213 protein-coding genes and 10 pseudogenes (2 of these 223 running past the window's edge) are annotated in these 225939 nt (G+C 72.1%); 110 read left to right on the forward strand and 113 right to left on the reverse strand.

The window, feature by feature from the left end:
* From A6P39_RS45605 to A6P39_RS34310, 3 genes and pseudogenes are all read left to right on the forward strand, one after another.
* Window positions 1-513 (forward strand): annotated as a pseudogene (locus A6P39_RS45605) (SPFH domain-containing protein); its annotated part reaches 63 nt to the left of the window's first position; the annotation flags it as partial.
* A 78-nt stretch (window positions 514-591) separates the two neighbouring features.
* Window positions 592-1386, forward strand: a pseudogene (locus tag A6P39_RS45610) (serine/threonine-protein kinase); the annotation flags it as partial.
* A 152-nt stretch (window positions 1387-1538) separates the two neighbouring features.
* On the forward strand, window positions 1539-2174 hold the full coding sequence (locus A6P39_RS34310; protein WP_079133391.1) for a PadR family transcriptional regulator: 636 nt from the start codon (window positions 1539-1541) through the stop codon (window positions 2172-2174).
* Window positions 2175-2250: 76 nt separating this feature from the next.
* On the opposite strand, the gene A6P39_RS34315 is transcribed toward A6P39_RS34310, so the two are convergent.
* Window positions 2251-2679 carry a type II toxin-antitoxin system Rv0910 family toxin gene (locus A6P39_RS34315; protein WP_067045909.1) on the reverse strand — a complete coding sequence of 143 codons (429 nt, stop codon included), beginning with the start codon at window positions 2677-2679 and terminating at the stop codon, window positions 2251-2253.
* Window positions 2680-2986: 307 nt separating this feature from the next.
* Between A6P39_RS34315 and A6P39_RS34320 the strand changes: the two genes are divergently transcribed.
* The 3 genes from A6P39_RS34320 to A6P39_RS34330 all read left to right on the forward strand — a co-directional run bounded on the left by A6P39_RS34320 (window position 2987) and on the right by A6P39_RS34330 (window position 5902).
* Window positions 2987-3535 (forward strand): Clp protease N-terminal domain-containing protein, encoded by a 549-nt coding sequence (locus A6P39_RS34320; RefSeq protein ID WP_234378913.1) that lies wholly within the window; start codon window positions 2987-2989, stop codon window positions 3533-3535.
* A gap of 230 nt (window positions 3536-3765) precedes the next feature.
* The gene (locus A6P39_RS34325) at window positions 3766-4770 is read left to right on the forward strand and encodes an EamA family transporter (RefSeq protein WP_067045907.1); all 1005 of its coding nucleotides are present in this window, start codon (window positions 3766-3768) and stop codon (window positions 4768-4770) included.
* A 187-nt stretch (window positions 4771-4957) separates the two neighbouring features.
* A complete protein-coding gene (locus tag A6P39_RS34330) occupies window positions 4958-5902 on the forward strand; it encodes a DMT family transporter (protein ID WP_067045904.1) in 945 nt (314 codons plus the stop codon).
* A gap of 37 nt (window positions 5903-5939) precedes the next feature.
* Here A6P39_RS34330 and A6P39_RS34335 read toward each other — a convergent pair whose 3' ends face one another.
* Window positions 5940-6617 carry a pyridoxamine 5'-phosphate oxidase family protein gene (locus A6P39_RS34335; protein ID WP_067045902.1) on the reverse strand — a complete coding sequence of 226 codons (678 nt, stop codon included), beginning with the start codon at window positions 6615-6617 and terminating at the stop codon, window positions 5940-5942.
* Between the two features lie 119 nt (window positions 6618-6736).
* Here A6P39_RS34335 and A6P39_RS34340 point away from each other — a divergent pair, with 119 nt between their 5' ends.
* Window positions 6737-8068, forward strand: a complete 1332-nt coding sequence (locus tag A6P39_RS34340; protein ID WP_275883933.1) for an aminotransferase class I/II-fold pyridoxal phosphate-dependent enzyme — start codon at window positions 6737-6739, stop codon at window positions 8066-8068.
* A gap of 439 nt (window positions 8069-8507) precedes the next feature.
* Here A6P39_RS34340 and A6P39_RS34345 read toward each other — a convergent pair whose 3' ends face one another.
* On the reverse strand, window positions 8508-9452 hold the full coding sequence (locus A6P39_RS34345; RefSeq protein WP_199840868.1) for a DMT family transporter: 945 nt from the start codon (window positions 9450-9452) through the stop codon (window positions 8508-8510).
* A gap of 74 nt (window positions 9453-9526) precedes the next feature.
* Between A6P39_RS34345 and A6P39_RS34350 the strand changes: the two genes are divergently transcribed.
* On the forward strand, window positions 9527-10429 hold the full coding sequence (locus A6P39_RS34350) for a LysR family transcriptional regulator (RefSeq protein ID WP_067049370.1): 903 nt from the start codon (window positions 9527-9529) through the stop codon (window positions 10427-10429).
* 45 nt (window positions 10430-10474) lie between these two features.
* On the opposite strand, the gene A6P39_RS34355 is transcribed toward A6P39_RS34350, so the two are convergent.
* On the reverse strand, window positions 10475-10945 hold the full coding sequence (locus A6P39_RS34355; protein WP_067049373.1) for a pyridoxamine 5'-phosphate oxidase family protein: 471 nt from the start codon (window positions 10943-10945) through the stop codon (window positions 10475-10477).
* A gap of 84 nt (window positions 10946-11029) precedes the next feature.
* On the opposite strand from A6P39_RS34355, the gene A6P39_RS34360 reads away from it, so the two are divergent.
* Window positions 11030-11674 carry a cysteine hydrolase gene (locus A6P39_RS34360; protein ID WP_067049376.1) on the forward strand — a complete coding sequence of 215 codons (645 nt, stop codon included), beginning with the start codon at window positions 11030-11032 and terminating at the stop codon, window positions 11672-11674.
* 6 nt (window positions 11675-11680) lie between these two features.
* Here A6P39_RS34360 and A6P39_RS34365 read toward each other — a convergent pair whose 3' ends face one another.
* A complete protein-coding gene (locus A6P39_RS34365) occupies window positions 11681-12202 on the reverse strand; it encodes a Rieske (2Fe-2S) protein (protein WP_067049379.1) in 522 nt (173 codons plus the stop codon).
* Between the two features lie 194 nt (window positions 12203-12396).
* On the opposite strand from A6P39_RS34365, the gene A6P39_RS34370 reads away from it, so the two are divergent.
* From A6P39_RS34370 to A6P39_RS34400, 7 genes are all read left to right on the forward strand, one after another.
* A complete protein-coding gene (locus tag A6P39_RS34370) occupies window positions 12397-13173 on the forward strand; it encodes a HipA family kinase (protein ID WP_067049383.1) in 777 nt (258 codons plus the stop codon).
* Window positions 13170-13619 (forward strand): DUF3037 domain-containing protein, encoded by a 450-nt coding sequence (locus tag A6P39_RS34375; RefSeq protein ID WP_067049386.1) that lies wholly within the window; start codon window positions 13170-13172, stop codon window positions 13617-13619. Before A6P39_RS34370 ends, A6P39_RS34375 begins: the two co-directional genes overlap by 4 nt.
* A 147-nt stretch (window positions 13620-13766) precedes the next feature.
* Window positions 13767-14528 carry a 3-oxoacyl-ACP reductase FabG gene (fabG, locus tag A6P39_RS34380; RefSeq protein WP_067049389.1) on the forward strand — a complete coding sequence of 254 codons (762 nt, stop codon included), beginning with the start codon at window positions 13767-13769 and terminating at the stop codon, window positions 14526-14528.
* Between the two features lie 22 nt (window positions 14529-14550).
* Entirely contained in the window at window positions 14551-15312 is a 762-nt protein-coding gene (locus tag A6P39_RS34385) for an SDR family oxidoreductase (RefSeq protein WP_067049392.1), read from the forward strand.
* A gap of 187 nt (window positions 15313-15499) precedes the next feature.
* Window positions 15500-17077, forward strand: a complete 1578-nt coding sequence (locus tag A6P39_RS34390; protein ID WP_067049395.1) for an ABC transporter substrate-binding protein — start codon at window positions 15500-15502, stop codon at window positions 17075-17077.
* Between the two features lie 98 nt (window positions 17078-17175).
* Window positions 17176-17859, forward strand: a complete 684-nt coding sequence (locus tag A6P39_RS34395; RefSeq protein ID WP_067049399.1) for a uracil-DNA glycosylase — start codon at window positions 17176-17178, stop codon at window positions 17857-17859.
* A 103-nt stretch (window positions 17860-17962) separates the two neighbouring features.
* Window positions 17963-18427 (forward strand): tetratricopeptide repeat protein, encoded by a 465-nt coding sequence (locus tag A6P39_RS34400; protein WP_067049402.1) that lies wholly within the window; start codon window positions 17963-17965, stop codon window positions 18425-18427.
* 494 nt (window positions 18428-18921) lie between these two features.
* Here A6P39_RS34400 and A6P39_RS34405 read toward each other — a convergent pair whose 3' ends face one another.
* Together A6P39_RS34405 and A6P39_RS34410 are read right to left on the reverse strand one after the other, a co-directional pair.
* A complete protein-coding gene (locus A6P39_RS34405; RefSeq protein WP_067049406.1) occupies window positions 18922-19392 on the reverse strand; it encodes a hypothetical protein in 471 nt (156 codons plus the stop codon).
* Between the two features lie 115 nt (window positions 19393-19507).
* The gene (locus A6P39_RS34410; RefSeq protein ID WP_067049409.1) at window positions 19508-20020 is read right to left on the reverse strand and encodes a DinB family protein; all 513 of its coding nucleotides are present in this window, start codon (window positions 20018-20020) and stop codon (window positions 19508-19510) included.
* 113 nt (window positions 20021-20133) lie between these two features.
* Here A6P39_RS34410 and A6P39_RS34415 point away from each other — a divergent pair.
* A pseudogene (locus A6P39_RS34415) lies at window positions 20134-21045 on the forward strand (Gfo/Idh/MocA family protein).
* Here A6P39_RS34415 and lnt read toward each other — a convergent pair.
* Together lnt and A6P39_RS34425 are read right to left on the reverse strand one after the other, a co-directional pair.
* A complete protein-coding gene (gene lnt / locus A6P39_RS34420) occupies window positions 20981-22528 on the reverse strand; it encodes an apolipoprotein N-acyltransferase (RefSeq protein ID WP_067049412.1) in 1548 nt (515 codons plus the stop codon). The pseudogene A6P39_RS34415 and the gene lnt overlap by 65 nt on opposite strands.
* 83 nt (window positions 22529-22611) lie before the next feature.
* A complete protein-coding gene (locus A6P39_RS34425; RefSeq protein ID WP_067049418.1) occupies window positions 22612-23088 on the reverse strand; it encodes a nuclear transport factor 2 family protein in 477 nt (158 codons plus the stop codon).
* 92 nt (window positions 23089-23180) lie between these two features.
* Between A6P39_RS34425 and A6P39_RS34430 the strand changes: the two are divergent.
* The 3 genes and pseudogenes from A6P39_RS34430 to A6P39_RS34440 all read left to right on the forward strand — a co-directional run.
* A pseudogene (locus A6P39_RS34430) lies at window positions 23181-23366 on the forward strand (DUF4291 family protein); the annotation flags it as partial.
* Window positions 23367-23453: 87 nt separating this feature from the next.
* Complete coding sequence (locus A6P39_RS34435; protein ID WP_067049425.1) at window positions 23454-24086, forward strand: hypothetical protein; 633 nt, start codon at window positions 23454-23456, stop codon at window positions 24084-24086.
* Window positions 24087-24211: 125 nt separating this feature from the next.
* Window positions 24212-24577: a hypothetical protein gene (locus A6P39_RS34440; protein WP_079133534.1), complete on the forward strand. Its 366-nt coding sequence runs from the start codon at window positions 24212-24214 to the stop codon at window positions 24575-24577.
* 280 nt (window positions 24578-24857) lie between these two features.
* Here A6P39_RS34440 and A6P39_RS34445 read toward each other — a convergent pair whose 3' ends face one another.
* Window positions 24858-25220, reverse strand: coding sequence for a hypothetical protein (locus A6P39_RS34445; protein WP_199840869.1), 363 nt, complete (start codon window positions 25218-25220; stop codon window positions 24858-24860).
* A 356-nt stretch (window positions 25221-25576) separates the two neighbouring features.
* On the opposite strand from A6P39_RS34445, the gene A6P39_RS34450 reads away from it, so the two are divergent.
* From A6P39_RS34450 to A6P39_RS34460, 3 genes and pseudogenes are all read left to right on the forward strand, one after another.
* Window positions 25577-26074, forward strand: coding sequence for a hypothetical protein (locus A6P39_RS34450; RefSeq protein WP_159396109.1), 498 nt, complete (start codon window positions 25577-25579; stop codon window positions 26072-26074).
* 274 nt (window positions 26075-26348) lie between these two features.
* Entirely contained in the window at window positions 26349-27038 is a 690-nt protein-coding gene (locus A6P39_RS34455; protein ID WP_067049430.1) for an HAD family hydrolase, read from the forward strand.
* Window positions 27039-27266: 228 nt separating this feature from the next.
* Window positions 27267-27455: pseudogene (locus A6P39_RS34460) on the forward strand (DUF4291 family protein); the annotation flags it as partial.
* 23 nt (window positions 27456-27478) lie between these two features.
* Here the strand turns inward: A6P39_RS34460 and A6P39_RS34465 are convergent.
* Complete coding sequence (locus tag A6P39_RS34465) at window positions 27479-27658, reverse strand: hypothetical protein (protein ID WP_079133535.1); 180 nt, start codon at window positions 27656-27658, stop codon at window positions 27479-27481.
* Between the two features lie 105 nt (window positions 27659-27763).
* Window positions 27764-28243 (reverse strand): winged helix-turn-helix transcriptional regulator, encoded by a 480-nt coding sequence (locus A6P39_RS34470; RefSeq protein WP_067049437.1) that lies wholly within the window; start codon window positions 28241-28243, stop codon window positions 27764-27766.
* Between the two features lie 126 nt (window positions 28244-28369).
* On the opposite strand from A6P39_RS34470, the gene A6P39_RS34475 reads away from it, so the two are divergent.
* On the forward strand, window positions 28370-29539 hold the full coding sequence (locus A6P39_RS34475; RefSeq protein ID WP_067049440.1) for a thiolase family protein: 1170 nt from the start codon (window positions 28370-28372) through the stop codon (window positions 29537-29539).
* A 3-nt stretch (window positions 29540-29542) separates the two neighbouring features.
* Here A6P39_RS34475 and A6P39_RS34480 read toward each other — a convergent pair whose 3' ends face one another.
* Together A6P39_RS34480 and A6P39_RS34485 are read right to left on the reverse strand one after the other, a co-directional pair.
* Complete coding sequence (locus A6P39_RS34480; RefSeq protein ID WP_067049443.1) at window positions 29543-30316, reverse strand: TVP38/TMEM64 family protein; 774 nt, start codon at window positions 30314-30316, stop codon at window positions 29543-29545.
* Window positions 30317-30407: 91 nt separating this feature from the next.
* Window positions 30408-31559 (reverse strand): glutathione-independent formaldehyde dehydrogenase, encoded by a 1152-nt coding sequence (locus tag A6P39_RS34485; protein WP_067049445.1) that lies wholly within the window; start codon window positions 31557-31559, stop codon window positions 30408-30410.
* Window positions 31560-31825: 266 nt separating this feature from the next.
* On the opposite strand from A6P39_RS34485, the gene A6P39_RS34490 reads away from it, so the two are divergent.
* The 3 genes from A6P39_RS34490 (at window position 31826) to A6P39_RS34500 (ending at window position 34123) form a co-directional block, all read left to right on the forward strand.
* The gene (locus A6P39_RS34490) at window positions 31826-31951 is read left to right on the forward strand and encodes a hypothetical protein (protein ID WP_267893344.1); all 126 of its coding nucleotides are present in this window, start codon (window positions 31826-31828) and stop codon (window positions 31949-31951) included.
* Window positions 31952-32050: 99 nt separating this feature from the next.
* Window positions 32051-33256, forward strand: coding sequence for an elongation factor Tu (gene tuf / locus A6P39_RS34495; protein WP_067049447.1), 1206 nt, complete (start codon window positions 32051-32053; stop codon window positions 33254-33256).
* Window positions 33257-33277: 21 nt separating this feature from the next.
* A complete protein-coding gene (locus A6P39_RS34500) occupies window positions 33278-34123 on the forward strand; it encodes a spermidine synthase (protein ID WP_067049449.1) in 846 nt (281 codons plus the stop codon).
* Here A6P39_RS34500 and A6P39_RS34505 read toward each other — a convergent pair.
* Both A6P39_RS34505 and A6P39_RS34510 read right to left on the reverse strand, forming a co-directional pair.
* Window positions 34085-35380, reverse strand: coding sequence for an MFS transporter (locus A6P39_RS34505; RefSeq protein ID WP_067049451.1), 1296 nt, complete (start codon window positions 35378-35380; stop codon window positions 34085-34087). The two genes, A6P39_RS34500 and A6P39_RS34505, sit on opposite strands and share 39 nt — an antisense overlap.
* A 135-nt stretch (window positions 35381-35515) precedes the next feature.
* Entirely contained in the window at window positions 35516-36523 is a 1008-nt protein-coding gene (locus A6P39_RS34510) for a hypothetical protein (protein ID WP_067049454.1), read from the reverse strand.
* A gap of 127 nt (window positions 36524-36650) precedes the next feature.
* On the opposite strand from A6P39_RS34510, the gene A6P39_RS34515 reads away from it, so the two are divergent.
* Complete coding sequence (locus tag A6P39_RS34515) at window positions 36651-37109, forward strand: DUF4442 domain-containing protein (protein WP_234379009.1); 459 nt, start codon at window positions 36651-36653, stop codon at window positions 37107-37109.
* An 84-nt stretch (window positions 37110-37193) separates the two neighbouring features.
* Here the strand turns inward: A6P39_RS34515 and galU are convergent, their stop codons facing one another.
* Complete coding sequence (galU, locus tag A6P39_RS34520) at window positions 37194-38147, reverse strand: UTP--glucose-1-phosphate uridylyltransferase GalU (RefSeq protein WP_067049747.1); 954 nt, start codon at window positions 38145-38147, stop codon at window positions 37194-37196.
* Between the two features lie 319 nt (window positions 38148-38466).
* On the opposite strand from galU, the gene A6P39_RS34525 reads away from it, so the two are divergent.
* The 7 genes from A6P39_RS34525 to A6P39_RS34555 all read left to right on the forward strand — a co-directional run bounded on the left by A6P39_RS34525 (window position 38467) and on the right by A6P39_RS34555 (window position 55809).
* Window positions 38467-40410 (forward strand): hypothetical protein, encoded by a 1944-nt coding sequence (locus A6P39_RS34525; protein WP_067049460.1) that lies wholly within the window; start codon window positions 38467-38469, stop codon window positions 40408-40410.
* A 416-nt stretch (window positions 40411-40826) separates the two neighbouring features.
* Window positions 40827-47828 (forward strand): type I polyketide synthase, encoded by a 7002-nt coding sequence (locus A6P39_RS34530; RefSeq protein WP_079133529.1) that lies wholly within the window; start codon window positions 40827-40829, stop codon window positions 47826-47828.
* Between the two features lies 1 nt (window position 47829).
* Window positions 47830-52359: a type I polyketide synthase gene (locus A6P39_RS34535; protein ID WP_067049462.1), complete on the forward strand. Its 4530-nt coding sequence runs from the start codon at window positions 47830-47832 to the stop codon at window positions 52357-52359.
* 86 nt (window positions 52360-52445) lie between these two features.
* Window positions 52446-52700 carry an acyl carrier protein gene (locus A6P39_RS34540; RefSeq protein ID WP_234379012.1) on the forward strand — a complete coding sequence of 85 codons (255 nt, stop codon included), beginning with the start codon at window positions 52446-52448 and terminating at the stop codon, window positions 52698-52700.
* A 9-nt stretch (window positions 52701-52709) separates the two neighbouring features.
* Window positions 52710-53504 (forward strand): alpha/beta hydrolase, encoded by a 795-nt coding sequence (locus A6P39_RS34545; RefSeq protein ID WP_079133530.1) that lies wholly within the window; start codon window positions 52710-52712, stop codon window positions 53502-53504.
* Window positions 53501-54691: a glycosyltransferase gene (locus tag A6P39_RS34550; protein WP_067049472.1), complete on the forward strand. Its 1191-nt coding sequence runs from the start codon at window positions 53501-53503 to the stop codon at window positions 54689-54691. The genes A6P39_RS34545 and A6P39_RS34550 overlap by 4 nt, the downstream gene beginning before the upstream one ends.
* An 80-nt stretch (window positions 54692-54771) precedes the next feature.
* The gene (locus A6P39_RS34555) at window positions 54772-55809 is read left to right on the forward strand and encodes a class I SAM-dependent methyltransferase (protein ID WP_067049750.1); all 1038 of its coding nucleotides are present in this window, start codon (window positions 54772-54774) and stop codon (window positions 55807-55809) included.
* A gap of 38 nt (window positions 55810-55847) precedes the next feature.
* Here the strand turns inward: A6P39_RS34555 and A6P39_RS34560 are convergent, their stop codons facing one another.
* On the reverse strand, window positions 55848-56936 hold the full coding sequence (locus tag A6P39_RS34560) for a lysylphosphatidylglycerol synthase transmembrane domain-containing protein (protein WP_067049475.1): 1089 nt from the start codon (window positions 56934-56936) through the stop codon (window positions 55848-55850).
* Window positions 56937-57193: 257 nt separating this feature from the next.
* Here A6P39_RS34560 and A6P39_RS34565 point away from each other — a divergent pair, with 257 nt between their 5' ends.
* Window positions 57194-57841 carry a DedA family protein gene (locus tag A6P39_RS34565; RefSeq protein WP_067049477.1) on the forward strand — a complete coding sequence of 216 codons (648 nt, stop codon included), beginning with the start codon at window positions 57194-57196 and terminating at the stop codon, window positions 57839-57841.
* Window positions 57842-57859: 18 nt separating this feature from the next.
* On the opposite strand, the gene A6P39_RS34570 is transcribed toward A6P39_RS34565, so the two are convergent.
* The gene (locus A6P39_RS34570; RefSeq protein WP_067049479.1) at window positions 57860-58387 is read right to left on the reverse strand and encodes a gamma carbonic anhydrase family protein; all 528 of its coding nucleotides are present in this window, start codon (window positions 58385-58387) and stop codon (window positions 57860-57862) included.
* A gap of 108 nt (window positions 58388-58495) precedes the next feature.
* Here A6P39_RS34570 and A6P39_RS34575 point away from each other — a divergent pair, with 108 nt between their 5' ends.
* Window positions 58496-59260 carry an acyltransferase gene (locus A6P39_RS34575; protein ID WP_067049484.1) on the forward strand — a complete coding sequence of 255 codons (765 nt, stop codon included), beginning with the start codon at window positions 58496-58498 and terminating at the stop codon, window positions 59258-59260.
* A 1-nt stretch (window position 59261) separates the two neighbouring features.
* Here A6P39_RS34575 and A6P39_RS34580 read toward each other — a convergent pair whose 3' ends face one another.
* Window positions 59262-60119 (reverse strand): EamA family transporter, encoded by an 858-nt coding sequence (locus tag A6P39_RS34580; protein WP_067049487.1) that lies wholly within the window; start codon window positions 60117-60119, stop codon window positions 59262-59264.
* A gap of 153 nt (window positions 60120-60272) precedes the next feature.
* Here A6P39_RS34580 and A6P39_RS34585 point away from each other — a divergent pair, with 153 nt between their 5' ends.
* Both A6P39_RS34585 and A6P39_RS34590 read left to right on the forward strand, forming a co-directional pair.
* Window positions 60273-60845, forward strand: coding sequence for a helix-turn-helix domain-containing protein (locus A6P39_RS34585; protein WP_067049489.1), 573 nt, complete (start codon window positions 60273-60275; stop codon window positions 60843-60845).
* A 35-nt stretch (window positions 60846-60880) separates the two neighbouring features.
* On the forward strand, window positions 60881-61438 hold the full coding sequence (locus A6P39_RS34590; protein ID WP_067049491.1) for a YbaK/EbsC family protein: 558 nt from the start codon (window positions 60881-60883) through the stop codon (window positions 61436-61438).
* A 52-nt stretch (window positions 61439-61490) separates the two neighbouring features.
* Here the strand turns inward: A6P39_RS34590 and A6P39_RS34595 are convergent, their stop codons facing one another.
* Window positions 61491-62609, reverse strand: a complete 1119-nt coding sequence (locus A6P39_RS34595; protein ID WP_067049753.1) for a cation diffusion facilitator family transporter — start codon at window positions 62607-62609, stop codon at window positions 61491-61493.
* A gap of 60 nt (window positions 62610-62669) precedes the next feature.
* On the opposite strand from A6P39_RS34595, the gene A6P39_RS34600 reads away from it, so the two are divergent.
* Window positions 62670-63023, forward strand: a complete 354-nt coding sequence (locus tag A6P39_RS34600) for an ArsR/SmtB family transcription factor (RefSeq protein WP_275883934.1) — start codon at window positions 62670-62672, stop codon at window positions 63021-63023.
* On the opposite strand, the gene A6P39_RS34605 is transcribed toward A6P39_RS34600, so the two are convergent.
* The 3 genes from A6P39_RS34605 to A6P39_RS34615 form a co-directional block, all read right to left on the reverse strand.
* Window positions 63017-64288, reverse strand: coding sequence for a 4-hydroxybenzoate 3-monooxygenase (locus A6P39_RS34605; RefSeq protein WP_443053011.1), 1272 nt, complete (start codon window positions 64286-64288; stop codon window positions 63017-63019). The genes A6P39_RS34600 and A6P39_RS34605 overlap by 7 nt on opposite strands.
* A 73-nt stretch (window positions 64289-64361) precedes the next feature.
* Window positions 64362-66002 carry an APC family permease gene (locus A6P39_RS34610; RefSeq protein WP_067049500.1) on the reverse strand — a complete coding sequence of 547 codons (1641 nt, stop codon included), beginning with the start codon at window positions 66000-66002 and terminating at the stop codon, window positions 64362-64364.
* 215 nt (window positions 66003-66217) lie between these two features.
* The gene (locus tag A6P39_RS34615) at window positions 66218-66625 is read right to left on the reverse strand and encodes a CoA-binding protein (protein WP_067049756.1); all 408 of its coding nucleotides are present in this window, start codon (window positions 66623-66625) and stop codon (window positions 66218-66220) included.
* Window positions 66626-66775: 150 nt separating this feature from the next.
* On the opposite strand from A6P39_RS34615, the gene A6P39_RS34620 reads away from it, so the two are divergent.
* From A6P39_RS34620 to A6P39_RS34640, 5 genes are all read left to right on the forward strand, one after another.
* Window positions 66776-67537, forward strand: a complete 762-nt coding sequence (locus A6P39_RS34620; protein ID WP_067049759.1) for a hypothetical protein — start codon at window positions 66776-66778, stop codon at window positions 67535-67537.
* Window positions 67534-68079 (forward strand): SixA phosphatase family protein, encoded by a 546-nt coding sequence (locus A6P39_RS34625; RefSeq protein ID WP_067049503.1) that lies wholly within the window; start codon window positions 67534-67536, stop codon window positions 68077-68079. Before A6P39_RS34620 ends, A6P39_RS34625 begins: the two co-directional genes overlap by 4 nt.
* Window positions 68080-68147: 68 nt before the next feature.
* Window positions 68148-68774, forward strand: a complete 627-nt coding sequence (locus A6P39_RS34630) for a YigZ family protein (RefSeq protein WP_067049506.1) — start codon at window positions 68148-68150, stop codon at window positions 68772-68774.
* A 138-nt stretch (window positions 68775-68912) separates the two neighbouring features.
* The gene (locus A6P39_RS34635) at window positions 68913-70076 is read left to right on the forward strand and encodes an exonuclease SbcCD subunit D (RefSeq protein ID WP_067049509.1); all 1164 of its coding nucleotides are present in this window, start codon (window positions 68913-68915) and stop codon (window positions 70074-70076) included.
* A complete protein-coding gene (locus tag A6P39_RS34640; protein ID WP_067049512.1) occupies window positions 70073-73069 on the forward strand; it encodes an AAA family ATPase in 2997 nt (998 codons plus the stop codon). The genes A6P39_RS34635 and A6P39_RS34640 overlap by 4 nt, the downstream gene beginning before the upstream one ends.
* Before the next feature lie 5 nt (window positions 73070-73074).
* On the opposite strand, the gene A6P39_RS34645 is transcribed toward A6P39_RS34640, so the two are convergent.
* The gene (locus A6P39_RS34645) at window positions 73075-73521 is read right to left on the reverse strand and encodes an Lrp/AsnC family transcriptional regulator (RefSeq protein WP_067049516.1); all 447 of its coding nucleotides are present in this window, start codon (window positions 73519-73521) and stop codon (window positions 73075-73077) included.
* A gap of 94 nt (window positions 73522-73615) precedes the next feature.
* Between A6P39_RS34645 and A6P39_RS34650 the strand changes: the two genes are divergently transcribed.
* Together A6P39_RS34650 and A6P39_RS34655 are read left to right on the forward strand one after the other, a co-directional pair.
* Window positions 73616-74119, forward strand: coding sequence for a rhodanese-like domain-containing protein (locus tag A6P39_RS34650; RefSeq protein ID WP_067049519.1), 504 nt, complete (start codon window positions 73616-73618; stop codon window positions 74117-74119).
* 26 nt (window positions 74120-74145) lie between these two features.
* The gene (locus tag A6P39_RS34655; RefSeq protein ID WP_067049521.1) at window positions 74146-74661 is read left to right on the forward strand and encodes an immunity 21 family protein; all 516 of its coding nucleotides are present in this window, start codon (window positions 74146-74148) and stop codon (window positions 74659-74661) included.
* A 25-nt stretch (window positions 74662-74686) separates the two neighbouring features.
* On the opposite strand, the gene A6P39_RS34660 is transcribed toward A6P39_RS34655, so the two are convergent.
* From A6P39_RS34660 to A6P39_RS34685, 6 genes are all read right to left on the reverse strand, one after another.
* Complete coding sequence (locus A6P39_RS34660) at window positions 74687-75925, reverse strand: cytochrome P450 (RefSeq protein WP_067049524.1); 1239 nt, start codon at window positions 75923-75925, stop codon at window positions 74687-74689.
* A 34-nt stretch (window positions 75926-75959) separates the two neighbouring features.
* Entirely contained in the window at window positions 75960-77351 is a 1392-nt protein-coding gene (locus A6P39_RS34665) for an NAD(P)/FAD-dependent oxidoreductase (RefSeq protein WP_067049527.1), read from the reverse strand.
* Entirely contained in the window at window positions 77341-77589 is a 249-nt protein-coding gene (locus tag A6P39_RS34670; protein ID WP_067049530.1) for a ferredoxin, read from the reverse strand. The genes A6P39_RS34665 and A6P39_RS34670 overlap by 11 nt, the downstream gene beginning before the upstream one ends.
* A gap of 133 nt (window positions 77590-77722) precedes the next feature.
* The gene (locus A6P39_RS34675; RefSeq protein ID WP_067049762.1) at window positions 77723-78379 is read right to left on the reverse strand and encodes a hypothetical protein; all 657 of its coding nucleotides are present in this window, start codon (window positions 78377-78379) and stop codon (window positions 77723-77725) included.
* 192 nt (window positions 78380-78571) lie between these two features.
* Window positions 78572-80263 carry a DUF885 domain-containing protein gene (locus A6P39_RS34680; protein WP_067049534.1) on the reverse strand — a complete coding sequence of 564 codons (1692 nt, stop codon included), beginning with the start codon at window positions 80261-80263 and terminating at the stop codon, window positions 78572-78574.
* 53 nt (window positions 80264-80316) lie between these two features.
* Window positions 80317-80802 carry an Lrp/AsnC family transcriptional regulator gene (locus tag A6P39_RS34685; RefSeq protein WP_067049537.1) on the reverse strand — a complete coding sequence of 162 codons (486 nt, stop codon included), beginning with the start codon at window positions 80800-80802 and terminating at the stop codon, window positions 80317-80319.
* Window positions 80803-80861: 59 nt separating this feature from the next.
* Here A6P39_RS34685 and A6P39_RS34690 point away from each other — a divergent pair, with 59 nt between their 5' ends.
* Entirely contained in the window at window positions 80862-82067 is a 1206-nt protein-coding gene (locus tag A6P39_RS34690; protein WP_067049540.1) for a trans-sulfuration enzyme family protein, read from the forward strand.
* A 35-nt stretch (window positions 82068-82102) separates the two neighbouring features.
* Here A6P39_RS34690 and A6P39_RS34695 read toward each other — a convergent pair whose 3' ends face one another.
* The 4 genes from A6P39_RS34695 to A6P39_RS34710 all read right to left on the reverse strand — a co-directional run bounded on the left by A6P39_RS34695 (window position 82103) and on the right by A6P39_RS34710 (window position 87063).
* Window positions 82103-83533, reverse strand: a complete 1431-nt coding sequence (locus A6P39_RS34695) for a GNAT family N-acetyltransferase (protein ID WP_199840871.1) — start codon at window positions 83531-83533, stop codon at window positions 82103-82105.
* 209 nt (window positions 83534-83742) lie between these two features.
* Window positions 83743-85326, reverse strand: a complete 1584-nt coding sequence (locus tag A6P39_RS34700) for an alkaline phosphatase D family protein (RefSeq protein WP_067049547.1) — start codon at window positions 85324-85326, stop codon at window positions 83743-83745.
* Window positions 85327-85461: 135 nt separating this feature from the next.
* Entirely contained in the window at window positions 85462-86292 is an 831-nt protein-coding gene (locus A6P39_RS34705) for an alpha/beta fold hydrolase (protein ID WP_067049549.1), read from the reverse strand.
* Between the two features lie 117 nt (window positions 86293-86409).
* A complete protein-coding gene (locus tag A6P39_RS34710; RefSeq protein WP_067049552.1) occupies window positions 86410-87063 on the reverse strand; it encodes an NADPH-dependent F420 reductase in 654 nt (217 codons plus the stop codon).
* Window positions 87064-87188: 125 nt separating this feature from the next.
* Here A6P39_RS34710 and A6P39_RS34715 point away from each other — a divergent pair, with 125 nt between their 5' ends.
* Window positions 87189-88073 (forward strand): RNA polymerase sigma-70 factor, encoded by an 885-nt coding sequence (locus A6P39_RS34715; protein ID WP_067049555.1) that lies wholly within the window; start codon window positions 87189-87191, stop codon window positions 88071-88073.
* A gap of 190 nt (window positions 88074-88263) precedes the next feature.
* On the forward strand, window positions 88264-89025 hold the full coding sequence (locus A6P39_RS34720) for a GntR family transcriptional regulator (protein ID WP_067049558.1): 762 nt from the start codon (window positions 88264-88266) through the stop codon (window positions 89023-89025).
* 64 nt (window positions 89026-89089) lie between these two features.
* Here the strand turns inward: A6P39_RS34720 and A6P39_RS34725 are convergent, their stop codons facing one another.
* Complete coding sequence (locus A6P39_RS34725; protein ID WP_067049561.1) at window positions 89090-90247, reverse strand: ROK family transcriptional regulator; 1158 nt, start codon at window positions 90245-90247, stop codon at window positions 89090-89092.
* Window positions 90248-90413: 166 nt separating this feature from the next.
* On the opposite strand from A6P39_RS34725, the gene A6P39_RS34730 reads away from it, so the two are divergent.
* Window positions 90414-90857 (forward strand): hypothetical protein, encoded by a 444-nt coding sequence (locus tag A6P39_RS34730; RefSeq protein ID WP_067049564.1) that lies wholly within the window; start codon window positions 90414-90416, stop codon window positions 90855-90857.
* A gap of 4 nt (window positions 90858-90861) precedes the next feature.
* Here the strand turns inward: A6P39_RS34730 and mug are convergent, their stop codons facing one another.
* The 8 genes from mug to A6P39_RS34770 form a co-directional block, all read right to left on the reverse strand.
* Window positions 90862-91407 (reverse strand): G/U mismatch-specific DNA glycosylase, encoded by a 546-nt coding sequence (gene mug / locus A6P39_RS34735; RefSeq protein ID WP_079133531.1) that lies wholly within the window; start codon window positions 91405-91407, stop codon window positions 90862-90864.
* On the reverse strand, window positions 91404-92846 hold the full coding sequence (gene purB, locus A6P39_RS34740; RefSeq protein ID WP_067049567.1) for an adenylosuccinate lyase: 1443 nt from the start codon (window positions 92844-92846) through the stop codon (window positions 91404-91406). Before purB ends, mug begins: the two co-directional genes overlap by 4 nt.
* Window positions 92847-92986: 140 nt before the next feature.
* Window positions 92987-93775 (reverse strand): SGNH/GDSL hydrolase family protein, encoded by a 789-nt coding sequence (locus A6P39_RS34745; protein ID WP_067049570.1) that lies wholly within the window; start codon window positions 93773-93775, stop codon window positions 92987-92989.
* 62 nt (window positions 93776-93837) lie between these two features.
* The gene (locus A6P39_RS34750) at window positions 93838-94857 is read right to left on the reverse strand and encodes a hemolysin family protein (RefSeq protein ID WP_067049574.1); all 1020 of its coding nucleotides are present in this window, start codon (window positions 94855-94857) and stop codon (window positions 93838-93840) included.
* Window positions 94854-96197, reverse strand: a complete 1344-nt coding sequence (locus A6P39_RS34755) for a hemolysin family protein (protein WP_067049577.1) — start codon at window positions 96195-96197, stop codon at window positions 94854-94856. Before A6P39_RS34755 ends, A6P39_RS34750 begins: the two co-directional genes overlap by 4 nt.
* A gap of 153 nt (window positions 96198-96350) precedes the next feature.
* The gene (locus A6P39_RS34760) at window positions 96351-96785 is read right to left on the reverse strand and encodes a GNAT family N-acetyltransferase (protein ID WP_067049580.1); all 435 of its coding nucleotides are present in this window, start codon (window positions 96783-96785) and stop codon (window positions 96351-96353) included.
* 136 nt (window positions 96786-96921) lie between these two features.
* On the reverse strand, window positions 96922-99513 hold the full coding sequence (locus A6P39_RS34765; protein WP_067049583.1) for an ABC transporter permease: 2592 nt from the start codon (window positions 99511-99513) through the stop codon (window positions 96922-96924).
* A gap of 4 nt (window positions 99514-99517) precedes the next feature.
* Window positions 99518-100330, reverse strand: coding sequence for an ABC transporter ATP-binding protein (locus tag A6P39_RS34770; RefSeq protein ID WP_067049766.1), 813 nt, complete (start codon window positions 100328-100330; stop codon window positions 99518-99520).
* A 117-nt stretch (window positions 100331-100447) separates the two neighbouring features.
* Between A6P39_RS34770 and A6P39_RS34775 the strand changes: the two genes are divergently transcribed.
* Both A6P39_RS34775 and A6P39_RS34780 read left to right on the forward strand, forming a co-directional pair.
* On the forward strand, window positions 100448-100723 hold the full coding sequence (locus A6P39_RS34775) for a toxin-antitoxin system, antitoxin component (RefSeq protein ID WP_067049586.1): 276 nt from the start codon (window positions 100448-100450) through the stop codon (window positions 100721-100723).
* 4 nt (window positions 100724-100727) lie between these two features.
* Window positions 100728-101102, forward strand: a complete 375-nt coding sequence (locus A6P39_RS34780) for a fic family toxin-antitoxin system, toxin component (protein WP_067049589.1) — start codon at window positions 100728-100730, stop codon at window positions 101100-101102.
* A 44-nt stretch (window positions 101103-101146) separates the two neighbouring features.
* Here the strand turns inward: A6P39_RS34780 and A6P39_RS34785 are convergent, their stop codons facing one another.
* From A6P39_RS34785 to bioB, 4 genes are all read right to left on the reverse strand, one after another.
* Window positions 101147-101839: a class I SAM-dependent methyltransferase gene (locus A6P39_RS34785; protein WP_067049592.1), complete on the reverse strand. Its 693-nt coding sequence runs from the start codon at window positions 101837-101839 to the stop codon at window positions 101147-101149.
* Window positions 101840-102011: 172 nt separating this feature from the next.
* Window positions 102012-102728, reverse strand: coding sequence for a dethiobiotin synthase (bioD, locus tag A6P39_RS34790; protein WP_067049595.1), 717 nt, complete (start codon window positions 102726-102728; stop codon window positions 102012-102014).
* 1 nt (window position 102729) lies between these two features.
* Window positions 102730-104010, reverse strand: a complete 1281-nt coding sequence (locus A6P39_RS34795; RefSeq protein WP_067049597.1) for an adenosylmethionine--8-amino-7-oxononanoate transaminase — start codon at window positions 104008-104010, stop codon at window positions 102730-102732.
* The gene (gene bioB, locus A6P39_RS34800) at window positions 104003-105211 is read right to left on the reverse strand and encodes a biotin synthase BioB (RefSeq protein ID WP_067049600.1); all 1209 of its coding nucleotides are present in this window, start codon (window positions 105209-105211) and stop codon (window positions 104003-104005) included. The genes A6P39_RS34795 and bioB overlap by 8 nt, the downstream gene beginning before the upstream one ends.
* A 147-nt stretch (window positions 105212-105358) precedes the next feature.
* Between bioB and A6P39_RS34805 the strand changes: the two genes are divergently transcribed.
* Window positions 105359-106486: an 8-amino-7-oxononanoate synthase gene (locus tag A6P39_RS34805; RefSeq protein WP_067049603.1), complete on the forward strand. Its 1128-nt coding sequence runs from the start codon at window positions 105359-105361 to the stop codon at window positions 106484-106486.
* 80 nt (window positions 106487-106566) lie between these two features.
* Here A6P39_RS34805 and A6P39_RS34810 read toward each other — a convergent pair whose 3' ends face one another.
* Complete coding sequence (locus A6P39_RS34810; protein ID WP_067049606.1) at window positions 106567-106788, reverse strand: DUF397 domain-containing protein; 222 nt, start codon at window positions 106786-106788, stop codon at window positions 106567-106569.
* 15 nt (window positions 106789-106803) lie between these two features.
* The gene (locus A6P39_RS34815; RefSeq protein ID WP_067049609.1) at window positions 106804-107664 is read right to left on the reverse strand and encodes a helix-turn-helix domain-containing protein; all 861 of its coding nucleotides are present in this window, start codon (window positions 107662-107664) and stop codon (window positions 106804-106806) included.
* Window positions 107665-107875: 211 nt separating this feature from the next.
* On the opposite strand from A6P39_RS34815, the gene A6P39_RS34820 reads away from it, so the two are divergent.
* Complete coding sequence (locus A6P39_RS34820; protein WP_067049612.1) at window positions 107876-108304, forward strand: ATP-binding protein; 429 nt, start codon at window positions 107876-107878, stop codon at window positions 108302-108304.
* Here the strand turns inward: A6P39_RS34820 and A6P39_RS34825 are convergent.
* A complete protein-coding gene (locus tag A6P39_RS34825; RefSeq protein ID WP_067049614.1) occupies window positions 108301-109212 on the reverse strand; it encodes a LysR family transcriptional regulator in 912 nt (303 codons plus the stop codon). The two genes, A6P39_RS34820 and A6P39_RS34825, sit on opposite strands and share 4 nt — an antisense overlap.
* 83 nt (window positions 109213-109295) lie before the next feature.
* On the opposite strand from A6P39_RS34825, the gene A6P39_RS34830 reads away from it, so the two are divergent.
* Window positions 109296-109913 (forward strand): LysE family translocator, encoded by a 618-nt coding sequence (locus A6P39_RS34830; RefSeq protein ID WP_067049617.1) that lies wholly within the window; start codon window positions 109296-109298, stop codon window positions 109911-109913.
* A 7-nt stretch (window positions 109914-109920) separates the two neighbouring features.
* On the opposite strand, the gene A6P39_RS34835 is transcribed toward A6P39_RS34830, so the two are convergent.
* The 3 genes from A6P39_RS34835 to A6P39_RS34845 form a co-directional block, all read right to left on the reverse strand.
* Complete coding sequence (locus tag A6P39_RS34835; RefSeq protein WP_067049620.1) at window positions 109921-110394, reverse strand: C40 family peptidase; 474 nt, start codon at window positions 110392-110394, stop codon at window positions 109921-109923.
* Between the two features lie 580 nt (window positions 110395-110974).
* Window positions 110975-111280: a hypothetical protein gene (locus tag A6P39_RS34840; protein WP_067049623.1), complete on the reverse strand. Its 306-nt coding sequence runs from the start codon at window positions 111278-111280 to the stop codon at window positions 110975-110977.
* A gap of 7 nt (window positions 111281-111287) precedes the next feature.
* The gene (locus tag A6P39_RS34845) at window positions 111288-111923 is read right to left on the reverse strand and encodes an ATP-dependent Clp protease proteolytic subunit (RefSeq protein WP_067049769.1); all 636 of its coding nucleotides are present in this window, start codon (window positions 111921-111923) and stop codon (window positions 111288-111290) included.
* Window positions 111924-112010: 87 nt separating this feature from the next.
* On the opposite strand from A6P39_RS34845, the gene A6P39_RS34850 reads away from it, so the two are divergent.
* The 8 genes from A6P39_RS34850 to A6P39_RS34885 all read left to right on the forward strand — a co-directional run bounded on the left by A6P39_RS34850 (window position 112011) and on the right by A6P39_RS34885 (window position 118821).
* The gene (locus A6P39_RS34850) at window positions 112011-112292 is read left to right on the forward strand and encodes a type II toxin-antitoxin system Phd/YefM family antitoxin (protein WP_067049626.1); all 282 of its coding nucleotides are present in this window, start codon (window positions 112011-112013) and stop codon (window positions 112290-112292) included.
* Window positions 112293-112517: 225 nt separating this feature from the next.
* Entirely contained in the window at window positions 112518-112820 is a 303-nt protein-coding gene (locus tag A6P39_RS34855) for an urease subunit gamma (RefSeq protein WP_067049628.1), read from the forward strand.
* A gap of 10 nt (window positions 112821-112830) precedes the next feature.
* Window positions 112831-113142, forward strand: coding sequence for an urease subunit beta (locus tag A6P39_RS34860; RefSeq protein WP_067049631.1), 312 nt, complete (start codon window positions 112831-112833; stop codon window positions 113140-113142).
* Window positions 113135-114856 (forward strand): urease subunit alpha, encoded by a 1722-nt coding sequence (locus A6P39_RS34865; protein WP_067049634.1) that lies wholly within the window; start codon window positions 113135-113137, stop codon window positions 114854-114856. Before A6P39_RS34860 ends, A6P39_RS34865 begins: the two co-directional genes overlap by 8 nt.
* A complete protein-coding gene (locus tag A6P39_RS34870) occupies window positions 114856-115530 on the forward strand; it encodes an urease accessory protein UreF (protein ID WP_067049637.1) in 675 nt (224 codons plus the stop codon). The genes A6P39_RS34865 and A6P39_RS34870 overlap by 1 nt, the downstream gene beginning before the upstream one ends.
* 112 nt (window positions 115531-115642) lie before the next feature.
* Window positions 115643-116320, forward strand: a complete 678-nt coding sequence (gene ureG / locus A6P39_RS34875; protein ID WP_067049640.1) for an urease accessory protein UreG — start codon at window positions 115643-115645, stop codon at window positions 116318-116320.
* Complete coding sequence (locus tag A6P39_RS34880) at window positions 116308-117078, forward strand: urease accessory protein UreD (RefSeq protein WP_199840872.1); 771 nt, start codon at window positions 116308-116310, stop codon at window positions 117076-117078. Before ureG ends, A6P39_RS34880 begins: the two co-directional genes overlap by 13 nt.
* A gap of 174 nt (window positions 117079-117252) precedes the next feature.
* The gene (locus A6P39_RS34885) at window positions 117253-118821 is read left to right on the forward strand and encodes an alpha/beta hydrolase (protein WP_067049643.1); all 1569 of its coding nucleotides are present in this window, start codon (window positions 117253-117255) and stop codon (window positions 118819-118821) included.
* 50 nt (window positions 118822-118871) lie between these two features.
* Here the strand turns inward: A6P39_RS34885 and A6P39_RS34890 are convergent, their stop codons facing one another.
* Entirely contained in the window at window positions 118872-119894 is a 1023-nt protein-coding gene (locus A6P39_RS34890) for an NAD-dependent epimerase/dehydratase family protein (protein WP_234379011.1), read from the reverse strand.
* A 75-nt stretch (window positions 119895-119969) separates the two neighbouring features.
* Window positions 119970-120695, reverse strand: a complete 726-nt coding sequence (locus tag A6P39_RS34895; RefSeq protein WP_067049649.1) for a lysophospholipid acyltransferase family protein — start codon at window positions 120693-120695, stop codon at window positions 119970-119972.
* A gap of 204 nt (window positions 120696-120899) precedes the next feature.
* On the opposite strand from A6P39_RS34895, the gene A6P39_RS34900 reads away from it, so the two are divergent.
* The gene (locus A6P39_RS34900; protein ID WP_067049652.1) at window positions 120900-121298 is read left to right on the forward strand and encodes a DUF6153 family protein; all 399 of its coding nucleotides are present in this window, start codon (window positions 120900-120902) and stop codon (window positions 121296-121298) included.
* An 89-nt stretch (window positions 121299-121387) separates the two neighbouring features.
* Window positions 121388-122020 (forward strand): DUF305 domain-containing protein, encoded by a 633-nt coding sequence (locus A6P39_RS34905; RefSeq protein ID WP_067049655.1) that lies wholly within the window; start codon window positions 121388-121390, stop codon window positions 122018-122020.
* Window positions 122021-122082: 62 nt separating this feature from the next.
* Here the strand turns inward: A6P39_RS34905 and A6P39_RS34910 are convergent, their stop codons facing one another.
* The 10 genes from A6P39_RS34910 to A6P39_RS34955 all read right to left on the reverse strand — a co-directional run bounded on the left by A6P39_RS34910 (window position 122083) and on the right by A6P39_RS34955 (window position 133328).
* On the reverse strand, window positions 122083-123312 hold the full coding sequence (locus A6P39_RS34910) for a PP2C family protein-serine/threonine phosphatase (protein ID WP_067049658.1): 1230 nt from the start codon (window positions 123310-123312) through the stop codon (window positions 122083-122085).
* A gap of 115 nt (window positions 123313-123427) precedes the next feature.
* Entirely contained in the window at window positions 123428-125881 is a 2454-nt protein-coding gene (locus A6P39_RS34915; protein WP_067049661.1) for a SpoIIE family protein phosphatase, read from the reverse strand.
* 150 nt (window positions 125882-126031) lie between these two features.
* The gene (gene rocD, locus A6P39_RS34920; RefSeq protein ID WP_067049664.1) at window positions 126032-127264 is read right to left on the reverse strand and encodes an ornithine--oxo-acid transaminase; all 1233 of its coding nucleotides are present in this window, start codon (window positions 127262-127264) and stop codon (window positions 126032-126034) included.
* Entirely contained in the window at window positions 127264-128073 is an 810-nt protein-coding gene (gene ddaH / locus A6P39_RS34925) for a dimethylargininase (protein WP_067049669.1), read from the reverse strand. Before ddaH ends, rocD begins: the two co-directional genes overlap by 1 nt.
* 154 nt (window positions 128074-128227) lie before the next feature.
* Window positions 128228-128713 carry an Lrp/AsnC family transcriptional regulator gene (locus A6P39_RS34930; protein ID WP_067049672.1) on the reverse strand — a complete coding sequence of 162 codons (486 nt, stop codon included), beginning with the start codon at window positions 128711-128713 and terminating at the stop codon, window positions 128228-128230.
* 37 nt (window positions 128714-128750) lie between these two features.
* A complete protein-coding gene (locus A6P39_RS34935) occupies window positions 128751-128939 on the reverse strand; it encodes a hypothetical protein (RefSeq protein WP_067049677.1) in 189 nt (62 codons plus the stop codon).
* A 70-nt stretch (window positions 128940-129009) separates the two neighbouring features.
* Complete coding sequence (locus A6P39_RS34940; protein WP_067049680.1) at window positions 129010-129960, reverse strand: cytochrome c oxidase assembly protein; 951 nt, start codon at window positions 129958-129960, stop codon at window positions 129010-129012.
* Between the two features lie 102 nt (window positions 129961-130062).
* A complete protein-coding gene (locus A6P39_RS34945; protein ID WP_067049685.1) occupies window positions 130063-131088 on the reverse strand; it encodes a 6-phosphofructokinase in 1026 nt (341 codons plus the stop codon).
* Between the two features lie 251 nt (window positions 131089-131339).
* On the reverse strand, window positions 131340-132068 hold the full coding sequence (locus A6P39_RS34950) for a type 1 glutamine amidotransferase (protein WP_067049688.1): 729 nt from the start codon (window positions 132066-132068) through the stop codon (window positions 131340-131342).
* 21 nt (window positions 132069-132089) lie between these two features.
* Complete coding sequence (locus A6P39_RS34955; protein ID WP_067049691.1) at window positions 132090-133328, reverse strand: MurT ligase domain-containing protein; 1239 nt, start codon at window positions 133326-133328, stop codon at window positions 132090-132092.
* A gap of 150 nt (window positions 133329-133478) precedes the next feature.
* Here A6P39_RS34955 and def point away from each other — a divergent pair, with 150 nt between their 5' ends.
* The gene (gene def, locus A6P39_RS34960) at window positions 133479-134018 is read left to right on the forward strand and encodes a peptide deformylase (RefSeq protein WP_067049693.1); all 540 of its coding nucleotides are present in this window, start codon (window positions 133479-133481) and stop codon (window positions 134016-134018) included.
* A gap of 72 nt (window positions 134019-134090) precedes the next feature.
* On the opposite strand, the gene A6P39_RS34965 is transcribed toward def, so the two are convergent.
* Complete coding sequence (locus A6P39_RS34965) at window positions 134091-134735, reverse strand: TetR family transcriptional regulator (protein ID WP_067049696.1); 645 nt, start codon at window positions 134733-134735, stop codon at window positions 134091-134093.
* Between the two features lie 170 nt (window positions 134736-134905).
* Between A6P39_RS34965 and A6P39_RS34970 the strand changes: the two genes are divergently transcribed.
* Window positions 134906-136132, forward strand: a complete 1227-nt coding sequence (locus tag A6P39_RS34970; protein WP_067049699.1) for an acyl-CoA dehydrogenase family protein — start codon at window positions 134906-134908, stop codon at window positions 136130-136132.
* On the opposite strand, the gene A6P39_RS34975 is transcribed toward A6P39_RS34970, so the two are convergent.
* From A6P39_RS34975 to A6P39_RS34985, 3 genes are read right to left on the reverse strand one after another with little or no spacing between them, the layout of a single operon-like run.
* Complete coding sequence (locus A6P39_RS34975) at window positions 136129-136662, reverse strand: cupin domain-containing protein (RefSeq protein WP_067049701.1); 534 nt, start codon at window positions 136660-136662, stop codon at window positions 136129-136131. The genes A6P39_RS34970 and A6P39_RS34975 overlap by 4 nt on opposite strands.
* A 7-nt stretch (window positions 136663-136669) precedes the next feature.
* Complete coding sequence (locus tag A6P39_RS34980) at window positions 136670-137884, reverse strand: cytochrome P450 (RefSeq protein WP_067049704.1); 1215 nt, start codon at window positions 137882-137884, stop codon at window positions 136670-136672.
* A 7-nt stretch (window positions 137885-137891) separates the two neighbouring features.
* Window positions 137892-138956 carry a type III polyketide synthase gene (locus A6P39_RS34985; protein WP_067049707.1) on the reverse strand — a complete coding sequence of 355 codons (1065 nt, stop codon included), beginning with the start codon at window positions 138954-138956 and terminating at the stop codon, window positions 137892-137894.
* Window positions 138957-139397: 441 nt separating this feature from the next.
* Here A6P39_RS34985 and A6P39_RS45615 point away from each other — a divergent pair, with 441 nt between their 5' ends.
* Complete coding sequence (locus A6P39_RS45615) at window positions 139398-139790, forward strand: hypothetical protein (RefSeq protein WP_443053078.1); 393 nt, start codon at window positions 139398-139400, stop codon at window positions 139788-139790.
* A gap of 5 nt (window positions 139791-139795) precedes the next feature.
* On the opposite strand, the gene A6P39_RS34990 is transcribed toward A6P39_RS45615, so the two are convergent.
* From A6P39_RS34990 to A6P39_RS35010, 5 genes are all read right to left on the reverse strand, one after another.
* Entirely contained in the window at window positions 139796-140029 is a 234-nt protein-coding gene (locus A6P39_RS34990) for a DUF6213 family protein (RefSeq protein ID WP_079133532.1), read from the reverse strand.
* Window positions 140030-140054: 25 nt separating this feature from the next.
* Window positions 140055-141440 carry an NADP-dependent succinic semialdehyde dehydrogenase gene (locus tag A6P39_RS34995; RefSeq protein ID WP_067049713.1) on the reverse strand — a complete coding sequence of 462 codons (1386 nt, stop codon included), beginning with the start codon at window positions 141438-141440 and terminating at the stop codon, window positions 140055-140057.
* A 75-nt stretch (window positions 141441-141515) separates the two neighbouring features.
* A complete protein-coding gene (locus A6P39_RS35000; RefSeq protein WP_067049716.1) occupies window positions 141516-141989 on the reverse strand; it encodes an NUDIX domain-containing protein in 474 nt (157 codons plus the stop codon).
* On the reverse strand, window positions 141986-143533 hold the full coding sequence (locus tag A6P39_RS35005; protein WP_067049719.1) for an ATP-dependent DNA ligase: 1548 nt from the start codon (window positions 143531-143533) through the stop codon (window positions 141986-141988). Before A6P39_RS35005 ends, A6P39_RS35000 begins: the two co-directional genes overlap by 4 nt.
* A gap of 29 nt (window positions 143534-143562) precedes the next feature.
* Window positions 143563-144519, reverse strand: coding sequence for an NAD(P)/FAD-dependent oxidoreductase (locus tag A6P39_RS35010; RefSeq protein ID WP_067049722.1), 957 nt, complete (start codon window positions 144517-144519; stop codon window positions 143563-143565).
* A 65-nt stretch (window positions 144520-144584) separates the two neighbouring features.
* Between A6P39_RS35010 and A6P39_RS35015 the strand changes: the two genes are divergently transcribed.
* The 6 genes from A6P39_RS35015 (at window position 144585) to A6P39_RS35040 (ending at window position 149819) form a co-directional block, all read left to right on the forward strand.
* Window positions 144585-145157 (forward strand): helix-turn-helix domain-containing protein, encoded by a 573-nt coding sequence (locus A6P39_RS35015; RefSeq protein WP_067049775.1) that lies wholly within the window; start codon window positions 144585-144587, stop codon window positions 145155-145157.
* A gap of 125 nt (window positions 145158-145282) precedes the next feature.
* The gene (locus A6P39_RS35020) at window positions 145283-146248 is read left to right on the forward strand and encodes an NADPH:quinone oxidoreductase family protein (protein ID WP_067049725.1); all 966 of its coding nucleotides are present in this window, start codon (window positions 145283-145285) and stop codon (window positions 146246-146248) included.
* Complete coding sequence (locus A6P39_RS35025; RefSeq protein WP_067049728.1) at window positions 146245-147426, forward strand: acyl-CoA dehydrogenase family protein; 1182 nt, start codon at window positions 146245-146247, stop codon at window positions 147424-147426. The genes A6P39_RS35020 and A6P39_RS35025 overlap by 4 nt, the downstream gene beginning before the upstream one ends.
* A complete protein-coding gene (locus tag A6P39_RS35030; RefSeq protein ID WP_067049731.1) occupies window positions 147423-148496 on the forward strand; it encodes an acyl-CoA dehydrogenase family protein in 1074 nt (357 codons plus the stop codon). Before A6P39_RS35025 ends, A6P39_RS35030 begins: the two co-directional genes overlap by 4 nt.
* A gap of 161 nt (window positions 148497-148657) precedes the next feature.
* Window positions 148658-149521 carry a phosphatidylinositol-specific phospholipase C/glycerophosphodiester phosphodiesterase family protein gene (locus tag A6P39_RS35035; RefSeq protein ID WP_067049734.1) on the forward strand — a complete coding sequence of 288 codons (864 nt, stop codon included), beginning with the start codon at window positions 148658-148660 and terminating at the stop codon, window positions 149519-149521.
* A 103-nt stretch (window positions 149522-149624) separates the two neighbouring features.
* Complete coding sequence (locus A6P39_RS35040; protein ID WP_067049737.1) at window positions 149625-149819, forward strand: hypothetical protein; 195 nt, start codon at window positions 149625-149627, stop codon at window positions 149817-149819.
* 12 nt (window positions 149820-149831) lie between these two features.
* Here the strand turns inward: A6P39_RS35040 and A6P39_RS35045 are convergent, their stop codons facing one another.
* Together A6P39_RS35045 and A6P39_RS35050 are read right to left on the reverse strand one after the other, a co-directional pair.
* Window positions 149832-151070, reverse strand: a complete 1239-nt coding sequence (locus A6P39_RS35045; RefSeq protein ID WP_199840874.1) for a phosphodiester glycosidase family protein — start codon at window positions 151068-151070, stop codon at window positions 149832-149834.
* 95 nt (window positions 151071-151165) lie between these two features.
* Window positions 151166-151525, reverse strand: a complete 360-nt coding sequence (locus A6P39_RS35050) for a DUF779 domain-containing protein (RefSeq protein ID WP_067044718.1) — start codon at window positions 151523-151525, stop codon at window positions 151166-151168.
* A gap of 191 nt (window positions 151526-151716) precedes the next feature.
* Here A6P39_RS35050 and A6P39_RS35055 point away from each other — a divergent pair, with 191 nt between their 5' ends.
* Window positions 151717-152205, forward strand: a complete 489-nt coding sequence (locus A6P39_RS35055) for a hypothetical protein (RefSeq protein ID WP_067044715.1) — start codon at window positions 151717-151719, stop codon at window positions 152203-152205.
* A 78-nt stretch (window positions 152206-152283) separates the two neighbouring features.
* Here the strand turns inward: A6P39_RS35055 and A6P39_RS35060 are convergent, their stop codons facing one another.
* From A6P39_RS35060 to A6P39_RS35090, 7 genes are all read right to left on the reverse strand, one after another.
* Window positions 152284-152907 carry a DedA family protein gene (locus A6P39_RS35060; RefSeq protein ID WP_067044727.1) on the reverse strand — a complete coding sequence of 208 codons (624 nt, stop codon included), beginning with the start codon at window positions 152905-152907 and terminating at the stop codon, window positions 152284-152286.
* 149 nt (window positions 152908-153056) lie between these two features.
* Window positions 153057-153986 (reverse strand): hypothetical protein, encoded by a 930-nt coding sequence (locus tag A6P39_RS35065; protein ID WP_067044712.1) that lies wholly within the window; start codon window positions 153984-153986, stop codon window positions 153057-153059.
* Between the two features lie 94 nt (window positions 153987-154080).
* Entirely contained in the window at window positions 154081-154734 is a 654-nt protein-coding gene (locus A6P39_RS35070; protein WP_159396009.1) for a hypothetical protein, read from the reverse strand.
* Between the two features lie 104 nt (window positions 154735-154838).
* A complete protein-coding gene (locus tag A6P39_RS35075) occupies window positions 154839-156089 on the reverse strand; it encodes an MFS transporter (protein ID WP_067044707.1) in 1251 nt (416 codons plus the stop codon).
* Entirely contained in the window at window positions 156086-157216 is a 1131-nt protein-coding gene (locus A6P39_RS35080) for a PLP-dependent cysteine synthase family protein (protein WP_067044704.1), read from the reverse strand. The genes A6P39_RS35075 and A6P39_RS35080 overlap by 4 nt, the downstream gene beginning before the upstream one ends.
* A gap of 120 nt (window positions 157217-157336) precedes the next feature.
* A complete protein-coding gene (locus tag A6P39_RS35085; protein ID WP_067044701.1) occupies window positions 157337-157780 on the reverse strand; it encodes a hypothetical protein in 444 nt (147 codons plus the stop codon).
* 884 nt (window positions 157781-158664) lie between these two features.
* Entirely contained in the window at window positions 158665-159717 is a 1053-nt protein-coding gene (locus A6P39_RS35090; RefSeq protein WP_067044724.1) for a fatty acid desaturase family protein, read from the reverse strand.
* A 247-nt stretch (window positions 159718-159964) separates the two neighbouring features.
* Here A6P39_RS35090 and A6P39_RS35095 point away from each other — a divergent pair, with 247 nt between their 5' ends.
* The 4 genes from A6P39_RS35095 (at window position 159965) to A6P39_RS35110 (ending at window position 162975) form a co-directional block, all read left to right on the forward strand.
* On the forward strand, window positions 159965-160942 hold the full coding sequence (locus tag A6P39_RS35095) for a magnesium transporter CorA family protein (RefSeq protein WP_067044697.1): 978 nt from the start codon (window positions 159965-159967) through the stop codon (window positions 160940-160942).
* 190 nt (window positions 160943-161132) lie between these two features.
* Window positions 161133-161681 (forward strand): DUF5994 family protein, encoded by a 549-nt coding sequence (locus A6P39_RS35100; RefSeq protein WP_067044694.1) that lies wholly within the window; start codon window positions 161133-161135, stop codon window positions 161679-161681.
* Window positions 161682-161932: 251 nt separating this feature from the next.
* On the forward strand, window positions 161933-162205 hold the full coding sequence (locus A6P39_RS35105) for a hypothetical protein (protein WP_055495844.1): 273 nt from the start codon (window positions 161933-161935) through the stop codon (window positions 162203-162205).
* A gap of 284 nt (window positions 162206-162489) precedes the next feature.
* Window positions 162490-162975, forward strand: coding sequence for a DUF5994 family protein (locus A6P39_RS35110; protein WP_067044690.1), 486 nt, complete (start codon window positions 162490-162492; stop codon window positions 162973-162975).
* A gap of 39 nt (window positions 162976-163014) precedes the next feature.
* Here the strand turns inward: A6P39_RS35110 and A6P39_RS35115 are convergent, their stop codons facing one another.
* The 3 genes from A6P39_RS35115 to A6P39_RS35125 all read right to left on the reverse strand — a co-directional run bounded on the left by A6P39_RS35115 (window position 163015) and on the right by A6P39_RS35125 (window position 166082).
* Window positions 163015-164283 carry an ATP-binding protein gene (locus tag A6P39_RS35115; protein ID WP_067044688.1) on the reverse strand — a complete coding sequence of 423 codons (1269 nt, stop codon included), beginning with the start codon at window positions 164281-164283 and terminating at the stop codon, window positions 163015-163017.
* Between the two features lie 119 nt (window positions 164284-164402).
* On the reverse strand, window positions 164403-165266 hold the full coding sequence (locus A6P39_RS35120) for a slipin family protein (protein WP_067044684.1): 864 nt from the start codon (window positions 165264-165266) through the stop codon (window positions 164403-164405).
* Window positions 165267-165389: 123 nt separating this feature from the next.
* The gene (locus tag A6P39_RS35125) at window positions 165390-166082 is read right to left on the reverse strand and encodes a DUF5994 family protein (RefSeq protein ID WP_275883935.1); all 693 of its coding nucleotides are present in this window, start codon (window positions 166080-166082) and stop codon (window positions 165390-165392) included.
* A 335-nt stretch (window positions 166083-166417) separates the two neighbouring features.
* On the opposite strand from A6P39_RS35125, the gene A6P39_RS35130 reads away from it, so the two are divergent.
* Window positions 166418-167023 carry a DUF5994 family protein gene (locus A6P39_RS35130; protein ID WP_067052318.1) on the forward strand — a complete coding sequence of 202 codons (606 nt, stop codon included), beginning with the start codon at window positions 166418-166420 and terminating at the stop codon, window positions 167021-167023.
* Window positions 167024-167084: 61 nt separating this feature from the next.
* On the opposite strand, the gene A6P39_RS35135 is transcribed toward A6P39_RS35130, so the two are convergent.
* The 7 genes from A6P39_RS35135 to A6P39_RS35165 form a co-directional block, all read right to left on the reverse strand.
* A complete protein-coding gene (locus A6P39_RS35135; protein WP_067052316.1) occupies window positions 167085-168326 on the reverse strand; it encodes a PP2C family protein-serine/threonine phosphatase in 1242 nt (413 codons plus the stop codon).
* Between the two features lie 350 nt (window positions 168327-168676).
* Window positions 168677-168832 carry a DUF6131 family protein gene (locus A6P39_RS35140; protein WP_099054839.1) on the reverse strand — a complete coding sequence of 52 codons (156 nt, stop codon included), beginning with the start codon at window positions 168830-168832 and terminating at the stop codon, window positions 168677-168679.
* 85 nt (window positions 168833-168917) lie between these two features.
* On the reverse strand, window positions 168918-169526 hold the full coding sequence (locus A6P39_RS35145; protein WP_067052314.1) for a hypothetical protein: 609 nt from the start codon (window positions 169524-169526) through the stop codon (window positions 168918-168920).
* 28 nt (window positions 169527-169554) lie between these two features.
* Complete coding sequence (locus A6P39_RS35150; protein ID WP_234379130.1) at window positions 169555-170181, reverse strand: DUF6286 domain-containing protein; 627 nt, start codon at window positions 170179-170181, stop codon at window positions 169555-169557.
* 112 nt (window positions 170182-170293) lie between these two features.
* Window positions 170294-170701, reverse strand: coding sequence for an Asp23/Gls24 family envelope stress response protein (locus tag A6P39_RS35155; RefSeq protein WP_067052312.1), 408 nt, complete (start codon window positions 170699-170701; stop codon window positions 170294-170296).
* A complete protein-coding gene (locus A6P39_RS35160) occupies window positions 170698-170865 on the reverse strand; it encodes a hypothetical protein (protein WP_030645371.1) in 168 nt (55 codons plus the stop codon). The genes A6P39_RS35155 and A6P39_RS35160 overlap by 4 nt, the downstream gene beginning before the upstream one ends.
* Before the next feature lie 84 nt (window positions 170866-170949).
* Window positions 170950-171441 carry an Asp23/Gls24 family envelope stress response protein gene (locus tag A6P39_RS35165; RefSeq protein ID WP_067052324.1) on the reverse strand — a complete coding sequence of 164 codons (492 nt, stop codon included), beginning with the start codon at window positions 171439-171441 and terminating at the stop codon, window positions 170950-170952.
* A 153-nt stretch (window positions 171442-171594) separates the two neighbouring features.
* Here A6P39_RS35165 and A6P39_RS35170 point away from each other — a divergent pair, with 153 nt between their 5' ends.
* The 6 genes and pseudogenes from A6P39_RS35170 (at window position 171595) to A6P39_RS35195 (ending at window position 177268) form a co-directional block, all read left to right on the forward strand.
* A complete protein-coding gene (locus tag A6P39_RS35170) occupies window positions 171595-172170 on the forward strand; it encodes an RNA polymerase sigma factor (RefSeq protein ID WP_199840934.1) in 576 nt (191 codons plus the stop codon).
* Window positions 172161-172832: a hypothetical protein gene (locus A6P39_RS35175; protein WP_079133653.1), complete on the forward strand. Its 672-nt coding sequence runs from the start codon at window positions 172161-172163 to the stop codon at window positions 172830-172832. Before A6P39_RS35170 ends, A6P39_RS35175 begins: the two co-directional genes overlap by 10 nt.
* The gene (locus tag A6P39_RS35180) at window positions 172829-173197 is read left to right on the forward strand and encodes a hypothetical protein (protein WP_037629154.1); all 369 of its coding nucleotides are present in this window, start codon (window positions 172829-172831) and stop codon (window positions 173195-173197) included. Before A6P39_RS35175 ends, A6P39_RS35180 begins: the two co-directional genes overlap by 4 nt.
* Window positions 173198-173415: 218 nt before the next feature.
* A pseudogene (locus A6P39_RS35185) lies at window positions 173416-174319 on the forward strand (SDR family oxidoreductase); the annotation flags it as partial.
* Between the two features lie 270 nt (window positions 174320-174589).
* Complete coding sequence (locus A6P39_RS35190) at window positions 174590-175924, forward strand: PP2C family protein-serine/threonine phosphatase (RefSeq protein WP_079133657.1); 1335 nt, start codon at window positions 174590-174592, stop codon at window positions 175922-175924.
* Between the two features lie 108 nt (window positions 175925-176032).
* Window positions 176033-177268, forward strand: coding sequence for a PP2C family protein-serine/threonine phosphatase (locus tag A6P39_RS35195; protein WP_107304461.1), 1236 nt, complete (start codon window positions 176033-176035; stop codon window positions 177266-177268).
* A gap of 192 nt (window positions 177269-177460) precedes the next feature.
* Here A6P39_RS35195 and A6P39_RS35200 read toward each other — a convergent pair.
* Window positions 177461-177586: pseudogene (locus tag A6P39_RS35200) on the reverse strand (DUF6233 domain-containing protein); the annotation flags it as partial.
* A 508-nt stretch (window positions 177587-178094) separates the two neighbouring features.
* On the opposite strand from A6P39_RS35200, the gene A6P39_RS35205 reads away from it, so the two are divergent.
* The gene (locus tag A6P39_RS35205) at window positions 178095-179192 is read left to right on the forward strand and encodes an IS110 family transposase (RefSeq protein ID WP_067052305.1); all 1098 of its coding nucleotides are present in this window, start codon (window positions 178095-178097) and stop codon (window positions 179190-179192) included.
* Window positions 179193-179556: 364 nt separating this feature from the next.
* Window positions 179557-180387 carry a hypothetical protein gene (locus A6P39_RS35210; protein WP_234379128.1) on the forward strand — a complete coding sequence of 277 codons (831 nt, stop codon included), beginning with the start codon at window positions 179557-179559 and terminating at the stop codon, window positions 180385-180387.
* A 253-nt stretch (window positions 180388-180640) separates the two neighbouring features.
* On the opposite strand, the gene A6P39_RS35215 is transcribed toward A6P39_RS35210, so the two are convergent.
* Together A6P39_RS35215 and A6P39_RS35220 are read right to left on the reverse strand one after the other, a co-directional pair.
* Entirely contained in the window at window positions 180641-181399 is a 759-nt protein-coding gene (locus A6P39_RS35215; protein WP_067052303.1) for an SDR family oxidoreductase, read from the reverse strand.
* A gap of 126 nt (window positions 181400-181525) precedes the next feature.
* Window positions 181526-181687 (reverse strand): hypothetical protein, encoded by a 162-nt coding sequence (locus tag A6P39_RS35220; RefSeq protein ID WP_159396151.1) that lies wholly within the window; start codon window positions 181685-181687, stop codon window positions 181526-181528.
* A gap of 902 nt (window positions 181688-182589) precedes the next feature.
* Between A6P39_RS35220 and A6P39_RS35225 the strand changes: the two genes are divergently transcribed.
* From A6P39_RS35225 to A6P39_RS35250, 6 genes are all read left to right on the forward strand, one after another.
* Entirely contained in the window at window positions 182590-182724 is a 135-nt protein-coding gene (locus tag A6P39_RS35225; protein WP_267893365.1) for a hypothetical protein, read from the forward strand.
* A gap of 306 nt (window positions 182725-183030) precedes the next feature.
* A complete protein-coding gene (locus A6P39_RS35230; protein WP_067052299.1) occupies window positions 183031-183681 on the forward strand; it encodes a hypothetical protein in 651 nt (216 codons plus the stop codon).
* 179 nt (window positions 183682-183860) lie between these two features.
* A complete protein-coding gene (locus A6P39_RS35235; RefSeq protein ID WP_067052297.1) occupies window positions 183861-184475 on the forward strand; it encodes a sigma-70 family RNA polymerase sigma factor in 615 nt (204 codons plus the stop codon).
* Between the two features lie 193 nt (window positions 184476-184668).
* The gene (locus A6P39_RS35240) at window positions 184669-185748 is read left to right on the forward strand and encodes an ABC transporter substrate-binding protein (RefSeq protein WP_067052295.1); all 1080 of its coding nucleotides are present in this window, start codon (window positions 184669-184671) and stop codon (window positions 185746-185748) included.
* Window positions 185749-185750: 2 nt separating this feature from the next.
* Window positions 185751-186821, forward strand: coding sequence for a FecCD family ABC transporter permease (locus tag A6P39_RS35245; protein WP_067052293.1), 1071 nt, complete (start codon window positions 185751-185753; stop codon window positions 186819-186821).
* Entirely contained in the window at window positions 186818-187633 is an 816-nt protein-coding gene (locus tag A6P39_RS35250) for an ABC transporter ATP-binding protein (protein ID WP_067052291.1), read from the forward strand. The genes A6P39_RS35245 and A6P39_RS35250 overlap by 4 nt, the downstream gene beginning before the upstream one ends.
* Window positions 187634-187690: 57 nt before the next feature.
* On the opposite strand, the gene A6P39_RS35255 is transcribed toward A6P39_RS35250, so the two are convergent.
* Entirely contained in the window at window positions 187691-187906 is a 216-nt protein-coding gene (locus A6P39_RS35255; RefSeq protein ID WP_067052288.1) for a heavy-metal-associated domain-containing protein, read from the reverse strand.
* Window positions 187907-188196: 290 nt separating this feature from the next.
* Here A6P39_RS35255 and A6P39_RS35260 point away from each other — a divergent pair, with 290 nt between their 5' ends.
* The 4 genes from A6P39_RS35260 to A6P39_RS35275 all read left to right on the forward strand — a co-directional run bounded on the left by A6P39_RS35260 (window position 188197) and on the right by A6P39_RS35275 (window position 193811).
* Window positions 188197-189615 (forward strand): MFS transporter, encoded by a 1419-nt coding sequence (locus A6P39_RS35260; protein ID WP_067052286.1) that lies wholly within the window; start codon window positions 188197-188199, stop codon window positions 189613-189615.
* 16 nt (window positions 189616-189631) lie between these two features.
* Window positions 189632-191458, forward strand: a complete 1827-nt coding sequence (gene asnB / locus A6P39_RS35265; RefSeq protein WP_067052284.1) for an asparagine synthase (glutamine-hydrolyzing) — start codon at window positions 189632-189634, stop codon at window positions 191456-191458.
* Between the two features lie 11 nt (window positions 191459-191469).
* Window positions 191470-192732 (forward strand): cytochrome P450 family protein, encoded by a 1263-nt coding sequence (locus tag A6P39_RS35270; RefSeq protein WP_067052282.1) that lies wholly within the window; start codon window positions 191470-191472, stop codon window positions 192730-192732.
* Between the two features lie 140 nt (window positions 192733-192872).
* Window positions 192873-193811: an L-tyrosine/L-tryptophan isonitrile synthase family protein gene (locus tag A6P39_RS35275; RefSeq protein ID WP_067052280.1), complete on the forward strand. Its 939-nt coding sequence runs from the start codon at window positions 192873-192875 to the stop codon at window positions 193809-193811.
* Window positions 193812-193845: 34 nt separating this feature from the next.
* Here the strand turns inward: A6P39_RS35275 and A6P39_RS35280 are convergent.
* Window positions 193846-194783: pseudogene (locus A6P39_RS35280) on the reverse strand (HoxN/HupN/NixA family nickel/cobalt transporter); the annotation flags it as partial.
* 328 nt (window positions 194784-195111) lie between these two features.
* Window positions 195112-196251, reverse strand: coding sequence for a PucR family transcriptional regulator (locus A6P39_RS35285; RefSeq protein WP_067052278.1), 1140 nt, complete (start codon window positions 196249-196251; stop codon window positions 195112-195114).
* Window positions 196252-196338: 87 nt separating this feature from the next.
* On the opposite strand from A6P39_RS35285, the gene A6P39_RS35290 reads away from it, so the two are divergent.
* The 5 genes and pseudogenes from A6P39_RS35290 to A6P39_RS45620 all read left to right on the forward strand — a co-directional run.
* Complete coding sequence (locus A6P39_RS35290) at window positions 196339-197394, forward strand: ferredoxin reductase (RefSeq protein WP_067052276.1); 1056 nt, start codon at window positions 196339-196341, stop codon at window positions 197392-197394.
* A 7-nt stretch (window positions 197395-197401) separates the two neighbouring features.
* Window positions 197402-198520 (forward strand): fatty acid desaturase family protein, encoded by a 1119-nt coding sequence (locus A6P39_RS35295; RefSeq protein ID WP_067052274.1) that lies wholly within the window; start codon window positions 197402-197404, stop codon window positions 198518-198520.
* Window positions 198521-199268: 748 nt separating this feature from the next.
* A complete protein-coding gene (locus A6P39_RS35300) occupies window positions 199269-200684 on the forward strand; it encodes a DEAD/DEAH box helicase (protein ID WP_067052272.1) in 1416 nt (471 codons plus the stop codon).
* Between the two features lie 109 nt (window positions 200685-200793).
* Complete coding sequence (locus A6P39_RS35305; RefSeq protein ID WP_067052270.1) at window positions 200794-201036, forward strand: DUF5302 domain-containing protein; 243 nt, start codon at window positions 200794-200796, stop codon at window positions 201034-201036.
* A gap of 288 nt (window positions 201037-201324) precedes the next feature.
* Window positions 201325-201435, forward strand: a pseudogene (locus A6P39_RS45620) (maleylpyruvate isomerase N-terminal domain-containing protein); the annotation flags it as partial.
* Between the two features lie 362 nt (window positions 201436-201797).
* Here the strand turns inward: A6P39_RS45620 and A6P39_RS35310 are convergent.
* The 8 genes from A6P39_RS35310 to xylB form a co-directional block, all read right to left on the reverse strand.
* Entirely contained in the window at window positions 201798-203483 is a 1686-nt protein-coding gene (locus tag A6P39_RS35310; protein ID WP_067052444.1) for a ribonuclease J, read from the reverse strand.
* An 868-nt stretch (window positions 203484-204351) separates the two neighbouring features.
* Window positions 204352-205875, reverse strand: a complete 1524-nt coding sequence (gene adh, locus A6P39_RS35315) for an aldehyde dehydrogenase (protein ID WP_067052446.1) — start codon at window positions 205873-205875, stop codon at window positions 204352-204354.
* Window positions 205876-205932: 57 nt separating this feature from the next.
* Window positions 205933-207240 carry a GAF domain-containing protein gene (locus tag A6P39_RS35320; RefSeq protein ID WP_067052447.1) on the reverse strand — a complete coding sequence of 436 codons (1308 nt, stop codon included), beginning with the start codon at window positions 207238-207240 and terminating at the stop codon, window positions 205933-205935.
* 192 nt (window positions 207241-207432) lie between these two features.
* The gene (locus A6P39_RS35325; RefSeq protein WP_079133681.1) at window positions 207433-208077 is read right to left on the reverse strand and encodes a peptidoglycan recognition protein family protein; all 645 of its coding nucleotides are present in this window, start codon (window positions 208075-208077) and stop codon (window positions 207433-207435) included.
* A gap of 68 nt (window positions 208078-208145) precedes the next feature.
* Window positions 208146-209159 (reverse strand): acetamidase/formamidase family protein, encoded by a 1014-nt coding sequence (locus A6P39_RS35330; RefSeq protein ID WP_067052449.1) that lies wholly within the window; start codon window positions 209157-209159, stop codon window positions 208146-208148.
* 149 nt (window positions 209160-209308) lie between these two features.
* A complete protein-coding gene (locus tag A6P39_RS35335) occupies window positions 209309-210793 on the reverse strand; it encodes an APC family permease (RefSeq protein WP_067052451.1) in 1485 nt (494 codons plus the stop codon).
* Between the two features lie 237 nt (window positions 210794-211030).
* Window positions 211031-212239, reverse strand: coding sequence for an ROK family transcriptional regulator (locus A6P39_RS35340; protein ID WP_067052453.1), 1209 nt, complete (start codon window positions 212237-212239; stop codon window positions 211031-211033).
* A 34-nt stretch (window positions 212240-212273) separates the two neighbouring features.
* Window positions 212274-213728, reverse strand: a complete 1455-nt coding sequence (gene xylB / locus A6P39_RS35345; RefSeq protein WP_067052454.1) for a xylulokinase — start codon at window positions 213726-213728, stop codon at window positions 212274-212276.
* A 120-nt stretch (window positions 213729-213848) separates the two neighbouring features.
* On the opposite strand from xylB, the gene xylA reads away from it, so the two are divergent.
* Window positions 213849-215015 carry a xylose isomerase gene (xylA, locus tag A6P39_RS35350; protein ID WP_067052455.1) on the forward strand — a complete coding sequence of 389 codons (1167 nt, stop codon included), beginning with the start codon at window positions 213849-213851 and terminating at the stop codon, window positions 215013-215015.
* 187 nt (window positions 215016-215202) lie between these two features.
* On the opposite strand, the gene A6P39_RS35355 is transcribed toward xylA, so the two are convergent.
* Together A6P39_RS35355 and A6P39_RS35360 are read right to left on the reverse strand one after the other, a co-directional pair.
* Window positions 215203-216498, reverse strand: a complete 1296-nt coding sequence (locus A6P39_RS35355) for an SWF or SNF family helicase (protein WP_234379136.1) — start codon at window positions 216496-216498, stop codon at window positions 215203-215205.
* A pseudogene (locus A6P39_RS35360) lies at window positions 216383-218494 on the reverse strand (DEAD/DEAH box helicase); the annotation flags it as partial. The pseudogene A6P39_RS35360 and the gene A6P39_RS35355, both read right to left, overlap by 116 nt.
* A gap of 387 nt (window positions 218495-218881) precedes the next feature.
* Between A6P39_RS35360 and A6P39_RS35365 the strand changes: the two are divergent.
* Entirely contained in the window at window positions 218882-219064 is a 183-nt protein-coding gene (locus A6P39_RS35365) for a hypothetical protein (RefSeq protein WP_067052638.1), read from the forward strand.
* Between the two features lie 153 nt (window positions 219065-219217).
* On the opposite strand, the gene A6P39_RS35370 is transcribed toward A6P39_RS35365, so the two are convergent.
* The gene (locus tag A6P39_RS35370; protein WP_067052456.1) at window positions 219218-220087 is read right to left on the reverse strand and encodes a hypothetical protein; all 870 of its coding nucleotides are present in this window, start codon (window positions 220085-220087) and stop codon (window positions 219218-219220) included.
* Window positions 220088-220385: 298 nt separating this feature from the next.
* On the opposite strand from A6P39_RS35370, the gene A6P39_RS35375 reads away from it, so the two are divergent.
* A complete protein-coding gene (locus A6P39_RS35375; protein ID WP_067052457.1) occupies window positions 220386-221291 on the forward strand; it encodes an oxygenase MpaB family protein in 906 nt (301 codons plus the stop codon).
* Here A6P39_RS35375 and A6P39_RS35380 read toward each other — a convergent pair.
* The gene (locus tag A6P39_RS35380; RefSeq protein WP_067052640.1) at window positions 221268-221801 is read right to left on the reverse strand and encodes a PadR family transcriptional regulator; all 534 of its coding nucleotides are present in this window, start codon (window positions 221799-221801) and stop codon (window positions 221268-221270) included. The genes A6P39_RS35375 and A6P39_RS35380 overlap by 24 nt on opposite strands.
* A 111-nt stretch (window positions 221802-221912) precedes the next feature.
* Here A6P39_RS35380 and A6P39_RS35385 point away from each other — a divergent pair, with 111 nt between their 5' ends.
* Complete coding sequence (locus A6P39_RS35385) at window positions 221913-222668, forward strand: alpha/beta fold hydrolase (RefSeq protein ID WP_079133664.1); 756 nt, start codon at window positions 221913-221915, stop codon at window positions 222666-222668.
* Between the two features lie 57 nt (window positions 222669-222725).
* On the opposite strand, the gene A6P39_RS35390 is transcribed toward A6P39_RS35385, so the two are convergent.
* On the reverse strand, window positions 222726-223334 hold the full coding sequence (locus A6P39_RS35390; RefSeq protein WP_199840939.1) for a class I SAM-dependent methyltransferase: 609 nt from the start codon (window positions 223332-223334) through the stop codon (window positions 222726-222728).
* A gap of 141 nt (window positions 223335-223475) precedes the next feature.
* Between A6P39_RS35390 and A6P39_RS35395 the strand changes: the two genes are divergently transcribed.
* Entirely contained in the window at window positions 223476-224261 is a 786-nt protein-coding gene (locus A6P39_RS35395; RefSeq protein ID WP_067052458.1) for an MHYT domain-containing protein, read from the forward strand.
* Between the two features lie 32 nt (window positions 224262-224293).
* Window positions 224294-225939: the 5' portion of a sensor histidine kinase gene (locus A6P39_RS35400; RefSeq protein ID WP_199840945.1), read on the forward strand. 940 nt of this gene lie beyond the right edge of the window; 1646 of the gene's 2586 nt are visible here — the first part of the coding sequence; its start codon is at window positions 224294-224296; its stop codon lies off the right edge, out of view.

Raw genomic sequence — 225939 nt, forward strand, 5'->3', positions numbered from 1 at the left:
GCCGTCCACGTCATCCCGGAGGCCGGCGCCGCCGTCGTCGAGCGCTTCGGCCGCTACACACGGACGCTGAACCCGGGCCTGAACATCGTCGTCCCGTTCGTCGACACCATCCGCAACCGCATCGACCTGCGCGAACAGGTCGTGCCGTTCCCGCCCCAGCCGGTGATCACCCAGGACGGCGTGGTCGTCGACCTCGACACGGTCATCTACTACCAGGTGACGGACGCCCGCGCGGCCACCTACGAAGTCGCCAGCTACATCCAGGCGATCGAGCAGCTGACGGTCACCACGCTGCGCACCATCCTCAGTGGCCTGGACCTCGAGCGCGCCCTGTCCTCCCGCGAGGAGATCAACGCGGCCCTGCGCGGCGTCCTCGACGCGGCGACCGGCAAGTGGGGCATCCGCGTCAACCGCCTGGAACTCAAGAGGATGCAACCGTCCTCCTCCGCCCAGGACCCGCGGGCGCCGCGGCCACAGGCCCCTCGCGCCAGGCGCCATCAGGTCCTCGAGGCCGCACACGGGGACTTCCTGCCCGCGCACCGGCCGTTGCAGGAGGACGATCCGCGCCGTGTCGATCACTACCGGCTGACGGCCAGGCTGGGCCAGGGCGGGATGGGTACGGTCTATCTCGGGCACGCTCCGGACGGGCGCCTGGTCGCGGTCAAGGTCATCCAGCGCCAGCTGGCCGCCGATCCCTCGTTCCGTCAGCGTTTCGCCCGTGAGATCAGTGCCGCGCGCAAGGTCGGCGGCTCCCACACCGCGTCCGTGGTCGACGCCGATGCCCACGGTGACCCGCCCTGGCTGGTCACCGAGTACATTCCCGGCCCGTCGCTGCACGACGTCCTGAGCCGGTACGGGGCCCTGCCCGCCAAGACCGTCCAGGCGCTGGCCGTCGGCATCGCCGAAGCCCTCGAGGGCATTCATCGCTGCGGCATCGTCCACCGGGACCTCAAGCCCGGCAACATCGTCCTTTCCGACGCCGGGCCGCGGGTCATCGACTTCGGCATCGCCCGGGCCCTCGACGGCACCGTCCTCACCCGCACCGATCACGTCGTCGGCTCGCGGGGCTTCCTCGCCCCCGAGCTGCTCACCGGCGCGCCGGTCACCTTCGCCGCCGACCTCTACGCCTTCGGCATGGTGCTCTGCCACGCCGCCGGGGCCGTGCCCGCGGACGGCGAGTCCCTCGACTCCGCCCTCGGCCTGTTGCCGTCCCGCCTGTCCGGCATCGTCACCCGCTGCCTAGACCACCGTCCCGCGAGCCGCCCCACGCCCGCCGACGTCATCGAGCGGCTCGCCGACCGCCACGCGTCGGGCGAGGACTGGCTGCCGCCTCTGGTGCGCGCGCTGGTGGATCTGCACAACCGGCCCGCCGAACAGGCAGGTTGACCGGAAGCCGGGCCCGGCCCCGGCCCGCATCTCGCAACGCCCCCCTCACCGGAAGGGGATTGCCATGCGATCGGTTCCGATATATCGTTGAGCCATCGCGAATGATACGCGATGCGGACGTGACAGATCATCGATGGAATGGAGTGATCGCGATGCGCAGCCACGGATTCGAGCGTGGACATCGGCACGAGGGCCCCGGCCACCGGGGCATGGGCGGGTTCGACGGCCTCCGGGCCGCTTTCGGGCCCTTCGGTCCGGGTGGGCCGGGTGGGCCGGGATTCGGTCCCGGCGGGCCCGGTTTCGGACCCGGCCCCTGGGGACCCCGGGGGCGCGGCGGGCCGAGGGGGCGGGCACGGCGCGGTGACGTGCGGGCCTCGATCCTGGCCCTGCTCAAGGACCGGCCCATGCACGGCTACGAGATGATCCAGGAGATCGCCGAACGCAGCGGCGGCGCGTGGAAGCCCAGCCCCGGCTCGGTCTACCCCACGCTCCAGCTGCTGGAGGACGAGGGTCTGATCGCCAGTGAGAGCGAGGGCGGCAAGAAGCTGTTCGCGCTCACCGAGGACGGACGTACCGCCGCCGACGCGGGACCGGACGCCCCTTGGGAGGAGGCCTCGCGCGGAGTCGACTGGGAGGCTCTCGGTGAGATCCGCCAGGCCGGCTTCGGTCTGATGGAGGCCTTCAGCCAGGTCTGGAAGACCGGCAGCAAGGAGCAGCGCGAGAAGGCGCTGGCCGTCATCAACGACGCCCGCAAGAAGCTGTACCTGATCCTCGCCGACGAGCACTGACGAGGACCGGCGGCCTCCCCGCCGTGCGGAAGGCGCCCCGTGGACCGTCCGCGGGGCGCCTTCACGCGTCCGTCCCTCAGGTCACCAGCCCGGCCAGCTTGCGCAGCGACTCGCCCAGAGCGGCCGTCGCCGAGTCCTTGAGCTTGCCCGCCATGAGGGAGACGGCGGCACCCGTGAACTCGCCGTCGATGCGGACCGTCGTGGCGTCCCCCTCCGGGCTGAGGGTGTAGCGCGTGGCGACGTTCACCGCCATGGGCCCCTTGCCGCGAATGGCGAACACCCGGGCCGGCTCCAGCTCCTCGATGGTCCACTCGACCTCCGCCGGAAAGCCCATCAGCTTCATGTTCTCCTGGAAGGTCCCGCCCACCGCCAGGGTCTCCGGGCCGCCCTTCGGGAAGCTGGTGTGGGTCGCGTTCCACTCTCCGTACGCCGGCCAGTCGGTGAGTTTCGCCCAGACCTTCTCGGCCGGTGCCTGGATGCGTGCCTCGGCGCTGACTTCGGCCATGCGACCACCCCTTCATGTCGGGCTACGGTGTCGCGGAACGTAGCCGCAGGGGCCGCAATGTTCAATACTGATGAACTGTCAGGAATGGGTTCAGCCGGCCCGTCATATCGGGGCCGCGCCGAACAGGTGCCCCGCGTGGGGCCGAATCTCCTCCGCAAGGATGAGATTCCGATCGGCGATGTCCACTCTGTGTGGGACGCGAAGATGGTTCCGCTCGCGGATGACTCGGATCGTTGGGGCTGATGGGGTAGGGGTTGTGCAACCCCGTACTGCCCGCGGCACCTCCCATGGCGAGGCGGTTCCGCACATGGACGACGATGCCGCGCTCGGCGCCGAGCTGGCAGCGATGCTCGCCGGTGCCCGCCGCAGGGCCGTGCGGGACGGGGACCGCCAGATCGACACCGCCCATCTGCTGCACTCCCTCCTGGAGCACGACCCGCAGTGCCGGGCCGCCGTCGGCGGCCCGCAGCGGCTCGCCCGGCTCTTCGGCTATCTCGTGCAGCGCAGCATCGGCTACGGACTGCGCTGGCAGAGCAGCGTGGAGGACTCCGGCGCGATCGCCGTCGTACCCGCCCCGGCCGGCCCCGCGGTACGGGATGCCAGGGACGCCCCCGGCTGGTCGCCCGCCGCGGCCGCCGCCATGGCCGCGGCCCGTGAGCACGCCCGGCGGCGGGGCGGGTCCCGCGTCGCCGGCACCGATCTGCTCGCCGCGCTCACCGAGGATCCCGGCTCCCGGGCCGTGGAGGTCCTCGAGCGCGCCGGGATCCCCGCCCGCGACCTCAACACCCGCATCCTCGACGCCCGCCTCGAGACCGGCACCGAGGAGTACGCAGGGGACAGCGGCGCGAGCTGCTGACTCCCCGGCGCGCCCTGCCGCGGCAGCTGTCGCCCGGGTATTCCCTGCCCCGCCTACCTCTCTCGATGCCTGGCGCCCCGGGCGTGCCTGCCCCGGCGCCGAAGCCCCAGGTGTCTCCGCCCGGGCGGCCCACCTCCGGGCGTCGCTCGCGAGCGCCGCGGCGCCTCGCGCGTCCATCCGCTGAGACAGGTGTCAAAGGGCGTGACGCTCATGTCGTCGCCTGTCATCATGTGCCGGTGCATATGTCTGAGAGCAGTCAAGGCAGCCGCGGCAAGGGCGCCGGGCTCGGTCTCGCGCTCGCGTCGGCCCTCGCCTTCGGCGGGTCCGGAGTGGCCGCGAAACCGCTGATCGAGGCGGGACTCGCACCGCTGCACGTGGTGTGGCTGCGGGCGACCGGCGCCGCCCTGGTCATGCTGCCGCTCGCCGTACGGCACCGGTCCCTGCTGCGCCGCCGCCCGGCACTGCTCGCCGGGTTCGGGCTGCTCGGCGTCGCCGGTGTCCAGGCCTGCTACTTCGCCGCGCTCTCCCGCATCCCGGTGGGCGTGGCCCTGCTCATCGAGTACCTGGCCCCCGCGCTGGTGCTGGGCTGGGTGCGGTTCGTGCAGCGGCGGCCGGTCTCCCGTGCCGCCGCACTCGGCGTGGTCCTCGCGGCCGGCGGTCTCTCCTGTGTCGTGGAGGTCTGGTCGGGGCTGAGCTTCGACGCGCTCGGCCTGCTGCTCGCCCTGTGCGCCGCCTGCTGCCAGGTCGGCTACTTCGTCCTGGCCGACCAGGGCAGCGACGCGGGCGAGGAGGCGCCGGACCCGCTCGGCGTCATCGCGTACGGCCTGCTCGTCGGCTCCGCCGTCCTGACCGTGGTGGCCCGCCCCTGGAGCATGCGCTGGTCGGTGCTGGCCGGCTCCGCGCAGCTGAACGGCACCACCGTGCCCGCCGTCGCCCTGCTGGCCTGGATCGTGCTGATCGCCACGGTCGTCGCGTACGTCACCGGCGTGCTCTCGGTACGGCGGCTGTCGCCGCAGGTCGCCGGTGTCGTCGCCTGCCTGGAGGCGGTCATCGCGACCGTGCTGGCCTGGGTGCTGCTCGGCGAGCACCTCTCGGCGCCGCAGATCGCCGGCGGCGCGGTCGTCCTGGCCGGCGCGTTCATCGCCCAGTCCGCCACGCCCGTCAAGGGGTCCGCCGAGCCGGTCGCCTCGGGCGGCCCGGAACGGGAGTTGTCGACGCCCGGGGCATCCGCCTAAGGTGCTCGTCATGCCGTCCACGCTCGTTCTTCCGCCCCCGGCCGCCTGAGGCGGGCCTCCGGGACACCCGCCCGGCGCTGTTGCGCCGGGCCGGACGGTGCTGCCCGCAGATGAAGTCCGCGCGCCCCGCTCCCGCGGGTCGCTCTCGAACTTCCGCACCCATCGGTGCGTTTCTGCGGAGATTCTCTTGTCGAACGCTGTTTCCGGCCTGCCCGTGGGGCGTGGCCTGCTCTATCTGATCGTCACCGGTGCCACCTGGGGCACCGCGGGCGCCGCCGCCTCACTGGTCTACCGGACCAGCGACATGGGCGCCCTGAGCCTCTCCTTCTGGCGCTGCGCGCTGGGGCTCGTCCTGCTGCTGGCCGGCCGGGGGCTGCGCCCGCGCCCTCGCCCGGCCGTGACCGAACCGCTGCCGCGCAGGGCGGCCCGGGCCGTCGCCACCGGCCTCGGCCTCGCCGTGTTCCAGACCGCCTACTTCGCGGCCGTGGAGTCGACGGGGCTCGCCGTGGCCACGGTCGTCACCCTCGGCGCGGGCCCCGTGCTGATCGCGCTCGGCGCGCGGCTCCTGCTCGGGGAGCGGCTCGGCGCCGGCGGTGTCCTGTCGGTCGCCGGTGCGCTCGCCGGGCTGGCCGTGCTGACCCTCGGCGGCCCGGCCGCGACCGTCCGTCCGGCGGGCGTGCTGCTGGCGCTGCTGTCGGCCGCGGGTTACGGCGTCATGACCCTGCTGATCCGCTGGTGGGGGAGGGACGGCGGCGCCGACGCCTCCGACACCACCGTGTGGACCTTCGCGGTGACCAGCCTGTGCCTGCTGCCCTTCGCCCTGCACGAGGGGCTGCTCCCGCACACCGCCCACCCGGCCCGGCTGCTGTGGCTCCTGCTCTACACCGCCGCCGTGCCCACGGCTCTCGCATACGCCCTGTACTTCGCGGGGGCGGCCGTCGTGCGGTCGGCCACCGTCTCCGTGGTCATGCTGCTGGAGCCGGTGACCGCGGCCGTGCTCGCCGTGGTGCTGCTCGGCGAGCGGCTCACGGCGGCCACCGCGGCCGGCGCCCTGCTGATGCTCGCGGCGGTCGCGGGCCTGGCGGTGAGCGAGGCCCGCGCGGCCGGCGGCGAGGAGCCGGTCCCGGTGTGACCGCCCGGCCGGGGCGGTGCGGCGCCGGAACGACCTGCTACGTCGTGAGGTAGTCCGGCAGTTCGATGCCGGGGGCCAGGTCGGCGTTGCGGACCGGGGTGTCGTAGCCCTTGCGGAGCGGGACGACCCCGGCCCAGTGCGGCAGCGACAGGTCCTCGGGCTCGTCGTTCGCGCCGCCGGTGCGGATCTTGGCCGAGACCTCGTCCAGGTCCAGCCGGATCACCGCGGTGGCGGCCAGCTCCTTCTTGTTCGCGGGCCGGGAGTCGGCGGCGCGGCCCGGTACGACGTGGTTCACCAGCGCGTCGAGGGCCAGCCGCCGCTCCTCGGGGTCGGTGACCTCGTGCGCGACGCCGTGCACCACCACGGAGCGGTAGTTGATCGAGTGGTGGAAGGCGGAGCGGGCCAGCACCAGCCCGTCCACATGGGTGACGGTCAGGCACACCGGCAGCCCCGGGTCGGTCTCGCCGGTCATCCGCAGCGGACGGGAACCGGTGGAGCCGTGGACGTAGAGCCGCTCGCCGACCCGGCCGTACAGCGTCGGCAGCACCACCGGGGCGCCGTCCCTGACGAAGCCGAGGTGGCAGACGTACCCCTCGTCGAGTATCGCGTGCACCACCTCCTTGTCGTACGCCGCCCGGTTCGCGGAGCGCGTGGGCACGGTGCGGTCGGTCGGGGTGTAGGCGGCGGCCTGGGATTCCTCGGTCGTCCCCTGCATGACGGTTCCTCCTGGCGAGCAATGACGAGCAATGACGCGCGATGACGAGCGATGGCGGGCGCTGACGAACTTCGGCGAGCCGGTTCGCTCCGGTCTTGCACTAGTGCATAATGTCCTTTGTGCTAGGAGAGTATCCCATCAAAGGGCGTGGCGCAGCAGAGATCGCGGCCAGCGTCGAGCGGGCGGTCGGCGCCGGTGAGCTGCAGCCGGGTCAATCCCTGCCTCCCATGCGGGAGTTGGCGGTCCGGCTGGGGGTGAATCCCAATACGGTCGCGGCCGCCTACCGCACCCTGCGCGAGCGCGGGGTGATCGAGACGGCCGGCCGCCGGGGCAGCCGTGTCCGGTCCAAGCCGGCCACCACCGCGCGCGAGGAACTGGGCGTGGAGATCCCCGCGGGAGGCCGCGACCTGGCCACGGGCAACCCCGATCCGGCCCTGCTGCCCGCTCTCGCCCCGGCTCTCGCCGAGGCGGCCGAGGAGGGCGACCGGCGGCCCGTGCGCTACGGCGACGACCCCGTCGACGCGGATCTCCTCCGCATCGCCCGCGCCGACCTCGACGCCGACGGCGTCCCCGCGGGGCCGCTCGCCGTGACGTCCGGCTCCCTCGACGCCATCGAGCGCGTCCTCACCGCGCACCTCAGGCCGGGTGACGCCGTGGCCGTGGAGGACCCCGGCTGGGGCAGCGTCCTCGACCTGGTCCCCGCGCTGGGCCTGCGCACGCTCCCGGTCGGCGTGGACGACGACGGACCGCGCGCCGACGACCTGCGCCGCGCCCTGGAGTCCGGGGCCCGGGCCCTGATCGTCACCGACCGCGCCCAGAACCCGACCGGCGCCTCGGTGAGCGCGACACGCGCGCGTGCCCTGCGCACGGTCCTGCGTGACCACCCGGGAACCCTGCTGGTCGAGGACGACCACGGCCACGGCATCGTCGACCTGCCGTTGCATCCTCTGGCGGGCGACACCCACCACTGGGCCCTCGTCCGCTCCGTCTCCAAGGCCTACGGCCCCGACCTGCGCGTGGCCGTCCTCGCCGGCGACCCGGTCACCGTCGACCGGGTGCGCGGCCGGCAGAGCCTGGGACCGGGCTGGGTGAGCCTGCTGCTGCAGCGGGCCGTGGTCCGGCTGTGGCGGGAGGGCGCGGTGGACCGGGCGGCGGTGGCGCGGTCGTACGGGTCGCGCAGGGACGCGCTGCTCGAGGCCCTGGCGGACCGCGGGGTCGTCGGCCGTGGCCGCAGCGGCATGAACGTCTGGATCCCGGTCCCCGACGAGACGGCCGTGGTGGCCCGCCTCCTCCAGTCGGGCTGGGCGGTCGCGCCGGGCGCCCGCTTCCGCCTGAGCAGCCCCCCGGCCGTCCGCATCACGGTCTCACTGCTCACCGAACAGGACATCGACCCCCTGGCGGACGCGGTGGCGGCAGCGGTACGGCCGTCACCGGCCCGCGTCTACCGCTGACCGCACCGCGTCACCGGGCCCGGTCGAAGCCGGAGACGTGTCATGACGCCGGGACGCGAAGTGGCCGCGAACGCGGGGCCGTTGAACGGTGTGCCCTGAACCGGCGGAGCGCGGTGGGTGCCGGACTGGCCCTGGCCCTGGCCCTGCCCTTGGCCCTGGCCTTGCCCGGGGCAGCGATCCGCCGCCCGCTCACCAGCCCTCCGGGCAGCGGCAGTTCGCGGGCGTGCGACCGGCCGGGGCCCCGGCCGGCAGGGCGGTGACGGCCCCTGCCCGCGTGCCGGGTGCCGCAGGCCGCGCTCGAGGTGGCCGACGGGATCGCCGCCGTGGTGTCACGCGAGGGCCGGTCCGTCGTCGAACAGGCGCCGGACCGGGAGGCGTTCACGGGCTCCCGTGAGGGGGTCCAAGCCCGCAGGGAGCGCCGTCCAGGCCCCGCGACCCGCTACGCGCCCTTGCGCCGCACCTGGGTCAGCGCGGCCCCGGCCAGCACGATCACCGCTCCCACCGGTGTGTTCCAGTGCAGCGACTCCCCGAGGATCGCCACGCCGGCGGCGGTGGCGATGACCGGGATGAAGTAGGTGACCATCTGCGCGGTCGTCGGACCGACCTCCGCGACCAGCCCGTACTGGATCAGCACCGCCAGTCCGGTCCCCAGCGCCCCGAGCGCGGCGATCGCGAGCAGCGGCACCGGCGAGAGGTGTGTCGGGAACCCGGCGAACAGCGGTGTCACGACGGCGAGTTGGAGCGTCGCCAGCAGCAGCTGTGCCCCCGTCATCGACAGGTGGGAGTTGCCTGACCCGGCGAGCGTGCGGCGGACGTAGATCCAGCCCACCGCATAGCTCATCGACGCCAGCAGCGCCATCGTCGTGCCCGTGGCGTCCAGCCCATGGAAGCCCTGCCACGCGCCCAGCACGGTCAGCACCCCGAGGAAGCCCAGGCCGAGGCCGGCCACGCGGACCCGGCTCGGCCGGTCCTCGGACAGCGCGACCAGGGACAGGGCCATGCCCCACAGGGGAGAGGTGGCGTTGCAGATGCCGGCCAGTGTGGACGGGATCGTCAGCTCGGAGTAGGCGAAGAGCGAGAACGGCAGGGCGTTCAGGAAGAACGCGGCGACCGCCATGTGGCCCCACAGCCGGGCGCCGCGCGGCAGCCGCTCCCGCTTGACCGCCATCGCCGCCGCCAGTACCGCCGTACCGAACGCCAGGCGCCCGAGGGTGACCTGGAAGGGCGCGTACCCGTCGGTGCCCACCTTGATCAACAGGAAGCTGAAGCCCCAGATCAGCGACAGCGCGCCGAAGCGCAGCCGCCAGTCGAGGCGGGCCCGGGGCCGGGCGGGGGCGGCGGCGGGAGCGGGGGACTGGGTCCGGGATGTGGTGACCGTGCTCATGACGTCAACGATGCTGGAGACAATCTCGTAGCACAATCGAGATTTCTCACCCGGTACCTCTTAGAATCACTTACATGTTGAATCTGGAGCGCCTGCGCACCCTCGACGCCCTCGCCCGGCACGGCTCGGTCAGCGCCGCCGCGGACGCGCTGCACGTGACGACGTCCGCAGTCTCGCAGCAACTGGGCAAGCTCGAGCGGGAGATCGGCCAGCAGCTCCTCGCCAAGAACGGCCGGGGCGTGCGGCTGACGGACGCCGGCCGGCTGCTGTCGGAGCATGCCGCGCGGATCCTCTCCCAGGTGGAACTGGCTGAGTCCGATCTGGAGGCGCACCGCGGACAGGTCGTGGGCGAACTGCGGCTGGCCGCCTTCCCCACCGCGGCCCGCGGACTCTTCCCGGCCGCGCTCGGCGCGCTGCGCGGACAGCACCCGGGACTGCGCGTGCGCTCCAGCGAGCTGGAGCCGGAGCAGGGCATCGCCGGGATCGTCCGCGGCGACCTCGACCTCGCGGTGGTCCTGGACTGGTACAACAAGCCGATGCCGGTGCCCGAGGGCCTGGTCAAGGCACCCCTGCTGGACGACCCGGCCGATGTCGCCCTGCCCGTCGGGCACCGGCTGGCCGACCGGGACGAGGTGGACCTCGCCGAGTTCGCCGAGGACGAGTGGATCACCTGGGGCGAGGGTGAGTTCTGCCACGAGTGGCTCATGTTCACGCTGCGCTCCAAGGGCATCGAGCCGATCGTCGGCCACCGGGCCAGCGAGACCCACACCCAACTCGGCCTGGTCGCCTCCGGGCTGGGTGTCTGCATCGCGCCGCTGCTGGGCCGCCACCCGGTGCCCGAGGGCGTGGTGATGATCCCGCTCAGCCAGCGCGCCCGCCGTCACGTGTACGTCGTCTGGCGGGCAGACGCCGACCGCAGGCCCTCGATCCGCGCGGCGGTCGAGGCCCTGCGCACGGCGGCACGGTCGGTGGGCTGAGTGCGTGCCAGGCGTCGTGGGGCAGGCGGGAATTGACGACAGGGCCTACGCCCCGCCCAGTTTGCGGAAGTCCCAGGAGACGATCTTCTCCGGGGTCAGCCGGACCCAGGCGTGCCGGCCGTCGTGCGGCATCTCGTCCATGCCGAAGTTCTTCCGCGCGAACAGCGTCTCGGCCGTGTCGAGTTCGGCACACAGCTCGCCGGTGCGCGGCGCCTCGCCCACGAACTCCACCCGGCCGGACAGCTCGACCCCGCGCAACTGGTCGTACTCCTCGCCCGAGTCGATCACGACCGCCACCCGCGGATCGCGGCGCAGCTGCGTCCAGCGCCTGCTGCGCACCACCGAGTACAGCCACAGCGAGGTGCCGTCCCAGGCGAACCACAGCGCGCTGACGTGCGGCGTGCCGTCCGCCGAGACGGTCGCCACCCGGCAGGTGCGCTGCGCGGTCAAGAACGCGTCCAGCTCACCGGGCGTCATCATGATCTTCCGGCCCCGGCGCTGCTCGGTCACGGTCATGCGGCCCCCTCTTCTCCCACGCCGTGTCGGCGAACTATCGTGTCCCGGTGATCCTCTGACATCACGTCAGAAAAGGAAATGGGTATGCCGTCGCACGCACAGCTCCGTGAACTCCTCGACCCCTCGAGCACCGTCCTGCTCACCGTGGAGTGCCAGCAGGGGGTCGTCGGCCCGGACAGCGCGCTGCCCGAACTCGCCCGCGCGGCCCGTTCCTCCGGCGCCCTGCGCAATGTCGCCCGGCTGGTCGCCGCCGCGCACGGGAGCGGGGTCCAGGTGATCCACGCGATCGCCGAGCGCCGCCCGGACGGCCGGGGTGCGAGCCGCAACGCCCGCCTGTTCCGGGCCGCCGAACGGCTCCCGGTGCAGCAGCTGACCGGCAGCACCGCCGTCCGCGTCGCACCGCCGATCGAGGTCGCCGAGGAGGACCTCGTGGTACGGCGGCTGCACGGGCTGTCCCCGATCCACGGCACCGGCGTCGACGCCCTGCTGCGCAATCTCGGCTGCCGCACAGTGATCGTCACCGGGGTCTCCGCCAATGTGGCGATACCCAACGCGGTGTTCGACGCGGTCAACCTCGGCCACACCGCCGTCGTCCCGGCCGACGCCGTCGCGGGGGTGCCCGCCGACTACACCCCCGCGATGATCCGCCACACCCTCGCGCTGGTCGCCACGATCGTGACCACCGACGAGGTGCTCGGCTGCCTCGTGCGTCCGCGCGGACGCGGCTGAGGCGGCTCAGGCCAGCGTGATGTTCTCACCGGAGACGGTGATCTTCTCGGCGGCCAGCGGCTGCGTCGCGGGACCCTGCTTCACACTGCCGTCCGTGACGGAGAAGTGGCTGTTGTGACACGGGCAGACGATCACGCCGTTCGCCACGCTGCCCACCGCGCACCCCTGGTGGGTGCACTTGGCCGAGAACGCCTTGAACTGGCCGGCCGTCGGCTGCGTCACGACCACGCCGTGGTCCTTGAAGATCTTGCCGCCGCCCTCGGGGATGTCGGCGGTCTTGGCGAGTGCGGTACCGCCTCCGTTCTGCGACGCTCCGGTTCCGCTGGAGCCACCGGTCCCGGAGGTGCCCGTGGTGCCGGTCGAACCGGAGGAACCGGAGGCGCCGGAACCGGAGTTGGTCGTGTCGGACGAGTTGTTGTCGCCCGAACCGCAGGCGGTCAGCGCGGCGGCGAGACCCGCCGCTCCGGCCGCCGTCACGACGGTACGGCGGGCCGGTCCCGCTGCGGGCCGGTGCGATGCGCTGCTCATGTGGGCTTCCCTTCCGCGGAGCTTCTCGTGATCCGTCCAGGGGTACGGTGCTCGGGCACCACCCGTTCAGACGGGCACCCAGATCCTTGCGGCCGGGGCATGAGACGGCCGTAAGCCAGAGCTGTCGGGATCCTGTCGGAATCCTGTCGGCCCATCCCGCCGGGCCGCCGGGCGTACCCCAGTAACCTGGGGCGATGCTCAAGGAAGTCACCGCGACCCGCTACATCACGCCGCTGCGCGAGGGGGGCTCGCTGCCGGGGCTCGTCGAGGCCGACGACTTCGGGACCTACGTCATGAAGTTCACCGGCGCCGGACAGGGCCGCAAGACCCTGGTCGCCGAGGTGGTGTGCGGTGAACTCGCCCGGCGCCTCGGATTCCGGATGCCCCGGCTGGTGACCCTCCGCCTCGACCCGGTCCTCGGACTCGGCGAGCCCGAGCAGCAGGTGCAGGAGCTGCTCAGGTCCAGCGGCGGCACCAACCTCGGCATGGACTTCCTCTCCGGCGCGCTCGGCTACGATCCGCTCGCCTTCCCGGTGAGCCCCGAGGAGGCCGGCCGGATCGTCTGGTTCGACGCGCTGATCAACAACGTGGACCGCTCCTGGCGCAATCCCAACCTGCTGGTGCACCGCGGCTCGCTGTGGCTCATCGACCACGGCGCGACCATGATCTGGCACCACAACTGGCCCTCCGCAGAGGCCTCCGCGGCCCGCCCCTACGACGCCTGCGACCACGCCCTCGCCCGCTTCGCCCCGGACGTCGCCGCCGCCGCGGCCGAGCTGGCACCCCGCGTCACCGAGGACCTGCTGGCCGAGGTCACCGCCGAGATCCCCGACGCCTGGCTCGCCGACGAGCCGGGCTTCACCACCCCCGACGAGCTGCGGAGGGCCTACGCACGGCCGCTGCTCGCGCGGGCGGCCGTCATCGCCGAGCGCGTCACCGGCATCGGCTCCGGCTCGAAGGAGGGCAAGTGAGCGAGACCCACATCCACATGGCCGGCCATGTCACCGAGCGGCACATCACCCGGGCCGGCCAGGGCGGCGACCGGGACGTGTTCGAGTACGCGTTGCTGCGGGTCGTACCCCGCGTGGAGCGCGGCGAGTGCATCAACGCCGGGGTGCTCGTCTACAGCCGCGCCCGGGCCTACGTCGGCGCCCGCACCCATCTGGACGAGGCCCGGCTGCTCGCCCTCGACCCAGAGGCCGACGTGGCCGGGATCCGGGCCGCGCTCGACGCTGTCGAGCGCCACTGCGCGGGCGGCGAGCAGGCCGGGCAGGCGGCCCGGGACGACGCCGGGCGGCGCTTTCGCTGGCTCATCGCGCCCCGTTCCACCGTCGTCCAGCCCGGTCCCGTGCACACCGGCCTGACCACCGACCCGGCGGCCGAAGCGGAGCGCCTGCTGGACCTCCTGGTGAGGTAATGGATCACACGCACCCGGTGTGCCGTTGACACCGGGTGCCAGGGCTTCTAGCGTCACCTGTGCTGAAGGTACTAAGCGGTCGCTCACCGCATGAGGGGCTCTCTCACCGAGGGTCCCGCCAGGTTCTCTCAAGGGCGAGGAGAAGCAATGTCCACCACTGAACAGCGGGTCGCGGTAGTCACCGGGGCGGCGCGCGGCATCGGCGCGGCCACCGCCGTACGGCTGGCCGCCGAGGGCCGCGCGGTCGCCGTGATCGACCTCGACGAGGCCGCCTGCAAGGACACCGTCGAGAAGATCACCGCCGCGGGCGGCAAGGCGATCGCGGTCGGCGCGGACGTCTCCGACGAGGCGCAGGTCGAGGCGGCGGTCGCCCGGATCGTCGCGGAGCTGGGCGCGCCGACCATCCTGGTCAACAACGCGGGCGTGCTCCGGGACAACCTGCTGTTCAAGATGAGCGTCTCCGACTGGGACACGGTCTTGAACGTGCACCTGCGCGGCTCCTTCCTGATGACCAAGGCCGTCCAGAAGCACATGGTGGACGCGGGCTTCGGCCGCGTGGTCAACCTCTCCTCGTCCTCGGCGCTCGGCAACCGAGGCCAGGCCAACTACTCCGCCGCCAAGGCCGGTCTGCAGGGCTTCACCAAGACCCTCGCCATCGAGCTGGGCAAGTTCGGCATCACCGCCAACGCCGTCGCCCCCGGCTTCATCGCCACCGAGATGACCAAGGCCACCGCCGACCGCGTCGGCATGGGCTTCGAGGACTTCAAGAAGGCCGCCGCGGGCGCGATCCCGGTCCAGCGCGTCGGCGAGCCCGAGGACATCGCCAACGCCATCGCCTTCTTCACCGGTGAGGCGGCCGGCTTCGTCTCCGGCCAGGTGCTGTACGTCGCCGGCGGACCGCTCGACTAAGGAATCCTGGGGAAACACGGACATGACTGAACTCCCGGAGCTGTCCGGCAACGTCGCCCTCGTCACGGGCGCGAGCCGTGGCATCGGCTACGGCGTCGCCGAGGCACTGGTCGCCCGCGGCGACCGCGTGTGCATCACCGGCCGGAGCGAGGACGCCCTGAAGGAGGCCGTCGAGAAGCTCGGCGCCGAGCGCGTCATCGGCGTCGCCGGCAAGGCCCACGACCTCGACCACCAGACCGAGGCCGTCGAGCGCACCATGGAGGCCTTCGGCCGCCTCGACCACCTCGTCAACAACGCCGGCACCAACCCGGTCTTCGGCCCGATCGCGGACCTCGACCTGAACGTCGCCCGCAAGGTCTTCGAGACCAACGTGATCTCCGCGCTCGGCTTCGCCCAGAAGGCCTGGCACGCCTGGCAGAAGGACAACGGCGGCACGATCGTCAACATCGCCTCGGTCGCCGGCCTCGCGCCCTCGCCGTTCATCGGCGCCTACGGCGTCAGCAAGGCCGCGATGATCAACCTGACCCAGCAGCTCGCGCACGAGTTCGCGCCGAAGGTGCGGGTCAACGCCATCGCCCCGGCCGTGATCAAGACCAAGTTCGCGCAGGCCCTGTACGAGGGTCGCGAGGAGGAGGCGGCCGCCGCCTACCCGCTCGCACGGCTCGGCGTGCCCTCCGACATCGGCGGTGCCACGGACTTCCTCACCTCCGAGCGGTCCGCGTGGATCACCGGCCAGACGCTCGTCGTGGACGGCGGGATCTTCCTCAACGCCGGCGTGGGCTGAGCATCGTTCCGGGCGCCGATTTCCGGACACATCGGCGCCCGGAACGCCACAGGGACACCGCACAGCGAACTGACAACGTCGTCATCGCCTGAACGATCAAGAACCCTTGTTCCAGGGGTGGTTCAGAGGATCGAACGCTGCGGTATGGTCTGCCGACCCTTGGTACGGCGGATCGAGGAGCGTGCGCGTGTTCAACCGGAACCGATTCCTGCGGCCAGTCGCGGCGATCGCGTCCCTGTCCCTGATGGCCGGATGCGGCCTGCTGTCCGACGGCAGCAGCGGCGGCAAGCGGCCCATCGTCGTCGGGACCACCAGCGCGCCCAGCACCCTCGACCCGGCCGGCGCCTGGGACGGCTCCTGGGAGCTGTACCGGAACATCTACCAGACGCTCCTCGCCTACCCGAACGGCGCCACCACCCCGCAGCCCGACGCCGCCCAGAGCTGCTCCTTCACCGACTCCACCAGCCGCACCTTCCGCTGTGAACTGCGCGCGGGCCTGAAGTTCGGTGACGGCGACCCGCTGACCGCGAGCACCGTCAAGTACTCCATCGACCGCATCCGCACGATCGACGCCCCGGGCGGTCCCGCCGGACTGCTCGGCAGCCTGGACCGGGTGCAGGCGGTCGGCGACCGCGAGGTCGTCTTCCACCTCAACCAGCCCGACGCCACCTTCCCCTTCGTGCTCGCCACCCCGGCCATGTCGATCGTCGACCCGAACGACTACCCGGCGCGCTCCCTGCGCAAGGACGGCGAGGTCCACGGCTCCGGGCCGTACCGGCTCCAGTCCTACGAGGAGGGCAAGCAGGCCGTCCTCGTCGGCAACGGGAACTACCGCGGCTTCGCCCAGCGGCAGAACGACGCGGTGACCATCCGCTACTTCCAGGACTCGGCGGACATGGTCAAGGCGCTGCGCGCCAAGCAGATCGACGTCACCTACCGCGGCCTCGCCGCCGACGACATCCTCGCCCTCCAGCAGCACGGCGACAGCAACCTGCAACTGGTCGACGGCGCCGGCACCGACATCAGCTACCTGGTGTTCAACCCCAAGGACCCCTGGGCCAAGGAGCCCGCCGTACGCAAGGCCGTCGCCCAGATCGTCGACCGGGGCGCCATCGCGCACAAGGTCTACAAGGACACCGTCGACCCGCTGTACTCGATGGTCCCCAAGGGCCTGACCGGCCACACCACCGGCTTCTTCGACGACTTCGGCGACCCCAGCGTCCCCAAGGCCCGCAAGATCCTCTCCGACGCGGGCATCCACCAGCGCGTCCCGCTCACGCTCTGGTACACCACCGACCGCTACGGCTCCGAGACGGCCCAGATGTTCCAGGAGCTGAAGCGGCAGCTGGAGGCCTCCGGGCTGTTCAGCATCACGCTCGAGGGCCGCCCCTGGAAGACCTACGTGGTCGGCTACCAGAAGGGCGAGTACCCGGTGTTCGGCCGTGGCTGGTTCCCGGACTTCCCCGACGCGGACAACTTCATCGCCCCGTTCGTCGGCGACCACAACGCCCTCGGCACGCCCTACCCGTCCAAGGAGATCACCGGCCAGCTGCTGCCGCACTCGCGCGCCGAGAGCGACCGCGCCCGCACGGTCAAGGACATGGAGCAGGCCCAGCAGATCCTGGTGAACGACGCCCGGCTGATCCCGCTGTGGCAGGGCCGGCAGTTCGTCGCCGCCAGCGAGGACGTCTCCGGCGGCGAGCAGGCCCTGGACCCGTCGACGATCATGATGATGTGGATGCTGCACCGCAAGACCAGCTGGTGAACGCCGCTTCATGTGCCGGTTGTCAGTGGTCGCCTGTAGGTTCTGAAGCCTGGAAGTGACCGCACGCCGTAGCCGATCGACACTGTAAGGACGTTGACGTGACCGACACCGCCATGCTGCCCGAGTCCTGGCGCGGGATTCTGGGTGACGAGCTGCAGCAGCCCTACTTCAAGGAGCTGACCGAGTTCGTCGAGGAGGAGCGGGCGAAGGGTCCCGTCTATCCGCCGCGCGAGGAGGTCTTCGCCGCGCTGGACGCCACGCCGTACGACAAGGTAAAGGTCCTCATCCTGGGCCAGGACCCGTACCACGGCGAGGGCCAGGGCCACGGCCTGTGCTTCTCGGTCCGCCCGGGCGTGAAGACCCCGCCTTCGCTGCGGAACATCTACAAGGAGATGCAGGCGGAGCTGGGCCTGCCGATCCCGGACAACGGCTACCTGATGCCGTGGGCCGAGCAGGGCGTGCTGCTGCTCAACGCGGTCCTCACCGTCCGGTCCGGCGAGCCCAACTCGCACAAGGGCAAGGGCTGGGAGAAGTTCACGGACGCGGTCATCCGCGCGGTCAATGACCGGCCCGACCCGGCGGTGTTCGTCCTGTGGGGCAACTACGCCCAGAAGAAGCTGCCGCTGATCGACGAGACCCGGCACGTGGTGGTCAAGGGTGCGCACCCCTCGCCGCTGTCCGCGAAGAAGTTCTTCGGTTCCCGCCCGTTCACCCAGATCAACGAGGCGATCGCGGCCCAGGGCCACAAGGCCGTGGACTGGACGATCCCGAACCTGGGCTGACCGGCCGCGGCGGCCCCGTTTCGTACGGGGCCGCCTGACCGGGATTGCGGGTGCCGCCGGTTAGCGTCGGCAGTGGACAGTCGACCAGTACCCGGAGGACGCGGTGGCGGAGCGGCAGGAGCAGGCGGCACCGGATGACGTGCTGACGCGGATCGGGAAGGTCGTCATGCTGCACCACGGCGGCGACCGCGAGGAGGCCCGCAGCCGCTTCCTCGACCTGTGGGCGGAGATCGGCGAGGACGGCGACCCGGTCCACCGCTGCACGCTGGCCCACTATCTCGCCGACACCCAGGACGATCCGGGGGACGAACTCGCCTGGGACCTCAGGGCGTTGTCGGCTGCGGAGGAACTCGCCGACGGGCCGGGCGGTGCCCCCTCGGGGGTGCGCGGCTTCTTTCCGTCCCTGCATCTCAATCTGGCCGCCGATTACGTGAAGCTCGGCCGTGAGGAGGCCGCACGCAGTCATGTGCGGCGCGCGCGCCGGGCCGCGGGCGCCCTGTCCGACGACCCCTACGGCGATGGCGTGCGTGCCGCCATCAGGCGACTGGAATTGCGGCTCGGGGACTAGTGCCCCGACAGGCAACGTTCGCCCCGTCGCGACGCCCGGCACGCCCTCGCGCCGCACCGCCCGGAAGCCCAAGTACGTCCAGTACGAGGGCATCCGGCCGGCACACCGAGAGCACGCACCGGACGCCGCTCCTTGACGGGCAAACGTTGCCTGCCGGGGCACTAGGCAGTGGTCCTGCCCCGACCGGGCCGGGCGGCACAAGGGCCTGTCGGGGCCTCGGCCAGGTCCGCGGTGGTGCCCGCGGCGGCGTGCCGGGTACGCCGGGTGAACCCGGGGCCGGGGCGGACCAGCAGGACGCGGTGGCCGCCGCTGCCGGCGGGCCGCGTCGCTTCCGTGCCGCTGCCGAGCCGCCCGGGACGGCGGGACCGCGCCGAGGAAGGCGCCTCGGGGCCGGCCTCGCCCGCGGCCCGGGCCGAGCGGTGCCCTTCCGGGCCGGCGAGCAGGGGCCGAGCGCCGATGAATCCGCGGCTTCCCGACTTCGCCCGGCCAGGGCCTCAGCGGCTGTAGGTCTGTTCGCAGATCTCCGACTCCGGGCTGTCTCCCCGCCAGCCGCCGTACTTCCTGCCGAGGGCACAGATGTCCGGAGCCTGCGGGACCGGGTCCGACACGCCCGGGACGTCGGTGTGCGAGCGCCGGGGGTGGGGCTCGCTGCGGTGATGCGGACGAGCGGGCGCGGCAGCCCGCGGGCGGTTCGCGACCGGCGGGGCCCCGACCGGATGGTGTGAGGCGGACGGCGCCGGGTGCTCGGAATTCCGCGGCGGGCCGGCCATCTCCAGGGCCTGCTCGGCCGGCGCCTGGACCACCCGGGGTTCCGCGCTGCCGTCCGGGCGGGGGGCCGACGGCAGCGCGGAGGCCGTGTCCTGCGGCGGGGCGGGTACTGCCGGGCGCTGTACCGTCACACAGCCGGAGAGGGCCGAGACGGCCACGGTGACCAGGAGCGCTGCGGTGGTCGTCGTTCGATGCACCCGGGCAACTCTGCTGGGTCGGCGGCCCGGTTGGCACCAGGGAGCGGAGGTTGATGCCCCCGCACGGGTGATCTCGTTCCCCGTACGGAGGGCTCCGCGGGAGCGGGGGTGACGATCAGTCGCCGGCGGCACCGTCGATCCGCTCGCGGATCAGGTCCGCGTGGCCGTTGTGCCGGGCGTACTCCTCGATCATGTGGGTGTAGATCCAGCGCAGGTTGAACGGTGTGTCCGTGAACCTGCTCTTCCCCCGGGACAGATCGTCCAGTCCGAAGCCGGCCGCGTTCCGCCGCGCGATCTCTATCTCCGCCTGCCAGGTCGCGTACGCCTCCTGCCAGTTGTCGGCCTCGGTGACATGGAAATCACCGTCCTGGTCCTCCTCGGTGCAGTAGACCAGCCCGGGGTCGTCGCCCACCAGCACCTTGCGGAACCAGCCCCGCTCCACCTCCGCCATGTGCCGCACCAGCCCCATGAGGGACAGCTCGGAGGGCGGCACCGACGCGGTGCGCAGCTGCTCGTCGGTCAGGTCCTCGCACTTCCAGGCGAGTGTCCGGCGGTGGTAGTCCAGCCAGCCTTCCAGCATGGCGCGTTCACCGGCGGTCTGGGCGGGCTCTCGGCGTTCCGTTGTCATGCCCGTATCCTCACCCGGAACCGGCGTCGCCGGAAACCGGCCGGCACCGGCCCACCGGCGGCCCCCGTATGCTGCCGAGGAGGCACACACAGGCCAGCGACAGGGGAGCGTACGTGAAGGTCGGCTGCATCGGACTCGGGGACATCGCGCAGAAGGCATACCTGCCGGTGCTGGCCACGCAGCCGGGGATCGACCTCCACCTGCAGACCCGGACCCCCGCCACCCTCGAGCGCGTCGCGGACAGCCTGCATCTGCCTGCCGGGCGACGGCACACCACGCTCGACTCGCTGCTCGCCGCCGGTCTCGACGCGGCCTTCGTGCACGCGCCGACCGCCGTCCATCCCGAGATCGTCACCCGGCTGCTCCAGGCCGGCGTGCCGACGTACGTCGACAAGCCGCTCGCCTACGAACTCGCCGACTCCGAACGGCTGGTGGGCCTCGCCGAGGAGCGCGGGGTCTGCCTCTTCGTGGGCTTCAACCGGCGGTACGCCCCCGGGTACGCCCTGTGCCTGGACCATCCGCGCGAGCTGATCCTCATGCAGAAGAACCGGATCGGGCTGCCCGAGCAGCCGCGCACGATGATCCTGGACGACTTCATCCACGTCGTCGACACCCTGCGGTTCCTGGTGCCGGGCCCGGTCGACGACGTGACCGTGCGCGCCCGCACCGAGGGCGGCCTGCTGCACCATGTCGTGCTCCAGCTCGCCGGGGACGGCTTCACCGCGCTCGGTGTGATGAACCGGCTCAGCGGCTCCACCGAGGAGATCCTGGAGGTCTCCGGGCAGGACACCAAGCGCTAGGTGCTCAACCTCGCCGAGGTGATCGACCACAAGGGCCAGCCCACCGTGCGCCGGCGCGGCGACTGGGTGCCGGTGGCCCGCCAGCGCGGCATCGAGCAGGCGGTCCTCGCCTTCCTCGACGCCGTGCGGGCCGGAAAGGTGCTCAGCGCCCGGGACGCGCTCACGACCCATGAACTGTGCGAGCGGGTGGTCCGAGCGGTGCGGGACCGCTCCGGCGCAGCCTGAGCGTCCGCACCCCCTCGGTCCCGCACAGCACGGCCAGCACCAGCAGCGCGCCGTACACCGGCCAGTCGCCGTAGCGGACGTACGGCGTGATGCCGTGCGCGAGCGGTACGTCGTACACGCGGGCGGCGCTCGCGTCCGTGCCGAGCCAGGGCCCGAGCCGCTGCCCGCCCGGGCCGTACACGGCGGAGACGCCGGTGAGGGTGGCGTGCACCATCGGGCGGCCGGTCTCGGCGGCCCGCAGCGCGCCCAGCGAGGCGTGCTGCTGCGGCGCCCAGCTGTCCTGGAAGGTGGACGTGGCGGACTGGCCGAGGAGGACATCGGCGCCGCTCTCCGTCAGATGCCGGCTCATGTCCGGGAACGCCGTCTCGAAGCAGATCAGCGGGCCGATCCGCAGCCCGTGCCCGGCGTTCATCACGACCTGCTCGGTGCCGCGCCTGCGGTCCTCGCCGGCCGCCTTGCCGACCGAGGTGGCCCAGCCGAGGAGCGAGCGGGCCGGTATGTACTCGCCGAACGGCACGAGCCGCATCTTGTCGTACCGGTCGCCCGTCAGGCCGTCCGGGCCGATCAGCACGGAACTCTTGTAGATGCCGGGCCGGTCGGAGCGGCGGGCGTCCACATTGACCAGCACATCGGCGCCGACCGTCCGGGACAGCGCGGTGATCCGGCGGGCCAGGTCGGGCCGGTCGCCCAGGTCGAAACCGACGCTGGACTCGCCCCATACGACCAGGTCGACGTGCTGACCGGCGAGCTGCCGGGTCAGCTGCTCCTCGCGGTCGAACCGCTTCTCGCCGCCGTCCATGATCCCCGGCTGTACGACGGCTATCCGCACCCGCCCGTCCATTTCCGGGCGCGGTGCCCACGCCCACGCGGCCGAGGTCGCGGCGGCCGTGACGACCAGCGAGGCCACCGCCGGCACGCGCGACTCGCGCACCGACACCAGCACGGCCGCCGCCACGTTCACGGCCACGATCAGGAAGCTGAGCAGCCACACCCCGCCGACCGAGGCCAGCCGCAGCGCGGGGGAGACCTGCCACTGGCTGGCGCCCAGCATGCCCCACGGCCCGCCGAGGCCCTGCCAGGACCGCACCAGCTCCACCACCAGCCAGGCCGACGGCAGCACGAGCAGCGCGGCCGCACCCCGGCCCGGCGCGGGCCGCCCGCCGAGGAAACGGCGCACCAGCCAGCCCCAGGGCGCCCAGAGCGCGCCCAGCAGGGCGGCGATCAGGAAGATGAACACGTGCAGGCTCGGCAGCAGCCAGTGGTGCACGGCCACCAGGAAGCCGAAACCGCCGCTCCAGCCGTCGTACGCCGCCCGCCGTCCGGTCGGCGCCGAGCGGGCCAGCAGGATCCAGGGGACCAGAGCGACGTAGGCGAACCACCAGAGCGAGGGCGTCGGGAAAGCCAGCACCGGCAGGGCACCGGCGACGGCACACACGGCCGAGCGCCGCCAGGGGGAGGTGAGCCAGTGGTCGATCGTCCTCATGTGGACCCTCCCTACCCAGCACTTACGTCCAGTGTGCGCTTCGGGAGCGATCTAGGACAGGGCGCGTGGTTCCACGCGTGCGTTTAGGGAGTCGCAGCTCCCGTGGCCGCAAGGCTGCGCCATTTCTCCCGCACGATCACCTCGCGCAGCCGCCAGCCCTCCGTCGTCCGCAGCAGCGCGAAGTCGTAGCGGCCGCCGCAGACCAGGTCCGGTGCCGTGGGGGTGGTGTCGGTCGCGAAGCGCATCGGATTGAGGTAGTCGGCCTGCACCCGGGCGGTGTCTCCCGTGTCGTGGTCCAGGAGGCCGAAGCGGATCCGGCGGTTCACGATCAGGTGCTGGCGCATGGTGAACAGGGCCAGGTTCCCGGCGAGCCAGTCGGCGATCGCGACGGCGTCGCCCTCGATGCCGCCGGCCGAGCGGTAGTCGGCCCAGCCGTCCGCCGTGTACAGCCGTCGGTACGCCGTCCAGTCGCCGTCGTCCACCGCCACGGCGTACGCGGTGATCACCTCGTCGACGGCCAGTCGGTCGATCACGGTCGCCAGCTCCGCACGCTGCGTCATCGGCACAGTGTTGGGCATGACGGGTGAAGAGCCAAGGGGGTGTGCCGGGTTATTCGGTGGTGTTGACGCCGCGCACGGCCGAACCTGTTCCCATGAACGATCAGTCCGACGACGAATCCGTGGCGTCCGAGCCGAAGTTCCGCATCCGCGCCCGCCACACGGACTCCACGGTCACCGTCTACCAGGCCTACCGCCCGGAGATCGGCCGCCCGGCGGCCGCAGCCGGCCGCTTTCCGGCCACCTGGAAGCGGGACCGGATGACCTGGGTCATCAAGCCGCGTTCACAGACTCCAGGGACAGGTTGCTGCCCCCTGGTCTGCATCAACGCTGTTGGGTGAACCCGCCGAAGTCTGGATCATGGCCGCATGACGAAGTGGACGAAGAACGCACCTTCGGTCGAGCAGCCAGGTCCTGAGGCGGAGCTTTCCCCGTACCAGCAGGCGATGCGGCAAAGGCTCCTTGCGGCCCCGGTAGTGCCGGCGCCCGAGCCCTGGCAGCGCATCGCATACGCCCCGGTCGGCGGACTTCTCGGTATCGGCTTCGCCTCGCACCCTGGCACCGGCCAGGACTTGGTGATGGTCGTCTCGCACGACGGTCACGGTCTCTTCGACGCCGTCACGGGAGAGAAGATCGCGCGGGATCGTGACCCTGATCCCGAGGACGACAGCCGCGACGTGGATCCCGCTCTGTGGTGTCCTGGATTGGGACCGGTCGCCGGAAGCAGGGTGCGCATCGCCGGGCTTTTCGGAGGAGGACTGCACACCACGAGCGGAGACGGTTGGAAGCTGGAGGTCGTTGCTCCGTCCTGGCCGAACGAGCGTGTCTTGCTCTCCCGCGACGGCGGATTGCCGCACTCCGGTCCGTACGGGGAGCGCTGGTGGCACATCTTCCACTCCCACTACTCCGAGCTACGTGCCGCTGGCTTCTCGCCCTCCGGGCAGACCCTTGCCGTAGCGACGAGCAGCGATCTGTCTCTGTGGACACGCAGGACGGTCTGAACCCGGCCGAGCCCGACAAATGGATTATGAACGCGGCTTGACCTGGATCACCAAGGCGCGTTCACAGCCCCATCCGTGGTCGTAAGATCCTCCGCTGATGGTCGACACAGCTTGTGGGGGCGAACTTGGAGAGACCGGACGACCGCATCGCATCCGTTCTGCGCTTCGCTGCGGAACTCGTCGCCTGGGTGGCCAGTCCCTGGGCCTTGTCCAAGTACTCATGGCTGCTTGCCGTCTTGGCGGTGGTGGTACTGATCGGCCTCCCGACCGTCTTCTCCACTCCGGGAGACAAGGCGCAGGTGATCATCCCTGTTCCGGGTACGGTCACGATCCTGCTCGTGCTGCTTCAGCTCGCTGCTGCCGCGATCGCCGCATGGTTGGCGTGGCCCATCTATGCGGCAGTCCTCGTGTCTCTCCTCGTGGCCGCCACCCTCGTCACGGAACGTCAACGCTGGCAGTGGCTACTCTCCACGGACCGGCACACCGGCTGAGCTGGGAGAGGGCTGGCACCGGACGGCGTTCGCTCTCCGGGCAGGCCCGCTACTTCCCGGCCTCATCCTTCAGTGAAGTAGTTGTACGGCGCGACCGAGACTCCTTCGGAGACCGCGCGTTCGTCGTCCTCGCTGGCCCCCGGGTCGAGGTCGTGCGCCCACAACGAATGCATGGACCACACGGAGAAGCCGGCGTGGAAGTCGTGGCCGATGTCTGAGGGTGTGCTTGAGTGCCCCAGGGTGTGGAGGTCTGCGACGACATCATCCAGAAAGCGATGGGTCAGTTGACCCCGTCGTAGTGTGCTTCGGCATCGCCGCCTTCGCCGCTGTAGCCGATCTCCACGAGTTCGACCGTCTCGTTAGCCGTGTAGGTGATCACCAGTGTGGGTGAGGTGGTGCAGACGGCTCGCTGTCCGCCTGGGCCGTGATAAGGAGACCCGACGCGCTCCTCGACCTGGGAGCGTGGATCCCCGATCCTGACGAGGGCCACACCTTGTCCTGGAATGATCTCCACCTTGTCCTGGAATGATCTCCACGTTGACCATCCTGCCGGCCAGGACACCCACTCGGGAGTCTGCAGAGAAATCAGAGCGCTGCCGCTCCGTCCGGCAAAGGTCTGTGAGCACGGCTTGACCTGGGTCATCAAGCCGTGTCCACAGACTCCAGGGACATGTTGCGGTTGCACCGTGATGCCGGACCGCGCCAACGCCTCGAGAGGCTGCCTTCGTCATGGCGTTGCGCGCCGCGCGTATGGACCCCGGGGCTGCGCCCACTCCCGCAGCCGACATGACTGCAGATTGCCCCACGGATCAGACGCGGGTGCCCGCAAGCACGGCCGCCCCGGAGTGCTGTGTCAGCGAGGTGACCTGCGGGCCGGCGATGGGCCTACCGCCGTCGGGCCACATGCAGCAGCCGCGTCTGGAGGAGCCTGCCGGCCAGTGATAGGACTGGGGGACTTTGGTCGTAGAGCGATGGCTTGTTGATGCTGAGGAGGCGGGCATGTTCGATGAGGCCGGTGAGGACGGGCTTCTGCTCACCGCGATGATGCAACTCGGTGCGAAGGGCGGATCGATAGGAGCTGCCGCTGGAGGGGCCGCCACCGGAGTTCACGGATTGGGCAGAGCTGGGGCGCGGGGCGGTGCTCGTGGAGCCGCGCGAGGCTTCAAATGGACGAAGAAGGACGTCAGTACCACTGTTGTCGAGTTGTCCGGGGCAGTGATGGCAGTGTCTCAGCTGGTCCACAACACCCTGGCCGACGCGGGGAATCTGATAGGCGCTGAGGCCCGGGACGACGGGGGCATCGCCGTACGAGCGATGGTCGGCGTAGGGATGGGGGGCCTGAACCCCACGGTTGTGACGGCTGTTGTGGCCGCAGGTCCGGAAGGTGTCGCGGTGGTGGAACTCCGCGCCGCAGGTCGTGAAGGGCTCATCAAACGGCACCCTGCCGACAATGCTCTGGCGAAGATCACAAGTCACCTCAAAGCTGCCTCGCGGTAACGGCGGCCGCGCGGACCCAGCCCAGGAGGCGCCGCAACCTGTGCCCGGCACTCCACGCGGCGCAACGCATCCGGGCCGGCCCACCGCTGGTTGTCTGGCACTGTGAGCGTGGTGTTGACGGTGGTTTTGAAGCCTCGGTGGACCTCTGCCAGCGCGCCCCCGACAGGTGCGTGGAGGGTTGCCGACCCGGCTCGACTCAGGTCGCGGACCGCCCGGTGAATCTTGATCGTCTTGGGCTTGCGGCCGGTTCGTCGGCGCCGCCAGGATCGGCTGCATGATCAAGGGCGTGATGTTCGACTTCTCCGGGACCCTCTTCCGGATCGAATCGGCCGCGCAGTGGCTGCGCGCGGTGGCAACGAAGGCCGGTCTGGACGTGCCCGAGGGTGAACTCGACGCGTGCGTCAGCCGGCTGGAAGAGTTCGGGGCTCAGCCCGGAGGGGTTCCTCCGCGCACAGTGCCGCCCCATCTGGAGGCACTGTGGCGCGAGCGTGATCTGACCGCCGAACGACACCGGGCTGCCTTCACAGCCCTTGCCCGGGAAGCGAAGCTGCCTGCGGCTGACCTGGCCGAGGCCCTGTATGAACGTTCCCAAGTGTCCGGGGCATGGCTGCCTTATCCCGACACCGAGGAAACCCTCCGCGCCCTGCGCGGGCGAGGCATCCCGGTCGCTGTCGTCAGTAACATCGGCTGGGACATGCGCCGTGTCTTCCGCGACCACGGTGTCGATGACCTCGTGGACGCCTACTTCCTCTCCTTCGAGTGCGGGGTGAAGAAGCCCGATCCCCGGATCTTCCAGATGGCGTGCGACAAGCTCGGAGTGGCGCCCGGCGATGCACTGATGGTGGGAGACGAGCCTGTTGCGGACGTCGGCGCTGCCACGCTGGGGTGCCGGGTCCACCTAGTCGATCCCTCGCCCGTTGACCAGCGTCCCGGCGCGCTGGCCGAGGTGCTCCAGCTCCTCTGACGTGCCCGATCGGGGCGACTTTCGGCGCGATGTTGAGAGCCCGGTGACCGAACGCCGTGCAGTCCTCGGGCTCGATACCGCGCAAACGTACCCGCTTGCCAGTCCGGAACGAAGTCATCCCCTACCGAGCACGCCGCGAGATGCGATGCACAGTCCCTCCTGACCCGCGCCTGAACTGTGTCGTCATACCGGTGGAGCCAGATCAACTTGGTACGTCAGTGGGGCGGGCTCGGTCTCGCCGGGGATGCGGCGGCCCGGTACGCGGACGAGTGGATCGTGGGCATCGAGGACGTGACCCCGCTCGCCGCCGAGGTCCACGCTCTGGTGCGAGCGGGCGAACTGGAGCGAGCCGCCCGGCTGTTGCCGTCGGAGCGGCCGTACCCGGTGGCGGAGGAGACGCTCGCGCATCTGCTCGCCCAGCCGCCGGGACACGGCTCTCCTCAGGCCGCCTCGATGACCTCCCCGCGGATCGCCTCGGCCCACTCGACCACCAACAGCTCGTACTCTGCGCGCTCTTGGGACGACAGGATGCCGCCCGCGCGCAGCCAGAGTGCCCGGATCTGCTCGTTCAGCTCGGCGGCAGACCGCACGGAACCAGAGGTCGGGAATTCGGGGGACATGCGAACAGCCTAGGGGTAAGCACTGACAGTGCGCTACCGCCCGGCTACGCAGAACGTATGGGGTTGGTCACCGTGAACAGGGGCTGGGTGTACTTCCGGTGAGGGTCAGGCGGCCGTGGGGCCCTTGATCGTCCAGCCCGGGGCCTGGGGGTGTGCCGTCAGGTCCTCGTGGCGCACCTCGTCGCCGCAGGCCTGGCAGGTGACGAGCGGAACCAGTTCGTTCCCGCAGCGGTGCTCCACGACCATGGGCAGGCCGACGCCCTTGCGCAGATGGCGGTCGCCCCATTCCTTGAGGGTCATCAGGACCGGCTCCAGCTCCAGACCGGCCGGTGTGGCCCGGTACTCGAAGCGCTGCGGGCGCTCGCTGTAGACGCGCTTGGTGAGGATCCCGGCGTCCACGAGCCGGCGCAGCCGGGTGGCCAGGACGTCGCGCGGGGCGCCGATGTTGCGCACGAGCTGGTCGAAGCGGCCGTTGCCCAGGCAGACCTCCCGCAGGACGAGCAGGGAGTACTTCTCGCCGACCAGTGCGAGGGCGTCGGCGATCGAGCAGGGGCGCGGGTCTTGCGCGGACTTCCTTGCGGCCATGGTGGCCAGTCTAAAGGAGGGTTTGATTTTCCAATGCACGGCGTTATCGTGAGTTTGGATTTCCTACTCACTAGTAGCTGCCGTGGCCCCGCCGCGGACAGCCAGGCGGCCAAGGAGGCCCGCGCCATGCGCGACGCAGTGATCGTCGAAGCGGTACGCACCCCCATCGGCAAGGGCAAGCCGAACGGCTCCCTCGCCCACGTCCACCCCGTGCAGCTCCTCGCCCACACCCTGCGCACCCTGGTCGAACGCACCGGCCTCGACCCCGCGCTCATCGACGACGTCATCGGCGGCACCGTCGACCAGGTCGGCGAGCAGGCCATGAACACCACCCGGTACGCCGTCCTCGCGGCCGGGTTTCCCGAGTCGGTCCCGGCCACCACCGTGGACCGCCAGTGCGGCTCCTCCCAGCAGGCCGTGCACTTCGCCGCACAGGGCGTCATCTCCGGCGCCTACGACCTCGTGGTCGCCTGCGGGGTGGAGTCGATGAGCCGGGTGCCGATGTGGTCCAACGTGCCCGCGGGGAAGGACCCGTTCGGCCCGGGCGTCGCCGAGCGCTACCCGGAGGGACTGGTCCCGCAGGGCATCAGTGCCGAGCTGATCGCCGCCAAGTGGTCCCTCACGCGCGCGCGGATGGACGAGTTCGCGGTCTCCTCGCACCACAAGGCGGCCCGCGCGTGGGAGAACGGTCTCTTCGACGCCGAGACCGCCCCGCTGGACGGTGTCACCGGCGACGAGTGCGTACGCCCCGGCAGCACCCCCGAGATCCTCGCCGGCCTCAAGCCCGCCTACCACGACCCCGGCTTCGCCGAACGCTTCCCGCAGATCGAGTGGAACGTCACCGCCGGCAACGCGAGCCCGGTCAACGACGGCGCCTCCGCCGTGCTGATCACCTCCAGCGAGACCGCGGCCCGCCTTGGCCTGCGCCCCCTCGCGCGCCTGCACAGCTTCGCCGTCACCGGCTCCGACCCGCTGCTGATGCTCACCGGTGTCGTGCCGGCCACCGAGAAGGTGCTGCGCAGGGCGGGGCTGGGCATCGACGACATCGACCTCTTCGAGGTCAACGAGGCCTTCTCCAGCGTGGTGCTGGCCTGGCAGCAGGAGACCGGCGCCGACCTGGCCCGGGTCAATGTGCACGGCGGCGCGATCGCCCTCGGCCACCCGCTCGGCGCGAGCGGCACCCGGCTGACCACCACCCTGGTCCACGCGATGCGCAGTCGCGGCGCTCGCTTCGGCCTGCAGACCATGTGCGAGGCGGGCGGACTCGCCAACGCGATGATCCTGGAGGGGGTCTGACCCCTACCGGCCGCGCAGGTGGTGGCGTCCCCGCCAGGCCACCACCGTGCCTAGCAGCGCCGGTACGGCGATGCAGGCCATCGCGATCAGGAAGGCGGGGGACGTCGGCGCGGAGGCGCGGGCGCCGGCGACCGCGTAGGCGGCGGTGTTCGGGATCGACCCGACGGCCGTGGCCAGCAGAAACGGCCACCAGCCCATGCGGGAGACGGCCGCGCAGTAGTTGGCCGCCCAGAACGGCACCCCCGGGAACAGCCGTGCCGCCAGCATCGAGCGGAACCCGTGCCGGCTCAGCTGTCCGTCGGCCGCCTTCAGCCAGCGGCCGCGCAGCAGCGGGCGCAGCGCGTCCTGCCCGAGGGCCCGGCCCAGCCCGAAGGCCACGCCCGCCCCGAGTACCGTGCCCGCCAGCGCCGTGGCCAGCCCCAGCTGGGAGCCGAACAGCGCGCCGGCCGCCAGGTTGAGCAACGGCCGCGGCACGAACGCCACGGTGCACAGCCCGTACGCCGCGCCGAACACCACGGCCGCCGCGGCCCCGCCGAGCTGCGGCGGCCACCCGTGCGTCAGCAGCCGCTGCGGCTCGAAGACCAGGACCCCGGCCCCGGCGGCCGCCAGGAGGGCCAGCAGCAGCGACAGCCGGGCGTACGGGGACAGCACAGCGCGCCTGCAGCGCGCGGCGAACCCCGTGCGCCGCAACGGCGACACGGGTACGGCGAAGTCCGTGGCGGCGGCCCGGGGAGGGGCCGTGACGGTGCCCCCAGAGCGGGTGGTGGCATCGAGCATCCGGTGACATTAACCGAAGAGCGTGTGTGATCGCCGTCAGGGGGTGTCCGGGCAACGGGGTCCGGGCGCCTCGGTGCCCGGACCCGGGTTCTCACGCGGCCAGGGCGTGAGAGGGGTGGAGCACCACCTTGGTGTAGCCCTCGACGCGCTTGTCGAACTTCTCGTACGCCAAAGGCGCCTGGTCCAGCGGCAGTTCGTGGGAGACCACGAAGCTGGGCTTGGCTCGCCCGGCGATGATCAGGTCGCGCAGCTGGCGGTTGTACCGCTTGACGTTGCACTGGCCGGTGCCCATCTGCTGGCCCTTCTCGAACATCTTGCCGATGGAGACCAGCAGTTGGCCGTGCTTGGCGTGATCGTCGGGACCGCCCGGGTCGGACGGCACGTACAGACCCGGCACGCCGAGCATGCCGGTGGGCCGGACCGTCTCGACCAGCTCGTTGAGGACGATCGCGGGTTCCTCATGGCTGGCGTCGTGCGCCTGCGCCTGGTAGCCGACGGCGTCCACGCCCTTGTCGGTTCCTTCTCCGTTCGTCTGTTCCTTGATCTGTCCGGCCGGGTCACCCTTGGTGAAGTCGATGGGAATGGCGCCGATCTCCTCGGCCTTGGCGAGCCGTTCGGGCACCCGGTCCACCGAGAACACCTTCGAGGCACCGCGCAGCAGCGCAGAGTACGCGGCCATCAGCCCCACCGGCCCGGCACCGTAGACGGCCACGCTCTCGCCCGGGGACACCTGGGCGAGTTCGCACCCGTGGTAGCCGGTCGGGAAGATGTCGGCGAGCAGTACGAAGTCGGTCTCGAACTCCTCGCCCGCGGGCAGCTTCAGGCAGTTGAAGTCGGCGAACGGCACCCGCAGCAGCTCGGCCTGGCCGCCCTTGTAGGGACCCATCGCCACATAGCCGTAGGCCCCGCCGGCGAATCCGGGGTTGACCGTCAGGCAGAAGCCGGTCTTCCCGGCGAGACAGTTCTTGCAGAACCCGCAGGCGACGTTGAAGGGCATCACGACGCGGTCGCCCACGGACAGGGAGGTCACGCCGTCGCCGACCTCCTCGATGATGCCGAGGTTCTCGTGACCGAAGACGATGCCCGCCTCGGCCGCCGTGCGGCCCTCGTACATGTGCAGGTCCGAGCCGCATATGGCGGACGATGTGACCCGTACGAGCACATCGTTGGGGTGCTGGATCCGGGGATCCTGGACATCCTCCACCTTCACGCTGAAGGGCTCTTCGTAGACGACGGCTTTCATCTGTGTCACCTCCGCGTCGAACGCCGGACGCCGACGGCGAGGAGGGACCGCTGCCGGAGGGACGCACGCGAAGGCGCGGGCCCTCGGACCGCCGTGGCCCAGTGCGCCCGCTTCACCGCCGGTACCTCCAGGTAACGCCCGTACGAAACGGGGCGCAACCCCCGTACCGTTCGTCCCACGGCCGTCCCCGGCGCGCCCGCCGCAGGTGCCGCGCGGCGCCCTCGCCGGCACCGTGCCGCCCGCGGGAAAACCATTCGACGCCGGACATGCCGTCGGCGATGATCGTCGACATGTTCCGGTACGCCTTCCTCCTCGCAGCATCCGCCGTCGCGGATGCGCCGAAGGCTGCCGTCCCGCACATCGTGGCCGCTGTCGACGGCGCCCGAAGCTGACCCTCTCCGGAACGTCCGGCGGACCCCGCAGGGGGAGGGTCGGCCGGTCCCCGGGGTCCCGCATTTCTCCTTACGGCTGAGAGGCTTCGAGGTACAGCCATGTCCAAAACGGCCTACGTGCGCACCAAGCCGCACCTGAACATCGGCACCATGGGTCACGTCGACCACGGCAAGACCACCCTGACCGCCGCCATCACCAAGGTCCTCGCCGAGCGCGGCGACGGCAGCGGCGACGGCAGTGGCAGCACCACCCGGTACGTTCCGTTCGACCGCATCGACCGGGCCCCGGAGGAGGCCGCGCGCGGCATCACCATCAACATCGCGCACGTCGAGTACGAGACCGACACCCGGCACTACGCCCACGTGGACATGCCCGGCCACGCCGACTACATCAAGAACATGGTCACCGGTGCCGCGCAGCTCGACGGGGCGATCCTCGTCGTCTCCGCGCTCGACGGGATCATGCCGCAGACCGCCGAGCACGTGCTGCTCGCCCGGCAGGTGGGCGTCGACCACGTCGTCGTCGCGCTGAACAAGGCGGACGGCGCCGACGACGAGGAGCTGATCGACCTGGTCGAGCTGGAGGTGCGCGACCTGCTCACCGCCCAGGGCTACCCGGGAGACACCGTGCCGGTCGTACGGGTCTCCGGACTCAGGGCGCTGGAGGGCGACCCGCGCTGGACCGCGTCGATCGAGGCGCTGCTCGACGCGGTGGACACCTACGTGCCCATGCCCGAGCGCTATGTGGACGCGCCGTTCCTGCTCCCGGTGGAGAACGTGCTCACGATCACCGGCCGGGGCACGGTCGTCACGGGCGCGGTGGAACGGGGGACGCTGCGCGTGGGGGACCGGGTGTCCGTGCTCGGTGCCGGCGTCGAGACCGTCGTCACCGGTCTGGAGACCTTCGGCAAGCCGATGGCGGAGGCCCAGGCCGGGGACAACGTGGCGGTGCTGCTGCGGGGCGTGCCCCGGGACGCCGTCCGGCGCGGCCATGTCGTGGCGGCACCGGGGAGCGTGGTGCCGGCCCGGCGGTTCTCGGCGCGGGTGTATCTGCTGCCGGGGCGTGAGGGCGGCCGCAGGACGCCGGTCGCCAGCGGGTACCGGCCGCAGTTCTACATCCGTACGGCGGATGTCGTCGGGGACGTCGACCTCGGTACGGCGGGCGCGGCCCGGCCCGGCGAGACGGTGGAGATGACCGTCGAGCTGGGGCGGGAGGTTCCCCTGGAGCCCGGTCTCGGGTTCGCCGTCCGCGAGGGCGGCAGGACCGTCGGAGCGGGAACCGTGACCGCCGTCCACCATGCGTGAGTAACTGTCCACAATGGATGAGTGAACGAATCGATACCCGTGACCCGCACCACCGACCACGGCACCGCCAAGCTCATGCCCGATGTCGACCGGGCACGGGCCTGGCTGCTCACGGTCGACGGGGCGCCGCAGTCGTACGTCGACCTCGATGAACCGGAGCACCTGGAGTTCGAGTACGCACGGCGGCTCGGGTATGTGCTGGACGTCGTGGCCGAGGCCGGGCGGGCGCTGGACGCGGTGCACCTCGGCGGAGGGGCGCTGACGCTGCCGCGCTATGTGGCGGCCACCCGGCCCGGCTCACGGCAGGACGTCGTCGAGGCCGACGCGGGGCTGCTGGACCTGGTCGTCGAGCACCTGCCGCTGCCGGCGGGCTCGGGCATCGCACTGCACGCAGCCGATGCCCGGGCCTGGCTGGAGGCCGCTCCGGACGATCACGCCGATGTGCTGATCGCGGACGTCTTCGGCGGGTCCCGGGTGCCGGCGCATCTGACGACGCTCGCCTACGCCCGCGAGGCCGAGCGGGTGCTGCGGCCCGACGGCGTGTATCTCGCCAACCTCGCCGACCAGGCGCCGTTCACCTTCCTGCGCTCCCAACTGGCCACGTTCGCCGAGCTGTTCGCGCAGCTGGCGCTGATCGCCGAGCCGGGTGTGCTGCGCGGGCGCCGGTTCGGCAACGCGGTGCTCGTCGCCTCGCACCGGCCCCTGGACATCGCCGTCCTGGCCCGCCGTGCCGCCGCCGACGCCTTCCCGGCACGGGTCGAACACGGGGCAGCGGTACAGGAGTTCACCGGTGGCGCGCGGCCGGTCGGGGACGCGGACGCCGTGCCGTCACCCGAGCCCCCCGACGGGGCGTTCGGCATCGGCTGACGCGGGCCGGGAGCCGGCGACCGGCTGGGTGCGCCGGGTCAGGGAGCGCACGTCCGGCACCAGCAGCACCAGGGCGGTGACCAGGACGACCAGGGCGGCGCAGCCCCACAGCGCGGCCGTGCGGCCGAAGGCGGTCTCGGCCGGGCCCGCCAGCGCCGTGGCGAGGGGCAGCAGGGACACCGAGCCGAACCAGTCGTAGGCCGAGACCCGGGAGAGCTTGTCCTCGGGGATCTCCTGGTGCAGCGCGGTCATCCAGGAGACGCCGAACACCTCCACCGTCGTGCCGGCCGCGAACATCACCCCGTACAGGACGCCCGCCGGCACCGGCACGGCCAGCGCGGCCGAGGGCAGGGCCAGCGGGAAGACGCAGAGCGTGCCGGCCAGGAGCAGCCGGCGGGGCTTCCAGCGGGTCATCAGCAGGGCACCGGCCACCGTGCCCGCGCCGAACGACGCGAGCGCGAGGCCCCAGGGGCCGGCGCCGCCCAGGCTGTCGCGGGCGACGAGCGGGCCGTAGACCGAATCGGCCGCGCCCACCACCGCGTTGGCGATGGAGAACTGTACGACGATCCCCCACAGCCAGGGCCGGCCGATGAACTCCCGCCAGCCCTCGCGGAGATCGGCCAGCATGCCATCGCCCGGCGCGCGCGGCGGGATGTGGCCGACGTCGAGGAAGGAGCGCAGGGTGCCGGCGAGGGCGAAGGCCGCCGCGTCGATCGCGAGCACCCAGCCGGGGCCGACGACCGCGACCAGCGCGCCGCCGAGCGCGGCCCCGCCGAGGGCCGCTCCCTGCGTGGCCATGCGGAAGACCGCGAACGCCCGGCCCGCCTGCTCACCCTGGACGCAGGACATCAGCATGCCCTCCGCGGCCGGGCCGAAGAACGCCTGCCCGGTGCCGCCCAGCGCGGTGAGCAGCATCATCTGCCACAGCCGGGGCTCGCCGGCCAGCACGAGCGCGGCGAAGGCGCCCTGGGACAGGCAGTTGAGGGCGTTGGCGGCGACCATCACCCGGTGCCGGGGCAGCCGGTCCGCGAGGGCGCCTCCGATGAGCAGGAACACCACCAGCGGCAGGGTGCGCGCGGCGGCCACCAGGCCCACGTCCCCGCCGTCGCCGCCCGCGTCCAGCACCGCGAACGCGGCGGCGATGAGCGAGCCGTTCGCGCCGAGGCCGGTCACGACGGCGGCCGCGGTCAGCAGCGAGTAGTTGCGGCCCGCCCAGGCGGGTCCGCGGGGGCGGTCGGGGAGTGCGGCTTGCTTCACCGGGCGACTATGGCGTGCGGGTACCACGCTTGCAAACGATTTCCGGCGTCGCACGCCGAACCCTCAACTCGCCAAGCGGAGAGGGTACTTGGCGGGTCCGGCCCGCCACGCGGCGGGCCGGACCACCCGGCGGGTTCAGGAGTCGCCCGTGGGCGTTCCGTGCAGCCGGACCGTGCTCAGGACCTTCAGGACGGTCGCCTTGGGGATCTCGTCCTTCACGCCCGCGGCCCCGTAGAAGTCGAACGACACGTAGTCGTGTGCCGAGTTCTGGAAGCCGAAGGTGAGCGCCTTGCCGTCGGTGACACACTTGCCCTTCTTCGGCGTGTGGGTCGACCAGGCCCACGCGTAACTGCCCTGGACGCCCGACGTGGTCTTGAAGGGCGTGGCCTTCTTGTCCCAGGAGATGCTCTTCTTGTCGGGCTGGGTGTAGCCGCCGTAGACCCACCAGGCCGGCGTGTTGATGGCGATCTGGTCGGTGTTCTTGGCGCCGCTGGCGCCCTTGGCGCCCGTGACGCCCAGCGGGGTGTCCTCGGTGCGGCCGTCGTGGTCGTCGTCGGAGGTGCACCACGAGGACTTGTACTCGGCGAGGCCCGACATGGTGATGCCCTTGTCCGGCTCGCTCTTCGGGAAGTCGAAGCCGACCGCGACGCCCGGCGACTGCACCTCCCAGTCGGCCGGCACGTCGTAGGCGACGCCCCACTTGGCGTTCACCACGACCTTCCAGCCGGCGATGGTCGGCTTCTCGGTGTTGGTGCCGCGCGGATCGTCGGTCACCGACGGGGAGGGCGACGGCTGCGCCGACGGCGACTGGCTCTGCCCGCCGCCCTTGCCGGCCGTGTCGTCCTTGCCGCCGCCCTTGCCGAGGACCAGGTATCCGGTCACGCCGGCGGCGACCACGACGGCCGACGCCGCGATGATCGCGACGAGTTTCGTACGGCCGCCACCGCCCTGCGGAGGCGTGGGAACGGGCACGGTGGGCGGCTGCGACTGCCCCCACTGCGGCTGCTGGCCGTACTGGCCGCCCTGCGGATACTGCTGGTACCCGGGCTGCTGGTACGGATTCGGCTGCTGGTAACCCGGCTGCTGGTACGGGTTCTGCTGCGGGTTCGGCGCGCCCCCTGGCGGCTGCTGATCTGGCCACATGGCCAGTAACCCTAGTGCCGCCATGGACACGATCCGGTCACCGGCCCTCGTCAGGGTCGTAGCGAAGTGCGGCCGGGTGCGGATCCGAGCTGGCCAGTTTCTGCTACTCGTGAGTAACATGACGTCCATGAGCGCAGACCAGATGTCGATCGGCGAGATGCTCGCCGCCACCGTGCCCATGGCCCGGACGCTGAACCTGGAGTTCCTGGAGACGAGCCAGGACCGGGCCGTGGTGTCCCTGCCCGACCAGGGCGACTACCACAACCACGTGGGCGGGCCGCACGCCGGTGCGATGTTCACCCTCGGCGAGTCGGCCAGCGGAGCCATCGTGCTCGCCGCCTTCGCGGACCAGCTCTCGCGGGCGGTGCCGCTCGCGGTCCGTGCCGAGATCGCCTACAAGAAGCTGGCCATGGGTGCCGTCACCGCGACCGCGACCCTGGGCCGCCCGGCCGCCGAGGTCGTCGCCGAACTGGACGCGGGCCGGCGGCCCGAGTTCCCCGTGGCGATCGAGATCCGCCGCGCGGACGGCGCCGTCACCGGCGAGATGGCCGTCGTGTGGACCCTGCGCCCCAACGACCAGGGCTGACAGGGGATTACGGGCTCACGCGGGATCGCCCGGCATCGGCAGGAGGGGCCCGCACCGGGCCCCTCCTGCCGTGGGTGAGGTGCCTCAGGCGGCCGTGCACTCCTCTTCGCCGTCGCTCGCCCCGCCCGCCAGGCCGGCCACGAACTCCTTGAGCCAGCGGGAGAATTCGGGCCCCAGGTCCGGGCGGTCGCAGGCGAGACGGACCACCGTGCGCAGATAGTCGGCCTTGTCGCCGGTGTCGTAGCGCAGACCGTCGAAGACGACCCCGTGCACCGTGCCGCCCGCCGCGAGGTCCTGCAGGGCGTCGGTCAGCTGGATTTCGCCGCCGCGCCCCGGCGGTGTGTGCTCGAGCACGTCGAACACGGCCGGGTCCAGGACATAGCGGCCGATGACCGCGTACCGGCTCGGCGCGGCCCCGGGCGCCGGCTTCTCCACCAGTGCGGTCACCCGTACGACACCGTCCTCGCCCGTCGGCTCCACCGCCGCACAGCCGTAGAGGTGGATCTGCTCCGGGTCCACCTCCATCAGCGCGACGACACTGCCCTCGCGGCGCTCGCGGACCTCGAGCATGCGGCTCAGCAGGGTCTCGCGCGGATCGATCAGATCGTCGCCGAGCAGCACCGCGAAGGGCTGGTCGCCCACGTGGTGCCGGGCACACAGCACGGCGTGGCCGAGGCCGAGCGGGTCGCCCTGGCGGATGTGGTGGATGTCGGCGAGCCGCGCGGGATCGCGTACGGCGTCCAGGCGCATGGTGTCGCCCTTGGCGGCCAGCGCCTGTTCCAGCTCGAAGGCGCTGTCGAAGTGGTCCTCGATGGCCCGCTTGTGCCGGCCGGTGACCATCAGGATGTCGTCGAGCCCGGCGGCCGCGGCCTCCTCGACCACGTACTGGATGGCCGGCTTGTCGACGACCGGCAGCATCTCCTTCGGCGTGGCCTTGGTCGCGGGCAGGAACCGGGTGCCGAGTCCGGCGGCCGGTACGACGGCCTTGCGGACGGCGCGGGGTGAGCCGGGGGTCGCTGTGGAGTGGGGGGCGATCATGCGGCCCATGCTGGGGCACGTGGATGAGAGTGCGCCCGGAGAAACATGGGAACCGGCTGTGGACGCCTGAGAACCGGCCGCGGATGCGATACCGGCGGTAACTCCTATGCAATTCGCCGACTTTGAGGTCGAGTCATTCGAGCTTCTTGTTTCCTGTGAGGCGCGTGTGCGAAGGTGAACCTCCCCGCGGGAGGGCAAAGGCAGGCGTCGGACGCCGAGGCCGGCTCTAGAGGTGCGCACCGATCAGGCACTGTTTTCACTGCTTTCCGACAGAGCGGCATTTCGTATGCGGTTCTGCGGCTGGAAAGGAAATGGTTCCGTGCAGCCCCCTTACCCCCCACGCCCGCCGTACCCACCCCTGCCCGGTCCGGGCGGGGAGTCCGACCGTGATCTCGTCGCCCGGCTGACCGGCCCGGACGACGCCCGCCGGCACGCCGTCGCCCTGCTGCTCGCCCGGCACTGGCGCGCCGCCCGCGACTACGCCGTCGTCTGCCTGGCCTCCTTCGGACCGGCCGCCCCGCTCGTCGCCACCGCCGCCTTCCACGAGGTCCTCGGCCGCATGGCGGGCGGCGCGGTCGGCGGCGCGCTGCGCCCGCAGCTGCTGGTCGCCGTCCGTGACACCGTCCGCGCCTGGGCGGCGGACGACGGAACCTGCGCGAGCCTGCCGGAATTGCGCAAACCCACCGGAGGCCGCGGACTGCGCACCGCGAAGCCCGGAACGCCGGAAAGACGACAACTCGCCGAACGCGCATTCCGGGCCCTTCCCGGCGCCTCGCAATGCCTTCTGTGGCACACCGAGGTGGAAGCAGAGCCGATAAACATACCAGCCGGTCTGCTGGGGATCGGCCCGGCCGTTGCGACGGCCGCCCTGGACCAGGCGCGCGAGCAATTCCGCGCGGGTTGCGTACGCGCCCACCGTGAACTCGCGCCGACGAAGGAATGCCGCTTCTACAACCGGCTCCTCGACGTCCCCATGCGCCGTGGCGGAGCCCTGCTGCCTGATGTGCGGCAGCACCTGACGGCCTGTCCGTACTGCCGGGACGCGGCCGACACCATCGGGCGGTTCGAGGGCGGGCTGGACCTCATGCTGGCCGAGACCGTGCTCGGCTGGGGCGCCCGTCGCTATCTCGACTCGCGCCCAGGGCGCGGCCCCGCCGAGGACTGGCCGCCGGCACCGGACCCGGCGCGGACGGGGGCCGGCGGCCGGCACCGCACCGGGCCGGACGGCCGCCGCCGTACGGCCCTGCTGGTCGGCGTCGGGCTGGCCTCGCTCGCGCTGCTCGCCACCGTTCTCGTGGCCAGGAGCTGGTCCGATGACAACGGTGTCCCCGTACCCGGCGCCACGTGGGGCGCCCCGGCCGGCCGCACCACCCACACCACCCACCCGGGCCGCACCGGCGCGGGGCCCGGCACCGGGCCGTCGGCGGGCTCCGGCGGCCCGGATGGTCCGGTCGGTCCGGCCGGTCCGGCCGCCTCGGCCGCCTCGGTCGGCTCGGTGGGCTTGGGCGCCTCGGTCAGCTCGGTCGGCGAGCCCGTCGAGGTCGCCCGTGGGAGCCTGCGCGGCCTCGGCTCCGGGCGCTGCCTGGATGTACGCGAGGGGAGGGTGGAGGCGGGCGCCGGGATCGGGCTCGCGCCCTACGTCGTGCCGTCCGCCGGATGTGTCGTGCACGCCGGAGAGGTGGCCTACGACATCACCGTGCGCGGCGAGATCCTGCTCCGTCGGCACGCGGGCCCCGCGCTCGCTACCGGCGCCGGCCCGTCGGACACCGTCGTGGGGCCGGCACGACGGGACGGCTCGCCGGGACAGCTCTGGGTACTGGAGCCGGGTGCGGGCGGCCCGGGGCCGGCCGATGTGCCGCCGGGTGCGCCAGGAGGGCCGGACACGATGGGTGTGCCGGGCGCGTCCGACGAGGCCGGACCTCCGCGGTCGCCGGACGAGTTCGGCGGCGTGCGGCCCGGGCGGCCGGAGGGCGACGACGGCAGGGGTGGCACGGGAGGGCCGGCGGGGCCCGGGGTGCCCGGCATGCGAGGGCAGTTGGGGGAGCCCGGACAGTCGCAGCGGGCGGGACGCCCGGATCGGTCGGGGGACGGGGACGAGACCCGGATCGCCCAGGTCCGCGCCGGCCGTGACCAGGGCCGTACCGGGTCCGGATCCGCGTTTGCGGGTGGCGTGACGCACGCAGTGAGCGGCGTGTTCCCGCCGAACACCGGCGCGGCCGCCTCGGCTGCCTCGGCACCGGCGGTGGCGGCACTGCTCGGCTGACGCCCGTGGCGGTCCTGGAGCGGCCTTCTGGGCTGCTCCGGGCTGCCGGGGAGCTGGTTGACCGTGTTCGAGCCACGGGCAGGACGTCATGCGGAATTTACAGACTTCGCGTGGATGTCCCGGCGCGTTGCGTGCGGGTGAGTGCGCGGTGAAGCGGGCGGACGCTTTGCCGGGGTTGGGATGGTGTGGCGCGCGGGCCCGGGCGGTGCCGGGTCCGCGTCCGTGACGGAATTCGCCGCGTATCTGGGTCCTTGCGGGGAATTCGATCGCATGGCCGAATCGGCGTCACCGGCCATGAAAAGGGCGCGACGTTATTGACCCGTGAGTAACACCTCGCTAGGTTCCGGTGCCCTCGCACCAGAGAGTTCCGCCGCACACCCCCCACCGTGCAGTCTCGCCGATCGTGCCGGAGCATCATGACCTCCCCTGTGCGCGCCCACGACCTGATTCTGTGTCTCACCCCGTTCGGAGAGCCCGACGCCCGTCTCGCCGCTGCCGCCTGCGCCGCGGGCGGGCTCGGCATCCTCGACCTCGGCAGCGGCGACCGGCGCTCCCGGGAGGAGCTGTCCCGGCTCGGACGGGCCGCGCCGGGCCCCTTCGGGATACGGGTGACCGGACGCTGCGCCCTGAGCCCGGCCGACGTCGCAGGCGCCCCCGACACCGTGGTCCTCACCCCGGATGCGACCTGGAAGGTCACCAAACTCCCGCCCGAATACCGGGTGTTGATGGAGGTCACCGATCTCGGGCAGGCCCGGGCGGCCGTCCGCGCCGGTGCCCGGGGCCTGATCGCCCGGGGTGGGGAGAGCGGCGGCCGGGTCGGCGAGCTGAGCACCTTCGTATTGCTGCAACAGCTGCTGTCCGACGGGGAGTTGAGCGGGGTCCCGGTCTGGGCCTGCGGCGGCATCGGACCGCGTACGGGGGCGGCCGCCGTGGCCGGCGGGGCGGCCGGGGTCGTCCTCGACAGCCAACTCGGCCTGCTGCCCGAGTCGGGACTGCCCGAGTCGGTCCGTGCGGCACTGCGGTCCCTCGACGGCTCGGAGACCGTGGTGCTGGGCGGCCACCGGGTCCTGCGCCGCCGTGGCCCCGAGTCCCCCCAACCGCCCGCCGACGACCCCGGGACGGTCGCGTCCCTGCTCGGCGCGGGCACTCCGCACGCCCAACTGCTCCCCGTGGGCCAGGACGGCTTCCTCGCCGCCCGGTTCGCCGAACGGTGGGGGGATGTACGGGGGGTGGTACGGGAGATGTCGGCGGCGATCCAGTACGTCACACACACGGGCCCGATGACGACACCTGGGACGCCCGAACCCACTGCGGCGGCCGACGGCGGCGCGCGTACGGTCCCGGCGGTGTCCCGGGACGCGGCGGATGCCGGCCCGGCGGTGTCCCGGGATGTGGCGGATGCCGGTCCCGTGGTGGCCCGCGGAGCGGGCCGTCCCGGTCCGGCCGATGCCCTTCGGGCCGGGTCGGGCATGTGCCGGGTGCTCGGGACGCGGCTTCCGGTCGCTCAGGGGCCGATGACCCGGGTCAGTGACCAGGCCGGTTTCGCCGCCGCCGTCGCTGAGGGCGGGGCGCTGCCGTTCCTGGCGCTGGCACTGGCGGACGGTGAGCGGACGCGGGCGATGCTGACCGAGGCGCGGGGCGTGCTGGACGGGAGGCCCTGGGGCGTGGGCGTCCTCGGCTTCGCGCCGGAGGAGATCAGGAACGCCCAGCTCGACGCCGTACGGGAGCTGCGGCCCACGCATGCGGTCATCGCGGGCGGGCGGCCCGCCCAGGCCGAGACGCTGGAGCGGGCCGGTATCCGGACCTTTCTGCACGTGCCCTCGCCGGGGCTGCTGCGGCAGTTCCTCGAGGCGGGGGCGCGCAGGTTCGTGTTCGAGGGGTCCGAGTGCGGCGGGCATGTGGGGCCCCGGGCGTCCTTCCCGCTGTGGGAGGCTCAACTCGCTGTGATCGAGGACTACTTCGCGGCAGCCGGGGACGAGGCGATCCGGCAGCTGGAGGTCTTCTTCGCGGGCGGGATCCATGATGAGCGGTCGGCGGCGATGGTCGCCGCCCTGGCCGCGCAGCTCACCGCCCGGGGCGCCGCCGTAGGGCTCCTCATGGGCACCGCCTACCTGTTCACGACGGAGGCCGTCGCGCACGGTGCCATCCGGCCTCTCTTCCAGCGGCAGGTCCTCACCGCCACCGCGACCGCGCTGCTCGAGACCGCGCCCGGCCACGCGACCCGCTGTGTGCCGAGCCCGTTCACCGGCGACTACCGGGACCGGGAGGCGGCCCTGCGGGCGGGCGGGCTGACCGACCGCGAGGTCTGGGAAGGGCTGGAACGACTCAACGTCGGGCGACTGCGCATCGCCAGCAAGGGCGTCGAACGCGACGCCGACGGCGCGCTGGCGGCCGTAGGCGAGGAACGGCAGCTCACCGACGGGATGTTCATGGCGGGCCAGGTCGCGGTGCTGCGCGCCACGACCACCACCGTGGCGGACCTGCACCGCGCGGTGACCGACGGCGCCGCCGACTTCCTGACCCGCCGGGCCGCGCGCCCGGCCCCGCCGGCCACGGACGAACCGCCGGCTCCCGCACCGCTCGACATCGCGATCGTCGGCATGGCCTGCATGTTCCCCGAGGCCCCCGACCTCGCCGCCTTCTGGGCCAATGTCGTCACCGGGCGCGACGCCGTCACCGAGGTGCCGCCCGAGCGCTGGGACCCGGCCGTGCACCACAGCGCCGGCCGCACCGCGTCCAAGTGGGGCGGCTTCCTGCCCCGCATCCCCTTCGACCCGCTGCGCTACGGCATCCCGCCCGCCTCCCTCGGCAGCATCGAACCCGTCCAGCTGCTCTCCCTGGAGGCCGCCCGCCGGGCGCTGGAGGACGCCGGATACGGCGAGCGGGGGCGGGCGTTCGACCGCGCGCGGACCTCCGTCGTCTTCGGCGCCGAGGCGGGCAGCGACCTGTCCAACGCGGCCACCCTGCGCGCCGTTCTGCCCGCGTACTACGGCCGGGTCCCGGAGGGGATCGAGGAGCAGCTGCCCCGGCTGACCGAGGACTCCTTCCCCGGCATGCTGGCCAACGTCATCTCCGGCCGGATCGCCAACCGGCTGGACCTCGGCGGCGCCAATTTCACCGTCGACGCCGCCTGCGCGTCCTCGCTCGCCGCCCTCGACGTGGCCTGCAAGGAACTCGTCTCCGGCACCAGCGACCTGGTGCTGTGCGGCGGCGCCGACCTGCACAACGGCATCAACGACTACGTCCTGTTCTCCGCCGTCCACGCACTCTCCCCGACCGGCCGTTCCCGCGCCTTCGACTCCAGCGCCGACGGCATCGCCCTCGGCGAGGGCGTGGCCTGCCTGGTCCTCAAACGGCTCACGGACGCCGAACGCGACGGCGACCGGATCTACGGCGTGGTCAAGGGCCTCGGCTCCGCCAGCGACGGCCGCTCCCTCGGCCTGACCGCACCCCGCCCCGAGGGCCAGCGGGCCGCCCTGGAGCGGGCGTACCGCAACGCCGCGGTCTCACCGGCGGACGTCGGCCTCGTCGAGGCGCACGGCACCGGGACCGTTGTCGGCGACCGCACCGAACTCACCGTACTGAGCGAGGTGTTCACCGAGGCTGGTGCCAGCGCCGGCAGCTGCGCGCTCGGCTCGGTCAAGTCGCAGATCGGGCACACCAAATGCGCCGCCGGGCTTGCCGGTCTGATCAAGACCACTCTCGCCCTGTACACCGCCGTCACCCCGCCCACCCTGCACCTCGAGCGGCCCAACCCGGCCTGGACGCAGGGCGACAGCCCGTTCGCCTTCCACACCCGCGCCCGGCCCTGGACCGCGCCGGCCGCGCAGCGCTTCGCCGGAGTCAGCGCGTTCGGCTTCGGCGGCACCAACTTCCACGCGGTGCTGGCCGCGCACACCCGTGCCGTACCACCCGCGCAGTCCCTGGACGCCTGGCCGTGCGAGCTGCTGCTGTTCCGGGGCCGGGACACGGCCGCGGCCCACCGGACGGTGGCGGAGATCCTGCGGGCCGCCGAGGCCGACGGCCGCCCCTGGCGGCTGCGGGACCTCGCCCTCGCCGCCGCCCGCCGCGCCGACACCGCGCACGAACCGGTACGGGCCGCGGTCGTCGCCCGCGACATCGAGGAACTGACCGTACAGTTGCGGCGTATCCTCGCCGGGGACCACGATCCGGCCGCCGGGATCCATGGCGCGGACCCGGTGCCGGGCGAGACGGCGTTTCTCTTCCCCGGCCAGGGCAGCCAGCGCACCGGCATGCTCGCCGACCTCCTGGTCACCCTCCCCGAGCTGCGCCACTTCCTGCACCTCGGCCGCGCCCACGCCGAGGCCGTCCACCCGCCCGCCGCCTTCGACGACACCGCCCGCGAACGCCACCGGGCCGCCCTCACCGACACCCGGGCTGCACAACCCGCCCTCGGCATCGCGGGCCTCGCCGCCCACGCCTTCCTCACTTCCGCGGGCGTCCACCCCGACCAGGCCGCCGGCCACAGCTACGGCGAACTGGCCGCCCTCGCCGCGGCCGGCGCCCTCGACCCCGAGACACTGCTGGAGCTGAGCGGGGCACGGGCCGGGGCGATCCTGGCGGCGGCCGGCGACGACCCCGGCACCATGGCCGCCGTCGGCGCCCCCGCCGCGGCCGTCACCGACGTGCTGCGCACCGCCGAAGCGCCCGCGTCGGTCGTCGTCGCCAACCTCAACTCGCCCGAACAGACGGTGATTTCGGGTCCGACGGCGGATGTCGCGACGGCCGTGCGGCTGCTGCGCGCGGCCGGGCTCGGCGCGAAGCGCATCCCCGTGGCCTGCGCCTTCCACAGCCCGCTCGTGGCCGCGGCGGGCGAGCGGTTCGCCAAGATCCTCGCGGACAAGACCGTACGGGCGCCCGAGTTCCCCGTCTGGGCCAACCGCACCGCCGCGCCCTACCCCGCGGATCCGGACGCGGTGCGCGCCGAACTCGCCGCGCAGATCGGCGCGCCGGTCGACTTCGCCGCCCAGATCGAGGCCATGTACGAGGCGGGCGCGCGGCTCTTCGTCGAGGCGGGCCCCGGCACCGTCCTCACCCGGCTCGTGGGCCAGATCCTCGGCGACCGCCCGCACCGCACGGTGGCCTGCGAACCGGAGGCCGGCAGCGGTCTGCGCGGCTGGCTGGACGCGCTCGCCAGGCTCGCCGTCGCCGGACAGCCGGTGCGCACCGCCTGGCTGCTGCGGGGCCGCGACGCCGTCGACGCGCTGCGCGCCCCGGCACCCGAGCGGCCCGGCTGGACGGTCGACGGACACCTCGTCCGCACCGCCGACGGAGCACTCCTGCCCGGTGCCCTCGCACCGGCCCGACGAGTCGTGGAGACGACCGTGACCACCGACCAGCCCAGCGGCGCCCCCACCGACCGGGACGCGCTGATCTCCGAATTCCTGCGCACCAGCCGGGAGATGATCGCCGCCCAGCGCGATGTGCTGCTCACCTACTTCGGGGCGACACCGGGCGCCGCCCCCGCACCGGCGCCCGTACCGCCACCCGTATCACCAGCTGTGCAGCCCGCCGCCCGCGAACTCCCGCCACCGGAACCGCAGTTGCCGCTCCTCCCCGCTACCGGACCGGCGGACGACGTGGACCGCGTCGTCCTGGAGATCATCAGCGAACGCACCGGCTACCCCGTCGACATGATCGAGCCCGACCTCGATCTGGAGGCGGACCTGAGCATCGACTCCATCAAACGGGCCGAGATAGCGGGCGAACTCGCCAAGCGCCTGGGCATCGCGGCCGGCGCCGAGGTCCTGGCCGACGCCGAACTGGAGGAACTGGCCAAGGCGCGCACGGCGGCCGCGGTGACGCAGTGGCTGACGGCGCGGGCCGGGGCGGGCACCGGGGCCGGGGGAGGGGGCGAGCCGGCCGGGGAGCGGGCGCAGACCTCGTACCCCGGCGCGCGGACCCAGGAACCCGCCTCGGTCCAGGGGGTGCCTCCCCGGCGCTGTGAGCTGCGGCCCGTCCCCCTGCCGGAGCCCGGCCCGGCCGACGCCGGCCTGTCCGGCCGGCGCTTCGCCCTCCTCGGCGGCGAGGGCGTGGCGGCAGCGGTGGCGGCGCGGCTCACCGGACACGGCGCCGACGCCGTGCTCCTCGACCGGGGCCACCTCCTCACCGAGGCCGACGGCCCGGTCGACGCTGTGGTCTACCTGGGCGCGCTGCCCGGCCCCGGCCTCCCGGCGCTGCCGGACGCCTTCCCGGTGCTCCGGGCGGCGCTGGCCTGCGGCCCGCGCGCGCTGCTCGCCGTGCGGGCCGCCGAGCGGGCGCCGGCGCTGCGGGCGGCCGGCCTGGACGGCCTGCTGCGCACCGTCGGCCGCGAGTACCCCGGCCTCCTCGCCCGGATCGTCGCCGTGCCGGACACCGCCCCGGCGGCCGTGGCCGAGGCCGTGCTCGCCGAGCTGTGCGCCCCGCAACCGGCGGCGCCCGTCGTCCTGCGCACGGCGGCCGGCACCCGCCAGGGTCTCGAGCTGGTGCCCGTGCCCCTCGGCCCGCTCGGCACCACCGGCGCCGGACCCGCCGCCGACGGCGCCGCCGAAGCCGCCGCGCTCGGCCTCGACCGGGACTCCGTCGTGCTGCTGGCCGGCGGCGCCCGGGGCATCACCGCGCGGTTCGCGGCCACCCTGGCCCGCGCCTGCCGGTGCCGCCTCGAACTGCTCGGCCGCACCGCCGCGCCCACCGCCCCCGAGGACCCGCGCACCGCCGCCGCCCGCACCCCCGCCGAGCTGCGGGCGGCGCTGGCCGCCGGGCCCGACGCGCCGACGCCCGCCGAGATCAACCGGGCCGCCGAACTGACCCTCGCCCAGCGGGAGATCACCACCACGCTCGCCGAACTCGGCGCGCTCGGCAGCGAGGCCCGCTACCGCGCGGTCGACTTCCGCGAGCGCGACGCCGTCCTGCAGGCGGTCAAGGAGATCCACGCCGAACACGGCAGGCTCGACGGCGTCGTCTTCGCCGCCGGCGTCATCGAGGACCGGCTGATCGCCGACAAGACCCCCGAGTCCTTCCAGCGGGTCTACGGCACGAAGACGGCCGGGGCGGCCGCGCTGTTCGCCGCCCTGGACGACCTGCCCGCCGCACCCGCGTTCACCGTGCTGTTCGGCAGCATCGCCGCCGTCCTCGGCAACCGCGGCCAGGCCGACTACGCCGCGGCCAACGACGCCCTGGAGGCCCTCGGCGCCGACTGGGCCGCCCGCACCGGACACCGCGCGCTGACCGTGCACTGGGGACCATGGGCGCCGTCCGGGACGCACACCGGCATGGTCGGCGAGGAACTCGGCCGCGAGTACGCCCGGCGCGGGGTCGGGCTGATCGATCCGGACGAAGGCACCGCGGCCCTGCTGCGCGAACTCGCCTGGGGCGACCCGGCGGCCCGCGCCGTGGTCCACACCGCGTCGGGCTGGTGAGATGACGCAGCCTCAGACACCCGTCGCCATCGTCGGGATGGCGGTGCTGCTGCCGGGCGCGCCGGGCCTGGACGCGTACTGGCGCAATCTGCGCGACGGCGTCGACGCGATCCGGGACGTCCCGGCCGGCCGCTGGGACGCCGGCTACTACCGGCCGGGCTCGGCCGACGGGCCCGCCGTCGCCGACCAGGTGTACTGCCGGCGCGGCGGATTCGTGGACGGCCTCGCCGAGGTGGAGGTCACCCGCTACGGCATCATGCCCGCCTCGGTGCCCGGCACCGAGCCCGACCAGCTGATCGCCCTCGACGTGGCCGCCGCCGCGCTCGCCGACGCGGGCGGCCCGGAACGGCTGCCCGAACGGAACCGGATCGGCGTGGCGCTGGGCCGTGGCGGCTACCTCACGCCCGGACTGGTCCGGCTCGACCAGCGGGTCCGGACGGCCCGGCAGCTGGTGCGCACCCTCGGCGAGTTGCTGCCCGGCCTCGACTCCGGCCAACTCGACCGGATCCACGCCGCGTTCACTGAACGGCTCGGCCCGGACAGCCCGGAGTCCGCGATCGGGCTCGTCCCCAACCTCGCCGCGTCCCGCATCGCCAACCGGCTCGACCTGCGCGGCCCCGCCTACACGGTGGACGCGGCCTGCGCCTCCTCCCTGGTCGCCGTGGACCAGGCGGTCACCGAACTCGCCACCGGGCGCTGCGACATGATGCTGGCGGGGGGAGTGCACCACTGCCACGACATCACCCTCTGGAGCGTCTTCTCCCAGCTGCGCGCCCTGTCCCCGACCGAGCGCATCCGCCCCTTCCACCGCGACGCGGACGGCATCCTCATCGGCGAGGGCACCGGCGTCGTCGTACTGAAACGGCTCGCGGACGCCGAGCGGGCCGGCGACCGTGTGTACGCCGTGATCCGGGGCACGGGCGTGGCCAGCGACGGCCGTACGGCGGGCCTCGTCAACCCCGACCCCGGCGGACAGGCCCGCGCCGTACGGCAGGCCTGGCAGGCCGCCGGGCTCGACCCCGCCGCCCCGGACGCCATCGGCCTGCTGGAGGCGCACGGCACCGCCACACCCGCCGGCGACACAGCCGAACTCGCCACCCTGGCCGAGGTGTTCGGGCCCGCGCGGGGCGCCGGCGCACGCCCGGTCCTCGGGTCGGTGAAGTCGATGATCGGCCACACCATGCCGGCCGCCGGAGTCGCGGGCCTGGTCAAGGCCGCCCTCGCGCTCCACCACCGCACCCTGCTGCCCACCCTCCACTGCGAGGACCCCCACCCCGCGCTCGCCGCCACCCGCTTCCGCCCCCTGGACCGGGCCCGGCCCTGGGAGAGCGAGGCCCGGCAGGTGGTCCGCCGGGCCGCCGTGAACGCCTTCGGCTTCGGCGGGATCAACGCCCATGTGGTGCTGGAGGAGGCGCCCGGCGGCCGTACCGCTTCGCGAGCGCACCGCGTCCCCGCCCCCGCGGCCCAGGTCGCCGAGCCCGAGCCGGTCCTGCTCCTCGCCGCACACAGCCCGGCGGGCCTCGCCGGCCTCCTCGACGCCGACGACCCGGCCGTACTCGCCGCCGGACTCGACCCCGCCCGGCCGCACCCCGGCGCCGGCCCCGTCCGGCTCGGCGTCGTCGCGCCGACCGCCAAACGGCTCGCCCTGGCCCGCCGCGCGGTCGCCAAGGGGCGCGCCTGGCAGGGGCGCGGCGACGTATGGTTCCGGCCGGGCCCGCTGCTCGGCCGCGCCGGCGGCAGGCTGGCGTTCGTCTTCCCCGGCCTGGAGGGCGAGTTCGCGCCCCGCACCGACGACATCGCCGCCCACTTCGGCCTGCCCCCGCTGCCTGGCACGGACGTCCGGGTCGACGACGTCGCCCGGCACGGCTTCGGCGTCGTCGGCGTGGGCCGCCTGCTGGACCAGGCGCTGCGCCGGATGGGCGTCGTGCCGGACGCGGTCGCCGGGCACAGCGTGGGCGAGTGGACGGCCATGGCGGCGGCCGGACTCTACTCGGCGGCCCAAGTGGACGCGTTCATGGCCGGGTTCGACCCGGACACGGTCACCGTCCCCGGCCTCGCCTTCGCCGCCCTCGGTACCTCGGCCGAGCACGTGCGCACCACGCTCGCCGAGCAGTGGCCGGACTCCGGGATCGTGCTCTCCCACGACAACGCGCCCCGCCAGTCCATGGTCTGCGGACCCGGCGCGGCCGTCGAGGCGTTCGTGCGGTCCCTGCGCGCCCACGGCGTGATCTGCCAGGTGCTGCCCTTCCGCTCCGGCTTCCACACCCCGATGCTCGAGCCGTACCTCGCCCCCATCCAGGAGGCCGCCGACCGCTTCCGGCTCCATCCGCCGACCGTGCCTGTGTGGTCGGGGACGACCGCGGCGCCCTTCCCGGCGGCCGAGGCGGAGGTGCGCGAGCTGTTCGTACGGCACCTGCTGGAACCCGTCCGCTTCCGCGAGCTGACCGAAGCGCTGTACGCCGCCGGGCACCGCGTCTTCGTCCAGACCGGTCCCGGCCGGCTCACCTCCCTGATCGACGACACCCTCGGCGACCGCGACCACCTGTCGGTCGCCGCCAACGCCGCGCAGCACGGCGGCATGGCCCAACTCCGGCGGGTGGCAACGGCATTGTGGACGGCGGGAGCATCCGTGGCGCCGGCGCTCCAGCCCCGCGCCACGGCGGCCCAGGCCGGCCGCCGGCCCGTCCGCCTCGACCTCTCCGGCGCCCTCGTCTCGCTGGACGGGCCGGAACTCGACACCCTGCGCGCACACCTGCGCCCCGCTGCCCGGCCGGCTTCCGCCCGGTTCGGCGACCTGGACGCCCTCACCCCGCGCATCCCGGCCGCCGCCGAACTGACCGCGCTGCTGCGGGACACCGCGGACACGGCGGCCGAGCTGATCACCGCGAGCCGTCGCCGTACCCCGGCCGCTGCCGTGCCCACCCTCGCCATTCCCGCCGCGGCCGCCACCACCGTCCACGTCTCACCGCGCACCATGCCCCACCTCCTGGACCACTGCTTCTTCCCGCAGCGGCCCGACTGGCCGGATGTGGAAGACCGGTGGCCCGTGGTGCCCGCCACCACCCTCGTGCGGCACATGATGGACGCGGCCGAGGCCGCCGCACCCGGTCTGCGGGCGGTCGCCGTGCACGGGGCCCGCTTCGACCGCTGGCTCACCGCCACACCCCCCGTCGACGTACAGGTCACCGTCACCCCGGACCCGGGCCGCCCGGACCGCGTCACCGTGGCCTTCGGCCCCACGGCCCGCGCCGTCGTCGAACTCGCCCCGCACCACCCGGCACCGCCCCGGCCCGGTCCCCTCCCGGGTGCCCCGGAACGCCGCCCTGAGCACACGGCCGCCCAGCTCTACCGGGATCGCTGGATGTTCCACGGCCCCGGCTTCCAGGGCCTCACCGACCTCACCGCGATCGGCGAGCGGCACATCCGCGGAGTGATCACCACACCCGCCGCTCCCGGCGCCCTGCTCGACAACGTGGGCCAGCTCCTCGGCTACTGGATCATGGCTACCCGCACCGAGCGGACCGTCGTCTTCCCGGTACAGATACGGCAGTTGACGTTCCACGGCCCGCACCCGGCTCCCGGCACCCAGGTCGGCTGCCTGCTGCGGATCACCTCCCTCACGGACACCGTCCTGGAAGCGGACGCCGAGCTGACGGCCGGCGGCCGGGTGTGGGCCCGGATCACCGGCTGGCAGGACCGCCGCTTCGACAACGACCCCACGACCCGGCCCGTCGAGCGCTTCCCCGAGCGCCACACCCTGTCCACGGGCCGGCCGGGCGGCTGGGTGCTGGTGCACGAACGCTGGCCGGACCTCGCCTCCCGCGAGCTGATCATGCGCAACTCGCTGGGCGGTGCCGAGCGCGCCGCGTACGCCGACCGCCCGCCGCGCGGCCGCCGGCAGTGGCTGCTCGGCCGGATCGCGGCCAAGGACGCCGTACGGCAGTGGCTCTGGCAGCAGGGCGAGGGCCCCGTCTTCCCGGCCGAACTCCGGTTGCTGAACGACGAGTTGGGCCGCCCGTACGTCACCGGGACGCACGGGCGCACGCTGCCCCCGCTGGATGTCTCGCTCGCCCACCGGGCCGAGGCGGGGGTGGCGATCGTACGGCCGCACACCCCGCAGCCCGGCCCCGGCATCGACATCGAAGAGGTCACCGAGCGCGACCCGGCGACCCTCGCCACCGCGCTCGGCCCGGCCGAACTGCGGCTGCTGCACCGCCTGTCGGCGAACGGCCCCGACCCGCAGGCGCTGTGGTTCACCCGCTTCTGGGCCGCCAAGGAAGCGGTGGCCAAGGCCGAGGGCGTCGGATTCGACGGCCGGCCACGGGACTTCACCGTCCTGGAGGCCGACCGGGACGGCAGCCGCCTGCTGGTCTCCGGCCGCCTGGAGCGCGCCTACACCGTGCACTGCGCGCCGGCCGGCAATCCCCCCGCTCTGCCCGAGCGGTCCTACGTGGTGGCCTGGGCGACCGGACCCGGCACCGACGACGACGCACCACCCGACGACGATGCAGCCGAGGAGTGCCCCCGATGAACCCCACCCAGCCGGCTCCGACGGATCCCGCTCAGCCGGCCCCGGCGCAGCCCTCCGCCGACACCGTGCTCGCCGATGTCACCGGCATGCTGCGCACGGTGCTCGCCGAGTACGGCGACGACGACGTGGTGATCGGCATGTCCACCACCTTCAACCGTGACCTGGAGCTGGAGAGCATCGACCTCGTCACCCTGGCCGGCCTGCTCGAGGAGCGGTACGGGCAGCGGGTCAACCTCGCCGAGTTCCTGGCCGGCATGGAGTTCGACGAGATCATCGAGCTGACCGTGGGCCGGCTGGTGGAGTACGTGGTGTGGCGTCTGAAGACCACGCAGGCGGGCTGAGCCGTGGCGATGGTCGACGCCGGCGGGATCCGGCTGCACGTCCAGCGCACGGGGCCCACCGAGGGCCGCGTGCCCCGTGCCACGGTCGTCCTGGTGCACGGCCTGCTCACCGACAGCCTGGCCAGTTACTACTTCACCGTCGCCCCCGCCTTCGCCGCGGCCGGCCTCGACGTGGTCATGTACGACCTGCGCGGACACGGCCGCAGCGGGCGGCCGCCGCAGGGCTACACCCTCGACCACAACATCGACGACCTGGAGGCCCTCCTCGGCCGGCTGGACATCGCCGGCCCCGTCCACCTCGTCGGCAACTCCTACGGCGGCACCATCGCCTTCGGCTATGCGGCCCGGCACCCGCAGCGCACGCTCAGCCTGACGCTGATCGAGTCCGAGCCCGCGACCCCGGCCTGGGCGGCGAAACTCGGCCGCATCCTCGACCGGGTCGTCAGCGAACTCGCCCACAACGAGCCCGACGCCCTCGCCTGGATCACCGCGAACCGGGGCCACAACACCGCACGCCTGGCCAAGGGCGCCGCCCGCCTCGCCCGCGAGACCACCCTCGGCCGGGACATCCCCGCGAGCCGGGTGCTCACCGAGAGCGAGATCAGGGCCGTACGCTGCCCGGTTCTCGGGGTGTACGGCGGCGAGTCGGACCTCGCCGGCCTGGTGCCGCTGAAGCGGGCGCTGCTGACGGACTTCCGGGCGGTCGTGCTGCCCGGGCACGAGCACTCGGTGCTGGTCGAGGCGCCCGCGACCGTCGGGCGGCACATCCTGGACCTGATCCACGCGGGGGCGGGGGTCCGGTGAGCGCCTTCCTCTTCGTCGTACCGCCGCTGACCGGGCACATCAACCCGGCCGTCGGCGTGGCCGCCCGGCTGGCCGCGCACGGACACCGGGTCGCCTGGGCGTGCGCCGACCCGGCGCTGGTCGGCCGGCTCGCGGGCCCGGACGCCGAGGTGCACGGGTGCGCGGGCCCGGTGCCCGGCGCCGGGGGCGCCGTGCGACCGCCGGACCTGCGGGGCGCGGAGGCACTGAAGTTCCTGTGGGAGTGGTACCTGCTGCCGCTCGCCGACGCCATGGCCCCGGGAGTGCGGGCAGCGGCCGAGACGTTCCGCCCGGACGTCGTCGTGGCCGACCAGCAGGCCTTCGCCGGCGCCCTGGTGGCCGAGCGCCTCGGGCTGCCGTGGGCCACCTCCGCCACCACCTCGGCGGAGTTCGCCGGCGCCTACGACGGCCTGCCGAAGATCGCCGAGTGGCTGCGGCGGAGCCTGGCCGCACTGCGGGCCCGCATCGGCGTTCCGTCCCACAGCGCCGACCCGCGCTTCTCGCCGCACCTGTTGCTGATCTTCAGCACTCCCGAACTCATCGGCCCCCAGGCGCCGTTGGCACCCCACATCCACTACGTCGGACCCTCGCTCGCCGGGCGTCCGGCCGGCCCCGGCTTCCCCTGGGAGCGGCTCGACCAGAGCCGGGCGAAGGTCCTGGTGACCCTCGGCACCGCGAACGCCGACACGGGCGTCCGGTTCCTCGCCGAGTGCCTCACCGCGCTGCGCGACCGCGCCGACCGGGTGCAAGGGGTGATCGCCGACCCGGCCGGGGTCCTCCCGGTGCCGCCCGGTGACAAGGACGTCCTGGTCCTCGCGCAGGTGCCCCAACTCCCGCTGCTGGAACGGATGGACGCCGTCGTCTGCCACGCGGGACACAACACCGTGTGCGAGGCCCTGTGGCACGGTGTCCCGCTCGTCGTCGCGCCCATCCGCGACGACCAGCCCGTGGTGGCCGGACAGGTCGTGGACGCCGGCGCGGGCGTCCGGGTCCGCTTCGGCCGGGTCCGCGCGGCCCAGCTGGGCGCGGCCCTCGACACCGTCCTCACCGAACGCGCCCACCGGGCCGCCGCCGCCCGGATCCGCACCGCGTTCCGCGCGGCGGGCGGCACCCGGGCCGCGGCGGCCCACCTCGAGAACCTCGCAGACTCAGCAGCGGAGAGCCGATGACCGACCACGACGGCAAGAGCGGTACGAGTGACGGGAGCGGTACGGGCGGCAAGCGGGACCCGAGCGGCAAGACGGCGCGCATCGCCGCCCTGCGCCCCGCCTACCAGAGGGACCTGGCCGCAGGCACCGACCGCCTCTTCGTTCCCCGCCGCACCGACTGCCCCTGGTGCGGTTCGGAGCGTCTCGGCACCCGCCTGCGCACCACCGACCTGCTCCAGCACAAGCCCGGCCGCTTCACCCTCGACCGCTGCGCCGACTGCGGCCACACCTTCCAGAACCCCCAACTGACGGAGGAGGGGCTGGAGTTCTACTACCGCGACTTCTACGACGGCCTCGGCGAGCAGCGCATGAGCGGCACGTTCGGCGGCCGGAGCGCCATGTACCGGGGCCGGGCCGAGGCGATGCTGGCGCACGACCGCGCCCCGAAGACCTGGCTGGACGTCGGCACCGGCCACGGGCACTTCTGCGCCACCGCCCGCACCGTCCTGCCCGGCACCTCCTTCGACGGGCTCGACTTCACCGACGGCGTCGAACTCGCCGCCCGCGAGGGCCGGGTGGACACCGCCTACCGTGGCGCCTTCCCCGACCTCGCGCCCGGACTCGCCGCCCGCTACGACGTGGTGAGCATGTTCCACTACCTGGAGCACAGCACCGACCCCGACCGCGAACTGCGCGCCGCCCACGAGGCCGTACGCCCCGGCGGCCACCTCCTCATCGAGGTGCCGGACCCGCACAGCCGCTACGCCCGGCTGCTCGGCCGCTGGTGGCTGCCCTGGCTCCAGCCGCAGCACCTGCACTTCATGCCCGCCGCCAACCTCCGCGGGCGGCTGACCGAACTGGGCTTCACGGTGGTTGCGGAGCAGCACGCCGAGCCGCACGACCCGGTCGATCTGCTGGCCGCCGTCTGGCTGGCCCTCGACCACACCGCCCCGCGCGAAGACGCACCCTGGCTGCCCGAACCGCCCGGCGGCCTGCGCCGCGCCGCCCGCACCACGCTCCTGCTCGCCGGCGTGCCCGCACTGATCACGGCGACGCTCCTGGACCGGTTCGCGATCCGCCCCCTGGCCCACCGCCTGGGGCTGTCCAACGCCTACCGTCTGGTGGCCCGCCGCGACTGACCACGGCGCAGACCGGCACGGACGCCGCCGGGAAGGGCTCAGAGCACCTTCGCGCGGATCAGCGCCGACAGCACCAGTGCGCCGGGCAGCAGCGGCACCCAGTCGGTCAGCACCCGGTAGCCGATGACCGCCGCGGTGGCGACCGCGGGCTCGGCGCCGAAGGTGATCAGCGTCCACACCAGCGCCGCGTCGACCGCGAGCCCGCCCGGCGCCGGTACCGCCCCCACGGCCGTGCCCGCCGCGAGGTACGCGAGCGCCACCTGCTCCCACGGCAGCCCCAGCCCGAGCGAGGCACCGACACAGCCGAAGGTGGCCGACTGCATCAGCGGCATCGCGACCGCCCCGCCCCACAGCGCGGCCACCCGGCAGGGCCGCGTGTGCACCTCCCGCGCATCGGCGAGGGCGCAGCGCAGCAGCCCGGTCACCGGACGCCGCAACGGCCGTATGACCGTCAGCAGCACTCCCGTCACGGCCACGGCACCGCCCGCGACGGCGGCCACCGGCACCAGCAGCCGCCCGTCCGGGACCAGCGCGCCCAGCCGCCGCCAGGCCGGCGACGCGGCCAGGAACACGATCAGCACCACCGTCTTGGCCGACGACTTCGCCAGTGAGTACAGCCCGACCGACGCGGTCGCCCGGTCCAGCGCCACCCCGCGCGCCCGCAGGAAGCGCACGGTGACGGCATGGGCGCCGAGCCCGCCGGGGAGCACGTGGTTCGCGGCACCGGCGGCGAACTGTGAGGCCAGCAGGGGTCCCGCCGGCAACCGGTCCGGCAGCGCGCCCTGCCGGACGCAGGAGGCCGCCACCCAGTTCAGGCAGGTGAAACCGCCGCCGGCCAGCAGCCACCAGGGATCGGCCGCGACGAGCCGCCGTACCCCCTCGTACACCAAGGGCCGGTTGGTCACCGCCCAGCCGCCGGCGAACAGCAGCGGAGCAAGGCACAGAGCCAGCCGTACGGGCCGGCCCGGCATGCCCGACAGGAAGGACACCGGACGGCGCGGAGCCGCTCCCGGTGGCCTTCCCCGGGCGGGCGAGGAGGCCGGGGACAGGGAGAGCGGGGAGAGCGGGGAGAGCGAGGTCGGGGGGAGTGAGGACGGGGAGAGCGAGGACGGGGACGGTGTGGACACGGGGACGTCGTCCTTCCGCGGCGGGCCCCGCGGCGGGGACCTGGGGGAGGCGGCCGAAGCCGCGGGGATCCTTCCCTTCCCGCATGACACCGGGGTGTCCGAAAACCCAAGGACCGAGGGCCAGACGGTGCCACCGGGGAACCGGCGGGAGGTGCGTGCTTAGCCGCCGTTCACCGCTGACCAGGTAGCCTTCCCTTGGGGCGCCCTTTGCATGCGGCGCCCGGCAGGCGAGGACAGCGACAGGGGAGGAACCCGCGGTGCACGTCCAGGAATGGCTCGACTCGGTGCCCGCGGCCGCCGTCTATGCCGTGGTGGCCCTGGTGATCGGTGTGGAGAGCCTGGGCATTCCGCTTCCGGGTGAGATCGTCCTGGTCTCGGCGGCGCTGATGTCCTCCCAGCACTCGGGCATCAATCCGGTCGTCCTCGGCGCGTGCGCGACGGCCGGTGCCGTGCTCGGCGACTCCATCGGCTACGCGATCGGCCGCAAGGGCGGCCGCCCGCTGCTGGCCTGGCTGGGCAAGAAGTTCCCGAAACACTTCAGCGGCGGCCATGTGGCCACCGCCGAGCGGTCGTTCGAGAAGTGGGGCATGTGGGCCGTCTTCGTCGGCCGTTTCATCGCCCTCCTGCGCATCTTCGCCGGCCCCCTCGCCGGCGTCCTGCAGATGCCGTACTGGAAGTTCCTGATCGCCAACGTCCTCGGCGGCATCTGCTGGGCGGGCGGCACGACGGCGGTCATCTACTACGTCGGCGTGGTCGCCGAGGGCTGGCTGAAGAAGTTCTCCTACGTGGGCCTCGCGGCAGCGGTCCTGGTCGCGCTGGCCTCCATGCTCCTCGTCAGGCGCAAGGCGAAGAAGGCCCAGCTGCAGCACGAGCCGGAAGCGGAACCGGTCGGCGCCGGGGAGTGAGCCGGCCCGCGAACGCGCCTACTGATGCACATCCTTGTGCGCCTTGGCCAGCTCCGCGTACATCGTGCCGTTGAGGGTGACCCCCTGCCGCTCTTCCTCGGAGAGGGGCCGCTTGACCCTCGCCGGCACACCAGCCACAAGTGACCCGGGCGGCACGACCATCCCCTGCGGCACCAAGGCCTGCGCGGCAACGAGCGATCCCGCCCCGATCACCACACCGTTCAGCACGGTCGCCCCCATCCCGATGAGGCAGTCGTCCTCCACGGTCGCCCCGTGCACCACCGCGTTGTGCCCGATGGAAACCCGCTCACCCACGCTGACGGGAAACCCGGGATCGGCGTGCAGCGTCACGTTGTCCTGCACATTCGCGCTCGCCCCCACGGTGATTCTCTCGACGTCACCGCGCACGACCGCCCCGTACCAGACACTGGCCCCGGCATGCAGCGTGACGTCCCCGATCACGGACGCCGTAGGCGCCACGAACGCCTCGGGATCGACCTGGGGCTCCTTGCCGCCGATGCCCACGATCAGCGCCTGCTGCGTCATCACCGTTCTCCTCACGTCGTCGTACCGGGCACCGTACGGCACGGGCTGGGGCAAAGATCACAGCAGGCGGCCCTCTCGTCGAAAGCGCCCGCTTAGTAACGTAACCCCGTGCCCCAGCGGAAGAACACGTTCTCATTTCGGCGACGCCGCGCAACGCAACGTGTCGTCCACAAGGCCTGGGCCTGGATCCAGCGCGCGGGCTCCGTCACGGCCGAGCACCCGGCAGGGTTCCGGTTCGGCTCGATCGGCGAAGTCACCCGCCTGGCCTTCCCGCTCGGCACCGTCTTCGGCGAGCCCTGGATCCACCTCGGCTCCCACTGCATCATCGCCGAGCAGGTCACGCTGACCGCCGGTCTGATGCCGGACCTGGACCTCGGCCCGGACCCGATCCTGCGCATCGGTGACGGAGTGGTCCTCGGCCGGGGCAGCCATGTCATCGCGGACACGACGGTCACCATCGGCCGCGACTGCTACTTCGGGCCGTACGTCTACGTCACCTCCACCAACCACTCCTACGACGACCCGCACGAGCCCATCGGCAGGCAGTGGCCGCGGATGGAGCCGGTGGAGATCGGCCCGGGCTGCTGGATAGGCACCGGTGCGGTGATCCTGCCGGGCGCGCGGATCGGCCGGAACGTGGTCGTCGCGGCCGGTGCCGTGGTGCGCGGCACGGTGCCCGACCACGCCGTGGTCGCCGGGGCGCCGGCCCGGGTCGTACGGCGCTGGACGCCGGACGAGGGCTGGCAGCCCCCGCTCAGGACCCCGGCGCCGGTACCGATCCCGGACGGCATGACGCCGGGGCAGCTCGCGGCGCTGGCGGACCTCGACGAGGACGACCTGGCCCGGCTCGCGGAACTCGAGACCGAGGCCTGACTCAGCCGGTCGCGAGCAGCAGCGTGCCGAGCAGGGCCAGGCCCGCGCCGGCGGCCTGGACCGCGCGCAGCCGCTCGCTGAGGAAGCCGCGCGCGGCCAGCGCCGTCACCACCGGGTAGAGGGAGGCGAGGACGGCCGCCACGGTGACCGGGCCGTGCTGGGCGGCGACCGCGTAGGTGCCGTTGGCGGCCACGTCGGCGAGCCCGACGAAGGCCAGCGCGGGCAGCGAGGCCCAGCGGAAGCCGCCGTACGGCACGGCGTCCGCGCCGCGCCGTACGGAGACGGCGAGCGCGGCAGCGCCGACCGCGACACTGGCCAGCCGCTGCACGAACAGGGCGAGGAAGAGGCCGGTGACATTGGTCGACGCCTCCGTGATCAGGGCGAAGACGGTGCCGAAGCCGAGCGCCGCGATGAGCGTGAGCAGGATCGTCCGCCGCTGCACGGGCGCGCCGCGCAGCTGGGGCCCGCCGGCGAGGACGACGCCGGTGACGGCGACCGCGATGCCGGCGACCTGGAGCGGTCGCGGGCGCTCGCCGAGGACCAGGCCCACGCCGACCGGGACGGCCACGCTGAGCGTGGCGAGCGGCGAGACGACGCCCATCGGTCCGAGCGCCAGGGCCTTGTAGAAGGAGAGCAGGGCGACGGGGCCCGCCAGCCCGGCGGCGAACGCGAACCACAGCCGGGGCCCGGCCTCGCTCCAGCCGCCCGTCGCGACGACGATCGCGCCCAGCACGGCCGCCGCGACGGCCTGCGAAGCCACCACGACCGTCAGTGCGGGGCTGCGCCGGGTCAGCAGCCCGCCGCCGAAGTCGGCCAGTCCCCACAGCAGGCTGGTGGTGAGGGCGAAGAATGCTGTCACGGCCGACCTCGCAGTACAGTTCGGTGAACGCTAGGGTGCACCTCACCGTAGTTCAGCCAATTGAACTCTGTCATCCAATAAATTGAACATCCTTGAACCTCGTGACCTCGCGAACCCCGCGAACTCGCTCCCGCCTCTCCCGATGGACGTGATGTGTCGGACCTCGACCTGCTGACCCAGTCCCTGGCGCGCAACGTCAAGCGCTGGCGCACCGAGCGCGGCTTCACCCTGGACGCGCTCGCCGCCCGCGCGGGAGTCAGCCGTGGCATGCTCATCCAGATCGAACAGGCCCGGACCAACCCCAGCATCGGCACCGTCGTCAAGATCGGTGACGCACTCGGCATCAGCGTCACCACCCTGCTCGACTACGAGCAGGGGCCCAAGGTCCGTATCGTCGCCCCCGAGCAGGCGGTACGGCTGTGGCACACCGAAGCCGGCAGCTACAACCGCCTGCTGGCGGGCACCGAGGCCCCCGGTCCGGTCGAGATGTGGGACTGGCGGCTGATGCCCGGTGAGTCCAGCCCCTCCGAGCCCCACCCGGTGGGGACGGTGGAACTCGTCCACGTCACCGCCGGCGACCTGACCCTCACCGTCGACGGCGTGGCCCACCTGGTGCCGACCGGGGCGAGCGCCACGTTCGAGGCCAGTACCGAGCACACCTACAGCAACGAGGGCGACGTCCCGATGGAGATGGTCATGGCCGTCTCGGTGCCTCCCGTGCGCTGAACCCCCGCCGGGGCGCGGGCTGTTAGCGTGCGGCCATGCGCGCACCCATCGGAGACTTCGAGACCGCCACCCCCGTCCCGGACTGCCTGGACGAGCTGACCGCGCCCGTCGCCGACGCCGTACGCACCTGGCGGGGGGCGGTCCCCGCCGACCGCGTCCTCTACGTCGACACCGACCCGCGCTGGGCCGACACCGCCGTCTTCGTGGAGCACTACGGGCGCGACCTGCTGGAGCAGTCGGCCAACTGCGTGGTGGTCGCGGGCAAGCGGGGCGGCGAGACCACCCTCGCCGCATGCCTGGTGCTGTCCACCACGCGGGTCGACGTCAACGGCGTCGTGCGCCGTCATCTCGGCGCCCGCAAGGCCTCGTTCGCCTCGATGGAGACGGCGACCGGCGAGACCGGCATGGAGTACGGCGGCATCACCCCGCTCGGCCTGCCCGCCGGCTGGCCCGTGCTGGTGGACGCGGCCGTCGCCGACCTGCCCTACGTCCTCGTCGGCAGCGGACGCCGGCGCGGCAAGCTGCTGGTCCCCGGCAAGGCCCTTGCCGGCCTGCCCGGCGCCGTGGTGCTGGAGGGCCTGGGCGCCGCCTGAGACCGGGCTGCCGGAGCCGGAAGATCCGGAGCTGGGCCGCCGGCGTCCGGGGTCAGGCCGTCAGGTGGTGGGCCAGCGCCAGATGGGGGTCGCTCTCGCCCGGTGCCGGTGCCGGGTCGGCGTGCACCAGGGCGGCCGTCAGCCTCGGTACGGCGTGCAGCAGCGCGTGTTCGGCCTCGACGGCGATCGCGTGCGCCTGCCGCACCGTCGCCTCGCCGTCCACCACCACCGCGAGTTCGGCCCGCAACCGGTGCCCGATCCAGCGCAGTCGCAGCTCACCCACCGCGCGCACGCCCGGCACCGCCGCCACCGCCCGCTCGGCCCGGTCCACCAGCGCCGGGTCGACGGCGTCGAGGACCCGCCTGAACACCTCGCGCGCCGCGTCCCGCAGCACCAGCACGATCGCGGCCGTGATCGCCAGCCCCACGACCGGATCGGCCGTCCGCAGGCCCAGCGCGGAGCCGCCGGCACCCACCAGCACGGCCAGCGAGGTGAATCCGTCGGTGCGGGCGTGCAGGCCGTCGGCGACGAGCGCGGCCGAACCGATCTCCCGGCCCACCCGGATCCGGTACCGGGCCACCCATTCGTTGCCGGCGAAACCGACCAGCGCCGCCACCGCGACGGCGGGGAGGTGGGTGACCGGGCGCGGATCGAGCAGCCGGCCGACGGCCGCCCACGCGGCGAAGGCCGCCGAGGCCGCGATGGTCAGCACGATCACCAGTCCCGCCAGGTCCTCGGCCCGGCCGTATCCGTAGGTGAACCGGCGGGTCGCCGCCCGCCGCCCCAGCACGAAGGCGATGCCGAGGGGGACGGCGGTCAGGGCGTCGGCGCCGTTGTGCACGGCGTCGCCGAGCAGCGCCACCGACCCGGAGACGGCCACCACGGCCGCCTGCGTCAGCGCCGTCACCCCGAGCACGGCCAGCGACACCCACAGCGCCCGCATCCCGCGGGCCGAGGCCTCGAGGGCGGAGTCCAGCTTGTCGGCGGTCTCGTGGGAGTGCGGGGTGAGCACGTGCGCGAGGCGGTGCCGGAGGGCGGCGGCGCGGCTGCGGGGGTGGTGGTGCTCGTGGGCATGCCCGTGCCCGTGTGCGTGCCCGTGGTCACGCCCGTGCCCGTGCCCGTCCGCGTGGTCGTGGCTGTGCCCGTGCTGATGCGGACGCCGGTCGCTCACGTCGGTCCCCTTCCGGTGTGCGGAGTGGACGCGGGACGCCCACGGGACCATTATGTGCGTATGAGCGCACGCATGCACCTATCACCTGCGCACCATGCGCATCCGCGCAGCCCGGGCGAGGAGCAGTTCACGCTCGCCGCCGAGCTGCTGTCCCTGCTCGGCGACCGCACGCGCCTCGCCCTGCTGCACGCGCTGACGGCGCAGGAGGCGGACGTCACCACGCTCACCGAGGCGTGCGGCGCCGCCCGCCCGGCCGTCAGCCAGCACCTGGCCCGGCTGCGGCTCGCGGGTCTGGTGAAGACCCGCAAGGAGGGCCGCCGGGTGGTCTACTCGCTCGCGCACGGGCACCTGCGCCGACTGGTGGACGAGGCGCTCAAGACCGCCGACCACCACCTCGCCGAGCGGGGTCAGTAGGACGAGGCCGTGCCCAGGTACTGCTCGGCGAAGGCCGCCGCGGCGACGGGCGAGGAGAACAGCCGGCGCAGCCGGGCCAGCGTGGTGCCGGCGCGGAACGGATCGCCCGACGCGAGACCGTGGTAGATGTCCGACAGCCACTGCGAGAACTCCTGGTAGTCCCACACCCGGCGCAGACTCGCGGCCGAGTAGCCGGCCAGGCCGCTTCTCTCGCCCCGGGTGACACATGCGGCGAGCGCGTCGCCGAGCAGGAAGGCATCGTGCAGGGCGAGGTTCATGCCCTTCGCGGCGATCGGCGCGACCAGGTGACCGGCGTCGCCGGCCAGGAACAACCGCCCGTGGGCGAGGGGTTCGACGACGTAGTGGTGCATGTCCAGCACCCGCTTCTCGATCAGCCGGCCCTCGGTGAGCGGCGGTGCCCCGGCCGCGCCGAGCCGCTCTCGCAGCTCGGTCCAGACCCGCTCGTGCGGCCAGTTCTCCGGGTCGTCGCCCGGCGGGCACTGGAGGTAGAACCGGGTCACCTCGGGGCTGCGGGGCATCTGCCCGGCGAAGCCGCGCGGATGGACACCGAACAGGACGCAGTCGGTCGACGGCGGGACCTCGGCGAGCAGCGCCAGCCAGCCGATTCCGTCGTCCTGCCGGGCTGTTCGCCGGTGCTGTTCGGGTATCGCGTCCCGCGTCACCCCGCGCGCCCCGTCGCAGCCCGCGATGAAGTCGCAGCGCAGCAGCCGCCGTTCCCCCGTGTCCGGGCAGCGGTACGACACCGAGGGCCGGTCCGTGTCCAGGCCGTGCAGCATGACGTCGCGCACGCCGAAGCGGATGTCGCCGCCGCGTACGTCGGCGTACTCCCGCACCAGGTCCGTCACCAGCAACGGCTGGGGATACACATAATGGTGACGGCCCGTCAGCTCAGCGTAGGGGAAGCGGTAGCGCTCGCCCGCGAAGCGGAACTCGCAGGCGCTGTGCGGCTCGGCCCGTTCCGGGAGCCGTCCGGCCAGGCCGCGGCGGGCGAGTTCGCGCACCGCCCATTCCTCGATGACGCCGGCCCGGGCCCGCGTCTCGATGAACTGTCTGCTCTCGGTCTCCAGCACGACGCAGTCGACCGAGGCGGCCCGCAGGATGTTGCCGACGGCGAGTCCGGCGGGACCGGCGCCCACGACGACGACCGTACGGCGTTCGTCCGTACGGCGTTCGTCCGTACGGGCTTCTCCGGACGCGGAGTTGGAGTGGGGAGAAGGGGAGGGGGAGGGGGAGGGGGAGATCACCCCCGCATTATGACGGTGTCCCGTCAGCCGGGATGCGGCTGACGGGACACCGGGGACAGCAGGGGGAGCGGGGTCAGTGCGCGGGCGCGTCCGTGACCACGACCTCGTCGATGCTGCGCTCGATCGCCTCGGGCTGCGAGGCGGTCGCCTTGGCCCAGTAGTAGATGACGAGCGAGAACACCGCGACGACCAGGATGTCCCACCACAGCGGCAGGTCCCCGTTACCGCCGAAGGTGCTCAGGTAGGAGATCACGCCGATGCCCACGAGGTAGGGCGGCAGCCACTGGGCGGCCTTGAAGTCCAGCCGGGGAGCGTCGGGCAGGCCCTTGCGGATCGCGTAGCCGGCGTACGAGCCGAGCAGCACGTAGCCGATCAGGATCGCGCAGCCCAGGCGCCACAGGGTGTCCCAGCCGGACCAGAAGATGATCAGGTTGGCGACCACGAACGACAGCGGCGAGATGAAGTTGCCGAAGGGCAGCTTGTACGGACGCTCGTGGTTCGGCAGCCGGTCCTTGAAGACGCCGTAGGCCAGCGGGGCACCCGCGTACATCAGCACGCTCGCCGAGGTGATGAAGCCGACCAGCGTCTGCCAGCTCGGGAACGGCGCGAAGCAGATCACACCGGTCACGAACGACATCGCCAGGCCGAACCACGGCACACCGCGCGAGTCGGTCTTGGCGAAGAGCTTCGGCGCGTAGCCGTTCTTGGCCAGGCCGTAGGAGATACGGGAGGTGGCGGTGGTGTAGATCAGGCCGGTGCCGCCGGGGGAGATGATCGCGTCGGCGTACAGGACCCAGGCCAGCCAGCCCAGGCCGACCAGCGAGGCGAGACCCGCCCAGGGGCCGCTGATGCCGGCGTAGGCCAGGTTCGCCCAGCCCTTCGCGAAGGAGGCGTGCGGCAGGGCGGCGATGAACACGACCTGGAGCAGGACGTAGATCGTGGCACCGATCGCGACGGAACCGAGGGTCGCGCGCGGCAGGTCACGCTTCGGGTTGCGGCTCTCGCCGGCCAGCTGGATCGCCTGCTCGAAGCCGAGCAGCGCGAAGATGATGCCGCTGGAGCTGATCGCGGTCAGGACGCCCTTGGCACCGAACGGCGCGAAGCCCTCGGAGGTGAAGTTGCCCGGGTGGAAGTTGCCGATGGCGATGATGAAGATCGCGGCGAGCGGGACGGCGATCTTCCACCAGGTGGCCGCGCTGTTGGTGTGCGCCAGGACACGGACGCCCAGGAAGTTCACCGCGACGAACACCGCCATGAGGAGGACGGCGACGGCGATGCCGCTGGTCGTGAGCGTGCCGTTGGCGTTCTGCAGGCCGTCGGCGAAGTGCCAGTGCTTGGCGTAGCCGATCATGGCCTCGACCTCGATCGGGGCCACCGTCGCGGCCTGCAGCCAGGAGAACCAGCCGAAGGACATACCGGCCAGGCCGCCGAAGGCGTAGTGCGGGTAGCGAGCGGTGCCGCCCGCGACCGGGAACATGCCGCCGAGTTCGGCGTGCACGAGGGCGAGCAGCACGATGGCCACCGCGCCGATCACCCACGAGATGATCGCCGCGGGGCCCGCCGCCACGACCGCCTTCTCGGCACCGAAGAGCCAGCCGGACCCGATGATGGAGCCGACGGAGGCCCACATCAGGCCGATGAGCCCGACGTCTCGGCGCAGACCACCACCGGTGTCGCTTGTGGCTACCGGTGCAGCCTGGTCGACATTCGCCATGTCAAGTGGCCTCTCAGATCGTAAACGCAGGTTTAACGGGGAAGGAGGCCACAGGCTAGGGACGCTTTCGCGGCGAGCAAAAGACTGTTAACCAAATTTTGACCCGGGATCTTAGGTGTCTTGAGCCCACCCTCGGTGACAGCCTTGGCACAGCTCAGATGCCTAGTGCGAATGTCAATATTCATCGCCGCATTGTGAGAAGAAGGAAAGATTCGCTATCGCAGAAGGGGAATTTCGATCGCCGGGCACCTGTCCATCACCATGTCCAGGCCCGCCGCCCGGGTCCGCTCGAACGCGGCCTCGTCCACGACCCCCAGCTGGAACCACACCGCCCGCGCGCCCTTCGCCACGGCCTCGTCGGCCACCGGGCCGGCCAGGTCGCTGTTCACGAAGACGTCGACCACGTCCACGTCGAAGGGGATCTCCGCGAGGGAGGCGTAGCCCTTCTCGCCGTGCACCGTCTCCGCCTTCGGGTGCACGGGCACGATCCGCTTGCCGAACCGCTGCAGCGTCCGCGCCACTCCGAAGGCGGCCCGGCTCCGGTTCGTGGACAGGCCGACCACGGCCCAGGTGTCGCCCAGCTCGGTCAGGATCCTGCGGATCGTCGCTTCGTCGCCGTACAGGGCCGCCATGGCCGCCTCCTCGTGTTGCGGGAACCGTTCGCCGGAGCAACAGCCCGCGCCGGTTCCGGATTCCCGCCCCGCAGGCGCCGCCATGTCCGGAATCGGCGCAAGATGCCTGCGTACGGCCGTCCACCCGCCTACGCTCGCCCCGTGCTGCACATCCGCGACGCCCGAACCGGTGAGTCCGTCCCCGCCGCCCCCGCCCTCCGCGGTCTGACCCGCATCGAGACCGCTGCCTCCGGCCTCGATCCGACGGCCCTGCGGGTCCTTCTCACCGCCGACCTCCTCGTCCGCGCCCTGGAACTGGGCGGCACCCCGGTCTGGGCGACCCTCACCGCACCCCGGCAGCACGCCGCCGAACTCCGCTCGACCGCCACGGCCCTGGCCATCCGCCCCTTCGAGGACGGCCACGACCTGTCCGCGGGCCTGGGCGAGGCCCAGGCGATCCATGTGACGACGGCCCCGCCGGACACCTTCGGGGAAGGGCCGGTGGTGCGGGTGGCACCGGTGCGGTGGGAGGCGGAGCCCGCCCCGGAACACGCCCCCCACCCCGCGCTGCCCCTCCTCCTCGCCGACCCCGAGGCCTTCCGGCTCGCCCTGCTCTCCGTGCCCCGGAGCGAAACCGCCCGGCTGGACCCCGGCGCGCTGGGCGAGGCGGCCGGGCGGCTCGCGCGGTGGCGGCGGGCCGTGGCCGGGTGGGCACGGCAGCCGTCGCGGCCGGTGCCCGACGCGGTGCGGGCGCGGCTGCGCTCGGCGTGGGAGGACGACCTCGACCTGCCCGGTGTCCTGCGGGTGCTGCGGGACGTGGCGAGTGCTCCCGACCTGGCCGACGGCGCCCGCTTCGAGACGTACGCCTACGCCGACCGCCTGCTGGCCCTCGACCTCGCCCGTGGCCTCGGGAGCCTCGCGTGAGTGCGCGGGCGGGTGCGGCGGGCCCGCTGCGCCGGCTGGTGCTGCTGCGGCACGCCAAGTCCGCCTGGCCCGAGGGCGTCGAGGACCACCGCAGGCCGCTCGCGGCGCGCGGCCTGCGGGACGCCCCGGCCGCCGGGCGCACCCTCGCCGAGGCCGACTGCCTGCCCGACCTCGCCCTGTGTTCCACGGCCGTACGCGCCCGCCGCACCTGGGAGCTGGCCTCCGCCGAGTGGGGCACCCCACCGCCCGTGCGCTACGACCAGCGGCTGTACGCGGCAGGTGTGGCGGACTTGCTGGAGGTGGTCCGCGAGGTGCCGTCCGAGGTGGAGACCCTGCTGCTGGTCGGGCACAACCCCGGGCTGGAGGAACTCGTCCTCGAGCTGGCCGGGGACGGCCTCGACGACACGCTTGAGCGGGTGCGGACCAAGTTCCCGACAGCCGCGATCGCCGTCCTCACCTGGCACGGCACCGGCTGGTCCGCGCTCGTCCCCGGAGCGGCCCTGCTCACGTGGGTGACCGTGCCGCGCGGGAGCAAGGAGTAACGAGGGCGGGAAGCGGGCCGCCGCACGCGCGCGTGGGTGCGCTCCCGGTCACCGCATAGGCTGACGGGATGCAGGACGAGTACCGCACAGTCGCTCGCGCGGGCGTGCACGAGACCGAGATCAACCGCTCCCGCTTCCTGTGCGCCCTCGCCCCGGCCGCCACCGAGCAGGAGGCACAGGACTTCATCGCCGCCGTCCGCAAGGAGCACGCCGACGCCACGCACAACTGCTGGGCCTACGTCATCGGAGCCGACGCCTCGGTGCAGAAGGCCAGCGACGACGGCGAACCGGGCGGCACCGCCGGCGTCCCCATGCTCCAGATGCTCCTGCGCCGTGAGATGCGCTACGTCGTCGCGGTCGTCACCCGCTACTACGGCGGCGTCAAGCTCGGCGCCGGCGGACTCATCCGCGCCTACGGTGGTGCCGTCGGCGAGGCCCTCGACACGCTCGGCACACTCACCCGGCGCCGCTTCCGGCTGGCCACCGTGACCGTCGACCACCAGCGCGCGGGCAAGGTCCAGAACGACCTGCGCGCCACCGGCCGCGAGGTCCGGGACGTGCGCTACGGCGAGGCCGTCACCATGGAGATCGGCCTGCCGGACGCCGACGTGGACGCCTTCCGCGCCTGGCTGGCGGATGTGACGGCGGGCACGGCGGAGTTCGAGCTGGGCGGGGAGGCGTACGGCGACGCGTGAGTCAGGACAGATCCGGACAATCACGCCAACCCTGCCGCCACGGCCGCTGCGTTCGCCGGCACGGGAGGAGAGGTGCGAAGCGACGAAGGCGGGAGTAACCGCCCGTGATGTCCGACCCGGCCGTTAATCTCGGGGATCATGAGACTTCTGCACACGTCCGACTGGCATCTCGGCCGGGCCTTCCACCGGGTGAACATGCTCGGGGCCCAGGCCGAGTTCATCGGTCACCTCGTCACCACCGTGCGTGAGCACGCCGTGGACGCGGTGGTCGTGTCCGGTGACGTGTACGACCGCGCGGTGCCCCCGCTCGCCGCGGTCGAGCTGTTCGACGACGCGCTGCACCGCCTCGCCGGCCTCGGCGTGCCCACGGTGATGATCTCCGGCAACCACGACTCGGCCCGCCGCCTCGGCGTCGGCGCCGGACTCATCGAGCGCGCGGGCATCCATCTGCGCACCGATCCGGCCGCCGCCGGCACCCCGGTCGTGCTGGCCGACGCCCACGGCGATGTCGCCTTCTACGGTCTGCCGTATCTCGAACCGGCATTGGTGAAGGACGAGTTCGCGGTGGACAAGGCCGCGCACGAGGCCGTGCTCGGCGCCGCCATGGACCGCGTCCGCGCCGACCTCGCCACGCGCGCGGACGGCACCCGCTCCGTCGTCCTCGCCCACGCCTTCGTCACCGGCGGCGAGCCCAGCGACAGCGAGCGCGACATCACGGTCGGCGGCGTGGCCGCCGTACCGGCGGGCGTCTTCGACGGCGTCGACTATGCGGCCCTCGGCCATCTGCACGGCTGCCAGACCCTCACCGAGCGCGTGCGCTACTCCGGCTCCCCGCTCGCCTACTCCTTCTCCGAGGCCGGCCACCGCAAGAGCATGTGGCTGATCGACCTCGGCGCCGACGGCTCCGTCACCGCCGAGCGCCTCGACTGCCCGGTGCCGCGCCCCCTGGCCCGCATCAGGGGCACCCTGGACGACCTCCTCGCCGACCCGGCGCTGGCCCGCCACGAGGACGCCTGGGTCGAGGCCACGCTCACCGACCCGGCCCGCCCGGCCGACCCCATGGCCCGCCTCACCGAGCGCTTCCCGCACACCCTCAGCCTCGTCTTCGCCCCCGAGCGCGCCCCGGACGACGCCGGGGTGTCGTACGCCCGGCGCCTCGCGGGCCGCAGTGACCAGCAGGTCGCCCAGGACTTCGTCGCCCATGTGCGCGGCGCCGGGCCGGACGATGGGGAGCTGGACGTGCTGCGCGAGGCGTTCGACGAGGTGCGCGCCGACGACGCCGTACGGGAGGTGGCCCGGTGAGGCTGCACCGGCTCGACATCACGGCCTTCGGGCCCTTCGGCGGCTCCCAGAGCGTCGACTTCGACGCCCTGTCCGCCGCCGGGCTCTTCCTGCTGCACGGCCCCACGGGCGCGGGCAAGACCTCCGTCCTGGACGCCGTCTGCTACGCCCTGTACGGCGCCGTGCCCGGCGCCCGGCAGAGCGGAAGCGGCCAGGGCATGAACCTGCGCAGCGACCACGCCGAGCCCGGCTCGCGCGCCGAGGTCCGCCTGGACCTCACCGTCGCGGGGCGCCGCCTGGAGGTCACCCGGCAGCCGGCCTGGGAGCGGCGCAAGCTGCGCGGCACGGGCACGACGGTCGACAAGGCCCAGAGCTGGCTGCGCGAGTACGACAGCATCACCGGCACCTGGAAGGACCTCAGCCGCTCCCACCAGGAGATCGGCACCGAATTCGAGCAGCTGCTCGGCATGAGCCGCGAGCAGTTCTGCCAGGTCGTACTGCTGCCCCAGGGCGACTTCGCCCGCTTCCTGCGCGCCGACGCCGAGGCCCGCGGCAGGCTCCTCGGCCGGCTCTTCGACACCCAGCGCTTCGCCGATGTCGAAAAGCGCCTCGCCGAACGCCGCCGCGCCACCGAGGCACGCGTGCGTGAGGGCGACGCGGCGCTGCTCGCCGACGCCCACCGCATGCAGCAGGAAGCCGGCGACGCCATGCAGCTGCCCGAGCTGGCACCCGGCGATCCGGGCCTGGCCGAGGCGGTTCTCTGCGCCGCCGCCGTGGCGCGCGCCACCGCCCGGGAACGGCTCACCGTCGCCCACTGCCGCCTCGGCACCGCCGAGTCCGCGCACACCGAAGCCCGCCGCGCCCTGGACGAGGCGCGCGAACTCGCCCGGCTGCAGGCCAGGTTCGCCGAGGCCCGGCAGCGCGCAGAGCGACTCCAGCAGCACTCCGGCGCCCACCGCGAGGCCCAGGAGCGCATGGAGCGGTCCCGCAAGGCCGAAGCGGTCGCGCCCGCCCTGGAGCTGCGCGAGGCCGCCGAGAAGGAGCACCGCAGGGCCGCGGCGGCCGAGGCACACGCGCGCGGGACGCTGCCGGGCTGCTACGCCGGCGCCGGCGCGAGCGGACTCGCGGCAGCCGCCCGCCGGGCCGCCGGGGAACTGGGCGGCCTGGACGCGGCCCGCCGCGCCGAGCAGCGGCTCGACCGGCTGGCCGAGGAGCGCTGCGGACTCGACCGGCAGGAGCGCGCCGACGAGGACGTACTGCGCGAGGCCGACGCCTGGCTCGACGGCTGGGACACCACCCGTGGCGCGCTCCAGGCGCGCGTCGACTCCGCCCAGGAGGCCGCCACCCGCGCCGAACAGCTCGCCGTCCAGCGGGAACCGATGCATGGGCGCCTCACCGCGGCCCGCACCCGGGACGCGCTGGCCGCGGACCTGGAGGAGGCACGGCGCAGGGCGCTCGCCTCCGAGCAGCGTGCCCTCGGCGCCCGCGCCCACTGGCTCGACCTGAAGGAACAGCGCCTGAACGGCATCGCCGCCGAGCTGGCCGACCGGCTCACCGACGGCGAGCCCTGCGCCGTGTGCGGAGCCACCGAACACCCCGCCCCGGCCCGCAAGGTCGCGGGGCACGTCGACCGCGAGGCGGAGGAACGGGCTCACCAGGCATCCCGGCAGGCCGACCGGCAGCACACCGAGGACGAGCGGCGGCTCGGCGTCGTGCGCGAGGCCCTGGCCGCCGCCACCGCCGAGGCCGGCGACACCCCGACCGACCAACTCGAAGCCGCAGAACGCGCGTTGGAGCAGGAGTACACCCGGGCGCGCCGCGAGGCCTCGGCCCTGCACGCCGCCCACGAGGAGCTGCGGCGCGCCGAGCGCGAGCGCGAGCAGCGCCTGGCCGACCGCCAGCAGGCCGCCGTACGGGCCGCCTCCCGGCTCACCCGGCGCGACACCCTGGAGCGCGAACAGGCGGTGCTGGATGCCGAGTTGACGCAGGCGCGCGGCACTGCCGACAGCGTGGCCGCGCGGGCCGCGCAGCTCGAGCGGCAGGTCACGCAGCTCACCGAGGCCGCCGAAGCCACGCGCGCCGCCGAGGACGCCGCCCAGCGCCTGAAGGACGCCGACGCCCGCCTCGCCGACGCCGCCTACCGGGCCGGCTTCGACACCCCGCAGGCCGCGGCCGCCGCCCTCCTGGACGCGGCCGCCCACCGCGAGCTGCAACACCGCCTGGACGCCTGGCAGTCGGAGGAAGCGGCCGTCCGGGCCGTGCTGGCCGAGGCCGGCACCGCGGCCGCCGCCCAGCAGCCGCCCGCCGACCTGGCCGCGGCGGAGCGGGCCGCGGCCGAGGCGGAGCGCCGCCTGCGCGCGGCGGCCTCCGCGCGCGACGCGGCCGACCGCTGCCGCACCGAGCTGGACCGCCTCTCCGCGCGGGCCACAGGGGCGGTACGACGCATCGCACCGCTGCGCGAGGAGTACGACCGGGTCGCCCGCCTCGCCGCCCTCACCGCGGGCACCTCCGCCGACAACGAACGCAAGATGCGCCTGGAGTCGTATGTGCTGGCGGCCCGCCTGGAGCAGGTCGCCGCCGCCGCGACCGCGCGGCTGCAGCGCATGTCCTCGGGCCGCTACACCCTCGTCCACTCCGACGACCGCACCGGCCGCGGCCGCAGCGGGCTCGGGCTGCACGTGGTCGACGCCTGGACCGGGCGCGAGCGCGACACCGCCACCCTGTCCGGCGGCGAGACCTTCTTCGCCTCGCTCGCGCTCGCCCTCGGCCTCGCGGACGTCGTCACCGACGAGGCCGGCGGGGTGCGCCTCGACACCCTCTTCATCGACGAGGGCTTCGGCAGCCTCGACGACCAGACCCTCGACGAGGTCCTCGACGTCCTCGACTCACTCCGGGAGCGGGACCGGAGCGTGGGCATCGTCAGCCATGTCCCGGACCTGCGCCGCCGGATCCATGCGCAGCTGGAGGTGGTGAAGGGGAGGACGGGGTCGGTACTGCGGCAGCGGGGGGTCTGAGCGGGTCAGTGTCCCAGCGCGCGGCGGGGCAGTGGCGAGGAGTACACGACGCTGGTGGTCACCGAGCCCAGCGCGCCGATCTTCCCGGAGACCTGCTCCAGATGGGACATGGACCGCGCGGCGACCTTGAGGACGAAGCAGTCGTCGCCCGTCACATGGTGCGCCTCCAGGATCTCGGGCGTGGCGGCCACCAGATCGTGGAACGGCTTGTAGTTTCCGTTCGGGTAGCGCAGCCGCACGAACGCCAGGATCGTCAGGCCGAGCCGCTCCGGGTCCACGACCGCCGCGTACCCCTGGATCACGCCGGCCTCCTCCAGCCGCCGTACCCGTTCGGTGACGGCGCTCGGCGACATCGAGACGGCGCGCGCCAGTTCGGCGTAGCTGGCCCGTCCCTCGCGCTGGAGGACCTCGAGGATGCGCCAGTCGGTGGCGTCCGGGGAATACACGGTCATCCCGGATGGATAGCAGGGAAATCCCCGGGGCATCAAGGGGAAGCCCGTGGATCGGCCCTTCAGGGAGCGGGCGTGCGGCCGTAAATTTCCAGCCATGATCATCGAGACCTCGCAGCAGCCCGCGAACCCCGTCCTGCCCGTGAACCCCGTCCTGCGCGTGGCCCCCGCCGCCCCGGCCGAGGCCGCCGCCTACTTCCGGGCCAGCCTGGCCTTCCACGCCGACGTCTCCGACGTGGCCGCCGCGCTCGCGGCCGGCGGCGACCCCGGTTTCGTCGTCGTGGACTCCCGCTCGACCGAGTCCTGGGACCAGGGCCACATCCCCGGCGCGGTCCACCTGCCCACCGCGCTCGTCCCCGAACAGGCCGAGCGGCTCCTCGACAAGTCCGTGCCCGTGGTGACGTACTGCTGGGGCCCCGGCTGCAACGGTGCCACCCGATCCGCCCTCGCCCTCGCCGAACTCGGCTACCAGGTCAAGGAGTTGCTCGGCGGCTTCGAGTACTGGGCGCGCGAGGGCCTCGCCTACGAGACCTGGCAGGGCCCGGTGCGCCGTGACCCGGATCCGCTGACCGCACCCGTCGAAGGCGGGTGCGGCTGCTGACGGCGGCCCGTGTAGGTTCTTGGCCCATGGCTCGATACGCGGATCCAGGCGTGCTGGAGTGGGTGGAGTCGGTCGGCGGCCCCCTGATAGCCGTGCCCGAGACGGTGCTGCCGTTCTGGGCCGGCGCCGACAGCGAGGACCTCGCCACGGACTACGACCGGGCGTGCGAGGTCGACGGACACGTCGGCCTGCTGCCCGTCGGCGACAGCGCGGCCCTGGTGCTCGGCGACGACCCCGCCTCCACCTCCTTCCTGCCGGAACACGCCACGTTCGTACGGTGGTCCGCCGCGCACTCCGAGGCGGAGCTGCTCGCCGGCGTCCCGGCGGCCCTCGACACGGCGGTGTGGGGGAGCGAGGTCCACTGGCGGGTGCCCGGTCCGGTGCTGCTGTTCGACTCGGCCTGGCCCGGCCGGGCAGCCGGCCGCATCGAGCACCTCCGGGTACCCCTGGCGGCCGGCACGTACGCGGTGCGGGCCGCGTATGCCCAGCCGGGCCCCGAGACCTGGATCGGGCTGGTACGGCTCAGCAGACTCGCCGACTGACCGGACTCCCGCGCCCGCGGGGCGGTCAGCGCAGTGCGTCGAAGGCGATCTCCAGATGGCGGGGGCCGCGCAGCACCGCGTTCTGCCGGTAGGGCGGCGGGTCCTCGACCAGCCGGGGATTCTCCAGCCGCCGGGCCAGCTCGGACAGGGCGATCTGGGTCTCCAGCCGGGCCAGCGGAGCGCCGAAGCAGCTGTGGATGCCGCTGCCGAAGCCCAGGTGCTGGATGTCCCCGCGGTCGGGGTCGAAGCGCTCGGGGTCCTTGAACCGCTCCGGGTCACGGTTGCCCGCGGCCAGGACCAGCCAGAGGCGCGAACCCTTGGGGATGGTGACCCCGCGCACCTCGATGTCGGTGATGCAGGTGCGCTGCGGCACGATCTGCACCGGTGGCTCGTAGCGCAGCAACTCCTCCACGATGTTCACGGACAGACCCGGGTCCTGGCGCAGCCGCTGCAGGATGGCGGGGTGCCGCAACAAGGTGAGCATGCCGTTCGTGATCAGGTTGACCGTCGTCTCGTGACCGGCGATCAGCAGCAGCACCGCGGTGCTGAGCACCTCCATCATCGTCATGGCGCCGTCCGGACCACGGCTGTTGACCAGGTCGGACAACAGGTCGTCCCGGGGTTCCCTGGCGCGCTCCTCGACCAGCCCGGACAGGTACATCCCGAGCTGCATCCGCGCCTCCTGCGCGGCCTTCGTGAACTCGGCGTCCGCGCCCTGCCGGGTCTCCGGGTCGAGGCTGGCGACCAGCGGATCGACCCAGGCACGGAAGCGGGGCTCGTCCTCCCGGGGCACCCCGAGCAGCCGGCAGATCACGGTCACCGGGAAGGGATAGGCGAACCGGTCGACCAGGTCGATCTGCCGCGCGTCCCCGAAGCCGTCGATCAGCTCCGTGACGATGGCCGCCATGTCGCCCCGCATGTTCTCGACCCGACGCGGCCGGTGCGGCGGTCCGAAGGCGCTGTTGGCGATGCGCCGGAGCCGGTCGTGCTCCGGCGGATCGAGCCGCAGGAAGGACGGCGGCAGTCCTCCGGTCTCCTCCGCCTGGGCCAGCGTGTCGGTTCCGGCGGCGGCGAGGTTCGCGGCGTCGGAGCTGATCCGGGGATCGTGCAGCAGGGCCTCGATGTCGTAGTACGAGCTGAAGACGTAGGGGCCGCCCTCCTCCTCGTGCAGGACCGGGTTCTTGCGCAGCTCCTCGTACAGCGGGTAGGGGTCGGCACGGTTGGCGAAGTCGGTGATCTGCTGGAACAGCGGGGCTTGCGTCATGACACGTCCTCGGAGCGTCGGGGCCTGGCGGCGATCAGTGCAGCGCCGGGTGGAAGACCAGCTGCTGGTCGGCCGGTGAGTAACCGGTGAGTGTCACGGTCGGGCCGTGGGTGGGCAGGGACGGGTCGGGGAAGTCCGCCGCCACCGGCTGCCGGCCCTCGGGACGCCGGTCCATCGTCGGGAACTCCACCGGGAACGGCGCGCCCCGCTCGATCTGCCGCGCGTAGAACTCCAGCCACCGGGCGCTGTCGAAGCTCACGGCGGCGATGACGCGGCCCTGGTAGCCGTACACGCCGACGAACCGGCGCTCGGCCGGCGAACCTTGCGTGATCATCAGCTGGTCACCCATGGGCGGGACGCCGACCGACTTGATGTTCACGCCGAACATCGACGACCAGAACGCCGGCATCCACAGGTGCGGGCGCCGGTCGGCGCCGTGGCAGATCATGTTGTGCGCGGCCGTCTCCGCCTGCGCGACGGCGTTGCCCCAGTGCTCCAGCGAGAGGAACTGGTAGCCGAACAGCGCGTGCGGGGAGCGCGCCACGTCGCCCGCCACGAAGACGTCGTCCGTGACGATGCCCCGGAAGTCGAAGGCGCGGCAGCCCGCGTCGCACGCGATGCCGTTGGGCCCGGCGCCCAGCCCCGACCCGGCCAGCCAGTCGGTGTTGCGCTGCGAGCCGAGCGAGACCACGACCACGTCCGCCTCGACGACACTCTCGTCGGACAGATGGACGGCCCGTACCCGGCCGACCGAGTCACCCTCCAGCGCGGTCACCGTGACATGGGTGCGCAGGTCCACGCCGCTCTCGGTCTGCAGGTCGGCGGCGACCGCGCCGACCACTCCGCCGAGCGCGCCCACCAGCGGCGCCCCCGCGCGCTCCGCCACGGTGACCGCGAGGCCCATCTCGCGGCAGGCCGAGGCGATCTCCGAACCGGCGAACCCGGCACCGATGACGAACACCCGGCGCGGTCCCGCCTTCAGGCGCTGGTAGAGATCGGCCGCGTCGTCCCGCGTCCGCAGCACACATACGCCGCTGAGCCGGGCCTCGTCCTCCTTCGGCCAGGGCCGGGCGCGCACCCCGGTCGCGATGAGCAGCCGGTCGTAGGGCACCTCGTCCCCGTCGGCCAGCCTGACCCGCTTGGCCGCCAGGTCCAGACCGCTCGCCGGGATGCCGAGCCGCCACTTGGCGTCGACCTCCCAGCGGTGCGGCAGCTCGGTGTGGTGCGGGGACGCCATGCCCAGCAGGACGGACTTCGACAGCGGCGGCCGGTCGTACGGCTCGTAGGGCTCGTCACCGATCAGGGTCAGCTCGCCGGTGAAGCCCTCGGCGCGCAGCGTCTCCGCCGCCCGCAGGCCGGCCAGGGAGGCACCCACGATGAGGATCCGGCCCTCGCGCCTGAGCCAGTCCAGGTGGTCAGCGGACATCGGACGCCTCCTGGGCGGCTCCCGCGCCCGGCTCACCCGCGAGGTCCTCCAGCCCGTCGGCCGTGATCGCCTGCACCGGGCAGGCGGCCACCGCACGCGCCAGCCGCTCCCGCTGCTCCTCGGGGGCGTGCGGGTTGTAGACCAGTGATTCCTCGCCGTGCATGGCGAAGACGTCGGGAGCGAGGAACGCGCACTGGGCGTACCCCTGACATTTGTTGAGATCGACGACGAGCCTCATCGACGCTCCGCCTTCCCGTGGCCAGGTCCGGTGCGCGTCCCGCGGTGCGTGCGGCGGCCCGGACGGTGGTCGTGTCCCGCTCGCCAGCATGAGAGTCCGGCGCGCACCTCGCTCGTCGGCGACCGCATCCGGGTCAACGGGCGGGGCCGCTCGCCACCAGGATGTACGCGCTGAGCACCAGCGACCACGCGGGGAACGCCAGCTCCGCCCAGGGCACGCTCGACGCGAGGAAGAGCAGCGCCAGGGTGGTGAGGAAGCCCAGGACGGTGAGCGGGCGGGGCAGTACGCCGAGGCGGTGGCCGATCACCGACATGGAGCACACGAAGACGGCCGCCATCCGCGTGGTGTACTGCGTCAGCAGCAGGTACGCGAAGTGGCGGCCGAAGTCCCAGGAGGCGAGCGCCGGTGCGCTGCCGCTGGGGTGCGTGACGTCGAGTACGGCACTGGCCGCGGCGGCGGCCCCGAACAGCGTGGCGGTGAAGACGAGCCCGCTGCCGAGGAAGACGGTGGCCATGAACTTGTCCTCGAGCGCCCCGACATGCGCCCGTACCACGCCGATGAACCACAGGAAGAAGATGCCGGCGAACGGCACCAGCGCGAGGGCCGTGCGCAGCGCCTGGCGCCGGCTGCTGTCGGTGAACCCCCGGGCGGTGATCGCCTCGGTCCCTTCCGGGATGCCCAGCCGCACCAGGACCATCACCGCCGCCAGCAGCAGCGCGAAGACGACTCCCGCCAGCCCGGCCGCGCGGGGTGCCCGCAGCGCCTCCTGCTCCGGCCGCATCTCGCGCATCTCCCGCACGGCAGGCCCGCCTCCTTGACCCATCGGCCCCGGCACCAGCTAGCCGTGCCGGCGCGGGCCGCGCCACCGGGGCAGGGCCGTACGGCCGAGCCCCGGGGCGTCGCGGGCCGCGTCCCGGGCCGTGCAGGAGCGTGTGCCCGGCTCTCGCGCCGCGGCCCCGGGGCCCGTGCCGGCTCCGGGCGGTCAGAGCTGCGACAGCTCGTCCACCAGGTCGTCCAGGCCCAGGGAACCCTGCGAGAGCGCCGCCATGTGCCAGGCCTTCAGGTCGAAGGCGTCGCCATGCCGCTCACGTGCCTTCTCGCGGCCCAGCAGCCAGGCCCGCTCACCGAGCTTGTAGCCGATGGCCTGGCCCGGAATCGTCAGGTACCGGGTCACCTCGCTCTCCACGAAGTCCGCCGGCCGGCTGCTGTGCGAGCCGAAGAACTCCTGCGCCAGCTCCGGCGTCCAGCGCTCACCGGGGTGGAACGGCGAGTCCGCCGGGATCGGCAGTTCCAGGTGCATGCCGATGTCCACGATCACCCGGACCGCACGCATCATCTGCGCGTCCAGGTAGCCGAGCCGCTCCTCGGGGCCCTTCAGATAGCCCAGCTCGTCCATCAGCCGCTCCGCGTACAGCGCCCAGCCCTCGGCGTTGGCGCTGACCCCGCCGATCGTGGCCTGGTAGCGGGAGAGGTTCTCCGCCACGTGCGCCCACTGGGCGAGCTGGAGGTGATGTCCGGGCACGCCCTCGTGGTACCAGGTCGAGACGAGGTCGTAGACCGGGAACCGGGTCTGGCCCATGGTCGGCAGCCAGGTGCGGCCGGGCCGCGAGAAGTCCTCCGACGGGGCCGTGTAGTACGGGGCCGCGGCGCCGCCGGGCGGCGCGATGCGCGACTCCACCTTGCGCACCCGCTCGGCGAGTTCGAAGTGCGTGCCGTCCAGGTCCTCGATGGCCTGGTCCATCAGGCCCTGGAGCCACTCGCGGACCTCCTCCACGCCCTCGATGCTCCGGCCGTGCTCGTCGAGGTGCGCGAGCGCGGCCCACGGCGACTTCGCGCCGGGCAGGATCTTCTCCGCCTCCTGCTTCATCTCGCCGAGCAGCCGGTGGAACTCGGACCAGCCGTACGCGTACGCCTCGTCCAGGTCCAGGTCGGTGCCGTTGAAGTAGCGGGACCAGCGCGCGTACCGCTCGCGGCCCACCACGTTCGAGGAGCCCTCGATCACCGGGGCGTACTCGTCCCGCAGCCAGTCCCGGAGTTCCACCAGCGCGCCGGTCGCGGCGCGGGCCGCCTCGGCCAGCTCCTCGCGCAGCGCCTCGGGTCCGGCGGCGGCGAAGTCCTCGTACCAGCCGCGGCCCGAGCCGTCGGTGTCCGTCCACTCGGTGAGCTGGCCGATGAAGGTGGCGGTCGGCCGCGGCGCCGCGAACAGCTTGCGCTCCAGGCCGAGTTGGAGCGAGGCCCGGTAGCCCGCGAGCGCGCCGGGCACCGCGCGCAGCCGCTCGGCGATCGCCGCCCAGTCCTCGTCCGTGGTCTGCGGGGTGACGGTGAAGATGTCCCGCACCGAGTGGCCGGGCGTGCTCATGTTGCCGATCGCGCGCAGGTGTTCGTCCGCCTCGTACACGGCCAGCTCGGCGGTCAGCCGCTCGCGCAGCAGCCGCCCGCAGCGGCGCTCGGCGTCACTGTCCGCGCCGGGCTGCCGCTCCGCCTCGTCGAGCCTGGCGAGGGTGGTCCGTGCCAGCCGGGCGAGGGCCTCCTGGCCCGCGGGCGAGTAGTCGGGCAGCCGGCTCGAACTCTCCTGCACACCGAGATAGGTGCCGGTGACCGGGTCGAGGGCGATGAGGTCGTCCACATACGCGTCGGCGACCTGCCGGGGCAGCGGGCTCTTGGTCTCAGACATGGCGCCCATCCTCATACGACGAGGATCTCCGCGTCACCCACGTTCGGGGGGATTCAGCTCTGGGCGTGGCCGGGAGGCAGCAGGGGCCCGCACTCCCACTGCTGGAAGATCAACCGGGTCTCCACCCGCGCCACCTCGCGCCGCGCGGTGAACTCGTCCAGCACCAGGCGCTGCAGATCGGCCATGTCCGCGACGGTCACATGGACCAGATAGTCGTCCGGCCCGGTCAGATGGAACACCGTCCGCGCCTCCGGCAGCGCCCTGATCCGCTCCACGAACGGCCCGACCAGCTCCCGCCGGTGCGGCCGTACCTGCACCGAGAGCAGCGCCTGGAGCCCGCGCCCCAGCTTGGCCGGATCCAGCCGCAGCTGATGCCCGAGGATCACGCCCGAGCGGCGCAGCCGGGTCACCCGGTCAAGACAGGTCGACGGCGCGACCCCCACCTGTTGGGCGAGGTCGCGGTAGGTGATCCGGGCGTCGTTCTGCAACAGCCGCAGCAGCTGGAGATCCACCGGATCCAGTACGACAGATTCGGCCATTGGCCGAACGTAGCACGGTGTTCGATTCCGGGGAACCGTCCGATGTTCACCCTTCCGCCATGGACACAGCGAGCATCGGTGCCTACGACGGCGTACGCACCGCATCGAGAGCCCTTGCCACCGAGGCCGTGCACGCCGGCCGTGACGATCTCGCCCGGCAGGGTCTGCACGCCCCGCCCATCGACCTGTCCACCACCTATCCGTCGTACGACAGCCGGGCCGAGGCCGCCCGCATCGACGCCTTCGCCACCGACGGCGCCGACCCGGCCGGGCCGCCCGTGTACGGCCGCCTCGGCAACCCCACCGTCGCCCGCTTCGAGACCGCCCTGGCCCGGCTCGAGGGCACCGGGGCCGCGGTCGCCTTCGCCAGCGGCATGGCCGCGCTCAGCGCGGTCCTGCTCGCCCGGTCCGCCATGGGCCTGCGGCACGTCGTCGCGGTACGGCCGCTGTACGGCTGCAGCGACCATCTGCTGACCGCCGGGCTGCTCGGTACGGAGGTCACCTGGACCGACCCGGCGGGGATCACCGACGCGCTGCGCCCGGACACCGGTCTGGTGCTGGTCGAGTCACCGGCCAACCCGACGCTCGCCGAACTCGACCTGCGGGCCGTCGCCCACGCCTGCGGTTCGGTCCCGCTGCTCGCCGACAACACCTTCGCCACGCCGGTCCTGCAGCGCCCGGCCGAGCAGGGGGCCCGGCTGGTGCTGCACAGCGCCACCAAGTACCTCGGCGGTCACGGGGACGTGCTCGCCGGAGTGGTCGCCTGTGACGAGGAGTTCGCGGGCCGGCTGCGGCAGATACGGTTCGCCACCGGTGGTGTCCTGCATCCGCTGGCCGGCTACCTGCTGCTGAGGGGACTGTCCACCCTCCCGGTGCGGGTGCGGGCCGCCTCCGCGAACGCCGCCGAACTGGCCCGCCGGCTCACCGCCGACCCGCGCGTGGCCCGCGTCCACTACCCGCGGCTGGGCGGCGCGATGATCGCCTTCGAGGTGTACGGCGACCCGCACGAGGTCATCTCCCGGGTCCGCCTCGTCACCCCGGCGGTGAGCCTGGGCAGCGTCGACACGCTGATCCAGCACCCCGCGTCCATCAGCCACCGCATCGTCGACGCCGACGACCGGCGCGGGGCCGGCGTCAGCGACCGGTTGCTCCGGCTGTCGGTGGGGCTGGAGGACATCGACGACCTGTGGGCGGACCTGGACCAGGCGCTCGGTGCTCCGCAGGATCAGCAGGCACTGGGGTACGCGAGGTCGGGCACCGCCTGACAGCTCCGCGGTGGCTGAGCGCCGGCGCGGCAAGGTCACCTGAGCGGGGTGTGCGCGGTGCGGGCGTCGTCGCGGGAACCGGCGGGCGCCGCGTCCAGCCGGGCCGTGATGACCAGGGTGCCCTCCTCGATCTGGTAGTCCAGGGGCAGCCCCAGTCCGCGCATCACGGTGACCATGCCGGTGTTGGACGCCTGCGTCACGGCGTACACGCTCGCGCAGCCCGCCTCCGCGGCCATCGCCACGAGCCGGCCGAGCAGTTCGGCGCCGATGCCGCGCTGCTGCCAGTCGTCCTCGACCAGCAGCGCGACCTCGGTCTCGTCGCCGTCCCACAGCAGGTGCCCGAGGCCGACGATGCGGCCGGAGGCGGTCTGCGCGGCCAGGGTCCGGCCGAAGCGCGGGCTGAGCAGGTGGTTCAGATAGCGGTCCGCATCGCCGACGGGGCCGTGGTAGCGCATGCCGAGGGTGCGCGGCGAGCACCGCTCGTGCATCGCCTTCGCCGCCGCCAGGTCCCCGGTGTCGACCCGGCGGACGGTGATGTCGTTGCCCTCGGGCAGCGTCAGCACGTCCTGGCCGCGCGGAATGCGCGGACCGAGCCGGTTGTCCAGCTCCACCAGCGCCCGTGCCCGCGCGAACTCGGTCGGCGTGAACGGGAGGTAGGGCCGCTCCACGACGAGCACCCCGCCCTCCGGTGCCCGCAGCCGCATCACGGTGTCCTCGAGGACGCCCTCGACCGGCACCGGCTGCGGCCCGCGGCCCCCGCCGGCCGGGGTCCCGGGCAGTGAACGGATCGTGCACCGGCCCAGCAACTGGCGCAGCGCCAGCGGCAGTTCGGCGGCGTCCAGCGCGGTGCGCGCGGCGAGGCCGAGCACCCGGGTGGGGACGTCGACCAGGTCGTGGGCGTCGGCCCGCTCGATCCAGGTGTCCACACCCCCGGCCAGCGAGACGGCCCGGGTGATCCCGGCGCCCGCGACGGCGCCCGGCGCCCGCAGCAGGAACTCGTCCACGGTGCCGTCGGCCAGCGGGTGCGTCTGCAGGCTGAGGATGTCGACGCGCTGCCCGGCGAGGGCCGCGCACAGCGCGGCCAGCGAACCAGGCTCGTCCTTCACCGTCGTACGCATCCGCCACAGCGCGGCGGCGCCGGCCACCTCGTCCGTGGCGGTGCCGGGCTGCTCGGCGGGCCCGGCCGGCCGCGACCCGGCGGCCGGCCGGGCGCCGGTATCGTCGGCAGGCGGTGCGTGGCCGTGGCGGCGTGCCCACCACGTGTGGAACCCGGCCGTCGCGGCGAGCGCGAGCGCCGAGATCACCAGCAGCGCGGGACCGCCGGGACCGTGCCCGATCAGGTTCGCCACGCCGTCGGCGACCGCGACGGCCGTGAACAGGGCGGCGAGTTCGACGAGGTCGCGCCGCCAGTGGTGCACGGGGCGTCCGTGCCTTGCCCGGGTCACATCGGACATCTCTGGAGTCATGCAGCCACTGTGAAGGAAAGGTGTTGCGTGATCACGAACGCTTTGTGACCGATGGGTAAAGCATGCTCCGTACCATTTGTCCCGCTTTGAACGATTCTTGCCGACGTCCGGGCGTCGGCGCTGCGGAACCTTGCCGCGCAACGGGGGATGACGCCGGTGCGCGGCCCGGTGTGGGAAGAAGCGTACGGGACCGGCGGCCCCGCCGCTGCCTACTGGCCGACCCGGCCCGGCTGGAGCGTCTGTGTGAACAGCACCGTGCCGTCGTACTCGCGCAGCCGGACCGTCAGCTCGCCGCTGTCGCCGTCGATGTCGACCTCGCCGAAGAACTGGTAGCCCTCGGCCGGTGACACGTTGGAGGCCGTCGGTGCCTTCACGAACACCCGGTCCGGGCCGAACGTGCCGTCGAGGGCGTTGGCCGGAAAGGCGCCGGCGTTCAGCGGGCCGGAGACGAACTCCCAGAACGGCTCGAAGTCCTTGAACGCGGCGAGCGAGGGCTCGTAGTGCTGGGCGGAGGTGTGGTGCACGTCGGCCGTCAGCCACACCGTGCCGGTGATGCGCCGGTGCTTGATGAAGCGCAGCAGCTCGGCGATCTGCAGCTCACGGCCGAGCGGCGCGCCCGGGTCGCCCTGCGCGACCGCCTCGAAGTCCGGCTTGCCCTCGACCGGGTCGGGCACGACCAGGCCGAGCGGCATGTCATTGGCGATCACCTTCCACACCGCGCGGGACTTCGCCAGCTCCCGCTTGAGCCACTCCAGTTGCTCACGGCCGAGGATGCCGACCGGGTCCGCGGTCTGGTCGTCGGGGGAGTTGGCGTTGCGGTAGGTGCGCATGTCGAGCACGAACACGTCCAGCAGCGGGCCGTGATGGACGACGCGGTAGATCCGGCCGTCCGGGCGGCCGCTGATCGTGGAGATCGGGAAGTACTCCGAGAACGCCTGCCGCGAGCGCAGCGCCAGGTCGTCGAGCTTCGTGCCGGCCGGGTAGGGGGTGCCGGTGCCGATGACCTCGCCCGGGTACCAGTTGTTGCGCACCTCGTGGTCGTCCCACTGGATGATGTTCGGCACCTGGGCGTTGAACCGGCGCAGGGCCGCGTCCAGGAGGTTGTAGCGGAAGTTGCCCCGGTAGTCGGCCAGGGTGGTCGCGACGTGCGACTTCTCCTCGGTGGTGATGCTGCGGTAGACGCTGCCGTCGGGCAGGGGCGCACTCGCCGCAATGGGTCCGTCGGCGTAGATGTTGTCGCCGCTGCACAGGAAGAAGTCCGGATCGGCCTTCGCCATGGCGTCGAAGATGCGGTAGCCGCCGATGGACTCGTTGATGCCCCAGCCCTGTCCGGCCAGGTCGCCCGACCACACGAACCGCACGCCCCGGCGCCGCTCGGCCGGAGCCGTGCGGAAGGTGCCGCTCACCGGCTCGCCGGTGCGGCGCGGGTCGTCCGGGTCGGCGAGCAGCACGCGGTAGTGGATCTGCTCGCCGGCGGGCAGGCCGTGCAGCCGGGTGGTGCCGGTGAAGTCCGTGCCGGCCCCCAGCAGCGGGCCGTGCCATCTGCGCGGGGCGCGGAACGACTCGGTGGCCGCGGTCTCCACGATCATCCGGGCCGGCCGGTCCGAACGCACCCACACCAGACCGGAGTCGGCGCTCACGTCGCCCGCCTGCACGCCCCAGCCCGCCTGGGGGCGCCCGGAGCGGGCGAAGGCCGGGGCCGCGCCGAGGCCCACGGGCAGGGTCAGGGCCGCCGACGCGGCGAGGGAGCCGCGCAGGACGCTGCGGCGGCCGGGGAGCGGACGGTGGGACATGGCTGCGCCTCCAGGGACGGGATCCGGCCGGTGTGCACAGCCACACCTACTGGGGCGCCGCGGCGCGCACGCGAACCCGAGGTGAACAACGGTCCGCGGGCCGCGGCTTCGTACGCGCCGGCGCCCCGGCCCCGGTCAGCGGCTGCCGTCCAGGATGACCCGCGCGACCAGTGCCGGGTCGTCGTTCATCGGGCAGTGGCCGCAGCCGGGCAGCCGCACCAGACGGGCGTGCGGGATCAGCTGTTTGGCGCGCACCCCCTGGCGGCGTACGAGGATCCGGTCCCGGGTGCCCCAGCCCACCGTGACGGGCAGGCCCGCCAGTTCGTCGGTGAACCGGACCGACTGGCCCGCCCGCAGGGTCGCGTCGAAGCCGGTGGCCCCTACGAGCGCCAGTGTCTCGGCCACCACGGCCTCGGGTGCGCGGCGCGCGGGGCGGCCGTAGATGGTGCTCGTCAGCGCGGTGCGCCCGGCCGCCGTGTGCGACAGCCGCTCCACCAGCGGCAGCGGGAGGCGCCGGGCGACGGCCCGCATCGTCAGCAGCACCGTGAAGGCGTACCGGCGCTCGGCCTCGGTCCAGAACCCGGCGGGGGACAGGGCCGTGACGGACCGTACGAGCTTGTCCCGGCCCAGCTCCAGGGCGAGCAGGCCGCCCAGCGAGTTGCCGGCGATGTGCGGACGGTCCAGTTCCAGCGCCTCGAACAGGGCGCCGAGCACGGTGTTGGTGGTGGACAGGTCGTAGGCGAGGCCGTCCGGCAGGCCCGGCGACGCGCCGAAGCCCGGCAGATCGACGGTGATCACGTCCCGCTCGGTGGCGAGGATGTCCACGACCGGGTCCCAGGCCTGCCGGTGGTGGCCGATGCCGTGCAGCAGGACCAGCGGTTCGCCGCGGCCCACGCGCGCGTAGGACATGGTCACGTCCTGCGGGCCGTGCGGACCGGGGACCGGGAAGGAGGCGGTGGCGGACATGGGGGTGCTCCTCGTCTGGCTGCTGACGGACGGTCGGGGTGCTGACGAACGCCGTAGACAGCTTGTCAGCAATTGCTACCGGCCGGTAGCCCCCGGATCGTCCATGGCGCGTCACCATCAACCCGCCCAGTGCACCTCGATGTTGAAGTCCGGACTCCCGGAGTTGCGGAACATGGTGAGCCACAGCGGCAGATACATCTCCACCGCCCGCGCCGACCGGATCCCGCCCAGGTCCACCACCCGCTGCGCCGGCCAGCCCAGCTCGCCGAGCATGCCCGTCACCTGCTCCTTGGCCTCGGCGTCGTCCCCGCTCACGAAGACGTTGTGCGCGCCCGGCACCCGCCCCGGATCCACCATCACCCGGCAGTTGACCGTGTTCAGCGTCTTCACCACGCGCGCGTGCGGAAAGGCCCGCTGGATCCGCTCGCCCACACTGTCCGACTCCACCGGGTCCAGCCGCGCCTCGCCCGCCATGAAGGCCAGGGGATTGCAGACGTCCACCAGCACCTTGCCGTCGAGGTGCTCCGCGCCGGCCGCCCGCAGCGCGTCGAGCGCCACGGGACCGCCCACGGCGTTGATCACCACCTCGCCCGCCGCGGCCGCCTGCGCGAACGCGCCCGCGCGGGCCCGCTCCGCCGCGGCCGTGGCCCACTCCGCCGCCACCGGGTTGTCCCTGGTGCGCGACCCGAGCGTCACCTCGTGCCCCAGTTCCACCAGCCGGCCGGCCAGGGTGCGGCCCACCTCGCCCGTGCCCAGCACGCCGTACCGCATCGGCCACCTCCGGCTCACCGGCCGCCGGCCCCCGGCGGTCCGCGGTCATTGTGATCCGTACCGGTCCCGGACGCGCCGATTCCGGGTGGCCGCCCCCGGCCCGTGTCGGATGGGATGATGGCCTGGTGAGCACTGACACCGCGACGGACGTCTTCGAAGAGCACCGGTCCCTGCTCATGGGCGTCGCCTACCGGATGCTCGGCCGCGTGGCCGACGCCGAGGACGTGGTGCAGGACGCCTGGCTGCGCTGGTCCGGCGACGACCGCACGGAGGTCCGCGAACCGGCCGCCTATCTGGTGCGCATCACCACCCGTCTGGCCATCGACCGGCTGCGCCAGGTGCAGTCGCGCGGCGAGGCCTACGTCGGGCCGTGGCTGCCGGAGCCCTGTCTCACCGAGTTCGGCGACACCGCCCCGGACGCCGCGGAACGCGCCGTGCTCGCCGACAGCGTCTCCCTCGCCGTGCTGGTCGTCCTCGAGTCCCTGTCCCCGCTGGAGCGGGCCGTCTTCGTGCTCAGGGAGGCGTTCGGCTACCCGTACGCCGAGATCGCCTCGCTGCTCGACCGCGGCGAGGCGGCGGTACGGCAGCTCGCCGGACGGGCGCGCCGGCACGTGGAGGAGCGGCGGCAGCGTTACGAGGTCGACCCCGCCCGGCGGCGCGAGGTGACCGAGCGCTTCCTCGCCGCGGCGGCGGAGGGCGACCTGGACGGGCTCATGTCCCTGCTCGCCCCCGATGTCCGTCTGGTCGGCGACAGCGGCGGCAAGGCCAAGGCGCCGGCCCGGATCGTCAACACCGCCGACAAGGTGGGGCGCTTCCTGGCCGCCGTCGCGCCCCAGGCGCCCGCGGACACGACGTACCGCTCCGTGGAGACCAACGGCGGCCCGGCCGTGCTGGTCCTGTCCGGCGGCAAGCCCGACAGTCTGATCCAGCTGGACATCGCCGACGGCCGCGTCGCGACCGTGTACATCGTGCGCAATCCGGACAAACTTCAGCACCTGGCTGTCCGCTGACCGCACACACGCGCGCGCGTACGAACGCTTCGTGAACGCTGCGCGGCAGCGTCGCCGTGTGTTCCCCAAGGGATCGAGGATTGGTCTTGACCAAGGGTGAAGGCCGCCCTATGGTCGCAGAGAAGTGCAACAACCTTTAATAAACAAGGGCGCTAAAAACCGCCGGACCACGGCACTTGCGGAGGACAGGGTGGGGACCACGCAGCTGGAATCGGTGCCGGAACCGAAGTACTGGCACCTCAAGACCGTGCTCAGCGAGGCACTGGACTCCGAGTTCTCGGTCGGTGAGATCCTGCCCAACGAGCGCGACCTCGCCGCCCGCTTCGGCGTCGCCCGCGCCACGCTCCGCCAGGCGCTCGAACAGCTCGAGCTGGAGGGCCGGCTGCAGCGTCGCCGCGGTGTCGGTACGACCGTGGCGCCGCCGCGGGTGGGCGTGGCCGTCGGCACCGAGCAGCACGCCTGGCCGGGCGCGGCCGAAGACGCCTGGCAGTCCGTCGACTGCGAGCACGCGGCGCCGTCCGCGGCCGTCGCCGCGGCCCTGGACATCGCAGCGGACGAGCCGGTCCACACGGTGCGCCGCTCCCGCATGTCCCACGGCCAGCGCGTCGCCACCGAGCTGCTCCACATCCCGGCGGCCTCGGTGCCCGACCTCACCGCGATCGACGCCCCGTCCGGCCCGGCACGCGCGCGTGCGGTGCTGCGCGAGTTGCAGCGCCTGACCCTGGAGGGCCAGAACCGCTCCGTCGAACTGGGCTCCGCCCGCGCGGACGACGCCAAGGACCTCGACCGCCTGCCCGGCTCACCCGTCCTGGTCGTCACCACCCGCTTCACTGCCGGCGGCCGCACCGCCGCCCTGTCCGTCGCGACCTACCGCGCCGACACCTGCCGACTGACCTTCGGGGACTCGGCGGGCGTGGAGATACACCACGACCCGCAACGCCAGGCGTCCTGAGCATTCCCGGGTGCCCGGGCCGTCCGGGCAACGCCGGGCGGGGCCAACCCGTATGGAGAACGGCTCACCGCCGGGCCGTCACCGTTCCCTCCACGGCGAACAGCTGCTCCTCGACGTGGTCCAGAGCCAGCCGCAGCGCCCCTGTGGCCACGGCCGCCTCGCCCAGCAAGGACAACGCCACCTGAGGCGGCCGCAGGCAATACCGGGCCAGTTCACGCCGCAACGGCTCCAGGACACCGTCCAACCCGGCGGCCCACCCGCCGACAACGACCAGTTCGGGATCCAGGGCGAGCACCAGCGCGGCGACATCGTGCACGAGCCGCTGGATGAACCGCTCGACGGCCGCCCGCGCCCGCTGGTCACCTTTGCGCGCCAGCGCGAACACCTCGGCGACCGCCTGCTCGTCCAGCGGGTGCAGCGGCTCGTCGGTCGTGGACAACAGCGTCTCGGGCGTCGCCTCCCGGCCCAGCAGATGCAGTGCGCCGATCTCCCCGGCCGCCCCGCCGTACCCCCGGTGCAGCCGTCCGCCGATCAGCGAACCCGCACCCGGGCTGAGCCCCGCCAGCACGAACACCACGTCCTCGGACTCGGTCGCCACACCCTTCCAGTGCTCCGCGACGGCCGCCGCGTTGGCGTCGTTCTCCACCAGCACCGGGCACTTGAAGGACCGGCTGAGCCGCTCGCCGAGCTTCAGACCGGTCCACTGCGGCAGCGCCGTGCCCAGCCGTACCGTGCCGTCGGCCTCCACGATGCCCGGCGTGCCCACGCCCACCGCCCGCAGCGAACCGCGCGCGACCCCGGCCCGGCGCAGCAGCTCGGCGACCGCGCCGCGCAGCCGGTCCAGGCGCTCGTCCGCCGCAGCCGCCTCGTCGACATCCTTGGCCTGCGCGCCCAGCACCCGGCCGTCCAGGTCGGACAGCAGCGCGGCGACCCGGTGCGGCCCGATCTCCAGGCCCAGCAGGTGCCCCGCCTCGGCGCGGAACCGGAATCGGCGCGCGGGCCGGCCCTGACGGCGCGCGGTGCCCTCGTCGGCCGCCGTCTCGACGACGAGCCCGCCCTCGATGAGGCCTTCGACGACGCCCTCGACGGTCGGCCGGGACAGCCCCGTGACCCGGGTGATCTCGGTGAGCGTCGCGCAGTCCGTGGCGCGCAGCGCGTGCAGCACCACCGCGGAATTGATCCTTCGCAGCAGCGAGGGATCGCCGCCGGTCAGCTGCGCCACCGTCCGTCCTTCCAGCTCGCGGGCGTGTTGGGCGGATCGTACTCGGCCGGACGCACCCCGGCGAGTGCCGGGCTCCGCACCCGCGAGCCACGGGCCCGGCCCGGCCCGTGGGCCCGCCCGCCTGACGGCCCGCCAATTGTCAGTGCCGACCGCTTTACTGGATCACATGGACATCGCGAAGTGCCTGAGCGTCATCGGGTCGCTCTGCGCGGGGGAGCTTCCCCTCGAGGACGGCGGCTCGCAGGCGGGTGCGGCAGGCGCCGGATACCGGACCGTGGAGTTAGAGACGAGCCACGAGACCCGGGAGGACCTCGCCCGCACGCGGGAGCGGACCGCGGAGGACTTCCAGGCGTGCCGGGACGCGATAGCGGAGCGGCTGGATCACCGCTGGGGCCGGCGGGCCCTGTGGGGTCAGCTCACGGTGCGGGTGCGCCTGAGCCGCGGCGAGGAGATACCGGAGCCCTGGGCCACCCTCGCTCTGCTCACCGACGAACTGGACCTGTGGCAGGAGCCGGAGACCGGCCGCTGGGTGGCCCTCGGCGTCGCCCACCGTGACGAAGCCGACGAGACGCGGCTCCTGGCCACGGTCACGGAGACACCCCCTCCCTGACCGGTCAAGCCCGCGCGGCGACCCGCAGCCGGGCGAACTCCTCCGCCATCGTCTGCGTCGTCCAGTGCGCGTTCAGCCCGCTGGGGTTGGGCAGCACCCAGACCCGGGTGTCCCCGAACGTCCGCTCCTGCGGCCCCACTTGGGCCGTGCGCTCGCCGAACGCGGCCCGGTACGCGGTCACCCCGACCACGGCCAGCCACCTCGGCCCCAGCCGCGCGACCTTCTCGGTGAGCAGCCGCCCGCCCTCGGCGTACTCCTCGGCGGTCAGCTCGTCGGCCCGCGCGGTCGCCCGCGCCACGACGTTCGTGATGCCCAGCCCGTACGACAGCATCTCCTGCTGCTCCGCCGGCTTCAGCAGCCTCGGCGTGAAGCCGGACAGGTGCAGCACCGGCCAGAAGCGGTTGCCGGGGCGGGCGAAGTGGTGACCGGTCGCCGCCGTCATCAGCCCCGGGTTGATGCCGCAGAAGAGCACCCGCAGGCCGTCCGCGACGACGTCCGGTACGAGACGGTCGCGGGCGGCCTCCAGGTCGGTCCTCGTCAGGCGGGTCAGAGGATCGCTCCGGGCGTGTACCCGGCCGCCTCCGGGTGCTGCTTGACGATCCCCTCGATCCGGCCGACGACGACACCGACCTGGTCGGCGGCGGCACCGGTGAAGGACAGCTTGTCGGCCATCAGCGCCGCCAGCTGCTCGCGGTCGAGCGGGAGGCGCTCGTCGCCGGCGAGCTTGTCCAGCAGGTCGTTGCGCTCGGCGCCCTGCTCGCGCATCGCGAGCGCGGTGGCCACGGCGTTCTCCTTGATCGCCTCGTGCGCGACCTCACGGCCCACACCGGCCCGCACCGCGCCCATGAGCACCTTGGTGGTGGCCAGGAACGGCAGATAGCGGTCCAGCTCACGGGCGACGACCGCCGGGAAGGCGCCGAACTCGTCGAGGACCGTCAGGAAGGTCTCCAGCAGACCGTCGAGCGCGAAGAACGCGTCCGGCAGCGCGACCCGGCGCACCACCGAGCAGGACACATCGCCCTCGTTCCACTGGTCGCCCGCCAGCTCGCCGGTCATCGAGGCGTAGCCGCGCAGGATGACCATCAGGCCGTTGACGCGCTCGCAGGAGCGGGTGTTCATCTTGTGCGGCATCGCCGAGGAGCCGACCTGGCCCGGCTTGAAGCCCTCGGTGACCAGCTCGTGCCCGGCCATCAGCCGGATCGTCTTGGCCAGCGAGGACGGCGCCGCCGCCAGCTGCACCAGCGCGGTGACGACCTCGTAGTCCAGCGAGCGCGGGTAGACCTGGCCCACCGAGGTGAACGCCTGCGAGAAGCCGAGGTGCCCGGCGATCCGGTCCTCCAGCTCGGCGAGCTTCGTGGCGTCGCCGCCGAGCAGGTCGAGCATGTCCTGCGCGGTGCCGACCGGGCCCTTGATGCCGCGCAGCGGGTAGCGGCCGAGCAGCTCCTCGACGCGGCCGTACGCGACGAGCAGCTCGTCGGCGGCGGTCGCGAAGCGCTTGCCGAGGGTGGTGGCCTGCGCGGCCACGTTGTGCGAGCGGCCGGCCATGACCAGCTCGGCGTACTCGCCGGCCAGCTTGCCCAGACGCGCCAGGACGGCCACCGTGCGGTTGCGCATCAGCTCCAGCGAGAGCCGGATCTGCAGCTGCTCCACGTTCTCGGTGAGGTCACGGGAGGTCATGCCCTTGTGCACGTGCTCGTGCCCGGCGAGGTCGTTGAACTCCTCGATCCGCGCCTTCACATCGTGCCGGGTGACCTTCTCGCGCTCGGCGATCGAGGCCAGGTCGACGGTGTCGAGGACACGCTCGTAGTCGGCGATCGCCTCCTCCGGCACCTCGATGCCGAGGTCCTTCTGGGCCCGCAGCACGGCGAGCCAGAGCTGCCGCTCCAGCTTCACCTTCTGCTCGGGCGACCAGAGCGTGGCGAGCTGGGCGGAGGCGTAGCGTCCGGCGAGGACGTTCGGGATGCGGGGCTTGGCGGGCGCAGAAGTCACGTGTACGGATTCTACTGGTGATTTGTGCAGGCCAGCGCCGCGCCCCGGTTCAGCGGAAGATACGAGACGCCCGTCACGTCGTGGACAGCATGTCGTGGGCAAGTCGTGGAAAGCCGTCTGCCGTCGCCGGCCGGAGGGCGCTACGCCCGGCCCTCGTACGGCAGCAGCTCGGGGCGCTTGGCCGGGCGGCCGTCGCCCGAGGAGCGGCCGGTCAGCCGGCGGCCTATCCAGGGCAGCAGGTGCTGCCGGGCGAAGCGAGCGTCCGCGACCCGGCGCGTCACCCACCCCGGCGGGGCAGTGGCGGGCATCGGCACCCGCCACTCGGTGTCCTCCGGCTCGTACCCGAGCGTCTGCCACACCGCCTCGGCGACCCGGCGGTGCCCCTCCGCCGTCAGGTGCAGCCGGTCCACGTCCCACAGCCGGGGATCGCTCAGCGACGGGGCGCCGTACAGGTCGACGACGACCGCGCCGTGCCGTGCGGCCAGCTCGTCCACGCAGGAGAACAGCTCCTCCATGCGCGGCCGGAACCGCTCCAGCACCGGGCCCTGGCGGCCGGGGCTGCGCATCAGCACCAGTTGCCCGCAGGACGGCGCGAGGCGCTCCACGGCCTCGGTCAGCAGGCCCTTGACCCGGCCCATGTCGCACTTGGGCCGCAGGGTGTCGTTGAGGCCGCCGACCAGCGTGACCACGTCGGCGTTCATGGCCGCCGCCACGTTCACCTGCTCGTCCACGATCTGCCCGATCAGCTTCCCGCGCACGGCCAGGTTGGCGTACCGGAAATCCGGTGTGCGGGCGGCCATCCGCGTGGCGAGCACGTCGGCCCAGCCCCGGTAGGAGCCGTCGGGCAGCAGGTCCGACATGCCCTCGGTGAACGAGTCGCCGACCGAGACCAGGCTGCTGTACGGGGGAGATGCGGGATTCGTCTGCATGGCGTCAGTGATGGTATCCCGGCTCCATACCCGCCGGTCGGTCGCCCCGGGACCGGACGGTGTCAGCCCGGAGCAGGCTGCCCGAACAGCTGCCGCAGGACGTCCTCCATGGTCACCAGGCCGGCCAGGCGCCCGTCGTCACCGAGCACCGCCGCGAGATGCGTGCGGCTGCCGCGCATCGCGGTGAGCACGTCGTCCAGCGGGGTGCTCTCCCGTACACGCGCGATGGACCGCATGTCGCGCAGCCGGAACGGCACGTCCCGCGGCGAGGCGTCCAGCGCGTCCTTGACGTGCAGGTAGCCCACGATCCGGCGGCCCACGTCGACCACCGGGAACCGGGAGAAGCCCGACTCGGCGGACAGCCGCTCCAGCGCCTCCGGGGTCACGCCCACGCGCGCGTACTCCACCCGCTCCAGGGGCACCACGACATCGCGCACCGGGCGTCTGCCCAGCTCCAGGGCGTCGTGCAGCCGCTCCCGCGCCCGGTCGTCGATCAGGCCCGCCTCACCGGCGTCCTTGACGATCTCGGCCAGCTGGGCGTCCGTGAAGCTCGCCGCGACCTCGTCCCTGGCCTGCACCCTGAGCAGCCTCAGCAGCCCGTTCGCGAACGCGTTGACCGTGAAGATCACCGGGCGCAGCGCCCGGGACAGGGCGACCAGCGGCGGGCCGAGCAGCAGCGCGCTGTGCACCGGTTCCGCGAGGGCGATGTTCTTCGGGACCATCTCGCCCAGCAGCATGTGCAGATACGTCGCCAGGGTCAGCGCGATCACGAAGGACACGACGTGGCCCGCGCTCTGCGGGATTCCGACGGCGTGGAACACCGGCTCCAGCAGGTGCGCGATCGCCGGCTCGGCGACCACGCCCAGCACCAGCGTGCACAGCGTGATGCCCAGCTGGGCGGCGGCCAGCAGCGCCGAGACGTGCTCCAGGCCCCACAGCACGGCCTTCGCGCGCCGGTCGCCCTCCTGGGCGAGCGGCTCGATCTGCGAGCGGCGCACGGAGATCAGCGCGAACTCCGCGCCGACGAAGAAGGCGTTGACGACGAGCGTCGCGAGCCCGATCAGCAGCTGTACGGCGGTCATCGCGCCCCCTCGGGGTGCTCGTGGGTCTGTTCGTCGTCCAGTGGCGCGTGCAGCAGCACCCGGGCCGCCCGGCGGCCCGAGGCGTCCACCACGTCCAGCCGCCAGCCCGTCACCTCGACCGTGTCACCGGCCCGCGGTATCCGGCCCAGCCGGGCGGCGACCAGGCCGGCCAGGGTCTCGTACGGCCCCTCGGGCACCCGCAGTCCCACGCGCGCGAGCTGGTCGGTGCGGGCGGCGCCGTCGGCCGAGTACAGGGCCCGGCCCTGCTCGTCCGCGCCTGCGGGGGCGAGGTCGGGTGTCTCGTGCGGATCGTGCTCGTCGCGCACCTCGCCGACGACCTCCTCGACGATGTCCTCCAGCGTGGCCACGCCGGCCGTGCCGCCGTACTCGTCGATGACGACGGCCATGGTGCGCCGGCCGCCGAGGCGGTCCAGCAGCCGGTCGACGGTCAGGGACTCGGGCACGAGCAGCGGCTCGCGCATCACCTGGGAGACCGGGCGGCGGGGCCGGTCCTCGGCGGGTACGGCCAGGACGTCCTTGACGTGGGCGACGCCGACGACCGAGTCCAGGCCGCCCCGGTAGACCGGGAACCGGGACAGGCCGGTGGCCCGGGTCGCGTTCGCCACGTCCTCGCAGGTCGCCTGGGCGTCCAGGGCGATGACCTGGACACGCGGGGTCATCACGTTCTCCGCCGTCAGGTCGGCCAGGTTCAGCGTGCGCACGAACAGCTCGGCGGTGTCCGCCTCCAGCGCGCCCTCCTTGGCGGAGTGCCGGGCGAGGGCCGCCAGCTCCTGCGGGCCGCGGGCGGAGGCCAGCTCCTCGGCCGGCTCGACGCCCAGCCGGCGCACGACGCGGTTGGCCGTGTTGTTCAGGTGCGTGATGAAGGGCCGGAAGGCCGCGCTGAACCAGCGCTGCGCGTTGCCCACCCGCTTGGCCATGGCCAGGGGCGAGGAGATCGCCCAGTTCTTCGGCACCAGCTCGCCGACGACCATCAGGAACACCGTCGACAGGGCCGTACCGAGCACCAGCGCGACCGATGCCGCCGTGCCGCCCGAGAGCCCCGCCGCCCGGAACGGACCGGCGAGCAGCTTGGCGATCGACGGCTCGGCGAGCATGCCGACGACCAGATTGGTCACGGTGATGCCGAGCTGGGCGCCGGAGAGCTGGAAGGTCAGGTTCCGTACGGCCTTCAGGGCACCCGGGGCACCGCGCTCGCCCCGCTCGGCGGCGCGCTCCAGCTCGCCCCGCTCGACGGTGGTCAGCGAGAACTCCGCCGCCACGAAGGCGCCGCAGGTGAGCGACAGCAGGATCGCCACCAGAAGGAGCAGCACTTCGGTCATCGGGTCACCCCCGTCCCATGATCGGACAGGGCAGGACCGAACGCGCGGTGTCGCGGACCGGGAGGCTCGCCCATGGGCGGACGCTCACAACCTTTCATCGAGGGCCGAGTGCTCCCTCAATGGTAAAGGATGAGCAAAGATGCTCTGCTGGGGTCAGTCGGTGAGGCCGGCGAGTGGCTTCACCCAGCGCCGCCACTGCTCCTGCGGGCCGTACCCGGCCGCGCCCCAGGCGTGGTGCGCGGTCTCGTTGCGGACGAGCACCATCGCGTCCGCGCGCCGCCCGCCGAGCCGTGCGAAGCGCTCCTCGGCGGCGGCCAGCAGCGCCGAGCCGATGCCCTGCCGGCGACGCTGCGGATGGACGGCCAGCCGGTACAGATGGCAGCGCCAGCCGTCGAAGCCGGCGATCACCGTGCCCACCAGTTCGCCGCCTTGCTCGGCGAGGATCAGCGCCTCGGGATCACGGGCGACCAGACGCTCCACCCCGCTGCGGTCGTCGCTGATGCTGGTGCCCTCGGCGGCCGTCTTCCAGAAGGCGAGCACGGTGTCGAGATCGTCGGCGAGGGCAGGGCGTATCCGCAGATCGGTCATGTGATCATCAGAACACGGGTGGTGTGCCGCCCCCGGCGAATTCCACCATGCGGACCTGGACGACATGCGGACCTGGACGAGTGCCGCGAGCCGCCAAGGGGCGTCGGTCGTGAAGCGATCGCCGGCCGGCCGGATGTCATTCGTGGGCGATCGCCGCCAGCACGTTCAAGCGCGACGCCCGCAGGGCCGGCAGCAGTGCCGCCACCACGCCCACCACCGCCGCACCGATCACGACCGCGACGATCGTGCCCCAGGGGATCGCGAGCGCCGTCAGCCCGCGCAGGGCCAGCACCCGCTGCATGGACACACCCCACACCAGCCCCAGCGCCAGCCCGAGGACCGCGCCGAACACCGCGATCACCACCGACTCCAGCCGGATCATCCGCCGCAACTGCCGCCGCCCCAGCCCGATCGCCCGCAGCAGCCCGATCTCGCGGGTCCGCTCCACCACCGACAGGGCGAGGGTGTTGACCACCCCGAGCACGGCGATGACGATCGCCAGGGCGAGCAGCGCGTACACCAGATAGAGCAGCACGGCGATCTGGTCGTGGACCAGCTGTTTGTAGTCGGCCTGGTTGCGCACCTGGACCTGCGGGAACGGCTTGAGCGCCCGCTCCAGGCGGGGACGCAGGTCCTGCGGTTTCGTGCCGGCGGCCGCGTTGACGTAGAGCGCGGAGTCCTGGCCGCTCGGCACGTACTTCTCGAAGGTGGTGAGGCCGACGTAGATGCCGCCCTGGGTGCCGAAACCGTCCGCCGTCTCCTGGTCGGTGAGTGCCCCGACGGTCAGCTCGGTGTGCCGCCCGCCCGGGAACTCGACCGGGAGGACGCTGCCCGGCCGCACACCGTGGTCCTTGGCGAAACCGGCGTCCATGGCGAGGTGCCCGTCCGCCAGCGCCGCCGCCGAACCTCCCCGTGTGTAGGTGATGTGCGCGACGTCGTCCAGCCCGGGGCCGTACGCGCCGGCGGCCGTCTCCACGCGCTCCCCGTCCGGCAGCCGTACGGCGAGCGGGGTGAGCCGCTGCCGGACGACGAGCCCGACACCGTGCGTGGCGGCCACGACGTCCCGCACCTGCTTCGTGAACGGGGTGAAGTTGGCGTTCTGGATGACGAAATCGGCGCCCAGCGTCCGGTCGATCTGCCGGTCGAACGACGCCGACATCGACGCGCTCGCCACCGACATCCCGCCGACCAGGGCGAGGCCCACCATGAGCGCGGCGGCCGTGGCGCCGGTGCGGCGCGGATTGCGCAGCGCGTTGCGCTGGCTCATCCGGCCGACCGGCCCGAACAGCGCGGGGAAGGCCGCGCCCAGCACGCGGATCACCGGCCGCACCAGCAGTGGTCCGGCGACCACGGTCGCGATCAGCGTCAGGGCCACGCCGACGCCCAGCAGCGAAGCCGCCTGCGCGGTCCTCGTGGCCGCCGCGCACCCGGCCAGCGCCGCCGCCCCGGCCGCCCCCAGCACCCCGCCGACGATCGCCCGCACCTTGAGCGGCTTGCCCACGCCCGCGACCTCCGCGTCCGCCAGCGCGGCCATCGGCGAGACCGCGGCCGCGCGCCGTGCCGGCAGATAGGCGGCCACGAAGGTGACGCCCAGTCCGACGACGTACGCGGCGACGGGCGTCCCCCAGCCGATCACCATCTCCGTGGCCTTCAGGTTCATCCCGAACGCGCTCATCAGCCGGATCAGCCCGAGCGCCAGCCCGATCCCGGCCCCGAGACCGAGCGTCGAGCCCACCAGCCCGAGCAGCAGCGCCTCGGTGAGCACCGAGCGCCGCACCTGCCGCCGGTCCGCGCCGAGGGCCCGCAACAGGCCCAGTTCACGGGTGCGTTGGGCGATCAGCATGGAGAAGGTGTTGACGATGAGGAACACACCGACGAGCAGCGCCACTCCGGCGAAGCCCAGCATCACGTACTTGATCACGTCCAGGAACGTGCCGAGGCTGGCGGCCGCCGACTTGGCCTGCTCGCCGGCGGTCTTCAGGTCGTAGGTGCCGGCGCTGGTGCCGGTGCCTGCGCGGGTGCCGAGCGCCGAGCCGATCCTGCGCTTGAGTTCCGCGTCGGACACGCCCTTCGCCGCGTCCGCCGAGACGCTCGTCGCCAGTGCCTGGGAGCCGAGCAGTTCGCGGCCCGCCACCGCCGGGTCCACGAAGACCAGGGCCGCGCCCGGATTGGTCGTGGTGAACGTGGCGATCCCGACGACCCGGACCCGGAACGTGCCGGGCTCGGCCTGCACCGTCAGCGGGTCGCCGATCCGTACGTGCTTCTTGTGGGCCGTGTCGGCGTCCAGCAGCGCCTCGCCCGCACCGTGCGGCGCGTGGCCGGAGGTCAGTTCCACCGGGGAGCGGTCGCTGACGTACCAGGAGGTGGCGATGGTGGGGGCGCCGGTGGTCGGCCCGACGGACCTGTCGTGCCGGTCGACGACCACGACGTTCTGCACCTTGACGTCCGCGCGGGCCGCCGTGACCCCGGGCACCCGCGCCACCCGGTCCCGCAGCGCGGCGGGCACGGTCTGCACCACGCCGCCCGGCACCGGGGACTTCAGGTCCTGCCTGGGCTCCACGGTCACGTCGGCGGCCGTGGAGGCGAACAGCCGGTCGAAGGTACGGGTGACGGTGTCGGAGAAGATCAGGCTGCCCGCGACGAACGCCACGGACAGGATCACGGCCAGCGCGGACAGCGCGAGCCGTCCCCTGTGCGCGAGGAAGCTCCTCAGGGTCGCCTTGAGCACCGGGTCAGTCCTCCTGGGCGGTGCCGTCGGCGCCGAGCCGTTCGCGCACGGTGTCGAACCGTTTCATCCGGTCGAGGACGGCCTCGGCCGTCGGCCCTTCCATCCGGTCGACGATCCGTCCGTCGGCGAGGAAGAGCACCAGGTCGGAGTGGGCGGCGGCGCCGGGGTCGTGCGTGACCATGACCACCGTCTGTCCGAGATCGTCCACCGCGCCGCGCAGAAAACCCAGCACCTCCAGCCCGGCCCGCGAGTCCAGATTGCCGGTCGGCTCGTCGGCGAAGATCAGCTCCGGCCGGGAGGCCAGCGCCCGAGCGCACGCGACCCGCTGCTGCTGACCGCCGGAGAGCTGCGCGGGCCGGTGCGTCAGGCGGTCCCGCAGGCCGAGCGTGTCGATCACCTGGTCCAGCCACTTCTCGTCCGGCCTGCGGCCCGCGATGGCCATCGGCAGTGTGATGTTCTCGAGGGCCGTCAGCGTCGGGATGAGGTTGAACGACTGGAACATGAACCCGATCCGGTCCCGCCGCAGCCGGGTCAGCTCCCGTTCCTTCAGCCCGGTGATCTCGGTGTCACCGAGCCACACCTGCCCGGCCGACACGGTGTCGAGCCCCGCCAGGCAGTGCATGAGCGTGGACTTCCCGGATCCCGAGGGTCCCATCACGGCGGTGAACCGGCCGCGCGTGATGTCCACGTCCACCGCGTCCAGGGCGAGGACGGCCGTCTCGCCGGAGCCGTAGGCCTTGGTCAGCGCGCGGGCGCGGGCCGCATTCCCGCCGTCCGGCGCTCGGCCCGGCACGTGCTGTGCAGCAGGTGTGGACAAGACCGCCTCCCGGTCGCCAGAACCGCCCGTCCGGGCGAGCGTAAGGGACAGCTCGGCCGGGCGCACCGATTCCGCGCGCCCTTGCCATTGCTAGCATTTCGGCGCTAGCTTCGAAGCATGGCGAAGACCCAGCTGAACGTGCGCGTGGACGAGGGCACCGCCCGCGCGGCCCGCGAACGCGCCCTGGCCCGTGGCATCAGCGTCAACCGCTACATAGAAGAGCTGGTCAGACAGGACACCGGGGAGGCCGGGCGGACGTTCGTGGAGGCCGCCGCCGACTTCATGAAGCAGTACGAGACCGTGTTCGCCGAGGAGTTCACCGAGTCTCACGGCACTGTCACCGGCGCCGGCGCCGGCACCGGCACCGGCACCGGCACCGAGGGTGGCCGCTGATCCCTTGAACGAGCTAAGCATCGACCTCGCCTGGCTGCTCATGCTCGCCGAACAGCGCACCCCCGGAGACCCGCAGGTCACCGACTGGGGCGCGCTGATCGCCGCCGTCGCCCGGCACCGGGCCGAGATATTCGGAGTGCCCGTCTACGACGACCCGCACGCCCGCGCGGCGTCCCTGCTCCAACTGCTGATCCACGTACCGGCGCTGGAGCGCTCCAACGCGCTGTTCGCCTCGGCGGTCGCCTACGCCTACCTGATCGCCAGCGGAGCCAAGGTCGTCACCACGGCCGAGCAGGTGCGTGACCTGGCCCGGCTGGTGAAGGACGGCTCGGCCGACGTGGACGCCATCGCGCGGGAACTGCGGCGCTGGAGCATCTGACGCACCCCTGCTGCTGACGCAGCCCGCGCCGCCCGGGGAGGCGGTCAGCGGGCCTCCGGCTCCCCCGGCCGCCAGGCGACGCCCAGCACGCCGTACGAGGTCGGCAGCTTCGGGCCCTTCTCCGGGAGCGAAAGCCGCCGGTGCGGGCCGAGTTCGAAGCCGGCCTCGCGCAGCTCGGCGATCGGCTCGCGGGACACGTGGCAGCCGCCGAACAGCACGGGCCACACGGTGCGGTCGAGGGCCCGCTGGGTCAGGGTCATCACCCGGCCGCCGCCCCGCCCGTGCTCGAAGAAGCGCACCTCACCGCCGGGCCGGAGCACCCGGCGCACCTCGGCGAGCGACCGCGTCACGTCCCGCACGCTGCACAGCACCAGCGACAGCACCGCAGCGTCGAAGGCCTCGCTCTTGACGGGCAGCGCCTCCGCCGCACCCGGCACCACGTCCACCGGCACCTGGGCGCGCAGCGCGGCCTCCAGTGCCAACTTCCTCAGCAGCGGCTCGGGTTCGATCGCGACGACCTCGGCCACGGCGGCCGGGTAGCGGGCGAAGTTCAGCCCGTTGCCCGCGCCGATCTCGATCACCCGCCCGGACAGCCCGGCGAGCAGCCGCTCCCGCACGGCGGCCAGGCCGAGCCCGGTCTCGGCGGCCACGCTGCATCTTGTGTAGAAACGGGCGAACAGCGGGTGGTGGACGGGACTCCCCGCCACCTTGCCGGAGACCGCCGACGTCAGTCGCATGGCACCTCCCGGAGGACGTTCTCAGGGTGATTGTCCCCCGGGAATCACGAAGGCACCCTCGCCGCGACGCCCCAAGGGCGCGGGAGCGTCATCGCCGTGCGGCTGCGCCGCACGGGCCCGGCCGGCCGCCGCGGGGAGCCGCACCCGGACGACGACCTGCACCTCCCGCGGCCTACGGCGCTACCCGCACCCGGAACGCCTCCGCGTCCCACGTCCCCTCCAGCCGGGGCGCCAGCCACCCCGGCGCCGCCGAGCGGAACTCGCCGGGAGACAGGCCGCCCGCCCCGGCGGGAATCGCACCGAGCAGCGGAGCCCCCGCGACCTCCGGCAGGTCGGCCACGTTGCAGCGGGCGGCGAGGTCGGGGGAGCCGGGCCAGCTGCCGATCACCACGCCGGTGAACTCCAGCTCCCGGCGGCGCAGTTCACGGGCCGTCAGCTCCGTGGCGTTCAGCGTGCCGAGCGCGGCCGGGGCCACGACCAGCACCGGCGCGTTCAGCAGCCGCGCCACGTCCGCCAGCGTGCCGCCGGCCGCGTCGAACCGGACGAGCAGCCCGCCCGCCCCTTCGACCAGCACCAGATCGTGCTCGGTGGCCAGCTTGGCCGCCCGGTCGGCCACCTCCTGCGGGTGCACCGGCGCCATCCCGGCCCGCCGGGCCGCCGTACCCGGCGCCAACGGCTCGGGAAAACGGGCCAGTTCGCCGGCCGTCACCGGACCCGCGAGCCGTGCGACCTCGTCGGCGTCGCCGCGCTCGTCCGGTCCCACGCCGGTCTGCGCGGCCTTCAGCACGGCCACCGAACGCCCCGCCGCGAGCGCCGCCGCGGCGACGGCGGCGGTGGTGACGGTCTTGCCGACCTCCGTGCCCGTGCCCGTGATCACCAGTACCGGCATGTCATCCCTCCCGCGCCGCGGCACACACCGCGCGCGCGATCCGTGCCACGTCCTCGTCCGAGGTGACGTACGGCGGCATCGTGTAGACCAGATCGCGGAACGGGCGCAGCCACACGCCCTCCCGCACGGCGGCGTCCGTGGCGGCCTTCATGTCCACCTCGTGGTCGAGCTGGACGACCCCGATGGCGCCGAGCACCCGGACGTCCTTCACCCCGCGTGCTCCGAGGGCCGGCGCCAGGCCCTCGCGCAGGCCGGTCTCGATCCGCTTGACCTCGGACGGCCAGTCCTGCCCGAGCAGCAGCTCCAGCGAGGCACAGGCCACCGCCGCCGCGAGCGGGTTGCCCATGAACGTCGGGCCGTGCGCGAGCACCGGCACCTCGCCCCGCGAGATGCCCTCGGCCACCCGCGCGGTGCACAGCGTCGCCGCCATCGTCAGATAGCCGCCGGTCAGCGCCTTGCCCACGCACATCACATCCGGGGTGACGGCCGCGTGGTCCGCCGCGAACAGTGCGCCGGTGCGGCCGAAGCCGGTGGCGATCTCGTCGAACACCAGCAGGACGTCGTGCGCGTCGCACGCCTCGCGCAGCACCCGCAGATAGTCGGGGGAGTGGAAGCGCATCCCGCCCGCGCCCTGCACCACCGGCTCCACGATCACCGCGGCCAGCTCGTCCGCGTGCCGGGCGATCAGCTCGCGCAGATGCTCCGCGTACGACTCCTCGTACGCGGCGGGCGGCGCGTCCGCGAAGACCTGGCGCGGCAGCACCCCGGACCACAGCTCGTGCATCCCGCCCTCGGGGTCGCACACCGACATGGGCTGCCAGGTGTCGCCGTGGTAGCCGCCCCGCCAGGTCAGCAGCCGCCGCTTGCCCGGACGGCCGAGCGAGCGCCAGTACTGCAGGCACATCTTCACGGCGACCTCGACCGACACCGAGCCGGAGTCGGCCAGGAAGACATGCTCCAGGCCGTCGGGCGACATGTCGACAAGGAGCTTGGCGAGCCGTACGGCGGGCTCGTGGGTGAGTCCGCCGAACATCACATGGCTCATCCGCGCCAGCTGCCGGTGCGCGGCCTCGTTGAGCACCGGGTGGTTGTAGCCGTGGATCGCCGACCACCAGGACGACATCCCGTCGACCAACTCGCCCGAGCCGTCCGCCAGTCGGAGCCGCACCCCGCTCGCCGAGGCCACGACGAGCGGTTCCTGGCGGCCGGGCATGGGGCCGTAAGGATGCCAGACGTGCTGCCGGTCCAGGGCCAGCAGCTCGTCGACGGGCAGGTCAGGCATTGGGCGCGAGGTCCGTTCCGGCGCCGCGGCGGCGCACGGCGACCAGGTCGGTGCGCGGTTCGGCCGCGACGGACGCCGTGGCCGTACCGCGGACGTCCGCCGCCTCGTGCGAGCCGCAGACGGAGCCGCACCCGGCACCCTCGTGCGAGCCGCACCCGGCGCTCTCGTGCGCTCCGCAGCCGCCCCCGGCCGCCGTCGCCCGGTGCTCCGGCAGCGTCACCTGGTCGGCGCCCTCCACCTCGAAGCCGGCGTCCGCGATCATCTCCAGGTCGGCCTTGCCGGCCTGGCCCTCGGTGGTCAGGTAGTCGCCGAGGAAGATGGAGTTGGCCAGGTTCAGGGCGAGGGGCTGCATCGTGCGCAGGTGGACCTCACGGCCGCCCGCGATGCGCACCTCGACGTCCGGGCACACGAACCGCACCATCGCGAGGATCCGGAGGCAGCGCTGCGGGGTGAGGTTCCACTCCTTGGCCAGCGGGGTGCCCTCGACCGGGATGAGGAAGTTGACCGGGACCGAGTCCGGGTCCAGCTCACGCAGCGAGAAGACGACGTCGACGAGGTCCTCGTCGCTCTCGCCCATGCCCGCGATCAGCCCGGAGCAGGCGGACAGACCGGCCGCGTGCGCCTTGTTCACCGTGTCCACCCGGTCGGCGTAGGTGTGGGTGGTGGTGATGTCCGCGTACGTCCCCTCGGACGTGTTGAGGTTGTGGTTGTAGGCGTCCGCGCCCGCCGCGCGCAGCCGCTCCGCCTGGCCGTCGGAGAGCAGCCCGAGACAGGCGCACACCTCGACGCCCTCGTTCTGCTCCTTGATCGCCTTGATGGTGCCGGCGACCCGGTCCACGTCACGGTCGGTCGGACCACGGCCGGAGGCCACCAGACAGACGCGCTTGGCACCGCCGGCCAGCCCGGCCGCGGCGGCCTGGGAGGCCTCGTCGGGCTTCAGCCAGGTGTACTTCAGGATGCCGGTGTCGGAGCCGAGCCGCTGGGAGCAGTAGGAGCAGTCCTCGGGGCACAGGCCCGACTTGAGGTTGACCAGATAGTTGAGTTTCACCCGTCGCCCGAACCAGTGCCGGCGCACCTTTCCGGCCGCGGCCACCACATCGAGCAGGTCGTCGTCGGAGGTGGCCAGAACGGCGAGCGCTTCCTCGCGGGTCGGCAGCTCGCGCCGAAGCCCCTTGTCCACCAGCGTGTTCAGCAGGTCCATGAGGTCCGATCCTGTCCTACGGGACCGCCCCGGGCCAAGGAGAGTTTGCACAACGGAGACGGTTCACCGTGTGGGTATTGCCACACCTCGGGTGGCCGGTCGTACCGCTAGGGTCTGTCCGCTACCTACAAAAGCACCGGAGGACCCATGGCGTTCGGCTGGATCGACGACCAGGCCGAGGCGCGCCGCCGCGCCGGACTCGTACGGACCCTGCGCCCGCGGCCCGCCGACTCGCCGCTGCTGGACCTGGCGAGCAACGACTACCTGGGTCTCGCCCACCACCCCGAGGTCACCGAGGGGGCGGCCCGGGCCGCCCGGACCTGGGGCGGCGGGTCCACCGGCTCCCGGCTCGTCACCGGCACCACCGAGCTGCACACCGAGCTGGAGCGCGAGCTGGCCGCGTTCTGCGGATCCGAGGCGGCGCTGGTCTTCTCCTCCGGCTACGCCGCGAACCTGGCCGCGGTCACGGCGCTCGGCCCGCACGGCTCACTGATCGTCTCCGACGCGGGCAACCACGCCTCGCTCATCGACGGCTGCCGGCTCGCCCGGGGCAGCAGGCAGGTCGTCGGGCACGCCGACCCGGAGGCCGTGCGCAAGGTGCTGGGTACGCACGAGGGTGAGGCCATCGTCGTCTCCGACACGGTGTTCTCCGTGGACGGCGACGCGGCACCGCTGGCCGCGCTGGCCGAGGCCTGCCGGGAGCACGGCGCCGGGCTGGTGGTGGACGACGCGCACGGGCTCGGGGTGCTGGGCGAGGGGGGCCGGGGCGCGCCGTACGCGGCCGGGCTCGCGGGCGCCGCGGACGTGGTGGTCACGGCCACCCTGTCCAAGTCGCTGGGCAGTCAGGGCGGGGTGGTGCTGGGACCGGCGCGGGTGATCGACCACCTGGTCAACGCTGCCCGGACCTTCATCTTCGACACGGGCCTGGCCCCGGCGGCGGCCGGTGCGGCCCTGTCGGCGCTGCGGCTGCTCGTGCGGGAACCGCAGCGCGCGGCGCGGGCCCGGGAGGTGGCCGCGGAGCTGCACGCACGGCTGACCGCCGCGGGTCTGGAGGCGGTGCGTCCGGACGCCGCGGTGGTCTCCGTGCGGGCTCCGTCCCCGGAGCAGGCGGTGCGCTGGGCGGCCGACTGCCGTACGGCAGGGCTGGCCGTGGGCTGCTTCCGTCCTCCTTCCGTGCCCGACGGCGTCTCACGGCTGAGGCTGACCGCCCGCGCGGACCTGTCCGGGGCAGAGATCGAACGCGCTGTACGGGTCATCGGCGAAACGCGACCATGAGTCGGCGTGACACGGCCGTGCTTCACCCGAAACTGATGACATGTGACCGGTTTTGATCGGATGACGGTTCGAGTCGCGGTTCAGATGGTGGTGACGAACTCAGCCCAGCTGCCGGCGGAGAAGAGCAGCGCGGGTCCGGCCGGGCTCTTGGAGTCGCGTACGGCGAGCAGTCCGGCCCAGGGGCCGGAGCGCGGCCGTGCCGTCTCCACGCAGTTGTTGGCTCCCGTGCTGTAGCTGCTGCGCAGCCAGCGCACGTCGTGCAGGTCGGTACTGGCAGGGACGTTCCGAGGCAGTGCTGACATGGGGGGCGTGCCTCCTTACGCGCCGTCGCCTATCCCGGCGATGTAGTCCAACGAGTCCTCGGGGGAAAGGGCGTGGAACTGAAGAGTGGCGAAGGCCTCGGAGTAGGCCATGAGGTCTTCTTTCCGCTCCAGGTAGAGGCTACTCGTCAACTGGTCGAGAACAACCACGTCCAGATCAGAAGTGCTCGGAAATGAGAAAATAACGAAAGGCCCGGTGAGGCCCACATGGGCTCCGGCCCCGAATGGCAGTACCTGCAGCCGCACTTGGGGCAGCCGGGCGGCCTCCATCAGCCGGGCCAGCTGCCGGGTCATCACCTCGGGGCCGCCGACCTCGCGCCGCAGCACCGCCTCGTCCAGCACCGCGCACAGCTCCAGCGGCGGCTGTGAACGCAGCACGTCCTGCCTGGCCAGCCGCACCTCCACCAGCGCGTCCAGGCGCTCCTCGTCCAGTCCGTGCACGGCCGCCCGGGTCACCGCGCGGGCGTACTCCGGGGTCTGGAGCAGACCCGGCACCACCGTGGTCTCCAGGGTGCGCATCGCGCTGGCCTGCGACTCCAGGCTGATGAAATCCCGGTACGTGGGCGGCAGTACCCCGCGGTAGGCGTGCCACCAGCGGTGCCGGTCGCCCGCCTCCTCGGTGCCGACCAGCATCAGCAGTAACTCGCGCAGATGCCCGTCCCGCACCCCGTAGGCGTCCAGCAGCGAACGCAGATCGGCTGGTTTCACCCCGCTGGCACCGGTCTCGATACGGCTCACCTTCGACTGGTGCCAGCCGACCAGCCGAGCCGCCTCACCGCTCGTGAGCCCAGCACCGGTCCGCAGCATGCGCAGTTCGGCGCCCAATTTACGGCGCCGCACCGCCGGCCCGTTCTGCATGGGCTTCTCCTTACTCCTTCTGGACGGCCCAAATACGGTCTCGCGTCGCAGAGTTCACCGCATTGGGCGACAGATATATGCATATCTTGGTGGATCGCTCCCCGTGACCGGCCCGGTGATGGCAGGCTGACGAACAAGCACCAGTCCGGGACCGTACTCGAACCATCCGCTCCTTGTCGGTGCGATCCCGCGGGAAAGGGACGGCGTCGCCATGGCAGACCATCTGGAAGCATCCGTCACTCTGCCGAGCGATCCCGCCTCGGTCTCCGCGGCCCGCTCGTACGTCGTGGGCACCCTGGCGGAATGGGGCCTGCCCTCGGACACCGAAGCAGCCGACACCGTGCGGCTCATCATCTCCGAACTCGCCACGAACGCCGTACAGCACACCTTCGGTCAGTCACCCACCTTCACGGTCGACATCGCGCTGCACCATGACGAACACCTGCGCATCGGCGTCACGGACAGTCATCCCCGCTTCCCGAAGAGACTGCCTGCCGCCGTCCAGCAGGACAACGGCCGCGGCATGGTCATCATCCGCTGGCTCACCGCCGAGTGCGGCGGAAAGCTCCGCATCCGCCCCACCCGCGAGGGCGGCAAGACGGTCTTCATCGAACTTCCCTGGGCGGTGCCGACGGGCTAGCGTCCCGCCCGTCCGAAAGCACCCCGCAGCAGCGCCCGGAACGCGGCCGCCGCCGGGGACGTCTCGTCCGCGCGATGGGCCACCGAGATCGTCCGGTGCAGCCGGCCCGCCTCCAGAGGACGTACGCCGACCGGTGTGGCCGCTGTGCGGGCCACCATCTCCGGTACGACGGCCACCCCGAGCCCCGCGCTGACGAGCGCGCACACCACCGCGTACCCCGGTGTCGGCACCAGCAGCGCCGGTGCGGCGCCCGCCCGGGCGAGCAGCGCCTCGATGTCCCGCCGGGCCGGATGGTGCGGCGCCATGCTGATCAGCGGCTGCCCGGCCAGTTCCGCCAGCGGCAGCCGGGAGGCCGCACTGCTCAGGGCGTGTCCGGGGGCGGTCACCAGCACCAGCTCCTCCACCAGCACCGGCTCCAGCCGTACCGACGAGGGCACGGGTGCGGGCTCGGCCGGGTGGTAGGTGTGGGTCAGCGCCACGTCCACCTCGCCGGCCGCCACCGCCATGACCCCGGACGGCGGGTCGTAGTCGGCGACCGACAGCGTCACGTCGGGATGGGCCCGGCGGAACGCGCTCAGCGCGGGCGGCAGCAGATGGACGCCCGCGGTGGGGAAGGTACCGAGCCGCAGGGTGCCGCCGCTGAGACCGGTCAGCCGGGCCAGTTCGTGCCGGGCCTGATCCAGCTCGTCCAGCACCCGCCGGGCCCGCGCCACCAGCATCTCGCCCGCCTCGGTCAGCCGGGCACCGCGGTGGTGGCGGACCAGCAGCGCCGTGCCCGCCTCCCGCTCCAGCTTGGCCAGCTGCTGGGAGAGCGCGGGCGGGGTGTAGCCGAGCCGGTCGGCGGCCCGGGTGATCGAGCCGGCCTCCGCGACCGCCACGAGCGCGGCCAGCCGGGTGGGGTCGTACATGGGTTTAGCCTAAAGCAACGCTTAAGGCTCACGGTGCAGATTCCAAATACCTGCTGAAGGCTTCGGTGGGGCACGCTGGCGGCATGGACGGACAGCTCATCGCCTTCACCGGGATCGCCGCGGGCCTGGTGGCCATGCCCGGCGCCGACTTCACCGTGGTCGTCCGCAACGCGCTCGTCTCGCGCCGGGCCGGCGCGGTCTGCGGGCTCGGTATCGCGGGCGGGCTGCTGGTGCACGCCACCCTGGCGGTGGTCGGCGTCGCGGCCGTGCTGGTGGCCGTGCCCGCGCTGTTCCGGACGCTGCAGCTGCTGGGCGGCGCGTATGTGCTCTACCTCGGCGTGCGCACGCTGGCATCACTGCGGCGGGCCGCCCAGGGCCCCGGGGAGCCGGTGGCCGAGGCCGCGCACCCGCTGCGGCAGGGCTTCGTCACCAACGTCCTCAACCCCAAGGCCTCGCTGACCTTCCTCAGCCTGCTGCCGCAGTTCGTGCCGGCCGGGAGCCACGCGCTGCCCAGGACACTGCTGCTCGCGCTGATCGTGTTCACGCTGGCGTTCGTGTGGTTCCAGGCGGTCGCCCTGCTCGTGGACCGGCTGGGCCGATGGCTGCGCCGGCCCCGGGCCGCCCGTGGGCTCCAGGCGGGCACCGGGGTGGCGCTGACGGTCCTGGGAGCGGCCCTGCTGCTGGAGCCGCTCCTGGCCTGACGGCAGGTCAGCTGACCCGGCCGTACCAGACGCTCTTGGTCCAGATCTTCTGGAGCCGCACCACGTCCCCGGTCCTCGGCGCGTGCCAGATGTTGTTGTGGCCGGCGTAGATGCCGACGTGGTAGACGTTCGAGCCGTAGTGGAAGAACACCAGGTCACCGGCCTTGCGGCTGCCGGCGGAGATGTGGTGGGTCTTGTTGTACTGCGCGGCGGCGGTGCGCGGCAGGGTCTTGCCCGCCTTCTTGAACGAGTAGAGCGTCAGCCCCGAGCAGTCGAAGCGGCGCGGCCCGGTGGCCCCGTACTGGTACGGGGAGCCCTTCTTGGAGGCCGCGATCTGCAGCGCCCTCGTCGCGAGGCTCGCGGCCGAGGCGTCGGTGGCGAGACCCGGGACCACGATCGAGCCGCCGACGGCGGCAAGGGTGAGGGCCGAGGCCGTGCCGGCCCGGGCCATGAGCGACGGGACACGATTGAGCGCAGTCATGCGCAACCCTTCGTCAGCCGCCTGTGAAGGATGACCTGTCGGATTCGGGCTGGCGAAGTTGCCCGGCCGCGTTGCCGCGGCTTCACCCCAAGGGCTGCTCGGAACCTCCGGCCGTCTGCCCGTGACGCACAGACGAACATCCGCTCCGGCGACCCGCCTTGCTCGGGTCCTCCACTCCTGCCGATCCACTCCTGTCGACCCGTCATCCGGGCGGCGGCAGGACTCGGCGTCCACCCGGATCGCCCCGCCGCCGTGGCGGGGGCTTGTCGTCAGTCAGGGATCTTCACCCACGACAGTCGGAAAATCCCAACGGAACCGTGGATTTGTGGCGTTACTCACCACTCACCCGTTCGGGTGGACAGTACTGCGTTCGAGGCATCGTCAAATTCCTTACGTAGCCTCCGACCTGGGGCGATGCGTATTCGCGTGATCTCCGCACCGGCACCGTGCGCACGTAGGAAAAACCGGAAAACGACCTGGTCGTACGCCGGTCGGGGGTACGTCGTTCGGACCGTTTCGCGTCGGGCCTGAACGGCAAGTGTCGACACCGCGGTCCCGTCGGGCCGCCGCGGCGTCCGGATCAGCCGACGCCGTCGGGCGGGAGCGCGACGCGCGCAGTGCGGCGCTCACCGTCCAGCACCCGCAACGCCCGTGCCAGCGTGTCCCCGTGCAGCTCCGCCTCGCCCCGCTGGTGCATCAGCGCGAGGGCGTCGCGCAGCTCTGCGGCCTTGCGGACCAGGGCCTGGGCCGCGCGCAGACCGCGGTAGGTGTCTCCGCCGCCGGCGGGATTGATCCTGCCCAGCAGGTCCGCCGTCTCCAGGTACCGGTCGATCAGATCGCCCTCGGCGCGCGTCAGCGCGGGCAGTGGCGGCAGTTCCGGAAGCATCGCCGGCTCACCTCGCGTCCGGTGCGCCGGGCATGCTCCGCCGGCTGGGCACGATGCCGTCCACCAGGCCGTAGGCGAGGGCCGCCGGGGCGTCCAGCACCGTGTCCCGTTCCAGGTCCGCGTGCACCTGCTCCGCCGTGCGCCCGGTGTGCCGCACGAGCATCTCCTCCGTCAGCGCCCGCATCCGGGCCAACTCCTCGGCCTGGATGAGGAGGTCGCTGGGCTGGCCCTGGACCGGCTCGGCCAGCTGGGGCTGCTCGAGCACCATGCGCGCGCCGGGCAGGGCGAACCGCTTGCCCGGGGTGCCGGCCGCGAGCAGCAGCGCGGCGTAGGAGGCCGCCTGGCCCAGGCAGTAGGTCGCCACGTCGCAACTGACGTAGCGCAGCGTGTCGTAGATCGCGGTCATCGCCTGGAAGGTGCCGCCGGGGGAGTTGATGTAGAGCGTGATGTCCCGCTCGGGGGCCGCGTGTTCGAGGTACATGAACTGGGCCATCACGTCGTTGGCCGCCGTGTCGTCGAGCGGGGTGCCGAGGAAGACGATCCGGTCCTCGAAGAGCTTGCCGTAGGGATCGAGCGTGCGTGCGCCGCTGCTGGTGCGCTCGGTGAATTCCGGCAGGACGTAACGGGCGGATGCACTGAACATGGACATACCCCTCCTCGTGGGCGCGGCCTGGCGCGGCCCGCCCTCTGTAAAAAATGTACAGGATGTACGTGACGTTAGAATGGGGTCATGGCCTACGAGATTCCGGTGACGCAAGCCAGGGCTGAACTCGCCGACCTGATCAACCGGGTGGTGTACGGCGGCGAGCGCGTCGTCGTGACCCGGCATGGAAAGCCGCTGGTCGCGCTGGTCTCGGCCGCCGATCTGGAGCGGCTGGACCAGCTCGGCGAAGAGCCGGCCGAGGAGCGGGTCGTCACCTCGGTCTCGAGCATCCGCGAGGCCGGTTCCGCCTCGCGCGAACAGCAGCGGTTCGGGATCGCCGCCGAGCATCGGGGTCCCGGCGTGTCCTGACGCGCGCGGGTATCGCGGGTCCCATTGCGCGGTCATTGCCGGATCAAGGTCTGGTTTAACGTCGTTGAAACTCCGGCGAACTAACCTGCCGATCCACGCCATCAGGGGTTTTTCCGCCCGGATTGAGACGATCCGGGGATTTGTCTGTGTGTTACACCTATCCCGTCGTGATGGCAGCGGCAACCGGACCCCGCACGGTCCGGAGCAAGGACTGTGAGGTGGGACGTGCAACTGACCCCGCACGAGCAAGAGCGACTGCTGATCCATGTGGCGGCCGACGTGGCCGAGAAGCGCCGGGCCCGCGGGCTCAGGCTCAACCACCCGGAGGCGGTCGCCCTCATCACGTCGCACATCCTCGAGGGCGCGCGGGACGGCCGTACGGTCGCCGAGCTGATGTCCTCCGGCCGCAAGCTCCTCACCAGGGACGACGTCATGGACGGCATCGCGGAGATGATCCACGACGTCCAGGTGGAGGCCACCTTCCCGGACGGCACCAAGCTCGTCACCGTCCACGAGCCGATCATCTGAGGGGGCCGCGATGATTCCCGGAGAGGTCCTGTTCGCGGACGACCCCGTCGTCTTCAACGCCGGTCGTGAGATCACCCGGCTGACCGTGCTCAACTCCGCCGACCGGCCCGTCCAGGTCGGTTCCCACTACCACTTCGCCGAGGCCAACCCCGGCCTGGAGTTCGACCGTGCCGCGGCACGCGGCAAGCGGCTCAACGTCGCGGCCGGCACCGCCGTGCGCTTCGAGCCCGGGATCCCCGTCGACGTCGAACTCGTCCCCCTCGCCGGCGCCCGCGTCGTGCCCGGGCTGCGCGGGGAGACCGGAGGTGCCCTCGATGCCTGAGATCGCACGCGGCGCCTACGCCGACCTCTTCGGACCCACCGCCGGGGACCGCATCCGGCTCGCCGACACCGACCTGCTCATCGAGATCGAGGAGGACCGCTCCGGCGGCCCCGCAAGCTCCGGGGACGAGGCGGTCTTCGGCGGCGGCAAGGTCATCCGCGAGTCCATGGGGCAGTCCCGGGCCACCCGCGCCGACGGCACCCCCGACACCGTGATCACCGGGGCCGTCATCGTCGACCACTGGGGGATCGTCAAGGCCGACGTCGGCATCCGCGACGGCCGGATCACCGCGATCGGCAAGGCCGGCAACCCCGACACGATGGACGGCGTCCATCCCGACCTGGTCATCGGCCCCGAGACCGAGATCATCGCGGGCAACGGCCGGATCCTGACCGCCGGTGCCATCGACGCGCACGTCCACTTCATCTGCCCCCAGGTCGCCGACGAGGCGCTGGCCTCCGGCATCACCACCCTGGTCGGCGGCGGCACCGGTCCGGCCGAGGGCTCCAAGGCGACCACCGTCACGCCCGGCCCCTGGCATCTCGCCCGGATGTTCGAGGCGATGGAGGCCTACCCGGTCAACGTCGGCTTCCTCGGCAAGGGCAACACCGTCTCCCACGAGGCGATGCTCTCCCAGATCCGCGGCGGCGCGGCCGGCCTGAAGCTGCACGAGGACTGGGGCTCCACCCCCGCCGTCATCGACGCCGCGCTCACCGTGGCGGACCGGACCGGCATCCAGGTCGCCATCCACACGGACACGCTCAACGAGGCCGGATTCGTCGGTGACACCCTCGCCGCGATCGCGGGCCGGGGCATCCACTCGTACCACACCGAGGGCGCGGGCGGCGGGCACGCGCCCGACATCATGACCGTGGTCTCGCAGTCCAACGTGCTGCCCAGCTCCACCAACCCGACCCGGCCGTACACCGTCAACACCGCCGAGGAACACCTCGACATGCTGATGGTGTGCCACCACCTGAACCCGGCGGTCCCCGAGGACCTGGCCTTCGCCGAGTCCCGGATCCGGCCCTCCACCATCGGCGCGGAGGACGTGCTGCACGACCTCGGCGCGATCTCGATCATCTCCTCCGACTCCCAGGCGATGGGGCGCGTCGGCGAGGTGATCCTGCGTACCTGGCAGACGGCGCATGTCATGAAGCGGCGGCGCGGCGCGCTGCCGGGCGACGGGCACGCCGACAACCGGCGGGTACGGCGGTACGTCGCGAAGTACACGATCAACCCCGCGCTCGCCCAGGGGCTGTCCGCCGAGATCGGCTCCGTCGAGACCGGCAAGCTTGCCGATCTCGTGCTGTGGGAGCCCGCGTTCTTCGGCGTCAAGCCGCTCCTCGTGCTCAAGGGCGGACAGATCGCGTACGCGCAGATGGGCGATGCCAACGCCTCCATCCCCACCCCGCAGCCGATCCTGCCGCGCCCGATGTACGGCGCGATCGGCCGCGCCCCGGCCGCCAACTCGGTGAACTTCGCCGCCCCGTTGGCGATCGAGGACGGGCTGCCGGACCGGCTGGGGCTCGGCAAGCGGTTCGTGGCGATCGAGTCCACGCGGCAGGTCACCAAGGCCGACATGCGTGAGAACGACGCCCGGCCCGACGTCCGGATCGACCCCGACAGTTTCGCCGTGCACATCGACGGCGAGCTGGTGGAGGCGACCGCGGCCGCCGAACTGCCCATGGCCCAGCGCTACTTCCTGTTCTGATGAGCAGGGCAGCACTCCTCGTCCTGGCCGACGGCCGCTTTCCCGCCGGAGGGCACGCGCACTCCGGCGGGGCGGAGGCCGCCGTCAAGGCGGGCCGCATCACCGGTGCCGCGAGCCTGGAGGACTTCTGCCGGGGCCGGCTGCACACCGCCGGGCTGGTCGCGGGCGCCCTCGCGGCGGCTGCCGTACTCGGCGTGGAGCCTCGCGAGCTGGACGCGGCGGCGGACGCCCGCACGCCGTCCCCCGCCCTGCGGACCGCCGCGCGCCGGCTCGGCCGGCAGCTGCTGCGGGCCGCGCGCGCGGCCTGGACGTCGGCCGAACTCGACGCGCTGGCACGGGAGTTCCCGAGGGGAGCCCATCAGCCGGTGGTGCTCGGGCTGGCCGCGCGCGCGGCCGGACTGGGTCCGGACGACGCGGCGTACTGCGCGGCGTACGAGAGCGTGAGCGGGCCGGCGACGGCGACCGTGCGGCTGCTGAGCCTGGACCCGTTCGACGCGACGGGTGCCCTGGCCCGGCTGGCCCCCGAGCTGGACCACGTCGCGGACGCGGCGGTGGAGGCGGCGAGGCGGGTGGCCGACCAGGGTGTCGATGCCCTGCCCGCGGCTTCGGCACCGCTGCTGGAGGTCATGGCGGAGGCACACGCCGCCTGGCCGGTGCGGCTGTTCGCGTCATGACCGCCCCCGCCCACCACCCCACTCGCCCGGCCGGGAAGTGACCGCCCCGGTCCTCTCCCGGCCGCCCACCTGGCCGCCCCGCCCGGCCTCGCGCACCACAGGAGCCGTACCCATGCACCTCGACCACTCCCACTCCGGTGCCGCCGCCGTCAGCGCGGACGCGCACCGGCCCGACGGCTCGCGGCGCGCACTGCGCATCGGGCTCGGCGGACCCGTCGGATCCGGGAAGACCGCCACCGTCGCCGCGCTGTGCCGGGCACTGCGCGACGAGTTGTCCCTCGCCGTCGTCACCAACGACATCTACACCCGCGAGGACGCCGAGTTCCTGCTCCGCGAGGCCGTGCTGCCGCCCGAGCGGATCACCGCCGTGGAGACCGGCGCCTGTCCGCACACCGCGATCCGCGACGACATCTCCGCCAACCTCGAGGCCGTGGAGGACCTGGAGGACGAGGTCGGTCCGCTGCACCTGATCCTCGTCGAGTCCGGCGGGGACAACCTCACCGCGACCTTCTCCAAGGGGCTCGTGGACGCGCAGATCTTCGTGATCGACGTGGCCGGCGGCGACGACATCCCGCGCAAGGGCGGCCCGGGCGTCACCACCGCCGACCTGCTCGTGGTCAACAAGACCGACCTCGCGCCGTACGTCGGCTCCGACCTCGAGCGGATGGCCGCCGACGCCGAGGCGCAGCGGGCCGGGCTCCCGGTCGTCTTCCAGTCGTTGCGCGAGGAGGGCGGGGTCGCCGGCGTGGCCGCCTGGGTGCGCGAGCGGCTCGCCGCGTGGACGGCGTGACCGCCACCGGCGTCCGGGCGCACGCGAAGATCGTCGCCCGCGCCGACGGACGCGGCGGAACCGTCCTGCCCGTGCTGGACGGCGACGGCCCGCTGGCCCTGCGCCGCACCCGGGCCGCTGGCGCCGGGGCCAGGGTGATGGTCGTCGGCGCGATGAGCGGCCCGCTCGGCGGCGACCGCTTCACGCTCACGGCGAGCGTGGCGGAAGGCGCCCGGCTGCACGTCGGCTCGGCCGCCGCCACCATCGCGCTGCCCGGCCAGACCAAGCGCGAGGCCGGTTACGACGTCCGGCTCGACGTGGCCGACGGCGCCGAACTGCACTGGCTGCCCGAGCAGTTGATCTCGGCCGCCGGCAGCGACCTGTACGTCACCACCCGCGCCGAACTCGCCGCCGGCGCCCGGCTCGTGCTGCGCGAGGAGCAGGTGCTGGGCCGGGCGGGGGAGCAGCCCGGGCGGCTCACCAGCCGGCTGACGGTGCGCATCGCGGGCCGGACCGTCCTGGACCAGGAACTGTCCTGCGGCCCCGGCGCCCCGGGCGGCTGGGACGGCCCGGCCGTGCTGGCGGGACACCGGGCGGTGGGCCAACTCGTGGTCGTACGCCCCGAGTTCGCGAACAGACCGCCGGGAGCGCGGGCCCTGGGGGAGTGCGCTGCCGTGATACCGCTGGCGGGCCCCGCGGCTCTGGTCAGCGCGGTGGCGCCCGACGCGCTGCGGCTGAGGCGGCTGCTGGACGAGGCTCGGGTACTGCTCGCCGAGTGAGGTGAGTACCGGTCACCGGGACATGATCAACCGGTTATCGGATTGGTAAAGATGGGTGACACCCCCTGTTCTCAGGAGGCTCACAGCCGAGAGGATCCCCGCCTGACCACTCGCAGCGATGCATATGTAGGGGGAGGGGCCCTCTTGAGGGAGAACAGACCGAAGAGCCGCCTGATGGCGCTCGGTTCGGCCGGAGCACTCGTCACCGCCACCCTGATCGCCGGCGCGGTGTCCGCGCCCGCGGCCAGCGCCGCCGGCCGGCCCGGCCAGGACCGGGAGGCCAAGGGAGCCGAGATCGCGGCCGCCCGCGCCGCCGAGAAGGGCATCAACTGGCAGGACTGCCCCGCCGACTGGGGCTTTGCCAAGCCCATCCAGTGCGGCTGGGTCAGCGTGCCGCTCGACTACGCCCACCCGTACGGCAAGCAGATCAAGCTCGCCGTCGACCGCATCGGCAACACCGGCACCAAGGCCGAGCGCCAGGGCGCGCTCGTCTACAACCCGGGCGGCCCCGGCGGCTCCGGGATGCGCTTCCCGACCCGCGTCGTCAACAAGAATCCCGTCTGGGCGAACGTCGCCAAGGCCTACGACTTCGTCGGCTTCGACCCGCGCGGCGTCGGCCACTCGGCGCCCATCTCCTGCGAGGACCCGCAGGAGTTCGTGAAGGCCCCGAAGGCGGACCCGGTCCCCGGCAGCGAGGCGGACAAGCTGGCCCAGCGCAAGCTGGCCCGGCAGTACGCGGACGGCTGCCTGGAGCGCACCGGACGGGCGATGCTCCAGCAGATGACCACGCCCAACACCGCCCGCGACCTGGACGTCATCCGCGCGGCCCTGGGCGAGAAGAAGCTCAACTACCTCGGTGTCTCCTACGGCACCTACCTCGGCGCCGTCTACGGCACGCTCTTCCCGGGCCACCTGCGCCGGATGATCGTCGACAGCGTGGTCGACCCGGCCCGCGAGAACATCTGGTACCAGGCCAACCTGAACCAGGACGTGGCCTTCGAGGGCCGCTGGAAGGACTGGGAGGACTGGGTCGCCGCGAACGACGCCGCCTTCCGCCTCGGCACCACCCGCGCCGCCGTCCAGGACAAGTGGCTCCAGCTGCGCGCCACGGCCAAGAAGAACCCGATCGGCGGGGTCGTCGGCCCGGCCGAGCTGATCTCCTTCTTCCAGAGCGCTCCGTACTACGACTCGTCGTGGGTGCCGGTCGCCACGGTGTTCAGCAAGTACTTCGCCGGTGACACGAAGGCGCTCGTCGACGCCGCCGGCCCCAACCTGTCGAACACGGCCGGCAACATCAGCGCCGAGAACGGCAACGCCGTCTACACGGCCGTCGAGTGCACCGACGCCAAGTGGCCGACCAGTTGGCACAAGTGGGACCGGGACAACACCCGGCTCAACAAGGACTACCCGTTCATGACCTGGGCGAACGCCTGGATGAACCTGCCCTGCGCCACCTGGCCGGTCAAGCAGCAGACCCCGGTCGACGTGCGTACCGGCAAGGGCCTGCCGCAGGTGCTGATCGTGCAGTCCACCCGGGACGCCGCGACCCCGTACCCGGGCGCCGTCGACCTGCACAAGCGCTTCAGGGACTCCCGCCTGATCACCGAGAAGGACGCGGGCTCCCACGGGGTGACCGGCCTGGTCAACCCCTGCATCAACCAGCGCGTCGACGCCTACCTGATCGACGGCAGGCTGGACGGCGAGGACGTGACCTGCGGCCCGCACGCCACGCCCAAGCCGTAACCGGGACGTACTCTGACGAGGGGCGGCCGGACCTTCCGGCCGCCCCTCGCTCATGCCGCGAACCAGGCGTCCTCGGCCGCGTAGTCGAAGAGGTCCGGGTACCTGTCGGCGAAGTGCGGGAAGCACTCCCGCCAGTCCCGCTCGGCGAGCGCCTCCGTCAGCCACGCCACCGTCTCCGGCAGGCTCCCGGCGTACGACACCACCGGTTGGTAGCCCAACTCCCGCTTCGCGGCGGACATGTCGAAGACGACCGGCAGCGGAATCGACCACGGCGTCCCGCCGACGGAGCCCTCGGGCGCGCCGTCGAGGAACGACGTCTGCGTCTCCACGCCCATCACCGCGTCGATCGCCGCGCCGATCTCGGCCGCCGTCGGCGTCTCGTCGTCACAGGCGTTCAGCACCCGGGTACCGGGCCGGGCCGCCGCCAGCCGCGCCAGTTCCGCGATGTTCCGGGCGCTCGACGGATGGAACAGGCTCCGGCCCTTGTACGCCAGCACCCGCCTGCGCCTGCCGTCCAGGTTCCGCTTCACGAAGTACAGCTCACGGGGCAGCGGGCTGTACGGCCCGTGCACCGCGGCCGGCCGCAGCACGGTGACCGGGAACTCATCGGCCACGGTGCGCAGTTCACGCTCCAGCGCGGCCTTGTTGGTGCTGTACGACGTCTCGCCCGGGGCGATGGTCTGCTGGGCCTCCTGGACCGGCACCGGAAAGGCCGGAAAGCCGTCCGGCTCGCCCAGCGTGTCGAAATTCCGTCCGGACCCGTCCTCGTACACGGACACGGTGGAGATCACCACCGCCGAGCCCACCCGGCCCGCGAGGGACGTCAACTGCCGGGCGTGCCGGGCGTCGTAGGCGACCACGTCGACCAGCACGTCACAGTCGTCGCCGACGAGCGCCGCCAGAGCCGTGTCGTCGGAGCGGTCCAGCCGGGCCGTCCGTACCCCCTCGTCCCACCCTGCGTCCCTGCCGCCGCCCCGCGAGGCGGCCGTCACCTCCCAGCCGTCCCGCGCCAGCGCGTCCACCACCGGACGGCCGATCTGTCCGCTTGCCCCGATCACCACAGCTTTCTTCATACGGCGAGCCTAGGCGCGGGGGCCGCGCGGGGCCCGGACGTTCTGCCGTCGGCAGAGGAGTGTTCGGCCATGTGTTCAACTGAGCGGCGCCCGCGGGAACCTGCGCTCCTTCTCGCCCTTCTCCGCGGCCTGCCGCTCCTTGACGACGGCCGCGTACTCGTCGACGTACTCCTGCTCGGAGAGCGTCAGGATGGCGTACATGATCTCGTCGGTGACGGCCCGCAGGATCGCCCTCTCCTGCTCCATACCGGCATATCGGGAGAAGTCGAGGGGCTTGCCGAAGCGGATGGTGACGGGGTGGATGTTCGGGACGACCTTGCCGGGCGGCTGGGCCTCGAAGGTGCCGATCATCGCGCACGGCACCACCGGCACCCCGGCCCTCAGCGCCATGACGGCCACGCCGACCTTGCCCTTGTAGAGCCTGCCGTCGTGCGAGCGGGTGCCCTCCGGGTAGATGCCGAGCAGCTCGCCCCTGCCCAGCACCCCGAGCCCCTCCCGGATCGCCGCCTGGCCGGCGTCCTTGCCCGAGCGGTCCACCGGGATCTGCCCGGCGCTGCGGAAGAAGAACGCGGTGAGCCGGCCCTTGAGCCCCGGCCCGGTGAAGTACTCCGCCTTGGCGAGGAACGTGATCCGGCGCCCCAGCATCGTCGGCATCAGGAAGTGGTCGGAGAACGACAGATGGTTCCCGGCGACGATCGCGGGTCCCGAGTCCGGCACATTCTCCAGGCCCTCGATCCGGGGCCGGAAGACCAGTCTCAGCAGGGGGCCCAGCAACACGTACTTGAGCAGGTAGTAGAACACGGCTCGCCCCTCACTCCGCCGGGCCCGGCGGTACACCGATGTCGTCCGGTCATGATCGCGGAGCCGGCCCGCGTACGTCTGCAGTCGAGCCAATACGTAACCGCCTCACACTCCCCTCATACCCGCCAGGGCCGGCCGGCCTCGCTCACCCGCGCGGCGGCTCCCCGACGGCCGCCCGCCGCTGCCGCTCGTACGCTGATCCCGATGATCAGCACCGGACGGCACGCCCCGCACCCGCCCCCGTGGCGGCGCTGCGTGCTGCTCGTGCTGGCCTTGTTCGTGGGGCTGTTGGGCGTGCACGCGCTGGGGTCCGGCGGGGCCCCGGGACGCACGGAGCACGCCCGCGCCGCACACCCCCTCGCCCTGACCGCGCAGGACGGCTGTCCGGGCGGTGACAGGCACCGCGGCGGTGGCCGGCGGCAGCACGCCGACGCCGCGTGTGCGTCGGGCGTGGTGACCGGCGGTCTCCAGCTGCCGGCACTGCTCCCCGACCCGGTGGCCGCCAACGCCCCGGACACCTGCCCGCGCTCCCGTGCGGCCACGGGACTGGACGGCGCCCGCGCCCCTCCATCCCCGGCCGGACTCCACGTCCTGCGGACCTAGGCCCCCCGGCCGCGCCCGCCCCTTCGGGGATACCCCGCGGCCGTGCTCACGCGTGCCCGAAATCCCTTGAGAAACACAGGAGTTCCCGCATGACCACTCGTACTTCGACGCGTTGTGCCGCCCTGGCCGCGCTCGCCGTGACCGCCGTCCTCGTCCTCGCCGCCTGCGGTGGAGGCGGTGACGCCAGCGGCCATGCCGGCCCCGGCACCTCCGCCACCCCGAGCGCGTCGGCCGGCACCAAGCACAACGCCCAGGACGTCGCCTTCGCACAGGACATGATCCCGCATCACCAGCAGGCCCTGGAGATGACCCGGCTGGCGCCCGACAGGGCGTCCTCGGCCCAGGTCAAGGACCTCGCCAGCCGCATCGAGAAGGCGCAGGACCCCGAGATCCGCACGATGACCGGCTGGCTCAGAGCCTGGGGCGAGAAGGTGCCCATGGCCGGCATGGACCACTCGGGGCACTCCGGCATGCCCGGGATGTCTGGCACATCTGGAATGGTGAGCGACAGCGACATGGCCGCGCTGAAGCAGGCCCACGGCAAGGACTTCGACACCAAGTTCCTGTCCCTGATGGTCGAGCACCACCAGGGAGCCGTGGAGATGGCCGACACCGAGAGGGTCAAGGGCGCCTACGGCCCCGCCCGGCTTCTGGCGGCCACCGTCGTCGCGGGGCAGACCGCCGAGATCACGGAGATGAAGAAGCTCCTCGGCACGCACTGACGCCAGGCGGGCGGGGGCCGTGCCGGCGGCACGGCCCCCGCCGCACCCCTGGGCCCTTTGGCTCACAGGCGCACGATGACCAGCGCCGTGTCGTCGGTGGCGCCCCCCGGAGGCAGCAGTTCCAGCAGGACGGCGTCCGCGAGGCTCTCGGGGTCCTTTGGGCGATGGCGCTCGAGGGAGTCGGCGAGGCGGGCCAGACCGGTGTCGATGTCCTCGCCGCGCCGCTCGATCAGGCCGTCGGTGTAGAGGACGAGGGTGGCTCCCTCGGCGTAGGCCGTGAAGGCCTGGGGCCGCGGGATCGGGTCGGGGCGGGCGTCGAGCGGCGGGTCGGTGGCCTGGTCGAGGAACTCCACGCGGCCGTCGGCGTGGACGAGGACGGGCGGCGGGTGCCCCGCGCTGCTGTAGCTGATCACGTGGTGGTCGAAATCGATGAACGTCGAGACGGCGGTGGCCGATTCGGCGCCGTCGACCACGTGTGCGTACCGCCCGAGGACGTTCAGCGCCTCGCCCGGTCCCGAGGCGACCCGGCAGGCGGCGCTCAGCGCGCTGCGCAGCTGGCCCATGACTCCGGCGGCCTCGAGGCCGTGCCCGACCACGTCCCCCACGGCCACGCCCATGCGGTGGCCGCCCACCAGGTCGACGATGTCGTACCAGTCCCCGCACACGTTCAACGCGCCGGCCGCGGGCCGGTAGCGCACGGCGGCACGATGGCTGCCGACCTGCCGGGGGGCCGGCAGCATCGCCTTCTGCAGGGCGAGTGCCACCTCGCGCTCGCGGGCGTGGGCCTGGCGCAGCCGTTCGTTGACCTCCTGCAGTTCCCGGGCGCGCGTGTACAGCTCGGCCTCGAGGACGCGGGCCCGGCTGCCGGTGGGGCCGCCGCGGGCCCGGATCAGCTCGGTGACCTCCTCGACCCGGTGCACCAGCAGTACCACCGTGCCGTCCGGGCCGGTCACCGGCGCGTTGACCGGGCTCCAGTAGCGACCCTCCCACTCCCCGGGCCGCTCGGGGTTCTCGACGTCGTAGCGCTGCAGGGCCATGGCGTCGCGCTCGCCGGTGGCCGCGACCCGCTTCAGCGACGCGGCCAGGTTGCGCATGCCCGAGGCGCCGTCGCCCTTCGGGTTGTCCGGGAAGACGTCGAAGAGGTAGCGCCCCACCACCTGCTCACGGCTGCGCCCGGCCATGCGCAGGAACTCCCGGTTGGCGTCCACGTAGACCAGATCGGGCGTCAGCAGTGCCACCATGCCCGGCAGTGCCTGGAACACTTCCGTGTAGTCGATGGCCGTGTCGTCCATGGCCGCCACCCATCCGCCGCGATCACGCAGGCCCCGCCGCTTCCCATGCCAGCCGCTCGTCGGCCGTTTGTCAGCCGTTTTCTATGTCATACGACGTACCTGGTCGCTCCGCATGTCAGACGGGCGGATCCGTCAGGGACTGCTCGGCCCAGATGACCTTCCCTCCGGGGACGAAGCGGGTCCCCCACCGTTCGGTGAACTGCGAGACCAGCAGCAGCCCGCGGCCGCCCTCGTCCGTGGTGCGCGGATGGCGCAGATGGGGTGCGGTGGCACCGCCGTCGGAGACCTCGCAGATCAGGGCGCGCTCCCTGATCAGCCGGAGCCGGATGGGGCCGTGCGCGTGCCGGATGGCGTTGGTGACCAGTTCGCTCACGACAAGTTCGATGACGAACGCCAGCTCCTCCATGCCCCACTCCTCCAGCTGCTGGGCGGCCGCCTTGCGGGCGTCGGCGACCACGGCGGGGTCGGCGGCCAGGTCCCAGTCGGCGACCTGGCCGGCGTCCAGCAGCCTGGTGCGGGCCATCAGCAGGGCGACGTCGTCGTGCGGCCGGGCCGGGACCAGGGCGTCGATCACGGACCGGCAGCGCAGGTCCAGGGATGCGGCCTGCTTCCCGAGGGCGTGGCGCAGCCGCTCGTTGTCCGTCTCCGCGGTCGCCTCGCCGTCCTCGTGGGCCAGCAGCCCGTCGGTGTGCAGGACCAGGGTGCTGCCCTCGGGCAGGGCCAGCTCGACCGACTCGAAGGGCGGGCCGCCGACCCCGAGCGGCGGGCCCTGCGGGACGTCGACGAAGCTCACGGTGCCGTCGGGCCGGACGACGGCGGGCGCGGCATGGCCCGCCGCGGCCATCGTGCACTGCCCGTCGACGGGGTCGTAGACGACGTACACACAGACCGGCCCCGCCGCCCGGTCGCCTGCGCCCGGGGGCCGTGCGCCCTCCTCGTGGACGGTCCGCGCCACCAGGTCGTCCAGGTGCGCGAGGACCTCCTCGGGCGGCAGGTCCAGTGCCGCGAGGGTGCGTACGGCGGTGCGCAGCCGGCCCATGGCCGCGGCGGCGTCGATCCCGTGCCCCGGTACCTCGCCCACGATCAGCGCCACCCGGGCCCCGGACAGCGGGATGAGGTCGTACCAGTCGCCGCCGAGACCGGTCAGCTCGTCGGCCGGGCGGTAGCAGGCGCCCACCTCCACCGCGCCCTGCTCGGGCATCCGGTGCGGCAGCAGACTGCGCTGGAGGACCAGGGCCGCGTCCCGCTCACGGGTGTAGCGGCGGGCGTTGTCCACGCAGACCGCCGCCCGGGACACCAGGTCCTCGGCGAGACTGAGGTCGTCCGCGTCGAACGGCTCCTGACGGTGGCGCCGGAAGAAGGTCGTGACGCCCAGCGTGACGCCTCGCGCGCGGACCGGCACGATCATCACGCTGTGCAGGCCCAGCTCCAGGAAGGTCGCCTCCCGGTCGCCGGGGACGTCCGCCGCCCACTCCCGGGCCAGCGGGTCGAGCCGCTCCTCGCGCCAGGAACGGCCCGTGGTCAGACAGCGGATCGGGGGCGATCCGGCGAGGTACGTGGCGACCTCGCCGATCCCGACGACGGCCTCCGGGACCCCGGGGATCACCGACTGCTGCCCGGCCCGCCGCAGCGGCACCCCGTTCATGTCGCCGACCGGCCCCGGCTCGGGCTCCCCGCCCCGCAGCACGGACTCCAGCAGATCCACGCAGACGAAGTCGGCGAAGTCCTGCACGGCCACGTCCGCCAGTTCCTGCGCGGTCCGCGCGATGTCCAGGGTGCGTCCGATCTGTTCGCCGGCCCGGTCGAGCAGGGCGAGCCGCTGCCGGGCGCGGTGCCGTTCGGTGATGTCGACGACGGTGTAGTACACGCCCACCGGGCGGCCCCGGTCGTCGTCCAGGCGGGTGAACGACATCATGTGCGCCATCTCGCGGTGCGGCGCCGACCGCACCCGGCCCACGTGCTCGTAGCCGACCACCGGCCGCCCGGTCGCCAGCACCTGCCGCATCTGCGTCTCGATGCTCGCGGCGTCGATGCCCGGCTGGATCTGCGACAGCCGCAGTCCCAGCCGCTCTCGCGGGGGGCCGCCGCCGAACCGTTCCAGGGCCGCGTTCGACCAGACGCACCGCAGATCGGTGTCCACGATCGCTATGCCGACGGGGGAGTCGGTCACCATCTGCTCCAGCACCGCACGGCTCATGTCCCAGCCGCGTGCCCCGGACATGTCGCTGAGCAGCACCAGCCAGTGCGGTGCGCCGCCGGGTTCCACCGCGGGAGTGATCCGCACCATCACCCGCACCGGCTGCCCGTCCTTGCGCCGTGCGGTCAGCAGCCCCGCCCAGCCGCCGTCCCTGCGGCACTGCTCGGCCAGCTCGGGCACCCGCGCGGCGTCCTCGGCGGACAGCAGGCCGGTCACCCGGGTGCCCACCACCTCGGCGGCCGTGTACGTCAGCAGCCGCTGGGCATCGCGGGTCCAGCTCGTCACCACACCCTGTGCGTCGAGCAGCAGGGGCGCGGCATCGGCCACGTCGAACCGTTGCGGGGCGACATCCTGCTTCTCGTGAGTGCCCACGATCGACCTCTCTGTCGCTGAGAGTGGTCTACCCCCTATCTTCCCCCTCTTCACGCTTCGTACATCGGGCAGGGAGGGCAGGCGGGCAGGGAGGGCAAGCGGGTGGCGGCGGCAAGCGGGTGGGGGCGGCATGCGGCCGCCCCCACCGGATCAGGGGGCCAGCACCCGCTTCAGCGCCGCCAGCGCCGAGCGCAGTTCCTCCGCTGTGATGGTCAGCGGGGGCGCCAGCCGGATCGTGGATCCATGGGTGTCCTTGACCAGGACCCCCTCCCGCATCAGCCGCTCGCTGATCTCACGGCCGCTGCCGATCGCCGGATCGATGTCGACGCCCGCCCACAGGCCGCGCGCCCGGAAGCCGACCACGCCCGCGCCGACCAGCTCGGCCAGCCCGTCGCGCAGGGTTCCCCCCAGCTCGTCGGCCCGCCGCTGGAACTCGCCGGTCTGCAGCAGGCCGACCACGGCGGTGCCGACCGCCGCCGCGAGCGGGTTGCCGCCGAACGTCGAGCCGTGCTCGCCCGGGTGCAGCACGCCCAGCACCTCGCGCCGGGCCACCACCGCCGACACCGGCACGATGCCGCCGCCGAGCGCCTTGCCGAGCAGCAGCACGTCCGGCATGACGTCCTCGTGCTCGACGGCGAGGGTACGGCCCGTGCGGCCGAGGCCCGACTGGATCTCGTCCGCGATGAACAGACAGCCCTTGCGCCGGGTCAGTTCGCGCACCCCGGTGAGGTAGCCGGGAGAGGGGATGACGACGCCCGCCTCGCCCTGGATGGGCTCGATCAGCACCGCCGCCGTCGTCTCGTCGACCGCCTCCTCCAGCGCGGCCAGGTCGTCGTACGGCACGATCTTGAAGCCGGGCGTGAACGGGCCGAAGCCCGTCCGGGCGGTCTCGTCCGTGGAGAAGCTGACGATGGTCGTCGTACGGCCGTGGAAGTTCTCCGCCGCGACGACGATCGTCGCCTGCCCGTCCGGGACGCCCTTGACGTCGTACGCCCACTTGCGGGCCACCTTGATGCCGCTCTCCACGGCCTCCGCGCCGGTGTTCATCGGCAGCACCATGTCCAGCCCGGTCAGCTCCGCGAGCCGCTCGGCGAACTCGGCGAGCCGGTCGTTGTGGAAGGCGCGGGAGGTGAGCGTCAGCTGGTCCAGCTGGCGGTGCGCGGCCTCGATCAGCGCCGGGTGGCGGTGGCCGAAGTTCAGCGCCGAGTAGCCGGCGAGCATGTCCAGGTAGCGCCGGCCCTCGACGTCCTCGACCCAGGTGCCCTCGGCCCGCGCGACGACCACGGGCAGCGGGTGGTAGTTGTGCGCGAGGACCGGTTCCTCGGCGCGGATCAGGTCGGCGGACGTACGGGTGCGCGCGGATACTCGGGTGGGCGCGGTCATCAGCGGATCTCCTGGGTGCAGCACTTGATGCCACCGCCGGCCTTGTGGAACTCCGACAGGTCGACGGGGACGGGGACGTAACCGTGGCGGGTGAGGCTCTCGGCCAGCGCCTCGGCCCGGGGCGCGATGAAGACGTTCCGGCCGTCGGACACGGAGTTCAGGCCGAACGCCATCGCGTCGTCGCGGGTGGCGAGCACCGCCTCCGGGTACAGGCGGCGCAGCACCTCGCGGCTGCCCGCCGAGAACGCCTCGGGGTAGTAGCAGATGTTGTCGTCGTCGAGCACGAACAACGCCGTGTCCAGGTGGTAGAAGTACGGGTCCACCAGGGTCAGGCCGATCACCGGATGCCCGAGGAACTCCTGGGCCTCCCGGTGGGCCTCGCGGGTGGTGCGGAACCCGGTGCCGGCGAGCACGTACCGGCCGGTCCACACCAGGTCTCCCTCACCTTCGGTCACCGACTCGGGGCGGTACACGTCGTAGCCCGCGGTCTTGAACCAGGTGTCGTAGTGCACCGACTCGGGACGTCGCTCGGGTGCGTGGAACAGGGAGCCGAAGACCCGGCCGCCGACCACGAACGCCGCGTTGGCGGCGAAGACCATGTCGGGCAGGCCGGGCACCGGCTGCACCGACTCGACGCGGTGCCCGTGCGCGCGGTAGGCGCGGATCAGCGTCTGCCACTGATCCTGGGCGAGGTCCACATCGACGGGACGATCGGGATGCATCCAGGGATTGATCGCGTAACTGACGGCGAAATGTCTGGGTTCACAGACGAGAAAGCGCCGGGGGCGCGGCACACGGCTTTCGGACACAGAGGGTTTCCTCCGCTTTCCTGTGTGTCACTGAGGGGTGACACAACGGTAGGAACGGAGATCGGCGACCGACAAGCGACAAGAGCTGCGTGCATGCGCAGCATCGATGCGTTGTGAACGGCGTACACGCACGAGTGCTGCGCATACTCCAGGGTCATTCGGGGGCCGCATGGGTGGCGCCCGCCTCCGGGCTCTCCGGCAGCAGATGCGACAGCACCATCACGCTGATCGTCTTCCGGATGAACGGCTCGGTGCGGATCCGCTCCAGCACCTCCTCGAAGTGCTCCACGTCCCGCGCCCGCACATGCAGCAGCGCGTCCGCGCCGCCGGTCACCGTCATGGCCGCCGTGATCTCCGGATAGGCCTGGACGACCTCCGCCAGCCGCCGGGGCGGGGCCGCGCCCTCGCAGTACACCTCGACGTACGCCTCCGTGCGCCAGCCCAGTGCCAGGGGCTTCACCGTGGCCGTGAACCCGGTGATCACCCCGGTCTCCCGCAGCCGGTCCACGCGCCGTTTGACCGCGGTGGACGACAGCCCGATCGCAGCGCCGATCTCGGCGAAGCTGGTCCGGGCGTTCGCCATCAGCGCGGTGATGATCTTCCGGTCGAGATCGTCGAAGGAGGCGTTCCTGCTGTTCATGCGGGCACTGTAATCAGCCACGCCCGCGGCGCGGGAGCTACGACTGCGTGACGACCATGGCGAGGGTCAGCAGACCCAGCACCACCCAGCCGAACCACAGCCAGCCGTTGCTGCCGAGCGCGACCGTGTAGGCGGTCACGACGACGAGCCCGCCGACCGTGAGAACCCCCATCGCCTTGGTGGAGCCGTTCGTCGAGCCGTTCGTACCGTTCGTGGAACCGGGCATCGCGACACCCTCCTCATGGTCCGTCCTTGACCATGGTGCCCCCGATCCCGCCCGGAGGGGACGGCTCCGGCTAGCTCTCGCGTGCGTTCAGCGAGGCCAGGTAGGCGTTGTACGCCTCCAGCTCCTTGTCTCCGTCGCGATCCGCGGCCCGGTCCTTGCGCTTGGCCTGGCGCTGCTCGGAGCGGTACCACTGGAACAGCAGCGCGATCAGCACCAGAACCGACGGGATCTCGCTGAACGCCCAGGCGATGCCGCCGGCCGCGTTCTGGTCGGACAGCGCGTCGATGCCGAGCGAGGCGGCTGGGTGCTTGAAGGTCCCCACCATCGGCGTCGACGCCATCATCAGCGCGATACCGAAGAACGCGTGGAACGGCATGCCCGCGAACAGCTCCAGCATCCGCATCACGTATCCCGGCCGGTGCGGACCCGGGTCGACGCCCATGATCGGCCAGAAGAACACCATGCCCACGGCGAAGAAGTGCACCATCATCGCGATGTGCCCGGCCCGCGACCCCATCAGGAAGTCGAACAGCGGGGTGAAGTACAGGACGTACAGGCTCGCGATGAACATCGGGATCGTGAACGCCGGGTGCGTGACGATCCGCATGTACCGGCTGTGCAGCAGCGCCAGCAGCAGCTCGCGCGGGCCCTTGCGGCCCCGGCCGGCGACGGGCAGCGCGCGCAGCGCCAGGGTGACCGGGGCGCCGAGCAGGATCAGGATCGGCGACAGCATGCTGATGATCATGTGCTGCACCATGTGCACGCTGAACATGACCATGCCGTAGTCGTTCAGCTTGGTGCACATCACCAGCGCCACGGTCAGCACACCGACGACGTACGACACCGTACGGCCCATGGGCCAGGCGTCCCCGCGCCGCCGCAGCCGGACCACACCCCAGCCGTACAGCCCGAGCCCGAGCAGACAGGCGACCAGGAAGAACGGGTCGGTGGACCACTGAAGCCCCCGTCCCAGCGTGAACGGCGGCAGATCCATCATCATGCCGTGCCCGCTGTGATCCATCCGGCGGCTCCTGATTCGTGGGGGTTGTGCAAGATGTCCGCCCCAAGACTAGAACCGCCCCCGGTCACGTCCGTGACCGGGGGCGGGTTGTCATCGGGTGAACTACAGGACGCACTCCGCCTCGTCATACCGCTCCACCGGCACGGTCTTCAGCGTCTCCACCGCCTCCGCCAGCGACACCATCACGATGTCGGTGCCGCGCAGGGCGGTCATCCGGCCGAACTCGCCGCGGTGCACGGCCTCCACCGCGTGCCAGCCGAAGCGCGTGGCGAGCACCCGGTCGTACGCCGTCGGCGTGCCACCGCGCTGGACATGCCCGAGGATGACCGGCCGCGCCTCCTTGCCGAGCCGCTGCTCCAGCTCGATCGACAGCTGGCGGGCGATCCCGGCGAAGCGCTCGTGGCCGTAGACGTCCTTGCCGCCCTCGTCGAACTCCATCGTGCCCGGCTTCGGCTTGGCGCCCTCCGCCGCGACCACGATGGCGAACCGCTTGCCCGCCTCGAACCGCTCGCCGACCCTCTTCGTCAACTCCTCGATGTCGAAGGGCCGTTCCGGTACGACGACGGCGTGGGCGCCGGCCGCCATGCCGGAGTGCAGCGCGATCCAGCCGGTGTGCCGGCCCATGACCTCCACGATCAGCACCCGCTGGTGCGACTCGGCGGTGGTCTTCAGCCGGTCCAGGGCCTCGGTGGCCACGGTCACGGCCGTGTCGAAGCCGAACGTGACATCGGTGACAGCGATGTCGTTGTCGATCGTCTTGGGCACGCCCACGATCGGCAGCCCGCTGTCCGACAGCAGCCGGGCCGCCTTCAGCGTGCCCTCACCGCCGATCGGGATGATCGCGTCCAGACCGAGTTCCTCGACATGGCCCTTCGCCCGCTCCACACCGTCGCGCAGGTGCTCCGGGCGGACCCGGGAGGAGCCGAGGATGGTGCCGCCGCGCGCCAGGATGCCACCCACGGCGTCGAGGTCGAGCTTGAGGTAGTCGCACTCGAGGAGGCCTTTCCAGCCGTCCCGGAAACCGATGACCTCGTCGCCGTGGTCGGCGACGGCACGGTGCACGACGGACCGGATGACGGCGTTCAGGCCGGGGCAGTCGCCGCCGGACGTGAGGACACCAATGCGCATAGCCCGAAATACCTTCTCAACGTGGGCCGGGTAGACCGGACCACGTTGTCCGGCGGATTCCCGGCCACCCTACCGGCGTGAGGGGGTGGCTCCGTAGCGGGCGTCCGCCTGCTGGACGCGCCCGCACATGTGAGCGGACGCCCCGTCAGGCGGGCCCGTCACAAGCCTGCCGGACCACGCTGAAGAATCCCTCGAGCGCTCACGCAGGCCGCTGCGCAACGGTGCTCACGCAGGCCGCTGCGCAACGGTGCTCACGCAGGCTGCTGCGCAGCAGTGATGCGCTCGTTTCGGAGCGCCTCGTACCAGCGGTCGTCGATCGGCGGCAGGGCGTTGACGTCGAGCGCCAGCTTCAGGAGCAGGTCGGCGATCAGCGGGTTGCGGGCGAGGACCGGGCCGTGCATGTACGTGCCGAAGACCGTCCCGTTGTACGCGCCCTCCGTGCCGTCCCCGGTGCCGTTGCCCTTGCCCATGACCACCCGGGCGAAGGGGCGGGCGCCGGGGCCGAGGTGGGTGACGCCCTGGTGGTTCTCGAAGCCGGTCAGCTGGGGCAGACCGAGCTGCGGGTCGATGTCGCCGAGCACGTCACCGACGCACCGCTCGCCCTCGCCGCGCACCGAGACCACGTCGAGCAGGCCGAGGCCGGGCTCGCGCTGGCCGAGGTCGTTGATGAACTCGTGGCCGAGGATCTGGTAGCCGGCGCAGACCGAGAAGACGATCGCGCCGTTCTGCACCGCCCGCTGCAGATGGCCGTCCCGGCGCAGCCGCTCGGCCGCGAGCCGCTGCGGACGGTCCTCGCCGCCGCCGATCAGGTAGATGTCGCCGGAGGTCGGGATCGGCTGGTCGCTGCGCACGTCGAGCCGGGCCACGTCCAGGCCGCGCTGCCGGGCCCGGCGCTCCACGACGAGCGCGTTGCCCTGGTCGCCGTAGGTGCTCAGCAGGTCCGGGTAGATCCACACCAGCCGCAGTTGGTTGTCGCTCATGAGGTGATCGCCCTTCGAAGATCAGTTGCCGACACGGCGGCGCAGGTCCTGGAACGCGGTGTAGTTCGCGATGACCTCGATCCGGCCCGGCGGGCACATCTGCACGGCCTGGTCGAGGTCCTCGCAGACCTGGAAGTGCTGGTTCGCGACCTCCAGACGGACCGCGAGGTCCAGCTTCCGGTCACCGATGACGAAGATAGGGTGACCGGTCAGCTGCGTGTAGTCGACGTCCCACAGCCAGGACGTGTCGGTGCCGTCGGCCCCGCGGGCGTTCACGGACAGGATCACCGGCGTGGGCGGCGGGTCGATCAGGGAGAACGTCTCGAGCCAGCCGGCCGGGTTCTTGGCCAGCAGCAGGCGCAGGTCACGGTTCAGGAACTGCACGACATCGTACCGTCCGGCCACGGCCTGCACCTGGTACATCCGCTCCAGCGCCACCTGCGGCGGCACCCCGAAGACGGCGGCCACGGCGGCGGAGCTGGCCGCGTTCGCCTTGTTGGCGCGGCCCGGCAACTGGAGGTGGATCGGCCAGGCCGACCCGTGCGGGTCCAGCACATGGTCGCCGGACAGCGCCCAGGTCGGCTGGGGCCGGCGGAAGCCGCACTCGCCGCAGTACCACTCCTCGCCCGGGCGCTGCATCACGCCGCCGCAGGACGGGCAGGACCAGGCGTCGTCCTTCCACATCTGTCCCGCCGCGACCCAGATCACATTCGGGGAGGACGAGGCGGCCCACACCACCAGCGGGTCGTCGCAGTTGGCGACGACGACGGCCTTGGAGCCGGCGAGGCCCTCGCGCCAGTTCTCGGCGAGCATCCGGGTCTCCGCGGCGCGGTCGAGCTGGTCGCGGGAGAGGTTGAGCAGGGCGATGCACTTCGGGTCGGTGTCCCGGGCCACTCCGGCCAGGTACTTCTCGTCGACCTCGATGACACCGAACTTGGCGTCGGAGCCGCCCGCGAGCGCGGAGGTGATGCCGGCCGGCATGTTGGCGCCGAGCGCGTTCGACACGACCGGGCCCGCGGCGCGCAGCGCCTCGGCGATGAGCCGGGTGGTCGTGGTCTTGCCGTTGGTGGCGGACACCAGGACGACGTCCAGGTGCTGGGCGAGTCGCGCGAGGAGGTCGGGGTCCAGCTTCAGCGCGACCCGGCCACCGATCACCGACCCGCTGCCGCGTCCTGCGGCCCGCGATGCCGCAGCGACCGCCTTGCCCGCGGTCACGGCCAGCTTGGCCCGCGGCGTGAGCGGGTCCGAGTTGCCTGCCATCAGTTCTCGATCCTCCTTGCGTACGCGCCGCGCCTGGGGCCATCCGGCAACGTGGTGTGGACCTCAGCCTATCGAGATCCATTCGCACACCCGAATCCTGCCCATCCCTGCGCGACGGGCGTGGGTCGAACGAACCGTACCCTTGCGGCCATGCGACACGGTTCCATTCCGGGCGCCCGCGGGCGAGTCCGGCCTCTCACCCTGCACGGCGACGCGGCGCTGCGCGAGTCCTGCCGGGACGTCACGGACTTCGGTCCCGAACTGGCCGACCTCGTGGAGGACTTGTTCGCCACGATGTACGCGGCGCAGGGAGTGGGGTTGGCCGCGAATCAGATCGGGGTGCCTTTGCGGGTGTTCGTCTACGACTGTCCGGATGACGATGATGTGCGGCATCTGGGACATGTGGTGAACCCCCGCCTCGTGGAGCGGGACGGGGTCGTCGTCCGGGGCCCGGAGGGCTGCCTGTCCCTGCCCGGGCTGGAGGCCGGGACGGAGCGCTACGACCATGCGGTGGTCGAGGGCCGCACGGTGACGGGGGAGCCGGTCACCGTGCACGGCACGGGCTTCTTCGCCCGGTGCCTGCAGCACGAGTGCGACCACCTGGAGGGCAAGGTGTACGCCGACCGCCTCGCGGGGTGGCGCAAGCGCAGACTGCTGAGGCAGATCGGCCGGGCCTCATGGAGCGGCTAGGCTCTGTCGTCAAAACCTAGGCCCTGCCGGGCGGACGACGGGACTTCGACGACAGGGCCTGGGCGGGGCCGCCTAGAATCCCGGGCCGCCCATCTTGTCCCCCGCGGCGGCGAGCCGCCCCCACAGCAGATCCGCGAGCGAGCGCACCAACTCGCTCCGGGAGCAGGGGCGTTCCCCCAGCCACCAGTCACCCGCGGCATGCATCATCCCGACGATCCCGTGCCCCCACACCCGCGCGAGCTGCTGGCTCCCGGGCCCGAGGTCGACCCGCTCCTCGATCACCTGGGCCAGCTCCTCGCCCATCCTGCGGAGCAGCGGCGCGCTGTGCTTGCCGACGTCGAAGCCCTGGTCGCCCCCACTGCTCCCCTCGGCGGGGTGCATCAGGAACCGGTACACCTGGGGGCGTGCCTCGATCGCCGCGAGATAGGTGTCCAGCGTGGACTCGACCCGCTCCCGCCGGTCGGCGGGAGCGTCCAGAGCGGCGCGCAGCGAGTCGAGCAGCGCGTCCGTGTGCCGCTTCGCCAGGGCGGCGTATAGGCCTCCCTTGTCGCCGAAGTGGCGGTACAGGATCGGCTTCGTGATCCCGGCCTCCGCCGCGATCGCGTTCATCGACGCCTGCGGGCCGTCGCGCAGCACCACCCGGTCGGCGGCCTCCAGCAGCTCGCGCCGTCGGCGGTCGGCGGACCGCTGCTGCTCGGTCCGCTGTGTGGTGTCCATGTGATCTCCCCACCCGTGCTGATTCGGTGACGCCTGCGCAAACTAACACTGACTGCGCCCCTGACATCGAACGGGATGCCGAGGCGTCCTCGCCGGTTGACTTTTCCTACCCGTCGGTAACAGACTCGGGTTACCGCTAGTAACATCGCACCGCCGCCGCTGGAGGGGACATGGCCGAGTTCACCATGGAGCTGAACGACGAACAGAAGGAAGTCCGGGACTGGCTCCATGGCTTCGCCGCCGACGTGATCCGCCCCGCGGCCGCCGAGTGGGACGAGCGCGAGGAGACTCCCTGGCCGGTGATCCAGGAGGCCGCGAAGGTCGGCATCTACTCCCTCGACTTCTACGCGCAGCAGTACTTCGACGCCACCGGGCTCGGTATCCCGATGGCCATGGAGGAGCTGTTCTGGGGCGACGCGGGCATCGCCCTGTCCATTGTGGGCACCGGCCTCGCCGCCGTGGGCGTACTCGCCAACGGAACCGAGGAGCAGATCGGCACCTGGATCCCGCAGATGTACGGCGACCCGAACGATGTCAAGGTCGCCGCGTTCTGCTCCTCCGAGCCCGACGCCGGCTCCGACGTGGCCTCCATGCGCACACGTGCCGTGTACGACGAGGCCAAGGACGAGTGGGTGATCAACGGCACGAAGACCTGGGCGACCAACGGCGGCATCGCGAACGTCCATGTCGTCGTCGCCAGCGTCGACGCGGAGCTGGGCTCCAAGGGCCACGCCTCCTTCATCGTCCCGCCGGGCACCCCGGGCCTCGCGCAGGGCCAGAAGTTCAAGAAGCACGGCATCCGCGCCTCGCACACCGCCGAGGTCGTCCTCGACAACGTCCGCGTTCCCGGCTCCTGCCTGCTGGGCGGCAAGGAGAAGCTGGACGAGCGGCTGGCCCGGGCGCGGGAGAAGGCCCGGCAGGGCGGTGAGCGCGTCAAGAACGCGGCGATGGCCACGTTCGAGGCGTCCCGCCCGGCGGTCGGCGCCATGGCGGTCGGCACCGCCCGGGCCGCGTACGAGGTCGCCCTCGACTACGCCAGGACCCGGGAGCAGTTCGGCCGGCCCATCATCGACAACCAGGGCGTGGCCTTCCAGCTCGCGGACATGCGGACGCAGGTCGACGCGGCCCGGCTGCTCGTGTGGCGGGCGTCGTGGATGGCGGTCAACGGCAAGCCGTTCACCGCCGCCGAAGGGTCCATGTCCAAGCTCTTCGCCAGCGAGACCGCGAAGAAGGTGACCGCACAGGCGATCCAGATCCTCGGCGGTAACGGCTACACCCGGGAGTACCCGGTCGAGCGCATGCACCGGGACAGCGCGATCTACACGATCTTCGAGGGCACGAGCGAGATCCAGCGGCTGGTGATCGCCCGCACCCTCTCGGGCATGCCCATCCGCTAACGATGCCTGAGCGGCGTCAGCTGCTCGATGTCGTACTTCGCCCTCAGGGCCTCGATCGCTTCCTGGTCGGGTGGGCCGCCGTTGCCCAGGATCTCCAGCAGCTCCTCGAAGTAGCGCTCGTGGTCCGGTGGGGGAGAGGCCTGGAAGAACATCTTCGCCGGGGTGTCCGTCGGGTTAGCGAACGCGTGCGGACATCCCGGTGGTACGACGATCACCGTGCCCGGTGTCGCCCGGACCACCCTGCGGCCCGAACCGGACTCCCACTTCGCCCAGTTGTCGGGTGTGCGGATGCGGGGCTCGAAGGCGAGGACGTCGAGTTCGCCCTCCAGGACGTAGAACAACTCCTCGCTGCGCGTGTGCACATGGGCGCCCACGTCGAAGCCCGGCGGGACCTCCACCTCGAAGGTGGAGGCCATCCGCGAGTGCGTGCCGGTGACCTTGAACGTCACACGCTGGGCCGGTGTCTCGACGACACGGCCGTGGCCCGGCGGCACGTACAGGCCCTCCGTCACTCCCTGCGTCCAGGTCATGGGCGGGTCACCAGGTCACCGGCACGGCTTCGGGACCCCGGATCAGCGCGCCCTTCTTGAAGGGCACCTGCTGCGGCGGCACGGCCAGGCGCAGGCCCGGCACCCGGTCCAGCAGGGTGTCCACCAGCAACTCCTGCTCCAGCCGGGCCAGCTGGCCGCCGGGGCAGTAGTGCGGGCCGAAGCCGAAGGAGACATGGGGGTTGGGACTGCGGGAGAAGTCGATGGTCTCCGGGTCGGGGAAGACCTCCGGGTCGCGGTTGGCGGCCAGGTAGGAGACGTACACCGGATCGCCCGCGCGGATCCGCGTGCCCCGGATCTCCACGTCCGCCATGGCGATGCGGGACAGTCCGACCGCGTTGCGGTGCGGGATGTAGCGCAGGAGTTCGTCGATCGCCCGGGGGCGGATCTCCGGACGCTCGCGCAGCACGTCCACCAGGTCGGGCCGGGTCAGCAGCAGGTAGAACATCTGGCCGCTGTTGTTGGTGACCGCCTCGCCGCCGATCTGCAGGAGGACGGCGAGCCCCACGGCCTCGCCCAGGGTGACCTCGCCGCGGCCCACGGCGGCGCCGAGCAGCGAGGTCACGTCCTCGGCCGTGCTGTTCTCGCGCAGCCCGATCAGGTCGGAGAAGTAGGCGGCCATCTCCCGCTTGGCCTTCTCGCTGACCTCCTTGCCGTGCGAGGAGGACAGGATCCGCTGCGTCCAGGTGTGCATGGTGTGCCGGTCGGCGGCGGGGACACCCATCATCTCGCAGATCACCGCGATCGGGAACGGGCTGAGGATCGTGGCCGTCAGATCGGCGGGCGGGCCGTCCTGGAGGAGTTCGTCGACCAGCTCGTCCAGCATGGTGCGCGCCCGGTCCCGCACCCGCTCCACGCCCTTCGCGGTGAACGCGGCGGCCACCGAGCGGCGCAGCCGCGTGTGGTCGGGCGGATCGAGGAAGCCGACCGCGCCCGGGTCCGGGATGAAGTGCGGGGCCAGCCGGGTGACCGGCTTGTCCATGACGGCCTCGCGGCTGAAGCGGGCGTCGTTGGTCACCATGCGCACGTCGTCGTACCGGGTCACCAGCCATGCCCAGCCCTCGCCGTTGGGCAGCTGGATGCGGGTGACCGGTCCCTCGCGCATCAGCTCTCTCAGCACCGGGTCGAAGTCCGTCCCGGTCAGATCGAGCGCCGGCCAGTGCCGGATCGGGGGCAGTGTCTCGGTGAGCGTCTCTTCCGTCATGCCGTACTCATGCCGTTTCTCGGTCGAAGCCGCGCCAGCGGCCCAGCGCCATTTCCGCGGTGATGCCGGGCCCGAACCCGGCGAGGAGCCCGCGCGCCCGGTGCTCGGCGCCGCCCTCGTCGAACATCCGGCGCAGCGCGTCCAGCACGACGCCGGAGGCGATGTTGCCGTACTCGGTGAGGGTGGCCCGGCTGAACCGGAACGCGTGCGGGTCGACCTGGAGGAACTTGCTCAGGTCGTCGAGGATGCGCGGCCCGCCCGCGTGGACGATGTAGAAGTCCAGGTCGGACGCGTCCCAGCCGTGCATGCCGGCGAGATCCTGCAACGCCGGGGCCAGCGGTTCCATGGTGGCCGGCACCCGCTTGTCGAGCAGGAAGTGGAAGCCGGTCGCCCGGACGTCGTACATGATCCACTCTTCGGTCTTCGGGATCAGGTACGAGCCGTTGCGCTCCAGCTCGATGCCGGTACCGCCCTTGCCGCGGACCACGGCGGCGGCTATGCCGTCACCGAACAGGCCGTTGGACAGCAGCGAGCCGACGCCGAGGTCGGTGGGCTGGTAGCACAGCGAGCAGAACTCGCAGGCCACGATCAGCGCGTTGGCCTCGGGGTAGGCCGCGCAGAAGTCGTGGGCCCGGTTGATCGCCGCGCCGCCGGCCGCACAGCCCAGCTGGGCTATGGGGAGCTGCCGGGTGGTGGAGTCGAAGTCCATCTCGTTGATCAGCCACGCCGTGAGCGAGGGCATCATGAAGCCCGTGCACGAGACGTAGATGATCACGTCGATGTCGGTGGTGAGGAGTTCGGCATCGTCGAGCGCCCGCTGTATCACCGCGGGGACCCTGGCCTTGGCCTCGGCCTCGTAGAGCTTGTTGCGCTCCTCGAAGCCGGGGTGCCGCAGGGTTTCCTCGATGGGCTGCACGATGTGCCGGGTCTTGACGCCGGTGTTCTCGATCAGCCGGAGTGCGAGCGGGAGTTGAGGGTGGTCCGCGTGACGGGAACGCGCCAGCTCCAGCGTCTCCTCCATCGTGATCACGTGTTCCGGAACCGACACTGCCGGTCTGCACAAAGTCGCCATGAACCGTGCCTGCTTTCAGCCTTCCGGAAGGCCTTCGCCCGCCGGTCAGAAGGTGGTTCACCTCAGGAGGTGGTCCACCCACGATCACCCGTCAGGGCGGCGTTCTCTCGCCGGACTACTCCAGACTGGGGACACCGTGCCAGGGTCGGAGGAGAAACCCGCACGTCCGCGCGAGGGAGAGCACCATGACGGCCACGGCCAGGGATCTGCTCGAGACGACCACCGGGGCGCTCGCCCCGGACCCCGCCGCCAACCCCTTCGTCCCGCTCGTCGAGCGCGGCGAGGCGCCTGTGGAGGCCCTGGCCCGGCTCGCCCTGGAACAGCAGTGGGTGATCCCGGCCGACCGCCGCGCCTTCCGGCACCTGGCCCCAGCGCGCCGACCCGGCCGCCGCGGCCTACTTCACGACCCTGGCGACGGGCGAGGAGCTGGCCGCACGGCATCTGACGGCCTTCGCGCGGGCCTGCGGCGTCACCGACGAGCGCTCACGCGCACACGTCCCCCTGGCCGGCTGCCAGGCCTACCCCGCCTACGTCTCCTGGCTGGCCCTCAACGCGTCCCCCACGGACACCGTCCTCGCCCTGACGGCCAACTTCTCGGCCTGGGGTGGCTACTGCGCCCGCATCGCGGCGGGCCTGCGCACCCACTACGGCTTCGAGGACGAGTCCTGCGCGTTCCTCGACTTCTTCGCCGCACCCGCCCCCGACCTGGACGCACAGGCGACGGCGGCGGTACAGGCGGGCCTGGACAGCGGTGCTCTGGACATGGAGACGGCGCACACCTACGGAGCGCTGCTGCAAAGGTACGAGAGCATGTTCTGGGCAGCGCTGAGCTGATCCGGCTACGGCGCCCCGCTGCTGTGCGCGATACAGGCCACGTCGATACGGTCCGCAAGCTTGGCCAGCTCGATGGTCAGCGCGGCGACCGTATCCTCGTCCAGCTCCTGCTCCCCGGCCTCCACCAGCCGCAGCCACCGTCCGCCCACGGTCCGCAGCAACTTACTCACGTCGGCCGCAGCCACCTGCAAGGAGCCGCGGTCGTCGACGATCAGAGGCAGAGTCACTTCGCGGTTCACAAGGGGGATGGTAGCCGCGCAGCGGTCACACCCCCTGCCAAACCGTGGTGATGTTGCAGAACTCCCGGATTCCGTGCCCGGACAGCTCACGCCCGTACCCGGAGCGCTTCGCCCCGCCGAACGGGAACGCCGGATGGGAGGCGGTCATCCCGTTGACGTACACGGAGCCGGCCTCCAGGTCGCGGGCGAACCGCTCCACCTCGTGCTCGTCCCGTGTCCAGACGTTGGAACTCAGCCCGAACGGCGAGTCGTTGGCGATGAGGAGCGCCTCGTCCACGTCGCCGGCCCGGTACAGCGTGGCCACCGGTCCGAACGCCTCCTCCCGGTGGATGCGCATCTGACGGGTGATGCCGGCGAGCACGGTCGGCGGGTAGTACCAGCCCGGCCCCTCCGGCCGCTGCCCGCCGCACAGCACCTCGGCGCCGCCGCGCTTCGCGTCGTCGACCAGCTCTTCCAGGTCCTTGCGGCCCTGTTCGGTGGAGAGCGGCCCGACCTCGGTGTCCTCCTCGAGCGGATCACCGACCTTGAGCGCCCGCATCCCGGCGACGAACTTCTCGGCGAACGCGTCGTAGACGTCGTGGTGCACGATGAACCGTTTCGCGGCGATGCACGACTGCCCGTTGTTCTGCACCCGCGCCGTGACCGCGATCCGGGCGGCCCGGTCCAGGTCGGCGGAGGGCATGACGACGTACGGGTCGCTGCCGCCCAGCTCCAGCACCGTCTTCTTGACCATCTCCCCGGCGGTGGCGGCGACCGCCCGGCCCGCGGGCTCGCTGCCCGTCAGGGTCGCCGCCCTGACCCGTTCGTCGCGCAGGATGCCGTCCACCGCGCCCGCCCCGATCAGCAGCGTCTGGAAGCAGCCCTCCGGGAAGCCCGCCCGGTGGAACAGGTCCTCCAGGTACAGGGCCGTCTGGGGGACGTTGGAGGCGTGTTTGAGGAGGCCCACGTTGCCCGCCATCAGTGCGGGCGCGGCGAACCGTACGACCTGCCAGAGGGGGAAGTTCCACGGCATGACCGCGAGCACCGGGCCGAGCGGCCGGTAGCGCACCCGGACCCGGGACGCCCCGGAGTCCTGTACGTCCGAGGCCGCGGGCTCCTCGTCGGCGAGCAGCCCCTCGGCGCGCTCGGCGTACCAGCGCATCGCCTTCGCGCACTTCGCGGCCTCCGCGCGGGCCTGCTTGACCGGCTTGCCCATCTCGGTGGTCATGACCCGGCCGATCTCCGGCTGGTCCTCGTCCAGCAGGCCGGCGGCCTTGTCCAGCAGCCGGGCGCGGTCGGCGAACGTGGTCGTCCGGTACGTGCGGAACGTGGCCTCGGCGAGCTGGAGCCGGCGTTCCAGCTCCTCCTCGCGCATGGGCTCGTACGTCTTGAGCGTCTCGCCGTTCGCCGGGTTCACCGTCGCGATGGGCATGGCTGACCTCCCTGGGAGCGGGCTTGTCTCGACCTTCGCGCGCGGGCGTGCGGTCCGCAACGCGTGAGGCCCCCTTCAGGCCGTGTGCTCCGCCAGCCGGTCGAGAAACGTGGCCTGCGCCGCGATGATCAGCTCGCGGGCCCGGCCGGCGCCCAGCCACTCCACCCGGTCCAGTTCGGGGAACTCCTGCTCGCGGCCGGAGCGCGGAGGCCATTCCATGGTGAAGCTGCCGGGGGTGAATCCCGTCAGGTCCAGGTCAGCCTCCACCGCCCACGCGGTGACGATCTTGCCGTTCCTCTGCACGACCTCCCCCAGCGGTACGGCCGTCCCGTCGGGCGGCGCCAGCCCCAGTTCCTCCTGGAACTCCCGCCGGGCCGCCTCCCATGCGGGCTCACCGGGTTCGTACTCCCCCTTGGGGACCGTCCACGCCCCGGTGTCCTTCTTCGCCCACAGCGGGCCACCCATATGGCCCAGCAACACCTCAACTCCCTCATCGGTGTGCCGGAACACCAGCAGTCCCGCACTGCGCTTCGTCGTACGCACCGTCACGGTGTGACCTCCGGGTGGGCCGCCAGCAGGGCCTCCACCGTATCGGCCTCCTCGGGGCGTTTGTCCTCGCGATAGCGGACCACGCGGGCGAAGCGCAGGGTGACGCCGGCCGGGTAGCGGGAGGAGCGCTGGAGGCCGTCGTAGGCGATCTCCACGACGAGTTCGGGGCGGACCCGGACCACCCAGCCGTCGCCGGCGTCGTCGTCGACCGCCAGCTCCCGCAGCCGCTTGGTCTGCCAGGCGAGCATCACGTCGGTCATGCCCTTGAAGGTCTTGCCCAGCATGGCGAAGCCGCCGTCGGCGGTGCGGGCGCCGAGATGGAGGTTGGAGAGCTTGCCCGCGCGGCGGCCGTGGCCCCACTCGGCGGCCAGCACCACCAGGTCGAGGGTGTGCACGGGCTTGACCTTGAGCCAGGCGGCGCCGCGCCGGCCCGCGCCGTAGGGGGCGTCCAGCGCCTTCACGACCACGCCCTCGTGGCCGCGGGCCAGGGTGTCGGCGAGGAACCGTTCCGCCTCGGGGATGTCCTCGGGCCCGGCGACAGCCGTACGGCGCACCCGCATCGGCTCGGGCACCAGCCGGGCCAGCTCCGCGTGCCGCTCGGCGAACGGCAGGTCGAGCAGGTCGCGGCCGTCGACCGACAGGGCGTCGAAGAAGACGGGGGAGACCGGGACCTGTCCGGCCGCCTTCGCCACGTCCGTGCGGGAGCCGACCCGGCCCGCGGTCTCCTGGAAGGAGCGGGGACGGCCGTCGTCGCCGAAGGAGATCACCTCGCCGTCCAGGACGAACCGCGTGCCCGCCAACTCCCGTGCCGCCGACGTGACTTCAGGCAGCCGGTCGGTGATGTCGTCCAGGGTGCGGGTGTGCACCCGGATCGTGTCGCCGTCCCGGTGGACCTGCACCCGGATGCCGTCCAGCTTCTCCTCCACCGCGCAGGCGCCCAGCTTCCGCACGGCCTCGGCGACCGAGGAAGCGCTCTGCGCCAGCATCGGCAGCACCGGACGGCCGACGGTGAGCCGGAACCCGTCCAGCGCCCCGGGGCCCTCGGCCAGCAGCGCCTGGGCGACCGTCTGCAAGGACCCCGCGAGCATCACCGCCCGCCGCACGGCGGCCGGGTCGGCGCCGGTCGCCTGCGCGAGGCCCTCCACCGCGACCGCGTCCAGCGCACCCTGGCGGACCTCGCCCGTGAGCAGCCCGCGCAGGAAGTGCTGCTCGTCCGCGGTGGCCGCGCCCATCAGCTCGCCCACGATCCGGGCCCGCTCCGCCTGCGCGCCCGCACCGGAGACCTTGCCCAGTGCGGCGAGCCGGGCGTCGGTCTCCCGGACCGTGAGCGTCGGCTCGGCGGCCGGCGGCACCGGGCGGCCCAGCACCTTCCAGCCGACGCCGAGCCGGCCCTGCGGCGGCCGCCCGGCCAGATACGGGATGACGACCGGCACGTCGTCCGCCGCCGCGTCCCGGAACAGCTCCGCGAGCAGCGCCGTCTTGCGGGACCGCGCAGCCGTGGCGGCCACCTCTCGGGACACCTGGGCGAGCCGGGCGAGGAGCATGCACCCATGGTGCACCGGCGGCCGGGCGGCTACACGCGCACCGCGGCGTCGAGGTCGGCGAAGAGCAGCTCCCCGTTGATCGCGGCCCCCGCCCGGTAGCCGCGGCTCGCCGCGTTGATCACCTGTTCGGCGAAGCCGCCCGCGTTGCCCGCCGCCCAGAGGCCGGGCACGGTGGTCAGGCCGCGCTCGTCGGTCACCGGGTAGCTGCCGAACGGCGTCTCGCGCAGCTCGGCGCCCAGCTTCACCAGCAGGTCGTTCTGCGGAACGGCCCGCGGGGCGGCGTAGAGCACCTCGCGGTCGTGGACCGTGCCGTCCGCCAGCCGGACCCCGGTGAGCCGGTCGCCGTCGACGACGAGTCCTTCGACCTTCCCGGGTACGGTCTCGACCCCGGCGGCGGCCAGCCGGCGCAGGTCGTCGTCCGTCAGCTCCGACTCGCTCACCTCGTGGAGGAACAACCGCACGTCCCCGGACCACTGGGTGACCATCAGCGCCTGGTGCACGCTCAGCGGGGAGGTCGCGAGCACCCCGGTCGGCAGGTCGCGGACCTCCCAGCCGTGGCAGTACGGGCAGTGCACCACGTCCCGGCCGAACCGCGCGGCCAGCCCCGGGACCTCGGGCAGCTCGTCCTTCAGCCCCGTCGCGATCACCAGCTGCCGGGCCCGTACCGTCCGCCCGCCGGCGAGCCGTGCCGTGAAGCCCTCGCCGTCCCCGTCCGCGTCCACCACCCGCTCCCGGACCAGCTCCACGCCGTACCGGGCGATCTCCTCGCGGCCGACCGCCAGGAACTCGGCGGGGGACATGCCGTCCCGGGACAGATAGCCCTGCAGGTGCGCGCTCGGTGCGTTGCGCGGCTCGCCCGCGTCGACGACCAGCGTGCGGCGCCGGGCCCGGCCGAGGACCAGGGCGGCGGACAGCCCGGCGGCGCCGCCTCCGACGACGATCACTTCGTACCGGTTCTTCTCGGTGTTCTCGGTGTTCTCGGTCATGGCACGACCGTCGCTCCACGGATGCGGGATTGACAAACATCTTTGCCGATCCTGCAATGGGGACCATGAGCACGGACGACGTACTGGCGGAAGTGGGCGCCCGGCTGCGGCGCATCCGCAAGGAGCGGGAGGTGACGCTGGCCGCGCTGTCGGAGGCGACCGGGATCTCCGTGAGCACCCTGTCCCGGCTGGAGTCCGGTCTGCGCAAGCCCAGCTTGGAACTGCTGCTGCCGATCGCCCAGGCGCATCAGGTGCCGCTGGACGAACTGGTCGGCGCGCCGCCGGTGGGGGACCCGCGGGTGCGGTCCGAGCCGATCGTGCGGGGCGGGCGCACCCATTGGCCGCTGACCCGCCAGCCCGGCGGCCTCCAGGCCTTCAAGGTGCTGGAACCGCAGCGGAAGCAGGAGCCGGATCCCCGCACCCACGAGGGGTACGAGTGGCTGTACGTGCTCTCGGGGCGGCTGCGGCTGGTCCTCGGCGAGCACGACGTGGTGCTGTCGGCGGGGGAGGCCGCCGAGTTCGACACGCGGGTGCCGCACTGGTTCGGTTCGACGGGGGAGGGCCCGGTGGAGTTCCTCAGCCTGTTCGGTCCGCAGGGGGAGCGGATGCACGTACGGGCGCGGCCGGCACGGAAGTGACCCGCCGGCACGGAAGTGACCCGGCCGGCGGGGAAGTGACACGGCCGACTGTTCCCTGATCGGCAAGCGACCGCTTAGTATGCCGTCGAACCCGGTCCGACGAAGCAGTCGCGTGGAGGCCCCGCATGCAGGCATGGCAAGTGCACGAGAACGGCGAGCCGAGCGAGGTGATGCGGCTGGCGGAGGTGGAGCGGCCCACACCCGGCGACGGCCAGGTGCTGCTGCGCGTGCGCGCCGCCAACATCAACTTCCCGGACGCCCTGCTGTGCCGGGGGCAGTACCAGGTACGGCCGCCCCTGCCGTTCACGCCCGGCGTGGAGATCTGCGCCGAGACCGAGGACGGCCGCCGGGTGATCGCCAACCCCGTACTGCCGTACGGCGGCTTCGCCGAGTACGCGCTCGCCGACGCCCGCGCGCTGCTGCCCGCGCCCGACGCGCTGGACGACGCCGAGGCCGCCGCGCTGCACATCGGCTACCAGACCGGCTGGTTCGGCCTGCACCGCCGGGCGCACCTGGAGTCGGGGGAGACCCTGCTCGTGCACGCCGCCGCCGGCGGGGTCGGCAGCGCCGCCGTCCAGCTGGGCAAGGCGGCCGGCGCCACCGTGATCGGTGTCGTCGGCGGCGCGGACAAGGCCGCCGTGGCCCGCGAACTGGGCTGTGACGTGGTCGTCGACCGTCGCAGCGAGGATGTGATCGCGGCCGTGAAGGAAGCCACGGGCGGCCGGGGCGCGGACGTCGTCTACGACCCCGTCGGCGGCGAGGCCTACGCCCAGTCCGCCAAGCTCGTCGCCTTCGAGGGCCGGATCGTCGTCGTCGGCTTCGCGAGCGGCACCATCCCGAGCCCGGCCCTCAACCACGCGCTGGTGAAGAACTACTCGATCCTCGGCCTGCACTGGGGCCTGTACGCGACCAAGAACCCGAAGCTCATCCTGCGCTGTCACGAGGAACTGACCGAACTGGCCGCCCGGGGCGCGATCAAGCCGCTGGTGAGCGAGCGGGTTCCGCTGCGTGGGGCCGCCGTGGCCGTGCAGAAGGTGGCGGACGGCCGGTCCACCGGCCGGATCGCCGTGGTGATGGAGGCAGCAGCATGACCGACGCCGACGAACTGGTCCGTCGCACACGGGAGTTGCTCACTCAGCACCCGGTCGCGAGCACCGACCGCCTGGAGTTCCTGCGGGCCCGCTTCGACGCCGGCCTCGCCTGGGTGCACTACCCGGAGGGCCTCGGGGGGCTGGGCGCGCCCCGCCACCTGCAAAGTGCCGTGGACGCCGAGCTGGAGGCGGCCGGCGCCCCCGACAACGACGCGCGCCGCAACGGCATCGGGCTGGGCATGGCCGCGCCGACCATCCTCAAGTACGGCACGCAGGAGCAGAAGCAGCGCTATCTGCGGCCGCTGTGGACGGGGGAGGAGGTCTGGTGCCAGCTGTTCAGCGAGCCCGGCGCCGGCTCCGACCTCGCCGCGCTCGGCACCCGCGCGGTCCGCGAGGGCGAGGACTGGGTGGTCAACGGGCAGAAGGTGTGGACGTCCGGCGCGCACAACGCCCGCTGGGCCATCCTCATCGCCCGCACCGACCCGGACGTGCCCAAGCACGCGGGCATCACGTACTTCCTCTGCGACATGACCGACCCGGGCGTCGAGGTCCGGCCGCTGCGCCAGATCACCGGCGAGGCCGAGTTCAACGAGGTCTTCCTCACCGACGTCCGCATCCCCGACACCCGCCGCCTCGGCGAGATCGGCGACGGCTGGCGCGTCGCGCAGACCACGCTCAACAACGAGCGCGTCGCCATCGGCGGCATGCGGCTGCCCCGCGAGGGCGGCATGATCGGCCCGGTGGCGAAGACCTGGCGCGAGCGGCCCGAGCTGCGCACCCACGACCTGCATCAGCGGCTGCTCAAGCTGTGGGTCGAGGCCGAGGTCTCCCGCCTCACCGCCGAGCGCCTGCGCCAGCAGCTCGTCGCCGGACAGCCCGGCCCCGAGGGCGCCGGCATGAAGCTCGCCTTCGCCCGCCTCAACCAGGAGATCAGCGGCCTGGAGGTGGAACTGCGCGGCGAGGAAGGCCTGTTGTACGACGACTGGACCCTGCGCCGGCCCGAGCTGGTCGACTTCACCGGACGTGACGCCGGCTACCGCTATCTGCGGGCCAAGGGCAACAGCATCGAGGGCGGGACCAGCGAGGTCCTGCTGAACATCGTCGCCGAGCGCGTCCTCGGCCTGCCCGCCGAGCCGCGCACCGACAAGGACGTCGCATGGAAGGACCTGGCCCGATGACAGATCTTCTCTACTCCGAGGAGGAGGAGGCGCTGCGGGCCGCCGTACGGGACCTGCTCACCGACCACTGCGCCCCGGCCGACGTCATCGCCCGCACCGAGTCGGGTGCCCCGCACGACCTCGCCCTGTGGAAGCTGCTCGCCGACGGCATGGGCCTGGCCGGCCTGCTGGTGCCCGAGGCGCAGGGCGGCCAGGGCGCCTCGCACCGCGAAGTCGCCGTCGTCCTCGAGGAGCTGGGCCGGGCGGTCGCCCCCGTGCCCTACCTCACCAGCGCGGTCGTGGCCACCGAGGCCCTGCTGGCCTGCGGCGACGGGGAACTGCTGGGCCGTCTGGCCTCCGGGCGCACGATCGGCGCCCTCGCGGTGGGGCTGCACACGGCACCGGGCGCCGCCGTCAGGACCGTACGGTTCGAGAACGGCACCCTGCACGGCGAGCTGGCCGGCATCGCCGACGCCGCTGCGGCCGACGTCCTGCTCGTCCCGGCCGACGACGGCGGCCTGTACGCCGTCACCGCCGACGCCGTGACCATCACCCCGCAGGTCTCCCTGGACCTGACCCGGCCGCTGGCGACGGTACGGCTGGACGGTGCGCCCGGCCGGCGCATCGGCGATGCAGAGCCCGCGGTGCGCCGCGCCCTGCGTGCCGGTGCCGGACTGCTCACCTCCGAGCAACTGGGCGTCGCCGACTGGGCGTTGACCGAGACGGTGCGCTATCTGAAGGAGCGCAAGCAGTTCAACCGCCCGGTCGGCGGCTTCCAGGCGCTCAAGCACCGGCTCGCCCAGCTCTGGCTGGAGACGGTCAACCTCCGGGCCGCGGCCCGCGCCGCCGCCGACGCCCTCGCCTCCGGCGAGGACGCGGAGATCCAGGTCGCCGTCGCACAGGCGTATGCGGCGCCGGTCGCCGTCCACGCCACGGAGGAGGCGCTGCAGTTGCACGGCGGGATCGGCATGACCTGGGAGCATCCGATCCACCTGTACCTGAAGCGGGCCAAGGCGGACTCGATCGCGTACGGCACGGCGGGAGCGCATCGCTCGGCGCTGGCCGAACTGGTCGATCTCCAGGCACCCTGACGTACCCCGTGTGAAGCCCGCCCCACCTGGGGCGGGCTTGTCCGTGCCCCTGCTCCGGAGAAGTGAACAACGCGCCAACTCCCCGGGATGCAGGACCCGTTGGGTGGTGAGGGCACGCATACTCTCCCCGGTCCCATCCGGTACCTCAAGGGAGGCAGAGCATGGCCCTCACCACCCGACGCAGAGCCCTCACCACCCTCGGCGCCGTCCTCGCCGGCGCGGTCGCCCTGCCCGCGTCGCAGGCCTGGGCGGACGGCGGCCGGCCCGGCCCGCACCCGCTGTGGAACGCGCACGCCCACAACGACTACGAGCATCCGCACCCCCTGTTCGACGCGCTCGGCCACCGATTCAACAGCGTCGAGGCCGACATCTTCCTCGTCGGCGACCAGCTCCTCATCGGCCACGACAGCTCCGAGCTGGACCCGACCCGCACCCTCGAGTCCCTCTACCTCGACCCGCTGGCGAGGATCGTGCGGGCCAACCACGGCTCGGTGTACCGGGGTTGGCGTCGGCCGCTGCAGCTCCTCATCGACATCAAGACCGAGGGCTCCTCGACGTACCTGGAACTCGACCGCCATCTGCGCCGCTACCCGCACCTGTTCACCCGGTACGACCGCGGCCGCATCCACCGCGGACCCGTCAGTGCCGTCATCTCCGGCGACCGTGCGGCCCGGATCCCCATGGAGGCGCAGGATGAGCGCCGCGCCTTCTACGACGGCCGGCTCACCGACCTCGGCACCAGCGCCCCCGCCTCCTTCATCTCGCTGATCAGCGACAACTGGACCCAGAACTTCACCTGGACGGGAGCGGGCACCTTCCCGGACGCCGAGCGGCAGAAGCTGTGCGGCATCACCGGCGCCGCGCACGCGCACGGGCAGCTGGTGCGGTTCTGGGCCACCCCGGACGCCGCGGGCCCGGCCCGCGACGCCCTGTGGACGGAGCTGCTCGTCGCCGGCGTCGACTACCTCAACACCGACGACCTGGCCGGCCTGCAGGCCTTCCTCGACGGCCACCCCGCGGCGTAAGACCACACGTTTGGGGGACACGTCAGCCGCCCGGACGAACCCTCCGCTACGCCACACTTGCGGCCGAAACGCCATTCAAGGGGCGTGGCGGAGGAGGTTCCCGATGGCCGTTTCCATCTCTGTGGTGCTGTTGCTCCTGATCCTGGCCGTGATCTTCATGCGCAACTGCGCGCTGAAGTTCTCCCACGCCCTGGTCTGTGTGCTGCTCGGCTTCTTCCTGGCCGGCTCGAGCATGGCGCCCACCATCCACAGCGGGCTCACCGCAACCGCCGACCTGGTCAGCGGCCTGCAGCCCTGAGCCGTGGGCCGCTCACGGGGCCGAGAAGACGCCGATGCCGTCCGCGACGGGGCGTTCGGCACCGGCGCTCGGATGATTGCGGACCGTCACCGCGCTCGCGCCCGCGTCCCGGGTGACCAGCTCCGTCGAGCCGCCGCCGTCGAGATTGAACGCGTCGGACGCGCCCAGCGAGCGCATGGTGGCCGCCTCCTCGGCCACCGTCATACCGGTGCGGTAAGCGGCGGCCCCGTCCAGCGCCAGGACCAGCATCTGCCGTCCGCCGCCCTTGAAGCCCACGGCCGTGCGCACCGCCGAGGCGGCGTCGTCCAGCCCCGGCAGCGCCTTGCCGCCCCGCAGCACCGGGAAGCCGCCGATCGCGAACGCGTACGGCACCCCGGAGGAGGCCGCCACCAGGGTGTGCGTCACGGTCACCTCGTCCCCCACCGAGAGCTTGCGCAGCTGCCGCGCGCCCTCCTCACGGCCCACCAGGACGGTGGTGTCCGCCGCGATCGCCCCGCTGCCCGGGGTGCCGGCGGCGGAGGCGACCCGGCCGTGCCGCACGGTCACCTCGTAGGTGTCGGTGCTGCACGGCGCCGAGCGCTGGGTGTCGGTGCCGCAGACGGCGCGCTTGCGGGAGGCGCTGCCCCACCGCGAGGTGAAGGCGCCGACGGAGTTCTCCGGCAGCGCGTACTGGTTGAGGCCCTTCAGCGGGAGCCGGCCCTCGGGTGTGCCTACGGTGCCGACGAGGGAGAGCCGGTCCAGCCGGGCCCGCCGGTCCGTGCCGACGCCGAAGACCGCCCGCGTGCTCGTCCCCGGCGGCAGTGCCGGTCCGAACCGCTGGCCGTCCGGCACCGCCGCCTTGAGCACGCGCCCGTCCGCGACCGCCGGTCCGACGCTAGCGCCGGTGGCCTCCACACCCGGGTGCTGGGTCTCGGTGATGTCGAAGAAGTCACCGTTGATCCCCGCCACCGCCCCGGACGCGTCCGCCATCCGGGAGACCGTGGCCCGGGCCGCCACCACGCCCGGGTACAGCAGGTCCACACGGACGTGTGGATTGCCCAGGTCGACCGTGAGCAGATGGACGTGCGCCGGCCCCGCGGCCGCGTCGACGTCGAACTGCCGGTAGGTGACGCCCGGTGCGATGCGCTTGCCCTCCGGAACGGCGCCGGCCGGTGCCGCCCCCGCCAGGGCCGCACCGGCCAGCACACCGAACGCCGTGACCGCCGTGAGAACCGCTCTGCCCGCTGTCGTACGCCTGCGACGTCTTGTCACTGCGCCCCCTGATGCCTCGTCAACTGTCCCTGCGTTGCTTCGTGTTCCGTGGCTCCCAGGGGCAGTGGACCAGACGGCGGGGGACGGCGGGCCGACTACGCGTCGACTACGCGAGAACGGGTGAGAAATCGCACCCCCTCGGGTGCCTCCAGTGAGAACCCACTGCCCCGTCCGGGTACGACGTCCACGATCAGCCGGGTGTGGCTCCACACCTGGTACTGGCTGCGGGACATCCAGAAGGTGACGGGCTCCGCCACGCCCTCCACCGCCAGCTCCGCCAGCAGTACGTCCGAACCGCCGGTGCGGAACTCGCCGTCCGGATAGCACATGGGCGCGCTGCCGTCACAGCAGCCGCCGGACTGGTGGAACATCAGCGGACCGTGCTCGGCACGCAGCCGCCGCACCAGTTCCGCGGCCTGCGGGGTGAGTTCGACGCGGGGGACTTCCTCTTCCATGGTCACCGTCCTTCGGAGCCGGGGCGCAGGGCGCTGGACCCGATCCAGTCTCACGGATCGTCACAGGCCAGTCCAGAAGTCGGCGTTCCGTCCGCGAGGCCGGGGATTCCGGAGGCGGGAGCGGCCCGAGCGGCCCGAGCGGCCGGCTGTGGGGCCTGAGAGGACTTGAGAGGGCCTGAGAGGATACGTGCATGTGTGCTCTCTTCGGCCGGCCCGAGCCGCGTCATGTGCTCGCGGGCGAATACCCGCTCTGGGACGAGGCGCTGGCGGCCGTCAACCGGGACCTGGCGTCGACCGTCCCCGAGCAGCGACCCCTGTGCCTGATGGCCCACTCGGAGTCCGCGGGCCTGGACGAGTACGTCTTCGTGGCCCTCGCCGACGGCGAAGCGCACGGCAACTGTCTGATGCCGGAGGAATCTGCCGGCGAGACCCTGCTGGCCGTCGCCGACGCCGCCCAGGAGACGGTGACCGAGCGCCTGTGGCGGGTGTGGCCGGTCTGCACCGTCCACGACCTCGGCATGCACCCACGGGACGTCGACGGGCGGCCGTCCTGGTGGTGCGCCGGCGGCTCCCGGAAGGGCGACCCGGCCCATGTCCGGGCCGCGATCGGTGAACTGGACACCCTCCACCGCCCCCGGCGCCCGAACCGCAAGCGCCGCAAGGGCGGCACCCCACGGTGAGACACGACGCCCCGGGGCCGGGCTCGGTCTGCGCCGCCGCAGCCGGAATCCGACACGGCTCGGCCTCCCGGTGGAGCGCTACCGCTCCCGCCTCGCCCGCCACGCCTCGATCAGCAACGGCAGTACCGACACCACGACGACCACGCCGACCAGTGGCAGCAGATAGTCGTCGATGTGCGGGACGGACGTCCCGAGGCTGTAGCCGGCGAGGACGAGTGTCTGCGACCACAGCACCGCACCCACGGTCTGCCACAGCGTGAACGTGCGTACGGGCACTCCGAGCACCCCGGCCACGGGGTGCAGGACCGTCCGCACCAGCGGCACGAACCGCCCGATCACCAGTGCCTTGCCGTAGCCATAACGTGCCAGCAGCTCCTCGGCCCGCGCTGCCGCCGCCTCCACCCGCCGGCTGGAGGTGTGCGCCAGCAGCGCCCGTCCGCCGTGCCGCCCGATCAGGTACCCGGCCTGTCCCCCGGCCACCGCCCCGACGGCCGCGCACACCAGCACCTGCCACAGGGCCAGCCGGGGCGGCTGGTGTGCTGTGCCGGCACACAGCACACCGGCCGGGAACAACAGCGTGTCACCGGGCAGGACGAAGCCCACCACGAGCAGGCCGGACTCCGCGAAGATCACCACCAGGACGCCGATCGCACCGAAGGCGGCCAGCACCGAGGCGCTGTTCAACGGGTCGACGGCGATCACCGGGGTGCGCCTCCTGACCTCTTCGCGGAGCTGCTCGCTCACCAGCATCACCCGCCCGGCGCGAATCCGCCCTGCTTCCTGGCCGCGCGGTATTCAGAGGCCCGTTCCGAACGCAGGGCCGGGTGGATGCCGGTGACGCGCGTGAGCAATCAGCCGACGTGCAGGGTGAGCGCGGCCGTGTGAAGCCGGCCGGCGGTCTGGAACTGCAGGAACAGCCGCCAGTTCCCCGACCGGGCGAACTCGGCGTGGAACGTCAGCGCCGGTCCGCCGTGGTCGCCGTCGACCTTGGTCTCCGGATGCAGGTGGGCGAAGGCCAGGTCGCCCTGGTGGAAGGCGGTCAGGTGGGCGTAGGTGTCCAGGTAGGGCTGGAGGTCGGTGACCGGCTTGCCGCCCTTGGTGACGGTGGCGGTGAGCTGGTGGGCCATGCCGGCCATCGGCTCGCCCTTGACCGTGATCGTGTAGCCGTCGATGGTGGTGGTGCCGGAGGCCTTGGCCAAGGGCGTGCTCATCGCCATGCCGGGCACCTTCACGGTACGGCTGAGGACGAAGTCCTTGCCCCTGCCCGGGCCGCCGTCCGGGCTGAAGGAGGCATACAGCCGCCAGGCGCCCGGCTGCAGCCCTGCCAGCGGTGCCGTCCAGGTGCCGTCCTCGGCCATGGCCGGGTGCACGTGCTGGAATCCGGTGAGGTCGGAGCGGATGGCGTAGAAGTGCATCCGCCGGGTCTGGTCGACGGCGAAGCCGGTGACCGGCTTGCCGTCCGGCCCGGTGATGGCGAAGCGGTATCCGCTCGCCTTGCCGGCGGCGAGGGCGGTGGTGGCGGAGGTCATCCGATAGCCGTCCTTCGCCTCGGCGAGGCCGTTGCCGGTGACGGCGGTACCCATACCGGGCATGTCTGACATGTCGCTGGTCGACGCCGAGGAGGACGGCGTGCCGCCGTGGTCCATGCCGGAACTGGGGGTGGAGCTGTGGTGGGAGCCGGAGCCGGAGCCGGAGCCGCAGGCGGTCAGGGTGAGGGCGAGCGCCGTGGTGACGGCGGCCGCCGCGAGGGCGTGACGAGTCGTCCGAAGAGCCTTGGACATGTGCGTGTCTTTCCAGGTGGGGCGCCATGACATGGCGCGGTGAACGTGGGTCCCGGCCGGACCGCGGCACGGCGCCGCGGCCCGGGGGGACACGTCACGTCCGTGTCACGCACACCTGGAGAAGAAGATCGCGCCCGCCCGCCGGTGGACCCCGGCGGCGGGCCTCGCCGTACGACCGCGGGACCGACGGCAGCAGGACGGCGGCCGGGAGCACGCAGGCGACCGCGGTCAGCGGCGGCAGCGGGATGCCGGAACGGGGCGTCGTGGCCAGACACAACGCCCCCCGCATCGCCTCGGCCGAACGTGTGGCGGCCCGGCCGGCCGCCGCGCGGGGAGCACCGGTCGCAGCCGCCGCCCTCGGGGCTACGGCGGGATGCGCGGCCCTCGAGGCTACGGCCGTAGCCGCCTTCCCGGGAGCCATGGCCGAGGTCGCGGCCATTCGGACCGGCGACGTCGGCAGGGCAGCCGCGCGCGTGGTCGTGCGGGCCGGTGCCGATCCCATGCCGGCGTTGCCTGCGTCCGTGCCTGCCGTGCCTGCCGTGTCCGCAGTGTTCGCCGTCTCGGCCGTCACGGCAGGTGCTGACGGCATGACGGCCGTGTCCGGCATGGCCCCGTGGCAGCCGCCGTCGGCCGAGGCCGGACCGCCGTGCATGAGGAACAGCCCGAGCAGCACCGCGACCAGCACGGTGGGACGCACCACCCGCCGGCGGGCACCGGCTGCGCGGGGAGCGGGCTGAGGGGCAAGCACGGGACCACCTTAATGGAGCCGCCGCTTCCCCTCGACAGGCATGCCTCTTCCCTGCGCGGGGCACCTGCCTGGGCGCACGGCGTCGGCAGGGACGGCGCCCGCATCTAGGTCACGACCGGCTCGGGCCGCCGTACCGTCAGCCGGCCGCTCTGCGCCAGAGCGGCCACCGCGGCGGCGCATCCCAGTCCCGTCGCCGTCAGGGCCGTCCAGGTCAGCCACAGGGCACCGTGCCGCAGCGCGAAGTCCCACAGTGCGCCGACGACCAGGTTGCCGAGGGTGATCCCCAGGCCGGAGACGGTGTTGTAGAGGCCGTAGTGCGTGGCGACGAGGCGCTCCCCGGACAACGCGACCACGGTCTCCATCTCGAACGGGTAGACCACCGCCGCGCCTGCGGCGAGGAGCACCACCGCCGTCCCCAGTGAGCCGAGCACGGCGGCGGACACGGTGCGCGGGGCGAGCGTGAGCGGCAGGAACGCCAGCCCCATCGCGAGCAGGCCCCGCACCAGTGCCTGTTCGGGTCGCCACCGCGCCTTCGCCCAGCCCGTCAGACGCAGCTGCCCGGCCACGGCCACGCCGGCAGAGACCACGAACAGGCCGCTGGTGACCGTCGTAGCGCCGGATCCGAGGGCGTCGGCGGCGGCGAGCGGCAGGGCCAGGTAGACCTGGAAGGTCAGCACGTAGGAGCCGGTCATCGCCGTGGCGAACAGCAGGAAGGGCCGGTTCGCGACCACGGTGCGCCACTGCGCGGCCATGCCCGCTTTCCCGGGGCCGGCCGACTGGCCGTCGCGTGCGGGCAGGGCTCGCCACTGGAGCAGGGTGAGCCCGGCGAAGACGGCCGCGGCGGTCGTGCACACCAGGCGGAAGTCGGCCGCCAGCAGGGCGAGACCGACGAGGGGGCCGAGCAGCATGCCCGCCTGGTAGTAGACGTTGAAGACGGCGAACGCGTCTACGCGACGCTCACCGGCCTCGGCCGCCAGGTAGGCGCGGACGGCGGGGTTGAACAGGGCTCCCGCGAAACCGGTCGCGGCCGATGCGGCGATCAGGGCGGGCAGATCGTCGACCCAGCCCAGCAGGCCGAAGCCGAGCGTGCGCAGCAGGCAGCCCGCGATGATCGGCGCCTTGTAGCCGAAGCGGTCGGCGAGGGTGCCGCCGATGAGGAACATCCCCTGCTGGCAGAAGTTCCGCACACCGAGCACGAGCCCCACGGCCCAGGCCGCGAGACCGAGTCCGTGGGAGAGGTGGGCGGCGAGGTAGGGCATGAGCATGTAGAAGGCGAGGTTGATGGCGAACTGATTGGCCATCAACAGCCGTGCCGGAGCCGGGAACGAACGGGTCTGCTGCCCCAGACGCCTCATCGGACCACCCCGTTCGTCTGCGCCGTCGCGTCCTGGGCGAGTGGGGCGCCGAGGTGGGCGCAGCGGGTCCAGCGGGTGACGGTCCGCTCGCCGGGGTGGCCGATCTCGTCGGGATCGTCGGCGGGCGTGTGGTCCAGCAGGCCGTGGTCCCGGCAGTACGTGTCGTCGTAGACCGTGCCGACGTACCGCTGCGGCCCGTCCGGGAAGACGGCGACGATGCGGTCGGCGGCCGGCAGGGTACGGGCGAGCCAGCGTGCCACGAGGGCGACGGCCCCGACGCTCCAGCCGCCGGTCGCGTAGTGGTCCCGGGCCAGGCGCCGGGCGGCCCAGACCGCATCCCGGGCGGCGACCCAGTGCACCTCGTCGAAGAGGTGGTGGGCGACATTGCGGGGGTGGACGCTGCTGCCCAGGCCGCGCATCAGCCGGGGCGCGGCGGGTTGGCCGAAGATCGTCGAGCCGGTCGAGTCGACTCCGACCAGTCGCAGGCCGGGGAAGAGCCGGCGCAGGACGGAGGCGGTGCCCGCGGAGTGGCCGCCGGTGCCGACGGAGACGACGAGCGTGTCGACACGGTCGAGCTGGACGGCCAGTTCACGGGCGAGCGGGGCGTACGCGGCGACGTTGTCCGGGTTGTCGTACTGGTTCGGGTGCCAGGCGCCCGGATCCGCGGCCAGGACGTCCTCGACGCGGCTCAGGCGCGCCTGCTGCCAGCCGCCGACCGGGTGCGGCTCGGTGACGACCTCGATCTCGGCTCCGTACGCCGTGAGCAGGCCGCTCATCAGCGGTTCCATACCGGGATCGGTGACGACGGTGACCGGATGGCCGAACGCGGAGCCGGCCAGCGCGAGGCCCAGGCCGAGCGTCCCCGAGCTGGACTCCACGATCCGGGCGCCGGGACGCAACTGCCCGCGCGATCGGGCCGCGTGCACCATGTGCAGGGCGGCGCGGTCCTTCAGACCGCCGGGGTTGAGCCCTTCGAGCTTGGCCCAGAAGCCGCGCCCGGCGGCGGTGAAGGGCTCCGCGATCCACAGGACGGGAGTGTCTCCGACCAGTCCGGCCGGTGTGCGCATCGGCTGCCGGGCACGGCCGCGAGGCAGTACAGGGATGTGCGTGTGTGCGGGGTGGTGCATGGCGTGCTTCTCCTGCGGCCGGGCAGCGGACGGCTGCCTGCCGTGAGATGAGAGGGATTGGGTCAGCTGCCGCCGCGCCCCGGGACGAGTACGAGAGGGAGGGGCGCGGCCGATGACCGATCAGGTCCGCCACACACCCAGGCGGGCCAGGGAACGTCCGGCCGACGAGTCATGGGCCCGATTGCCGGGCGGCCGGTCCGGCCGGACCACGGATCCGGAAGGCGCCAGGACCCCGCGGACGGGCACGGCCTCGTGCACCGGCCCTGATCCTGGCCCCGGCTGCTTGGCCGGACCGGTGCCACGCCGTGCCTGGACCGACGGCTCGTCCGCATGACAGCAGTGCTCCTTCGGCCCTTGCCCGGAGTCCCCGTGCGCATCCGCTGCGAAGGCGTGCGCATCCGCTGCGACGACGGGACCGGAGACCAGGCGCGAGTCGGCCGCGTCGGGCGATGCGGGGCCGTGCGCACAGGCCAGGAGATGAAGCAGGGCGACCAGAAGCACGGCGACCGCCGCTGCCGTGCGCAGCACGAAGCGGCGGTCGCGGTGTTCCGAGCCGGTCCTCATGGATCCTCAGAGTAGGCGCATGAGTGCGTGAAGTGATGCCCGGCCACGCGCCAGCGCCGGCGCCGAGCCGATGACGCCCGACGCCTGGCCGTGTCCCGCCCGCCAGAAGAAGCCGAATCTTCTGGAAGCCGAGTCTTCTAGATTCTTCTAGAAGAAGCCGAGCTTCTTCGGCGAGTACGAGACGAGGAGGTTCTTGGTCTGCTGGTGGTACATGCCTGACCTCGCTCCTGACCTGCGACAAAGAGTGGAAACGTCGAGTGCCAGGCTGATTCGGTCCGCACCTGGTCCGGATCTTGATGAGTGGTACGTGGTGCTGGCGAGTGGGCCGCGGGACCACATGGCACAGGTCGTAACGATCGTCCATGGGTGTCCAGCCGCTCCGGGGCGCGCACAAAATTGCAGGTCAGGTCCCTATGGTTCGCGGGTGTCCGCTCAGTTCGTGACAGCGATGTGAGAGAGGGCGAAGCAGTGAAGCCCTTCCGGGAACCATCCCCCGACGGGGCTTCTGCTCGGAGCCATGAGACGAAGCCCCGCCGGAGCGCTCCGGCGGGGCTTCGCCGTGATCTCGACTCTGCTTGCGCGCATGACCGCGTTCGGCTCCGCACACAGTGCGCGCTCCTGCGATGCTCGCGGGACGCTGGATTTGCGATTGCGCCCATCTGGGAGGGGAGCCGTAAGACGACGCAGCCGCGCCGGGAAGCCGACGGGGCTGTTCCAGCCGCTGGGTCTCACCGGATCACTTCAGCCGGGCACCGGGAAAAGGCGCTGGAGTACGGCAAGGGCATCTGGATGCGTTACAGCTGCCGACTCATGCAAGCGGTTCGACGGGATTGCCTCCTGGTTCAGACAGGGCGGCGAGATCATCTACCGTCGGCGCCGGTGCGTCATGCTCGGGCGCTGCTGATACGGGCTCGCCGCAGTGGCGCTCCTGCTCGGTGGAGACTGGCGAGTGCTTGCCGGTAGGAGGCGATCAGTCCGGTTTCCAGATAGTCGACTCCCAAGTCCTGGCAGTAGTGGCGGACGATGGGCCGGGCCCTGCGCAAGTGGGGGCTGGGCATGCTGGGGAACAGGTGGTGTTCGATCTGGTGGTTCAGGCCGCCCAGGGCGAGGTCGGTGAGCCAGCTGCCGCGTACGTTGCGTGCGGTGAGGACCTGCCGGCGCAGGAAGTCGGGGCGGTCGTTGCCGGTCAGGGTCGGCATGCCCTTGTGGTTGGGGGCGAAGAGGCAGCCGAGGTAGAGGCCGAACAGGCCCTGGTTGACGGCCAGGAACGCGATCGCCATGCCGGGTGGGAGGACGAGGAACAGTGCGGTCAGGTAGGCGGCGGTGTGCCCGTAGAGCAGCGTGCCGTCCAGGGCGCGGTTCTTCAGGGTGCGGTTGCCCAGTGCGCGCGCGCTGGAGACATGAAGGTTGACCCCTTCGAGCAGGAGCAGGGGAAAGAAGAGGAATGCCTGCCGACGGCCGATGATCCTCGGCAGTCCGGTCGCGGCGCGGGCCTGGTCCTGGGACCACACCAGCAGGTCCGGGGCGATGTCGGGGTCGAGGTCCTCGTGGTTGGGGTTGGCGTGGTGGCGGGTGTGTTTGTCCTGCCACCATCCGTAGCCCATCCCGATCGCGGCCCCGGCGATGCGGCCGGCCGTCTCGCTGGGCCGGCGCCGGCGGAAGACCTGGCGGTGCGCGACGTCGTGGGCGAGCAGAGCCACCTGCCCGAACATCACGGCGAGGAACGCGGCGAGCGCCAGGGTCCACCACCCGGCGCCGATGAGGACGAACGCGCTCCAGCCCCCGGCGTAGGCGACGGCCACGACGATGGACCGGACGGTGTAGTAGCCGGGGCGCCGGTTCATCAGGCCGGCCTCGGCGATCTTCTTCGACAGGCGGGCGAAATCACTGCCACCTGCGGGGGGAGGCGGGCGACGGCGCGGGGTATGCGTGGTCATGGTCTCGGAGTGTCCTTCCCGGCTGACGGGCCGCATCCGGTCGTGCGGTGTACGCCGGATGCGATGCGGCAGCCGGGTACCCACATCCCTGCCCTCGGACCGGCACCCGATGCTCGTCGGTCGGAGCTCCGGGTGTCGCGGGCTTTGACGTAAGGCCCCCACAGAGGGTGGCTGCTGTCGATGAACCTGCCGCGCTGAAATCGGGGCGAAGCGGCATGACAGGGGTGTAAGATACTAGCCTCGGGCCATGGTGACGCGTACCCGGCTGTATCACGACGGCACTCTGGTCCTGGAGGACTTTCCCGTCAGTGACGTCCCTGCGCATCTCGCTGATCCGGCGTCGGTCCTGTGGCTGGACCTGCACCGGCCCGGAGCCGCTGAACTCACCATGCTCGGTCAGGAGTTCGGCATCCACGAACTGGCTCTGGAGGATGCCGCTCACCATGGACAGCGGCCGAAACTCGACCGCTATCGCACCCACGAGTTCCTCAGCGCCTACGCCGTGACCGTCAGCCCGGACGGTGCGCAACTGACGTACAGCGAGATCGCCGTATTCCTCACCAGCCAGGCCATGATCACAGTCCGCAAGGACGACGGCCTCGACATCGAGGACGTCGTCGCCCGCTGGGACGAGAGCCCGGACCTGGCCGGCCATGGCGTCGGATTCCTGCTGCACGGTCTGCTCGACCATCTCGTGGACGGACACTTCGCCGCGGTCCAGCAGTTGGACGACAGCATCGAGGACCTGGAGGGTCTGCTCTTCGCGGCCGGGCGCCGTGAGATCGAAGCCGTGCAGCGCCGCGTTTTCGCACTGCGTAAGTCGCTCGTCCAGCTGCGCCGCGTCGTGCTCCCGATGCGTGAGGTGGTCAACACCCTCATGCGCCCCGGCCTGCACCTGATCAACGACCCTCTCGCCCCGTACTACCAGGACGTCTACGACCACGTGCTGCGTGCCACCGAGTGGACGGAATCGCTGCGGGACCTGGTGGCCTCGGTCATGGAGACGAACCTCTCGGTCCAGGCCAACAGCATGAACCTGATCATGAAGAAGGTGACGAGCTGGGCCGCGATCATCGCCGTACCCACCGCGATCACCGGCTATTACGGCCAGAATCTTCCCTACCCCGGTTTCGGCCGGCAGTCCGGATTCATCACATCGGCAGCCGTCATCGTGGTCCTGTCCGCAGTGCTGTATCTGACGTTCAAGCGCAAGGACTGGCTCTGACCGGCCCAGTGCCGGGCGCGGGTGACCAGGCCGAAGGCAGGAAATACCTGGTCACCCCCGGCTTCTCGGGCCGGTGAGCGGAGTAGTGTGAAAGCACCGGGAGTTCTTCGCGTACCGGCTCCGCTGCGGGTGCCGTTTCCGGTGATCGACAACGCCGGGCCGCTCACGAGCCCGGGGGCAGGTTCGCACCATGTCCGTGACCATCGACCGTACGACATGGGGCAAGCGCGCGCCGTCGCTGCCGGCTCGCCTGTCCCTGACACCCGCGCCGGGCGGGCTGGACGGCACGTGGTGGCCTCGCTCCCGTGCCCTGACCCGTGAGCTGCCACCCTTGACAGCCGCCCTGGGCGATCTCTGGGGTCGCATCACGGGTATCGCGGTGAACCCGGCCCACTGGCCCGTCATCCCGTGTCGGGTGTCCATCGCCGGGGGTACGGTGCACGTGGGCTGGTCCACCGAGGAGCAGGATCCGCACAGACTGACCTTCTTCTCCGCCAATGGCCGCCGGGACGTCCTGGTGATTCCGCCGGAAACCGGTGCGGAGGCAGCCGCGCAGCTCATGGCGGGCGACGCCATCGAGGCCCCGGCACTGGAGGAAGCAGCAGACAGGATCGACGCCCGGATCAGGGAAAAAGCGTGGGAGACCGACGGCGGAGCCGGTCGGGCCGTCGTGCCTGCCCCGGCATATCGGATCGGCAGGCCCTTCGCCCGCCGTTCGACGGAGGTGAGAGAACCATGACGGTCATCGCCGCGGCCGCGCTGCTCCTTCTGATCGCCGTCGGGGTCGCTCTGATCCACCGGCTCAACGGCCAGCACGCCGAACGGATCGCTGCCTTCCACTACAGCGATGTTCTGCCGGGGATCGGGCGTCGGCCCCGGAGGCACCGTCGGTCGGCGGTGGACGCGACCGTTCCGACGCGCCCCACCGCGACGGCGACCGCGGATGACATCGACTTCGGCCCGACCGTGGGCAGTAGAGGAAGGCGCGTCATGGCGATATTGCGAGACCGGAAGACGTACCGCGAGAGGATCATGCAGGCTCTGTACCAAGCCGCCGAGGGCAATCGCCTCCTGGGCGTCGATGGGGCGAAGCTCCGCACCGACCTGGGTATCCCTGAGCAGGACATGGCCGCTGCCTGTATGTACCTGGCAGGTGAAGGCTGGGTCGTCGTGGACTGGGAGAGGGGCAACACGCCCGCGATGATCACGCTGACGCATCAGGGGATCCGGCAGATGGAGACAGAAGAAGAAGGGCGTGGCTGAGCAGCCGCGTCGGTTTCTCGGACCGAAGTGAACTTCCGCAAGGATTGTTCATGTCGGATCAATCCCTTTGGCGTAACGTGGAAAGCGGGTCGGCACACGCTCACGTGCAATGACCTGGAAGGGCGGCTCCGGCGGGTATACGCCGGAGCCGTTGCTTGTTTCCGTAACCGCGCCCTGCGGCGAAGCGCTCGCGCGAGCGTCGTGCGGAGTACCGTGAGGTAGCAGGGCCGTATCGCGGTCGCATGCTCTGCGATGGCACTGCTCTCTGCGGACGGGCGGACACCATGGCTGACTCAGACACCCCCGACCTCCCCAGGCTCCTGCCGGACGCCGTCCACCGGTCGGTGCACCCCGGGACGGCCCTGCTGCGGCTGGAGACCACACACGCACGCGAGGGAATCCTGGACGGTGCCTGGTGGCCGCGGTCCCGGGACATCGGTGCGGAGCTGCCCTCGCTGATCTCCGCGTTGACCGAGCATCTCGGGCCTGTCACCCGGGTCGGTCTGGACGGCAGCGCCTGGGACGAACTGCCGACCCGGGTGATGGTCGACGACCGGGTCGTGCACATCGACTCCTTCCCGGTCGGTGACGACACCGTCCTCATCACCCGAGGCGAAGGGGACCTTTTCTCTCTGTTGCTGGTCCCTCCGGACACGTCGCCCGACGCGGCACGCGCCGCGATGGCCAGGGCCGTACGGGCCGACAACGTCACCGAGGCCAGGCAGATCCTCATTGATACGGGCGGCGGCATGCCTCCTGCGCCGGCCTGACACGTCCGTCGCAGATCGACTCCCCTATCGGCCTGGACGCTAGATGCGGGCGTACTTTTCCGTTTGCTGGGCGAAGTCCTGGGCCATGGCGGCGCTGACCGTGGGCTTGGTGTCGCGGATCGTGTCCAGGTAGTCGTCGGTGGTGGGGGTGGTCCGGGTTCCGGTGTCGAAGGTGCGCTCGAACTGGGCCTGGGAGACGGTGCGCGCCGCGTGGGCGATGTCGGCGGGGGTGAACCCCTCGCTGGCGGACGCGAGTACCGCGCTGTCGGCCCGTGCGCCCGCTCGGGCAAGGTAGCTCTCCCACAGCGCGGTCCTGGCGGTGTGGTCGGGAGGGCCGATCGGCAGCACGTAGTCGAAGCGGCCGTGCCGCAGGAACGCGGAGTCGAGCGTGGTCACGTTGTTCGTGGCGCAGACGAGCAGCCGTCCGTCCTGGCTTCGGAACCGGACGATCGCCTTGAGCAGTTCGTTGACGACGCCGACAGCGGTCGCGTCCGCGCCGCCGCGTTCGCCGGCGACCTCCTCGACCTCGTCGATGAAGACGAGGACGTGGTCGAGCCGGGCGATCTCGTCGAAGCGCCGGTTCAGCCCGGTCGCCAGGCCGTACTCGGCGGCCAGACGGGCGGGGAACAGTTCGAGGAAGGGCCATCCCAGGCGGCTGGCGATCGCGTGCGCGAACGTGCTCTTGCCGGTCCCGGGCGGGCCGAACAGCATCACCGCCCGTGGCAGTTCCACTCCGTGCTGGGCGGCCAGTTCGGGATGGGCCAGCGGCAGGACCAGGCGCCGCTCGATGAGCTGCTTCTCCCGTTGCATGCCCGCGACCTTCTGCCAGAGCCCCCCTGGCGGCAGCTCCGCTCCGAGCGAGGACAGCGTGCCGGCCGACTGCGGGGTCACCGGTCCGCGTTTCTCGAAGAAGACCAGCCCGGGGCGGGCGCCGAAGTCGCAGTTGCGCAGGGCGGTGGCACCGGTCTCGCCTTCGGGCAGGGCGGCGTGCACCGCGCGGACGCCGGCGGCGAAGAGCCGTTGCTCAAGGGCGGTGATCAGGGCACTCCCCAGCCCGCGCTGCCGCCAGCCGGGCGCCATGCAGATGCGCAGGATCCATGCCCGTTCGCCCTCCACCCTGCTCACCGCGGCGCCGATCAGCACGTCGTCGGCCGTGGCCACCACGGCCGGGTGGCGGGTCTGGAGGGCCGTCACGGCGTCCGAGAGCGGGAAGAGCGGCGGCTCCTCGGTCGTGCCGCTCTGCATGTCGACACGGATCACCGCTTCGAGATCGTCCTGGGTGTAGTCCCTGACCCGCCAACCCGTCATGATCAGCTCCGCGTGTTCGGCCGTACCCCCATCATCAGCCGGTGCCCGGAGGACGCGCGCGACAGGCGACGGTCACGAATCCTCCCTGGTGTCACGGATCGCTCGGGCCGTAGTCCGCTTCACGCCGCGGTGCCGGGCGCGCTGTCTGCCGGGCTGAGGGACTTGTCGGTGCGGCCGGTGCCGGCCGGTGGCGCTGCCGCGGCGGGTGCGGCGGCAGCGGTTTCCCGGGCGAGGAAGGAGCCGAGCTCGCCGATCGTGCTCATGAGGGGAGCCGGGAAGACGACGGTGGTGTTCTGGTCGACACCGATCTCCACCAGGCTCTGGAGATTGCGCAGTTGAAGCGCCAGAGGGTGGGCCATCATGGTGTCCGAGGCGTCGCCGAGCGCGGCTGCGGCCAGGGACTCGCCCTCCGCGTTGATGATCTTCGCTCGCTTCTCCCGCTCGGCCTCGGCCTGGCGGGCCATGGCGCGCTTCATGGTGTCGGGCAGCTGGATGTCCTTGAGCTCGACCAGCGTGACCTGCACACCCCAGTCGACGGTGGTGACGTCGAGGATCTGGCGGATGTCCAGGTTGATACGGTCCGTCTCCGACAGCGTCTCGTCGAGCGTGTGCCGGCCGACGACCTTCCGCAGGGTGGTCTGGGCGATCTGGTTGATCGCCGCGTTGACGTTCTCCACGGCGACGACCGACTTCACGGCGTCGACGACCCGGAAGTAGGCGACCGCCGACACGTCCACGCTCACGTTGTCCCTGGTGATGATGCCCTGGGACTGGATCGGCATGGTGACGACCCGCAGCGACACCCGGTGCAGGGCGTCGACGAACGGGATGATGAACCGCAGCCCCGGGGAGCGTGTTCCGACGAGTCGGCCGAAGCGGAACAGCACTCCCTTCTCGTACTGCTTGACGACCTTCACGGACAGGGCGAGGGCCAGGACGGCCAGAAGGCCGATCACGACGATGAGAACGATCAGGGCTTGCATGTACTGCTCCTCGAACGAGGACCACGTGGGGCGGAGACTCGCCGGTCGAGACCCCTGCATGTGCCTGCGCCGGCTCGTGAGGCAGGTCCGAAACCCGTGAAGGCACCGGTCGTGGCGGCCGTCTCACATGCCGATGACCAGGCGACTGGCGCGATCCGTCCGTGCCGGAACGGCCGCTGAGGCGGGGCCGTCCTCCTCGTGCTTCCCTGCCTCGTCCGGTTCGAGTGGCCGGTCGGCGGCGGAGACGGCGTGCCGGGTCTCGTCCGCGGCGATGAGAGCGCTTGCGGTCAGCGGTGGGCCGTCGTAGTCGGACGCGGCCGCCATCAGGCGGGCCGCCGACTCCGTCTCGGTCTCGGGCGGGATGACCAGCAGGTCCCAGCGGCCGGTGCCGTAGGAGAGCAGCAGCAGCTTGTGCGGGTCGATCTCCGGGGTGAACCATCCGACCTTGACGACATGACCGCCCACGGGGATCTCGTGCGGGATGACCGGCCAGTACTTCGGGTTGACGGCGATGCGGGTGATGCGGCCCCACAGAGGGTCCAGCACATCGGTCAGTGCGGGCAGCTCGCTCAGCAGGTCCCGGGAGCGGGGCCACCAGGCACCGTCCAGGAGGCCGCGCGACGGGCCGTCGGTCTTCAGCGCGAGACGCGCGGCCGGGGCTGCGACGGGCTCGTGGTGTGGCAGGAGTTGGTGCAAGGTCGCCGACATGATGCGGACCCGTCTCCGGGCCGCCTTGGCGGCGCCCCGGGTTTCGTCTCTCGCCGAGAACGACCCGGCGTGGAAGCCGGTGTGCGAAATGCCCTCGGTGCTGTCCACGGTACTCCGCACACGCCGGGGCGGTTGTGGAGACGTCTCCGCATTCGGCGAAGCGGCTGTCGATACCTGCGGGAGTCTCGCTGCAGGCCCCAGGGAGTCGTAACCGGACCGGTCTCGGGCACGATGGCTCGGGTGCCCCGGCCCAGCACTCCTCGGCTGTGTTACGTGGGACGCGTTCGTTGAGCCCGCCGCTCCGTCTCGGTCCGTCGGGCGTCCGCGAGGAGTATTCTGGTGATTACCGAGAGCATCTCGTGCACCGGCTTCCACGCCGGGTCGTTCTCGGCGATTCATGACAACCGGGCCGGCCGTGACCGGCCCGGGGTTGGGTCCGCGCCATGACCGCGACCATTCCGTTCACACCCGCAGTCGGAGACCGGGCCCCTTCTTCGTCACCGCTCCGACTCACGCTGGCGCCGGCCGGTGCCCCTCCGGCCCTGATCGACGGTGCCTGGTGGCCCCGTTCGCGCAACCTGACGGAGCAGCTCCCGGCGCTCGTCGAATGTCTCGACCCGCTGTGGGGGCGGATTACCCGGATAGCGGTGAGCCGCACGTTCTGGCCAGTCATCCCGGGAGAAGTGCCCGCGCACGGCCACATGGTGCGCGTCGGCTGGTCCAACGCCGGGCAGGACCCGCACAAGCTGTTGCTGCTGTCCTATACGTTCGGCTGCTGGAGCCTGCTGGTGATCCCACCGGAGACAGGGCCGGCAACCGCGGCCCGGCTCATGGCCACGGCCACCGACCCGTCACGGAGCCTCCCGCCGAGCGGCCTGATCCGTGAGGCCGAACGTTTCCGGGCCGCGGCAGAGGCAGCGGCCGACTCGGACTCGCTCCGGGAGGCGGTCTGGGACTCCGAAGGCGGACACGACGCCCCCCACCCCGCCTCACGCACTCCTGACGGACCGGTCACCCGTCACGTGCCCACCGCGGCAGCAGGAGTGTGAGAGATCGGCGGTGGGGAAAGGCTGCGTGCTGTCGGCCTTTCCCCGGGGGTGGGAGGCCGGCTCACTCCGGGAGGGCGAGGTCGTCGGTGGCGCTCCCGCGCCATTCGATCAGCAGGAGCGTCGCATCGTCCGTCGTGATCCCGCCCCGTGCCCGTTGCAGCGTGTGGGAGAGGGAGCGCGCCACCGTCCGGATCTGCTGCGCCGCGGGCTCGAGGCGGTTCACCCACCCGATGAGCTGCTCCTCACCGAATTCCTCACCGCCGACATCGCGCTCCTCTATCAGTCCGTCGGTGAAGCAGAGGATCCGGTCGCCGGGGGTGAGAGCCACTTCACTGATCCGGGGCTCGTGACCGCCGAAGCCGACGGGCAGCGTCGTCGGGCCCTCCAGCCGTCGTACGACACGGTGTCCACGGATCAGCACAGGAGCGGGATGTCCGGCGTTGACCCACTGAAGCCTGCCCGTGGCCGTGTTGAGCCGCATCATCTGAGCGGTCACGAAGTGGTCGGGGCCGAACTGCTCGGCGACGGCCCGGTCCATGAACGTATAGATCTCCGACAGGCCGACGCTGATGCGCCGGGCATGCCGGTAGGCTCCGATGACCACCGTGGCCATCGTGGCGGCATCCAGTCCGTGGCCCATCGCGTCGACCATGGCCACATGCAGGACATCGCCGTTGAGGGCGTAGTCGAAGCTGTCGCCGGCCACGTCGTAGGCGGGTTCCAGCATCCCGGCCAGCTCGACTCGGGGCGTGGACATCGCCAGCGGCGGCAGCAGCGACCACTGGATCTCCGCCGCCACACTCATCGGTTCTCTGCGGCGCAGCCGGAAGAACAGATCGGTGTAACCGTGCTTGGTCACCAGCATGTCGGCCACGAGCGAGGCGAGCCTGCGCAGCAGCCGTCGCTCGTCGTCGTGGAGGTGGTCCAGGGTGACGGCCATCACGCCCACCTGGTCTCCACCGTCCAGCAGGGGAAGGTAGACCCGCACACCCCGGGCCTGCGAAACCTCGACGGGACGCGCCTCCCGGAAGGCGCGTCCGGCGTCGGAGCCGTCGATCGGCTGCGGTTCCCCGGCCGCCAGCCCGTCGCCCGGCAGGGGGACGAGCCACACCTGGCCGTAGTCCTGCAGGAAGAGCGAGGTCTCGCGGCCGTCGAGCATGCCGATCTGCCGTGCGACGAGCGGACCGAGCTGGTGCGGCGGCAACTCGTGCCCCTGGTCCAGCAGGACTCCCAGGAACTCCTCTCCGAAGCGCTCCGACCGGGTGGAGCCTTCGGCGGGTCCTTGCCGCTCACCGCCCGTCATCGCCGTGGCCCGGAGGGACGTGCTGGCGGATCTTCCCGAAGGTGCTGTGCATACGAACTCCCGACGGACACTCACCGGCCGACGCGGTGGGGAACTTCCGCCCTGATCGTGGGGGCCGATCCACCGACTCCCCGCCGAGTCGGCCGTGCGCTCGTGCGGCGAGGACCGGCACAACGGCCACCGGGCGCCCCGCGTCCGGCCGGCGGCTGACCGGCACCGGCGGCGGCCTCAGGCGGATCGACCTCTCCGCCGCCGTCGTCGTCCGCCGCCGCGGCCGTCCGGGTGGGGTCCGCGCCGTCTGCCGGCCTGCCCGCAGCATGGATCACTGCCCTGCAGGGCAACGATCCCGACTACCAGTAGTGGCGTCGACCGGCGACGGCGTGTCCCATCGCGCCGAGGATCCACAGGATGGCTCCGACGACCAGCAGGATGATCCCGATGGTCCACAGGATGGACAGGCCGGTGAGGAAGCCGACGACGAGCAGTATGACGCCCAGGATGATCATGATCTCTCCTTCGGGGAGTGGTGTCGGCGCGCCCGCGAACCGCGGTGGGCCGCAAGGGCGTCGGCGGGAACGGCCGATCTCCTCCTTACTCCACGCGGTGTGGTCCGTGGCGGCTGACCTGTAGGCGGACCTCGGCGGGCATGTCGATGAGGCCGGTGGACCGACGCGCGGTGCCGATCGGGCCTTCGCACAGGGCACCGAGAGTGGCGCCGGGCGTGCCCTCGGGGGTGAGGGTGAGCTTGATGCGGGTGCGGTGGCGGCCCGGTCGGCCGGTGATGAGTACGGCCGCATGGCCTACCCCTGGCAGGGCACCGGCTTCGTTCGCGATCGCTTCGCTGAGTGCGCGGTCGCGCAGTTCGACGCCCTCCTGCGGGGGTGTGCCGCCGACGGGTAGTGAGCCGGGGCGGTGTCGGCTCAGCTGGGCGAGCAGCCACCACAGGGCGAGCAGGGCGGTGAGGACGAGGGCGGCGATGACCGCGGGCCACCACCACCAGCCCTGGCTGCTCCAGCGTGCCCGGTCGGATGAGCCGAGCAGGACGTCGGCCGGGGTGGTCAGGGGCCAGCCGGCGGGTGGGGCCAGATCGTGCCGCCGGTAGAGGTCGAGCCCGGCGAAGAGGATGAGCAGTCCGCCGCCGAGGAGGACCAGCCCGGCGAGGGCCAGCAGGGTGCGGTTGAGAGCGGATCGCGGCGTCATGGCGGGCTCCGGTGCTGCGGGTCTTGTGTCAGCGGGTGCGTCGCCGCGTCCGTACGGCGATGCGGGGAGGACGGGCGAGGGCGAGCCGGTCGCGCTCCTCGTCGAGGACGGCGGTGAGGTCGTCCTTCACCTGTCGGGGCTCGCGGAAGCGGACGTCCGCGCGGGCTTTGATGCGGTGGCGGCCCACCAGGACGTGCGCCGCGCCGACTCCGGGGACCCGCATGGCGGCGTCGCGCAGCAGGACGGCGGCTCCGTCGCGGTCCAGGAAGGCCCGCAAGCGCGGGCAGCCGGCGGGTGAGCGCAGGGGCAGCCAACGGCGCTGACCGGGGGTGAGGGCCAGGACGATCAGCCAGACGCCGACGGCGGCGGCCACGGCGGCCCCCGTCAGCATCCACACGTCGTCCACCGGGCGGGTGGCCAGTTCGTCGGCCAGGTGCCGTCGCCAGGCCGCGGCCGGACGTCCCGCCCGTACGGCGACGACGTCGACGAGCGTCGCGACCGCGGCCACGAGGATCACCGCGGCGACCAGCGCCGCCGTGATGCGGCGCGCGGACCACTTGCGACGGGTTCGGTGCCCCCCTGCGCGCTCACCGGCTGTGAGGTCCGAGGTGGACACGTCGCGTTCGGGAGGATCGGGCTCCCTCGTCAGCGGCACCGCGGCACGGTGCGTGGACGACGCGGAGCCGCGGCGCGGGGGACGTGGACCGGATGTCATCACGATCGCCCTTCCTGCACGGCGTGCCCGGTGACCCGGGCCGCCCGGCCGCTCACCGGACCCGCCCCCGGCTCGAGTCGGTGGCGGTCACCAGCCGCCGGACGGTGAGGAGGACCTCTCCCACTCGCAGCCCGGTCAGCTGGGCGACCCGTTCGGCGACGTCCCGCTGGATCCGCTCGCAGACACGGGGGATGTCGGTGGGGTAGGGCAGGTCCATGGTCAGATGCAGGCGCACCGATCCGGTACGGACGGCGGCGGAGGCGTGGGGTGCCGCAGGTCCGCCCCGATCGGGCGGTACGGCGGCGCGCCGCGACTGCGCCGCGCGCGCGGCCTGTGCGGCGATACGGGCGACCACCCTGTCCGGGATGACGGTGGCGCCCCGCTCGGCCGGGGGCGGCAGCCCGGCGGCCGGTGCCGGCGGGCCCGACCCCTCGCCGGGGGAACCGGGCCGGGTCTTCACCGCTGCCTCCGTGTCCGGAGGTCCAGGTCGCCCTGTACGACGAGGCCGACGATCAGCCCCGCCGCACCGAGGACCAGCACCAGCAGAAAGGCCCAGAAGCCGCCGAAGTAGCCGGCGAAGCCGAGGGCCATGCCGGCCGCGAGTCCCGTCGTTGCTGTGTTCATCTCGCACTCACCCGTCTCGCGAGCGTCCCTCTCGCCGTGATCATCCGCTCGGGCCCGAGGACACGGCGGTGGTCCCGGCAGCGGTCATCTCACGCGGCCCTCGTCCGGTTCGGTCTGCTGCTCCTCGTCGTCGGGCAGGTGGACGTCGTCGACGGCGATGTTCACCTCCACGACCTCCAGGCCCGTCATCCGCTCCACGGCGCTGATGACATTGGTGCGTACGCCGCCCGCGACGTCGACGATGGAGACGCCGTACTCGACGACGACGTCCAGGTCCACCGCGGCCTGCCGTTCCCCGACCTCGACCTTGACGCCGCGGGTGACCGCTCCGCCTCCGCCTGCGCCGGGGACGCGTTCCCGCATGGCTCCGAAGGCGCGGGCCATGCCGGCGCCCAGGCTGTGGATGCCCGGTACCTCGCGGGCGGCCATGCCCGCGATCTTGGCCACCACACCGTCCGCGATGGTGGTCCTGCCCCGTGTCTCGGCCGGAGCCCCGGCCCCTGTGCGGCCCTTGAGCGCGCTCACGCCCGCTTCCGGCCGGCTGCCCCCGCCGACGCTGGTGATGTTGTCCGTCATGGCGGTCGCCTCGATCGGTCGGCCGGACACCGGAATGGTGCCCGTCGAACGTTGGACATACCGGGCGGCACAATCCTCACGCGTCTGGCATGTGATGTGCGTCACAACTCGTATCGGGGGTACACGCTCGTTCCGAGCCTGCGTGGGAGCGTCATGATCGAACGCACTGCTTCCCCACGACTGGGGTGCGACCTGCCCGACCGCCTGCTGGCGGTACGGGCGGCCGAGGGAGACGAGGACTCCTTCGCCGTCCTCGTCCAGCGGCACAGCCGGTCCCTGCTGACCCTGGCCCGTTGCATGCTGGGCAACCCCCAGGACGCCGAAGAGGCCGTTCAGGACGCCTTCGTCAGCGCCTGGCGCCACCTGCCGGAATATCGCCACAGGGCGGAGTTCCACACCTGGATGTACCGGATCACCGTCAACCGCTGCCAGACCATGTGCCACCGCCGGCCGCCGCCCGTTCCCCTGGACACCGTCGCCGAACCCGCGGCCGGCGACGCGTGGAGCCAGCCCGCCCGGACCGCCGAGCAGGACGCGGCCATGGCCGCCCTGTTCCGCGCGCTCGCCGAGCTGGACGCCGGACAGCGGGTCTGCTGGATCCTGAGGGAGGTGCAGGGCCTGCCCTACAAGGAGATAGCGCACGTGACGCGTACCGACGAGCAGACGGTACGCGGCAGACTGTTCAGGGCACGCCGATCCCTGCAGGAGGCGATGGGCCCATGGCGCTAGACGACCCGCACACGCGGCCTCCCGAACCGCCCGGAGCCGACGGGCCCCGCAACGGCTCGGCCGCCGCCGACATGCCCCCGATCGCAGCCGATGAGGTACTGCCCTGCGGCCGCCTGCTCAGCCGGGTCTGGGAACAGGCGCGGGACGCACCACCGGCCGCGGACCCGCACCCGGTGTCCTGTCCATACTGCCGAGAGGCGGTCGAGGGACTGGCCACGGTGAACGCGGCCGCCCGGGCGCTGCGCGACGAGGACCCTCCGGGCCTGCACGCACTCGCCGACCGGGTCATGGACGTCGTCAGGGCAGAGGTCCGGTTCGGGCGGCTGCTGCCCCTGGCCGACCCCGACCGGGACCTGCGGATCGCCGAGAGCGCCGCGGCGAAGGTGCTGAGGCGGGCCGCGGACACGGTCCCCGGTGCCAGGGCCGCGACCTGCCGGCTCGTACCCGAGGGCAACGGCACCGACGTGCGGGTGACCATGACCCTGGCCGCCGCCCTCGACCGCCCGCTGCCCGACCGGGTCCACCAGGTACGCCGATCGGTCCTCCACTCGGCCGGACAGGACCTGGGGCTCACGGTGACAGCCGTCGACATCACCGTGGCCGACGTACTGGAACCGGGACCGACCCTCGGTCCCCGCCTCCCGACGGGCGGTGGCGCATGATGACCGCCGTCGGCACCACCGCGCTCCCCGGCGTCGCGGCCGAGGCAGCCCTCGCGGTTCCTGGCGTGGCCGCCCTGCAACCCCGCCTCGCCCGGCGCCTCGCGGCAGCCGCCGCGCCCACCCGGGCGGACACCACGCCGCCCGAGGCCGGCGTACGCGCCGACCGGGCGCCGGACGGTTCGGGATGGCACATCGAGGTGCGCTGCGTCCTGACGGAGGGTCGGCGGGCGCTGGACATCGCCCGAAACGTCCACGACCGGGTGACAGCCGCCCTCGTCACCCACCTCGCCACCCACGGTGCCGCGGAGCCGGTCACCGTCGCGGTCACGGTGACCGGTATCGCCGCCTGGCGCGACGCGGCGTGAGCGGCGGCGCGGGCGCAGGCCCCGCGAACCGTCGTTCGGCAAGCAGCAGGTCGCCGACCGTGGGAGCGCGCTGCTCCCGTCCGGAAGTCCTACATGGGCGGTCGCGGGCTCAAGCCTCGATGCCGGCGACGATCCGGCCCTCGTGCGGGGTGACCGGCTGTGCGTTACGGGTACGCGGGGAGGCGGCCGACCACGGCAGCGGGAGAGATGAGGGTCGCATGCGTACTGTCCTCGGCAGCCGCCCGCCTGCCGCCATGCGCGACGGCCCACTGCGGGGCCGGGTCGCTGTGGTCACGGGGGCGGCGCGCGGCGTCGGCGAGGCACTGGTGCGGCGCCTGTCCGCGGAGGGCATGCGGATCGCTCTGCTCGGTCGTGAGGAGGAGACGCTGTCCCAGGTGGCGGCGTCACTGGCCGTCATGACCGTCTGCATCGAGGCGGACGTGACCGATCAGGCCGCCCTCGACAGGGCTGCGCGGCAGGTCGAGGAGCGGCTCGGACCGGCCGGCGTCGTCGTGGCCAACGCCGGCATCGCCGTCGGCGGCCCCTTCACCCGCACCGAGGCCGAGCTGTGGCGACGCGTCGTCGACGTCAACCTGGTCGGGGCGGCGAACACCGCCAGGGCCTTCCTTCCCCAACTCACGCGGACCGGAGGTTACTTCCTCCAGATCGCCTCGACCGCCGCGTTCGGCTCCGCTCCGATGATGAGCGCGTACTGCGCGTCCAAGGCAGGCGCGGAGTCCTTCGCCCTGGTGCTGCGGTGAGGTCGCCCCCGAGGGGGTCGCCGTCGGCATCGCCTACCTGCACTGGACCGGCACCGACATGATCGCCGGATTGGACGAGCACCCGGTGCTGAGAGTCCTCCGTCGACACCAGCCGCCCTTCACTCGGCGGGTCCACAGTCCCGCACAGGTGGCCGACTGGCTCGCCACCGGCATCACACACCGTGCCCGGAGCATCTACGCGCCCCCGTGGCTGCGCTGGTGCCAGCCCTTGCGGCCGCTCTTCCCGTTCGTGGTCGGCTGCATCGCCCGACGCGAACTGCGGGAGGGATCGACCGACGAACTCGGGGCCGAGGCCGACGTGCTCGGGGCGGGCGGCCGTGCCGACTGGATGTCGGTCAGGCCCGAGACCTGACCCACGACGGGGGCCGGAGGCGTCCAGAGGGTGTCCGACAGGCCGTGCGACGTCCGCATGCTGCGATCGTAGAGCGAGAGCCGGCCGGACCGGCCGATCAGAACGCTCGGTAACACGCCGGAAGCAGGAGACTCGGCCCCGGGGAGACCGTAAGGACATGCCCGGGCCCCTGCCGTATACGGACGCGGTGCACTGCCCGGGGAGTGGTTTCCCAGGGCGGAAGCGGCCGTAGAGCCCCCAGGCGGGTAGGTGGTCGCCATGGACGAGGATGACGCGGACGCGGCGCTGCGAGCGGCGCTCGACCAGCTGGCGTTCGCCACCCGGAGCGCGGCGGCGCTGTCGAGCACGCTGGACGCGGTCGAGGGGCTCAGGCGGGTGTGCCGCGTGCTGGTGCCGGGACTGGCCGACTGGTCCGCGGCCGATCTGGTGGACGAGGACGGCGTCGTCGAGCGGGTCTGTTTCTCACACCGTGACCCCAACGCGGCCCTGACCGGCCTGACGGGACCGTTGCCGCCGGTGCCGGAGACGGCGACAGGCCCGCTGTCCCGGGTGCTTCGCGGCGCCGGCCCGCTGCTGTTGTCGGCCGGGCGGCTGCCGACCGCGCAGGAGGCGTCCGATCCGCTGCACACGGCAACCATGCAACCGTTCGCGCGACTCGGGGGAGACTCCGTGATCGTGGCACCCTTGCGGGCACGCGGGAGAGTGCTGGGTGCGCTGACCCTGGTCAGGGGCGAGGGACACCCGCCGTGGGGCGAGGCGGACCTGGCGCTGGTCGAGGACCTGACCCACCGCATCGCGCTGGCCCTCGACAACGCCAGGCTCTACGCCGAGACCCAGGCCGTCGCCGAGCGCCTCCAGCGCTCTCTGCTGCCGGACCTGCCCGTCGTACCGGGTCTGCGCATCACCGCCCGCTACTCCCCGGCGCTCGCCACCGCGCAGATCGGCGGTGACTGGTACGACAGCTTCGTCCTGCCGGAAAGCGGTGACACCACTTTGATCATCGGCGACGTCACCGGCCACGATCTGCGTGCCGCCGTGACCATGAGCCAGATCCGGAACATGCTGCGTGGCATCGCCTGCGACCGCCGGGAGCCGCCCGGCATGATCCTGCGCCGCTTGGACGTCGCAGTCGACGCCCTCTACGGCCACCGCACCGCCACCTGTGTGTACGCGCTGCTCAAGGGTCAGGAAGGAGGGCCGTACCAGCTGGAATGGGCGAGTGCCGGACATCCGCCACCCCTGCTGGTCACCGCGGACGGCGGCACCACCTACCTCTGGGAAGCACACGGCCTGCTGCTGGGCGTCGACCCGCACGCCGAACGGCCCAGTGCCGGCCTGCCCCTGCCCGAGGGCAGCACCCTGCTGTTGTACACGGACGGCTTGATCGAACGGCGCGGCGAATCCATGGATCACGGCATGACCCGGCTCCGGCAGCGCGCTGCCGCCCTGGTCGGCCAGGACATCGACGAGCTGAGCGACGAGCTGATGAACGGACTCGCGCCCTGCTCGCCTTGCGACTGCCACGGCCGGGCGACGGCGGCTCGCCCTGAGGCCACGCAATGCAGGCCGTACGCGATGATCCTGCGACCGTGACACCTAGGTGTGCGCGCCGGCAAGGAGACAACGCAAGAGCCCGGATCATGTACGGGCGGCCTGCCGAGTAGCGAGGAGGGGTGGGGGGTTGTGGAAGGGACTGCGGTCGTGAGTGGTGGACAGAGTGGGCTCACCCGATTGCTGACGGCAGCGGAGACAGCGGCGCCGGCGGACGCCGTCGACGTGATCGCGGAGGACCTGCTGCGGCGTTTCGAGGCCACGAAGGTCTCTTTCCTCATCGTGGACCTGACGGGGAAGGCCGTGGCTCGGCTGTCCACCGCCCCCACTCGGGGTGGGCGGCAGGCCGAGCGGATTCCCCTGATCGGCAGCGTCTACGAGGAGGTGATCCGTACCCAGCGCCTGTATCAGGACGCGACCGGCGAGGGGCAGCGGGTGATCGTGCCCGTCACCAACCGGGGGGATGCGATCGGGCTGCTGGAACTGCTCCTGCCGACCGGCCCTGGCGAGGACGTGCTCGACGCAGTCGGGGAAGCCGCCCACATCCTGGCCTACATCGTGATCGCCAACGGCCGCTTCACCGATCTCTACACCTGGGGCAAACGCTCCAAGCCCCCCACCCTGGCAGCTGAAATCCAGTACCAGCTGCTGCCCCTGTCACTGTCGTGCGAGGCCGCACAGTTCACCCTGTGCGGGAACCTGGAGCCCTCCGAGGACCTCAGCGGCGACACCTTCGACTACACCGTGGACCGCGACACCTTGCACGTGTCGGTGACCGATCCCATGGGCCACGACATGGATTCCGCCCTGGCCGCCACGGTCCTGGTGGGCGCCCTGCGCGGGGCCCGCCGGGCGGGCACTGGCCTGGCCGAACAGGCCCACCGGGCAGACCAGGCACTGATCGAACACGGCCACGGTCATGCCACCGGGCAGCTCCTGCGCATCAATCTCCATACCGGGCGGGCCCGGCTCGTCAACGCCGGTCATCCCTGGCCGCTGCGCATGCGCAACGGGGCTGTGGAGACGATCACCTGCGAGGTGGACCATCCCTTCGGGCTGTCTGAGCTGACTCCCCACCCGTACCGTGTGCAGGACCTCGACCTGCGGCCCGGTGACCGTCTGCTCATGTTCACCGACGGCATGCTCGAACGTCACGGAGAGAAGGTCGACCTGCCCGCCCTGCTGGCGCGCACCCGGAATTTGCACCCGAGGGAGACCGTGCTGGCGCTGACGTCCGCGGTCCGGGACGCCGCCGACGGCCGGCTCGAAGACGATGCCACCGCCGTCTGCCTGGACTGGCACGGCCCCCAGGAGACCCAGCGGCACGTCAGCGCCGGCGCAGACACCCGGCAAGCCTCAGCCGCACGCACGAAGGACCAGTCGTGACCTAGGTGAACGGTGCCAACGCGAATGAGACATCACGAGGTGTCTGGAGAACCGTCCCACTTCTCCTCGGCGGCCCACCCATCGGGCGGCGCCGGGTCGGAGACGGGGGCCGCGAGCATCGGGTCCGGCAGCGCCCACATGCGCCATGCCTTCCACGCGGGCGCCCCTTCGTGCGGTGCTGCTGGTTCCCCGTTACTCGAGTAGGCCGAGTTCCGTATCCGGTCCGCAGTGGATGCACGGCGCCACGTTCTGCCGCAGGGCATCCAGCGCCTGTTCCCGACTGACCGGCCGACACCGGCCGCTCCTGGCCGCCGCCCAGCACTCGCCGGTGCTCTTGCCGAGTTGCTAGGCCGTCTCTTTGGCAGCCCGCTCCATGACTTGCGGACAACCGTGCACCAGAATGAGGGCTCGAAGCCGTTCGTGCGATGGCTGATGGAGGGCGACCAGTAAGGCGGGTCACAGGCTGTCCGTCATTGCCGGTCGCGAGTGGGCGGGGAGTCAACTCATTCTCAGCCTGCTCCGGCCAGGTTGGGCGCCGGTTCGGACGAAACCATCCGGCCGTGGTCGGGTCGTGCCGTTGCGCTGGGATCGATGGGACGGTTGTGCAGTGCCGTCCCGGACGGGGGTCTGACTCTTGAGATCTTTGACCGAAGTGTCCAGTCACGGACTTGTCGACTGTCGTTGCGGGATGGCGTCTGCTGTCACCGAGCCACGGGGCGTGTCCCTATAGGGGCCTTGCCGAGTTCCAGGCGCCATCACGGTTCAGACCGCCCGAGCGGGCCGGTGCCATCCACTCGGCGTGTCACCCCGCGGGAGGCGAACCACCATGACGACCAGACAGCGCAGCACCTCCTCCAGTACGGATCCTCCCGTGCGGAGAGAGGTCGTGCTCGGCGTGGACACGCACGGTGAGGTGCACGTCGCCGCCGTGGTGTCCCCGCTGGGCAAGATCCTGGGCACCGAGTCCTTTCCGGCGACGGTGGCCGGCTACCGGCGGCTGCTCGTGTGGGCCCGCAAGCGGGGGACGGTGCGCCGGGCCGGTGTAGAGGGCACCGGCACCTTCGGCGCGGGCCTGTCCCGCTACCTGCTGGCGCAGCAGGTCGAGGTATACGAGGTGAACCGCCCCGACCGCTCGGCCCGCCGGTTGCTGGGGAAGTCGGATCCGCTCGATGCGCAGGCCGCCGCGCGGGCAGTGCTCAGTGGCCGCGCCCGGGCCCGGGCCAAGTCCGGCGACGGTCCGGTGCACAGCGCCCGGATCTTCAAGCTCGCCAAGGACTCCGTGGTCAAGGCCCGTACCCAGGCGATCAACCAGCTCAAAGCCGTCCTGGTCATCGCCGACCCCGCCCTTCGGGAACGACTGTCCGGACTGGGCAACCGCGAGCTGTTCCGCACCTGCGCACGCCTCGGCCCAGGCGCCGGCGAGGACGGCGAGAACGCGGTGGCCCAGGCCACCCACACGACCCTGAGAATGCTCGCCGAGCGCATCGAACAGCTCACCGGGCAGATCAATGAGCTGAACCAACGCCTGACCCAGCTCGTCGAACACCACGCCCCACAGCTACTCGTACCGGTGGGCATCGGCCCGGACAGCGCAGTCACCTTGCTGATCACCATGGGAGACAACCCCGAGCGGCTGAACACTGAGGCATCCTTTGCTGCCCTTTGCGGAGTCAGCCCCGTCGAGTATTCGTCGGGCCGTCGGAGCACGCGCCGGCTCAACTACGGCGGCGACCGCCAGGCAAACGCCGCCCTGCACCGCATCGTGTTCACCCGCCTGCGCCACGACCCGCGCACCCAGGCGTACTACGAACGCCGCACCCAGGAGGGCAAGACCCGCCGTGAGATCATCCGATGCCTCAAGCGGTATGCCGCCCGCGAGGTCTTCAACCTGGTCAGAACGGTATCCAGCGTTCCCCCGTTATAGGGGCGTCTGTGAGAGAGGCGTTCGACGGCAAGCCCCTACAGCCGCTGCCGGAGGGCGCTTCCGCGCGGGTGTGCTGCGGCTCCAGCGTCGGCACCGTTGCCCTCGGGTTCTACTCCACCGAGCACTCGACGCCAGGGCGCAGTGATGACACACGTCTTACGGCAAATCCGGCCGGAACCTTTGGCGACCCAACGCCATAGCCTTCGCCCCTGCAAAGTCGAACGCCTCTGGAGGTTTCTGAGGCGATGTCTGCACCCGCCGAGGCGGCGCACGGGCTTCCCGGCCGCGGGCTGTTGATGGTCGCGCAAGCCTGCCAACATCCCCTTGTTCCGGTTGCGGAGATCGGGGGTCTCGCGAGGCGTCGGTGCAGAGCAATGATCAGCGGCTGCTGGAGCGCATCTTGGAGGACCAGCATCGTAAGCTCGCGCCGGACAAGAGCCGGGACGACTTCTTCACGTTCTTCGCCGCGGACAAGGCTCTGCAGGACTGGGACCTGGACAACGACGAGATCACGGACGGCATCGTCGACGGCGCGCACGACTGCGTAATTGACGGTATCTGGACGTTCGTGGACGAGCGCTACATCACCGCCAACGCGAATCAGTTCCTTCCGTCACGTGCTGGCAAGATCGAGCTGGTCATCGTGCAGGCGAAGAACTCGTCGGGTTACCAGGAGTCTGTGATCGAGAAGCTCACTTCCATCTTCCGGCTCTGCTGGATATGGGCCGGGAGGAGGAGGATCTCGGTTCCGCACACCAACGCCGAACTGCTTGAGCGTACGCGCCGCTTCTTGCACGTCCCCGAGGAACTGGCGTCTTCCTTCCTGCAGGTTCACATCAAGGTGATCTACGCGAACAAGTCGGCAGAGACGCCGCACCCCAACGTAAAGGCCAAGGGTGACCGGCTCAGGCGGGAGCTTTCGAAGATCACGTCTGATACGCGGGCCGACTTGGAGTACCTCAACGCTGTTGACTTGCGCGAGCGGACTGCCCGTGGAGCCAAAGCCGTCGCACAACTGGTGTTCATCGAAACACCGATGAGCACGTTGCTCGGCGAGGGATACGTGTGTCTGGCGCGGCTGGATGAGTACTACCGCTTCATCACGTCCGACAACGAGGCGTTGCGCCTGGAGTTGTTCGAGGCGAACGTGCGCGACTACGCGGGATCCACCGCCGTCGACAACGCCATCCGGTGAGACCCTGAGATCCGGTATCGGCGAGGCCTTCTGGTTGTTCAACAACGGTGTGGTCACAGCCACTCGTTGATGGCTGCGACGAGGACGGTCGCTTACTCGTCGCCCACGACGTGCGGAGGGTAGTCATTCCCGGCACCGGCCACTGAGTGGCCGACGAAGCCCCCAGGAAGTACTCGCGGCACTGATGACGTTGTTGGTCCCGTCCCGTGATCAAGTCCGGAGCACACAAATCCGGGCCACCGCGATGCGCGGCTCAGCCGACGAGCTGCTGGCCTCCGTCGATGTCGTAGGTCGCGCCGGTGAGTGCGGTGTTGGTCATGATGTGCACGGCGAGCGCCGCCACGTCCTCTGGTACGACTACGCGGCCGATCGGCAGCGTGGCGCGCAGTTCCTCGCGGCGGGCGTCGAGCGCGTCGCCGAGCAGCCGGGCCGACAACGGCGTGTCCACGAAGCCGGCGGCGATCAGGTTCACCCGGACCGGCGCGAGCTCGAGTGCGAGACTGGCCGTGAACGCGGGCATCGCGGCGGTGACCGCGGGGGCGACACCCAGAGCGGACCGGATCCGGCGGGCTCCCGTGCCGCCCATGAGCAGCAGCGTGCCGCCCGGCCGTACGGTGCCGGCGCAGTGGCGCGCGACCTCGAGGGCGAGCACCATGTGGTCGCTGATGGCCCGGCGCGCCTGGGCGGCATCCATGTCCAGGAGGCGGCCGTAGGACGGGCCGCCCGCGGTGACCATCACGTGGTCGATCGGCCGTGGCAGCTGCTGGTAGAACCGTTCGAGTTGCTCCGGGTCATGGGCGTCGAAGGCGGCGGTGCTGAGGGCGTCGGCCTCCTTGGCGGCGGTGTGCAGGCGTTCGGGGTCCCGTCCGGTGAGGACGACGCCGGCGCCCTGGGTACGGGCGAGCCGTGCGGTCGCCAGCCCGATGCCCGCGCTCCCGCCGATGACGACGAGGGTCTGCCCGTGCAGGGCCTGGTCGCGGGATCCATAACCCGCAGTCGGCTCAACCGTCATGATTCCTCCCGCGCTGTGGTCTTGCCTACGTTGTCCTGAAGACTGATCCAGCACCTCGTCGAGCTGCCGCAGGAACCAGGCGGTGATCCTCTGCGAGCAGCCCCGCCGGACCTGGCCGGCACCTCCTCACCGTTCGACGGGTTGCGACGCAGCGTGCTCGACCTGCCCTGTGCGCTGGTCGGTGAGGACTTCGGCCCGGTCGTTCGCCAGTGCCTCCATGGTCTGCTCCGCGACGTCTTCCGTACTTGTCTCCGGCGCGCCCGTGAAGGAGCTGAGATCCGTCTCCACGAAACGGCGTGGACACCGATCACGAGTGCTCCCGCAGTGCTTCCGACATCGCGCCCGTCCAGGCCGCCGGGCTGCTGGAGGCCGCATCCCCGGGAAGCCCGGCTAGGAGACCAAGGAGGCGGCCGACAGCATGTTGATCAGTGCGGTGCTGCCGTTGCCCGACAGGACGGGAACGAAGGCCCCGGAGACGGTCCAGGCGGCGATGTAGTTGGTCCCCATCGCGCTCCTTCCTTCAGCCGCCTGCCGATCAGAGAGGGTCGACCCGGCGATGGGAGGCTTTGAACCGGACCGCGTCCTGGCGCCCCCAGGTGCTCGCGCGACTCTCACCAAAGGCGATTCACGACCAGAAGGCCGGCCCTCGATCCCCACCTTCTTTCGGGCCGCGCCGGGACGGCAGGTCGTCGCGTACGCAGATTGCCCACACAAGAAGTCCTCTCCACAATCAGCGTGCATCGAATGCCACAACGACGCATGTGAGACGACGCCCGGCCGCAGGACTCCCGTGTCACGTTCAGCGACCGTTCCACGCGGAGCACCTCCGAGGTTGTACGAGGGCTTTCCGGAGCACTGGCGCAGGCGCTGACCCGCTTGAAAACAATGGAGGGCCTGGAGCGGGAGCGTCAGCGCCGCTGGGTCGGTCTGCCGGTGGGTGGAGAGCGCGCCGTACACCACGGGCTCTCTTCCCGGAGCCAGAGCCTGGGACACTTGGGCGCCGCCAGGGCCCTCCAGGTCGGCCGGAACCGGCAGGCGGTGGGCATTGCCCAGACGCTTGGCAGGCGGGAGTGCCCGTGGTCATGCCGGTACTGCGGGCCCCAGGTGAAGTGGAAGACGGAGCGGCGTAGGCGCCAGGCGAAGATTTCGCTGCGGGGCATGCACTCCAGGCGGGTGTATAACCGATAGGTATGGGCGCGGAGCGTGTGCCGGTGGTGGACATCCATTCCCCGCCGGACGTCCACCTGGGCCCCTTGCTGGTGATCGCGCCGGCCCTGGCCGGGCCGCGCCTCTCTGCGGGCGCGGACTGGGTGGCAGGAGGGTGACCTGGTGTCGTTCACACTGCACTTCGAGCGCAGCGTGCCGGTCAAGTCGATCGCGGTGGTGATCCGCTCCGCCGACGGAGCCTCCTGATCAGCAGCCCCTCCGGGGGTAACTCGGCCTTGACGGGGTCACTGTCGCCGAAAACCTTCGGACGGAAAGTGCTTCCCGGGGAGAAGTCGGGTAGGAACCCTCGCCAGTTCCGGCGCGGCGTCGTGGTATGGATCACAGGCTGGGTATTGAGTGTGGTGCCCGGTGGATTTCCGTACCCGCGCATGACGGCCGAAGCCCGGATGCGAGGATGAGGCGCCATGACAGCAGGGTGGTGTGCTCGCACGATACGGGCCGCGGTGTTCGCGGCCATGTGCGTGCTGCTCGCCGCCCTGGGCCACGTCCTGATGTCCGGGAGCGACGTACCCGCGTGGGCGATGGCCGCCGGCGGGGCCGTGGCCGGTGCCGTCGGCTGGTGTCTGGCGGGGCGTGAACGCGGCCTGCCGTTGATCGTGACGGCCGTGGTCGCCGCCCAAGCCGTGCTGCACGAGGCGTTCTCCTACGCGCAATCGGCATCCGGCGGTTCGGCCCCCGCGGACGTGAGCGGCATGGGCTCCATGGACATGGGGCACATGGACATGAGTCACATGGACCACATGAGCCAGATGGGGCACATGGGGCACTCCATGGGCGGCGGCTCGTCGTCGTTCGGCATGCTCGCCGCTCACCTGCTCGCCGCGGTGCTGTGTGGTCTGTGGCTGGCTTACGGCGAGAGGGCCACCTTCCGGATCCTGCGGGCGGTGGCCGGATGGCTGGCGGCGCCGCTGCGGCTCCTGTTCGCCTCGCCCCTCACCCCGGACCGCCCGCGCGTCCGCCTGCGGCGCCGACGCTCGGACCGGGCGCCGCGTCTCCTCCTTCTCGTCCACGCGATCACTTCTCGGGGTCCGCCGGTGGGAACGGCTGTCGTCTGAAGACAGCTGGTTTCCCGAGGCTGCCGGGCTGCCCGTGTGTGCTTCGGGCCACGGCCGTACGACCGCACAGGTGCTGTCGCGCCACAGCGACGTCGTAGGGCCGTCTCTCTCACTTTCGCCGGACCGCGCGCTGTGACGCGCCCTGGTCCGGATCACGGTTGACCCGAGAAGGACACCAGGTGATTACCTCTGCCCTGCCCACGTCGCGCGCCAAGAGCTACCAGCCGGCAGCGCCCGACGAATCGATCACCGCATGGGCGTTGGCCGCCCGAGGCGGTGACGCGGACGCGGTCGAGCAGTTCGTGGGCGCTCTGCACCGCGACGTCCAGCGCTACGTCGCCCACCTTTGCGGCGATCCCCAGGCTGCGGACGATCTGGCCCAGGACACGTTCCTGCGGGCGCTCGGCAGCCTGCACCGGTTCGAGGGGCGTTCCTCGGCCCGGGCCTGGCTGCTGTCCATTGCCCGCCGCGCGGTGATCGACAGCTACCGGTACGCCGCCGCCCGGCCGCGTCAGTCGGACGTACCGGACTGGCGTGCAGCCATTGAGCTGGCTCAGCCGTGCGACCTGCCCGGTTTCGACGACGGCATCGCACTGCTCGATCTGCTGGCTTCGCTGCCCGATGACCGTCGGGAGGCGTTCATCCTCACGCAGCTGCTCGGCCTGCCCTACGCGGAGGCCGCGGAGGTCAGCGACTGCCCGGTCGGCACGGTCCGCTCCCGCGTGGCCCGCGCCCGGGCGGCCCTGATGGACCTGCTCGACGAGGCGGAGAGGCCCGCCGCACTGGCGGCCTGACGCTCCGGGAGGGTGTCGGTGCCGACTGTGGAATTCCCGGCACCGACACCCTCGTCAGCACCTGGGAACGGTTCTCCTGAGCCGTGTCGCCAACTTTTCGGGAACTGGCGGGAACTCGCGTGGTGTTCGCTCCGACTTCTGGAGCGGGTGACGGAGGTTCGCCCGCGTACCGAGTGGATCCGGGAGTTGTTCGATGCGTTCTCGTGTGTGGGGCTCTGCGGCGGCCGTCGTGCTCGGCGGCCTGCTGGCGGCGGGCTGCGGCGGCGGGGAGAAGGACACGGGGAGCGAGAGCGCGGGGAAGGCCAAGGACTCCGTCTCGGGCGCCTACCCGGTGTCCGTCACCGACTGCATGGGCGCCAAGACCACCTTCTCCGCCGCGCCGAAGAAGATCGTCACCAGCAACGCCTCCAGCCTGGAGCTGCTGCTGCGCCTCGGTGCCGGCGACAAGGTGATCGGCACCGGCTTCCCGCCCGGCAAGGGCACCCTGCCCGGCACCCTCGACACGCAGGCGCAGCAGGTGAAGGTGCTCAGCCAGAGCGTCATCCCCAAGGAGAAGCTGCTCGGCTCCGGCGCCGACCTGTACATCGACACCTTCGCCTCCATGGGCAGCATGGGCGGCGGAGGGATGGGGGACGCGCCGACGCCGGCGGAGTTCCAGGCCGCCGGGATCAAGCACATCTACCTGAAGTCCACCGCGTGCGCGGCACAGAGCAAGAGCCCGGTGAACGACCTGTCCGCGGTGGAGGCCGACATCATCTCTCTCGGCGCGGTCACCGGCACGAGCGCACGGGCGAAGGAACTCGTCGCCGGGATGAAGGAGAAGGTGGACGCCGTCCAGAAGGCGGTCGGCGGCACGGCGGAGAGCAAGCGGCCGACGTACTTCTTCTTCGACTACGACGCCGGCACCAAGCAGCCTTCCGTCACCTGCAACCGCCAGGTCGCCAACGCGGTGATCACCCTGGCCGGGGCCCGCAACGTCTTCGCCGACTGCGACGGCGACTACAAGCAGGTCGGCTGGGAGGACGTGATCGCCAAGAACCCGGACTGGATCCAGCTCGGGGTCCGCAACCGGGGCAGCGAGGCGGCGAACAAGAAGGCGTTCGACGAGGCCGAACAGTGGCTGAAGTCCAATCCGGCGACCAAGGGCCTCAAGGCAGTGAAGGAAGGCCACCTCCTGCGCGTCGGCTCCGAGCAGACGACCATCGCGGGAGTCGAGAACGCCGACACGGTCGATGAGATCGCCAAGGTCCTCTACCCGGGCAAGGTCGGCTGACCATGTCCTCCACGCTGGTGCGCCGGAAAGCCTCAGCTTCGGAAGAGCGCAGTGTGCCCGCGACACCGCTGGCAGTGGTCCTCGCGGTGGTGTTGCTGGCCGCGCTGACGGCCGCGGTGGCCTGGGGCTCGACGTCCATCCCGCCCGGCGAGGTGTGGGGCGTGGTGTGGCGAAGACTGTCCGGTGAGGCGCCGCGGCCGGGCACGAACGACCTGATCGTGTGGCAACTTCGCGTTCCGCGCGCCCTGCTCGCCGCTCTCGTCGGCGCCGGGCTCGGTGTCGTCGGTACGGCCGTACAGGCGCTGGTGCGCAACCCGCTGGCCGACCCGTACCTGCTGGGCATCTCCAACGGGGCCTCCCTCGGTGCGGTCGCCGCGATCGTGCTCGGGGTCGGGGCGGGCGGGGCGCTGGGGCTGGGCCTGTCCGGCGCGGCCTTCGCCGGTGCGCTGGCCACCTTTGCACTGGTGTGGGCGGTGGCCCGGCGCGGCGGGGGCTTCGCACCGCTGCGCCTGGTGCTCGCCGGAGTGGCGATCGGCCAGTTCCTCTCCGGCTTCACCAGCTACCTGGTGCTGCAGGCCGGAGACGAGCAGCAGACCCACAGCGTGCTGTTCTGGCTCATGGGCAGCCTCAGCGGAGCGAACTGGCAGATGCTCGCGGTCCCTGCCCTCGCCGTGCCCATCGCTCTGCTCTGGCTGCAGGCGCGCGCCCGCGGACTGAACGCCCTGCTGATGGGCGACGAGACGGCGGCCGGCCTCGGCATCGACGTCACCCGCCTGCGCCGCGAACTCTTCACCGTCACCAGCATGCTGACCGGCGTCCTGGTCGCCGTCTCCGGCGCGATCGCCTTCGTCGCCCTGATGGTGCCGCACGTCTGCCGCCTGGTCGTCGGCGGCGATCACCGGCGCCTGCTGCCGCTCTCGGCCCTGTTCGGGGCGGTGCTGCTGGTGGTGGTCGACATCGTCTGCCGTACGGCCATGGACACACAGGAGCTGCCGGTGGGCGTGGTCACTTCGCTGCTCGGGGCTCCGGCCCTGCTGTATCTGCTGGACCGGCGCCTGGGGAGCGGCAGTTGAGGATCGACATCGAGGACCTGCACGTCGCCTACGCCGGCCGTACGGTCGTCGCGGGCGCCCGTCTGATTGCGGCCGAGGGTGAGATCACCGGCCTGGTCGGGCCGAACGGCAGCGGCAAGTCCACGCTCTTGCGCACCGTCTACCGGCACCTGAAGCCCACCGCCGGGCGCGTACTTCTGGCCGGCACCGATCTGCGCGAGCTGAGCCCGGTCGAGTCGGCGCGGCACGTGGCCGCTCTCCCGCAGGAGCGGGGGAGCGACTTCGAGCTGAGCGTGCGCGAGGTCGTCGCCATGGGCCGCACCCCCTACAAGCGGGCCTTCGCCGGTGAGGACGCCGCCGACCGGGACATCGTCGCCCGTGCCTTGGCCGACGTCGGCATGGACGAACAGGCGGGCCGCCGGTTCACGGCTCTGTCCGGGGGCGAGCGCCAACGCGTCCTGCTCGCAAGGGCCTTCGCCCAGAGTCCCGACGTCCTGGTCCTCGACGAGCCGACCAACCACCTCGACATCCGCCACCAGGTCGAACTGCTCGCCCTGCTCCGCGCCCAGCGCCGTACGACGCTGGTGTCGCTGCACGACCTCAACGCGGCTGCCTCCGTCTGCGACCGCCTCCACGTCCTGCACGCCGGATCGGTCGTCGCCTCCGGCCCGCCCCGCGAGGTGCTCACGCCCGCCCTGATGGCGGAGGTGTTCGGGGTGCGGGCGGCCGTGGTCGACCACCCCCTCACCGGGGATCCCTTGATCGCCTTCGACCACCGGGCACCCGCCGACGCGGAGCCGGCTGTGGCAGTGGAGACGCACACCAGTGCCTGAACACGGTGGGGAAGGACGGCGGGGGTGGTGCCGTCCTTCCTGGTCTGCGGGTTCCGGTCAGGCGGCGGCCGGGTCCGCGATGCCGTACCCGGCCTCGACGATCGCGGCGCGCAGCCGTTCGTCTTCGAGTTCCGTGCCGTGCACGGTGACGGCGTTGGCGCAGAGGTCGACCACGACCTCGCTCACCCCGGGCACCTCGGAGACCTCTTCCCTGATACTCGCCGCGCAGTGCTCGCAGCTCATTCCGGTGACGTTGTACTGCTTCTGGGCCATGGCGCAACTCCTGGAAGCTGATGGGGGGTTCGGCGTGACGTACGTTCGCGTGAACGCGGATGTTCAGGCTGTCGCCGTCACCTCAGTAGTCGGATGAGCCGAGCCTGAAGTTCCGCCGTGAGCAAGCTGATTCCGATGCTCCTCGTGGGGCTCAACTGGCCGACGGGGCTACTTCCAGCCTTCCCGCCACGATTTTTGGGACAGGTCCGGGAACTCACGTGCGATCCCTTCCGACTTGTGGGACGAGGCTGCCTTCCGGCAGCCCGCCCACGAAGGTGAGGGGCGGAAAGGTGACAGACCACAGACCCGGTTCGGAACAGCCGGGGCACATACCCGACGGCTCTGCCGGCGAGGACCGCTGGCTGCTGGTGGCCGTGGCGGGCATGCTCTCGTTCGTGGCGATGCTCGACATGAACATCGTCAACGTGGCTCTCGCGGACATCGCCGACGGCCTGCACGTCTCCGCCGCGACCGCCCAGTGGGCCGTGCTCGGCTACCAGCTTCCCGTCGTGGCACTGCTGTTGCCCGTCGGCCGCTGGCTGGACGGCGTGGGAATGCGCTTGGCCGTACTCGTGGCGACCGCCGGCTTCGCCCTGTGCAGCGCGCTGGCGGCCGCCGCTCCCTGGGCTGCCTGGCTGATCGCCGCCCGCATCGCGCAGGGCGCGTTCGGCGCGGTGCTGTTCGTGCTGATGCCAGTCCTCGCGATCCGCTCCGTACGGACCGAGAGGCGAGGGCGGGCGATGAGCGTGCCCGCGACCCTGGGCCCGCTCGGGGCGGTGACCGGGCCGGCCGTGGGCGGGTTGCTCCTGGACCATCTGGGCTGGCACGCCGTCTTCCTCGTCAAGATCCCCTTCTGTGCGCTCGCCCTGGTCGTGGCCTGGTGCGCGATGCCCTCGGACGGCGCCCTGCGCCGGCCCGATCGGCGCTCGGCAGCAGACGCCCTCCTGGTGGCCACCGGTGTAGCGGCCCTGCTGCTGGCGCTGACCCTGGCCTCGGACCGTCCGGCGTGGCTGGTGCTCGCGCTCGCGGCGGTCCCGCCGCTGTGGTGGTGGCTGCGCGGTCCGGGCGGGCGTCCGGTGACCGGCGTGCTGCGTGTCGCGGGACTGTTCCGGGCACACGGGGCGGTACTGGCGCTGGCGGCCGGCTTCGCGGCCATGCACTACGTCGTCGCCCTGCACCTCCAGCGCGACGACGGCGTCAGTGCCACGACCACCGGGCTCACCGTGCTCGCCTTCCCGCTCGGTATGGGTCTGGCCGGACCGCTCGGCGGACGCCTCGCCGACCGGTACGGTGCCCGGCCGACAGCGGTCACCGGCGCTGCCTTCACCGCCGCCGGTCTGGTTCTCCTCGTTCCGCTGGGCGGCGACTGGTCACCGCTGGACGTCGCCTGGCGGCTGGCGCTGGCCGGCATCGGCATGGGCCTGAACGGCGGCCCGGCCCAGGCCCTGGTCATGGGCGCCGCCCCACGGGAGTGGACCGCGACCGTTGGCTCGACCGTCCAGTTCGCCCGCAGCCTCGGTTTCACCCTGGGCCCGGCCCTGGCCACCGCAGCCTGGGGCCTTGCCGGACCTTCCAGCGGCGTGCACGCCGCCCTCGCCATGGCCGCCACCGCCGCCTGCCTCGCCGTACCTCTGCTGGCACTGCCCGCCCGACGCCCGGCCACCGGGCCGGAGAAGACCACCGACGCGGCGTCCGCCGCCCATCGTTGAGCAAGGAGTCACCCGTATGTGCGGAATCACCGGCTGGGCGAGCTTCCACCACGACGCCCGCACCCAGGTCCCGGTCATCGCGGCCATGACCGCCACCCTCACGCGCCGCGGCCCCGATGCCGGAGGCGTCTGGTTGGGCGAGCGTGCCGCGATCGGCCATCGCCGCCTGGCCGTCATCGACCTCGAGGGCGGCGTGCAGCCGATGGCCGACCGTCCCGAGCAGCCGGACATCGTGCTCACCTACAGCGGCGAGGTGTACAACCACCACGAACTGCGGACCGAGCTGCGTGGCAGGGGCCATGTCTTCCGCACCCGCAGTGACACCGAGGTGGTGCTGCGCGCCTACGCGGAGTGGGGCGAGGACGTCGCCGACCACCTGGAGGGCATGTTCGCGTTCGCGGTCTGGGACGAGCGGGCGCAGCGGCTGCTGCTGGTGCGTGACCGGCTCGGCGTGAAGCCGCTGTTCTGGGCGGCCGTCGACGGCGGTGTGGCCTTCGCCTCCGAGCCCAAGGCCCTGTTCGCCCACCCCGAGATACGGCCCCGCGTGGACGCGGACGGGCTGCGGGAGGCGTACAGCCTGCTGTTCAACACCGGGCCGACGGTGTGGTCCGGGGTACGGGAGGTCGAGCCCGGCGGGCTGCTGGTCCTCGACCGGCATGGCGTCCTCGAGCGCCGCTACTGGCAGCTTGAGGCCAGGGACCACAGCGACGACCAGGACACCACGGTGGAGCGGGTCCGTTCGCTGGTAAGCGCGGCGGCCCGAAGCCAGCTCGAGGCCGACGTCCCACTGTGCAGCCTGCTCTCCGGCGGCATCGACTCCACCGTCCTGACCGCGCTGCTCGCCGACGAACTACGGCTGCGAGAGGGGACGGAGGCGAGGATCCGCTCGTACGCCGTCGACTACAGCGACCAGGCCGAACAGTTCACGGGCGACGTCCTGCGCACCGGCCACGACACCCCGTACGCCATCGAGGCCGGCGCATTCATCGGCACCGACCACAGCACCGTCGTCCTCGACCCGCGTGCTCTGCTCGACCCCGAGCACCGCAAGGCGGTCGTCGTGGCGCGTGACTCGCCGATCGGTGTGGGCGACATGGACACCTCGCTGTACCTGCTGTTCGGCGAGATACGGCGGCACTCCGCCGTCGCCCTGTCCGGCGAAGCTGCCGACGAGGTCTTCGGCGGCTACCCCTGGTTCCACAACCCCAAGGCGCTCAGCGCCGAGACCTTCCCGTGGCTGTTGGTAACCGGCGACGAGGCCGCCATGCCTCTCAACCCCGAACTCGACCTCCGCATCGGGGAGTTCCGCGATGACACGTATCGCAGCGCGCTGGCCGCCGTACCGCACCTCGACGGTGAGAGTCCCGCCGAGCACCGGCAGCGCGAGATGCAGCACCTGTCCCTGACCCGTTGGCTGCGCCAGCTCCTGCACCGCAAGGACAGGCTGAGCATGGCTCAGGGGCTGGAGGTGCGGGTGCCGTACTGCGACCACCGGCTCGTCGAGTACGCCTTCTCCACGCCCTGGGCGCTGAAGAGCTTCGACGGCCGTGTGAAGAGCCTGCTCCGCGCCATCGGCACGGGCCTCGCCCCGGACTCGGTGCTGTACCGGCCCAAGAACCACTACCCGGCCACCCACCACCCCGACTACAACCGCGGCCTGCAGGACATGGCCCGCGACGCGCTCGCCACCGAACAGGTCCGGGTCCTCGCCGACGAGACCCGGATCAAGCCCTGCCTCGACACCCCACCCCACCGGCTGGAGTGGGGCCACCGCCTGCGCCTCGAACGCGTCGTCGACCTTGCCCTGTGGCTGGACCACCACCGCCCCGAACTCGCCCTCTGAGGAGCCTCCGCATGACCATCCAGGAGCCGATGCCCGGCACCGATCCGGACGTCCTGCCCGATCCGGTCCCGCTGATGGGCTGCCCCTACAAGGCCGACCCCTACCCCCTGTACGAGCAGATGCGCGAGGCCGGCCCGGTCCACCGCGTCCTCTTCCCCAGCGGCGTCCAAGCCTGGCTCGTCACCGGCTACGACGCCGCCCACGCCGCGCTGAACGACGAGCGCCTGGGCAAGAACCACGACCGCGGCAACGACCGCTGGCGCGCCCGCGCCTCGATCATGCCCGAGCCCCAGCACTCCCAGCTCCAGGTCCACCTCCTGCACCAGGATCCGCCCAAGCACACGCGCATGCGCCGCTTCGTCACCGACGCCTTCACCCCACGCCGGATCGACAGCCTGCGCCCCCGCTTCCAGGAACTGGCGGATGCTCTGATCGACGCCCTGCCCGAGTCCGGCCCGGCCGACCTCGTCACCGGCTTCGCCGCCCACTTCCCCTTCCAGGTCCTCGCCGAAGTCATCGGCCTTCCGCAGGAGCTCGCGGCCCGCTTCGACCGCGACTGGGGCAAGGTCGTCCAACCGGTCGGCCCCACCGACCCAGGACGCCCGCTGTATGAGGCGCGTCTGCACGGCCTGCAGAGCTACATCGCCGACGTCGTCGCCCACAAGCGCGAACACTGGGACGACGACCTGCTCAGCCGTCTCGTCGTGGCCCGCGACCGCCGTGAGCTGTCCCAGGAAGAGCTGGACTCCATGATCTTCCAGCTCCTCGTCGCGGGTCAGGAACCGGTCACCAACCAGATCATCACGGCTCTGATCGCTCTCTTCCGCAACCCGGACCAGCTGGCCCGGCTGCGCGACGAACCGGACGTACTGCCCCGCGCGGTGGAGGAACTCCTCCGCTACGACAGCGCCTTCGAACTCACCACCTGGCGCTTCTTCGACAAGGACAGCGACCTGCACGGCACCGAGGTCCCGGCCGGCGACTCCGTGATCGTCTCCCTGTGCGCCGCCAACCGCGACCCGCGCCGTTTCCCCGACCCCGACGTCCTCGACTTCGACCGCAGCCCCAACCCCCACCTCGCCTTCGGCCACGGCATTCACTTCTGCCCCGGCGCGGCCCTCGCCCGCGCCGAACTCCAGATCGCCCTGGGCGCCCTGCTCACCCGGCTGCCCGGCCTACATCTCGCCATCAAAGTCGAGGACATCGAGTGGATCCCCGCCGTCCTCGGTCGCGGCACCAACAGCCTGCCCGTCGGCTACGACCGACGCCTCTGACACCGACGTACCGCTGACCGTGTCCGGCCACACCGGCCGGACCGGTCTCGGCTGACCCAAACCCGCTGCCCACTGGCGCCTGGCGTGCATTCCCGCCACGGCGCCATGTCGACATGCCCTCGTACTCCAGGAGGAACGACATGCCCCTGACGATCCCGTCAGACGCCCTCCCCACCCGCATCGGCACCGAGATCCTCAACCTGCTCCTGCCGCATCACCGTACGACCGATCGCGCTCCCGTTCCCGCCCCTGCGGAAGCGTTCCCTCATCAGTTGCGCCGCATCACCGACTTCGTACACGAGGGCGCCCCGGTCGCCTTCACCCTGCCTGCCTTCCCCTGCAAGTCCCCCAACCCCGCCAAGGTCCTCGGCCACCTCCCCGACCATGGCGAACGCCTCTCCCTCACCTTCCTGAACACCCTGTGCACCGAGATCGAGCGGGTCTACCCGCCCGGCGCTCGGGTGATCATCTGTTCCGACGGCCACGTCTTCGGTGACCTCATCCACGTCCCCGACCACCACATCGACGCGTACGCCGACGACCTGCGAATACAGATAGCCCGACTGGGCCTGGACAGACTGTCCGTCTTCGACCTGCGTGACATCCTCGGCGACCTCCCGCACGACACGAAACGCGCCCGCGTCCACGACCGCTACGCCCCCACCCTGGACGCACTGCGTGCCGAGGTCCGTGCCGACGACCAGGCCCTCGCCCTCTACCGGGGCATCACGCGCTTCCTCGTCGAGGACACCGCCGACTGGACCGGCACCCGCTCCGCCCTGCAGCGCGCATGCCGGCAACGGGCCTACGGCGTCATCCAGCGCAGCCGCGCCTGGGGCGACCTGATCGCCGAGCACCACCCCCACGCCGTACGCCTCTCGATCCACCCGCAACCCGTCGGCGCCCCGAAATTCGGCATCCGCCTCCTCGACGCCTCCGACGCCTGGACCACCCCCTGGCACTCCGCCGCACTCCACCGCGCCGACGGCACCTGGACGCTCGTGCCCCGGGCGACGGCGGCCCGGCTGGGCCGTCTGATCCAACAGGACGGCAGGCCCAGCCACTTCGTCCACAACTGATCAGGCCGGGGTTACGGCGACGGCCACAGTGCCGTCAGCCGGTGTCCGCGGCGCGGGCGCTCCAGTGCTCCTCGACCTTGGCCAGGCGCCAGTGGGCGATGGCTACGGCCCAGACGACCACGAACAGACCGATGACGACGTAGCCGACGTTGTCCAGGTCCAGGCCCCGAGATCCAGCCGGTGACGTCATCGTCGAGGCCGAGCTTGTCGTGCAGGACGCCGACCAGTTCGATCGTGCCGATGAAGAAGGCCACCGCGATGGACAGGCCGGTGATGGTGAGGTTGTAGAACACCTTGCGCACCGGGTTGGAGAACGCCCAGTGGTAGGCGAAGTTCATGAACGTGCCGTCGAGTGTGTCGAACAGGCATACCGCCGCGAAGAGCAGGGGCAGGCGCAGAACCGCGCACCAGGGCAGGCCGGCGGCGGCGCCGTTTCCGGCCAGGGCGAGGAGCAGAACCTCGGACGAGGTGTCGAAGCCGATGCCGAAGACGAAGCCAAGAGGGAACATCTGCCCCGGTCGGAGGATCGGCTTGGTGAACCGGCCCAGGAGGCGGTTCTGAAGCCGCCCGAGTCCAGGTGCGCTTCCAGCTCCGCTTTGTCGTAGCGTCCGGCGCGCATGGCCTTAAAGACGCGGATGATGCCGAACAGGGCGACGAGGTTGAGGGCGGCGATCAGGTACAGGAAGCCGCCGGAGACCGTGATGCCGATGGTGCCGAGGACTTGATGGGTTCGGGAGCCGTCGTTCATCAAGGTGCCGGCAAGCTTCGCGCCCCCGGCGACCAGCGCCCCCATGACGACGACCACGCTGGAGTGCCCGAGCGCGAACCAGCAGCCCACTGACACGGGCCGCTTGCCGTCGGCCATGAGCTTGCGGGTGGTGTTGTCGATCGCGGTGATGTAGTCGGCGTCGAAGGTGTGCCGCATGCCGAGGCCGTGATGCCCAGGCCGATCCCGAACGCCTTGGAACCAATGCTCCGCAGGGCCACAAGCCGTTCGTCAATGCCGGTCATGAATAAGCGAGTAGTCAGCACGGTGTCAGCCCGTCAAAGCCAGGTTGGGCGCCGGTTCGTTCGAAGCCATCCGGCAGTGATCGAGCCACGACGTTATGCCGGGATCGATGGGACGGTTGCACAGTGCCGTCCCGGACGGGGTCTGACTCATGAGATCTATGACCGACGTGTCCAGTCACAGGCTTGTCGACTGTCGTTGCGGGATGGCGACTGCTGGTACCGAGCCACAGGGCGTGTCCCAATAGGGGCGACCGCTAGCGGAGGCGGTCGTGGGCGGTCGAAGTACGCGTCAGCTGACCCGAAGTCCGACCGCCAGCGTCAGTTCAAGGATCCGGTGGGGCGATGCGAGATCCGGAAACAGTCCCCGCAGCTGCGACATCCGGTACCGGACTGTCTGGGGATGGACGAACAACGCCGCCGCCACGTCGTCCCGCCTGCCCTGGTGCAGCAGCCACGCCCGCAACGTCTCCTCCAGCCGCCGTGCGGTCGCGACGGGCAAGGTCCGCAACGGTGCGAGGGCTCGGGCACGCAGGTCTGCGAACGCGTCCACGTCGGCGCTCAGCACCAGCTCGGGCAGGTGATCCTCGGTGTCGCGAATATCAGAGGAGAGGGAGCGCGCGCGTGCGGCTCGTGCGTACGAGGAGGACGCACGAGTCCATGGCCGGGCCGGCCCGACAACGGCGGTGCGGTCGGTCAGCTGCCGCAAGAGATGTGATCGGTCGGCATCGGGGACGAGCAGCACACCGGTGGCGTCCGGCAGGTCGTCGAGGACGAGGGTGCTCGGGTCGAGCGCGCGGTAGGCAGACCGGGCCTGGTCGGCGGGCAGCAGGACCGCGGTCAGCGTAACCGGAGGCTGCCATCCGGCCCGTTGAGCAGAGGCCAGCAGCATGTCCGGGCTCGCGCCGGCGAGGAGGTGGCGGGCCAGGTGTTCCAGGTGGCGCTCGTGGGCCCTGCCCCGGGCGGCCAGTTCGTCGGCGTGGCCCGCGGCGCTCGCGGCGGAGAGCTCGTCGATGTAGGCGAAGGTCAGCTCGGCGAACTTGGCGACCTCGGCGGCGGGCAAATTTGCGGGTACGGCACCCGCTGCCAGGCATCGCCAGGCCACCCGGGCGCCGACGCGGTAGGCGCTGAGCAGGGCGTCCATCGAACGGCCGTCGCGGACCTCGCCGCGGCCCAGCTCGTAGGCTGCGTCGCTGGCATCGCCGCCTGTGGCGTTCCCGCTCGCAAGGTCCAGGTAGTGCCCCAGGGCGGTGCGGACGGCTCGGCGGATGGTGGCGCCCATGTGACCCGTAAGGGCGTTGGCGTAGGGAGGGACCTCGTGGATGATCGCCTGGACGACCTCGTCGGCGGTGGTCTTCAGCGCGGCCCGAAGTGCGGTGACCGTCGTCTCATCCAGGACCAGTTCGCTGGCCCTCTCGATTGCATGGCTCACGTCTTTGTTCCCTGCGAACAATTCAACCGACCAGATTCACGTCCTGCGGTCAGGACTTTACGCCTTGAGGCGCAGCAAGCTGGAGACATGACGAGTGCAGCCCTCCGCAGCAGGGCGTGGAAAATGCTGGAGATGGTCACGACGCCGCTGCTGCCGTCGGACTACCTCGACTTGTTCAGCCCGCTGCGGGCGGGCGCTGACCTGCGTGGGCGCATCGAGGCCGTGCGCCCCGAGACGGGTGACGCCGCGACCATCGTGATCAGACCGGGACGGGGCTGGCGCGGACACAGGGCCGGTCAGTACGTGCGGATCGGGGTCGACGTGGACGGGGTGCGCCTGTGGCGTGCCTACTCCATCACCTCGCCGGCAAACCGCCAGGACGGCCGCGTCACGATCACCGTGAAGGCGATCCCGGACGGCAAGGTCAGCAACCACCTGGTCTGCAGGGCGAAACCGGGCACGCTGATCCAGCTCGACCAGGCGACCGGTGACTTCGTGCTGCCGCAGGCCAAGCCCGCCAAGGTGCTCTACCTGACGGCCGGCAGCGGCATCACGCCCGTGATGGGCATGCTGCGCGACACCGAGTTCGACGACGTCGTCATGGTCCACTGCGCGCCACGGCCGCAGGACGTGATCTTCCGCAACGAACTGCACGACCTGGTCGCGGACAAGAAGCTGCGGCTCACCGAGGTGCACACCGACACAGACGGCATGCTCGACATCGCCCGTCTCGACGAACTCGTGCCCGACTGGGCCGAGCGCGAGACCTGGGCCTGCGGACCCGCGGGCCTCCTCGACGCCGCCGAAGAGCACTGGAGCGAACACGGCGTCCAAGAGCGCCTGCACACCGAACGCTTCCGCCCCGGCATCGTCGTCGCCGGCGACGGCGGCGAGGTCACGTTCAGCGCCACCGGCAAGACCGTCGACGCGGACGGCGCCACGCCGTTGCTGGACATCGGCGAGGAGGCCGGCGTACTCATGCCGTCCGGGTGCCGCATGGGCATCTGCTTCGGCTGCGTCACGCCGCTCAAGGCGGGCGCCGTCCGCGACCTGCGCACCGGCGAGATCACCGAGGCCGAGCCGGGCGTCCTCATCCAGACCTGCGTGTCCGCCGCGGCGGGCCCCTGCGACATCGAACGGTAGGAGCACCTTGACCGCCATCGACCCCACCGCCCACCTGACCGCGGAGCAGATCGAGGAGCTTGGCCGCGAGCTGGACGCTGTCCGCGACGAGGTGATCGCCGGCCGCGGCGAGAAAGACGCCGCCTACATCCGTAAGGTCATCTCGGCGCAGCGCAAGCTCGAACTGGTCAGCAGGGGCGTGCTGCTGTTCTCGATCTTCCCGCCCGCGTGGCTGCTCGGCACCGCCGGTCTGTCCGTGGCGAAGATCATGGACAACATGGAGATCGGCCACAACGTCCTGCACGGCCAGTGGGACTGGATGCGAGACCCGAAGATCCACTCCACCACCTGGGAGTGGGATCACGTCTCGCCGTCCGAGCAGTGGAAGCACTCGCACAACGAGCTGCACCACACGTACACCAATGTGATCGGCAGGGACAACGACCTCGGCTACGGCATCATGCGCGTCGACGAGGACCAGAAGTGGCACCCGTTCCACCTCGGCCAGCCGCTGTGGAACCTCATCAACGCCTGCTTCTTCGAGTACGGCATCGCAGCGTACGACCTGGAGCTCGGCAAGAACCTGCACGAGCGCCGCCACAAGAACCCGGAGTTCCGTGCGCGGGCCAAGGCCGTGGGCCGCAAGATCCGCAAGCAGGTGCTCAAGGACTACGTGATCCACCCGCTGCTGTCGGGCCCGTCGTTCCTCACCACGCTCGCCGCCACGTTCACCGCGAACCTGGTCCGCAACATCTGGTCCCACTCGGTGATCATGTGCGGGCACTTCCCCGAGGGCGTGCAGGTCTTCGAGCGCCGGTCGATCAAGGGCGAGACGCGCGGCCAGTGGTACCTGCGCCAGATGATGGGCTCGGCGAACATCAGCGGCAGCAGGGCCATGCACTTCATGACCGGCAACCTGTCGCACCAGATCGAGCACCACCTGTTCCCGGACCTGCCGAGCAACCGGTACGCCGAGGTCGCGGTGAAGGTGCGCGCGCTGTTCGAGAAGTACGAGCTGGAGTACGTCACCGGGCCGCTGCCCAAGCAGGTGCTCTCCGCGTGGAGCAAGGTCTTCCGGCTCTCGCTGCCGAACAAGAAGCCCAAGGTCAAGACGCCGGACCGCGAACAGGAACTCGTCGCCGCCTGATCCTTGGTACCGGTTCAGATCTTTCGGCCGTACCGGCGGCACCGCCGGGTTCGGTGAGATCGGTTGCGGACAGCGGGCGGCCGCGACATCAGACCGTACGACACGGGATCCGGGCAGCCCGGTGTCCGGCTGCGCTGCCTGGACGTGCGCCAGGAGTTCAGCACAGCCCCCGGCGAGGTGATGTAGTGCGCTGACCTGCCGTGGTCGGGCCGGTAGTCGGGTGCGCACGCGCACTCGGTTTGCCGCCGGGCGGGCGGGGCTGGGTGGAAGGCGTGGGCTGGGACGTGGACACTGCCGGAACTGATGCTCGCCGCCCCTGTGTCCGACCCTGCGCTGTCACCGCCGGGAAGGCATCCGGTGGCAGCCCCGACCGGCTGACATACCGACGAGAGGGGACCGGCCTTTGCAAGCCGGCCCCCTGCCTACTTCACCTGCCGTCGCTCAGTAACGTCGGCCGATTCTCCTCCATGCGCAGGTAGTCGCAGTTGACGTGCAGTGCTCGAACCCCGGCAGGGTCACGAAGAACCGTCACCGTCCAGCATCCGCCACGACGGGGCCGGGAACCCGCTGAACGTCTGTCGGTTCTGCAGGTACGAGATCGCCGCACGCCCGCACCGTTCCATGTGTTAGTCTCACGTGTTTGCGTGGTCGTCGCGGTGGGCGACGCTGCCTGTTCCGTCCGGCGTGTGCGTGGGCTGTTCAAACCTGCCGGGCCTTCCTCGGTACGTTCCCTTGCGGAAGGCTGTTTATGAAGCATCCCAATGACTCCGGCATCGCCCACGGCAGTCCCGCCCAGCCGGGGGCAACGACCTCGGCGCTGCTCCCTGCCGTCACCTTCGCCGGTCTGGAACTGCCGACGAAGGTGCTGCGGACACTGAGCGAACTCGGGGTGCGCGAACCCTTTCCGATCCAGGCCGCCACACTGCCCGATGCCCTGGAGGGGCGCGACATCCTGGGACGCGGGCGCACCGGATCAGGCAAGACGCTCGCCTTCGGCCTGCCGCTGCTGACACGTACAGCCGGGCGCCGCGCCGAACCGAAGCAGCCCCTCGCTCTGGTCCTTGTGCCCACCCGGGAGCTGGCCCAACAGGTCGCCCAGGCGCTGGCGCCGTACGCCGAGGCACTGCGGCTGCGGATCGCCATGGTCATCGGCGGAACGTCGATCGGCCGGCAGGTCACCGCGCTGAGCCAGGGAGCCGAGGTGGTCGTCGCTACCCCCGGACGCCTGCACGACCTGATCGAGCGCAACGCCTGCCGCCTGGGACGGGTGAGAATCACCGTGCTGGACGAGGCCGACCAGATGTGCGACTTGGGATTCCTGCCGCAGGTTGCCGACGTGCTCGACCAGGTGCACCCCGACGGTCAGCGGATGCTCTTCTCGGCCACTCTCGATCGCGACGTCGATCAACTGGTCCGCCACTACCTCCACGACCCCGTCGTCCACTCGGTCGACCCGGCCGCGGGCACGGTCACGACGATGGAGCACCACGTTCTGGTCGTCCACGGCCCTGACCGCTACGCCGTCATCACGGAAATCGCCGCCCGCGACGGCCGCGTACTGCTGTTCCTCGACACCAAGCACTCCGTCGACCAGCTCACCCGGCATCTGCGGGCCAGCGGGGTGCAGGCCGGGGCCCTGCACAGCGGCAAGTCCCAGCCACAGCGCACACGGACCCTGGCGCAGTTCAAGAACAGCCAGATCACCGTTCTAGTGGCGACCAATGTCGCGGCCCGTGGCCTGCACGTCGACGACCTCGATCTCGTGGTCAACGTCGATCCGCCCACCGACGCCAAGGACTATGTGCACCGGGCGGGCCGCACCGCCCGCGCCGGTGAGTCCGGCAGCGTGGTCACGCTCGTGCTGTCGGGCCAGCGCCGCGAGACGAGCCGCATGATGGCCGGGGCCGGCATCGAGCCGACCGTCACCAAGGTGCGCTCGGGCGAGGCGGAGCTGAGCCGGATCACCGGCGCCAAGACTCCCTCCGGGATCCCGCTGGACGGCGGGCCCGCCGTTCCCCGACCCAAGAACACCAACGCTCCCTTCCGCGGCCTCGGCACCAGCAAGGGCACCTCCCGCGGCGCCGGCGGCAAGTCCCGAAAGGCCGGCGAGGCCCGCAAGCTCGCCGAGGCCCGCAGGGCCGCCCTTGTGCGTCGCAACGGCTGAGAGCCGTAGAGATACCCGCCGAAACGGAGCAGGATGACGTTGCCGGCGCCTCGCACTGCGTCCAGCATGACAAGCTGTGCTTGCCCACCCCCGAACCCAGGAGGTCACCATGACCGCAGAGCCCCTATCTACGGAAGGTTCGGAGCCGGCTGCCCCCGAGACGTCCTCTCTGGAGCCGGACAGCGACGGCAACTACGACCTCAAGCGCAAGTTCCGCGAAGCCCTGGCGCGCAAGCGCGGTGCGCAGGCGGACGCCGCTGATATTGCCGCCAAGTCCGATGCGTCGAAGGTGCGTTCGGCGCACGGCCCGGCTGCGAGCCAGCGGTCGTTCAGGCGCAAGAGCGGCGGCTGAGTCGATGAGTCCCGCGATTTAACCGCCTTCACCGGCACTCGCGCTATCCACTCGCGCGTCCCGTGCAGTGGCCCGCGACGTGCGCATGCCCGTGCGCGCTTTGCGGGCGGGGCGTAGCCGGCGGACTCGCCTGGGGGAATGGCCCAGCTGCGGTTGGTTCGGGTCGGTGGCGCCGCCGAACTGGAATTCCGGGATGAGGGCACTGCCTTGTCCGTGGGTACGCGGCCGGTGTTGCGCGCCTTGCGTGCCCCTGTACCGCTGTGAAAATCGGCTGTTCGTGCCCAGCCACGACGCGCGGTGCCGACCTGCCCCGAGTGGACGCTGTCCGATCTGGTGCAACATCTGAGCGGGGTGCACCGCCGCCATGTCACCGGTTCCTCCCGCGGCTTCGGCCGCTAGTGCCCCGGCAGGCAACGTTTGCCCGTCAAGGAGCGGCGTCCGGTGCGTGCTCTCGGTGTGCCGGCCGGATGCCCTCGTACTGGACGTACTTGGGCTTCCGGGCGGTGCGGCGAGTGGGGGCACCTCCCGGCCGAAGGCTGGGGGAGCGTGCCGGGCGTCGCGACGGGGCGAACGTTGCCTGTTGGGCACTAGTTCGCGCAGGCGGCCCTGGAGCGCGGCGACAGGGCCGTCGCCCGCAACACCGACTCCCTCGCGGACCTGCCGGCCGCCCACGGCGAGGCGATCCGCCTCGTCGAGCCCGGCGGAGTATCCCGGCTGCTCGGGCCGCCACCGGAACGGCGACGGTGCTGCCGTGCTGTGGCTCAGGCGTCGATGATGACGGGGATGATGAGGGGCTTGCGGCGGTGGGTGCGGAACGCCCAGTTCGCCACGGCGCGGGCGAGGAGCTGTTCGAGTTGGCGCGCGTCCCCGACGCCTTCCTCGGCCGCGGTGGCCAGGGTCTTCTCGATGACGGGGATGACCGGCTCGAAGGTGGCGTCGTCGTGCACGAAGCCGCGGGCCAGGAAGTCGGGGGCCTCGGCGAGGGCGCCGGTGTCCGCGTCGACGATCGCCACCACCGTGACCACGCCTTCGGCGGCGAGGGTGAGGCGGTCCTTGAGGGACGCTTCGGTGGCGCCGCCGACTTCCATGCCGTCCACGTAGACGTTGCCGGCGGGGACCTTGCCGGTGATGGATGCACGTCCGTCGACCAGGTCGACGACGACGCCGTCCTCGGCGATGACGACCCGTTCGGGGGCGACGCCGGTACGGATGGCGAGGTCGGCGTTGGCCCGCAGGTGGCGCCATTCGCCGTGCACGGGCATGACGTTGCGGGGTTTGACGATGTTGTAGCAGTAGACGAGTTCGCCGGCGCTGGCGTGCCCGGAGACGTGCACCTTGGCGTTGCCCTTGTGGACCACGTGGGCGCCCCACCGGGTGAGTCCGTTGATCACCCGGTAGATGGCGTTCTCGTTGCCGGGGATGAGGGAGCTGGCGAGCAGGACGGTGTCGTCCTTGCCGATGCGGATCATGTGGTCGCGGTTGGCCATGCGTGACAGCGCGGCCATGGGTTCGCCCTGGGAGCCGGTGCACACCAGAGTGATCTTGTGGTCCGGGAGCTTCTCCAGCTCTTTCGTGCTCACGACCAGACCGGAGGGGACCTTGAGATAGCCCAGGTCACGGGCGATGCCCATGTTACGGACCATTGACCGGCCGACGAAGGCGACCTTGCGGCCGTGCTGGTGGGCGGCGTCCAGGACCTGCTGGATGCGGTGCACATGGCTGGCGAAGCTGGAGACGATGACCCGGCGTGGCGCGGTGCGCATCACCTGCTCGATCGCCGGGTTCAGCTCACGCTCGGAGGTGGTGAAGCCGGGTACTTCGGCGTTGGTGGAGTCGGTGAGGAACAGGTCCACGCCCTCCTCGCCGAGGCGGGCGAAGGCGCGCAGATCGGTGATGCGGTCGTCGAGGGGGAACTGGTCCATCTTGAAGTCGCCGGTGTGCAGCACCATCCCGGCTCGGGTGCGGATCGCGACCGCGAGGCTGTCGGGGATGGAGTGGTTGACCGCCACGAACTCGCAGTCGAAGGGCCCGAAGCCGCGCCGGTCGCCCTCCCGCACCCGCACGGTGCGCGGCCGGATTCCGTGTTCCTTGAGCTTGGCTTCCACGAAGGCCAGCGTCAGCTTGGAGCCGACGACGGGAATGTCGGACCGCTCGCGCAGCAGGTACGGCACGCCGCCGATGTGGTCCTCGTGGCCGTGGGTGAGGACCACGGCCACGATGTCGTCCAGCCGGTCCCGGATCGAGGTGAAGTCCGGCAGGATCACGTCCACGCCGGGCTGGGTCTCCTCGGGGAACAGCACGCCGCAGTCGACGATGAGCAGCTTGCCCGCGTGCTCGAAGACGGTCATGTTGCGGCCGATCTCACCCAGGCCGCCCAGGGCGATGACCCGCAGCCCTCCTTCGGGAAGGGGCGGCGCGGCTTTCAGCTCGGGGTGCGGATGACTCATACCCTGACGGTACCCGGAGAGCGGGACAGAGTGATCCATCGCCTGTGCGATCTCCTTCTCCCGACGGAGCGGGATACCCGCCGGGGGTGCCTCGGCATGATCGGATCACGCCGGCGGCCGGAACAGGCACGGGTGGAAGCGGTACCACCTTCCGTGGCCGAACCGTTCGCTCCGTGCTGGAGAAGATCTCGTGCACCCTGTCGTGTTTTCCGGCGTTCGCCACCTCCCGGTGGGCCTCGGCACTGGTCCACTCGAAGTGGTCGAGACGCGGGTGCCGTCGGCGCTCAGGAGCAAGTGGGCCGAGAGCGCCCCGAGGCAGCTTCTTTCGCCGGGGCGGACAGTTCGCCGTGTCTCCGAAGCGCTCGCCGCCCCCGTCAGCCATGCCGGAACCCGATGTGGTGCCCCATGAACTCGACGGCGAGGTCGGGCGGGGCGGCTCGGCCGTGGTCTCGAGCCGGTCCCAGGAAGTCGAAGATGACGTCCGTGACCGCGAGGAGCAGCCCCGCACGACGTCCGGGTGGCGTGGGACTGCGGCGCAGCCGCTGGATACGCGAAGCCCCCGTCCGTGATCACACAGAAGAAACACGTCACCCGCTGAGAGCCAATGCGACGCTCGGTGCGCGAGTGATGGGACGCACGCCCGGCATTCGATCTGATGCGGTGCCAGGAGGCGTTCTCATGGACTCGCGGCGCTCATGAGCGGCTCGTGGGGTGATGTCGTTCGGCGCTGTCTGGTCCACGACTGGTCCGGGAGAGACTCCCTTGGGTGTCAGACAGTAGCGCGAAGGCTCCAGTTAATCACAGGGTGTAGCCGCTATTTCGGGTTGCCTGTAGCACAACGATGCCTCCAGGCAACCGACTTCAGGCTCTAGAAGAAGCCGAGCTTCTGAGGGCTGTAGGAACAAAGAATGTTCTTGGTCTGCTGGTAGTGCTCGAGCATCATCTTGTGCGTCTCGCGGCCGATCCCGGACTGCTTGTAGCCGCCGAACGCCGCGTGTGCCGGGTAGGCGTGGTAGCAGTTGGTCCACACCCGGCCCGCCTGGATCGCCCGGCCCGCCCGGTAGGCGGTGTTGGCGTCCCGGGTCCACACGCCCGCGCCGAGCCCGTACAGGGTGTCGTTCGCGATCTTGATCGCGTCGTCGAAGTCGTCGAAGGAGGTCACCGAGACGACCGGGCCGAAGATCTCCTCCTGGAAGATCCGCATACGGTTGTCGCCCTCGAAGATGGTCGGCTGGACGTAGTATCCGCCCTTCAGCTCGCCGTCGTACTCGATCCGCTGACCGCCCGTGAGGACCTTCGCGCCCTCCTGCCGGCCGATGTCCAGGTAGGAGAGGATCTTCTCCAGCTGGTCGTTGGACGCCTGGGCGCCGATCATCGTGTCGGTGTCGAGGGGGTGCCCCGGCTTGATCTGCTGCGTGCGGGCGACCGCCGCCTCGAGGAAGTCCGCGTAGTGGCCCCGCTGGATCAGCGCCCGGGACGGGCAGGTGCAGACCTCGCCCTGGTTGAGCGCGAACATGGTGAAGCCCTCGAGCGCCTTGTCCCGGAAGTCGTCGTCGCGCGCCCACACGTCGTCGAAGAAGATGTTCGGGGACTTGCCGCCGAGTTCCAGGGTGACGGGCTTGATGTTCTCCGAGGCGTACTGCATGATCAGCCGCCCGGTCGTGGTCTCCCCGGTGAACGCCACCTTCGCCACGCGCGGGCTCGACGCCAGCGGCTTGCCCGCCTCGACACCGAAGCCGTTGACGATGTTGAGCACACCCGGCGGCAGCAGATCAGCGATCAGGCCGACCCAGTAGTGGATGGAGGCCGGGGTCTGCTCGGCGGGCTTGAGGACGACCGCGTTGCCCGCGGCGAGCGCAGGGGCGAGCTTCCAGGCCGCCATCAGGATCGGGAAGTTCCACGGAATGATCTGTGCGACGACCCCGAGCGGCTCGTGGAAGTGGTACGCCACCGTGTCGTCGTCGATCTCACCGAGCGACCCCTCCTGCGCCCGGATCGCCCCCGCGAAGTACCGGAAGTGGTCGATCGCCAGCGGGATGTCGGCCGCCAGCGTCTCGCGCACCGGCTTGCCGTTCTCCCAGCTCTCGGCCACCGCCAGCGGCTCCAGGTGGGCCGCCATACGGTCGGCGATCTTCAGCAGGATGTCGCTGCGCTCCGCCACCGGCGTACGGCCCCAGGCGGGCGCGGCCTCGTGCGCCGCGTCCAGCGCCCGCTCCACGTCCTCCGCGGTGCCACGCGCGATCTCGGTGAACGGCTGCCCGTTGACCGGCGACGGATTCTCGAAGTACTGCCCGCGCACCGGCGGCACGTACTCCCCGCCGATGAAGTGGTCGTAGCGCGCCTGGTAGGAGACGATCGCGCCCTCGGTGCCCGGCGCCGCGTAACGAGTCATGCTGGTCTGCCTCCTGGTGCAGCGCTGCCCGCCGTTGGGCAGCTGTCGGGCGCGAGGCTAGGCGGGCGGACGTTGCAAGTACGTTGCGCCGCTCCTCCGCCCCGGTGTCCGGCCGGCCGGGGCCGTCAGCTCGGCCTCCAGCGCCGAAAGCCGGGCCCGGGCCGCGGCCGTGGGCCGTATCGCGGCGAGCGCGCGCCACACCGTCACGTCGTCCTCGCCCCAGGCCGCGTGCGCCCAGTCCGCCAGCAGGTCCGGGTCGCGGTGTGCGATCAGCGCCGTGCGCAGTGCGTCGGCGAGCCGGTCCCGCAGCCGTACGATCGCGGGCGCCTGCGAACCGGGCAGCAGCGGGCCGCTGTACGCCTCCGCCGCCGCCGTGAGCGCTCCGGCCTCCAGCCGCCGCTCCACCACGGTGACGTCCGACTCGACCGCGGTCGTGAGCCGGTACGGCCGCGAGGCGAGCACCCCTGGCCCGAGCAGCCTGCGCAGCCGTGCCAGTTCGGCCCGCAGGGTCACCGGGGTCACCGACTCGTCCGCGTACAGCGCGCACAGCAGCTCGTCACCGCTCAGCCCCTCCGGATGCCGGGCCAGCAGGAGGACTATCTCGCTGTGCCGTCGGCTGAGCCGGGTCCGGCGGCCGTCCAGGACGAGTTCGGCCTCGTCCCGGCCCAGCGCGCTGAGCAGCGCGCTGTCCCCGACGCTCAGCGGCGGCCCGAGCAGGGCGAGCTGCGCCTCCGCGGCCCGCGCCACCGCCTGCACGAACCCGAGGCTGTGCGGATGCGCCAGTCCGTCACCTCCGGTGATGTCCACGGCGCCCAGCACCCGGCCGGTGCGCGGATCATGCACCGGCGCGGCCGCGCAGGTCCACGGCTGCACCCTGCGTATGAAGTGCTCCGCGGCGAACACTTGCACCGGCCGGTCCACGGCGACCGCGGTGCCCGGGGCGTTGGTGCCGACAGCCGTCTCCGACCAGCGTGCCCCCGGTACGAAGTTCATGCCGTCCGCCCGGCGCCGGGTCGCCGGATGACCCTCGACCCACAGCAGCCTGCCGTGCCCGTCGCACACCGCCAGCAGGTGCTCGCCGTCGGCGGCGAAGGTGCCCATCAGCTCCCGGACCAGGGGCATCACCCGGGCCAGCGGGTGCTCCGCGCGGTAGGCGCCGAGATCGCCGTCGGTCAGCTCCACGCTGGCGGTGCCGTCCGGCCCCACCCCGGCCCGGGCACTGCGCCGCCACGACTCGGCCACCACCGACCGCACCGGTCGGGGCACCGTGCCCACGCTGGTGAAGGTCTCGTGCGCCCGGCGCAGTGCACGGACCCGCTCGGCGGGGTCGGCCCCCGGCTCCAGAGCCACCCACGGATCGGTCAACTCGGCCTCCCCGGACGGTGAAAGGGCGGTGTTGCGGCTCGGACCATCGTCACTCGCAGTGTGCGCGCGGACAACCTGTTCGACATGGGTTCGCCTCTGCTCGGGCGCTCGCCCGGTCCTTCGTGCGTGTCCTTTTTCTTTCCTGTCTCTCCCCTGCGCCGGGCCCCGCCCCGTTCTGGTCTCTCCGGTCCGCTAGGCGAAGTTGACCAGCCGGATGTAGCGGACCCAGTCCCAGTCCGGCCCCGGGTCGGTGTGATCGGTGCCCGGTACCTGATAGTGGCCGATGATGTGCTCCCGGTCTTTGGGGATGTCGTACTTGTCGCAGATCGCCGCCGTGAGTCTCGCCGACTGCTCGTACAGGGCGTCGGTGAAGTACGAGGGGTGGTCCACCCACCCTTCGTGCTCGACTCCGATGCTGCGGGTGTTGTAGTCCCAGTTGCCCGCGTGCCAGGCGATGTCGGCCTCGTGCACGCACTGGGCGACGTGCCCGTCCGCCGAGCGGACCAGATAGTGCGCGGACACCTGCTTCTGCGGGTTGGCGAAGATCGCCAGTGTGTTGGTGTACGTCTCCTGCGTGACATGGATGATCACACGGTCGATCGCGTAGCTGTCGGGCCGGTCGGACGAGGTGTAGTTGGCACTGCTCGCCGGCTGCCACTCGGCGGGCGGATAGTCGACGGGCTCGGTCTGCGCGCCGGCCCTCGGGTCGGGGAGCAGGGCGTAGGGGACGGCGGCGAGCGCCGCGCCCTTCAGGAGCCGGCGCCTGCTGAGGCGCGACGGGGCCGGGTGCGCTGGCGGTTCTGGCTCTCTCGACTGTGCCGGGCCGGCCGGGTCCATGTCCATCTTCGGTGCCTTTCAGGAGTCGTGGAGGGCGGGGGAGAGGCCGGGCGGGGGCATCCCCGGCGTCAGCTGCGCAGTGCTCGCGCGGTCTCCTGCAGCCGCGTGTGCACGCCGCGGTACGTCTCCCGTGCGGGCAGCCACTCCTTGCGGAGCTTGGCCACGCACGTGTAGTTCGTGTCGCACACGTTGGCCAACGGTGATTCGACCGCCTGGGTTGCGAATTGGTACGCGTCCGGCGCACTGAACCCGTAGTCGCGCACCAGCCACTGCACCAGGTCGAGCTGCGATATACGGAACGCGTCCTCCAGCGGGCGGGCCGAGCCGGTCGAGATGATGTGGGTGTCCGACTCCAGCCGGGGCCAGGGGGTTGCGACGTCCTTGAGGAGGTCCACGATCACCACGGTGTTCATGGCGCACTCCACGGCCACCCCGCAGGTCTCGCCCTCGCCCTGCCGGGCGTGCCCGTCGCCGAGGCTGAGCAGCGCGCCCTCGACGTTGACCCCCAGGTAGCAGGTGACGCCCGCCCGCATCTCCGGCGTGTCCATGTTCCCGCCGTGCGCGTCCGGGACCAGGGCCGAGCGCACCTCCAGATTGGCGGGGGCGACGCCGACCGTGCCGTGCATCGGGTCCAGCGGCAGCTCGGCCTCGATGTCACTGTCCTGCGCCCGGAACAGGGCGGTGCGCCGCGCGCGGTCCAGCTGCCAGATCCAGACCCGCTCCGGCAGCGGAGGCTGGAGCGTGGCCGTGGTGTGCGTGGAGGTGAGCGCGCCGAACAGGGGGACCGTCGTCGAGGCCGCCCAGTCGCGCGCCGGTTCGACCGAGACGAAGTGCACGGCCACGGTGTCGCCGGGCTCGGCGCCCTCGATGTGGAACGGGCCGGTCTGCGGATTGAGGAACGGGAACTCGCAGACCTCGGAGACGAGATCCTTCTCGGAGCGGACCCGGCCGGCGAAGCAGTCCTCCGTGAACAGGTCGAGCACCGTGCCGGGCGCGAACCGCGCCACGGGCGCCGCTCCGCCGAACGTCCAGGCGTACTGGTCCGGTTCCGGGCGCACAGTGAGGATCCGGGGGTCGCTCATCGTGGTGGTGGTCCCTTCTGGCAGAGGCGGTCGTGGGAAGGAGGCGACGGGGGTCTGGCAGGGCGACAAGGGTCTCGGCAGGGCGACGAGGATCTGGGCAGGGCGACGAGCGCCTGCGCAGGCACGGCCGCCGGGCGGGCCGTCGGCCGTCAGCCGGGTACGGTCCCGTCCTGCCGATGGCCGACCGGTACGTACTCCTCGAGGTGCACCCGCGCGGTCTCGGCTATTCGCTCGGGGTGCCGTCGTATCAGCAGGACCAGTACGGCCACGCCCGCCGCCATCCAGACGCCGACGACGGGGCCCGCGTAGGACACCGGGGCGGTCAGTTCGGTCACGAAGTCGAAGACCGGGAGACCGGCGGCCGTCAGCAGTGCCGGGACGAACGCCGCGATGCCCAGCAGCGGGAACAGCAGATGCCGCACCGGTCTGAAGGCGGTCCGGCCGGCCCGCAGGAAGTAGCCCGCACAGGCGAGGTTCACGACGATGTAGACGCCCATGACGACTGTGACGATCACCGTGGCCAGGAGCAGAAACGCGGTCACGGGGTCGTAGGCGAAGCCGAGCCCCAGCACCGCCGCGACCGCCACGACGGTCTGCACCGCGATACCGGCCACGGGAGAGCGGTGCCGGGGATGGAGTGCGGCGAGCGGACGGGGCAGGACCCGGACGCGGGCCAGGGCGAAGGCCGTGCGGGTCGAGACGGTGGCACACGCGTTGGCGTTGGCGATCGTGGAGTTGATCACCGCCAGGAACACCAGCACCCAGAAGAAGCCGAAGGAAGCCCGGGCGACGCCGTCCCAGGAGGCCTCGCCCGAGGCGCCGAACTTCGCGAAGCGGTCCGGGCCGAAGTAGACGGTCATGGCATAGGTCGTGATCACATAGAACAGACCGATGCCCACAGCCGCTCCGAGCACCGCGCGGTGCATCGTCCGCCGGGGCTCGCGTGTCTCCTCGGCGAGCGGCGCCGCCGCCTCGAAGCCGGAGAACGCGAGCACCGTGTAGACGGAACCGGCGAACACGCCGCCGAACCCGGCGTAACCGTCCGCAGTGTGCGAAGTGCCGGACACGGAGAGGGTGTTGGCGCTGCCCGCCCTGCCGATGAGCAGGACCGCGAACACCAGGAACACGAGGATCTCGAAGACACCGAGGACGGTCCCGAAGCGGGCCGACGCCCGGACGCCGAGGTATCCGGCGACGGCGATCACGGCGGCGCCCGCCAGGGACCAGGGCCACCACAGGCCGGCCGGACACGAGGGCCATTCCTCGTTCAGCGTGCCGGCCGTCGTGAAGCCCAGTTGCAGGAGCAGCAGGGGCGGGACCAGCATCTCCACGAAGACGTATCCCCAGCCGACGAGGAAGCCGACGGACGGGTGCAGCCCCCGCGCCGCATACGTGATGACCGAGCCCGCCGCTGGTAACTCCCGGGCCAGCTCGGCCACGCACGACGCGGTGAACAGGCAGGCCACCAGTGCGATCAGTACTGCCAGCGGCAGGCTGCCGCCCGCGAACGCGGCGCCCGACGGAACCGACGCGGCCACCGCGGCGGCCGGCGCCATCGCCGTGATGCTCTGGAACAGCACCTCGCGCAACCCGATCGCGTCGCGCCGCAGCGTCCCGGTCGTCTCCCCGTGCATGCGTGTCCCCCGATACGTGTCAGCCCACTGCCACCCGACGTGTGTGAAAAGGCGTCATCCTGCCGAAGCCGCACGGTGCATGACGTCCCGCCCGCAGCGCTTCGCCTGAATCACGGTACGGCGCAGGTGGACCGGGCAGAAGGGCGCACGCCGGATCCGTGGACAGCCGACCGCCTGTGGAAAACTTCATCACCCGATCGGGTGAAGCCGGGGGCATCGGAGCCCCGCAGGCCCCCGTCAGGACCGCTCCGCCACCACCGCCGGATCGTCCAGCACGGACCGGACGACCGAGTGTGCCGCACCCAGCAGAGGGCCCTCGGGACCCAGTCGTGACACGGACACCGGGCAGGGCGGGCCCGCCGTACGGCTCCTCAGCTCCGTCTCCAGGGGCGGCAGCAGCCAGGGGGAGAGGGCGGCCAGGGCGCCGCCCAGGACCACCGTCTCGGGGTCGAGGAGGTTCACCGCCCCGGTCAGCGCGATGCCGAGCGCCGCACCGGCATCCCGCAGGGCCGCCCGTACGCTCTCGTCGCCCTCCTCGGCGCGCCCCGCGAGCAGGCCCACCCGGTCCTCGCGCGGCTCCAGGCCCGCCGCGCGCAGCACCGCCTCCTCGCCGGCGTACTGCTCCAGACAACCCCGGCCGCCGCACGGGCAGGGCGGCCCGTCCGGCCGTACGGGTACATGGCCCAGCTCGCCCGCGAAGCCCCGGGTGCCGCGCAGCAGCCCGCCGTCCACGACGACCGCGGCGCCGATGCCGATCTCGGCCGACACATGCAGGAAGTCACGCGGGGTGTCCGCGCCCAGCCAAAGCTCCGCGAGAGCACCGAAGTTGGCCTCGTTGTCCACGGTCAGCGGCCACTCGCCAGGCAGCAGGGCGCCGATGTCGGTGCCGTGCCAGTCGAGGTTCGGGGCGCGTACGACCGTACGGCCGTCCCGGGCCACCAGCCCGGGTACGGCGAGCGCGAGTCCGGCGGGCCACAGTTCCTCCCGCTGCGCCTCCGCGGCGACACGGCGCACGAGTTCCGTCAGCTCCGCCGCCACCACCTCGGGGACGCGGCCCCGGTTGGTCCCGCGCCGTACGGTCCGGGCACGGACCGAGCCGCGCAGGTCGACCGCGCACACCGCGAGGTGGTCCACACCTATCTCGGCCCCGATCCCAGCGGGTCCACGGCCGCTCACCGCGAGGGCCGACCCCGGCCGGCCCACCCGGCCCGGCCGCTGCGGGCCCAGCTCCTCCAGCAGCCCCCAGCGGATCAGCTCGTCCACCAGCGTCGACACGGCCGCCCGCGTCAGCCCGATGCGCGAGGCGACCGCGGCCCGCGACAACGAGCCCTCGGCGCTGACGGCGTGCATCACGCGGGCCAGGTTGCGCCGGCGCATGCCCTGCTGGGTGTCCGGCAGGGCGCGCCCGGCGCCCGGCGGGCGGGCCTCGTGCAGCGGTGCAGTCATGCCTGCGTCAATCCTCGGTGTCCGCCGCCCGGCATCACGCGTGCGGCCTGGTGTCCGTCCCCCGCTCCAGCAGCGGGGCCGCGTCGGAGAGTACCCCGGTGATCCGCTCCAGCGTCGCCTCGTCCCGTTCCACCGCCTCCAGCACCGGGCCCGCCGCGGTGTGCCAGCGGCGCGCCACCGCGGCCGGATCCTCGCCGGTGAGCAGGCCGGCGGCCTGCGCCGCGGCCCCGAGAGCGACCAGCTCCCTGGCTTCGGGTACCTGGACCGGCCGCCCCGACAGGCGCCGTACCGTCTGCTGCCAGGCCGTGCCGCGGGCTCCGCCGCCGATCAGCAGCAGCGGGGTGCTGCGGTCCGCGTCCTCGTCCAGGACCAGGTCGAGGGCGCCGAGCAGCGCGTGCACGGCGCCGTCGTACGCGGCCTGGAGCACCTGGCCCCCGGTCGTGTCGTGGCGCAGGCCGTGCAGCAGCCCGGAGGCGTGCGGCAGGTTCGGGGTGCGCTCACCGTCCAGGTACGGCAGGAGGATCGCGGAGCCGCCGGGCTCGACGGCCTCCCGGTCCAGGCCCAGCAGTGCCGCGACGCGGTCCACGGCGAGCGTGCAGTTCAGGGTGCAGGCCAGCGGCAGCCAGTCCCCGTGCGCGTCGGCGAAGCCCGCCACCGTGCCGGTCGGATCGGCAGGGCGGCGCCGGGAGACGGCGTACACCGTGCCGGACGTGCCGAGGCTGAGCACCGGGCTGCCCGGCCGCAGGCCGAGACCCAGTGCCGCCGCGGCGTTGTCACCGGTCCCCGGGGCGACCAGCGTGCCCTTGGAGAACGGCAGGTCATGGCTGTCGCGTACAGTGCCGGCCACCTCGCCCGGCCGCACCACCCGGGGCAGCAGCGCCGGGTCGAGGCCCACGTGCGCGAGGGTCTCCTCGTCGTAGGCCTCCGTCCCGGAAGCCCACCAGCCGGTGCCCGAGGCGTCGCCGCGGTCGGTCGTGCCCTGCCCGGTCAGGCGCTCGGTGAGGTAGTCGTGGGGGAGCCGCACCGCCTTCGTCGCGCGGACCGCCTCCGGCTCGTGTTCGGCCAGCCACGCCCACTTCGTGACGGTGAACGACGCCCCGGGCACGCTGCCGGTGCGCTCCGCCCAGGCCTTCGGCCCGCCCAGTTCCTCCACCAGCCGGCGGGCCTGCGGCGCCGAGCGGACGTCGTTCCACAACAGCGCGGGCCGCACCGGCTCGCCCCGCTCGTCCAGGGTGACCAGGCCGTGCTGCTGGCCGCCGATCGACACCGCCGCCGCCTCGTGCGCGGCTTCACCGCACTGGCTGAGCGCCTCGCACAGCGCGTCCCACCACTGACGCGGATCACTCTCCCGGCCCGCGCCCGAGGAGACGGTGTGCGGCGCCTGGCCGCTCGCCACCACCTGCCCGGTCGACGCGTCGACCACCAGCGCCTTCGTGGACTGGGTGGATGTGTCCACGCCGACGACGAGCGGACCCTCGGCTGCTGACATCGGGCTCTCCTCTTCCGCGGCTGTGCGGTATCTGCATCTTGTCTCTTCCCAGAGCTGCGTGGGCATACTAATTTGTAAACGGCCATGACGAAATAGTCGTACGCAGCAAGGAGCCGCGCCATGAGCTACCAGCCCACCCCCGAGGACAGGTTCACCTTCGGCCTGTGGACCGTCGGCTGGCAGGGAAGGGACCCGTTCGGCGATGCCACCCGCCGCGCCCTCGACCCGGTCGAGACGGTGCAGCGCCTGGCCGAACTGGGTGCCTACGGGGTGACCTTCCACGACGACGACCTGATCCCCTTCGGTGCCTCGGACACCGAGCGCGAGTCGCACATCAAGCGGTTCCGGCAGGCCCTGGACGCGACCGGTATGACCGTCCCGATGGCCACCACGAACCTCTTCACACACCCCGTCTTCAAGGACGGCGCGTTCACCGCCAACGACCGCGACGTGCGCCGTTACGCCCTGCGCAAGACCATCCGCAACATCGACCTGGCGGTCGAGCTGGGCGCGAAGACCTACGTCGCCTGGGGCGGGCGCGAGGGTGCCGAGTCCGGTGCCGCCAAGGACGTGCGTGCGGCCCTGGACCGGATGAAGGAGGCCTTCGACCTGCTCGGCGAGTACGTCACCGCGCAGGGCTACGACCTCCGCTTCGCCATCGAGCCCAAGCCGAACGAGCCCCGCGGCGACATCCTGCTGCCCACCGTCGGCCACGCGCTGGCCTTCATCGAGCGCCTGGAACGCCCCGAGCTGTACGGCGTCAACCCGGAGGTCGGGCACGAGCAGATGGCCGGCCTGAACTTCCCGCACGGCATCGCGCAGGCCCTGTGGGCGGGCAAGCTCTTCCACATCGACCTCAACGGTCAGTCCGGCATCAAGTACGACCAGGACCTGCGATTCGGCGCGGGCGACCTGCGGGCGGCCTTCTGGCTGGTCGACCTGCTGGAGAGCGCCGGCTACACGGGGCCCCGGCACTTCGACTTCAAGCCGCCGCGGACCGAGGACCTCGACGGCGTGTGGGCGTCGGCTGCCGGCTGCATGCGCAACTACCTGATCCTGAAGGAGCGTTCGGCCGCCTTCCGGGCCGACCCGGAGGTCCAGGAGGCGCTGCGTGCCTCGCGGCTGGACCAGCTGGCGCAGCCGACCGCGGCCGACGGCCTGCAGGCCCTGCTCGCCGACCGCTCGGCCTTCGAGGACTTCGACGTGGAAGAGGCAGCCGTACGCGGTATGGCGTTCGAGCAGCTCGACCAGCTGGCGATGGACCACCTGCTCGGGGCGCGTGGCTGAAAAGCCGCACACGCGCGTGCACGTATCAGTGCATGAGGCACGCCTTTCAGCAGGGCACGAGAAAGGGCCGGGGAGCGGCCGGAACACGAGTCGCTCCCCGGCCCTCGGCAACGCGCGGGACACTCTCGGCCCGGCAGCCGGCCGGAACCCTCGGGGAGCCGGATCCGGGCCGGATGGTGACGGTACGTCAAGGAGCGTTGCCAGCCGTCCCTTCCGTGCCGCGCCGTGCCACGGCCAGCGCGACCGCCGGATCGTGGTCCGGGCCGCCTGCCGGAATCCAGCGGCCGCCCTTGTGCCGATACGGCCACCAGCGGCCGTCGGGGGCCAGACGCAGCTGAACCCCTTCATCGGGGACGGTCCACCGGTTGCCGCTCCAGCGGAAGGGCGGCTCCTCCTCCGCCTCCCAGGCCGATCCGAGCGCCACGCGCGCGCGTGCGAGCGCCGCGCCTTCCACCGGCCACTCCTCGTCGAGCACGGCCAGGCCCACCGCCCCTCCGGCCTGCCAGGCCCGGACGGCGGCAGCCAAGCCCTCGCGTCCGCGTCCCGACCCGTCGGCGAGCCGTTCGGCGACGGCGTGGGCAGGCTCTCCGCAGGCAAGCCGTACGGCGTCCTGCGCGGCCGTCGCACCGGTGGGATTCCGCATGTCCCCGCGGAGTATCTCTGCCAGCAGTCGGTACGCCTCCACAGCGGTGCGACCCGCCAGATGCCCGAGCGCCACAGGGTCGACCTGGGGCGCAGCCGTCCCGGCGTCGAGGGACGGTGCTGTACCGGGTGCCTGAGGGAGTCCGGGAAGCTCGGGCAGCGGGGGCAGGATGTCCCCGGCCGCCCACGCCTCCGCCGCGTCCACGCCCTCGGGCTCCGCTCCGGGAGCGGCCGGTTCTGCCCGGGGAGCGGTCCCGCGTCCCTGAAGCTCCGCCAGGAACACCTCCCTCTCCCGCCCGCGCAACAGCAGGAGCAGAAACGGATCCTCGTCCAGCACGCGCGCCATCTGGTGGCACAGCGCGGCGGTGTGCCCACAGTGGTCCCAGGCCCCGCAGTCGCACGCGGGCTCCAGATCGCCGAGGCCCGGCAACAGCTCGATCCCGCTCACCGCGGCGTCCTCGATCAGGTGCGGCGGCAGCTCCCGGTCGAGCAGGGCGGCCAGATGCCCGGCCTGCTCCACGGCCACGCCCAGGAACCGCTCCCACTCGCGACCGGACAGCTCAGGCACCAGGACATCGGCCCGGTGGGCCGCACCACCCGGCTCCCGGACGACGGCGGTCACCCGGCCCGGCCGTACGGTCATCGCGCCCACCGCGCCCGCGCGCGCGAGCCGGCGTCCCGCGGTGACCGCCGCGCCGTCCAGGGCCGCGTCCTCCAGGGCCCGCAGGGTCCGACTTGCGCCGCCGCAGCAGGAACGGCCGTACGAGCTTCGACAGGCGTCCCGCGGCCGCCGGATCGAGGCCGCCTTCGACCGGCTGCGCGTACCGCGCGCGGAAGGCACCGAGGCGGCCGAGCAGGCCGGGTGTCGTCCAGTCGAGGATCGCCCACAGTTCCGTGAGGTTGTTCTCCACCGGAGTGCCGGTGAGCGCCACGCGTGCGCGTGCTTCGAGGGAGCGCAGCGCCCGCGCGGTCGCCGCGTAGGGATTCTTCACGTGCTGGGCCTCGTCGGCGACGAGCAGACCCCAGGGCACCTCGGCGAGCCGTTCGGCGTCCAGGCGCATCGTGCCGTATGTCGTCAGCACGAACTCCCCGGCTGCCACGGAGCCGAGATCGCGCCCGGGCCCGTGGAACCTGCGCACCGGCACACCGGGGGCGAACCGCTCGATCTCGCGCTGCCAGTTGCCGAGCAGGGAGGCCGGGCAGACGACCAGGGTGGGACCGGCTGCCGAGCCGTCCGTCTGCCGGTGCAGATGCAGTGCGATCAGCGTGACCGTCTTGCCGAGGCCCATGTCGTCGGCCAGACAGCAGCCCAGGCCGAAGGACGTCGTGCGGACCAGCCAGTCGAGGCCGCGCAGCTGGTAGTCCCGCAACGTGGCGGCCAGGCCCGGCGGCGGTCCGACGACGGGAGTGGGCCCGGTGTCCGTGAGCCCCTCCCGGAGCCGGTCCAGCCAGCCCGCCGAGCGCACCCCGACCGTCCGGCCGTCGACCTCCGCCGAGCCGGTCAGGGCCGCTGCCAGCGCCTCGACGGGACTGAGGGAGCGGTCCTGCCGGGACCGGGCGCTGTGGGCCTGCCGCGGGTCGACCAGGGCCCACCCGTCCTGCAGCCGCACCAGAGGGCGCTTGGCCTCCGCGAGCCGGTCCAGCTCCGACCGGGACAGTTCCCGTCCCTCCAGCGTGAATCCCCAGGAGAGCACGACCGCGCTGTCCGCCGAGAGGAACGCCGGGGGAGGCAGGGCATGCGCCGTGGCGACCGTGCCGTCGTCCGGTGGGCCGACGGTCGCGTACAGGCCGAGGTCACGCGACATCCCTTTCGGCCAGTGCACATCGACTCCCACCGCCGCCAGTGCCCGGGCACCCTCGCCCAGCAACTCGGCGATCTCGTCGTCGGCCAGATCCACGGCGTCCGGCACGGCGGCGGAAAGCAGAGGTGCCAACGGCGGCCAGGCGCGGGCCGCGCGGCGCAGCGCCAGCAGCGCGTCCGCACGCGCGCGTGGGCCGAACGTCTCGTGCGTGCGTCCGGCGGCCGCCCACAGGGCCACGGCGTCCAGGACGTCCGGCGCACCGCCCGGACCGTGCACTTGCAGCACGGCGCGGAACCGGACGCGGCCGTCGTCCTGCTGTGCGAGGTCGTCGAGACCGGGGATCTCCACACGCAGTGACAGCCGCACGCCCGCTTCGTGGCCTGCGGCGATGTCGTCGGCCCAGGCCCGCAGCCCGGGCAACCGCCGCGGATCGGGCGCCGCATAGGCGGGGCCGCCGGTCACCAACGGGGCCGCGGGAGAGCGCGGGAGGACGTCGGCGAGCGCGTCCAGGAAGGCGCGCAGCAGCCGGTCCGGGTCCGGCAGCCGGGTTGCTTGCTCGGCCGTGAGTGGCACCGCGTGGGCCTCTGGAGGCATGGCGGCGGCGAGTTCGCGGATCAGCTCCGTGTCCCGCGCGGACAGCAGGCCCACCCGCCAGGCGTCGTGATCGTCCGGCGAGAGTCCCGGCAGAAGCAGCCCACGCGCCAGGAAGTGCAGGGCCAGTTCGCAGGCAGCGTCCCAGAAGCAGGCCGAGCGGTGCCCGTCCGGCCGCGCACGCGCGCGCGTGAGCAGCGGCAGGGCGGTGCGCACGGGCATCAGGAGCGCGGGCGTACGGATCTGTTCGACGCCGCCGTCCGCGGCGGGGAGCACGAGGTCCAGCTCTCCCGGAGTGCCGCCGGGGACGGCGGGAGGGGCCGCACCGTCCCATCGCCAGAAGGCGAACCGGCCCGTGCGAGCCGGTTCGGAAGGAAGGAACACGATGCAGCAGCGGGCCAGTTCGGACAGCTCGGGGGGTGGTGCCGTCATGGTGGTCTGCACAGCTCCTCCGCACTCCTCAAATTTGACTACTCGACAGAGTGGCCGAGGGTACAGCACGCCGAGGGCGAGTCCGCCGTGTCGAAGGCGTGATCAGGACTGCTTCACAAGCTGTTCGACCCATGGCCGGTGTTCATGGTGTGCAGACGGCCGCGCGGGTACGACTGCCGGACCCTGTGGCGGGGCGAGAAGGTACGTGACAGACGCGTTCACATTGCAGCGCGCAGCAGGCCGACAATGTGCTTCAGGCGGAGCGATACTGCGAGCAGGGCCCGGGACCATTAGGGGGCGGGTCTCGGGGATGACTCAGGGTCGGGGCCCGGAACCGCGGGAAGCGTGGGGCCGTTTTCTGAGCAGAGAGCGGCAGTGGCCGCGAAGGAGGCGACGCTCATGTCCAAGAACGCGAAGATCGCCGCAGGGGGCGTGGCGGTCGGGCTCATCCTGCTGATCTGGCTGCCCTGGTGGGTGGCGTTCCTGATCGTGGTCGGGGTCCCGGCGGCGGCGTATCTGGCGCTGGACCCCTCGCAGCGGCGCAGGCTCCGCAGGGTGACCCGCAAGGAACTCGGCCGCTGAGGCGAACGCGAGCGGCTGGGGGCGTCCGGTTGCCGGACGGGCGGCAGACGCTCGTCCGGGCCCCGCAGGGCCCCTCCCCGGCCCTGCGGAGCCGCGTTGTCGGCTGAGCGCGTCTTCCGGGCCGGGGGCTCGGGGCGGAGGGCTGCCAGGTCCTCAGGCGGGCCGTACGGCCATCTTGTCGAGCGCCTCCAGAAGGCCCGGCAGTTCGGGACCCCGGCCCACCGGAAGGACCTCGCCGGGCGTCTCGTCCAGGAGCACGAACGCGATGTCGTCGGTGCGCGCCACGATCGACCAGCCGGGACCGTCGGCACGCAGCGTACGGGCCTCACCCGTGGCGAACGACGAGCGCACCCGGCCGAGCGGCGGCGGTGAGTCGACATAGGCCCGCGCCTCTGCGAGGACCCGACGGACACCGCGGTGGCCGCTGGGCGGCACCCTTTCGCCCTCCGGCACGGACGTGGGGGCCTCCTCTCCCGGCGACGAGGGTTCCGTGGCGGTTGCCGACTCGCCCGGCACGGAGAATTCCGCGTCGTTGATCTGCTCACGCCACGCCGTCCACTGCAGCGCTATCTCGTCGGCACCGAGGCGTCTCTGCGCCGGCCCCCAGACACTGGTGTCCGGAGGGCTCAGCGGTGGCCCCTCCGTCACCTCGGGGGCAGGGTCGTGCGGAGCGGGCACACCGGGGGCCGCGACGGCGACCGCCAGGGGCCAGCCCGGCAGGGCAGCCACGACCGCGCGCTCGTCCGGCGAAAGCTCGTACTCCATGCCGCAGTCCCAGGACGCGATCGCCACGGCGACCAGCGAGACGTCGTCGATGACAACCGTCCAGCGGGCGCCGTCGCCGTCCTGGCCCAGCACCAGGCCGTACCCGTCGGCACGGGGCGCAAGTCCCAGCGCCGTGCACGCCTCCGGATAGTCGTCGCCCAGAACGCTCGGAAACTGTGCCGGCGTCAGCAGTACCGCCGTCAGCACGTACAGCGCATCGTCCGCGGCGGCGACGGCCCCATCGTCCGTCCCGGCCATCCCTGCCTCCCCAATGGTTCGTCCAACGGCGCGCACCCTAGTGCGAGCGCAAGGCTGTTGTCACGACTCCTCACACCACGCGGAGCTGCAGGTTTCCGCCTGGACGGGGGCGAAACGACCATGGTGGACGAGCGCGCCGCCGAGGTCCGCGGACAGCCCGGGGGCTCGCCGGGCACGCAAGCGACGGCCTCGAACACATTGTGTGCACACGTGTCCCGCCTCTGATCGTTTCGTCACAGACTGCTCATGTGCCGTCACTCAAAGTAGAGTTGGCCTTCTTCGGAAGGAGGGCGGCGCAATGAAGCGGTTCGAGCGGCTCGGCCGGATCCGCCGGCTGGATCCGGTGGCGGACGCGGTGGAGATCTACCGGCTGAGTGCGGCGTTCGAGTTCCCCTGGGACTACACGCGCGCCCTCGAGCTGGCCCTGTATCGCACGTACGCCGTGCCGAGCATCGGCCGGCTGCTCGCAGAGACGGCGGAACTGACCGGCCGCGCGCAGAAGCGGTACGACGACACCGTGCTGCTCCTCGACACCGTCGTGGAGCACGGCTTCGCCGCGGACGAGGGCCGCGCGGCGATCCGCCGCATCAACCAGATGCACCGCAGCTACGACATCGGCGACGACGACATGCGGTATGTGCTGAGCACCTTCGTCGTCATGCCCAGACGCTGGATCGACACCTACGGCTGGCGACGGCTGTCCCAGCACGAGATCGTCGCAACCGCCGAGTACTACCGCACTCTCGGCCGGCACATGGGCATCCCCGGCATCCCCCGGACGTACGAGGAGTTCGAGGCGCTCCTCGACGCCTACGAACGGGACCGCTTCGACTGGGACGAGCAGGCCCGGCGGGTCTCCGACGCCACCCTCGACCTGATGGCGTCCTGGTATCCGCGCCTGCTGGGGCCGGTGCTGCGCACGGCGACGCTCGCCCTGCTCGACGAGCCGCTGCTGCGCGCTTTCCGTTATCCGTCGCCCGGCGCGGCCACCACCGCGCTCGTGCGCCGCGCCGTACGCGCGCGCGGCCGGTTCGTCCGGCTGCTGCCGCCCCGCCGTCGCCCGCACTTTGCACGGCAGAACTGGGAGGTCAAGGGCTACCCGGCCGGCTACCGCGTCGCCGACCTGGGCACCCGCCCGGTTCCCGGACTGCGTGGCTGCCCGGTGCGGCACCTGGACTCCTCAGCGGCCGACGTCGTCGAGTGACGCGAGAGTGCTACGCAGCCAGGCGAGTTCGGCCCGGCTCGTGGCACGCGCGATGGTGAGGACACCGCGCCGGAAGGGGTCGTCCAACTCCTCGGCGCGCAGCGGCCGGTCACCGTCGTAGAAGAAACTCGCCGGCTCCTCGAGGAAGGCCAGCCGGCGTCGCAGTACGGCCGCCTGGGCCGCCGGGTCCTCCAGGTGCCGCAGGAACGCCAGCAGCGTGAACCAGTGGTTCTCGTCGGTGATCTCGCGCTGCGCGGGCGTGGTGAGCCTGCGCCTCAACTCATTCCGGCCCTCCTCGGTCAGCCGCAGCACATGGCGCGGCGCGGCCACGGCGCCGGGCTCGGTGGCCCGGACCAGCAAGCCGGCTTTCTCCAGCCGCTTGATCGCCGGGTACAGCGTGCTCTCGGCCACGGGCCGCACATGGCCGGTGAGCGCCGCGATGTGACGGCGCAGAACGTATCCGTGCAGCGGGGCGTCGTGGAGGAAGCCGAGGATGGCGAGTTCGAGCACGTCCACATTCTCCTTCAGGGCGATGTGCATCGCCACACCAATACAGCCTTGCCGTCATACATCGATGTCGAGGTATTCTTCGTGGAGCCACAGCAGTCAGGGAGGGGCACGATGCAGCAGGCCGCATTCGACAGCGAGGGAAGCCACATCCGCTGGACCGAGGTGCCGGGGGAGGAGCCCGCCCGGGTGTACCTGCACGGACTCGGCTCGATGTCCGCCGTGTACCACGCGCACGTCGCGGCCCGGCCCGAACTCGCGGGCAGGCGCAGTCTGTTCATGGACCTTCCGGGGCACGGCATCAGCGACCGGCCCGGGCACTTCGGGTACACGCTGCGGGAGCACGCCGATGCGGTCGCGGTCGCTCTGGACGCAGCCGCAGTCACCGGAGCCGAGCTGATCGCACACAGCATGGGCGGTGCCGTGGCCCTCGTGCTCGCGCACCGGCGGCCCGACCTCGTCTCTCGGCTGGTCCTCACGGAGGCGAACCTGGACGCCTGCCCGTCGCCCACCTCCGGCAGCAGCAGAATCGCCTCCTATGGAGAGGACGAGTTCGTCGAGAAGGAGCACGCGCGCGTGCTGGCGGCCGTCGGCCCGCTGTGGGCGGCCACCATGCGGCTGGCCGACCCGCGTGCCCTGCACCGCAGCGCCGTCGGCCTGCGCCAGGGCTCCGACCCCGTCATGCGCACGATCCTCGAGGGGCTCCCCGTGGAGCGGGTTTACCTTCAGGGCGAGCACAGCGGCGAGCTGGTCGGCCGGGAGAGCCTGGAGGCCGCCGGGGTACGGGTGGTGACGGTGGCCGGTGCCGGGCACAACGTCATGCTCGACAATCCCGACGCCTTCGTGGCGGCCGTCGCCGGGACGGACTGACCCGCAGGCGTCCAGCCGGCGTGCCGCCGTGAGGAGTTCTCCGAGTCGGCAGGAGGCTCAGTTCTCGCGTGTCGCGAGCGCGAGGAAACGTGCGTCCTCGTCGACGTACGACGTCATGCGCCATCCCGAACCGGCCAGGAGCGGACCGAGGTTGGCCTTGGCGCGCAGGTCGTCCGGCGTGATCTGCCGGCCCTGCCGCGCCGCCAGGGCGGCGCGGCCGATGGGATGGAACAGGGCGAGCGTGCCGCCCGGCCGCGCCACGCGGGCCAATTCCCGCAGGTTGTCCACCGGGCGCGGCAGATGGGCGATCAGACCGGCCGCGAACACGGCGTCCAGGGACTGGGACCGCAGCGGCAGCGCGGCCACGTCCGCGAGCAGCAGCCGCCCCTCCCGGCCCCGCCCCGCCCGTACAGCGGCCTCGAGCATCGCCGGAGTGAGATCCGCGCCCAGCACCACTCCGGAGGGGCCCACGGCCGCCCGCAGCGGCGGCAGGGCGCGCCCGGTGCCGCAGCCCGCGTCCAGCACGCGGCTCCCTGCCCGCAGCCCGAGGCAGGCCACGGCGGCCGCGTAGGCGGGGCCGTCGTCGGGGAACCGGCTGTCCCAGTCGGCCGCCCGGGCGCTGAAGAACTCCTGCACGCGTGTGTGGTCGTCGCTCAAGTTCCGCATGATTCCTCACCGTCACGGGGGATACCTAGGCGCACATGTTCGGGCTGGACTCGATCGTTCCGCCGCATCTGCGTGTCATATTCCAGCACGTTTCGAAATGCGCCCCCTGTGTGCCCCCGTGCCCCCTAGCGTCCTTTGGCCATGGGACACCTGGACCACGCCGCCTTCGGCTGGCTGACCCCCGCACTGTCGTACGTGATGGCCTGTACGGGCGCCGCACTCGGACTGCGCTGTACCGTCCGCGCGCTCGCCACGACCGGCCGCTCGCGCCGCAATTGGCTCGTCACCGCGGCCTCCGCGATCGGCACGGGCATCTGGACCATGCACTTCGTGGCCATGCTCGGCTTTCGCGTCAGTGGCACCGGCATCCGCTACGACGTGCCGCTGACCATCCTCAGCCTCCTCGTCGCGATGGTCGTCGTCTGCGCCGGCGTCTTCGCCGTCGGCTACAGCCGTGACCGCAACCGGGCGCTCCTTCTCGGCGGACTCACCACCGGGCTGGGGGTCGCCAGCATGCACTACCTGGGCATGGCGGCGGTCCGGCTGCACGGCGACGTCCGCTACGACCCCGTCCTCGTCGGACTGTCGGTGCTGATCGCCGTCGCGGCGGCGACTGTGGCCCTGTGGGCCGGCCTCAACACCAAGTCGCCCCTCGCGGTCACCATCGCCTCCCTCGTCCTGGGAGCGGCCGTCAGCAGCATGCACTACACCGGGATGTTCGCGGTGAGCGTGCGTGTGAACCCCTCCGGCGAGGCCCTGCCCGGGGCCACGGCGATGCAGTTCATCTTCCCCCTCGCCGTCGGCCTCGGGTCCTACCTCTTCATCACCTCGGCCTTCGTCGCCCTCTCGCCCACGGCCGACGAGCGCGAGGCCTCCGCCTCCGCCCAGCGGCCCGTCGCGTCGCCCGCCGGCGGGAGCCCTGCTTGAGCGCCCCGACCCACGACCCGAGCGAGGAGGCCATGCGCCCACCCCGTACACCCCCGAAAGCCGGTACCACGCAACAGCCCTCGCGCGGCCGCCGCGCCCACGCCGGACCGCCCGCCGACGAGGTCACCGACCACACCGTCGGCGCGGCACCCGCACGCGCGCGTGGGACCCGTCGGTACCTGCGCCCCCGCACCGTACGTGCCAAGGTGGTCAGCCTGCTGATGGTGCCCGTCGTCTCCCTGCTCGCCCTGTGGGCGTACGCCACCGTCAGCACCGCCCAGGACATCGCCCGGCTGCGCCAGTCCCAGCAGGTCGACGCCGAACTGCGCACCCCGGTGGCCACGGCCGTCGCCGCCCTGCAGGCCGAGCGCACCGCAGCCGTGCGCTTCGTCTCCGCGCCGGGTACGGACGACGGCAGCGACCTCCAGGCCCTGGCCGCCCGCACCGACCGGGCCGTCGCCGAACTGCGGCTCGGCAACGACAGCACCGTGGCCGACAGCGAGGAACTGCCCGCCGACGTCTCCGCGCGCCTCGGCGCCTTCGTCACCGGCGCCGAGCATCTGCGCGCGCTGCGAATAGCCGTACTCGACCACAAGGCCGGCTGGGACACCGCGTACACGCAGTACACGAAGTCCATCGGGGCGGCCTTCGCCGTGGACGGGGCCCTGACGGGTATTCAGCAGGCCGATGCCGGCTCCGACGCGCGCGTGCTGCTCGAATTCTCCCGGGCCGCCGAGGCGCTGGCCCAGGAGGACTCCCTGCTGGGCGGCGCGCGGGCTTCATCCGGTCTCCAGGGTGAGCGGCTGCGGCTGTTCGGTGCCGCCGTCGCCGCGCGGCGCACCCTCACCGAGACGGCCGTCGCCGATCTGCCCACTGCCCAGCGTGCCGCCTGGCGGAGTGTGGCCGATGCCGGCTCCTACACCTCCCTCGGCACCGTCGAGGACGAGACCCTCGCCGCCGGGCCGGGCACCAAGCAGGCCGGCACGGCGGTGCAGAGTGCCTGGAGCGCCGCCCACGCGCGCGTGCAGGACGAAATGCGGAGCATCGCCACGGACACGGGCAGGGCCGTCGCCGGCCGCGCCGACCCGGTCACGCGCGGACTGCTCAGCCCGGCTGGTGCAGCCGTGCTCCTCGGCCTGGGTGCCGTCGCCGCCTCACTCGTCATCTCCGTCCGCGTCGGACGCGGGCTGGTGGTCGAACTCGTGAGCCTGCGCAACGACGCCCTGGAAATCGCCCGGCGCAAGCTCCCGGAAGCGATGCGCAGACTGCGCGCGGGCGAGGAACTCGACATCCGGGCGGAAGCGCCCGCGGGACCACCGGCAGAGGACGAGACGGGTCAGGTCTCGGAAGCCCTGACCACCGTCCACCGTGCCGCCCTGCGCGCCGCCGTGGAACGCGCCGAACTCGCTGGCGGCATCTCCGGCGTCTTCGTCAACCTCGCCCGCCGCAGCCAGATACTGGTCCACCGCCAACTCAGCCTCCTCGACAGCATGGAGCGCCGCTCCGACGATCCGGACGAGCTGAGCGACCTGTTCCGCCTGGATCACCTCACCACCCGGATGCGGCGGCATGCCGAGAGCCTGATCATCCTCTCCGGGGCGGCACCCGGCCGGGCCTGGCGCATGCCGGTCTCCCTCACCAATGTCGTACGGGCCGCCGTCTCGGAAATCGAGGACTA

The organism is Streptomyces sp. FXJ1.172, from assembly GCF_001636945.3.
Taxonomy (GTDB): Bacteria; Actinomycetota; Actinomycetes; order Streptomycetales; family Streptomycetaceae; genus Streptomyces.

Bases quoted from the DNA above. Each gene is read 5' to 3' on its own strand.
- A6P39_RS34310 (WP_079133391.1), top strand. From the start codon at position 1,539: ATGCGCAGCCACGGATTCGAGCGTGGACATCGGCACGAGGGCCCCGGC.
- A6P39_RS34315 (WP_067045909.1), bottom strand. From the start codon at position 2,679: ATGGCCGAAGTCAGCGCCGAGGCACGCATCCAGGCACCGGCCGAGAAG.
- A6P39_RS34320 (WP_234378913.1), top strand. From the start codon at position 2,987: ATGGACGACGATGCCGCGCTCGGCGCCGAGCTGGCAGCGATGCTCGCC.
- A6P39_RS34335 (WP_067045902.1), bottom strand. From the start codon at position 6,617: ATGCAGGGGACGACCGAGGAATCCCAGGCCGCCGCCTACACCCCGACC.
- A6P39_RS34345 (WP_199840868.1), bottom strand. From the start codon at position 9,452: ATGAGCACGGTCACCACATCCCGGACCCAGTCCCCCGCTCCCGCCGCC.
- A6P39_RS34350 (WP_067049370.1), top strand. From the start codon at position 9,527: ATGTTGAATCTGGAGCGCCTGCGCACCCTCGACGCCCTCGCCCGGCAC.
- A6P39_RS34355 (WP_067049373.1), bottom strand. From the start codon at position 10,945: ATGACCGTGACCGAGCAGCGCCGGGGCCGGAAGATCATGATGACGCCC.
- A6P39_RS34360 (WP_067049376.1), top strand. From the start codon at position 11,030: ATGCCGTCGCACGCACAGCTCCGTGAACTCCTCGACCCCTCGAGCACC.
- A6P39_RS34365 (WP_067049379.1), bottom strand. From the start codon at position 12,202: ATGAGCAGCGCATCGCACCGGCCCGCAGCGGGACCGGCCCGCCGTACC.
- A6P39_RS34370 (WP_067049383.1), top strand. From the start codon at position 12,397: ATGCTCAAGGAAGTCACCGCGACCCGCTACATCACGCCGCTGCGCGAG.
- fabG (WP_067049389.1), top strand. From the start codon at position 13,767: ATGTCCACCACTGAACAGCGGGTCGCGGTAGTCACCGGGGCGGCGCGC.
- A6P39_RS34385 (WP_067049392.1), top strand. From the start codon at position 14,551: ATGACTGAACTCCCGGAGCTGTCCGGCAACGTCGCCCTCGTCACGGGC.
- A6P39_RS34410 (WP_067049409.1), bottom strand. From the start codon at position 20,020: ATGACAACGGAACGCCGAGAGCCCGCCCAGACCGCCGGTGAACGCGCC.
- lnt (WP_067049412.1), bottom strand. From the start codon at position 22,528: ATGAGGACGATCGACCACTGGCTCACCTCCCCCTGGCGGCGCTCGGCC.
- A6P39_RS34425 (WP_067049418.1), bottom strand. From the start codon at position 23,088: ATGACGCAGCGTGCGGAGCTGGCGACCGTGATCGACCGACTGGCCGTC.
- A6P39_RS34435 (WP_067049425.1), top strand. From the start codon at position 23,454: ATGACGAAGTGGACGAAGAACGCACCTTCGGTCGAGCAGCCAGGTCCT.
- A6P39_RS34445 (WP_199840869.1), bottom strand. From the start codon at position 25,220: ATGACCCAGGTCAAGCCGTGCTCACAGACCTTTGCCGGACGGAGCGGC.
- A6P39_RS34450 (WP_159396109.1), top strand. From the start codon at position 25,577: ATGTTCGATGAGGCCGGTGAGGACGGGCTTCTGCTCACCGCGATGATG.
- A6P39_RS34455 (WP_067049430.1), top strand. From the start codon at position 26,349: ATGATCAAGGGCGTGATGTTCGACTTCTCCGGGACCCTCTTCCGGATC.
- A6P39_RS34465 (WP_079133535.1), bottom strand. From the start codon at position 27,658: ATGTCCCCCGAATTCCCGACCTCTGGTTCCGTGCGGTCTGCCGCCGAG.
- A6P39_RS34470 (WP_067049437.1), bottom strand. From the start codon at position 28,243: ATGGCCGCAAGGAAGTCCGCGCAAGACCCGCGCCCCTGCTCGATCGCC.
- A6P39_RS34475 (WP_067049440.1), top strand. From the start codon at position 28,370: ATGCGCGACGCAGTGATCGTCGAAGCGGTACGCACCCCCATCGGCAAG.
- A6P39_RS34480 (WP_067049443.1), bottom strand. From the start codon at position 30,316: ATGCTCGATGCCACCACCCGCTCTGGGGGCACCGTCACGGCCCCTCCC.
- A6P39_RS34485 (WP_067049445.1), bottom strand. From the start codon at position 31,559: ATGAAAGCCGTCGTCTACGAAGAGCCCTTCAGCGTGAAGGTGGAGGAT.
- A6P39_RS34490 (WP_267893344.1), top strand. From the start codon at position 31,826: ATGCCGTCGGCGATGATCGTCGACATGTTCCGGTACGCCTTCCTCCTC.
- tuf (WP_067049447.1), top strand. From the start codon at position 32,051: ATGTCCAAAACGGCCTACGTGCGCACCAAGCCGCACCTGAACATCGGC.
- A6P39_RS34510 (WP_067049454.1), bottom strand. From the start codon at position 36,523: ATGTGGCCAGATCAGCAGCCGCCAGGGGGCGCGCCGAACCCGCAGCAG.
- A6P39_RS34515 (WP_234379009.1), top strand. From the start codon at position 36,651: ATGAGCGCAGACCAGATGTCGATCGGCGAGATGCTCGCCGCCACCGTG.
- galU (WP_067049747.1), bottom strand. From the start codon at position 38,147: ATGATCGCCCCCCACTCCACAGCGACCCCCGGCTCACCCCGCGCCGTC.
- A6P39_RS34530 (WP_079133529.1), top strand. From the start codon at position 40,827: ATGACCTCCCCTGTGCGCGCCCACGACCTGATTCTGTGTCTCACCCCG.
- A6P39_RS34535 (WP_067049462.1), top strand. From the start codon at position 47,830: ATGACGCAGCCTCAGACACCCGTCGCCATCGTCGGGATGGCGGTGCTG.
- A6P39_RS34540 (WP_234379012.1), top strand. From the start codon at position 52,446: ATGCTGCGCACGGTGCTCGCCGAGTACGGCGACGACGACGTGGTGATC.
- A6P39_RS34545 (WP_079133530.1), top strand. From the start codon at position 52,710: ATGGTCGACGCCGGCGGGATCCGGCTGCACGTCCAGCGCACGGGGCCC.
- A6P39_RS34570 (WP_067049479.1), bottom strand. From the start codon at position 58,387: ATGACGCAGCAGGCGCTGATCGTGGGCATCGGCGGCAAGGAGCCCCAG.
- A6P39_RS34590 (WP_067049491.1), top strand. From the start codon at position 60,881: ATGCGCGCACCCATCGGAGACTTCGAGACCGCCACCCCCGTCCCGGAC.
- A6P39_RS34600 (WP_275883934.1), top strand. From the start codon at position 62,670: ATGAGCGCACGCATGCACCTATCACCTGCGCACCATGCGCATCCGCGC.
- A6P39_RS34610 (WP_067049500.1), bottom strand. From the start codon at position 66,002: ATGGCGAATGTCGACCAGGCTGCACCGGTAGCCACAAGCGACACCGGT.
- A6P39_RS34630 (WP_067049506.1), top strand. From the start codon at position 68,148: ATGCAGGACGAGTACCGCACAGTCGCTCGCGCGGGCGTGCACGAGACC.
- A6P39_RS34635 (WP_067049509.1), top strand. From the start codon at position 68,913: ATGAGACTTCTGCACACGTCCGACTGGCATCTCGGCCGGGCCTTCCAC.
- A6P39_RS34645 (WP_067049516.1), bottom strand. From the start codon at position 73,521: ATGACCGTGTATTCCCCGGACGCCACCGACTGGCGCATCCTCGAGGTC.
- A6P39_RS34650 (WP_067049519.1), top strand. From the start codon at position 73,616: ATGATCATCGAGACCTCGCAGCAGCCCGCGAACCCCGTCCTGCCCGTG.
- A6P39_RS34655 (WP_067049521.1), top strand. From the start codon at position 74,146: ATGGCTCGATACGCGGATCCAGGCGTGCTGGAGTGGGTGGAGTCGGTC.
- A6P39_RS34660 (WP_067049524.1), bottom strand. From the start codon at position 75,925: ATGACGCAAGCCCCGCTGTTCCAGCAGATCACCGACTTCGCCAACCGT.
- A6P39_RS34665 (WP_067049527.1), bottom strand. From the start codon at position 77,351: ATGTCCGCTGACCACCTGGACTGGCTCAGGCGCGAGGGCCGGATCCTC.
- A6P39_RS34670 (WP_067049530.1), bottom strand. From the start codon at position 77,589: ATGAGGCTCGTCGTCGATCTCAACAAATGTCAGGGGTACGCCCAGTGC.
- A6P39_RS34675 (WP_067049762.1), bottom strand. From the start codon at position 78,379: ATGCGCGAGATGCGGCCGGAGCAGGAGGCGCTGCGGGCACCCCGCGCG.
- A6P39_RS34680 (WP_067049534.1), bottom strand. From the start codon at position 80,263: ATGTCTGAGACCAAGAGCCCGCTGCCCCGGCAGGTCGCCGACGCGTAT.
- A6P39_RS34685 (WP_067049537.1), bottom strand. From the start codon at position 80,802: ATGGCCGAATCTGTCGTACTGGATCCGGTGGATCTCCAGCTGCTGCGG.
- A6P39_RS34690 (WP_067049540.1), top strand. From the start codon at position 80,862: ATGGACACAGCGAGCATCGGTGCCTACGACGGCGTACGCACCGCATCG.
- A6P39_RS34695 (WP_199840871.1), bottom strand. From the start codon at position 83,533: ATGACTCCAGAGATGTCCGATGTGACCCGGGCAAGGCACGGACGCCCC.
- A6P39_RS34700 (WP_067049547.1), bottom strand. From the start codon at position 85,326: ATGTCCCACCGTCCGCTCCCCGGCCGCCGCAGCGTCCTGCGCGGCTCC.
- A6P39_RS34705 (WP_067049549.1), bottom strand. From the start codon at position 86,292: ATGTCCGCCACCGCCTCCTTCCCGGTCCCCGGTCCGCACGGCCCGCAG.
- A6P39_RS34710 (WP_067049552.1), bottom strand. From the start codon at position 87,063: ATGCGGTACGGCGTGCTGGGCACGGGCGAGGTGGGCCGCACCCTGGCC.
- A6P39_RS34730 (WP_067049564.1), top strand. From the start codon at position 90,414: ATGGACATCGCGAAGTGCCTGAGCGTCATCGGGTCGCTCTGCGCGGGG.
- A6P39_RS34745 (WP_067049570.1), bottom strand. From the start codon at position 93,775: ATGCAGACGAATCCCGCATCTCCCCCGTACAGCAGCCTGGTCTCGGTC.
- A6P39_RS34750 (WP_067049574.1), bottom strand. From the start codon at position 94,857: ATGACCGCCGTACAGCTGCTGATCGGGCTCGCGACGCTCGTCGTCAAC.
- A6P39_RS34755 (WP_067049577.1), bottom strand. From the start codon at position 96,197: ATGACCGAAGTGCTGCTCCTTCTGGTGGCGATCCTGCTGTCGCTCACC.
- A6P39_RS34760 (WP_067049580.1), bottom strand. From the start codon at position 96,785: ATGACCGATCTGCGGATACGCCCTGCCCTCGCCGACGATCTCGACACC.
- A6P39_RS34775 (WP_067049586.1), top strand. From the start codon at position 100,448: ATGGCGAAGACCCAGCTGAACGTGCGCGTGGACGAGGGCACCGCCCGC.
- A6P39_RS34785 (WP_067049592.1), bottom strand. From the start codon at position 101,839: ATGCGACTGACGTCGGCGGTCTCCGGCAAGGTGGCGGGGAGTCCCGTC.
- bioD (WP_067049595.1), bottom strand. From the start codon at position 102,728: ATGCCGGTACTGGTGATCACGGGCACGGGCACGGAGGTCGGCAAGACC.
- A6P39_RS34795 (WP_067049597.1), bottom strand. From the start codon at position 104,010: ATGCCTGACCTGCCCGTCGACGAGCTGCTGGCCCTGGACCGGCAGCAC.
- bioB (WP_067049600.1), bottom strand. From the start codon at position 105,211: ATGGACCTGCTGAACACGCTGGTGGACAAGGGGCTTCGGCGCGAGCTG.
- A6P39_RS34805 (WP_067049603.1), top strand. From the start codon at position 105,359: ATGGCGTTCGGCTGGATCGACGACCAGGCCGAGGCGCGCCGCCGCGCC.
- A6P39_RS34810 (WP_067049606.1), bottom strand. From the start codon at position 106,788: ATGTCAGCACTGCCTCGGAACGTCCCTGCCAGTACCGACCTGCACGAC.
- A6P39_RS34815 (WP_067049609.1), bottom strand. From the start codon at position 107,664: ATGCAGAACGGGCCGGCGGTGCGGCGCCGTAAATTGGGCGCCGAACTG.
- A6P39_RS34820 (WP_067049612.1), top strand. From the start codon at position 107,876: ATGGCAGACCATCTGGAAGCATCCGTCACTCTGCCGAGCGATCCCGCC.
- A6P39_RS34825 (WP_067049614.1), bottom strand. From the start codon at position 109,212: ATGTACGACCCCACCCGGCTGGCCGCGCTCGTGGCGGTCGCGGAGGCC.
- A6P39_RS34830 (WP_067049617.1), top strand. From the start codon at position 109,296: ATGGACGGACAGCTCATCGCCTTCACCGGGATCGCCGCGGGCCTGGTG.
- A6P39_RS34835 (WP_067049620.1), bottom strand. From the start codon at position 110,394: ATGACTGCGCTCAATCGTGTCCCGTCGCTCATGGCCCGGGCCGGCACG.
- A6P39_RS34840 (WP_067049623.1), bottom strand. From the start codon at position 111,280: ATGCTTCCGGAACTGCCGCCACTGCCCGCGCTGACGCGCGCCGAGGGC.
- A6P39_RS34845 (WP_067049769.1), bottom strand. From the start codon at position 111,923: ATGTTCAGTGCATCCGCCCGTTACGTCCTGCCGGAATTCACCGAGCGC.
- A6P39_RS34850 (WP_067049626.1), top strand. From the start codon at position 112,011: ATGGCCTACGAGATTCCGGTGACGCAAGCCAGGGCTGAACTCGCCGAC.
- A6P39_RS34860 (WP_067049631.1), top strand. From the start codon at position 112,831: ATGATTCCCGGAGAGGTCCTGTTCGCGGACGACCCCGTCGTCTTCAAC.
- A6P39_RS34865 (WP_067049634.1), top strand. From the start codon at position 113,135: ATGCCTGAGATCGCACGCGGCGCCTACGCCGACCTCTTCGGACCCACC.
- A6P39_RS34870 (WP_067049637.1), top strand. From the start codon at position 114,856: ATGAGCAGGGCAGCACTCCTCGTCCTGGCCGACGGCCGCTTTCCCGCC.
- ureG (WP_067049640.1), top strand. From the start codon at position 115,643: ATGCACCTCGACCACTCCCACTCCGGTGCCGCCGCCGTCAGCGCGGAC.
- A6P39_RS34885 (WP_067049643.1), top strand. From the start codon at position 117,253: ATGGCGCTCGGTTCGGCCGGAGCACTCGTCACCGCCACCCTGATCGCC.
- A6P39_RS34890 (WP_234379011.1), bottom strand. From the start codon at position 119,894: ATGAAGAAAGCTGTGGTGATCGGGGCAAGCGGACAGATCGGCCGTCCG.
- A6P39_RS34900 (WP_067049652.1), top strand. From the start codon at position 120,900: ATGATCAGCACCGGACGGCACGCCCCGCACCCGCCCCCGTGGCGGCGC.
- A6P39_RS34905 (WP_067049655.1), top strand. From the start codon at position 121,388: ATGACCACTCGTACTTCGACGCGTTGTGCCGCCCTGGCCGCGCTCGCC.
- A6P39_RS34910 (WP_067049658.1), bottom strand. From the start codon at position 123,312: ATGGACGACACGGCCATCGACTACACGGAAGTGTTCCAGGCACTGCCG.
- rocD (WP_067049664.1), bottom strand. From the start codon at position 127,264: ATGACCGCGCCCACCCGAGTATCCGCGCGCACCCGTACGTCCGCCGAC.
- A6P39_RS34930 (WP_067049672.1), bottom strand. From the start codon at position 128,713: ATGAACAGCAGGAACGCCTCCTTCGACGATCTCGACCGGAAGATCATC.
- A6P39_RS34935 (WP_067049677.1), bottom strand. From the start codon at position 128,939: ATGCCCGGTTCCACGAACGGTACGAACGGCTCGACGAACGGCTCCACC.
- A6P39_RS34940 (WP_067049680.1), bottom strand. From the start codon at position 129,960: ATGGATCACAGCGGGCACGGCATGATGATGGATCTGCCGCCGTTCACG.
- A6P39_RS34945 (WP_067049685.1), bottom strand. From the start codon at position 131,088: ATGCGCATTGGTGTCCTCACGTCCGGCGGCGACTGCCCCGGCCTGAAC.
- A6P39_RS34950 (WP_067049688.1), bottom strand. From the start codon at position 132,068: ATGAGCGACAACCAACTGCGGCTGGTGTGGATCTACCCGGACCTGCTG.
- A6P39_RS34955 (WP_067049691.1), bottom strand. From the start codon at position 133,328: ATGGCAGGCAACTCGGACCCGCTCACGCCGCGGGCCAAGCTGGCCGTG.
- def (WP_067049693.1), top strand. From the start codon at position 133,479: ATGCGACACGGTTCCATTCCGGGCGCCCGCGGGCGAGTCCGGCCTCTC.
- A6P39_RS34965 (WP_067049696.1), bottom strand. From the start codon at position 134,735: ATGGACACCACACAGCGGACCGAGCAGCAGCGGTCCGCCGACCGCCGA.
- A6P39_RS34970 (WP_067049699.1), top strand. From the start codon at position 134,906: ATGGCCGAGTTCACCATGGAGCTGAACGACGAACAGAAGGAAGTCCGG.
- A6P39_RS34975 (WP_067049701.1), bottom strand. From the start codon at position 136,662: ATGACCTGGACGCAGGGAGTGACGGAGGGCCTGTACGTGCCGCCGGGC.
- A6P39_RS34980 (WP_067049704.1), bottom strand. From the start codon at position 137,884: ATGACGGAAGAGACGCTCACCGAGACACTGCCCCCGATCCGGCACTGG.
- A6P39_RS34985 (WP_067049707.1), bottom strand. From the start codon at position 138,956: ATGGCGACTTTGTGCAGACCGGCAGTGTCGGTTCCGGAACACGTGATC.
- A6P39_RS34995 (WP_067049713.1), bottom strand. From the start codon at position 141,440: ATGCCCATCGCGACGGTGAACCCGGCGAACGGCGAGACGCTCAAGACG.
- A6P39_RS35005 (WP_067049719.1), bottom strand. From the start codon at position 143,533: ATGCTCCTCGCCCGGCTCGCCCAGGTGTCCCGAGAGGTGGCCGCCACG.
- A6P39_RS35010 (WP_067049722.1), bottom strand. From the start codon at position 144,519: ATGACCGAGAACACCGAGAACACCGAGAAGAACCGGTACGAAGTGATC.
- A6P39_RS35015 (WP_067049775.1), top strand. From the start codon at position 144,585: ATGAGCACGGACGACGTACTGGCGGAAGTGGGCGCCCGGCTGCGGCGC.
- A6P39_RS35020 (WP_067049725.1), top strand. From the start codon at position 145,283: ATGCAGGCATGGCAAGTGCACGAGAACGGCGAGCCGAGCGAGGTGATG.
- A6P39_RS35025 (WP_067049728.1), top strand. From the start codon at position 146,245: ATGACCGACGCCGACGAACTGGTCCGTCGCACACGGGAGTTGCTCACT.
- A6P39_RS35030 (WP_067049731.1), top strand. From the start codon at position 147,423: ATGACAGATCTTCTCTACTCCGAGGAGGAGGAGGCGCTGCGGGCCGCC.
- A6P39_RS35035 (WP_067049734.1), top strand. From the start codon at position 148,658: ATGGCCCTCACCACCCGACGCAGAGCCCTCACCACCCTCGGCGCCGTC.
- A6P39_RS35040 (WP_067049737.1), top strand. From the start codon at position 149,625: ATGGCCGTTTCCATCTCTGTGGTGCTGTTGCTCCTGATCCTGGCCGTG.
- A6P39_RS35050 (WP_067044718.1), bottom strand. From the start codon at position 151,525: ATGGAAGAGGAAGTCCCCCGCGTCGAACTCACCCCGCAGGCCGCGGAA.
- A6P39_RS35055 (WP_067044715.1), top strand. From the start codon at position 151,717: ATGTGTGCTCTCTTCGGCCGGCCCGAGCCGCGTCATGTGCTCGCGGGC.
- A6P39_RS35065 (WP_067044712.1), bottom strand. From the start codon at position 153,986: ATGTCCAAGGCTCTTCGGACGACTCGTCACGCCCTCGCGGCGGCCGCC.
- A6P39_RS35075 (WP_067044707.1), bottom strand. From the start codon at position 156,089: ATGAGGCGTCTGGGGCAGCAGACCCGTTCGTTCCCGGCTCCGGCACGG.
- A6P39_RS35080 (WP_067044704.1), bottom strand. From the start codon at position 157,216: ATGCACCACCCCGCACACACGCACATCCCTGTACTGCCTCGCGGCCGT.
- A6P39_RS35085 (WP_067044701.1), bottom strand. From the start codon at position 157,780: ATGAGGACCGGCTCGGAACACCGCGACCGCCGCTTCGTGCTGCGCACG.
- A6P39_RS35090 (WP_067044724.1), bottom strand. From the start codon at position 159,717: ATGACCACGCATACCCCGCGCCGTCGCCCGCCTCCCCCCGCAGGTGGC.
- A6P39_RS35095 (WP_067044697.1), top strand. From the start codon at position 159,965: ATGGTGACGCGTACCCGGCTGTATCACGACGGCACTCTGGTCCTGGAG.
- A6P39_RS35100 (WP_067044694.1), top strand. From the start codon at position 161,133: ATGTCCGTGACCATCGACCGTACGACATGGGGCAAGCGCGCGCCGTCG.
- A6P39_RS35105 (WP_055495844.1), top strand. From the start codon at position 161,933: ATGGCGATATTGCGAGACCGGAAGACGTACCGCGAGAGGATCATGCAG.
- A6P39_RS35110 (WP_067044690.1), top strand. From the start codon at position 162,490: ATGGCTGACTCAGACACCCCCGACCTCCCCAGGCTCCTGCCGGACGCC.
- A6P39_RS35115 (WP_067044688.1), bottom strand. From the start codon at position 164,283: ATGACGGGTTGGCGGGTCAGGGACTACACCCAGGACGATCTCGAAGCG.
- A6P39_RS35120 (WP_067044684.1), bottom strand. From the start codon at position 165,266: ATGCAAGCCCTGATCGTTCTCATCGTCGTGATCGGCCTTCTGGCCGTC.
- A6P39_RS35130 (WP_067052318.1), top strand. From the start codon at position 166,418: ATGACCGCGACCATTCCGTTCACACCCGCAGTCGGAGACCGGGCCCCT.
- A6P39_RS35135 (WP_067052316.1), bottom strand. From the start codon at position 168,326: ATGACGGGCGGTGAGCGGCAAGGACCCGCCGAAGGCTCCACCCGGTCG.
- A6P39_RS35140 (WP_099054839.1), bottom strand. From the start codon at position 168,832: ATGATCATCCTGGGCGTCATACTGCTCGTCGTCGGCTTCCTCACCGGC.
- A6P39_RS35145 (WP_067052314.1), bottom strand. From the start codon at position 169,526: ATGACGCCGCGATCCGCTCTCAACCGCACCCTGCTGGCCCTCGCCGGG.
- A6P39_RS35160 (WP_030645371.1), bottom strand. From the start codon at position 170,865: ATGAACACAGCAACGACGGGACTCGCGGCCGGCATGGCCCTCGGCTTC.
- A6P39_RS35165 (WP_067052324.1), bottom strand. From the start codon at position 171,441: ATGACGGACAACATCACCAGCGTCGGCGGGGGCAGCCGGCCGGAAGCG.
- A6P39_RS35170 (WP_199840934.1), top strand. From the start codon at position 171,595: ATGATCGAACGCACTGCTTCCCCACGACTGGGGTGCGACCTGCCCGAC.
- A6P39_RS35175 (WP_079133653.1), top strand. From the start codon at position 172,161: ATGGCGCTAGACGACCCGCACACGCGGCCTCCCGAACCGCCCGGAGCC.
- A6P39_RS35180 (WP_037629154.1), top strand. From the start codon at position 172,829: ATGATGACCGCCGTCGGCACCACCGCGCTCCCCGGCGTCGCGGCCGAG.
- A6P39_RS35190 (WP_079133657.1), top strand. From the start codon at position 174,590: ATGGACGAGGATGACGCGGACGCGGCGCTGCGAGCGGCGCTCGACCAG.
- A6P39_RS35205 (WP_067052305.1), top strand. From the start codon at position 178,095: ATGACGACCAGACAGCGCAGCACCTCCTCCAGTACGGATCCTCCCGTG.
- A6P39_RS35215 (WP_067052303.1), bottom strand. From the start codon at position 181,399: ATGACGGTTGAGCCGACTGCGGGTTATGGATCCCGCGACCAGGCCCTG.
- A6P39_RS35225 (WP_267893365.1), top strand. From the start codon at position 182,590: ATGGGCGCGGAGCGTGTGCCGGTGGTGGACATCCATTCCCCGCCGGAC.
- A6P39_RS35230 (WP_067052299.1), top strand. From the start codon at position 183,031: ATGACAGCAGGGTGGTGTGCTCGCACGATACGGGCCGCGGTGTTCGCG.
- A6P39_RS35240 (WP_067052295.1), top strand. From the start codon at position 184,669: ATGCGTTCTCGTGTGTGGGGCTCTGCGGCGGCCGTCGTGCTCGGCGGC.
- A6P39_RS35245 (WP_067052293.1), top strand. From the start codon at position 185,751: ATGTCCTCCACGCTGGTGCGCCGGAAAGCCTCAGCTTCGGAAGAGCGC.
- A6P39_RS35255 (WP_067052288.1), bottom strand. From the start codon at position 187,906: ATGGCCCAGAAGCAGTACAACGTCACCGGAATGAGCTGCGAGCACTGC.
- asnB (WP_067052284.1), top strand. From the start codon at position 189,632: ATGTGCGGAATCACCGGCTGGGCGAGCTTCCACCACGACGCCCGCACC.
- A6P39_RS35270 (WP_067052282.1), top strand. From the start codon at position 191,470: ATGACCATCCAGGAGCCGATGCCCGGCACCGATCCGGACGTCCTGCCC.
- A6P39_RS35275 (WP_067052280.1), top strand. From the start codon at position 192,873: ATGCCCCTGACGATCCCGTCAGACGCCCTCCCCACCCGCATCGGCACC.
- A6P39_RS35290 (WP_067052276.1), top strand. From the start codon at position 196,339: ATGACGAGTGCAGCCCTCCGCAGCAGGGCGTGGAAAATGCTGGAGATG.
- A6P39_RS35300 (WP_067052272.1), top strand. From the start codon at position 199,269: ATGAAGCATCCCAATGACTCCGGCATCGCCCACGGCAGTCCCGCCCAG.
- A6P39_RS35305 (WP_067052270.1), top strand. From the start codon at position 200,794: ATGACCGCAGAGCCCCTATCTACGGAAGGTTCGGAGCCGGCTGCCCCC.
- A6P39_RS35310 (WP_067052444.1), bottom strand. From the start codon at position 203,483: ATGAGTCATCCGCACCCCGAGCTGAAAGCCGCGCCGCCCCTTCCCGAA.
- adh (WP_067052446.1), bottom strand. From the start codon at position 205,875: ATGACTCGTTACGCGGCGCCGGGCACCGAGGGCGCGATCGTCTCCTAC.
- A6P39_RS35325 (WP_079133681.1), bottom strand. From the start codon at position 208,077: ATGGACCCGGCCGGCCCGGCACAGTCGAGAGAGCCAGAACCGCCAGCG.
- A6P39_RS35330 (WP_067052449.1), bottom strand. From the start codon at position 209,159: ATGAGCGACCCCCGGATCCTCACTGTGCGCCCGGAACCGGACCAGTAC.
- A6P39_RS35335 (WP_067052451.1), bottom strand. From the start codon at position 210,793: ATGCACGGGGAGACGACCGGGACGCTGCGGCGCGACGCGATCGGGTTG.
- A6P39_RS35340 (WP_067052453.1), bottom strand. From the start codon at position 212,239: ATGACTGCACCGCTGCACGAGGCCCGCCCGCCGGGCGCCGGGCGCGCC.
- xylB (WP_067052454.1), bottom strand. From the start codon at position 213,728: ATGTCAGCAGCCGAGGGTCCGCTCGTCGTCGGCGTGGACACATCCACC.
- xylA (WP_067052455.1), top strand. From the start codon at position 213,849: ATGAGCTACCAGCCCACCCCCGAGGACAGGTTCACCTTCGGCCTGTGG.
- A6P39_RS35365 (WP_067052638.1), top strand. From the start codon at position 218,882: ATGTCCAAGAACGCGAAGATCGCCGCAGGGGGCGTGGCGGTCGGGCTC.
- A6P39_RS35370 (WP_067052456.1), bottom strand. From the start codon at position 220,087: ATGGCCGGGACGGACGATGGGGCCGTCGCCGCCGCGGACGATGCGCTG.
- A6P39_RS35375 (WP_067052457.1), top strand. From the start codon at position 220,386: ATGAAGCGGTTCGAGCGGCTCGGCCGGATCCGCCGGCTGGATCCGGTG.
- A6P39_RS35385 (WP_079133664.1), top strand. From the start codon at position 221,913: ATGCAGCAGGCCGCATTCGACAGCGAGGGAAGCCACATCCGCTGGACC.
- A6P39_RS35390 (WP_199840939.1), bottom strand. From the start codon at position 223,334: ATGCGGAACTTGAGCGACGACCACACACGCGTGCAGGAGTTCTTCAGC.
- A6P39_RS35395 (WP_067052458.1), top strand. From the start codon at position 223,476: ATGGGACACCTGGACCACGCCGCCTTCGGCTGGCTGACCCCCGCACTG.